Source organism: Burkholderia paludis, from assembly GCF_000732615.1.
In the GTDB taxonomy this organism is placed as follows: Bacteria; Pseudomonadota; Gammaproteobacteria; order Burkholderiales; family Burkholderiaceae; genus Burkholderia; species Burkholderia paludis.
This window is the reverse complement of record NZ_JPGL01000008.1, coordinates 1-230,686: the sequence shown is the minus strand read 5'-3', so window position 1 is coordinate 230,686 and position 230,686 is coordinate 1. Positions and strand designations below refer to the sequence as shown.

Annotated in this window: 154 protein-coding genes and 12 pseudogenes (1 of these 166 cut by a window edge); 73 read left to right on the top strand and 93 right to left on the bottom strand. The window is 64.5% G+C overall.

Going from position 1 to position 230,686, the window contains the following annotated elements:
• Positions 1-90 carry the 3' portion of a gamma-glutamylcyclotransferase gene (locus GQ56_RS46405; protein WP_162836095.1) on the top strand. It extends 369 nt beyond the left edge of the window, so only the last 90 of its 459 coding nucleotides appear in the window; its start codon lies beyond the left edge, outside the window; the stop codon is at positions 88-90.
• 344 nt (positions 91-434) lie between these two features.
• On the opposite strand, the gene GQ56_RS0106000 is transcribed toward GQ56_RS46405, so the two are convergent.
• A complete protein-coding gene (locus GQ56_RS0106000; protein WP_052007194.1) occupies positions 435-983 on the bottom strand; it encodes a TetR-like C-terminal domain-containing protein in 549 nt (182 codons plus the stop codon).
• A 187-nt stretch (positions 984-1,170) separates the two neighbouring features.
• Here GQ56_RS0106000 and GQ56_RS0105995 point away from each other — a divergent pair, with 187 nt between their 5' ends.
• Positions 1,171-2,418 carry an alpha/beta hydrolase family protein gene (locus GQ56_RS0105995; protein ID WP_031397780.1) on the top strand — a complete coding sequence of 416 codons (1,248 nt, stop codon included), beginning with the start codon at positions 1,171-1,173 and terminating at the stop codon, positions 2,416-2,418.
• A 41-nt stretch (positions 2,419-2,459) separates the two neighbouring features.
• Here GQ56_RS0105995 and GQ56_RS43965 read toward each other — a convergent pair.
• A pseudogene (locus GQ56_RS43965) lies at positions 2,460-2,585 on the bottom strand (IS481 family transposase); the annotation flags it as partial.
• Between the two features lie 128 nt (positions 2,586-2,713).
• Positions 2,714-4,084 carry a flavin monoamine oxidase family protein gene (locus tag GQ56_RS0105990; protein ID WP_031397779.1) on the bottom strand — a complete coding sequence of 457 codons (1,371 nt, stop codon included), beginning with the start codon at positions 4,082-4,084 and terminating at the stop codon, positions 2,714-2,716.
• 651 nt (positions 4,085-4,735) lie between these two features.
• Between GQ56_RS0105990 and GQ56_RS0105985 the strand changes: the two genes are divergently transcribed.
• The 3 genes from GQ56_RS0105985 to GQ56_RS0105975 all read left to right on the top strand — a co-directional run bounded on the left by GQ56_RS0105985 (position 4,736) and on the right by GQ56_RS0105975 (position 8,484).
• The gene (locus tag GQ56_RS0105985) at positions 4,736-6,184 is read left to right on the top strand and encodes an aldehyde dehydrogenase family protein (RefSeq protein ID WP_052007193.1); all 1,449 of its coding nucleotides are present in this window, start codon (positions 4,736-4,738) and stop codon (positions 6,182-6,184) included.
• A 193-nt stretch (positions 6,185-6,377) separates the two neighbouring features.
• Entirely contained in the window at positions 6,378-6,869 is a 492-nt protein-coding gene (locus tag GQ56_RS0105980) for a hypothetical protein (RefSeq protein WP_052001378.1), read from the top strand.
• Positions 6,870-7,122: 253 nt separating this feature from the next.
• A complete protein-coding gene (locus GQ56_RS0105975; RefSeq protein WP_031397776.1) occupies positions 7,123-8,484 on the top strand; it encodes an NAD(P)/FAD-dependent oxidoreductase in 1,362 nt (453 codons plus the stop codon).
• 207 nt (positions 8,485-8,691) lie between these two features.
• On the opposite strand, the gene GQ56_RS0105970 is transcribed toward GQ56_RS0105975, so the two are convergent.
• Entirely contained in the window at positions 8,692-9,354 is a 663-nt protein-coding gene (locus tag GQ56_RS0105970; protein ID WP_081894832.1) for a TetR/AcrR family transcriptional regulator, read from the bottom strand.
• Between the two features lie 818 nt (positions 9,355-10,172).
• Between GQ56_RS0105970 and GQ56_RS0105965 the strand changes: the two genes are divergently transcribed.
• The 4 genes from GQ56_RS0105965 to GQ56_RS0105950 all read left to right on the top strand — a co-directional run bounded on the left by GQ56_RS0105965 (position 10,173) and on the right by GQ56_RS0105950 (position 16,874).
• Positions 10,173-11,537, top strand: coding sequence for a DUF1329 domain-containing protein (locus GQ56_RS0105965; RefSeq protein ID WP_031397774.1), 1,365 nt, complete (start codon positions 10,173-10,175; stop codon positions 11,535-11,537).
• 75 nt (positions 11,538-11,612) lie between these two features.
• A complete protein-coding gene (locus GQ56_RS0105960) occupies positions 11,613-13,454 on the top strand; it encodes a DUF1302 domain-containing protein (RefSeq protein ID WP_031397773.1) in 1,842 nt (613 codons plus the stop codon).
• A gap of 61 nt (positions 13,455-13,515) precedes the next feature.
• Positions 13,516-15,876 (top strand): efflux RND transporter permease subunit, encoded by a 2,361-nt coding sequence (locus GQ56_RS0105955; RefSeq protein ID WP_031397772.1) that lies wholly within the window; start codon positions 13,516-13,518, stop codon positions 15,874-15,876.
• 29 nt (positions 15,877-15,905) lie between these two features.
• Positions 15,906-16,874, top strand: a complete 969-nt coding sequence (locus tag GQ56_RS0105950; RefSeq protein WP_031397771.1) for a WD40/YVTN/BNR-like repeat-containing protein — start codon at positions 15,906-15,908, stop codon at positions 16,872-16,874.
• Between the two features lie 102 nt (positions 16,875-16,976).
• On the opposite strand, the gene GQ56_RS0105945 is transcribed toward GQ56_RS0105950, so the two are convergent.
• Complete coding sequence (locus tag GQ56_RS0105945; protein ID WP_152601650.1) at positions 16,977-18,023, bottom strand: DMT family transporter; 1,047 nt, start codon at positions 18,021-18,023, stop codon at positions 16,977-16,979.
• An 81-nt stretch (positions 18,024-18,104) separates the two neighbouring features.
• On the opposite strand from GQ56_RS0105945, the gene GQ56_RS0105940 reads away from it, so the two are divergent.
• Complete coding sequence (locus GQ56_RS0105940; RefSeq protein WP_043301146.1) at positions 18,105-19,112, top strand: alpha/beta hydrolase; 1,008 nt, start codon at positions 18,105-18,107, stop codon at positions 19,110-19,112.
• Between the two features lie 237 nt (positions 19,113-19,349).
• Positions 19,350-19,991, top strand: coding sequence for a DUF2325 domain-containing protein (locus GQ56_RS0105935; protein ID WP_235212639.1), 642 nt, complete (start codon positions 19,350-19,352; stop codon positions 19,989-19,991).
• A gap of 48 nt (positions 19,992-20,039) precedes the next feature.
• Here the strand turns inward: GQ56_RS0105935 and GQ56_RS0105930 are convergent, their stop codons facing one another.
• The 3 genes from GQ56_RS0105930 to GQ56_RS39195 all read right to left on the bottom strand — a co-directional run bounded on the left by GQ56_RS0105930 (position 20,040) and on the right by GQ56_RS39195 (position 22,569).
• Positions 20,040-21,338 (bottom strand): Nramp family divalent metal transporter, encoded by a 1,299-nt coding sequence (locus GQ56_RS0105930; RefSeq protein WP_031397767.1) that lies wholly within the window; start codon positions 21,336-21,338, stop codon positions 20,040-20,042.
• 94 nt (positions 21,339-21,432) lie between these two features.
• Entirely contained in the window at positions 21,433-22,047 is a 615-nt protein-coding gene (locus tag GQ56_RS0105925; protein WP_031397766.1) for a superoxide dismutase, read from the bottom strand.
• A 30-nt stretch (positions 22,048-22,077) separates the two neighbouring features.
• Positions 22,078-22,569: a hypothetical protein gene (locus GQ56_RS39195; RefSeq protein WP_052007190.1), complete on the bottom strand. Its 492-nt coding sequence runs from the start codon at positions 22,567-22,569 to the stop codon at positions 22,078-22,080.
• A 62-nt stretch (positions 22,570-22,631) separates the two neighbouring features.
• On the opposite strand from GQ56_RS39195, the gene GQ56_RS43960 reads away from it, so the two are divergent.
• From GQ56_RS43960 to GQ56_RS0105905, 4 genes and pseudogenes are all read left to right on the top strand, one after another.
• On the top strand, positions 22,632-23,183 hold the full coding sequence (locus GQ56_RS43960) for a hypothetical protein (RefSeq protein ID WP_152601649.1): 552 nt from the start codon (positions 22,632-22,634) through the stop codon (positions 23,181-23,183).
• Between the two features lie 282 nt (positions 23,184-23,465).
• Positions 23,466-24,590 carry a porin gene (locus GQ56_RS0105915; protein ID WP_031397764.1) on the top strand — a complete coding sequence of 375 codons (1,125 nt, stop codon included), beginning with the start codon at positions 23,466-23,468 and terminating at the stop codon, positions 24,588-24,590.
• Between the two features lie 1,745 nt (positions 24,591-26,335).
• Positions 26,336-26,512: pseudogene (locus GQ56_RS0105910) on the top strand (helix-turn-helix domain-containing protein); the annotation flags it as partial.
• Positions 26,509-26,769, top strand: coding sequence for a hypothetical protein (locus GQ56_RS0105905; RefSeq protein ID WP_031397762.1), 261 nt, complete (start codon positions 26,509-26,511; stop codon positions 26,767-26,769). The pseudogene GQ56_RS0105910 and the gene GQ56_RS0105905, both read left to right, overlap by 4 nt.
• Here GQ56_RS0105905 and GQ56_RS43955 read toward each other — a convergent pair.
• Complete coding sequence (locus tag GQ56_RS43955) at positions 26,741-27,019, bottom strand: hypothetical protein (RefSeq protein ID WP_152601648.1); 279 nt, start codon at positions 27,017-27,019, stop codon at positions 26,741-26,743. The genes GQ56_RS0105905 and GQ56_RS43955 overlap by 29 nt on opposite strands.
• Before the next feature lie 60 nt (positions 27,020-27,079).
• On the opposite strand from GQ56_RS43955, the gene GQ56_RS40750 reads away from it, so the two are divergent.
• The 5 genes and pseudogenes from GQ56_RS40750 to GQ56_RS0105880 all read left to right on the top strand — a co-directional run bounded on the left by GQ56_RS40750 (position 27,080) and on the right by GQ56_RS0105880 (position 32,750).
• Entirely contained in the window at positions 27,080-27,520 is a 441-nt protein-coding gene (locus GQ56_RS40750) for a DUF3331 domain-containing protein (protein ID WP_081894830.1), read from the top strand.
• Between the two features lie 138 nt (positions 27,521-27,658).
• Positions 27,659-29,233, top strand: a complete 1,575-nt coding sequence (locus GQ56_RS0105895) for a Na+/H+ antiporter (RefSeq protein WP_031397761.1) — start codon at positions 27,659-27,661, stop codon at positions 29,231-29,233.
• Between the two features lie 107 nt (positions 29,234-29,340).
• The gene (locus GQ56_RS0105890) at positions 29,341-29,790 is read left to right on the top strand and encodes a hypothetical protein (RefSeq protein WP_031397760.1); all 450 of its coding nucleotides are present in this window, start codon (positions 29,341-29,343) and stop codon (positions 29,788-29,790) included.
• Positions 29,791-29,988: 198 nt separating this feature from the next.
• Positions 29,989-30,798, top strand: a pseudogene (locus GQ56_RS42960) (IS5 family transposase).
• 530 nt (positions 30,799-31,328) lie between these two features.
• The gene (locus GQ56_RS0105880) at positions 31,329-32,750 is read left to right on the top strand and encodes an aldehyde dehydrogenase family protein (RefSeq protein WP_031397759.1); all 1,422 of its coding nucleotides are present in this window, start codon (positions 31,329-31,331) and stop codon (positions 32,748-32,750) included.
• Positions 32,751-32,860: 110 nt separating this feature from the next.
• Here the strand turns inward: GQ56_RS0105880 and GQ56_RS0105875 are convergent, their stop codons facing one another.
• Complete coding sequence (locus GQ56_RS0105875) at positions 32,861-33,880, bottom strand: AraC family transcriptional regulator (RefSeq protein ID WP_161788551.1); 1,020 nt, start codon at positions 33,878-33,880, stop codon at positions 32,861-32,863.
• Between the two features lie 122 nt (positions 33,881-34,002).
• Between GQ56_RS0105875 and GQ56_RS0105870 the strand changes: the two genes are divergently transcribed.
• From GQ56_RS0105870 to GQ56_RS46400, 10 genes and pseudogenes are all read left to right on the top strand, one after another.
• Positions 34,003-35,574, top strand: a complete 1,572-nt coding sequence (locus GQ56_RS0105870) for a xylulokinase (protein ID WP_052007187.1) — start codon at positions 34,003-34,005, stop codon at positions 35,572-35,574.
• The gene (locus tag GQ56_RS0105865; protein WP_052007186.1) at positions 35,558-36,355 is read left to right on the top strand and encodes an inositol monophosphatase family protein; all 798 of its coding nucleotides are present in this window, start codon (positions 35,558-35,560) and stop codon (positions 36,353-36,355) included. The genes GQ56_RS0105870 and GQ56_RS0105865 overlap by 17 nt, the downstream gene beginning before the upstream one ends.
• Positions 36,356-36,636: 281 nt before the next feature.
• Positions 36,637-37,980 carry a DUF1329 domain-containing protein gene (locus tag GQ56_RS0105860; protein ID WP_235212638.1) on the top strand — a complete coding sequence of 448 codons (1,344 nt, stop codon included), beginning with the start codon at positions 36,637-36,639 and terminating at the stop codon, positions 37,978-37,980.
• Between the two features lie 114 nt (positions 37,981-38,094).
• The gene (locus tag GQ56_RS0105855; protein ID WP_407638575.1) at positions 38,095-39,897 is read left to right on the top strand and encodes a DUF1302 domain-containing protein; all 1,803 of its coding nucleotides are present in this window, start codon (positions 38,095-38,097) and stop codon (positions 39,895-39,897) included.
• A gap of 63 nt (positions 39,898-39,960) precedes the next feature.
• Positions 39,961-42,321: an efflux RND transporter permease subunit gene (locus GQ56_RS0105850; RefSeq protein WP_031397753.1), complete on the top strand. Its 2,361-nt coding sequence runs from the start codon at positions 39,961-39,963 to the stop codon at positions 42,319-42,321.
• 17 nt (positions 42,322-42,338) lie between these two features.
• Complete coding sequence (locus tag GQ56_RS0105845; protein ID WP_031397752.1) at positions 42,339-43,304, top strand: WD40/YVTN/BNR-like repeat-containing protein; 966 nt, start codon at positions 42,339-42,341, stop codon at positions 43,302-43,304.
• Between the two features lie 25 nt (positions 43,305-43,329).
• Positions 43,330-44,820, top strand: coding sequence for a pyridoxal phosphate-dependent decarboxylase family protein (locus GQ56_RS0105840; protein ID WP_235212637.1), 1,491 nt, complete (start codon positions 43,330-43,332; stop codon positions 44,818-44,820).
• Between the two features lie 126 nt (positions 44,821-44,946).
• Entirely contained in the window at positions 44,947-46,116 is a 1,170-nt protein-coding gene (locus GQ56_RS0105835; protein ID WP_052007185.1) for an MFS transporter, read from the top strand.
• 389 nt (positions 46,117-46,505) lie between these two features.
• On the top strand, positions 46,506-48,140 hold the full coding sequence (locus GQ56_RS0105830) for an AMP-binding protein (protein WP_031397749.1): 1,635 nt from the start codon (positions 46,506-46,508) through the stop codon (positions 48,138-48,140).
• Positions 48,092-48,277, top strand: a pseudogene (locus GQ56_RS46400) (AraC family transcriptional regulator); the annotation flags it as partial. The gene GQ56_RS0105830 and the pseudogene GQ56_RS46400, both read left to right, overlap by 49 nt.
• Before the next feature lie 419 nt (positions 48,278-48,696).
• On the opposite strand, the gene GQ56_RS40740 reads toward GQ56_RS46400, so the two are convergent.
• Positions 48,697-49,080, bottom strand: coding sequence for a type II toxin-antitoxin system VapC family toxin (locus GQ56_RS40740; protein ID WP_075122872.1), 384 nt, complete (start codon positions 49,078-49,080; stop codon positions 48,697-48,699).
• Positions 49,077-49,283 carry a DUF2191 domain-containing protein gene (locus GQ56_RS0105825; protein WP_031397748.1) on the bottom strand — a complete coding sequence of 69 codons (207 nt, stop codon included), beginning with the start codon at positions 49,281-49,283 and terminating at the stop codon, positions 49,077-49,079. The genes GQ56_RS40740 and GQ56_RS0105825 overlap by 4 nt, the downstream gene beginning before the upstream one ends.
• Positions 49,284-49,915: 632 nt before the next feature.
• Here GQ56_RS0105825 and GQ56_RS0105820 point away from each other — a divergent pair.
• The gene (locus GQ56_RS0105820; RefSeq protein ID WP_031397747.1) at positions 49,916-50,821 is read left to right on the top strand and encodes a LysR family transcriptional regulator; all 906 of its coding nucleotides are present in this window, start codon (positions 49,916-49,918) and stop codon (positions 50,819-50,821) included.
• Between the two features lie 103 nt (positions 50,822-50,924).
• On the opposite strand, the gene GQ56_RS0105815 is transcribed toward GQ56_RS0105820, so the two are convergent.
• From GQ56_RS0105815 to GQ56_RS0105795, 4 genes are all read right to left on the bottom strand, one after another.
• The gene (locus GQ56_RS0105815) at positions 50,925-52,280 is read right to left on the bottom strand and encodes a 3-phosphoshikimate 1-carboxyvinyltransferase (protein ID WP_031397746.1); all 1,356 of its coding nucleotides are present in this window, start codon (positions 52,278-52,280) and stop codon (positions 50,925-50,927) included.
• Positions 52,281-52,421: 141 nt separating this feature from the next.
• Complete coding sequence (locus GQ56_RS0105805; RefSeq protein ID WP_235212636.1) at positions 52,422-53,405, bottom strand: phytanoyl-CoA dioxygenase family protein; 984 nt, start codon at positions 53,403-53,405, stop codon at positions 52,422-52,424.
• A gap of 124 nt (positions 53,406-53,529) precedes the next feature.
• Positions 53,530-54,135 carry a thiamine pyrophosphate-dependent enzyme gene (locus GQ56_RS0105800; RefSeq protein ID WP_152601646.1) on the bottom strand — a complete coding sequence of 202 codons (606 nt, stop codon included), beginning with the start codon at positions 54,133-54,135 and terminating at the stop codon, positions 53,530-53,532.
• A gap of 189 nt (positions 54,136-54,324) precedes the next feature.
• Positions 54,325-54,897 carry a phosphonopyruvate decarboxylase gene (locus GQ56_RS0105795; RefSeq protein ID WP_031397743.1) on the bottom strand — a complete coding sequence of 191 codons (573 nt, stop codon included), beginning with the start codon at positions 54,895-54,897 and terminating at the stop codon, positions 54,325-54,327.
• 1,023 nt (positions 54,898-55,920) lie between these two features.
• On the opposite strand from GQ56_RS0105795, the gene GQ56_RS0105790 reads away from it, so the two are divergent.
• Positions 55,921-57,402, top strand: coding sequence for an aldehyde dehydrogenase (locus tag GQ56_RS0105790; RefSeq protein WP_031397742.1), 1,482 nt, complete (start codon positions 55,921-55,923; stop codon positions 57,400-57,402).
• Positions 57,403-57,476: 74 nt separating this feature from the next.
• Here GQ56_RS0105790 and GQ56_RS0105785 read toward each other — a convergent pair whose 3' ends face one another.
• The 3 genes from GQ56_RS0105785 to GQ56_RS0105775 form a co-directional block, all read right to left on the bottom strand.
• Positions 57,477-58,265 carry a fumarylacetoacetate hydrolase family protein gene (locus tag GQ56_RS0105785; RefSeq protein WP_161788550.1) on the bottom strand — a complete coding sequence of 263 codons (789 nt, stop codon included), beginning with the start codon at positions 58,263-58,265 and terminating at the stop codon, positions 57,477-57,479.
• A 4-nt stretch (positions 58,266-58,269) separates the two neighbouring features.
• The gene (locus GQ56_RS0105780) at positions 58,270-59,535 is read right to left on the bottom strand and encodes an argininosuccinate synthase-related protein (RefSeq protein ID WP_052001385.1); all 1,266 of its coding nucleotides are present in this window, start codon (positions 59,533-59,535) and stop codon (positions 58,270-58,272) included.
• Positions 59,536-59,728: 193 nt separating this feature from the next.
• Positions 59,729-61,120, bottom strand: a complete 1,392-nt coding sequence (locus GQ56_RS0105775) for an MFS transporter (RefSeq protein WP_031397739.1) — start codon at positions 61,118-61,120, stop codon at positions 59,729-59,731.
• Positions 61,121-61,440: 320 nt separating this feature from the next.
• Here GQ56_RS0105775 and GQ56_RS39185 point away from each other — a divergent pair.
• A pseudogene (locus GQ56_RS39185) lies at positions 61,441-62,569 on the top strand (IS3 family transposase).
• 106 nt (positions 62,570-62,675) lie between these two features.
• Here the strand turns inward: GQ56_RS39185 and GQ56_RS0105755 are convergent.
• Positions 62,676-63,122: pseudogene (locus GQ56_RS0105755) on the bottom strand (DDE-type integrase/transposase/recombinase); the annotation flags it as partial.
• A gap of 11 nt (positions 63,123-63,133) precedes the next feature.
• The gene (locus tag GQ56_RS46395; RefSeq protein WP_031397737.1) at positions 63,134-63,490 is read right to left on the bottom strand and encodes a TetR/AcrR family transcriptional regulator; all 357 of its coding nucleotides are present in this window, start codon (positions 63,488-63,490) and stop codon (positions 63,134-63,136) included.
• Between the two features lie 510 nt (positions 63,491-64,000).
• Between GQ56_RS46395 and GQ56_RS0105745 the strand changes: the two genes are divergently transcribed.
• Both GQ56_RS0105745 and GQ56_RS40730 read left to right on the top strand, forming a co-directional pair.
• Positions 64,001-64,447 (top strand): DUF6196 family protein, encoded by a 447-nt coding sequence (locus GQ56_RS0105745; protein WP_031397736.1) that lies wholly within the window; start codon positions 64,001-64,003, stop codon positions 64,445-64,447.
• Positions 64,447-64,887, top strand: coding sequence for a VOC family protein (locus GQ56_RS40730; RefSeq protein ID WP_075122870.1), 441 nt, complete (start codon positions 64,447-64,449; stop codon positions 64,885-64,887). Before GQ56_RS0105745 ends, GQ56_RS40730 begins: the two co-directional genes overlap by 1 nt.
• A 165-nt stretch (positions 64,888-65,052) precedes the next feature.
• Here GQ56_RS40730 and GQ56_RS43945 read toward each other — a convergent pair whose 3' ends face one another.
• From GQ56_RS43945 to GQ56_RS46390, 4 genes are read right to left on the bottom strand one after another with little or no spacing between them, the layout of a single operon-like run.
• Positions 65,053-65,322: a hypothetical protein gene (locus tag GQ56_RS43945; protein ID WP_152601645.1), complete on the bottom strand. Its 270-nt coding sequence runs from the start codon at positions 65,320-65,322 to the stop codon at positions 65,053-65,055.
• A 25-nt stretch (positions 65,323-65,347) separates the two neighbouring features.
• Complete coding sequence (locus GQ56_RS0105735; RefSeq protein ID WP_031397735.1) at positions 65,348-65,623, bottom strand: hypothetical protein; 276 nt, start codon at positions 65,621-65,623, stop codon at positions 65,348-65,350.
• On the bottom strand, positions 65,620-65,760 hold the full coding sequence (locus tag GQ56_RS45525) for a hypothetical protein (RefSeq protein WP_161788549.1): 141 nt from the start codon (positions 65,758-65,760) through the stop codon (positions 65,620-65,622). Before GQ56_RS45525 ends, GQ56_RS0105735 begins: the two co-directional genes overlap by 4 nt.
• Positions 65,757-66,062, bottom strand: a complete 306-nt coding sequence (locus GQ56_RS46390; RefSeq protein ID WP_265183107.1) for a HoxN/HupN/NixA family nickel/cobalt transporter — start codon at positions 66,060-66,062, stop codon at positions 65,757-65,759. The genes GQ56_RS45525 and GQ56_RS46390 overlap by 4 nt, the downstream gene beginning before the upstream one ends.
• Positions 66,063-66,179: 117 nt before the next feature.
• Between GQ56_RS46390 and GQ56_RS0105725 the strand changes: the two genes are divergently transcribed.
• A complete protein-coding gene (locus GQ56_RS0105725) occupies positions 66,180-66,905 on the top strand; it encodes an SDR family oxidoreductase (RefSeq protein ID WP_031397733.1) in 726 nt (241 codons plus the stop codon).
• A gap of 50 nt (positions 66,906-66,955) precedes the next feature.
• Here GQ56_RS0105725 and GQ56_RS47185 read toward each other — a convergent pair whose 3' ends face one another.
• From GQ56_RS47185 to GQ56_RS0105700, 4 genes and pseudogenes are all read right to left on the bottom strand, one after another.
• Positions 66,956-67,225, bottom strand: a complete 270-nt coding sequence (locus GQ56_RS47185; protein WP_200877970.1) for a hypothetical protein — start codon at positions 67,223-67,225, stop codon at positions 66,956-66,958.
• Between the two features lie 50 nt (positions 67,226-67,275).
• A pseudogene (locus tag GQ56_RS47180) lies at positions 67,276-67,464 on the bottom strand (helix-hairpin-helix domain-containing protein); the annotation flags it as partial.
• 425 nt (positions 67,465-67,889) lie between these two features.
• Positions 67,890-68,273 carry a type II toxin-antitoxin system VapC family toxin gene (locus GQ56_RS0105705; protein ID WP_031397731.1) on the bottom strand — a complete coding sequence of 128 codons (384 nt, stop codon included), beginning with the start codon at positions 68,271-68,273 and terminating at the stop codon, positions 67,890-67,892.
• A complete protein-coding gene (locus GQ56_RS0105700; RefSeq protein WP_031397730.1) occupies positions 68,270-68,476 on the bottom strand; it encodes a DUF2191 domain-containing protein in 207 nt (68 codons plus the stop codon). Before GQ56_RS0105700 ends, GQ56_RS0105705 begins: the two co-directional genes overlap by 4 nt.
• A gap of 567 nt (positions 68,477-69,043) precedes the next feature.
• Here GQ56_RS0105700 and GQ56_RS40720 point away from each other — a divergent pair.
• The 15 genes and pseudogenes from GQ56_RS40720 to GQ56_RS0105625 form a co-directional block, all read left to right on the top strand.
• Positions 69,044-69,205, top strand: a pseudogene (locus tag GQ56_RS40720) (IS5/IS1182 family transposase); the annotation flags it as partial.
• 451 nt (positions 69,206-69,656) lie between these two features.
• Positions 69,657-70,376 carry a thioesterase II family protein gene (locus GQ56_RS0105690; RefSeq protein WP_031397729.1) on the top strand — a complete coding sequence of 240 codons (720 nt, stop codon included), beginning with the start codon at positions 69,657-69,659 and terminating at the stop codon, positions 70,374-70,376.
• Positions 70,377-70,512: 136 nt separating this feature from the next.
• The gene (locus tag GQ56_RS0105685; protein WP_031397728.1) at positions 70,513-71,463 is read left to right on the top strand and encodes a UDP-glucuronic acid decarboxylase family protein; all 951 of its coding nucleotides are present in this window, start codon (positions 70,513-70,515) and stop codon (positions 71,461-71,463) included.
• Positions 71,464-71,622: 159 nt separating this feature from the next.
• Entirely contained in the window at positions 71,623-72,933 is a 1,311-nt protein-coding gene (locus GQ56_RS0105680; RefSeq protein ID WP_031397727.1) for a diaminobutyrate--2-oxoglutarate transaminase family protein, read from the top strand.
• A 76-nt stretch (positions 72,934-73,009) separates the two neighbouring features.
• The gene (locus GQ56_RS0105675) at positions 73,010-74,008 is read left to right on the top strand and encodes a TauD/TfdA family dioxygenase (RefSeq protein ID WP_031397726.1); all 999 of its coding nucleotides are present in this window, start codon (positions 73,010-73,012) and stop codon (positions 74,006-74,008) included.
• Positions 74,009-74,316: 308 nt separating this feature from the next.
• Positions 74,317-78,714, top strand: a complete 4,398-nt coding sequence (locus tag GQ56_RS0105670; RefSeq protein WP_031397725.1) for a hybrid fatty acyl-AMP ligase/type I polyketide synthase — start codon at positions 74,317-74,319, stop codon at positions 78,712-78,714.
• On the top strand, positions 78,711-82,034 hold the full coding sequence (locus GQ56_RS0105665) for a type I polyketide synthase (RefSeq protein WP_031397724.1): 3,324 nt from the start codon (positions 78,711-78,713) through the stop codon (positions 82,032-82,034). The genes GQ56_RS0105670 and GQ56_RS0105665 overlap by 4 nt, the downstream gene beginning before the upstream one ends.
• A complete protein-coding gene (locus GQ56_RS0105660; RefSeq protein ID WP_031397723.1) occupies positions 82,031-95,431 on the top strand; it encodes a hybrid non-ribosomal peptide synthetase/type I polyketide synthase in 13,401 nt (4,466 codons plus the stop codon). Before GQ56_RS0105665 ends, GQ56_RS0105660 begins: the two co-directional genes overlap by 4 nt.
• A 10-nt stretch (positions 95,432-95,441) precedes the next feature.
• The gene (locus tag GQ56_RS0105655; protein ID WP_031397722.1) at positions 95,442-97,058 is read left to right on the top strand and encodes an MBL fold metallo-hydrolase; all 1,617 of its coding nucleotides are present in this window, start codon (positions 95,442-95,444) and stop codon (positions 97,056-97,058) included.
• Positions 97,046-100,960, top strand: coding sequence for a non-ribosomal peptide synthetase (locus GQ56_RS0105650; RefSeq protein ID WP_031397721.1), 3,915 nt, complete (start codon positions 97,046-97,048; stop codon positions 100,958-100,960). Before GQ56_RS0105655 ends, GQ56_RS0105650 begins: the two co-directional genes overlap by 13 nt.
• Positions 100,957-110,043, top strand: a complete 9,087-nt coding sequence (locus GQ56_RS0105645; RefSeq protein WP_075122869.1) for a non-ribosomal peptide synthetase — start codon at positions 100,957-100,959, stop codon at positions 110,041-110,043. Before GQ56_RS0105650 ends, GQ56_RS0105645 begins: the two co-directional genes overlap by 4 nt.
• A gap of 83 nt (positions 110,044-110,126) precedes the next feature.
• The gene (locus GQ56_RS0105640) at positions 110,127-119,621 is read left to right on the top strand and encodes an amino acid adenylation domain-containing protein (RefSeq protein ID WP_031397719.1); all 9,495 of its coding nucleotides are present in this window, start codon (positions 110,127-110,129) and stop codon (positions 119,619-119,621) included.
• Positions 119,618-120,274 carry a glycosyltransferase family 25 protein gene (locus GQ56_RS0105635; protein ID WP_031397718.1) on the top strand — a complete coding sequence of 219 codons (657 nt, stop codon included), beginning with the start codon at positions 119,618-119,620 and terminating at the stop codon, positions 120,272-120,274. The genes GQ56_RS0105640 and GQ56_RS0105635 overlap by 4 nt, the downstream gene beginning before the upstream one ends.
• A gap of 53 nt (positions 120,275-120,327) precedes the next feature.
• Positions 120,328-120,807 (top strand): hypothetical protein, encoded by a 480-nt coding sequence (locus GQ56_RS0105630; protein ID WP_031397717.1) that lies wholly within the window; start codon positions 120,328-120,330, stop codon positions 120,805-120,807.
• Positions 120,808-120,844: 37 nt separating this feature from the next.
• Complete coding sequence (locus GQ56_RS0105625; RefSeq protein ID WP_031397716.1) at positions 120,845-122,548, top strand: cyclic peptide export ABC transporter; 1,704 nt, start codon at positions 120,845-120,847, stop codon at positions 122,546-122,548.
• A gap of 422 nt (positions 122,549-122,970) precedes the next feature.
• Here the strand turns inward: GQ56_RS0105625 and GQ56_RS0105620 are convergent, their stop codons facing one another.
• Complete coding sequence (locus GQ56_RS0105620) at positions 122,971-123,801, bottom strand: helix-turn-helix transcriptional regulator (protein ID WP_031397715.1); 831 nt, start codon at positions 123,799-123,801, stop codon at positions 122,971-122,973.
• Positions 123,802-124,713: 912 nt separating this feature from the next.
• Between GQ56_RS0105620 and GQ56_RS0105615 the strand changes: the two genes are divergently transcribed.
• Positions 124,714-126,462, top strand: coding sequence for a cholesterol oxidase substrate-binding domain-containing protein (locus tag GQ56_RS0105615; RefSeq protein WP_031397714.1), 1,749 nt, complete (start codon positions 124,714-124,716; stop codon positions 126,460-126,462).
• A gap of 98 nt (positions 126,463-126,560) precedes the next feature.
• Here the strand turns inward: GQ56_RS0105615 and GQ56_RS40715 are convergent.
• From GQ56_RS40715 to GQ56_RS0105605, 3 genes and pseudogenes are all read right to left on the bottom strand, one after another.
• Positions 126,561-126,809, bottom strand: a pseudogene (locus tag GQ56_RS40715) (integrase core domain-containing protein); the annotation flags it as partial.
• The gene (locus GQ56_RS45520) at positions 126,803-126,970 is read right to left on the bottom strand and encodes a hypothetical protein (RefSeq protein WP_161788548.1); all 168 of its coding nucleotides are present in this window, start codon (positions 126,968-126,970) and stop codon (positions 126,803-126,805) included. The gene GQ56_RS45520 and the pseudogene GQ56_RS40715, both read right to left, overlap by 7 nt.
• Before the next feature lie 187 nt (positions 126,971-127,157).
• The gene (locus GQ56_RS0105605; protein ID WP_052007183.1) at positions 127,158-128,630 is read right to left on the bottom strand and encodes a methyl-accepting chemotaxis protein; all 1,473 of its coding nucleotides are present in this window, start codon (positions 128,628-128,630) and stop codon (positions 127,158-127,160) included.
• Positions 128,631-129,500: 870 nt separating this feature from the next.
• Here GQ56_RS0105605 and GQ56_RS43940 point away from each other — a divergent pair.
• Positions 129,501-129,689 (top strand): annotated as a pseudogene (locus GQ56_RS43940) (IS5/IS1182 family transposase); the annotation flags it as partial.
• Positions 129,690-129,777: 88 nt separating this feature from the next.
• On the opposite strand, the gene GQ56_RS0105595 reads toward GQ56_RS43940, so the two are convergent.
• The 10 genes from GQ56_RS0105595 to GQ56_RS0105545 form a co-directional block, all read right to left on the bottom strand.
• Positions 129,778-130,536 (bottom strand): OmpW/AlkL family protein, encoded by a 759-nt coding sequence (locus tag GQ56_RS0105595; protein WP_031397711.1) that lies wholly within the window; start codon positions 130,534-130,536, stop codon positions 129,778-129,780.
• Between the two features lie 862 nt (positions 130,537-131,398).
• Positions 131,399-132,181 (bottom strand): alpha/beta hydrolase, encoded by a 783-nt coding sequence (locus GQ56_RS0105590; protein ID WP_052007182.1) that lies wholly within the window; start codon positions 132,179-132,181, stop codon positions 131,399-131,401.
• Between the two features lie 525 nt (positions 132,182-132,706).
• Positions 132,707-133,891: an acetyl-CoA C-acyltransferase gene (locus GQ56_RS0105580; protein WP_031397709.1), complete on the bottom strand. Its 1,185-nt coding sequence runs from the start codon at positions 133,889-133,891 to the stop codon at positions 132,707-132,709.
• A 29-nt stretch (positions 133,892-133,920) separates the two neighbouring features.
• Positions 133,921-134,823, bottom strand: a complete 903-nt coding sequence (locus tag GQ56_RS0105575; protein WP_031397708.1) for an SDR family NAD(P)-dependent oxidoreductase — start codon at positions 134,821-134,823, stop codon at positions 133,921-133,923.
• Positions 134,824-134,834: 11 nt separating this feature from the next.
• Complete coding sequence (locus GQ56_RS0105570; RefSeq protein WP_031397707.1) at positions 134,835-135,308, bottom strand: MaoC family dehydratase; 474 nt, start codon at positions 135,306-135,308, stop codon at positions 134,835-134,837.
• Positions 135,309-135,332: 24 nt separating this feature from the next.
• Positions 135,333-136,112 (bottom strand): SDR family oxidoreductase, encoded by a 780-nt coding sequence (locus GQ56_RS0105565; protein ID WP_031397706.1) that lies wholly within the window; start codon positions 136,110-136,112, stop codon positions 135,333-135,335.
• Positions 136,113-136,124: 12 nt separating this feature from the next.
• Positions 136,125-137,873, bottom strand: coding sequence for an acyl-CoA dehydrogenase family protein (locus GQ56_RS0105560; protein ID WP_075122879.1), 1,749 nt, complete (start codon positions 137,871-137,873; stop codon positions 136,125-136,127).
• Between the two features lie 17 nt (positions 137,874-137,890).
• Positions 137,891-138,676 (bottom strand): enoyl-CoA hydratase/isomerase family protein, encoded by a 786-nt coding sequence (locus GQ56_RS0105555; RefSeq protein WP_031397704.1) that lies wholly within the window; start codon positions 138,674-138,676, stop codon positions 137,891-137,893.
• 104 nt (positions 138,677-138,780) lie between these two features.
• A complete protein-coding gene (locus tag GQ56_RS0105550) occupies positions 138,781-140,352 on the bottom strand; it encodes a long-chain-fatty-acid--CoA ligase (protein WP_161788547.1) in 1,572 nt (523 codons plus the stop codon).
• Between the two features lie 125 nt (positions 140,353-140,477).
• Complete coding sequence (locus GQ56_RS0105545) at positions 140,478-141,155, bottom strand: Crp/Fnr family transcriptional regulator (protein ID WP_031397702.1); 678 nt, start codon at positions 141,153-141,155, stop codon at positions 140,478-140,480.
• A gap of 385 nt (positions 141,156-141,540) precedes the next feature.
• Between GQ56_RS0105545 and GQ56_RS0105540 the strand changes: the two genes are divergently transcribed.
• Positions 141,541-141,786 carry a hypothetical protein gene (locus tag GQ56_RS0105540; protein WP_031397701.1) on the top strand — a complete coding sequence of 82 codons (246 nt, stop codon included), beginning with the start codon at positions 141,541-141,543 and terminating at the stop codon, positions 141,784-141,786.
• Between the two features lie 8 nt (positions 141,787-141,794).
• Here the strand turns inward: GQ56_RS0105540 and GQ56_RS40705 are convergent, their stop codons facing one another.
• On the bottom strand, positions 141,795-142,685 hold the full coding sequence (locus GQ56_RS40705) for an NmrA family NAD(P)-binding protein (RefSeq protein ID WP_075122867.1): 891 nt from the start codon (positions 142,683-142,685) through the stop codon (positions 141,795-141,797).
• A 58-nt stretch (positions 142,686-142,743) separates the two neighbouring features.
• Complete coding sequence (locus GQ56_RS40700; RefSeq protein WP_075122878.1) at positions 142,744-143,670, bottom strand: NADP-dependent oxidoreductase; 927 nt, start codon at positions 143,668-143,670, stop codon at positions 142,744-142,746.
• A gap of 102 nt (positions 143,671-143,772) precedes the next feature.
• Here GQ56_RS40700 and GQ56_RS40695 point away from each other — a divergent pair, with 102 nt between their 5' ends.
• Entirely contained in the window at positions 143,773-144,171 is a 399-nt protein-coding gene (locus GQ56_RS40695) for a winged helix-turn-helix transcriptional regulator (RefSeq protein WP_075122866.1), read from the top strand.
• 78 nt (positions 144,172-144,249) lie between these two features.
• Here GQ56_RS40695 and GQ56_RS43935 read toward each other — a convergent pair whose 3' ends face one another.
• From GQ56_RS43935 to GQ56_RS0105490, 9 genes are all read right to left on the bottom strand, one after another.
• Positions 144,250-144,606 carry a hypothetical protein gene (locus GQ56_RS43935; protein WP_152601644.1) on the bottom strand — a complete coding sequence of 119 codons (357 nt, stop codon included), beginning with the start codon at positions 144,604-144,606 and terminating at the stop codon, positions 144,250-144,252.
• Between the two features lie 303 nt (positions 144,607-144,909).
• Positions 144,910-146,031: a porin gene (locus GQ56_RS0105525; protein WP_031397699.1), complete on the bottom strand. Its 1,122-nt coding sequence runs from the start codon at positions 146,029-146,031 to the stop codon at positions 144,910-144,912.
• 160 nt (positions 146,032-146,191) lie between these two features.
• Positions 146,192-147,229, bottom strand: a complete 1,038-nt coding sequence (locus tag GQ56_RS0105520) for an extracellular solute-binding protein (protein WP_031397698.1) — start codon at positions 147,227-147,229, stop codon at positions 146,192-146,194.
• 38 nt (positions 147,230-147,267) lie between these two features.
• Positions 147,268-148,125: an ABC transporter permease gene (locus GQ56_RS0105515; protein WP_200877969.1), complete on the bottom strand. Its 858-nt coding sequence runs from the start codon at positions 148,123-148,125 to the stop codon at positions 147,268-147,270.
• Positions 148,122-149,021 carry an ABC transporter permease gene (locus GQ56_RS0105510; protein WP_031397696.1) on the bottom strand — a complete coding sequence of 300 codons (900 nt, stop codon included), beginning with the start codon at positions 149,019-149,021 and terminating at the stop codon, positions 148,122-148,124. The genes GQ56_RS0105515 and GQ56_RS0105510 overlap by 4 nt, the downstream gene beginning before the upstream one ends.
• Positions 149,018-150,085: an ABC transporter ATP-binding protein gene (locus tag GQ56_RS0105505; RefSeq protein ID WP_031397695.1), complete on the bottom strand. Its 1,068-nt coding sequence runs from the start codon at positions 150,083-150,085 to the stop codon at positions 149,018-149,020. The genes GQ56_RS0105510 and GQ56_RS0105505 overlap by 4 nt, the downstream gene beginning before the upstream one ends.
• 204 nt (positions 150,086-150,289) lie before the next feature.
• Positions 150,290-151,735: an NAD-dependent succinate-semialdehyde dehydrogenase gene (locus GQ56_RS0105500; protein WP_052007180.1), complete on the bottom strand. Its 1,446-nt coding sequence runs from the start codon at positions 151,733-151,735 to the stop codon at positions 150,290-150,292.
• The gene (locus GQ56_RS0105495; protein WP_031397693.1) at positions 151,732-153,069 is read right to left on the bottom strand and encodes an aminotransferase class III-fold pyridoxal phosphate-dependent enzyme; all 1,338 of its coding nucleotides are present in this window, start codon (positions 153,067-153,069) and stop codon (positions 151,732-151,734) included. Before GQ56_RS0105495 ends, GQ56_RS0105500 begins: the two co-directional genes overlap by 4 nt.
• Positions 153,070-153,174: 105 nt before the next feature.
• On the bottom strand, positions 153,175-154,620 hold the full coding sequence (locus GQ56_RS0105490; RefSeq protein ID WP_031397692.1) for an amidase: 1,446 nt from the start codon (positions 154,618-154,620) through the stop codon (positions 153,175-153,177).
• Between the two features lie 197 nt (positions 154,621-154,817).
• Between GQ56_RS0105490 and GQ56_RS0105485 the strand changes: the two genes are divergently transcribed.
• On the top strand, positions 154,818-155,582 hold the full coding sequence (locus tag GQ56_RS0105485; protein WP_034198850.1) for an IclR family transcriptional regulator: 765 nt from the start codon (positions 154,818-154,820) through the stop codon (positions 155,580-155,582).
• 287 nt (positions 155,583-155,869) lie between these two features.
• On the opposite strand, the gene GQ56_RS45515 is transcribed toward GQ56_RS0105485, so the two are convergent.
• Both GQ56_RS45515 and GQ56_RS0105480 read right to left on the bottom strand, forming a co-directional pair.
• Entirely contained in the window at positions 155,870-156,007 is a 138-nt protein-coding gene (locus GQ56_RS45515; RefSeq protein ID WP_161788546.1) for a hypothetical protein, read from the bottom strand.
• Between the two features lie 81 nt (positions 156,008-156,088).
• Positions 156,089-157,159 (bottom strand): substrate-binding domain-containing protein, encoded by a 1,071-nt coding sequence (locus tag GQ56_RS0105480; protein ID WP_031397690.1) that lies wholly within the window; start codon positions 157,157-157,159, stop codon positions 156,089-156,091.
• Between the two features lie 252 nt (positions 157,160-157,411).
• On the opposite strand from GQ56_RS0105480, the gene GQ56_RS0105475 reads away from it, so the two are divergent.
• Genes GQ56_RS0105475 through GQ56_RS0105460 form a run of 4 tightly spaced genes read left to right on the top strand, consistent with a single transcriptional unit; the run spans position 157,412 to position 161,931 of the window.
• Positions 157,412-158,413 (top strand): sugar ABC transporter substrate-binding protein, encoded by a 1,002-nt coding sequence (locus GQ56_RS0105475; RefSeq protein ID WP_031397689.1) that lies wholly within the window; start codon positions 157,412-157,414, stop codon positions 158,411-158,413.
• Positions 158,410-159,954: a sugar ABC transporter ATP-binding protein gene (locus tag GQ56_RS0105470; RefSeq protein WP_031397688.1), complete on the top strand. Its 1,545-nt coding sequence runs from the start codon at positions 158,410-158,412 to the stop codon at positions 159,952-159,954. Before GQ56_RS0105475 ends, GQ56_RS0105470 begins: the two co-directional genes overlap by 4 nt.
• Positions 159,951-160,979: an ABC transporter permease gene (locus GQ56_RS0105465; protein ID WP_031397687.1), complete on the top strand. Its 1,029-nt coding sequence runs from the start codon at positions 159,951-159,953 to the stop codon at positions 160,977-160,979. The genes GQ56_RS0105470 and GQ56_RS0105465 overlap by 4 nt, the downstream gene beginning before the upstream one ends.
• Entirely contained in the window at positions 160,972-161,931 is a 960-nt protein-coding gene (locus tag GQ56_RS0105460; protein ID WP_031397686.1) for an ABC transporter permease, read from the top strand. The genes GQ56_RS0105465 and GQ56_RS0105460 overlap by 8 nt, the downstream gene beginning before the upstream one ends.
• Before the next feature lie 45 nt (positions 161,932-161,976).
• Here GQ56_RS0105460 and GQ56_RS0105455 read toward each other — a convergent pair whose 3' ends face one another.
• The 5 genes from GQ56_RS0105455 to GQ56_RS0105430 form a co-directional block, all read right to left on the bottom strand.
• Positions 161,977-163,035, bottom strand: a complete 1,059-nt coding sequence (locus GQ56_RS0105455) for an ABC transporter permease (protein ID WP_031397685.1) — start codon at positions 163,033-163,035, stop codon at positions 161,977-161,979.
• Positions 163,036-163,044: 9 nt separating this feature from the next.
• A complete protein-coding gene (locus tag GQ56_RS0105450; protein ID WP_031397684.1) occupies positions 163,045-164,565 on the bottom strand; it encodes a sugar ABC transporter ATP-binding protein in 1,521 nt (506 codons plus the stop codon).
• Positions 164,566-165,259: 694 nt separating this feature from the next.
• Entirely contained in the window at positions 165,260-166,780 is a 1,521-nt protein-coding gene (locus GQ56_RS0105440; RefSeq protein WP_031397683.1) for a GMC family oxidoreductase, read from the bottom strand.
• Positions 166,781-166,831: 51 nt separating this feature from the next.
• Positions 166,832-167,758 carry a transporter gene (locus GQ56_RS0105435; protein ID WP_031397682.1) on the bottom strand — a complete coding sequence of 309 codons (927 nt, stop codon included), beginning with the start codon at positions 167,756-167,758 and terminating at the stop codon, positions 166,832-166,834.
• Positions 167,759-167,921: 163 nt separating this feature from the next.
• Positions 167,922-168,902, bottom strand: coding sequence for an AraC family transcriptional regulator (locus tag GQ56_RS0105430; protein WP_235212633.1), 981 nt, complete (start codon positions 168,900-168,902; stop codon positions 167,922-167,924).
• Between the two features lie 672 nt (positions 168,903-169,574).
• Here GQ56_RS0105430 and GQ56_RS0105415 point away from each other — a divergent pair.
• Together GQ56_RS0105415 and GQ56_RS0105410 are read left to right on the top strand one after the other, a co-directional pair.
• Complete coding sequence (locus GQ56_RS0105415; protein ID WP_052007197.1) at positions 169,575-169,910, top strand: DMT family transporter; 336 nt, start codon at positions 169,575-169,577, stop codon at positions 169,908-169,910.
• Positions 169,911-170,020: 110 nt separating this feature from the next.
• The gene (locus GQ56_RS0105410; RefSeq protein ID WP_031397679.1) at positions 170,021-170,887 is read left to right on the top strand and encodes a DMT family transporter; all 867 of its coding nucleotides are present in this window, start codon (positions 170,021-170,023) and stop codon (positions 170,885-170,887) included.
• 164 nt (positions 170,888-171,051) lie between these two features.
• Here GQ56_RS0105410 and bfr read toward each other — a convergent pair whose 3' ends face one another.
• The 3 genes from bfr to GQ56_RS0105395 all read right to left on the bottom strand — a co-directional run bounded on the left by bfr (position 171,052) and on the right by GQ56_RS0105395 (position 175,104).
• Positions 171,052-171,531, bottom strand: coding sequence for a bacterioferritin (gene bfr / locus GQ56_RS0105405; protein ID WP_031397678.1), 480 nt, complete (start codon positions 171,529-171,531; stop codon positions 171,052-171,054).
• Positions 171,532-171,785: 254 nt separating this feature from the next.
• Positions 171,786-173,081, bottom strand: a complete 1,296-nt coding sequence (locus tag GQ56_RS0105400) for an MFS transporter (RefSeq protein ID WP_052007179.1) — start codon at positions 173,079-173,081, stop codon at positions 171,786-171,788.
• A 1-nt stretch (position 173,082) separates the two neighbouring features.
• A complete protein-coding gene (locus tag GQ56_RS0105395) occupies positions 173,083-175,104 on the bottom strand; it encodes a TonB-dependent receptor (RefSeq protein ID WP_052007178.1) in 2,022 nt (673 codons plus the stop codon).
• 407 nt (positions 175,105-175,511) lie between these two features.
• Between GQ56_RS0105395 and GQ56_RS0105385 the strand changes: the two genes are divergently transcribed.
• On the top strand, positions 175,512-176,402 hold the full coding sequence (locus GQ56_RS0105385; protein ID WP_031397675.1) for an AraC family transcriptional regulator: 891 nt from the start codon (positions 175,512-175,514) through the stop codon (positions 176,400-176,402).
• A gap of 60 nt (positions 176,403-176,462) precedes the next feature.
• Here GQ56_RS0105385 and GQ56_RS0105380 read toward each other — a convergent pair whose 3' ends face one another.
• The 4 genes from GQ56_RS0105380 to GQ56_RS0105365 all read right to left on the bottom strand — a co-directional run bounded on the left by GQ56_RS0105380 (position 176,463) and on the right by GQ56_RS0105365 (position 182,386).
• Complete coding sequence (locus tag GQ56_RS0105380; RefSeq protein WP_052007177.1) at positions 176,463-178,259, bottom strand: ABC transporter ATP-binding protein; 1,797 nt, start codon at positions 178,257-178,259, stop codon at positions 176,463-176,465.
• Positions 178,252-180,057: an ABC transporter ATP-binding protein gene (locus tag GQ56_RS0105375; RefSeq protein ID WP_063962844.1), complete on the bottom strand. Its 1,806-nt coding sequence runs from the start codon at positions 180,055-180,057 to the stop codon at positions 178,252-178,254. Before GQ56_RS0105375 ends, GQ56_RS0105380 begins: the two co-directional genes overlap by 8 nt.
• Before the next feature lie 169 nt (positions 180,058-180,226).
• Complete coding sequence (locus GQ56_RS0105370; RefSeq protein WP_031397672.1) at positions 180,227-180,862, bottom strand: DUF4304 domain-containing protein; 636 nt, start codon at positions 180,860-180,862, stop codon at positions 180,227-180,229.
• A 285-nt stretch (positions 180,863-181,147) separates the two neighbouring features.
• Entirely contained in the window at positions 181,148-182,386 is a 1,239-nt protein-coding gene (locus GQ56_RS0105365) for an MFS transporter (RefSeq protein WP_034198812.1), read from the bottom strand.
• A gap of 587 nt (positions 182,387-182,973) precedes the next feature.
• On the opposite strand from GQ56_RS0105365, the gene GQ56_RS0105360 reads away from it, so the two are divergent.
• On the top strand, positions 182,974-183,885 hold the full coding sequence (locus GQ56_RS0105360; RefSeq protein WP_031397670.1) for a LysR family transcriptional regulator: 912 nt from the start codon (positions 182,974-182,976) through the stop codon (positions 183,883-183,885).
• A gap of 309 nt (positions 183,886-184,194) precedes the next feature.
• Here GQ56_RS0105360 and GQ56_RS0105355 read toward each other — a convergent pair whose 3' ends face one another.
• The 11 genes from GQ56_RS0105355 to GQ56_RS40010 all read right to left on the bottom strand — a co-directional run bounded on the left by GQ56_RS0105355 (position 184,195) and on the right by GQ56_RS40010 (position 197,132).
• Positions 184,195-185,355 carry a mandelate racemase/muconate lactonizing enzyme family protein gene (locus tag GQ56_RS0105355; RefSeq protein WP_031397669.1) on the bottom strand — a complete coding sequence of 387 codons (1,161 nt, stop codon included), beginning with the start codon at positions 185,353-185,355 and terminating at the stop codon, positions 184,195-184,197.
• A gap of 62 nt (positions 185,356-185,417) precedes the next feature.
• Positions 185,418-186,608, bottom strand: coding sequence for a benzoate/H(+) symporter BenE family transporter (locus GQ56_RS0105350; RefSeq protein WP_043301140.1), 1,191 nt, complete (start codon positions 186,606-186,608; stop codon positions 185,418-185,420).
• A gap of 40 nt (positions 186,609-186,648) precedes the next feature.
• Positions 186,649-188,280, bottom strand: a complete 1,632-nt coding sequence (gene gshA, locus GQ56_RS0105345; protein ID WP_031397667.1) for a glutamate--cysteine ligase — start codon at positions 188,278-188,280, stop codon at positions 186,649-186,651.
• Positions 188,281-188,346: 66 nt separating this feature from the next.
• The gene (locus tag GQ56_RS0105340; protein ID WP_031397666.1) at positions 188,347-189,663 is read right to left on the bottom strand and encodes an LLM class flavin-dependent oxidoreductase; all 1,317 of its coding nucleotides are present in this window, start codon (positions 189,661-189,663) and stop codon (positions 188,347-188,349) included.
• A 60-nt stretch (positions 189,664-189,723) separates the two neighbouring features.
• A complete protein-coding gene (metC, locus tag GQ56_RS0105335) occupies positions 189,724-190,914 on the bottom strand; it encodes a cystathionine beta-lyase (RefSeq protein WP_031397665.1) in 1,191 nt (396 codons plus the stop codon).
• Positions 190,915-190,916: 2 nt separating this feature from the next.
• Entirely contained in the window at positions 190,917-192,758 is a 1,842-nt protein-coding gene (gene ilvD / locus GQ56_RS0105330; protein ID WP_031397664.1) for a dihydroxy-acid dehydratase, read from the bottom strand.
• 45 nt (positions 192,759-192,803) lie between these two features.
• Positions 192,804-193,874 (bottom strand): DUF6421 family protein, encoded by a 1,071-nt coding sequence (locus GQ56_RS0105325; RefSeq protein ID WP_031397663.1) that lies wholly within the window; start codon positions 193,872-193,874, stop codon positions 192,804-192,806.
• Positions 193,875-193,900: 26 nt separating this feature from the next.
• Positions 193,901-194,425, bottom strand: a complete 525-nt coding sequence (locus GQ56_RS0105320; protein ID WP_031397662.1) for a flavin reductase — start codon at positions 194,423-194,425, stop codon at positions 193,901-193,903.
• A 39-nt stretch (positions 194,426-194,464) separates the two neighbouring features.
• Positions 194,465-195,769, bottom strand: coding sequence for an MFS transporter (locus tag GQ56_RS0105315; RefSeq protein ID WP_031397661.1), 1,305 nt, complete (start codon positions 195,767-195,769; stop codon positions 194,465-194,467).
• A 492-nt stretch (positions 195,770-196,261) separates the two neighbouring features.
• Positions 196,262-196,777, bottom strand: coding sequence for a gamma-glutamylcyclotransferase family protein (locus tag GQ56_RS0105310; RefSeq protein WP_031397660.1), 516 nt, complete (start codon positions 196,775-196,777; stop codon positions 196,262-196,264).
• Positions 196,778-196,823: 46 nt separating this feature from the next.
• A complete protein-coding gene (locus GQ56_RS40010) occupies positions 196,824-197,132 on the bottom strand; it encodes an acyl carrier protein (RefSeq protein WP_052001406.1) in 309 nt (102 codons plus the stop codon).
• Positions 197,133-197,298: 166 nt separating this feature from the next.
• Between GQ56_RS40010 and GQ56_RS0105300 the strand changes: the two genes are divergently transcribed.
• Positions 197,299-197,934 (top strand): glutathione S-transferase family protein, encoded by a 636-nt coding sequence (locus tag GQ56_RS0105300; RefSeq protein ID WP_031397658.1) that lies wholly within the window; start codon positions 197,299-197,301, stop codon positions 197,932-197,934.
• Between the two features lie 648 nt (positions 197,935-198,582).
• On the opposite strand, the gene GQ56_RS0105290 is transcribed toward GQ56_RS0105300, so the two are convergent.
• Positions 198,583-198,999: a GNAT family N-acetyltransferase gene (locus GQ56_RS0105290; RefSeq protein ID WP_235212631.1), complete on the bottom strand. Its 417-nt coding sequence runs from the start codon at positions 198,997-198,999 to the stop codon at positions 198,583-198,585.
• A 455-nt stretch (positions 199,000-199,454) separates the two neighbouring features.
• Between GQ56_RS0105290 and GQ56_RS0105285 the strand changes: the two genes are divergently transcribed.
• Positions 199,455-199,793, top strand: coding sequence for a c-type cytochrome (locus GQ56_RS0105285; RefSeq protein WP_407638577.1), 339 nt, complete (start codon positions 199,455-199,457; stop codon positions 199,791-199,793).
• A 305-nt stretch (positions 199,794-200,098) separates the two neighbouring features.
• Here GQ56_RS0105285 and GQ56_RS0105280 read toward each other — a convergent pair whose 3' ends face one another.
• Positions 200,099-201,475, bottom strand: coding sequence for a flavin monoamine oxidase family protein (locus GQ56_RS0105280; RefSeq protein ID WP_031397655.1), 1,377 nt, complete (start codon positions 201,473-201,475; stop codon positions 200,099-200,101).
• Positions 201,476-202,055: 580 nt separating this feature from the next.
• On the bottom strand, positions 202,056-202,682 hold the full coding sequence (locus GQ56_RS0105275; RefSeq protein ID WP_031397654.1) for an NADPH-dependent F420 reductase: 627 nt from the start codon (positions 202,680-202,682) through the stop codon (positions 202,056-202,058).
• Between the two features lie 80 nt (positions 202,683-202,762).
• On the opposite strand from GQ56_RS0105275, the gene GQ56_RS0105270 reads away from it, so the two are divergent.
• Positions 202,763-203,143, top strand: a complete 381-nt coding sequence (locus tag GQ56_RS0105270; protein WP_031397653.1) for a winged helix-turn-helix transcriptional regulator — start codon at positions 202,763-202,765, stop codon at positions 203,141-203,143.
• A 236-nt stretch (positions 203,144-203,379) separates the two neighbouring features.
• On the opposite strand, the gene GQ56_RS0105265 is transcribed toward GQ56_RS0105270, so the two are convergent.
• The 5 genes and pseudogenes from GQ56_RS0105265 to GQ56_RS46380 all read right to left on the bottom strand — a co-directional run.
• Positions 203,380-205,017, bottom strand: coding sequence for a hypothetical protein (locus GQ56_RS0105265; RefSeq protein WP_235212630.1), 1,638 nt, complete (start codon positions 205,015-205,017; stop codon positions 203,380-203,382).
• 265 nt (positions 205,018-205,282) lie between these two features.
• Positions 205,283-205,546: a hypothetical protein gene (locus GQ56_RS0105260; protein WP_031397651.1), complete on the bottom strand. Its 264-nt coding sequence runs from the start codon at positions 205,544-205,546 to the stop codon at positions 205,283-205,285.
• Positions 205,547-205,875: 329 nt separating this feature from the next.
• Positions 205,876-206,886 carry a DMT family transporter gene (locus GQ56_RS0105255; protein ID WP_052007176.1) on the bottom strand — a complete coding sequence of 337 codons (1,011 nt, stop codon included), beginning with the start codon at positions 206,884-206,886 and terminating at the stop codon, positions 205,876-205,878.
• A gap of 267 nt (positions 206,887-207,153) precedes the next feature.
• Complete coding sequence (locus GQ56_RS0105250) at positions 207,154-208,944, bottom strand: ATP-binding response regulator (protein WP_043301137.1); 1,791 nt, start codon at positions 208,942-208,944, stop codon at positions 207,154-207,156.
• Positions 208,937-209,148 (bottom strand): annotated as a pseudogene (locus GQ56_RS46380) (transposase); the annotation flags it as partial. The gene GQ56_RS0105250 and the pseudogene GQ56_RS46380, both read right to left, overlap by 8 nt.
• An 833-nt stretch (positions 209,149-209,981) precedes the next feature.
• Here GQ56_RS46380 and GQ56_RS0105245 point away from each other — a divergent pair.
• Both GQ56_RS0105245 and GQ56_RS45510 read left to right on the top strand, forming a co-directional pair.
• The gene (locus tag GQ56_RS0105245; RefSeq protein WP_031397648.1) at positions 209,982-212,126 is read left to right on the top strand and encodes a phosphocholine-specific phospholipase C; all 2,145 of its coding nucleotides are present in this window, start codon (positions 209,982-209,984) and stop codon (positions 212,124-212,126) included.
• A 120-nt stretch (positions 212,127-212,246) separates the two neighbouring features.
• Positions 212,247-212,405, top strand: a complete 159-nt coding sequence (locus tag GQ56_RS45510) for a hypothetical protein (protein ID WP_160257539.1) — start codon at positions 212,247-212,249, stop codon at positions 212,403-212,405.
• 54 nt (positions 212,406-212,459) lie between these two features.
• On the opposite strand, the gene pdxR is transcribed toward GQ56_RS45510, so the two are convergent.
• A complete protein-coding gene (gene pdxR / locus GQ56_RS0105235; protein WP_043301136.1) occupies positions 212,460-214,007 on the bottom strand; it encodes a MocR-like pyridoxine biosynthesis transcription factor PdxR in 1,548 nt (515 codons plus the stop codon).
• A gap of 14 nt (positions 214,008-214,021) precedes the next feature.
• On the opposite strand from pdxR, the gene GQ56_RS0105230 reads away from it, so the two are divergent.
• Positions 214,022-215,539, top strand: a complete 1,518-nt coding sequence (locus GQ56_RS0105230) for an MFS transporter (protein ID WP_152601641.1) — start codon at positions 214,022-214,024, stop codon at positions 215,537-215,539.
• A gap of 280 nt (positions 215,540-215,819) precedes the next feature.
• On the opposite strand, the pseudogene GQ56_RS47385 reads toward GQ56_RS0105230, so the two are convergent.
• The 4 genes and pseudogenes from GQ56_RS47385 to GQ56_RS43925 all read right to left on the bottom strand — a co-directional run.
• A pseudogene (locus GQ56_RS47385) lies at positions 215,820-215,963 on the bottom strand (IS6 family transposase); the annotation flags it as partial.
• Positions 215,964-216,019: 56 nt separating this feature from the next.
• Entirely contained in the window at positions 216,020-216,856 is an 837-nt protein-coding gene (locus GQ56_RS0105225; RefSeq protein ID WP_081894819.1) for a PoNe immunity protein domain-containing protein, read from the bottom strand.
• Positions 216,857-216,962: 106 nt separating this feature from the next.
• Positions 216,963-217,331, bottom strand: coding sequence for a hypothetical protein (locus tag GQ56_RS43930; protein WP_152601640.1), 369 nt, complete (start codon positions 217,329-217,331; stop codon positions 216,963-216,965).
• A gap of 103 nt (positions 217,332-217,434) precedes the next feature.
• Complete coding sequence (locus GQ56_RS43925) at positions 217,435-222,129, bottom strand: YadA-like family protein (RefSeq protein ID WP_043301135.1); 4,695 nt, start codon at positions 222,127-222,129, stop codon at positions 217,435-217,437.
• Between the two features lie 937 nt (positions 222,130-223,066).
• Between GQ56_RS43925 and GQ56_RS43920 the strand changes: the two genes are divergently transcribed.
• A complete protein-coding gene (locus GQ56_RS43920) occupies positions 223,067-223,795 on the top strand; it encodes a hypothetical protein (RefSeq protein ID WP_152601639.1) in 729 nt (242 codons plus the stop codon).
• 443 nt (positions 223,796-224,238) lie between these two features.
• Complete coding sequence (locus GQ56_RS39985; RefSeq protein WP_161788545.1) at positions 224,239-225,246, top strand: LysR family transcriptional regulator; 1,008 nt, start codon at positions 224,239-224,241, stop codon at positions 225,244-225,246.
• Between the two features lie 44 nt (positions 225,247-225,290).
• Here the strand turns inward: GQ56_RS39985 and GQ56_RS0105190 are convergent, their stop codons facing one another.
• Positions 225,291-226,202 carry a LysR family transcriptional regulator gene (locus tag GQ56_RS0105190; RefSeq protein ID WP_031397640.1) on the bottom strand — a complete coding sequence of 304 codons (912 nt, stop codon included), beginning with the start codon at positions 226,200-226,202 and terminating at the stop codon, positions 225,291-225,293.
• A 1,554-nt stretch (positions 226,203-227,756) separates the two neighbouring features.
• Between GQ56_RS0105190 and GQ56_RS42930 the strand changes: the two genes are divergently transcribed.
• A partial coding sequence (locus GQ56_RS42930) for an ESPR-type extended signal peptide-containing protein (RefSeq protein WP_265183106.1) occupies positions 227,757-230,686 on the top strand: 2,930 nt, incomplete at its 3' end.

Here is a 230,686-nt window from a genome sequence, read left to right as displayed (position 1 = left end):
CGCGACGCCGAGCTCGAACATCTGGCGTCACTGGTTCGCATCGCACATGAAGACCAGGGGGTTTCGGGGCCCCGTTCGCAGGCATATTGACGATCCGAAAATGCCTGTGCGGGCTCAGGATGGGCAAGGGCGGGTTCATCGGGCGATGCATGAACACACCGTTCATTCCGGCGCAGGATTTCGAGATCGCGAGGGGTTTGGGCGTCGGCGCGCGGGTGCGGAGATGAGCCGCCGACCAGAACATCGAAGGCTTACGCCATTCGCGACGGATCGGATTTCTGTTGGACTCATCTTGCCGCCTACGCCACCTTCGTCGCCAGCTGGTGCTCGTGGCAGGGCCCGCTCGCGGTCGGCGAGGATCTCGCACGGCTGCGCGCGCCGGGATGGATCAGGTGCGAGCCAGGCGTCCACGTTCGACGATTGGGATTTGATGACTAGCCCGTCGAATCCTTTCCAGCGCAGTCCCGAGCAGCTTCGATACCGGCTAGCAGGAACGCCCGGTCGACCCGTCGAGTCGTACCTTCCAGCGTCTGCGGCGAGCCGGCAAACAGCGCCTGCATATAAATCGGTGCGAGCACGACTTCCGCGATCAGCCCGGCGCTGGGCACGACGTCGCCGCGTCTGCGCGCCGCTTCGAGCATTTGATCCAGCTCTTCCAGCCGCCGTCCAATGGGCGTACTCATGATGTCCCGCTCCTCTGTCGCAACCTGAGGCGTCATCGCCATCACGCGCAACAGCGACAGCGAATGCTGGTTGTTCATGGAACGCGCGATCGACATCGCCCATGTCACCAGGTTCTCGCGCACCGATCCACCGGTCGGAATCGGCTCTTCGCGAATGAGCCGGTCAATTGCGACGTCGGCCATCAGATTCCGGATATCGCCCCAGCGTCTGTACAGGCTCGTCTTGTTGACGGCCGCCCGCTCCGCGACCTCGAGCATGGACGGAATTTCGCCGTGCCGCTCGATCAGAAGCGCTTCCACTGCGTCGAATACCGCGTTCTTGACCCGCGTGCTTCGCCCCCTCGGGCGCTTTTGTGGTGTCTCAGTCATGTCTAATTAAAGCAAATTAAGTTGCATTTTGTCCAGGGGTGTGTAAAAGTGAATTTAGTTGCTTTAGCTTGGCGCGCCCGGCCCCCCGGGCGATTGCCGATTTCTTGAGGAAACAGCCATGACCACGCACGCAGTTGCAAGCCCGCCCGTACATCCTGGCCCCCTTCTTTTCCCCGGCGACGAACAGTTCTGGTTCGAGACGGTACGCATGTTCGGCGCCGACGAATACGGCGGCGGCTCGTTCGGCGAGGTCATGGCCGTCAGCGCCCGCATCACGGCGGGCGACTACGACAGTTGGTACGAAGCATGGAACGCCATGGCGGATCGCATCGCTGCGGAGGGCGATCGCCAGCTCGCCCGCAGGCACGGGATCAGCGCTCGCGACAGCTATCTGCGCGCCTCCAACTATTACCGTTCCTCGGAGTTTTTCCTGCATGCCAATCCGCAGGATCCCCGTGTCAGCCGAGCATATGAGCGCTCGGTCGCCTGCTATCGGTCCGCGGCGGCGCTCTACGATCCTCCGATCGAACTGGTGGACATTCCCTATGAAGGCACCACGTTGCCGGGCTATTTTCACCACGCCGGCGAGGGCGTCCGGCCGTTGCTGATCCTGCATAGCGGCTTCGACGGCTCCGCCGAGGAACTGCACTGGAGCGGGGCGCGGGCAGCGGTGGAGCGCGGCTATCACGTGCTGTGCTTCGACGGCCCCGGGCAGTGTGGCCCGCTGCACAGCGAGGGGCTGGTTTTCCGGCACGACTGGGAGAACGTCGTCACGCCAGTGGTCGATTTCGCGCTGACACTGCCCGGTGTCGATCCATCGCGTATCGCACTGCGCGGGGAAAGCCTCGGCGGCTATCTCGCGCCCCGCGCGGCGGCCTTCGAGCATCGCCTTGCGGCCCTGATCGCCAACGACGGACTTTACGACTACGGTGCGCCCCACGTGAGCCGCATGCCGGAGGCCGGGCGGGACGCGCTGTTGAACGCGTTGCGGGCCGGTCCCGTGCCGCAGATAGATCGGGCGATGGAAGCGGCCATGGCGGCGTCGCCGGTGGCGCGCTGGGCGATGACTCACGGCATGTGGTGCTTTGGCGCCACAACGCCCAGCGAATACATCGGCAAGACGCTCGACTACACGCTGGCGGGCGGGATTGCCGGGCAGATTCGCTGCCCGACCCTCGTGTGCGAAGCCGAGGACGACCTGTTCTTCAAGGGGCAACCTCGGCAGCTTTACGACCATCTCACGTGCCGGAAAACCCTGATGACTTTCACTAACGAGGAGGGCGCGGGCGCGCATTGCGAGGTCGGAGCCGGCCGTCTTGCCAACGCCCGCATGTTCGACTGGCTGGATGAGACACTGGGGATGTGAAGTCGTATATATCGTGGGATGTGCGGTTCGCAGACATCGGTTCACTTTCTTGAAGACCGTGTCTTTGGCGTGTCGGAACCAGCGGCTCCGGTAGGGGACACGGGTTCCGACACGCACCGATGAGGTTCGCCGAGGATCTTGTCGACCCGCCATTCGCGGTGGCGAATTATCGGCTAATGGAACCGCGCGGCTATCTCCCGCCTGCCGAAGCGGAGGCAAACTGCTGCAGGCGCCGCCGAAATGCCTCTAACGTGTCCGCATTAACCTGACCACCTCCAGAATTCCCCGGTGCGGTTCATTGGCGCAACAGCCCGATCACCTCATTGGCGGCCCGGATGCCGGACTCCAATGCGCCTTCGAAATATCCAATGCACTCTGTTGCTGTCTCGGTGCCAGCCCAATGAATGCGACCGAACGGTTCGCGAATACTGTCTCCGTATGAGGTGAGCACACCGGGAGGCATGTGGCAGGCGTAGCCGCCGAGCGCCCATTCGTCCGTTGTCCAGTCGTAGTCCGCATAGCCGAGGGGCACTGCCGCTTCGTCACCGAAGTAATGCGCCAGATCGGCAACGATATGCTCCCGGCGCGCCTCCTGGCTCAACCCGCTCAGTTCAAGCGCGTGATTCCCTTCGATCAGACCGACCAGTACGCCGACACTTTCGTCTTCCGGCGACTGATCGAACACAAAACCCAGATGATGGCCGACGCTGGCAACCGAGCCATTCAGCCCGCGACGGCGCCAAAAGGGCGTGGGATAAGCCACATGTATCTTGATGACCGCACCCATTTGCATTCTTTGCAGCAATCCTGCTCGCTTGACAGGCAGCGGGGGGCTGAAATGAATGCGGGATGCCAGCGGAGGCGGTGCCGTCACGATCGCGTACCGCGCATCGAACGTACCCTGTGCGCAGGTGATGCGCACACCGTCGGCATGTTGCTCGATCGCGCTCACGGGCGCGTTCAGCAAAATGCACCCGTCCAGGCGCTCTGCCATGCGTTTCGGGATCTGCCAGGCGCCGCCAAGGAACTTGTCCTGTTGGGCGCCACCTTCGACGCCCATCATCGTTTCCAGGCCGCCGCCCTGCCGGAGGCATTCCAGGAAGAACAGATAGGAGACGTGCAGGGACTCGGTGCAGGTAATCGCGCTCGTGACAAGGCGGGCAAAGTCGCGGGCGGCGGTAGTGTCGACATGCTTGTCGAGCCATGCCTCGATGGTCATCGCATCCCATTGAAGGGCATTCTCCGCAAGCCACGGCGCGCCGGCGGGAAGGGTCTGCATGTCGCGCTTCCAGCGGTGCAAGGTCAGGCCAAGCTCCAGGGTGGATAAAAACGGAAGCTTCGGCGTGCTTGAATAGGCGTGAACCTTGCCGTCGATATTCACAAGGCTGTTGCCGTTCGTGTATTGGCGATACGTCGGTACGCCAAGTTCCGTGGCTTGTTCCCGCAACAGCCTTTGTGACGCGCCGAGCCATTGGCCACCGAAGTCCACTGTTTGCCCGCCGACTTCTCCCGGCATCGATCTCCCGCCGACCCGGTCTCGGGCCTCGAGGATCAGCACCTGCTTCCCGGCTTTCCTGAGCTCGAGTGCCGCTTTCATTCCCGAAAGGCCGGCTCCGATAATGAGGACATCCGATTTCTGGTCAGCCGAATTGACAGTAGTTGCCACGATGCTCCTCTCTTGGTCACATGTCCGCCGCGCTGGGTCACGACACGCCCGTCATCCAGCGTAGCCGACTTCAAAAAACTTCATCCCGCCGCCGATACGCCGCTGGCGAGGGCACTGTCCATGGTTTTACGTTGGCACGCGACGGCGCACGAAGCTACCGTGCGGCGTTGCGCATCGGGCAAGCACTCGCGATGCCGGGATGCATTGTTATAGGTCGATAGACCAATTTTTGCAAGTCTCCGGATGACTTTCCACGGGTGCTCCGCGGGAGGAACATGCACGTCATTCATCCCGGAAATCGTATTCAGCGCCGCGGGACGACACATGACGCTGGCCGGAATTACGTCTGACGATTAGCCAAAATTCTCAAATATCTCGCGGAAATCGAGTCGTTTCGTCCATCGAGCAGCCCCCAGCCTGCTATCGGAGCTGATGTCACAATAGGGTTTTCCGCGCTGCAGCATCGTTTCAAGTTGTCCTGAGTCAAGATGTGTTGTATAACGCGAATTAGGTCATTCGACATATTGTGTGGTGCTGACTACGAAGGGCACCCAACTACGCGTGTCCGGAACGTGTCGTTCGCCGCCCGTGAAGCGGGGGCGGATGATCGTGGGGCCCATATCCGGCGGCTCATTTTGATAAGGAACAACCATGACGTATGAAAAGGCGGAGCTGGAACGCATTCTCCATGTTCAGCGTGCGGCATTCCTTGCCGAGGGCGGTGCGTCCGCGGCGGTGCGAAAGTCGCGCGTGGGGCGGCTCGCGATTGCGATTCTTTCGAATTTCGATGCGATTGCACAGGCTCTGAGCGCCGACTATGGCAACCGTCCGCCCGAGTTGACCAAGGCGCTTGAAGCGCTGCCGTGGTCCGAAGACATTCTCCACACGCTCGACAACATCGAGAGATGGATGGAGCCGGAGGAAATCCCGGGCGGATTCATTCAGCAAAAGCCCAAGGGCGTCGTCGGCGTCATGGGTGCATGGAATTTCCCGGTGACACTCACCTTCGAACCGGCCCTGAGTGCGTTGGCGGCCGGCAATCGAGTCATGATGAATTTTCCCGAATATCAGGTTCAAACCGGGCGTCTGCTGGCGAAAATCGTCTCGGAAACCTTCGATGAGGCTGAGGTGGCCTTCATTCACGGTGACCTGTCGACGGCCCAGTCATTCTCGGGGTTGCGGTTCGATCATCTGTTCTTTACCGGCTCTCCCAACATCGGATCGATCGTCGCACAAACGGCGGCAAGCAATCTCGTTCCCGTTACAACGGAACTCGGCGGAAAAAATCCGGTGGTCGTGGCGCCCGACGCCGACCTGAATCTGGCCGTCAGCCGAATTGCAACGACACGCATCGTGAACGGAGGGCAGGTTTGCCTTTGTCCGGATTATGTCTGGGTGCCGAAAGGCATCGTGACGACCTTCGTTTCCGGGCTGATCGATCAGTACAACTCGATATTCAGGACTTATCTTGAGAATCCCGCTGTCGTTTCCGTCGTCAACGAGCGAAATTTCGACCGCGTCGTCGACCTCGTGGATGACGCGGTCGCAAAGGGCGCGAAAAAGTACGTAGCGGTGCCGGAAGGTGAAGCCGAGCGGTTGCCCGATCGTGCGTCGCGAAGAATTCCGCCGACTATCCTGATCGATGTGCCTGAGACGGCCGAGATTACCAATGAGGAGGTATTCGGCCCGGTGCTTGTCGTGTATGGATACGACGACTTGCAGGAAGCGATCGAATATATCGCGGCACGCCCCGAGCCGCTCGCTGCCTACTGGTATGGCGGCGATGGCGAAAATTTTCAGTACTTTCTCGATCGCACGACGAGTGGTGGGGTCACGCGCAACGACGGGTTGCTGCATGCCATGCTTCCCGGCGCTCCGTTCGGTGGAATCGGTAACTCAGGGTCGGGTGCCTATCATGGCAAGACCGGTTTCGATACGTTCACACATCGTCGCCCAGTGGCCTCGGTGACCCGTCCGGACGGGGTCGCCAATCCGCTCGTTGGCGACTCGTTGGTGTCGGCGCAGATGCAAGGCTATCTTGACGGCGCGATAGCGTCCGTCATCGAGGCGTTCAAAGCCAGGCTGACTGACGCCAAGTAGTTGAAACGCGTTGCGATGTCGGGTCGCGGCATGCGTCTTGCTCGTTCCGGGCGAGCCTGCTTCTGCCGCACCAACGACAGATAGACGCGCCGCCCGACCTCTTCGCCAGTCATGTGGTTTGGATCGGGATGTCTGAAATCCCGTCGCGGGAATTTATTTTTTGGCCAGGCACGCGTTGCGTGAGGTAATTGTCATGATGCCTTCCAATGAGTTTTCAAAGGGATTCAAAGGCGAAATCCAGAATCGGGCGTTCGCGCTTCGCGCCATCGGGCGACTGGCAAATCGTCTCGAGGGTGATCCGCGTCAGCCGCTCTGGGCGGCCTATTTGAGGCTCGAAGAGTTCAATGAGCCGATCTATCGTCAGGTAGCAGGCCGGTGGGGGATGGATGTGACGCCTGGAACCGGAACGCTGATCAAGGCGTGGGTACTCGGCTCGGTACCGAAGTTCCTGTTAAAGCCATTTTTGAAACTCGTTTATTCGAAAACGGTTGTCTATTGTGACGAGCTACGAAAACTCAGAAGCATAGGACCATCGAATTCCAGGGATTTCCTGGACTACATGGTCGATCAGGAGGATTTCCAAATAGAAATGATGCGGCTCTCGCTTGACGGTCAGGATGCCGTGCTTGCCCGGAAGATTGATTCGTTCGTTCAAAAGTACGGTCGAACGTTCATGGCCAGGTAGCGTCGCAAAGATCGACACATCTGAGTCGACCGGGCAACGACAGATGTTGCGGGTGATTGCCGTGATGACACGGCGGTCGTTCCTGAACCCGGGGCGCGCATCTTGTAGTGAACCCGCCTGCTTCCCGAAGGAGACAGGCGGGAAAGCATGGTCCATACACCGGCCGGACTATCTGGCCACTTTGTCGCCCCGGTACCTTGGCAGAGGAACCCGGCTGCTCCTGAGTTTGATCCCGTCACGTGGAAACGTCACTATGTCATTTGATCAAGCATCACTTCTTCAAAGCAGGTCGTTCTGGCAGCACACCTATGGGCCATATTCGCCGAATCCACCTTTGGGAGAAGATCTCAAGGTTGACGTGGCGATTGTCGGCGGTGGATTCACGGGGCTGAACACGGCATGGCAGTTCAAGAAAGACAACCCCAATGCGCGTGTAGTCGTGCTTGAAGCCGCTATCGTCGGCTTCGGTTCCAGCGGTCGGAACGCGGGCTTCAGCACGAAAATGTTCGGTCTCGAGCCCGAGATGGTTCTGTTGCGCTGGGGCAAGCAGAAGATGGTTGACGCCCACCGCTATTTGCAACTGGCGGTGGCGCATACCAGGCGCCTGATCGAAGAAAACAATTTTCAGTCGGACTACTGTCACGGTGGGCTGGTCCGCGCCACCTATACAAAGCAGCAGTTGAGCCGAATGCAGAAGACCCATGAGCTGTTCCAGCAACTCGGCATCGACGAGGACATGGAGTGGCGGAGCGCGGAACAATTTCAGCAGGACTTCCATTCGGAGCGTTTTTTCGGCGGCATCTACGAATCGGAGACCGGATACCTCAATCCTTGCAAGCAGGTACGGGCCCTCAAGACCTTGGCGGAATCGGCCGGCGTCTCCGTTTACGAGACTACCCAGGTGACGAATGTCGAAAGGACGTCGTCGGCGATCGTCGTCACCACATCGAACGGAAAGGTCACGGCGGACAAACTGGTCGTTGCGACCAACGCATACACTCGGGGGGTTCCCGGCCCGCAGAAGTTGCGCTCGCGCCAGTATCCGCTTTGGACCTATCAAGTTGTCACCGAGCCGCTGAGCGATGCCCAATGGAAAAGTATCGGCTGGAACGAGCGGCAATCGTTCGGCGACAACCGGCAGATGCTGCATTATTTCAGGCCCACGGCAGATGGTCGGATCGTCATGGGCGGCGGCGACGCGATCACGTACCGGACGGGCGCCATGGAAGAGGTCTCCGCCCCGGCTGCCTGGCAGCATTGCGAAGATCATCTCAAGTGGATCTACCCTCAACTCAAGAATACGCGCATCGATTATCGATGGGGCGGCCCTGTCTCGATCACCCTGGACATGGCTCCCGAAATCAGCTTCATCGACGACGAACGCATCATTTACTCAGGCGGATGCTTCGGTCACGGTGTCGCATTGACGCATCTCAATGGCCGGACGATCGCCGATCTCCTTGCGGGAACGCGATCCGAGCTGACTGACTTCTGGATTGTGAACAGAAAGTCGTTGTCGATGAAAAGCGATGCACTCTCCTATCTCGTGGGCAGGGTGGCGCGCCAGGCGCTCAAGTCTTGGGATTGGTGGGAGGAGAAAGGCCTCAGGAGGTAACGTCGACGGCCGTCGCGGTCTTGCAACTGCGGCATTCGACGGAACGGCAATGCGTCGTCGGTATCGCGCGGGGTATTCGGCGGTCGCTCGACCTTGAACCCCGCTTCATCGCACTTGCCGTGTCAACCACGGGCTTGCCGTCGCTTTCGGTGCATGTCCCTTGCCATGCGTGACGGCTACCGGACTCAGTCGCTTGCGGGGCGCCTGTCACGGCATGGATGCAACCGTGAGGATCGCCTTCACGGCTTCGTCCTCGATGCCTTTGATATCCGACGGGAAGCGGTTGCGCTGGGGGATGAGCACCAGGAGCCCTTCGATTTGCCCCGCTATGAGCGCGGCGCGACGAGCACGCACATTTGGGGACAGCCGTGGGTTGACGGCTGCGACGAAGCCGCCAATCATGCGGCGCTGGAACAAATACGCGTCTTCCATGCTCTTGCGCGCGAATTCCTGCATTTGCGCCAGCGCCCAGAAATTGACAAAGAGGCTTTGGGTTCGCGGTTGTTTGCCGTCTTCGATGAGCAGGCGGACAAGCTTCTCCAGCCGTTGCTCGGGGGTGAGCGACGCGTCGGTTCGAATGCTGTCGTAGTTTCCCGAATACTCCGCGGTCGTCTCGGCAATGATCGCCGCGAAGAGGTCTTCGCGCGTAGGAAAGTAGTGCTGCAAATTCGATAGCGCCAGCCCCGCTCTGGTCGCCACCTTGCGCATGCTGAGCCCACCGTAACCCTCTGCCACGAAAATCTCGATGGCGCTCGCGAAGATACGCGCAACCGTGTTGCGACCACGGTCCGTCAAAGGACGGGTCACGCCACCGACCGATGGCGCAAGGGACGCATTGCCACTTCCGCCTGTCAACGATCTCACGGCCATCGGGTTCGCTTCCTGAGTTGAGCTGTGAACGCATTCCTGCGTTTGCCATAACGGATTGCCGGTCGGGTGACCTTATTCGGGCAGGCGATTGCTTGACGACCTTCGATACCGGGCGCGGCGTCACCCCGACCTGAACCGGGATCCACAACTCGCAGCAGATCGAAAGTGCACAGCGAGACCGCATCGCGGCCTTTTCCCCCAAGTTTAACCCGCGCAAAACACTTTTGGATCGTCGTGCTGCGGACCGGCGCGGCGCTTCCAAGAAGCGGGCCGATAGACGCACCTCCGCCCCGATGGTCAGTCGCCGTTCCGTGTTCCTCGGCGTAGCTCAATCCATCGAAAGCTTTATTTAAGGTCGGATGACTAAATCATGTGAATGCGACGATGTGCCGGAAAGGCCGGTTCCCGGCCCCCGCGCTGACGGATGCGGTCATTTTTCAGACGCTTCAGGATCGATGTTTTTATCAATTAGATCAAGGTCTCAGACGGTATCTCCGTCGACATTCCGCCTGTCTCCGCTACGTGCAAGGGTTTAGCCTTAGTTGCGATCAAAAATACCCGTGTGTATAACGACAAATAGGTCGAACGACCAATTTATGGCTGGATGAACAAGGATCAGGCGGTAAAGGTGCAACTGCGTCCCTCCATGCGGGACGTGGTATCCGCGGTGGCAGTGATCGTTGTTGTCAGTTGGCCGGGATCAAGAACGACGGGGATTTCGCATCGACGATTCGCGGCGTTCCACATCAACGTCCTGCATGGTTCACGCCGAAGAGCCGTGGTCCGTGTGCGAGAACAGAGACAAGAGGAGAGTGACGATGTACAAGCGGAAAAACGTAGGCGTGTCTTGCTTGGCTGCCGCGCTGGTGCTGGTCAGTGCGACGGCCGTCGCGGACGGCGATCTCACGCCCGCCGGCGCGGAAAGTGCGGCAAGCAAGGACGGCCTTGTTCCTTCGTTCGTCGGGCGACAAGCGCCCGCATCGGGTTGGGAATGGGGCAAATTCCGGGGGAGCTTCTGGAAACATCGGACAGAGAAGCCGCTTTACTCGATCGATGCGTCGAACGTCGACAAGTACGCCGACAAGCTCTCGCCCGGCGAGATTCAGTTGGTCAAGCAACTGAAGGGCTATCGCATGGACGTGTATCCGTCCCACCGTGAATGCCAATTGCCGGATTTCGCCGAACAGAACTCGAAGTCGAATCTGACGACGGCGAAGCTCGATGCATCCGGGGAAACGATCCAGACCGCCGTGTTTCCCGGCGTGGCGTTTCCCCAGCCCAAGTCGGGGGCCGAAGCGATCCTGAATTACGAAACCCGCTATCGGGGCGTAGGGGTCGAGTGGGCGCCGATCGTCACTTCGATTTCCCCGCGTCCGGGCAGTAGCGACTGGATCGATGCGGTCGGGCCGCAAGTCTTTTTCTCCCCGTACGGGAAGAGCGGCAAGACGGCGCCTCAGGACGTGGATCAGCTCAGCCTGGCTGCTTACTTTTCGGCGACTTCTCCGGCCGCCCTGGCAGGACAGGCCTTTGTTCAACGCCAGTATTTCAACCGGGATTCGGAGACGTACTACTACTTTCCCGGCCAACGCCGCGTGAGACGCATGCCGGCCTATACGCACGATGCGCCGCTGATCGGCTTCGAGAACCAGTATCTGATCGACGAAGCCAACATGTTCAACGGCGCTATCGATCGCTTCAACTGGAAGCTGGTGGGCAAGAAGGAGATGATCGTTCCGTACAACGACTTCGGTATGTACGCGTTCAAGGACAAGTTGCATGACGTGGCGACGCCTGGCGGCATCTCGCCGGACCATCGCCGTTACGAGGTGCATCGTGTCTGGGTGGTCGAGGCGACGGTCAAGCCCACCGCCCGTCATGCTGCGTCGAAGAAGGTGTTCTATCTGGACGAGGACAGCTGGCTCGCGCTCGTTGGCGAAGACTATGACGCGCAGGGCAAGCTCTGGAAGGTGCGCGAGAGCTATCCGGTTCCGGTGTGGGAACTGGGCGGCGCTTGCGACAACGAGCCGTTCGTCCAGTATGACCTGATCAATGGACGTTACGTATTCGACGGATCATCCGTCGGTCAGGGCAAGGACCTTCACTGGTACGAGCGCGCCGACGATCCGCGCCTCAAGTCCGACTTCTTCACGGCCGAATCGCTGAGATCGGCCAGCGAACGCTGATTGCCCTGAAAAAAGAAAGCAGGCCCGACGGTCGCGCGCGCGCCGTCGGCATCCGGTCTGGAGAAGAGTGACGCGATGAAAGCAGGTAATATCGTTAAGACTACTACGGTATCGATTGCAATGCTGGGTGCGGCAACATCGACTGCATACGGGTACGAGTTCACGCTCGATGACGGCAGCATTCAGGGATCGTGGGTGACCAATCTCACCGCGGGCGGCGGGATCCGGACCAAGAATCCGAGCTGCTCGCTGACCGGAGATCCGAACGCGTATGGTTGCGGCGCGGCCGCCAATACGAACCAGTGGGGCTATGGCGACGAAGGCGACCTCAACTATCGCAAGGGACAGCCGTTCAGTACCTACGTGAGCGCGACCAGCGAGCTGCTGCTGAAGATGCCGGCCGAAGGACTGAAGTTCATGGTGCGCGGTACGGGGATGTACGACTTCCTTGCCGGGAACACGGCCCGAACGCCGCTGTCGAGCACGGCTTCCGCGCAGGTGGTGTACAACGCACAGCTACTCGATCTGTGGGCGCAGAAGGACTTCACGATCGGCGGGCAGAGTGCTCACGTTCGGCTCGGCAATCAGGTGATCAACTGGGGCGAGAGCATGTTCGCGCAGAGCGGCATCAACTCGACCAACTCGATCGACGTGCAGAAACTGCTGATCCCGGGTTCGCAGCTCAAGCAGGCGCTGCTGCCGGCCCCGATGCTGAGCCTTGCGGCCGACCTGTCGCACGGGTTCAGCACCGAGGGCTATTACCAGTTCCAGTGGAACGGCAACCGCCTCCCGCCGGTCGGCTCGTACTGGTCGCTGGCAAACGTCATCGGGCGCGGCGCCGAGCCTTTCACGATCAACACGAACAACCCGAACGTGGCGGGCCCGGGCGTCGGCACGATCGCCAACGCAATCGGCGGCGGGGCGGCGGCGGGCAACCAGGATACGCTGAATGCGATCCGGAACGGGCTCGTCAACGGCACGTACGCCGGGCCGCCGTTCAACGACATCGGCGTTCCGGTCACGACGCAATTGCCGTCGAAGTACCGGCCGCAGTTCGGCGTGAAGTTCAATTACTCGCCGCGCGCGTTCGACGCGAACTTCGCGTTCTACTACCTGAACTACACGGACAAGTCGCCGGTGCTCTCAACGCTGGCGAATGGCACGGCCCAGTGGTCGTATCTCCAGAACCGGCAGTTGTTCGGCGCGAGCGCGAACTTCGGGGTCGGCCCGTGGGCGATCGGCTCCGAGCTGTCGTACCGGCCGCGCGATGCGGTCGCGCTGTCGAGCTGCTACGGCGCGGGCGGCCCGACCGACCTGATCACGAACGGCGTGCAGGGCGTCAACTGCCAGCAGTGGGCCGACAAGAAGAAGCTCCAGCTGGACGTCAACGGGCTGCTGGCCCTGACGCGCAGCGAGTATCCGTTCCTGAAGCTGATCGCAGCGGATTCCGCGACGCTCACCTGGGAACTCACGTGGATCTACTACCCCGGCCTCGGTTCGGACGTCACGCGCACGCTCGACGGGCAGGCGGTCACGCAGGTGCCCGCCACCGGCTATTTCCCGTGGCTGAACAACAACTCGGGGCTCGGTTATCCGATTACGCAGGGGCAGGGCACGTCGAGCTCGGTGGGGGCGACGATCGATTTCAACTGGACCTACGACGGCTCGCTGATTCCCGGCTGGCAGGTCACGCCCGGCGTAACGTTCTCCGACGGCCTGTACGGCTATACGCCGACGTTCACCGCGAACTACATGCAGGGCGCGAAGTCGGTCAACGTCTACGTGCTGTTCAACCAGAATCCGCCGACATGGCAGGCGGGCATCAACTTCGCGGCGTTCTTCGGCGGCCACAACACGGTGGGGAATCCGTATGCGGACCGAAATTTCGTCGGTGTGTTTGCTACCCGGAACTTCTGACGGGAATAAACGCAAGCGAGCGCGTGTCGAGCATCGCCGGTAATCATGAAGGGGTCATGCAGTGCTTAATCGTCTGGTCAGTCGCCTTGAAAGGCTCTTTTTCGGTCATCGCGCGATCGTGCTCGCCGCGATCGGCCTGTTCACTGTCGTGATGGCCGTGTTCGCGCTGCAACTGCGCATGGATGCAGGTTTCGAAAAGCAGATGCCGATCGGTCACGAGTACATCCGCACGTTCCAGCAATACCGGAACGACCTGCTCGGCGCGAACCGGATCACGGTCGTCGTGCGCGCGAAGCACGGCTCGATCTGGACGCCCGATGGTCTGACAAGGCTGTACAAGGTGACCCAGGCGGTGACCTACCTGCCGAACGTCGACCGGATCGGCGTGCGCTCGCTGTGGACGTCGAACGCGTTCGTCAATGAAATCACCGATGAGGGGTTCCGCGCGGAGCCGATCATTTCCGGCACGATCACGCCGGATCAACTGACGCCGGAGAGCGTCGAGAAGATCCGGCGCGCGACGACGCTGGGCGGTTATGTCGGCACGCTCGTGTCGCACGGCGAGGACAGCGCGATGATCACGGCCGAGCTGAACGAGCGCGACAGTGCGGGCAAGGTGCTCGATTACGTCGCGTTCAATCATTTGCTGGAACAGAAGATCCGTCAGCCGTTCGAGGACGCCGGCTATGAAGTGCAGATCATCGGCTTCGCGAAGCAGATCGGCGACATCGCCGACGGCGCGAAGGCCGTTCTCGGCTTCTGCGCGATCGCGCTGCTGCTGACCGCGCTCGCGGTGTACTGGTATTGCCATTCGCTGCGCTTCACGGTGCTGCTGATCGCGTGCTCGCTGACGTCGCTGGTCTGGCAGTTCGGCACGCTGAAGCTGCTCGGCTTCGGCCTCGATCCGCTCGCGGTGCTGGTGCCGTTCCTGGTGTTCGCGATCGGCGTGTCGCACGGCGTGCAACAGGTGAACTACATCGTGCGCGAGATTTCGCACGGACACAGTTCGTACGAGGCGGCGCGGCGCAGCTTCAGCGGCTTGCTGATTCCGGGCGTGCTGGCGCTGATCACCGCGTTCGTGTCGTTCATCACGCTGCTGCTGATCCCCATCCCGATGGTGCGCGAACTGGCGATCACCGCATCGCTCGGCGTCGCGTACAAGATCGTGACGAACCTGATCCTGCTGCCGGTGGCCGCGTCGTGCTTCAACTTCACGAAGCGCTATGCGGACAGCGCGCTCAAGCGCGGCGAGCGGCGCGGGGCCTGGCTGCGCCCGCTCGCGCGCATCGCGCAGCCGAAGTATGCGGGCGCGACCGTCGCACTGACGCTCGTCGTGTTCGCACTGGCCGCGTGGCAAAGCCGCGACCGCGTGATCGGCACGCTGCAGCCGGGCGCGCCGGAACTGCGCGCGGACGCACGCTTCAATCGCGACGCGACGGCAATCGCCGGCAACTACGACATGGGCCTCGACTGGCTGACGGTGGCGATCGAGTCGGCCGGCAAGGCCTGCGACAACCCGGCGGTCGGACTGTACGAAGACGATTTCGCGGCCACGATGCGCACCGAGCCGGGCGTGGTGTCGGTGCAGTCGTACTCGGGCATGCTGCGCGCGTACAACCAAGGCTACAACGAAGACTATCCGAAGATGAACGTGGTGCCGATCGACCCGGAAAACTATGGCGCGGTGTCGGTCGACGTCGGGCGCGTGAAGGGCTTCATGAAGACCGACTGCACGATGTCGGCCGTGCACCTGTTCCTGGCCGACCACAAGGCGACGACGATCAACCGCATTCTCGACGACGTGAAGCAGTATCGCGCGTCGCATCCGTTCCCGGGCATCACCGTGCGCCTCGCGGCCGGCAACGCGGGCGTGCTGGCGGCGACCAACGAGGAAGTCGCGGAAAGCGAGTTGCCGATGATGCTGTACGTGTACGGCGCGATCCTGATCCTCGTGTTCCTCGCGTACCGCGACTGGCGCGCGATGATCGCGTGCTGTGCGCCGCTGTCGGTGGCGACCTTCATCGGCTACTGGTTCATGAAGGAACTGCAGATCGGGCTGACGGTGGCGACGTTGCCGGTGATGGTGCTGGCGGTGGGGATCGGCGTCGACTATGCGTTTTACATCTACAACCGGCTGCAGGTGCATCTCGCGGGTGGCCAGCACATCGTGAAGGCCGTGCAGCACGCGATGCTCGAAGTCGGCGTCGCAACGATTTTCACGGCAATCACGCTCGCGATCGGCGTGGCGACGTGGAGCTTCTCGGCGCTCAAGTTCCAGGCCGACATGGGCAAGCTGCTCGCCTTCATGTTCCTCGTCAACCTGCTGATGGCGATGACGGCGCTACCCGCGCTGGCCTCGGTGCTGGAGCGCCGGTTCCCGCGCCGCAAGCCGGCCCGCGCGCCTGGGTTGTTCAGCCACTGATGACAGACACATTCAAGGAGATCTCCGTCATGATCAAGAACCTCGTTGTCTGTATCGGGCTGTGCCTGGCCGCGGCGGTCCTTGCGCAACCCGGTGCCGGGACGGTCGCCACGTGGGCCGAAAAGCCGGCCCATGCATGGCCCGCGCCCACACATATGATGCTGACCGATGCGACGCGTGCCGGCTCGCGGGTCGTCGCCGTCGGCGATCACGGCATCGTGCTGCTGTCCGACGACGACGGCAAGACCTGGCGGCAGGCACGGCGCGTGCCTGTTGCCGCGACGCTGTCGGCCGTTGCATTCGCCGATTCGCGGCACGGCTGGGCCGTCGGCCAGTGGGGGACGATACTCGCGACCGACGACGGCGGCGAAACCTGGACGACGCAGCGTATCGACACGTCGGCCGACCAGCCGCTGTTCTCCGTGCTGTTCACGACGCCGCAGGACGGGCTCGCGGTCGGCCTGTGGTCGCTGATGCTGCAAACCCATGATGGCGGCAAGACCTGGACCAGGGTGACGCTGCCCAAGCCGCCGGGCGGCGGCAAGGCCGACCGAAACCTTTATCGCGTGTTCGCGGACGCTGCGCACGCGCTCTACATCGTGTCGGAACAAGGGACGGTGCTCAAGTCGACGGATGGCGGGGCGACCTGGGTGTATTTGCCGACGGGCGGGAAGGGGACGCTCTGGTCGGGCGTCGCGATGCCCGACGGCCGGCTCGTGGTCGGCGGCTTGCTTGGCAGCCTGTTCGAGAGTCGCGACGGCGGCATGACGTGGTCCGCGCTTGCTACGGGCACGAAGAGTTCGATCACCGATCTCGTGGCAGACGGAAACGGTCTTGTTGGCGTGGGTCTGGATGGCCTTGTGCTGAAGCAGGGTGCGAGCGGGAAACCGTTTGAGCGCAAGCAGCGCGAGGACCGTTCCGCATTGACGGCAGCGATCATCGACAAACTGGGACATCCGATCCTTTTCTCCCAAGACGGCGTGCTGGCCGGATCGTAGGCATACGCGTCGAAACCGTCTCGTCCATTCCAGCAGATTCGACGCCACCGGCAGGCGATGCGTCGAATCCGTCGTCCCCCGTTTTTGCCGCGCGCCGGCGTGCTACGAATTCGACACGGAGGCTTCGTCACGCGGCCGTTTGCCGAGCAGCTTCCTGATCACGCCGAGCACGCTCTCCAGCGACGATGCGAGCAACAGCACCACGCCGCCGCTGATCTGGGCGATCGTCAACGGTTCCTTGTTGACCAGCCCGAACACGCTCGCGAAGACGAGATCGAGATTGAAGATCACCGACGTGCGGGCGGTGCCGACCCGTTGCTGATACCGGGTTTGAAGCACCACGGCGAGTGCGGTGGACATGACGCCCATGAAGAGGATCGCCGTCCAGACCTGCGGGTGCGTCAACGGTTCCAGCGGACGCCGGATCGGGAAGTACGCCAGCGCGACGGTGCCGAACAGGATCTGGAAAAACGCGAGGGCGAGACGGTTGACGCCACCCTGATGCGCGGTCAGCTTGCCGATGATGCCTATGTTCATCGCGATTGCGAAGGCGGCCGTGAGCCCCCACGCGTAACCGACGTTCAGGCTGTCCAGTCGCGCGCCGAGAAACACATAGGCGCCGACCAGCCCGATCGACACCGATGCGATATCGATGCGCGACGGCAAGCCGTGCCGAAGCGCGAGCATCACGAACGGAATGAAGACGATGCTGAGGGTGACGCAGAACGCCGCGCTGGCCGACGACAGGTGACTCAGCGCGTAGCTCTGGCTGACGATGTTCAGCGCGCTGAAACCGCCCAGTATCAGCCCGCCGATCACGGTGCGCCGGTTGGCCTTCGCGACGTATGGCAGCGCAAACGGTAGCAGCGCGAGCGTGGCGACGAGCGAGCGGGAGAACGCGTAGAGGCCGGGGTCCACCTGCGCGACCGCGTTGTGCGTCAGCGGAAAGCCGATACCCCAGATCAGCGGGATGGAAAAGATCGCCCAGAGCGCAATTCTGTCCTTGGCTGCTTCGGCGGCGGTTTCGTTGGCGGTAGTCGACATATCCGTAGAGGCTTTGAGGTTGATAAGACCACGAAAGGCACGGGTTGCCTGGCCCGGCAAAATTTCTGTACGTCGGCGGGCGCGCATGACGAGAAGCCGCTGCAACTGATCCGCTTCAGGAATTCCGGACCGATCCGAGTGCGGGTTTTGCGGCAAACTTGCCGCTGAACCAGGAGGTCGTTAGTCATGAAACGGAAACGCTTTCCGAACGAATCGATCGTTACGTCGTTGACGCAGGCAAAACGGCGGTTGGGACCCGGCGTGAAGCACGGCCTGTATGCAGGCATCGTCGCGATGTGCATGACCGGCCACTTCGACGCCGTTGCGGGACCGGCGGAGACCGCTGCCCATCCGGCGTACTGGCAGCGAGGCGACGGCCAGCCGTATGAAGTCGCGGACACCGAAGTCCGCGACGTGCCGGACCCGGCTTCCGGCCGCGACTACCAGGTGTTCGTCGCCCTGCCGCCATCTTACGGCAGCCAGCCGCAACGCCGCTATCCCGTCCTCTACGTGACGGATGCCGACTATGCGTTTCCTCTCGTCAAGCAGATTGCCCGCCGTCTTAACGGAGAAGGGCCCGTCGTCGAGGAGTTCATCCTCGTCGGCCTGTCGTATGCGCGCGGCGAAACCGGCGTGCAGAGCCGGCGGCGCGACTACACGCCCACCGCGGCAGGTTCTCCCGACGCACCGACCGATGCGGTACACGGCCAGGCCGGCGCCTATCAGGCGTATCTGCGCAACCGGGTTCTGCCGTTCATGGCGAAACAGTACCGGACCGACGAAAGCCGCCGCTTCTTTCTCGGCCATTCATACGGCGGCCTGCTCGGCATGAGGATCCTGCTGACCGAACCGGACCTGTTCCGCGGCTATCTCATTGGCAGTCCGTCGCTGTGGTACGACCGTCAAGCGATGTCGCGTATCGAGGCTGCCTACGCGGCAAGCCACCACGACCTGCCGGCGTGCGTGTTCATGTATGTGGGGGAGTACGAGGAAGTCCGCAAGGGCGACCCGCGCTTTGCGAGGACCTACAACATGGTCACCGATACGCGAAACATGGAAAAGGCGTTGCGATCCCGGCAATTCCGGTCGCTCCGGCTGCGGGTCGACGTGCTCGACGACGAGAATCACCTGACGGTCGCGCCGCGCGGCTTCACGCACGGTCTCGAATATCTGCTGCCTGCCCGGGCGCGATAGCGGGCCCCGGATGTCTGGCGCCGCAACCGGCACGCGCGCGATAACCAGCCGTATCGCCGTTGCGCCGCGCGGTACGCTGCCGCGGCGATGGGCGCATGGCCATGTCGACCGGCCACGCTTCTCGTAAATGAGAATCATTGCTAACATGCGGTAATCGTACGGCATGGATGCCAGTTGGGGTGAAGCGGAATGACGGCGGCGGATCGAAACGGAATGTGCCCGTGCGGCGAGCGCGGCTTGGCGGTTCGACACTCAGCGGATGCGGCGCGGTGCGCGGAGGGCGCGCCCGACGACGGCACGCGGACGGTCGCCGCGCTGCAGGCCGAGGTCATCCGGTTACGCGCCGCGGTGATGATCCGCGAGACTGCGCTGGCCTGGGCGCGCGACGAGCTGCAGGCGGTGAAGGCGGCGATTCCCGGTTTGCCGAAGCGGCTCGCGCTGGCGCAGCAGGTTCGCATGCTCGAGGCGCGGGTTCATGCGTTGATGCAGGCCGAATCGCAGCGTTCCGTGGAGCGGAGACAGGTGCCATCGCCGACAGAAAACACCATGCCGATCCGGCCGGCGCGAGATCGACGCAAGGTCGTGATGTGGATCAGTCGACATGACCGGCACACGGCCGGCGTCGAGCTTGCGATCGCGAAAACCGGTGCGCAGGTCGTCCATGCAAACGAAGTCGATGCGAAAAAGCTCGACGCGAAACTGGCCGACGCCGACCTCGTGATCTGCCAGACGGGATGCGTGAGTCATGGCGACTGGTGGCGCGTCGAGGATTACTGCAAGCGTACCGGCAAGCAATGCGTGCTGATCGAGCAACCGGATGCGTTGCAGCGCGTGATTGCGTCGACGACGCGAAAGGAGTCGGTCGGTGCGATCGACTAGACGCGCATCCGTCCAACTACCTGCCGTCGCCGATCGGATCGTCGGCCCTCAACCCGCGAAGCCGATATTGAAGGTTTGAAGCAGTAAGGCCACATTCAGCGCCACGATGACGCCTGTTGCCGCGACCGCGGCGATGTGCGTCGTCCGGCCGTTCGCGAATTCCCCCATGATGTCCCGACGCCGCGTCAAATACACCAGCGAAATCATCGGGATCGGCAGCGCGAACGACAGCACGACCTGACTGACGATCAGCGCCTGCGTGGCGTTGACCCCGAGTGCCACGACGACGAACGCCGGTGCCATCGTGACGAGTCGCCGCAGCCACAGGGGAATCCGGAAATCGACGAAGCCCTGCATGATCAACTGGCCGGCCATCGTGCCCACGACGGAACTGGAGATCCCGGAACTGATCAGCGAGACCAGGAAGATCGTGGCGGCGGTTGCGCCGAGCAGCGGGGTCAGCGTGCGATAGGCCGTGTCGATTTCCGCGACGTCGCTGTGTCCGAGGTGGAATGCGGAACTGGCCATCACGACCATCGCCATGTTGACAAGCCCGGCGATCGACAGCGCAACGACCACTTCCCGATTGGAAAAGCGCACCAGACGCCGCCGTCCGCTTGCATCGCATCCGGCGGTGCGATCCTGAGTCAGCCCGGAATGCAGATAGATTGCGTGCGGCATCACGGTGGCGCCGACGATGCCGACCGCAATGACCAGCGCTTCATGATCGGGCATTGACGGTACGATCGCATGCCGGAGCACCTGCTGCCATGCAACCGGCGCAATGAACATCTCGACGAGATAGCAGAGGCCGATCACGCCGACGAGCGCGCCGATCACGATTTCCATCGGCCGGAAGCCGTTCTTTCCGATGATCAGGATGCCGTAGGTGACGAGCGCGGTGATCGCCATGCCGGCGAGCAGCGGAAGATCGAACAGCAGCGACAGGGCGATCGCGCCGCCCAGGAATTCGGCGAGATCGGTGGCCATGGCTGCGAGTTCGCTGATGACCCACATCACGTAGACGGCAGGGCGGGGAAACTGTTCGCGGCACAGTTCCGCCAGGTTCCGCCCGGTGGCGATGCCGAGTTTGGCCGACAGCGCCTGAAACAGCATTGCGACGAGGTTGGCCATCAGCACGACCCACAGCAACGCATAGCCGAACCGGGCGCCTGCCTGGATGTTGGTCGCGAAATTGCCCGGATCCATGTAGGCGATCGATGCGATGACCGCGGGCCCCGCGAACAGCAGCGACGTGCCCGGTCCGCGCCGCCTGCCGGCCAGAACATCCCGGATCGCGACGGTCGTGCGATCGGTCAGGGTGGTCCTGTCTGCCATCGTGTTCATTGCAATTCCTGGATGGATCGGTCATCGGCTGCGGCGACGCACCTCCGCGCCGCGGGTCGTCTGCGTCCACCAGCCCGTCGGCGGACGCGCCGGCTTATCGTCCGGGAGCGGCGGCGTAGCGCCGCCCGACTTCCTGCCAGTCGATCACGTTGTAGAACGCCGCAATGTATTCCGGCCGGCGGTTCTCGTATTTGAGGTAGTACGCGTGTTCCCAGACGTCGAGGCCGAGAATCGGCGTATTGCCCGACATCAGCGGGCTGTCCTGATTGCCGGTGCTTTCCACGACGAGCTTGCCGCCACCGTCGACGCTCAGCCAGGCCCAGCCGCTGCCGAACCGCGTGAGCGCGGCCTTCGTGAACGCTGCCCCGAACGCTTCGAATCCACCCAGCTCGGCGTCGATCGCGCGACCGATGTCGCCGCCCGGCCGGCCGCCGCCATGCGGCGACATTACCGTCCAGAACAGACTGTGGTTGGCGTGTCCGCCGCCATTGTTGCGCACCGGCAGTTGCAGCGAATCCGGCAGGGAGGCGATCCGTGCGACGAGCGTTTCAACGGGCAACTCGTGATATTCCGTACCCTCGAGCGCCGCGTTGAGGTTGTTGACGTACGTCTGGTGATGCCTGCTGTGATGAACTTCCATCGTGCGTGTATCGATGTGCGGCTCGAGTGCGTCGACGGCGTACGGCAGTTCGGGAAGGGTGTAGGGCATCGGCAGTCTCCTTTCAGGTGGATGGCGGATTCAATGACGGACGGCGCTACCGACGTCGAGCGCGAGGGAGCCCTCGCGCAACGCGCGGACGATACGCGGATGTTCTCCGTGCCGTGCCATGTGGCGAACGAGGGCGAGATGGGTTTCCCGGCCATGGCGCAGCGCGGCCCGACGCAGGAGGGCATCGCGCCGTGCATCGAGATAAAGCGCGATCAACGCTTCGTGCGCGTCGCACAAGCCTTCGACGCAGCGTTCCACGTCGCCCTGGCTCGCCAGCAGATCCGCGAGGTTGTGCCAGGAGACCACGAGGGCCGCCACGCAGTCGTCGTGACGCGACGGCGGCGGCGTCTCGATCAACCGCTGCGCGATTTCCAGCGCACGCCGATAGCCGGCGAGTGCGGGCGTGATGCGTCCGTCGCGCTCAGCACCGACCGCCTCGCGAATCGTGGCTTCCCAGGACGAAAGATCGGAATGCGTCGGACGCGGATCGTCCGGAACAACACGTGAGAGGTGCGGGTGCATGTCGATGGCTCCGGTTGCGGCCCCCTTTACAAGAGGAGTCCTTTTCGTACCTTGATGTCGTAATGATAATCATTATCATTACGGTTTTCCAGAGCGGCGTCTATGAAATCCAGGCGAGCGCGAGACGCGTGAATCGGCCCGATCGGCCGCTAGCCCGCAATCCGGACGACTCCCCGAAGTCTGGTGCTTGCGTGTTGTCGTATCCGGCGGATTCGGGCGCCTGGCGGCATCGACCAAGCAGCCACATCAGGCAAGGGACACCGATCAGCGTCATGACGCCGCCCGGCGGGGCTGGCGAGCGGATTGCCGGTCAGACGCCGCATCAGCGTCCCCACGACCGCGAGCATCGCGACGGCACCGACGCGGTTCGCAAAGTCCTGAATGACATTGAATCGGTCCAATGCGCGCACCGTCATCTTGACCGTCCCGGTCGCGATCTTGGGCCAGTGGAAGCGGTCAGGACTATCGAGGCGATGGATCAACTGTTGCCCAGGGAAGGGAGTACGCCGGGATTGAACCGATCACGCTGGGCGCGAACAAGCGACCGTGTGTGTTCGAGAAATGTTGAGATTTTGTGGAGTAGTTTTTTTGCCACTGTCAAGGTGCGCGCATAAGAAAATCGCGGCGAAGATACCGTGCGGCCATTCACGGCTTAACGCAATAAAGGCATTTAATAACATAGGCTTGCGTCAATTCATTGGCTTTCTGTTGCCAAAAATGAAATACATAATTTCTATCTCCGTCTGGGGTTCGTTGCTTTCGACGCTCTTACACTCGCCATTCCCAAACGGGCATCTATCCGGGCCTGACCAACAGAACAAGGTCCTCCGGGCGGTTGCAGACCGTTTATGAACAAGGTCGCGAGACCTGCCTCTTTTTAGAAGGGAGCTCCACGAATGAACAAGACTCTGATCGTTGCAGCGGCTGCAGCATCGTTTGCTACCGTCGCTCACGCGCAAAGCAGCGTCACGCTGTACGGCGTGCTGGACGCCGGCATCACCTACCAAAGCAACGTCCAGAACGCATCGGGCCAAGGCAAGTCGCGCTTTTCGATGGGTTCGGGCATTGACCAGAGCCGTTTCGGCCTGCGTGGCTCGGAAGACCTGGGTGGCGGCCTGAAGGCAATCTTCACGTTGGAAAGCGGCTTCAACATCGGTAACGGCAAGTTCGCGAACGGCAACGGCGGCATGTTCAACCGCCAGGCATTCGTCGGCCTGTCGAGCCAGTACGGCACGGTCACGCTCGGCAAGCAATACGACGCAACGCAAGACTACCTGGCACCGTTGACGGCAACGGGCTCGTGGGGTGGCACGTACTTCGCGCACCCGTTGAACAACGACCGCCTGAGCACGAACGGTGACGTTGCGCTGAATAACACCATCAAGTTCACGAGCGCGAACTACGCCGGCCTGCAATTCGGCGGCACGTACTCGTTCTCGAACAGCACGAACTTTGCGAACAACCGCGCATATAGCGGCGGCGTGTCATACCAGTATCAAGGCCTGAAGCTGGGTGCGGCTTACTCGCAAGCGAACAACGCCGGTTTGTCCACGACGGGCGCGGTGAACCCGTCCATCGATACGAGCGGCAACGCATTCGGCATCCAGGGCCGTACGCGTACGTATGGTGTTGCAGCAGCCTATGCATTCGGTCCGGCACAAGTCGGCGCAGCATGGACGCAATCGCGCCTCGACAACCAGACGAACGGTGCCGGCACGCTGCGCGCTGACAATTACGAAATCAACGCGAAGTACAACCTGACGCCTGCTCTCGGCCTGGGTGCTGCTTATACGTACACGAACGCAAAGCAGAACGGCCAAAGCACGCACTGGAATCAGTTCGGCGTGCAAGCCGACTATTTCCTGTCGAAGCGTACGGACGTCTACGCTCAGGCGGTGTATCAGCGTGGTACGAAGGGCGCCGGTTTGGGTTCGTCGATCTACAACGGCGATATCAACGCGTCCCCGAGCACGAAGGTCAGCCAAACAGCCGCAACGGTTGGTTTGCGTCACCGCTTCTAAGCGTGACGGCTGTCTGGTCAGTTCCGAAAAAGCGCCTTCGGGCGCTTTTTTGATGCCTGAATTAATCACATTTCTTTGATCGATTTGTTTTCTGAATTTTAATGGCGTGACGTTCGCCATTGATTAGATGTGACGCGATAACTCGCAACAATTTTCCGGCATCGCTGTGGTGAAGGCGCGAATGAATCATTGTGTCCGGTGATGGGGGTATGAAATTTCCGCGAATGAAATTGTGGGGGGATTGGATGATTTCGAATGAATCCAGGGCCGCGAGTGTTCGAAGGTATTAAATGATTTTCTGAAAATTCAAGCGCGAATGCGGCGGGATTGTGACGGCGAAGTGAGGGAGCATGCTTGAGAGGTTGCGACAGTGCGTTGCCAGATATGGCTGGCAATGTTTGGAGGCGGAGTGGATGGGTGTCAATTCACGTCATCGGTTCGCTTGCGCTCGCGGGCACGTTTTTGAGCGTGTGGCGTTGACCTTGCTCTATCGAAATAGCGGTGCACCGGTATGCACATCTTGTCAGCAGGAAGATATTCGTGATAGATGGCTGGGTAAATTGGCCGAACGAGGGGGAACGCTTCTGAGTGGTCCATTCATTGGGCTATTTGCGCGTTACAAAATTCGTTGCGCAGCGGGGCACGAGTGGAGCGTGGAGGGAAGGAAGATCAGCGAGGGGCGTTGGTGTCCGATCTGCGCGCATGGTGACGCGACGCGGCGAAGCTGTTGTCCCGATGGTCTGGCTCGGCTTCACGCTAAGGCACAAGAGAGAAACGGAAAATGTCTTTCATCGAACTATACGATCGAAAGTCGTCTATATAGATTCGAATGTGCAAAGGGGCATCGTTGGGAGGCCAGGGCAAACGATATCTTCCGGGGAACCTGGTGTGGTCGTTGCGCAAAATCAACCTTCTCCGGTCAAGTTGACCCCAATGGATTGGCACGTCTGCAGGCGGCCGCCCGGGAAATGGGAGGAGTTTGCTTGGCAGATGCTTATGCGGGTTCGGCCGAAAAATACCCTTTTCGTTGTGCGGTAGGCCATGAATGGAAAGCGATAGCCAGTCGAATCTGGCTCGGACACTGGTGTCGGCAATGTGCGGGTCTTAAATTGCGTCAAACAATTGACGACATGCGAGCGCTTGCGGCCGCTCGTGGTGGACAGTGTTTGTCGACGGAGTATCTGGGCAGGCGGACCAAATTGACCTGGCAATGCCATCGCGGTCACGTCTGGGCGTCTCGGCCGATAAATATAAGTGCGGGAACATGGTGCCCACGATGTGCGATTACTAACCGAACTCGCCGTAGAGACAATTGATACGTAGTAGATCGCGCTCAAACGATCTTCAGGTAGCGTGCCCTTGCTCGCGATTGCCGGGGCGCGCCAAGGTGCCGCTCCGTGATAGGCAGCCTTTGGCTGCCAGGAGCGCAGGGTTGGCGTCGCCGATACACGGTCGCGCCAATTCATCGGATGGGTGCGGCGTTCCCGCGCCGCCCGTCCCTTTTCGGATGTCGCCCGGTCGCTCGTGAGCCCGTCATCTTCGAGCTCGGGCCGCCTCCATATCGCCCCTACGCCATTCTCCAGGCGCCTCCATCAAACCTCCATCTTTCCGCGCAAAAAACTCCATAGTGCGCACGCACACTGCGATCCGGCAATGCGGGCCGTTGGGAGCCTGCGTCCGATGGAGTCCACATGAAGAATCAGAAACGAGCCTGCACCAGCGCCGTGTGCGCGCTGGTGGCGGCGACCCGCGTGTTCACGCGCGGCGAACTGATCGATGCGTGCCTCGCCGACGTCGATGCGCTGGAACGCACCGTCGACAGCCATATCAGCCGGCTGCGCAAGAAACTCGAAGGCGCCGGCGCGTCCAGAACGCCGGAAGTGATGCGCGGCATCGGCTACCGGCTGCGCAGCCGCCAGTGAACACGCGTCGGGAATCGCGGCTGCGCGGTGCGTGGATCGTCGGCTTCCTGACGGTCGCGGTCGTGCTGGCGATCGCGACCGGGTGGTTCGTCGTCTACGGCCTGATCGTTGCCGTTTCGTCCGATGCCACCGACAACCTGATCGCGGCGGTGATCCGGGAGACGCGGAGCTATCCAGCGCTCGCCGTCCTGCTGCTGGCCGGGCTGGTCGCGGCCGTCATCGACCTCGTCAAACTGGCTCGCGGAAAGGGCTCGTAGCAACGGTCCGACGCTCATCGCATGACTGCCGCCACGCAGCGATTTCTCCGTTGTTGAATCGGATTGTTTTCTGAATCGCAGGGCAATATTTAATTTCGTGAAGCTCAGGATCGCCGGTGAGAAAAATCACGACGGCGAATTTCGGATCGAATAGGCATGTATCGGATTTTTCGATTTGAATATCGGAAATATTATTTTTCATGGGCCTGGTCAACTGCGTGCGCATGCGAGGTGCAAGGTGGGAAATCATGGAAACTTCTCTTCGTCAATCGATGGTCATTCTTGTGATCGTGAAGTAAATGAAGGTTCGATGATTAATCGCGAAAAATTGACTCCGATCGTCGAAATCGAACCAAGGGAACGCTGGTGTCACATGATGAAATCACTCGAGGCATGCAGTGACGGCACGGGAATGAACTTGCCGCTCAAGGATCGCACGGTTGATTTACTTAGAAAAAAATCTTTGGTCGATCTGTCGCGGTGCGGCGCAACGGTCGATATTCTTGATCAACTTTCATCCAGCACGGTGGTGATTTCGTGGCGGGATTCAACCAGCGGACATTATGGCCATCAAATTTGGCACAAAGGGTGTGCCAGACGGTCAACGTTATGTGCGGCGAGTGGAATGCCTATCAACCTGGGCGACGAGATTTTTCGGCCAAGCATGCGGTATGGCCGCCCTGCGAACTGGTCCGCGATGATTCTCGCGCGTCACATCTCCAGTATTGATTTTTCCCGGATCGGGAAATAGGCGTGGCTCCCTTCAAACTCCCGGCCGGACGCTTACGCTGTTCGGGGCCTGGAAACCAGGCCCCTCATTGCGCCTTCCGACCGGCTGAAGTACGCATGGGCAGCTCACTACCTAAGCTCCGACGACAAAACCATCGCAATGGCCATTTTTGAATTGATGATCGCGCTGCTGCTGGCGATCCTTGTCTTGCACTACGTCGGGCATAAGCTCGGACTTCCCCCCACCGTCGCGCTGATCATCGGCGGCGGTTTCATCGCCTTTCTGCCCGGCCTGCCAGAGGTCCATATCGACCCGGAACTGGTGCTGGTGATCTTTCTGCCTCCATTGCTGATGGACAGCGCCCTTGGAATTTCACTCGACCAACTGCGCCGGCACATGCTGGGCGTCGGGGCGTTGGCGATTGGTGCGGTGCTTTTCACCACGATCGTGGTGGCCCTCGTCACCCACTGGCTGGTGCCGTCCTTGCCCTGGGCAGCTTGCGCGGCCTTGGGCGCGCTGGTCGCGCCGCCGGATGCGGTGTCGGCGCGCGCCGCGCTGCAGCAAGTCAAATTGCCACGCCGCCTCCTGATCCTCCTGGAGGGGGAGAGCCTGTTCAACGATGCAACGGGCCTCGTGCTTTTCCGCTTTGCGGCGGCCGCGGGCGTGACGGGCCTGTTCAGTCCGGCGGAAGCCCTCGGCAGCTTCGCACTGCTGGCGCTTGGGGGCGTACTGGTCGGCGCCTGCGTGGGCGGCGCCTGGGTGTTCCTGATGCGCCATCTCGACGAAGATAGCCTGGTCATCGCCGCCAGCCCGCTGTGTGCGTGGGGCTCCTATCTTCTGGCCGAACGCTTCCACGTCTCCGGGGTGATCGCCACCGTGACGACGGGCCTCATCTGTGCCTGGTTCCAGCATCGCGTGCTCAACGCGTCGGCCCGCCTGTACGGCACGGGCTTCTGGAGCGTCATGATCTTCATTCTCGAGGCATTCGTCTTCCTGATCATCGGATCCTCGCTGCATGAGTTGATCCAGCGAGGCGACGGGCTCGACACGATGCTGGCGCAGATGGGTGTACCGGTGCTGATCGTCGTTCTTTCCGTCATCCTCGCGCGGTTTGCCTGGGTGCTTGTCTCGGACGGCGCGCTCATCCTGCTACGGAAGTTTCGCGTGACCCGCTTCCATCCGCTCGGGCTTGCCGATGCCACGGTATTGAGCTGGGCCGGCATGCGGGGGGTGATCACCCTGGCGCTCGCCGCCAGCCTGCCGGACAGTTTTCCGGGGCACGATTTCATCCTCGTCACTGCCATTGCCGTCATCCTCGCCACCGTGCTGGTGCAGGGACAGTCGCTCGGCGCCGTGATCCGCTGGACGGGGCTGGTGGCACCGGAAAGCGACAGGCCTCGCTTGAGCACGAGCGAGGCGGAGGCCGTGATTGCGAGGGTGCAGTACGAGTTGATGGCAAAACTGGCATACAACGACGCAGGCGAACTCGTTCACCCGATGCTCCTGGACATTCACAAGCACAAGGCAGAGGACATGGCCCGTTACGCGCGGCACGCCGACGAATACAAGTCCCGCCTCGATGCACGTTCGGAAGCCGTGCTGGAGTTGATCGCGGCGGGACGTGCCGAGCTCATGCGCCTCTACCGAATCGGCGACATCGACGAGCACACGTTGCACGAACTGACGCGCGACCTCGATCTCGAGGAACTCCGCGCCATTTCCGCTACGGCTTGAGATTACGCTGGCGCCAAGGAAAGTGAATCGCAGCCGGGTTCGGAGGGGCAGCCGACTGGGTGCGGGGTGCCCTATTTGAATGGATTTTTCTGACTTGGTGAATTTTGATGACGCGTTCTTCGACTCGCGGCCGGCGGCCGCTCACCAAGGCCATGCTGTTGCCGCTTGCGACCGATCGTGTCCGGCAGCTGCAGCTCAAACATCATTTCGCCCTTGCAGCGATGCGCGGCGAACATGGAGGTGTTCAGTCGCTCGGCACGCTCGTCAACGTGTTGTATCTCGCGTTTCATCTGCGCGATGTGGCGGGCGAAGCGGATGTCGCGTTCTATCGCGGAGTCGAAGCGATACTCGACGCGTACGCGGAACGAGCGGAATCAGACGACTGGACGTTGCTGGACGCCGAGCGTGGCGCGCTCGAGCAGTTGCTCGCCGTGCATGATGCACAACTTGCCGCGGTACCGATGCATCGGTTTCTTGATGCCAGCGAAAAAGTCTACCGACTTGTCCAGTCGAACAGACGATTACCGATTCCGATGCAAGTGACAGAGGCGAACTGAATGACTATTTCGACACGATGCCGTCGGTCATCCGGCCGACTCGCTCGGTGGGCACCATCAGCACCGCAAGCGGGGCTGTGCGCAGTTGGTCATATGCGATCCGCCAACGACGTTCTTGCCTGGAAATCGCTTCACTCCGATGCCAAGACCTGCTGACACAACTGGATGCGATGTTCGCGAGCCCGCATCGTTGTGCGCATGGCAACAAGAAAGATCGGCAATGAATTGTCGGCGGTGTTGCAGCCGCTGATTCCGGAGTTCGGGCATTCGCGCAAGGGAGGTCGGCGTCGTTCGGTCGATGACCGCGCTGCGCCAAGCGGCATCCTGTATGTGCTCCGGAGCGGCATCCCTTGGGAAGACCTTCCGCAGGAACTCGGCTTCGGCAGCGGGATGACGTGTTGGCGGCGACGACGTGACTGGCGAGCGGCTGGTGTCCGGGACAGACTGCATGTAGCGATGCTTCGTCGCTTGCGCGAGCCCGATCAAATCGATTGGGGACGAGCAAGCCTCGATGGCGCGAGCGTAGCCAGCCCCCGGGGGGGCCAGGAAACCGGCCCAAACCCAACCGATCAGGAAAGCCAGGCACGAAGCGACACCTCGTAGTCGACGCACGAGGTGTCCCGTTGGCGATTGTCGTGAGCGGTGAAAACCGCCACGATTCGATGACGTTCGAGCCGATGTTGGATGCCATTCCAGCCGTATCTGGCCTGAGTGGGAAAGCGCGCAAGCGTCTGGACAAACTGCACGCCGACAAGGGCTACGACTGCCGTCGATGCCGTAGAGATCTACGGCGACATGGCATCACCGCACGAATCGCTCGCAAGGGCGTCGAGAGCAAAACGCGTCTTGGGCGCCACCGATGGGTTGTTGAACGCATGCACGCATGCTTGGTTTGCGGGCTTCGGCAAACTCCGTATCCGTTTTGAATGGCGGATCGACATCCATACGGCGCTGCTCAAGCTTGCCGCGGCGATCATCTGCTCACGATTCGTTGATGACCTGCGTTAGCCACTCCAAGTGTCCACGTGGATTCGCGCGCCTCGGTGGAGACGGTGACGGGTGAAGTCTGTTTCAGCGATGCCCCCAAGTTTCAGGCGAGCGTTCAAGCGATGGACCGGTCGTGGGCCGCGAGAGCGGCGCGAACCTGGATCGGGGGAGGGCAGGCACCGGCGACGCTGCCGCGAGCGACGAGTGATGCACGGAGCGCGATGCGCCGGAATGCCCGCTGCCGCCGCACCGGAATTCGCGGCACGACACCGTGGCAAGCCGGAGGCAGTCAAATGATCTCGATCCGGAACTCATGCCGGCGGAATCGCGACGCGATGTCCCGATTCCACCAAAAACTGGCCTTGTCACACCATCCCCGATATGCCGCCGTCGGTACACTCGATCGCGAGTAGCGACGCGTACGCAAGGCGCTCGGACGTCGTCTAAAACGGCCCGCGCCCCGCTGGTTCGCCGGCTGCTGCAGTCCCGTCGCGCCGGGCGGTAAGCCCGCGAACGGTCAACGAAATCTTCTGGAAGCGAGGACATCGATGGTGAAGCGTTACGACAGGTTCTTTATCGGCGGGCAATGGGTCGCGCCGCACGGCGGTGGCAGTGCGGAGGTCGTCAATCCGGCGACGGAAGCGGTGATCGGGGTCGTGCCGCTCGGCGACGCCGAAGATGCCGGACGCGCGGTCGCCGCGGCCAAGGCCGCCTTTCCCGGTTGGTCGGCTACGCCGCCGCGCGAAAGAAGCCAGTACCTGCAGCGCGCGTTGTACGCGCTGAGCCGCCGCGCGACGGAACTGGCGCGGCTCATCACCGACGAGGTTGGCACGCCCATCTCGTTCTCGCGGCTCGCGCAGGCCGGATTGCCGGTCGTATCGCTGGGGTCGGCATCGCAACTGGCGGCGCAACTCGGTGGCGTCGAACATGTCGGCAACTCGGAGATCACGAAGGAGCCCGTCGGCGTCGTCGCATGCATTACACCGTGGAACTATCCGCTGCATCAGATCGTCGCGAAGGTGGCGCCCGCGCTCGCGGCCGGCTGTACCGTCGTCGTCAAGCCGTCCGAAGTCGCGCCGCTCAATGCATTCGTGTTTGCGGAAATCATCGAATCGGCGGGATTTCCGCCGGGCGTGTTCAACCTCGTGAGCGGTCTCGGTAATACGGTCGGAGAGGCGCTGGTATCGCACCCGGATGTCGACATGGTCTCGTTCACCGGGTCGACCGCGGCAGGCAGGCGTGTTTCCGAACTCGCTTCCCGCACGGTGAAGCGGGTTGCGCTGGAGCTTGGCGGGAAGTCTGCGTGCATCGTACTGGACGACGCCGATTTCGAAGTCGCGATTCCGGCAGCGGTTCAGGCGTGCTTCATCAACGCGGGGCAAACGTGCGCAGCGTTGACGCGCCTGCTGGTGCCGGCGTCGCAACGCGAATGGGCAGAAGAGATTGCCGTTGCCGTCGCGGAATCGGTGCGGCTCGGCGCGCCGCAAGACGAGGACGTTGCGATGGGCCCGCTGGTGTCCGAAACGCAGCGCCAGCGCGTACGCGACTACATCGCGCTCGGTGTTGCCGAGGGGGCCGAACTGCTCGCGGGAGGGGACGACGCGCCAGACGGGCTGGAAACGGGGTACTACGTCAGGCCGACGATCTTCAGCAACGTGCGCAATGAAATGCGTATCGCCCGGGAGGAGATCTTCGGCCCGGTTCTCGCGATTATTCCGTACAAGGACGACGACGATGCCGTGCGCATCGCCAACGACAGTCCGTACGGGCTCAGCGGCGGAGTGTGGAGCGGCGACGTCGCGCGGGCTAGGCGCGTGGCCGCGAGGATGCGAACGGGGCAGGTCGAGATCAATGGCGGCAAGTTCAATCCGCTGGCGCCATTCGGCGGATTCAAGCAGTCGGGCAACGGTCGCGAGCTGGGCGCCTACGGTCTTGCCGAATATCTCGAGACGAAGTCGCTTCAGCTTCCTTGAAGCGGCGCGGCGGCGCTCGGAGTGCAGATGAACAAGGGCGCGCGCGAAACGCACCTTGCGCGCCCTTGTCGGGCTCCGTCGCTGCCGGTTTTTCGCGGCGCGTCGCGCCGCTATCGCCTGCCAGCTTCGGATTCGCTCGGCAGTTGCCCGGTCCAGCGGACGTAGGCTTTCGAAAAGTTGCTCGGATTGTCGTAGCCGACCGATTCGGCGATCTTTCCCCACGACCACCCCAGGCGGCGCAGTTCATGCACGCGCTCGAGCCGGGTTTCGTCCAGCAGTTGAAGGAATCTAAACCCTTCATTTTCAAGATGCCGTCGCAAGGTGCGGCTGCTCACGTTCAGAAAACGGGCGACCTCGTCGATGTCGGGCGAGCGCCCCACGTTCGCGCGCAAATAGCGCCGCGTCGTCGCGATGAAGTCGCTCTCGGTGTTCGGCTGACGAAGCATCGGCTCGATCTGCCCAAGCACGTAGGCGCTGTAGCTGGGGTGCCACGTCGGCAACTCCAGATCGAGGCAATGCGAGTGGCAGGTCATGACGTTCTCCCGTGCGTTGAAATGCACCGGGCAGCCGAACACTTCTTCGTAGAAGCCGTATTCGGCGGGGCGCGGGTAGGTGAGGTCGATCCGGTTCAGCTTGAACTGCGCGCCAAGCAGGTTTCGCGAGATGGTCAAGATCGTCGCGAAAGCTTCGTCGATCCAGTGTCGCTCGACCTCGTGCGTGTCGGGATATTTCGTCGAGATGATGCACTTGAAGAAGCCGGGCGATTCGTCGAACGAGAAATACGTCAGCGCGCCTGCGGTCTGCTGGTGCCGAATCGCGTAGCTGAGCGCTTCCCGGTAGGTCCTGAACGCATACAGCGCGAGGCCGACCAGACCGAGGCACAGGATCGTCTGCTTCATGCCCGACTTCAGCCCGACGGGCACGCCGGGCAATGCCGCTTCCACGCGTTGCAGGAATTTTCTGGATTGCGCATACGAAACGAGGATGTCGTGCTGTTCCAGGTCGCCCAGGGAAAACCCGAGACCGCGGAACAGGCGGCCTACCGCGACCCCGTGTTCGCGGGCGACGAGCGTCAGGCCCCGGATGATGTTCGGTGGCGCGTCGGCGATGGTTTCATTGCGGATGTCCATGACCGACATGTTTGCATGAGCGTGTGGCCAGAAACAACCAATCGATGACCTCAATTGACTACCAGATAATTTTTTGTCGTCTCTAGACTTTGCTCATGAAAAAACACCGATATGTTCTCTCCGTGGACCTCGGAACGAGCGGTCCGAAAGCGGTACTCGTCAGCGAGTCCGGCCGGGTGGCCGGCGCCGGCCGTGCCCACGTGAATACCCTGGCGGTTGGCGACCGCGGCGCGGAACAGGCGCCCGCCGAGATATGGGCGGCCGTGAAGGACGCGATCAGGGCCGCGGTCGTCGGAGCAAACGTCGACGTCGGCGAGATCGTGGCGATGATCTGTTCGAGCCAGTATTCGTCGATCGTTCCTGTCGACGCGAACGGGCAGGCGCTCGCCAACATGATCCTCTGGGCGGACGGGAGAGGTACCAAGGCGAGCCTGGCTGCGGAATATCGTGCGGCCCGCAAGCTCGACAGGCCCTGGCAATTGGCGAACTGGGTGAGGCTGCATGGCCTTGCGCCGCTCGTGGCCGGAGTGTCGCTGAACCACATGCGCTACTTCCGGTTCGCATGCCCGGAGATTTACGAGCGGACGCATTGCTTTCTCGAGCCGATGGACTATCTGGGCATGAAGCTGTCGGGGCGGATGTGCACGACGCAGGGCAGCACGCTCATGTCGCTGATGGTGGACAACCGAAGGCTGGCGGCCGGCGAATACCATCCGACCTTGCTGCGATACGCGCACATCGACCGGGAGAAGCTGCCGGAGCTGGTACCGACGACCACCGTGCTGGGGCGTTTGTTGCCGGATGTCGCCGCCGAGCTGGGATTGTCGACGAGCACGCAGGTCGTCGTCGGGCTGAGCGACACGGCGGCGGGCGCGATGGGTGGGCTGGCCTTCACGGGCGAGCATGCCGGAATTTGCATGGGCACGACCGGCGTGATGGTCACGCATACGGAATCCATGAAGACTTCCATTCGCGACAGTCTTTTCACGATGCCTTCGCCGGACGAACGCAAGTATCTGGCGATCGCCGAGAACGGGATGTCGGGCGTAACGTTGGACCGCTTCCTGCGGAACATCGTGTTCCCGAACGATGCGTTCGCGGAATTCAGGGAAAGGCGCCCGGACGAATTGTATGCGGCGCTGGATGCGGTGCTGGAGAACGTCGACGCCGGCGCCGGCGGGCTCATCTTCCTTCCGTGGCTGGGCGGCACGATGGCGCCGAAGGCGAACAGCGACATGCGCGGCGGCTTCATCAACATGAACGGACAGACGACGAGGAGCCACATGGCAAGAGCGGTGCTGGAAGGGCTCGCGTTCAACCTGCGCTGGGTGCGCGGGCCGCTCGAGGATTTTGTCGGTCGCCGGTTCACGCATTTCAACTTCTATGGCGGCGGCGCGAACTCGGCATTCATGGCCCAGACGCTTGCCGACATCATGGGTAGCCCGATTCAGCAAATGGAGAGCCCGCAATACGTGAATTCGATCGGCGCGGCGATGCTGGCATTCGAGCGGATCGGTGAGATGGAGCTGGACGATTTTTGCAAGAATATGTCGATAAATGCGCAGTTCGAACCAACCAAAGCGTTGAAGGGGGTCTACGACGACATGTTCGGCGCGTTCGAATCGGCATTCAACGCCACCCGCCGGCTATACCGGAATATCAGGAAAGAAAATGGTTATGAAGCACACCATTGACGAGTTGATCGATCGCGCGGTACGCGTCGTTCATGGTGCGGGAGACATCGCGTTCACCTATTTTCGTTCGCAAATGCAGATAGACGACAAGCATTCGCGAGGCGTATTCGATCCGGTCACCGAGGCCGACCGGCGCATCGAAAGACTCATCAGCGAGGGGCTGTCGAGCGTCGATCCGGGCCTGGCCGTGATCGGCGAGGAGTACGGTCGTTCCGGCGAAGGGAACAGCTACTGGATCATTGACCCGATCGACGGCACGAGGGCGTTCATTTGCGGCATGCCGCTGTGGGGGATCCTCGTGGGCCTCGTCATCGACGGCGTACCGGTCGGCAGCGTCATGTACCAGCCTTTTACCGGCGAAACGTACATCTCCGACTCGGGCGGCCCGCGTCTGTTCCACCGGAACACCGTTGCATCGATTCGCACGTCGGCGTGCCGATCGGTGTCCGAGGCGATCGTGTACAGCCTGGATCCGCGCCTCATCGAGCGAGCAAACCTGATGCGTCCATTTTCGCGGTTGATGGCGCAATGCCGGATGCTTCGCTGGGGCGGCGATTGCTACAGCTTCGCGATGGTCGCGCACGGCTGCATTGATCTCGTCGTCGAAGCCGGGCTCGAACCCTACGACGTCGTGCCGCTGATCCATCTCGTCGAATCCGCCGGCGGGGTAGTGACCGATCTGGATGGTGCCAGGCCGATGAATGGGGGGATCGTGGTGGCGGCCGCGAACCGCGAGTTGCACGAGGCCGTCCTGGCGATCTTCCACGAATCGTCGGGCTGACCTGTCGTCCGGAGTCCGCGGAACCGCAACGGCTGGGTGGAAGACGGGAGCTGACATGAATTGAAGAGGGGCGATATTCACTAATTTAGGAATCCTTTTTGAAAAAATGGCGGGAGACGAAAACCGGACGTACGACACGGCGTGTGTCTGCGAGCGGAACGACGGCTGGATGGCGCGAGCGCTCGGGTCGGGAAGAATCGCTATCGCGAGCGGGTGCGTGACGGTCGAGTATTGGTGGAACAGGACGGAGAACGATGATGAGAAATAGAACAGGCGGATTCATGTCGGTTGCCCTGGCGGCCGCCTTGCTGTACGTGAACGCAAGCGCAGTCGCGGCCGACGACCTCACCCCGGTGGGCGCCGAACGCGCGGCCGGCAAGGACGGGCTCGTGCCCGCGTTCGCCGGCCGGCAGGCGCCGCAGGCGGGCTGGGAGTACGGTAAGACGCGCGGGGATTTCTGGAAGCATCGCAACGAGAAGCCGCTGTACACGATCGATGCGTCGAGTGTCGACAAGTATGCCGACAAGCTGTCACCCGGCCAGATCGCGCTTGTCAAGCAGATGAAGGGCTACCGGATGGACGTCTACCCGTCGCATCGCGAATGCCAGTTGCCGGACACCGCCGAGCAGAATTCGAAGGCCAACCTCGCCGATGCGAAGCTCGGACCGTCTGGCGAAACGATCCAGACGGCGACGTTCCCCGGCGTGGCGTTTCCGCAGCCGAAGAATGGTGCGGAAGCGATTCTCAACTTCGAGACGCGGTATCGCGGACAAGCGGTCGAATGGGCGCCGGTGGTCACGTCCGTGTCGCCGCGCCCGGGGAGTAACGACTGGATCGAGATCGGCGGCACGCAGATTAACTATACCCCGACCGGCAAGGACGGCAAGGCGACGCCGCAGGGTGTCGACCAGCTCAGCATCGCGGGCTACTTCTCGGCCACGATGCCGGCCGCGCTGGCCGGGCAGGCGGTGGTGCAGCGTCAGTATTTCGATAAGGAATCCGATACGTACTACTACTTCCCGGGGCAACGCCGAGTGCGCCGGATGCCGGCCTATGTGCACGACGCGCCGCAGATCGGCTTCGAGAACCAGTATCTGATCGACGAAGTCAACATGTTCAACGGGGCGATCGACCGCTTCAACTGGAAGCTGGTCGGCAAGCGCGAAATGCTCGTGCCGTACAACGCGTTTGGCATGTACGACTTCAAGCGCAAGCTGCGCGACGTCGCGACGCCGAACGGGATAGCCGCCGACGGCCGGCGCTACGAGGTGCACCGCGTGTGGGTCGTCGAGGGGACGCTCAAGCCGACCGCACGGCATGCGTCGTCGAAGAAGGTGTTCTATCTGGACGAGGATAGCTGGCTGGCGCTCGTCGGCGAAGACTACGACGCGCAGGGCAAGCTGTGGAAGGTGCGGGAAAGCTACCCGATTCCGGTATGGGAGCTCGGCGGCGCCTGCGACAACGAGCCATTCGTTCAGTACGACCTGAGCAACGGCCGCTACGTGTTCGATGGATCGTCGATCGGCCAGGGCAAGGACATTCGTTGGTACAAGGAAACCAGCGATCCGCGTTTCAAGGCCGATTTCTTCACGGCGGAATCGTTGCGATCCGTCAGCGAGCGCTAGGCGCGCGGCATGACCAGCAGGCCCGATGCGCGCCGGTGGCGTGTGTCGGGGTCGAACAGGGGTCAGGGGGAGACGACGTAAATGAGAATAATAGTTAGATATGCGATATTTTCGATGACATCGATCGGCGTGGCGACGTCGACCGCGTATGGATACGATTTCACTGCCGGACAGGGCGATCTGCAAGGTTCGTGGGTCACGAACCTGACGGCCGGCATGGGCATTCGCACGAAGAACCCGAGCTGTTCGCTCACGGGCGATCCGAACGCATTCGGCTGTGGCGCGGCTGCGAACACCAACCAATGGGGTTATGCGGACAACGGCGACCTGAACTACCGCAAGGGGCAGCCGTTCAGCACCTACATCAGCGCGACCAGCGAGCTGCTGCTGAAGATGCCGAGCGAAGGGCTCAAGTTCATGGTGCGCGGCACCGGCATGTACGACTTCATGGCCGGCAATACAAACCGCACGCCGTTGTCGAGCACGGCTGCCGCACAGGTGGTGTACAACGCGCAACTGCTCGATCTGTGGGGGCAGAAGGATTTCACGATCGACGGGCGAAACGCGCACGTTCGGCTCGGCAACCAGGTGATCAACTGGGGCGAGAGCGTGTTCGCGCAAAGCGGCATCAACGCGACGAACTCGATCGACGTGCAGAAGCTGCTGATCCCCGGCTCGCAGCTCAAGCAGGCGCTGTTGCCGGCGCCGATGATCAGTTTTGCGTCCGATCTGTCGCATGGCTTCAGCACCGAGGCCTACTACCAGTTCCAGTGGAACGGCAATCGCTACCCGCCGGTTGGGTCGTTCTGGTCGACGTCGAACATCATGGGACGCGGCACGGAGCCATTGACGCTCAACACCAACAACCTCAACGTGGCCGGCCCGAGCGCGGGCACGATTGCGAATGCGCTGGGGCCGGGCGCAGCCGGCAACCAGGACACGCTCAACGCAATCAGGAACGGGCTGGCGAACGGCGCATTCGCGGGGCCGCCTTTCAACGACATCGGTGTTCCCGTTGCGTGGCAGGCACCATCGAAATACAAGCCGCAATTCGGCGTGAAGTTCAATTACTCGCCGCGCGCGTTCGATGCGAACTTTGCGTTCTACTACCTGAACTACACGGACAAGTCGCCGGTGCTGGCGTCGCTGGCAAACGGAACGGAACAGTGGTCGTATCCGCAGAACCGGCAACTGTTCGGCGTCAGCGCGAACTTCGGGCTCGGGCCCTGGGCGATCGGCACCGAGCTGTCGTACCGGCCGCGCGACGCCGTCGCGCTGTCGAGCTGCTACGGCGCCGGCGGCCCGCTCGACCTGAACACGAACGGCGTGGCGGGTATCGACTGCCAGCAATGGGTCGACAAGAAGAAATTCCAGTACGACATCAACGGGCTGCTGGCGCTGACGCGCAGCGAATATCCGTTCCTGAAGCTGCTCGGCGCCGATTCCGCCGCGCTGACCTGGGAACTGACCTGGATCTACTACCCGGGGCTGAATTCGGGCGGCGTCACCCGGACGATCGACGGGCAGACGGTCACGCAGGTGCCGGCCGCCGGTTATATGCCGTGGTTGAACTACGGATCGGGGCTGGGCTATCCGATCGCCGCCGCACAGGGCACGGCGAGCTCGGTGGGCGCGACGATCGATTTCAACTGGACCTACGACGGCACGCTGATCCGCGGGTGGCAGGTCACGCCCGGCGTGACGTTTTCCGACGGCCTCTACGGCTACACGCCCACGCTCACCGGGAATTACATGCAGGGCGCGAAGTCGCTGAACGTCTACGTGCTGTTCAACCAGAACCCGCCGAACTGGCAGGCCGGCATCAATTTCACCGCGTTTTTCGGCGGTCATCAGACGGTGGGACAGCCGTATGCGGACCGGAATTTCGTCGGGATGTTCGTCACCCGTAATTTCTGATGGTGACGCAGTCGCGCCCGGCACGCGTCGCGCGCCGCCGCAATACATGAAGGGGTAAATGTCGTGCTCAATCGCCTGGTTAGCCATTTGGAGCGGCTTTTCTTCGGTCATCGCGTGATCGTGCTCGCGGCGATCGGCTTGTTTACCGTGGTCATGGCCGTGTTCGCCGTGCAACTGCGCATGGATGCAGGTTTCGAAAAGCAGATGCCGATCGGTCACGAGTACATCCGCACGTTCCAGCAATACCGGAACGACCTGCTCGGCGCGAACCGGATCACGGTCGTCGTGCGCGCGAGGAAGGGCTCGATCTGGACGAAGGAGGGGCTGGCGCGACTGTACGACGTCACGCAGGCGGTCACGTACCTGCCGAACGTGGACCGGATCGGCGTGCAGTCGCTGTGGACGCCGAACGCCTATGTGAACGAGATCACCGACGAAGGTTTTCGGGCCGAGCCGATCATTTCCGGCACGATCACGCCGGATCAGCTGACGCCGGCGATCGTCGAGAAGGTCCGCCGCGCGACGACGCTGGGCGGTTATGTCGGCACGCTCGTGTCGCACGGCGAGGACAGCGCGATGATCACCGCCGAACTGAGCGAGCGCGACCGGGCTGGCAAGGTGATCGATTACGTCGCGTTCAATCATTTGCTGGAACAGAAGATCCGACAGCCGTTCGAGGATGCCGGCTACGAGGTTCAGATCATTGGCTTCGCGAAGCAGATCGGCGATATCGCCGACGGCGCGAAGGCCGTGCTCGGCTTCTGCGCGATCGCGCTGCTGCTGACCGCGCTCGCGGTGTACTGGTACTGCCATTCGCTGCGCTTCACGGTGCTGCTGATCGTCTGTTCGCTGACGTCGCTGGTCTGGCAATTCGGCACGCTGAAGCTGCTCGGCTTCGGCCTCGACCCGCTCGCGGTGCTGGTGCCGTTCCTGGTGTTCGCGATCGGCGTGTCGCACGGCGTGCAGCAGGTGAACTACATCGTGCGCGAGATTTCGCATGGGCACAGTTCGTACGTGGCGGCACGGCGCAGCTTCAGCGGGTTGTTGATTCCGGGCGTGCTGGCGCTGATCACCGCGTTCGTGTCGTTCATCACGTTGCTGCTGATCCCCATCCCGATGGTGCGCGAGCTTGCGGTCACCGCGTCGCTCGGCGTCGCATACAAGATCGTGACGAACCTGATCCTGCTGCCGGTAGCCGCGTCGTGCTTCAACTTCTCCAGGCGCTATGCGGACAGCGCGCTCAAGCGCGCGCAGCAGCGCGCGAGGCCGCTGCGTGCGCTGGCGCGGATCGCCGAACCGCGATACGCCGGCCTGACCGTCGTGCTGACCGTCGCGATCTTCGCGTTCGCCGCATGGCAAAGCCGCGATCGCGTGATCGGCACACTGCAGCCGGGCGCACCGGAGCTGCGCGCGGACGCGCGCTTCAACCGCGACGCGACGTCGATCGCCGGCAACTACGACATGGGGCTCGACTGGCTGACGGTGGCGATCGAGTCGGGCGGCAACGCATGCGACAACCCGGCGGTGGGGCTCTACGAGGACGATTTCACGAATGCCATGCGGACCGAGCCGGGCGTCGTGTCGGTGCAGTCGTACTCGGCGATGCTGCGCCGGTACAACCAGGGCTACAACGAGGATTACCCGAAGATGAACGTGGTGCCGATCGACCCGGAGAACTACGGCGCGGTGTCTGTCGACGTGGGCCGGATGAAGGGTTTCATGAAGAGCGACTGCAGCATGACGGCCGTGCATCTGTTCCTGACGGATCACAAGGCGACGACGATCAACCGCATTCTGGAGGACGTGAAGGCGTACCGGTCGCTGCATCCGTTTCCTGGCGTGACCGTGCGTCTCGCGGCGGGCAATGCTGGCGTGCTGGCTGCCATCAATGAGGAGGTGGCGCGCAGCGAGTTGCCGATGATGCTGTATGTCTACGCCGCCATCCTGATTCTCGTGTTCCTCGCGTATCGCGACTGGCGCGCGATGCTCGCCTGCTGCCTGCCGCTGACGGTCGCGACCTTCATCGGCTACTGGTTCATGAAGGAACTGCAGATCGGGCTGACGGTGGCGACGTTGCCGGTGATGGTGCTGGCGGTGGGCATCGGCGTCGACTACGCGTTCTACATCTACAACCGGTTGCAGGTGCATCTCGCCGGCGGGCAGGACATCGTGACAGCGGTTCGGCAGGCGATGCTCGAGGTGGGCGTGGCGACGATCTTCACCGCGATCACGCTGGCGATCGGCGTCGCGACATGGAGTTTCTCGGCGCTCAAGTTCCAGGCGGACATGGGCAAGCTCCTCGCGTTCATGTTCATCGTCAATCTGCTGATGGCGATGACGGCACTCCCGGCGCTTGCGTCGCTGCTGGAGCGCGGGTTTCCGCGCCGCAAGCCGGCGCGCGCGCCCGGCCTCTTCAGCCATTGATTGACGGAGACCCGGTCATGATCAAGACGATTTTCGCGTGCGTGCTGCTGTGTATCGGTGCGGTGGTCCTGGCCCGGCCCGCGGGCACGGTGGCCGACAGCGTGGCGAGGCCCGCCCATGCATGGTCCGTACCGGCCCGCATGATGCTGCTGGATGCGGCGCGCGCAGGCTCCCGCATCGTCGCGGTGGGCGAGCACGGCGTGGTGCTGCTGTCCGACGACGACGGCGAGACGTGGCGACAGGCGGGCAAGGTGCCTGTGTCGGCCACGCTGTCGGCCGTCACCTTCATCGATGCGCAGCACGGCTGGGCCGTCGGCCAGTGGGGCGTGATTCTCGCGACCGACGACGGAGGCGAAACGTGGCGCAAGCAGCGTATCGACATCTCGATCGACCAGCCGTTGTTCTCGGTGCTGTTTACGAACGCGCGGGACGGGATCGCGGTGGGCCTGTGGTCGCTGATGCTCACGACGCACGACGGTGGCAACACGTGGACGCGGACCACCGTGCCGAATCCGCCGGGCAGCGTCAAGGCGGATCGCAACCTGTACCGCGTTTTCGCGGACGGCCACGGGGCGCTATACGTCGCGTCCGAACAGGGCATGGTGCTGAAGTCCACCGATGGCGGCACGAACTGGACATATCTGCCGACGGGCGGCAAGGGGACGTTGTGGGCGGGGGTAGTGCTGCGCGACGGGCGCATCGTCGTGGGCGGCCTGCTGGGCAGTCTGTACCAGAGTGTCGACGGCGGGACGACGTGGCAAGCGCTGAACCCGCCAACCAAAAGTTCGATTACCGACCTGATCGCAACTCGAAGCGGATGGGTGGGCGTCGGGCTCGACGGACTTGTGCTGAAACAGCGCGCGGACGGCACGCCGATCGACGTGGTCCAGCGTCCGGATCGCGCGCCGTTGACCGCAGTGCTGATCGGCGCGCGCGGCAAGCCGGTCTGGTTTTCGCAGGAAGGGGTGCTGGACATGCCTTGAGACTGTGGGCCGGTGACGACGGACGGTGTGTTTCGTTGGTCCGGAGCCGCACGGGCGGCTCCGAAAATTCTTAGTTACTTTCAATTGGAGTCAAGCTGTGATCGATCCGAAAACGATTAAAGAGATGCTCTATCCGTACGCGGACAGGTTCGACACTATTTCCGGTTTCCCGGAGGCGGGTCTGGACAAGTCGGAGATCCTCGAGCGGATCCGGTTCATGTCGGAGCAGGAGGACAAGGCCTGGGAAGGCGGGAAGGTTTCCGGGTCGCTGTATAGCGGCGAACACGAGCATTACCGGTTTCTCAACGAATGCTTCGGCTTCTTCAGCCATTCCAACGTGCTGCAGCGCGACCTGTGCCCGAGCATGAACATCTTCGAGGCCGAGATCATTGAGATGACGCTCGAAATGCTGAACGGGGACGCGGTCAAGGCCGCTACGCCCGGCCATTCGGCGTGCGGGGTGATCGGCTCCGGGGGCACGGAGAGCATCCTGAACGCGATGCTCGGCTATCGCGAGAAGGCTCGCGCCGAAAAGAAGATCACGCGGCCGAACATCATCTGGCCGGTCAGCGCGCATCCCGCGTTTACCAAGGCGGCCCATCTGTTCTCGATCGAGGTCATTCGCGCTCCGCTGAACGACGACACGACAGTCGATCTCGATTTCGTCAGGGAGCATATCAACGAAAACACGATCGCCATCATCGGATCGGCGACCAACTACCCGTACGGGACGGTCGACGATATTCCGGCGCTGTCGCAGATCGCGATCGAGAAGAACGTGTGGCTCCACGTCGACGGCTGTCTGGGCGGCTGGATTCTGCCGTGGGGCCAGCAGCTCGGTTTCCCGAACATTCCCGTCTTCGATTTCCGGCTGCCCGGTGTGACGTCCATCTCGGCCGATACGCACAAGTACGGCTACGGGCTCAAGGGAACCTCGGTGCTTGCATGGCGGGACGCGTCGTTCCGCCGCTATCAGTATTACATCCTGCCCGAATGGATCGGCGGCAAGTACGCGTCGCCGGGCTTGGCGGGCAGTCGCAGCGGCGGGTTGATCGCGGCGACCTGGGCGTCCATGCGCCATCTCGGCAAGGCCGGTTATCTCGAGCGGGCGAAGCGCATTTTCGAAACTTCCCTCGCGATGCAACAGGTCGTGGCCGGCCATCCGGAACTGAAGCTGCTGGGCAAGCCGACATACTGTTTTTCGTTCAACTCGCCAGCGTTCAATGTCTATCACGTCAACGATTTCATGGCCGGGCGCGGCTGGCGTTTCAACGGGCAGCAGAATCCCGAGGCGATCCATATGTGCGTGACCGGACCGCAGACGCGCGACGGCGTGATCGATCGCTTTGCCGCGGATCTCGACGAAGCGGTGGCCCATGCACGGAAGGCGCATCCCGGGCAGCCTCGTTCGGGGGGGATGTACGGCGGCGGGGGAGGCGTCGACGCGTCGGTGGTGCCGGAGGATTTGGTACTGACGATGCTTCTCGACGCATTTACCGACGGCGTGCCCGGCTGAGCATCGCCGGTGTGTTCCCAGGCCGTCGCCGGTGCGTGACGGCCGTTTCCTTGGGACGGCACGCGGGATCGGAGACACCCGTTTGCCGTTCGCTTTCGCTTTCACAACTCATGCCGGTGTGTGCCCATGCGCGACAGATACAACACAAGACTGATGCTTCACCAGATCGCCACGTCGCTTCTCATCGGCGGGATGGCGTTGCTGATCACCGGCATCCAGCCGATCCTGTTCGGCGCGATGGTAAACGAGAAGCGCATGACCCTCGACGTCATGGGGCTGGTCATCATGGCGGAAATCGTGGCGCTCGGCGTTGGGGCCGGGCTGGCGGTGAAGCTGCCGCTGGAGCGCTTCAGGCGCGTCGTGTTGGCGGCAGGCGGGCTGGTCGTGGTCGGCAACGTGTTGACCGTGCTGCCGCTTTCCCTCGTGCTGCTGTTTCTGGTCCGCATCGGCACGGGGCTGGCGGAGGGCGTGCTGGTCTGGTCGACGGCGTGCATCATCGTTCGGACGACGTTTCCCGCGCGGAATTCGGGCATTTTCAGCGTCGCGCAGGTGCTGATTCAGGCCGTGTTCGCGTCCGTGCTGACGAGTCTGGTCATGCCGGGATATTCGTGGCGCGGTGGGTTCCTTTTGCTGGCCGCCGCGGTGCTCGTGTGCTCGATGCTTGGCGCCGTGCTGCCGAAGCGGCTCGGCGCGGTTTCAGAAGCGTCGGCCGGCCCGTTCGCGTGGGACGTTGCCAGGTTTCTGCCGCTGATGATCGCTTTTCTCCAGCAGGCGGGGTTCGGCGCCGCGTGGGCTTACTTCGAGCCGCTCGGTCAGGATGCGGGGATGAGCAGCCTGCAGGCGGATGCGCTGATCTCGACGGTGCTGTGCGTCGAGGTCGTCGGCGGGCTGGCCGGCACCCTGATGTCACGCCGCCTTGCGCCTGCTCCCGGTGTGCTGCTCGCGGCAGCGGCGACGATCGTGTCGGCCATCGGCATGGGGATGGTTTCGCGAGGATCGATCGTGGAGTTCTCGGCGTTCGCGATGGTCTACGGGTTCTTCTGGCCTTTTGTGATGCCGTATCAATTCGGACTGGCGCTCAAGTCGGATCCGTCCGGAAAGGTTGCGACGTTGTTGCCGGCGGCACAAGTGCTCGGCGTCGCTTTCGGGCCGCTGGTGGCCGCGTTGACCATTGACGGAGGACACGTTCGCACTGCAGCGACGGTTTGTCTCGTACTCACCGCGTGCTCGGCGGTTGCCTGCGTTGTGTCCATGTGCGGTTCGGTATGGAAGCCGCTGCAAAGGGCGGCGGATTGAGCATCGTGACCTCGGGCGCTTCTTGTCGTCATTGCCGTTGTCGTTCCCGACGGGCGCCGCGAGGACAGGATTCAGTTCCCGGCTTCCGGCGATCAGGCTTGCCACGGGCGCGGAAATGTTTGCTTTCGACGAGGGGTGTCACGGCTTTGGGACGTCCCGGTCGCGGGCAGCGCAATTAGCAGTGCGTGTGAAACGTCAGGTTGGCGAAGTGTCGGATATTTTCCGACGAAATTGCATCACCTCGCTGTATGACTATTAACTGGAGACAAATTGATGATCGAGTCTTTTAGTGTCGCCAATGCGCCGGCGATAGTTGCCGGTCAGGCGACGCGTGCAGACCGTCGTGCGAACGGCGCACGGCTGGCGTGCCGTCCCCTGAGGAGTGAGGCATGACAAAGAGACACTGGACCGGATCGTATGGCCCGTTTCCCGCCGAGATCGACCCTGATCGCCATCTTTCCGTAAGCGCGATTCTGGACGACGCGATGCGCCGCTTCGCCGATCGTCCGGCATTCCATGCGTACGGCCGCACGCTCACCTATGCCGACGTCGACCGCCTGTCGGGCGCGCTGGCCGCGTACCTGCAGCAGGTCGTGGGCGTGCGCAAGGGCGACCGCGTGGCCGTGATGCTGCCCAACGTGCTCGCGTTTCCGGTGGCGTTCGTCGCGGTCGCGAAGATCGGCGCGATCCAGGTCAACGTGAACCCGCTCTACACGGCGCGCGAGCTGGAGCATCAGCTCAACGACGCGGGCGTCGAAGTCGCCGTGGTGTGCGGCGGGTCGATGGGCACGTTCGCCGACGTGGTCGGCAATACGCGCATCCACAGCGTGCTGAGCGTGGGCCGCGGTGATCTCGGCGTGTTCGACGCGCCGGCCGGCGTGTGCGAAGCGCTGCCGACCGGCTCGATCGCGCTCGCGGACGCGCTGGCCGCGGGCGAAACGCTCGCCTGCGAACCGGTCGCGCTGAGCGGCAGCGACCTGTTGCTGCTGCAGTACACGGGCGGCACCACCGGGCTGTCAAAGGGCGCCGCGCTGTCGCACCGCAACCTCGTCGCGAACATCGAGCAGTTCGCGGTGCTCGTGCCCGACGCGCGGCGGCCGGGCGAAGAGGTCATCGTCACCGCGATCCCGCTGTATCACATCTTCGCGCTGACGGTGAACTTCCTGTCCTACTTCGCGATCGGTGCGCAGAACTGGCTGGTCGCGAACCCACGCGACATGGACGGCTTCATCGACGTGCTGAAGGCCGCGCGGCCGACGGTGTTCGTCGGCGTCAACACGCTGTACGCAGGGCTCGCGAGCCATCCGCGCCTGAAGGAAGTCGACTGGTCGCGCCTGAAGCTCGCGGCCGGCAGCGGCGCGGCGGTGATCGACGTGATCTCGTCACGCTGGAAGGCGGTGACGGGCACCTTCATCCGCGAAGGTTACGGCATGTCGGAGACGTCGCCGGTGGTGTCGTTCAACCCGCAGTTCATCGACGCGTTCACGGGCACCACGGGCCTGCCGCTGCCGTCCACCGACGTGAAGCTGCTCGACGACCAGGATCGCGAGGTCGCCATCGGCGAAGCCGGCGAGATCTGCGTAAAGGGGCCGCAGGTGATGGCCGGCTACTGGCAGCAGCCGGACGCGAACGCGCGCTCGTTCACGGCCGACGGCTATTTCCGCACCGGCGATATCGGCGTGTTCGACGACAAGGGGTTCCTGCGGATCGTCGACCGCAAGAAGGACATGGTCATCGTGTCGGGCTTCAACGTCTATCCGAACGAGGTTGAGGCGGTCGTGACCGCTTTCCCGGGCGTCGCCGAATGCGCGTGCATCGGCGTGCCGGACGAGCGGACGGGCGAGGCGGTCAAGCTGTTCGTGGTGGTGGCGCGCGACGCGTTCGTGGCCGAGGCGGACCTGATCGCGCATTGCCGCGCGAGCCTCGCGGCGTACAAGGTGCCCAAGCGCATCCGTTTCGTCGAGCAGCTGCCGAAATCGACGGTCGGCAAGATCCTGCGCCGGGAACTCAGCCGCACCGACTGATCGCATCGGCGCGCCGCGCAAAGCCCGGCGCGCCCAGGGTCCTGAAGGCCCCGCGCGGGCCGCTTAAGGACACTGCGAGCGGTTCGATCGACGGGGACGCGATGACCGGTTCAGATTCACTTTCCGCCCGGCCTGGGCCAGGGTCGAAGTAATCGGTAGTAGCCAGGGCGATGAATTTGACGCGCTCATAGCAGAACTTCGTGATGTCGTCGCGAGGGCCTGGTACATCACACCCCGGTAGCCGGAAATGCTTGAATAGGTCGCGAGTCGCGGCCGCCGATACTTGCTTATCGGTTGAACGCCTCCAGTCGGACATTAACCGGCTGGAGTCGCCATGATGCGTCCAGAAGATACTTGAGCGCCTGACCCGGTGGATCAACCTGGTGGCCGCCAGTGTCGGTCTCGCCTTTCAGGCGGGGAGGCTGATCTGGTTCTTGTGGCCTCGCCACTCTAATGGACAGCCCGCCCGGGAATGGGCGGGCTGTTCGTAACAGGTGAAATGGCGTCGCGCCCGGCAGGTTGACGAGCTTGGAAACGATGCCCGCAACGGCCACGTTCAATGCGGCTCGGGCGGCAGATACTGTACCCCGAACTGCTCGGCCAACTGCGCGAGAGGTCGATCGCGCGTCCAGAGCCAGGTGCTTGGGGTCAACAGCACCGACGCCAGCAGCGTGCAATCCACGGCGCCGCATCCGCGCCCATGCAATCGTTCTCGGTCGATCCAATCCACAACCTCGACAGGCGTCGCACGCCGGGTTTGCCGCAACAGCGCAAGGTTTCCCAGTGTTCGCGTGCGCGGCTCGGGCAGTGTTCCGCATGCCAGCTCGAGCAGCACCAACGGATGCGTGAGCACGTTATCAAAGCGCAGTAGTTGGATCAGCGCCGGTAGCGGTCGTCGGAAGTGCTCGACCCATACTGACGTGTCGATCAAGACGCTCATCGGGCGGGTGCCTCTGGAGCGCGACGCGGTACGTCCGGCATGTCGGGTACGCAATCGCCCAGCGCAGCCAGGCGTTGGCCGGCTTGGACGCGTACGAACGTTTCGAGCGCCGCCCGGAACAGGTCAGCAGGTGCCATGTCCGACTCGGCGAGTTCGATCGCGCGCGCGTAGAGAGAGTCGTCGACGGTGACGGTAGTACGCATGATGCCTCTATTGATGCGATTGTGCATCAATAGAGGCATCACATTCTGCTGGCTCAATGCTTGACCTGTGGCACGGTGCAAGGAATTATCGAGGGCCTGAGAGAAGCCCTTCATCACATCCAATGGATACCAAAGCGGATCATTCGCGTCGATGCAGATATTCGCGATATCGAAGAAGATATCGATGACGGCGTCGACCGCGCATAGCCGTATCACGGGTCTTTTGGCCCGTGACCGCGAACGCCACCCCGGGTGAAGTGGAGTCGGGCCACCTCGACAGAATGCGTGTCCGCGGGTAATAGTTGGACAAATAAAATGAGAGAGAGGGCAAGCATGCGCAATGGACAATCCCCGCCCGGGCAATTGCATGCCCGCTGGCGGTGCGGCAGCGGATGACATCACGCCGCCGGCGACAACGATCGCCGGCTTGGCAGGGACGGTGTCCGGCAAGCATGATTCATGCATGGGCGTCCGGCGCAATCATTCCCACGTGGCAATAACACGAGGCGCCCCTAATCTACCGCGTTCGTGCGCGAGTTCGCGGAAGGCCGCAAGTGCCAAGCACGCATGTACGGCGCGAAATCTCTTCGGTGTAACGACCGACGCTTCGAATTTCATTCTCGCGAGCCCCTATGAATCTACGTAGCATTGATTTGAACCTGCTGGTCGTGCTCGATGCGCTGCTGACAGAAAAGCACGTGACGCGGGCCGCGACGAAGGTTGGATTGAGCCAGTCGGCCATGAGCAGCGCGCTGCGACGCTTGCGAACGTTGATGCGAGATGATTTGCTGATACGCAACGCCTCGGGCATGGAGCCGACGCCACGCGCGCTGGAACTGGAAGAGCCGCTTAGGCAGTTTCTTCGCCAAGCCGAGCGATTAATCAAATCCGACCGTTCGTTTGATCCGCGAACGACCGAGCAGCATTTTCGACTCAGGATGTCCGACGTGCTTGAATATCTGTTGATGCCGACGTTACTGGCACAACTCGAAAAAGAGGCGCCGGGTGTGACACTTGACGTGATGCATCTGCCGCCACGCGAGACCGTGATCGCGCTCGATGCCGACGATATCGACGTCGCCGTGAGCATGGATCTGGAGCACACGAGCGCGGTGCGATCGACGCCATTGTTCAACGATCGCATGGTGTGTGTGCTGGCACGGGAACATCGGCACGCAGACGACGAGATGACGATGGAGCTGTTTCTCGAGCTGCCGCACCTGAAGGTATCGATCAGCGCTACCGATGGACGCTATGTCGATGCCACGCTCGCTGGCATGCAGCGGGTCCGTAACGTGGCATTGAACGTGCCGCATTGGCTCGTCGTTCCCCACCTGTTGCGCCACTCGTCGATGATTGCGGTGATGTCCGCGCGGCTGGCCGACCGCTTTGCAGAGGACGGCCTCGTAATCAAGGAACTGCCGTTCGTCTCGACAGGTTTCCATTGGTCGATGTACTGGCACCGGCGCCACGACAGCGTACCCGCGCACGCGTGGATGAGGGAGCGAATCCGCGCCGCGGTCGAGCCGCTGGCCTGACGCTGCGTGGTTTTCGTCATCCATCGCGTGTCGATGCCGCGGAATCGGCCTGACCGCGGCCGATCTTCGTGCAGGCGAGCAGGATGCCGACGGCGCCGCAACCTCACTCGTCGATCACCGCGGGGCCGGACATAACGCGTTGCACGGGCGAGAACACTGCGCCGAGTGCCTCGAACTGCGTGAGGAACTCGGGAAACGAGCAGATTACATCGTGAAACCCGTCGATGTGGCTCGGTTGGCGGAACTTCAGCGACGCGACGAACAGCGACATGAAGTTGCGATGATCGCCGCAACTGGTGAAGAATACGCCGCCTTCGTAGTCGGGCCTGCCGCGGGTGACGAAACCGTCGATGTCGCCTTGCTGGTTCCACAACAGCGAGATGTTCGCGCCGAGCTTGGTGGCCTCGGTGACCATAGACTCGATGCGCGACGATTTGTGAAGCCGCGTCACCGAGCCGCCCACGACGCGGAATTCGCCTTCCACGAACAGGCTCAGCGCGACCAGCGTCGGGATGATGTTCGGGCCGTCGCTCACGTCGACCTCATGCGCACCAGACATCCTGGCATGCACGCTGGAAACCAGCAGTTCCTTGGCTGTGTCGTCGTGCATCACCTTCACGCCGAGCGCCTTCACCACGTCGATGAAGATCTGCTCGCCCTGGAGCGTGTCGCTGGTGATGCCGCGGATCACATACTCGCCGGGGAAGATCGTGCATGCGAACAACAGGTAGGACAGTGACGTGTAGTCTGCGTTGATGTGTGAATCGAATGCCGAGTATTCGCCGGGGCGAACGGAGAAATGGCTGAACCGTGCGTCGACGTCGATATCGATCGATGCCCTGCGCAGGAAGTCCACCGTTTGCGCGATGTACGACTTCGACAGCACCGGTTCGCTTTGGTGAATCGTCATCGGCTGGTCCGACAGCGGCGCCAGAAATAGCAGTGCGGTAACGAATTGCGAGCTGACGTCGCCCGGCAGTTCCGCGTGCGTACGCGAGATCCGTTGCCCCCAGTTGATGACGGGCGCCTTGCCGGGGTCGCCGATATGCTGGATGTTCGCGCCGAGCGAAGCGAGCGCGTCAAACAGTGGCTTCATGACCCTGCGGCGCAGCGTGTGATCGCCGGTCAGGATCGTCGGGGCGCGGCGTGCGGATGCAATTGCCGACAGCGTGCGGAACACGAGCCCCGAACCCTTGGCGTCGATAACGAGGGTGTCGTTCGTGAAATCGCGGCCCACGCCCACTATCTCGAGAAAACCGTCGTGCTCGCTGATCTGCGCGCCCAGTTGCCGGCACGCCTGCTTCATTGTGTCGGTTTCGAGGCAGCGCAGGTCATTGTGGATGCGGGAGCGACCGGTCGCCAGGCTCGCGGTGATGATGGCCCGCTGGGTTTCCGGCTTGGACGCGGGAACAGACATGGCCGGCTTCAGTTGCGATGCGGGATTCACTCTCAGGTACATGATGACCTCGGTTGTCTTCGTTGTTTACGTTCACATCGGGGCGATGCGGATATCAGCGTTGCTCGAACGGCTGCCGGGGCAGGGTCGCCCGGCAGCGGCGCTGGCGGAGGGTAGGCTCGGCCGCCAGGGCCCGCAGACGCATCACGCAACTGCATAACCAGCCGTTTTCATGTCCGACATCGGTTTGTTCAGGTGAGAGCCTTCCTGCACCTCATAGAGGGATCCGAAATCGCGCTCCGCGATCGGCAGGTAGTGCAGGCCGGCTTCCACTCGCGCCATGCGGGCCGGTTGGCCGCGCAACAGTCGAACGCCCGGCTCGTTGTGGGCAGCGTGCGGGCCGAAGTAGATCGGAAACGCGTCGGCTGCCCGGTAAGCCGGCAGGAATGTCCGGCGCGGGAGTTTGGACGTGTTCCGTTCGGACGCGTGCAGCGTCAGGCAATGCAGGAACAGTACGCTGCCCGCCTTGACTTCGACATCAACGGCTTCCGATTCGACGACGTCCGACACTGTGCCGCGAAAGTGGCCGTCGATGTCGTGCGATCGGAGTCCGCGGCGATGGGAGCCGGGGACGACGCGCAGGCAGCCGTTTTCCCGCGTCGCGTCGTCGAGGAAAATCAATGCGGTCACTAGGTCCGAGTTCGTATGAGGGTAGTACGAAAAATCCTGATGCCACTTCACGATGCTGCCAACTTTCGGGCCCTTCATGTTGATTTTGCTGTAGTGGAACAGCACGTCGTCGCCGATCAACTGCTGTACGCAGTCGAGCACCGCAGGATCGGCGGCAAGACGTTCGAACACGTCGTGCTTCTGCGTTGGTGACCAGATGCGCCGGACGGTCGAACCGTCCTGGGGCTCCATCTCGAATGCCTTGCCGAGATTGCTCGGGTCGAGCAGTTCATCGATTGCACGGATGGCTTCGTCGATTTTCTCCTGTCCGAGCACGTTTTCGACTACCACGAATCCATGGCGGGCATAGAACTGGGCTTGCTGAGCAGAAATCATCACATCTCCTTCAACAAATGAATGAAAAACGATTACCGGATGGCTGGTTGATGCCGCCGGTACTTTGGCGGCCATGCGTGAAGCGCGAAGCGAGGTGGGACGCAGATCTTGACGATCGATCATCCGAGACTCTCTGCATTCAAGTTAGTACTACGGTGAAATAGAGTGAGTAATGGAATAGCCTGAACCGCACGACCGGCTGCCGCTCATTGTCCTGAAGCTGCCACGCATCGGCATGCGGCAATACCTAGTCCAGCGCGATGTTTCCAAGTAGCGCCGTCCTGAATCGATCCTTGAGGTAGGACCCGTCTCGAGGTGGCATGACGAGGGGCGGCTTGTTCGCCGCGATCTTGACCTGCGAAAACAGTGGGCCGTTGCGTGAATGCACCGAGTAGCGAAGTTCGTTCACTTCCTGGGGTGTACGGGTTACCGATGCGCGCTCGATGCCACATGCCCGCGCTACGCCTGCTAGGTCGACTCCGCTGGCGGTATGGGTGCGTTGCCTGCCGGTTTCGCAATAGCATTCGTTGTCGAGTACGACAATCGAAAGGTTCCGCGGTTGCTGTACGCCGATGGTGGCGAGCGCGCCGAGTTGCATCAGCATCTCGCCATCCCCGGTGACGACGAGCACGGGGCGCTCGGGCTGGGCGAGTGCGAGTCCGAGGCCGACCGTGGAAGCGGCTCCCATCGCACCCCAGACGGGGAAGTTGAGCGGATGATCGCCGGCGGCGGTAATGTCCCACACTGCCGACCCCAGGCCGCCGATCACGAGGAGATTCTCGCGAAATTCGAGCAACGTCGATACGACCCAGCGACGTTCCAGTAACCCATTCAACATCACGTTTTCAGGCATCGGTTTTCCTTGGCGGTGCTTTGTCCGGTTTCGAAGGTGCGAACGGTCAGACGGCAGACGTGGGAAACTCGGGTATCGGTCCGATCGGGTCGATGACAGGCGAGCCGATCGATGGCTTTCGACAGGCCTGAATCGATCCCCCAATGTTGCCGCACCGGCCGCCGTGTGAAGCCGAAGCGACCAGGTTCATCATTTTCCGAACGATTTGGCACCGATCACGCGCTGTGAAATGAGCACGGCGGTTGCCTTGTAGCCGTAGAAAGCCATCTTGAGTGCGGCCTCGACGCTCGGGGCGATGTCTTCTGCCGTTGCGGCATGGATGACGGCGAAATCGAACAGTTCGAAGCACTGGCGTGCAGCCTGTCCCATCGGAATCTGCCACGGGACAAACTCTCCCCATTCCCCCCGCATGGTCACGAGGATGACGGCCGGCATCGTGCAACTGCGGATCAGCGAAAACAGATTGACGCAGTTTCCGACGCCGGACGACTGCATCAGCAGCACTGCACGTTGTCCGCCCAGCCATGCACCTGCGATCACACCGACCCCCTCTTCCTCGGTCGTCAAGGGCAGCGTTCGGATCGAATCATCAGCATCGAGTCTCTCGATTAATCGGGCAAGGCCGGCGTCGGGTACATAGGCGGTTTGCCGGACGTTGAACCTTTTCAACAGCGCATAAATCTCGTCAGGCCATTCGGCCGCATCGCCCGGGGTGCCGAAGTCGTACGACTCGACGTTCGAGGTGGGGTGTGACGTCTGCATTCTTCGTACCTCGGAAAGCGAGCGGGTTGATCTGTACTCGCATGGTTGGGGTATTACAAAACGTCTTGTTGTGCACAAGTTGTGTGCGTCTCCCGGAACATGGTTGCGGGGCATTGCATCGCGCATCCCTTCTTGGGGATGTGTCGGTTACGTCCCATATCGCGAAATCAACGTTGAGCCGGAAAAACCGACGATTTGCTTTCAATGAAACAGGCAAGAGAGATGGTTTTCGGTAATGGTGAATTTTCGCAATAAGACTGCTTGATCGGCTTGGGAATCGATCAATGGTCTCGCTTGATGCATCCAGGAGGGCAATCATAAACGTTTAAATAAAATATTTGAAATTGATATTTTTGATACCGTTATTTATTTGCTGGATGTAAATCTCGACGGTATTGTCGCGAGAGGATGAACGCACGCCGTGTTGGAAGCCGGGCGGTGCTCCAGTTGAGGGCACGGGATCCGGTCGAAGTGGCATGCGAACACCGTGACCTAGGTGGGCTACGAAAGGGACGGCGGCATATCGGCAGCATCCGGCCGTTCTGCCGGCGACGGCTTCGCAGTCCGCATGCGCCTCCGATTCGATTGAATCGTTGATTTCCGGGAATCCGGTTGCCAAAGCCGAGGAAAAACTGCAATCTTTAATCCTGATTTAGATATTTTTAGTATTTCAGGATTTCCCGGCGTCATATTGATGATGCGGCGGGTGCGCTTATGCTTTCAATAAATGGCGGTATGCGAGAGATCGATTTAGGTTGAATCGTGAATTATTCCTGGTGTCTGTCGACGTAATCCTGAATGCTGGTAAGGGTGGCCGTCGCGAGGTCGCCCGGCCCGCGTGGTTTCGATTGCGCCGTCGTTGTTGGCGTTGGCGATCCGCGATCACAATCGGTCAGTCTCGGGAGTCGGCCATTTGGTGCATATGACTGCTTCACGCATCACTTCCTTTGACGAACAAGCGGCCACCGAAGGAAGCCCGTTCACAGACTCGCAGGCCGGCGAGGCTCACCTCTTAGACCACGCATGAAACGTTATCTGAACTATATCGATGGGGCTTTTGTCGGTCCTGATTCCAATGCATGGCTAGCCAGTGTCGATCCCTACAAGGGCGAGGCCTGGTGCGAGATTCCGCGAAGCAACGAGTATGACGCGAGGCGCGCAATCGATGCTGCCAGCCGCGCATTCCGAAGCGATGCGTGGTCGTCGCTCAACGCGAGTCGGCGGGGCGCGTTGCTGCGCCGAGTAGCCGATCTGATCAAGGAAAACGCCGAGGCGCTGGCACGCACCGAAGTCATGGACAACGGCAAGTTGATCACCGAGATGCGTGGTCAACTTCGATACATCCCTGAATGGTTCCACTACTATGGCGGCCTGGCCGACAAGATCGAGGGCAGCGTGCTCCCGATCGACAAGCCGGACTATCTGACGTTTACGCGATACGAGCCGCTCGGCGTGGTGCTCGCCATTACCGCGTGGAATTCACCGCTTCTGCTGCTGACCTGGAAACTGGCGCCGGGTCTGGCGGCCGGCAATACGTTCGTGATCAAGCCGTCGGAGCATGCGACGGCATCGACGCTGGAGTTCGCGGCCTTGTTTGAGCAAGCCGGATTTCCTCCCGGGGTCGTCAACGTCGTATCCGGCTACGGGTCCGAGATCGGAGATGCGTTGACGAGCGACAGTCGCGTCGCCAAGATCGCGTTCACCGGCTCCGATTCGACAGGGCGCAGAGTGAACGAGCAGGCCGCGAGGGGATTCAAGCACGTAACGATGGAACTGGGTGGCAAGTTGCCGAACATCGTCTTTGCCGACGCCGATGCGGAACAGGCGATTGCTGGGGCGATCTCGGGCATCTTCGCTGCAGGCGGGCAAACCTGCATGGCCGGATCGCGCCTCCTGCTTCAGGAGTCGATCTACGATGAATTTACGCGGCGGCTGGTAGAAGCGAGCGGGGCGGCCGTACTGGGAAACCCGATGGAGGATGCGACGCAGGTCGGCCCCATCGCCAATCGACCGCAGTACGAGCGTGTGCTGTCCTGCATCGAGATGGGGCTGGACGACGGCGCACGGCTTGCACTGGGCGGCCGCCCGTTCAAGGGCGGCGATGCGAAGCATGGTTTCTTCATCGAGCCCACGATTTTCCGTGATGTTTCTAACGATATGCGGATTGCGAGACAGGAAGTCTTCGGTCCCGTACTGTCCGTCATTCCATTCAAGACCGAGGAGGATGCGGTCGCCATCGCAAACGACAGTCCGTATGGTCTCGCCGCTGGTGTCTGGACGACCAGCATGGGCAAGGCGCTGCGCATGACGCGGAATCTCGAGGCCGGGACGGTGTGGGTCAACTCTTATCGCGCGGTCAGTTATCTTGCGCCGTTCGGCGGGTACAAACAAAGCGGTATCGGTCGAGAGAGCGGGTACGAGATGATCAAGGAGTACCTGCAGACCAAGACGACGTGGATCTATTCCGGCTCGGGCAGTCCCGACAATCCGTTCGTGATGCGATAGTCGACGACGCGAGCCATGCCGTGTGCGTTGCATTCGACCGGCTCCGCGACAGTGCGATCAGAGCCGGGGGGGTGTCAGCAACTTCGATCTGATCGCATGGTCGTACCGGTTGTGACGTTTGCGATCTGCACGTGCTGGCCGGTGGCAGTGCTGCTGATGCACAGGCAGAATCGCGACAATCCCTCCACCCCGCCACGCAGTACGTCACCGGGCTTGACGAGTAGGGCGGGTTGAGTGGCGCCGGTGAAAACAAGATCTCCTGGGCTCATCTGCCGCTGCCGGCCGCAGTTGGTGAGCAATTCCGGGATCTGCCATGACATATCGCCCAACGTCGCCTCGAGAACCGGTCGATTGTTCACGTCCAGCCACAGCAAATTGTTTTCGCACTCGAAGGTGGTGGCTGCAACGGGCATGCTGCAGCCCGTCTGGCGAATCGTCGGCGCAGATCCCGACGCTCCGGATGGCCTCTCAGAGAGGGACGCGACGAAATGAACGGCAACCCCGTAAGCCGACACTTGCGGGTGGGACCCCGACAGCGGCATGCTGGGCGCGGGCTCGCCGATTACGGCAAATATTTCGATCTGACACGAGACGGCGACACCGGCCGGACATGACATGCCACGCTCCAGCGAAACGATCGTACGCATGTCGCGCGCGCGAAACACGGTATCGTCCGTCCGCTTGTGCGGCGGAACATTGAAGTTGCGATCGATCTCGAAAGCGCGATGGATGTCGATGCAGCGCTCCGTGCCGCGGAGGAGCAGTTTCAGGTGTGCCGGCGACGCGGAACTTGCCATCCCGGAGCCCATGATCGGTCGCGCGTTTGCCATGTCGAAGTGTGTTGCATGCAAGGCGTGAGTCACGCGGTTACTCGAGCGTTTCCAGTTCGCCCGAGCGGTGTTCCTCGGGTTCGCGGGTGGAGTCTGTCGCCGCATTGTCGTGCAGCTCACGCAAACTGCGTGCTCCCCGAACACGTGCGGCCTGCTTTTCCCAACTGTCGCGGTCGGTCAGGTAGCGCGGCTTGGCCGCACGGATGGCGCAAACATCGGCTGCTCCATCGCGCAGCAAGTATTTCACGACACCGGTGATGGCGCTGGCTTGGTGGCTGATGAATTGGTCGATGGTGCGTCGCAGGTCGGCAAACCATCGTCCCTCGATTGCTTCGCGAACCCAGATCTGCTCCAGCGACAGTTTTTCCCGCAGCAGTTCAGGGTCGAGCGTGGCCATTTCGAGGTGGCGATAGGCATTCATCAGGAGGTGCGCGGCCGGCGCCTCGCGAACTTCCAATACCTTTTCTCCGTCGTCCAGATGTTCCAGGCCGCAATAGCGTCCGATGCCGTACGAACCGATACGGTCGTTCAACCGGGCGATCAGGTCGACCAGGGGAAGCTCGGCGTCGTCGATTGCCACCGGTGTTCCCTGGTCGAAGCGGACGGAAAGGCTGCTTCGCGAGGCGGAGCGGGTTCGCTTTGCCGTCCACGTGAACAGTTCATCCGGTACGTGGAAGGCCTCCGGATTGTCGAGTGATCCGGATTCGAATTCCCGGCACCAGAGGTTTGCGTCACCACTCATGCCACGCGCCTGAAACGCGGTGAGCCCGAACCGGCGCAGCTCTGCGATTTTCTCCTCGCGTGTCAGCGCCGAGTATTCATAGGGGCTGCCGTGGAATCCGTCGAATCCCAACTGATGCAGCGCCCCGTTCAGCCGGCGCAGGCTGTTCTGCGACTGATTAGCCGTGTGTACGATGGCATCGCATCCGAGCTTCGCGGCCTGATCGACCGCGATGCGGCAAATGACTGGTCGCGACAACGACGAACTAATTGGATACATCGCCATGTACTGGGCATTGCAGCGTAACGCCGGCAACACCGCATCGCGAGCGAAAGTCTGGCGTCCGTCGATGACCAGCGATTTCGCGCCGAAATGCGATGCAATCAGTTTGAGATCGTCGCGATTGACGCCGTCGCCGAGATCGACGGTCAAGGCTGTTACCTCGAGGCTGCGATGCTTTGCCAGTTCCATCAGCACATAACTGCTGTCGACGCCGCCGCTGAACAAGGTCAGGACATGCTTGCAGGTGCGGGACACGTATTCCAGATCGGCAAGGCTTCGAATTCGATGTTGCGTCTTCATAATGTTCCTTGGCGTTGAATGGATCGTCGGACGGCATTTCCGACGGTCGTACTGCGAGGCCGCGACCGTTGCTCGTCGCAATACGGCACGGGCGGCGGCAAGTGCGCGAGTCGGATCAGGCGGTGAAAGTTGGCTGCCGCGGCCGGTCATGCCGACGTCGAAACTGTGATGCGGCAAGGCCGAACGGCTCGCGTCATGCAGGTTGCCGGTCCGGCAACAATCGAAGGCAACTGGCCACGGTGCCGAGCAGCGCGAAAGCACTGCCAGCCCAGAGTGCGACGATCGGGCCGTTTGTCCCCGCGACGTGAAAGCACAGTGCAACCAGCGCGGCACCTAGCGTTTGCCCCAGCAGTCGCGCCGTCGCGACTATGCCGCTGGCGCCGCCGCTGCGCTCGGGCGGGGCGCTGCCCATCAGCGCCTTGAGATTGGGGGCCTGGAAAAAACCGAATCCGGCACCGCACAATAGCATTCGCCACGCAATGTCGAGTGTCGACGGCGCGTGTGGTAGCGTGGCCAGCGAAGCCATGCCGAGGGAGAGTGTGAAGAGGCCGATGGTGCCGAGGATGCCCGCTGGGTATCGATCCGCGAGCCGCCCGGCGACGGGCGCCATGATTGCAACGACGGCCGGCCACGGCGTCATCAGGAAACCGGTCTCGACCTGATTGTTCCCGAGGCCGATCTGCAGGAAAAACGGCAGCGAGACGAACGCTAGGCCTTGCGTCGAGAACGAGCAGACCGATGTAAGGGCGGACAACGAAAAGACGGGGCGACGGAACAGGTCGACCGCCAGCATCGGAGCGGGGTGATTGGCCTGGCGTTTCAGCAGCGCATAGCCGCATACGGCGGCGCCGATCCATTCGGCGGCGATAGTCGGCGTCATGCCGTCGTGCGAAATCGTTCCGAGTCCAAGTATGAGGAGTGCAAAAAAAAATGCACAGAGCAAAGCTGCGACGGCATCAAAACGATGCCGTGCGCGATGGGTGACCGGCAATGTGCCGGCGGCCATCGCGATGGAAAGCAAGCCGACCGGCACATTGACCAGGAACAGCCAGTGCCACGATGCGATGGAAAGAATTGCCGATGCCACGGTTGGGCCGACCGTGAATGAAACCGCAACGACGAGTGCGTTCAATCCCACTCCGCGCCCGAGTAGTTTGGCTGGATACGAGAAGCGAATGAGGGCGGTGTTGACGCTCATGATGGCGGCCGCGCCGACGCCTTGCAACGCGCGCGCCGTGGCGAGCGAAGAAAGCGACCATGCGAGGCCGCAGGCAAGCGAACTCAACGTGAACAATACAAGGCCCGCAATATAGATGCGTCGATGCCCGGTGATCTCTCCCAGCGATGCAAATGGAAGCAGTGTTGCGATCATCGCCAATTGATATGCATTGACCACCCAGATCACGGACGACGGGTCGGCGCCGATGCTGGTCGCAATGGTTGGCAGTGCCGTATTGGTGATGGCCGTATCGAGGTTGGCCATTGCAACCGCAAGCGAAATGGCAATTAGCGCCGCGATCCGTTGTCGCGTCGGCAATCCATCCCGGGATGAGGCGCTGAGGGGCGGCAAGTCGGTGGAGGACATTGCGTAACGAGGCGAGGTTGACGAACGGATACTGTCGCATTTGCCCTGGAATTAATCCAATGGATGTTTGAAATGCCTGTATCTATTTGATGGATAGTGTCGTGGATTGCCAGGTTGTGCGGGACACGCGTGCGGCAACTGCGTGGAACGTTTAGCGTGTTGTGCCAAGGCCGTGTTACCGAGCAGTGTCGGCAGATCGTACTCGCCGTGGTGCATGCGGTACTGGTCACAGCGCAGAGGTGATCCGCTTTAGGAATTCTGGACCAATCTGAGAGCGAGTTTTGCGGCAAACTTGACGCTGAACCAGGAGGTGGTTTGCCATGAAACGGAAGCGCTTTTCGATCGAACAGATTGTGGCCGTACTGAAGCAAGCAGAGCTGGGGATGCCGGTAGCGGATCTGATCCGTCAGGTCGGGATTTCCGAGCAGACGTTCTATCGGTGGAAGAAGCAATACGCGGGAATGCAGTCTGATCAGGTGCGCGAGCTCAAGCAGTTGCAGGATGAGAATGCGCGGCTGAAGAAACTGGTTGCCGAACTGAGCTTGGACAAGGCCATCTTGCAGGACGTTGCTTCAAAAAAGTGGCCCGGCCCGCGCTGAGACGAGACGTGGTGGATTACGTGGTAAGCCACTACGGATTGACGATGAGGCGGGCCTGTCGGCTCGTGAAGCAACCGCGCAGCGTTCAGTACTACAGAAGCGTCAAGGACGCTCGTCCAGAGCTGCGCTCACGTATGCGCGAGATCGCATATACGCGTGTGCGTTACGGGTACCGCCGTGTCCACGTACTGCTGCGCCGGGAAGGCTGGCAGTTGGGTCGAAACCAGGCGTACCGGTTGTATTGCGAAGAGCAGTTGCAGTTGCGCTCGAAATTGCCGAAGCGACGAAAGATGGTGGTGACGCGCGTGGCGAAGATCGTGCCGGTCAGGCAAAATGACGCTTGGAGTATGATTTTGTGGCTGACCAGCTTGCTGATGGCTCGAAATTTCGCACTTTGACGATCGTGGATGTGTTCACGAAGGAGGCGTTGGCGATCGAAGTCGGGCAACGCTTGAAAGGCGAACACGTGGTGTCAGCATTGAACCGAATCGCCGCTCGGCGCGGTGCCCCGCGGCATCTGTTTGTCGACAATGGCAGCGAATTTTCCGGGCGCCTGCTCGATATGTGGGCGTACCACTACCGAGCAAAAATCGACTTCAGCAGGCCCGGTAAGCCGACGGACAATTGCCACATTGAGACGTTTAACGGATCATTCCGCGATGAGTGCTTGAACCTACATTGGTTCGAAACGCTGGGCGAAGCCAAGGCGATCGTCGAGGCCTGGCGCCGGGATTACAACGAGAGCCGTCCTCACTCTGCTCTCAAAGAGTTGGCACCAGCTGAATTCGCCCGTCAGCTGGTGCCTTCGCCGGGTTCAACCAGACCCGAAACGCCGGAAAACTCGCTCTAGATCTGGTCCGGAAAACCCAAGCGGATCAACTGGGCGATCGAGCCGGTATTGTCAGGTTGTTCGGTTAGCGGACGAAGAAGGAACTGGAGGATGGCGAGCGATGGGCTCACTGCCCGATCCGGGCGCACGATGCCCTTTCCCAGACCGCTATCGCCGGGCCTCGAGTCGCGCGTTTCTGTTGTGCGTCGTGGTGGTAACGGCAATCCATGAATAGGTTCGAAACCCGGGCACGAATCGAAGCGAATCGCTGCAGTTGACGCGCTGATTTGAATCGCCCCATGACCTTCTCGCACACGCGAGTGGGCTGGTGCGAATTCTCTGCCCGGTTGTTCAGCCCTTTGTGCTGTCGGTGCTCGACGTTCAGGCCCAGTGCCGTGTTGCCTGTCGCATAGCTGCGCAGTTTGTCCGTCACCATCACGCGCGGACGGCCGTGGTGCCTGAGCAGCTTGCGCATCAACCGCTTGGCTGCCGCCGCATCGCGCCGGCGCTGCACCAGGACGTCGAGCACGGCGCCGTGCTGATCCACGGCTCGCCAGAGCCAGTGCTTCACGCCCCCAAAACTGATCACGTCGGGGGAAAGCGGTGGCCCTTGAACGAGATCGGCGACTCAGGGTCGTGCTGGACAGCAACGGCTGCTTTCTTCATGCCCCAGTATATCCGTCCGGATCGCAACAACCTGACAGTACCCTGCCGGTAGAACCGGCCCGCGGTCAGGCCGGCCGCCGACATGATGTCGGCAATCCCGGCGCCCGCCACGCTCTTCTCGCGCAATTCCCTTGCGGCTGTTTCCACGATCCGCTTGCGGGTCTGGCTTGCTTCTTCCCTGGACTTGCTCATATCGATCCGGCGCGCGAGTGCGCCGCCTTGAAATTTCCCGTTGACACTTAGAGTGCATCCATACTCTAATTGGATGTCGATCATACTCTTATTCGCCCGGGAGGCGAAAGTGGGAAGCGACTGGAAGCATGGCTACGTCCATACCAACGGCATTCGCATGCATTACGTGGAGCAGGGCGCTGGGCCGCCCGTACTGTTGTGTCATGGGTGGCCGGAATCGTGGTTTTCGTGGCGCCATCAACTGGTATCGGAATTTCGATCGCAACCGGGAATTGACGCCGTTCCTGGCACGCGTGCGCATCCCCCAGCCCACGGTCTTCATCACAGGCGAGCGGGATGGCGTGCTGAAGATGGCGAAGGACGAATACGAGACGCTCGAACGCAACGTGCCCGACTGCGTTCGTCGCAGCGAGGATGGTCAGTTCGGCGCTGGTGTGCGCAGGCACGCTTGGTGCCCGAGCGTATCTGGACTCGGGTCGAGGTGTGACGGATCGCGCAACGGTGCGGTGTCATCGATCGGCCCTTTTGGGAGAGCGGTAGACGCGTGCTCGTATCGACGATTTGAACGGTTACCCATTCGTTTTTGGAGCAGCCATGGTTGATATTTCGCATGAGAGCATTGAACAAACGGAGCGCCGTCTCAGGCGCGTCATCACCGAGTCACGACTACGGATATACCCCGGCACGTATTCCTTCGTTGAATTTCAAGTGGATCAATTTCCAGGGGCCGTGCGGGCCGATGCATTGGCCTTGGTGCGAGACGATAACGTGTGGAGTCAGCTTGTTCCGAGTCACGGTGCGCGCCAGGAAGCGTTCGGCCTTTTCAGGTTTCACTTTCCGGCAGACGCGGACAACAGCGGCTTCGTCGGCTGGCTAGCCACGCATCTCAAGAATCGATTCGGCACCGGCTTGTTTGTGACGTGCGGTCAAAATAGTGCGGACGGCGGTATCTTCGATTACTGGGGCGTGCCCGAAACGCTGGCAAGCAAAGTGTTCGAAGAGGTCAGGCAGCTCAGTCGCCAGAGTGGAGAGGACATTTAATGAGCAATGCAAAAGATGGTGCCAGCGCAAATTCTGTCCTGCAATTGAGGCTGGTCATTGAAGCCGAAGACTACGAGCAAGCCGTGGCATTCTACCGCGATACGCTAGGAATGCCGGAGCGCGCTGCCTTCCAGGGGGCGGATGGTGCGCGCGTTGCGATCCTCGATGCCGGTCGAGCCACGCTTGAGATAGCCAATCCGGCGCAAAAGCGCATGATCGACGAGGTTGAAGTCGGGCGCCAGGTCAGTCCTCGCATTCGTGTGGCGTTTGAAGTTTCCGACGGGGCGCTAACCACCCGAAAACTGACCGAAGCAGGCGCTACGTTAGTGGCAGCGCCTACTCGAACACCATGGCTATCGCTCAACTCGCGGCTGAATGCGCCAGCGGGATTGCACATCACGATCTTCGAAGAGCCACGAACGGAAGCTGACCAGGGGTGAGGCTTCAAGCGTTTGTTTCGTGACGCGGGAAGGCCGGCCATCGGCGCAACGCGGCCGATGGCGCTGCCTATCGGGGACATTGCCTCTCAAACATACCCGTCATTTGTGTCCGGGATTTGCTGAGCAGGGAATCGGCGCGAAGAACGCGCCCACGGTGCGCGCAAGTTATCGAATTTCCGGAAAGATGGAATTGAAGGCAGCCACGTAATCAAAGCCGACATTCCCTGCATGCTTTGTTTGATAGTGCCTGAACCGGTTACGGGTGGCATCGATGCTCCACGATCCCCATCCATAAATTTCCTTCGGGAGGTTATGGAATGCATACGCAAGATCGTGCGCCTGTTCTCCATCCAAATAGCGAAGTTCGACAAAGGCAGACGCAATCAGGTCGCAGAGCGCTTCGCGTTGATCTTCAGTTGGCAAAGTAGCGTTCATGATTATTATCGAAAAAACCTTGTCGTTACGGCGCGATTGTCCGCTCAAACCCAGGCTCCGCACAATGCGTGGCGGCGGCTATCAGCGCTCCAGGGGAGTTGACACCGTCCTTCGCGACGGATCGGTGATACCTTTTCTTCGCAAATGGTGACGACTTTATCTCGAATTCGAACACGGTGGACTGATCTGTGATGACGCCGCGCTTGTGATAGTCGTTGTTGTAGCGCGACGCGGATTGAAGCGTCCGATTCGCCACCGCTTCATCCTGGTAGCGATAGCCATAGTGGTCGAGCGATTTCATGCCCGGCAGCGGGTGCCGGGTTTTTTGCGGTTAAAACACGTGCCTTCTGCTGCGTTCTCGACAAAGCGCTCGAGCGCGCCATCAATGCTCGTGCCGACGATACGGGTGGAAAAAACCGCCCACTGTCGTCTGGTCACGTGCGCGTGTTCGACCCCACTTCGTCAAAGCGCTTCACGCTGTAAATCACGACGGACGCGATCCTGCTTACGGAAAAGATCCCGATGATGTAACCGAGCATGCCGAAGTTGTCGTTGACTGTACCGACTGCGTCCCACACGGCGCCTTTCAGGCCCAACTGGTCGGCCAGCAGGCCGAGTGCCTCGATGCCGCCGATCACGAGCGCCGCCACGCTCGACGCGAGCGTGATCGTCATGTTGCAGTAGATCTTGCGCAGCGGTTTCTGGTACGCGCAGCCGTAGGCGCCGAGCCGAGAGAAAATGGGACCGAAATTTTGTGGCAGCGCGTTCAGCCCGAGACGCTTGTCGAACGCACGATTCCAAAGTCGAGAGAGGACCGCCTGAGCGGTGCTTTGTGATTGCAGAGAGAGGAGAGGCCAATGTCATTTGTGCTGGTTACCAATGTGATGCAATATGCTGGTTCGGGTGCAGTCGCGAGCTTGACGGCAGACGGTCATCACGTCTTGTGCCATGATGTCTCGTTCGAGGATGACCGGAAACGCGCTGAATTTGAAAACGGAGCAGATCGAGTAACGGCCCTGGTCGGCCAGACCCCTGAACAGATCTTTGAGGAAGTTGAGGGGCGCTTCGGGTTGCCCGACGCGATTGTGTCGAACGACGCCTATCCGATTACGCAGAAAGCCATCGAAACCATCCCCATCGATGATTTCTCCGCGACATTCGAGGCCGTGGTCCTCAGACCCATTCGCCTGACCCAACTCTTCCTGCCATCCATGAAGCTACGCCGGCGCGGCAGCTTCGTTTTCGTAACATCAGCCCGTGAAGCGCGGCCGGAACCAGGATATGCCGTGCCGACCACACTGCGTGCCGCCACCACGGCATTTGCCAAGGCATTGGCGAGGGAAGTGGCGCCATTCGGGATACAGGCGAATGTCGTTGCGCCAAATTATCTCTACAGCGAGTTGTACTATCCTCGCGCTCGATTTGTTGACGATCCAGAGGGGCGTGAAGCTATTGCCGCGCTCGTGCCGTTCGGGCGACTCGGCCAACAGGAGGAGATCGGCGCCCTCATCGCCTTTCTTGCGTCGGGCCGTTCGCCTTTCACGACTGGGCAAGTTATCCATTTTACGGGTGGCTGGTCGTGATGTTCGGGCAGATCCCGCGACGGTCGTAGCGGCCCATACCGCATGCGTGCTCACCGCACGCCGGTTTCCGGTGCCGGGGTAGAACCGGCTATGGGTTGTCGCAGCGTCATGATGCACACCACGGCGGCCAGGATCGAGAACACGGCCAGCACGCCCAAGATGCTGTGAAGAGCCGAGGAGTAGGCACGATGCGCGAGTTCGACGATGGCCCCATCCATCGCGCCAGCGGCGGCAGACGAACCGTGACCCTCGCTGATTCCAATCTGGCTGGCGATCGCCGTGGCGCTTTGGGGTAGCGACGGCGAATCGGCCGAGGCCAAGACCAAGGCCCGTAGGTTCGCCGCTGTCAAGCCGATCAACACAGCACCGATGCAGCGCGTCGGTTTCCGCCCGCAAGCGATCGCAGGGCATTTGCGCGCAAGCAACTGAAGGTCGTGGCGATCGAGCTGCGCACGCCGAGCGAGGTCCGCGACGTCGACGAACGGGGAGCGCGCGCAAGCTCGATGCGGCCGGCGACGTCCTTGTGCATGCCGTGCAAGTAGCGAGAACCCAAGCGGATCAGTCGCTTCATTCATGCGTTGAGGCGAGCCGTCGCTGAAGTGTCGGGCAACATTTGTAACGTGTGGCGCAACGGCATCGCGCTAGACGGTGGTGAGCGAGCCAATTGTGACAAGCTGTGGCGAAGCCAACCAATCGTGCAAGGCGCGCGATGAATGGAAACCTCTATGCGCAAAAAGCAGAAAGAGATCGAGCAGGCGCTGAAAGACGTTCAGGATGGGAGAAGCAGGCTGTGACCTAAAAACTCCACGTACTGCGGATGTGCAACGAATCGGTAGGCGGGCAGTCTGATCGGGTTCTGCTTGCACTTGCCGCGCGGATGGGCAGCCCACGCGGCGGAAGCGGGCGTCCTAATTGTGAGGAGCGAAGCGGGATCGCGCCTCGGCATGGCGACAGACCGCGCAAAGAAGTCGGCAACTGCTTCGCTCACTGCAGGTCAGGCGGTACGTATTGAGCCTCGAATTGCTCCGCCAGCTGCGCGAGCCGCCGATCGCGCGTCCAGAGCCGGGTGCTCGGGGTCAAGAGCACCGATGCCAACAGGGTGCAATCCACTGCACCGCATTCGCGCCCATACAGCCGTTCCCGCTCGATCCAGTCCGCTACTTCCCCTGGCGTCGCGAGGCGCGTTTGGCGCAAAAGCGCGAGATATCCCAGCGTTCGTGCTCGCGGTTCGGGCGGCGTCCCGCACGTGAGCTCAAGTAGTACCAGTGGATGTGTAAGGACGTTATCGACGCGCAGAAGCTGGATAAGCGCTGGTAGTGGCCGCCGGAAATGCTCGACCCACACGGACGTGTCGACCAAGACACTCATCGGGCGGTTGCCTCAGGGGCGCGGCGCGGGACATCTGCCATGTCGGGCGCGCGACCGCCCAGGGCGGCAAGGCGTTGACCGGCCTGGACACGCACGAAGGTTTCAAGTGCCGCCCGGAACAGGTCGGCCGGAGGCATGCCCGGTTCGGCGAGTTCGAGTGCGCGCGCATAGAGAGTGTCGTCGACGGTGACGGTGGTACGCATGATGGCTTCTTTGATGTCTTTTTGCATCAATTTTAGCATCAATTCAACAGCGGCTCAGTTGCTGATAACCGAATCACATGCCGGCCTGAACTGGGGCCGTGACACTTTCGTGGCCGAGAGCCCGCTGAGAAGGTGGTTGTGGCTGGCGAAAATTCGTCATGACGCTGCTGGCGCGTGCATGAGTGGGCGTCCCGATCCGCATGGCCTAAACGCTGCGCGACCATGCGTGCTCGAGCGAATTTTCCGTGTGCCAATGTGGCCGCAGGTGGACGCAAGCTTGTCGGGCTACGAGCTTTTGCACAAATTACGACTGAGGAGAGAGGTTTGGCCCGAAAAACTCTCTCTGCCTCAGTCGGCAATCGATACGCGCAGCCGGTGGCGAGCATCAATTTTACTCAGACCCCATTTAATCGATAATAACTATTATGTCAAATAATATACCCACAATACTAAGCGCCACCGCGCCTGCGCGCGTCCCCCGTCATTGGTCTCGCCGATGTTGAGCATTTCAAGCAAGACAACGACGTGTTCGAGCATCTCCAGGGAGATGCCTGCCTGGCGGCCAGCCAGCATCGAAGGGTTGTTGAGCACACACATGCATGGCTTGCTGGATTCGGCAAGTTGCGCATCGGCGTCGAGCGTTCTCTTCAAACCCATCTCGCTGTGCTCCGCCTTGCATGCGCCGCTATCCGCACCCGGTTCGTTGACCGGTTTTGTCAGCGACTCTAACGTGGTCACCGAGCGACGTCGCCAAGACTGGTGTCAACTCCCCCGCATTTCTCTGCAGCGCGGACGACGATTCGCGAACTGCACACGTCCCGTTTTTCTACGACATACATCCACACGGCCTCATGTTTAACTCTTGCCCAGCCGGGTCGGGCGCATTCCGAATCCTGGCGGCACCATGAATTTCCATGAAGCGAATCAACGCCTCCTCGACTTCTCGCGTGCGGCTTCGCGGCCTTCGTACAGCGCTAACGAACCGGCTATGGAAACGGCCTTGCGCATCGCGAAGCCGCGCCGGGTGTTCAGCCCGATTCCCTCCAGGTGAAGATGACCGACGCATCACCATGAAAACGATGACCGGACCTTTAGTCGTGAACAACGCCGAACCCGAGAATGCCTGCAGCGCGACTTCCCGCCGCCCGGCAGCAAGTGTGCCGCTCGAGTACCCGCCCGCATGCGTCTGATCTGTTTCCCTTACGCGGGCGGCTCGGCTGCCGTCTATCGTGGCCTGCAACCGCTATTGCCCGGGATCGAGGTGCACCGTCATGAGCTTGCCGGCCGAGGCAGCCGCCTGTCGGAGCCAGCCGTGCCGGATATGGCGACGCTGATCGACGCATTGCTGGACGACCTGGGCAGTTGCTTCGATCGTCCCTTCGCACTGTTCGGCCACAGCATGGGCGCGGCGATTGCCGTCGAACTGGCGCTGCGGCTTCCCGCCCATGCGCAACCGAACCTCCGGCATCTGTTCGTGAGCGCGCGCGCTGCACCGGGCAAGGAGCGCCCCGCTCGACGGATGCAGGCGCTGGACGACCGCGCGTTCATCGATGCGTTGCACGAGATGGGCGGTACACCGAAGGCGGTGCTGGAGAACCGCGAAATGATGGCGTTGATGATGCCGGCGCTGCGCGCGGATTTCACGATGATCGAAAACTACCGGGCCGTGCCCGGACGCAGGCTGGCAGTCGACATCACCGCGTTCGCGGGCGTGGCGGATGAACAGGTCCCTGCCGATTCGGTTTCAGGCTGGGATGCCGTGACGACCGGGCGCTGCGATTTTCATGTCATCGACGGCGATCACTTCTTTATCCGGAGCGAAATGCGGGCGATGGCCGACATCATTGCGACGCGCCTGCGGCGCGCGGATCAGGTTGCACTGAACGCCCTGCAAGCATGACGGGCATCGCACACGTCGGGATCCGCATCGCGCGATCGGCGTGCGGTGATCGTCGAAGCGAAGCGCATCGCGGTCCCGCCGAAGGTGCCCGGGGGCAACTCGCCACTTACCTACGCGTCAAACCTGGAGTGCAATTGTGCAACGTAATCGAAAGCGGATCCTCGTAACCGGTGGCGCGGGTTTCCTCGGTTCGCATCTGTGCGAGCGCCTGGTCGAACTCGGTCATGACGTCCTGTGCGTCGACAACTATTTCACCGGCACGAAGCAGAACGTGGCCGCGCTGCTCGGCAACCCGAGTTTCGAGGCGCTGCGCCACGACGTGACCTTTCCGCTGTACGTGGAGGTGGACGAGATCTACAACCTCGCCTGTCCGGCATCGCCGATTCACTATCAGTTCGATCCCGTGCAGACCACCAAGACCAGCGTGATGGGCGCGATCAACATGCTGGGGCTCGCGAAGCGCACGCACGCACGCGTGCTGCAAACTTCCACGAGCGAAGTGTACGGCGACCCCGACGTGCATCCGCAACCGGAGACGTACCGGGGCAACGTCAACCCGCTCGGGCCGCGTGCGTGCTATGACGAAGGAAAACGGTGCGCGGAGACCCTGTTCTTCGACTATCACCGCCAGCAAAACGTGAAAATCAAGGTGGTACGGATCTTCAACACGTACGGGCCGCGCATGCATCCCAACGACGGTCGCGTCGTGTCCAACTTCATCGTGCAGGCGCTGCGCGGCGAGGACATCACGCTGTATGGCGACGGCAGCCAGACCCGCGCGTTCTGCTATGTCGACGACATGGTCGGCGGCCTGATCCGGATGATGGGCACGCCCGCGGACATCACCGGCCCGATCAATCTCGGCAATCCGCATGAGATCGCGGTCAGTGAGCTCGCGCAGATCATCTTGCGCCTGACCGGCTCGAAGTCGCGAATCGTATTCCGGCCGCTGCCGAAGGACGATCCGACGCAACGTTGTCCGGATATCGACCTCGCACGCACCCACCTCGACTGGAAGCCGACGGTCGGGCTCGAAGTGGGACTGCGTCGAACCATCGACTATTTCCGCTCGACCCTGCCTGCCTGACGCCACGCCGGTGTCCCGCTTTCCCGTGGCAGACGCGGTACGGAGACCATGCTTCAATCAGCCGTACCGCTGCACCGTTCCCGTTGCACCATTGGCCGACACGAAGCGATGCGGATTCGCCAGTGTCCATCATCCGCGCTGCAAGCCGGATCCATAAGCATGGAAAAACTCGATTATCTCAAGCATGTCGAATCGAACGCACGAACCTACGCGACGTCGTTTCCACGGCTGTTTACCCATGCCGCAGGCATACGCATGCGCGACTCCGACGGGCAGGAATACATCGACTGCCTGTCCAATGCCGGAACGCTCGCACTCGGGCACAATCACCCGGAAGTCAACGAAGCCGTCATGCGGTTCCTGTCCTCAGGTCAACTGCAACAGGCGCTCGACCTGGCGACGCCGGCCAAGCACGCGTTCGTCGAACAACTGTTCTCGATGTTGCCGAATGCGATCGCCGATACCGGCAAGATCCAGTTCTGCAGTCCGAGCGGAGCGGATGGCGTCGAAGCGGCGATCAAGCTGGCCCGGCATCATACGGGCCGCCCGACGATCATGGCGTTCCACGGCGCCTACCACGGCATGACGGCCGGCGCACTCGCCGCATCGGGCAATCTCACGCCGAAATCGGCCGGCAGCAACGGGCGCGACGTTCATTTCCTGCCCTACCCCTATGCGTTTCGCTGCCCGTTCGGCACCGACGGCTCGGCAACCGATCAACTCAGCATCAACTATATCCGGACGGTCCTGTCCGACCCCGAGAGCGGGATCACGAAGCCCGCCGCCGTCATCGTCGAAGTCGTGCAAGGCGAAGGCGGCTGCATCCCCGCTTCCGACGCCTGGCTGATCGAGTTGCGCGAGCTGACGCTGCGGCATGAAATCCCGCTGATCGTCGATGAAGTGCAGACCGGCCTCGGCCGAACCGGTGCGCTGTTCGCCATCGAGCATTCCGGCATCAGGCCGGACGTCCTGGTGTTGTCGAAGGCGTTCGGCGGCGGCTATCCGCTGTCGGTGGTGGTCTATGACAAGCGCCTGGACACCTGGCCGCCCGGCTCGCACGCGGGCACCTTCCGCGGCAACCAGATCGCGATGGTGGCCGGTTTGTCGACCATGCGCATCGTCGAGCGAGACGGGCTGTCGGCGCACGCGGACACGGTCGGCAAGCTGCTGGTCGCCGGCCTCGAACGTATTGCCGAACGCTTCCCGAGTCTGGGCCAGATCCGCGGCCGCGGCCTGATGATCGGCGTCGAAGTCGTGCTGCCCGGCCGCGATGCCCAACCCGGCCCGCCCCATGCGGCGCTCGCGAAAACCATCAAGCTGCATTGCCTGCGCAACGGGCTCGTGATCGAAACCGGCGGCCGTCATGGCGCGGTACTCAGGTTCCTGCCGCCGTTGATCGTCTCGGAAGCGGACATTCACGAGATTCTCGACCGCTTCGAACAAGCGGTGGAAACGGCCTCCCGCGCATAGGCACGCCGCAGTAACCGTGAAGACCGGCCGGTCCGCGGTGCGTCGCGATCCACATTCAGATAAGGAATAGTTAACCATGCTGGGCATGACGGAACGCAAGCTGCTTGCCGCCGGGGCCTCGCCGTTGCTGCTGGAGCCGGCATCGAGCGGGCGGGTGAACGGGCACGATCTCGTGCTGGCGGTGAACGACAACCGAGTCGAACTCGAATCGCGGCTTCTGGAACATGGCGCGCTCCTGTTTCGCGGTTTCGACGTATCAACGGTCGCCGAATTCGAGGCGTTTTCGAACGCGGTGTCGGCTCATCAGTCGGACTACGTCTATCGTTCCACGCCACGCACCTCGATCGGCAACGGCATCTTCACCGCCACCGAGTATCCGCCGAGCGAGACGATCGCGCTTCATTGCGAAAACGCGTATCAGCGCAGCTGGCCGCTGCGCGTCGCATTCTGCTGCCTTTGCGCGCCCACGGCCGGCGGCGAAACGCCGATCGCCGACATGCGGGAGGTGAGCCGCAGGATCGGAGCGCGCATCCTGGAGAACTTCGAGGCGAAGCGGGTCCGCTATGTCAGGCACTACCGGCGGCACGTCGACATTCCGTGGGAAACCGTCTTTCAGACCACCGACCGCAGCCAGGTCGCGGCCTTCTGCGCAGACAACGGCATCGAGCACGAATGGCTCGACGACGACACGTTATGCACCGCACAGATCAACCAGGGCGTGGCCTACCATCCGGTCACCCGTGACAGGGTTTTCTTCAACCAGGCCCACCTCTTCCACCTCTCGAACCTGGACGCATCGCTCGCCAGTGCGGTCGTCAGCCTGTTCGGCGAGGATCGCGTTCCGCGCAACGCGTTCTACGGCGACGGGAGTCCATTCGATCTCGACGACATCGAGCAGATCCGCAACGCGTACCGCGAATGCGCGATCCAGTTCCCCTGGCAGCGAGGCGACGTCCTGCTCGTCGACAACATGCGATTCGCGCATGGTCGCAATCCCTTCAACGGCGAGCGCAAGGTGATCGTGTCGCTGCTGGACCCCTGCTCCCCCGACACGGAAACGCCGTCGGGCAGGTAGTCGGCAAACCGTGACCGCGCGAATGAATGACCGGGCCGATTGAATACGCGCACGAAACGCCGTGTCCTTGAATTACAGGGCAGACGCCGATTTGGCGCGATGCTCTAATCTCAATATAACCCGGTTCAAGAAGCAAGGCTGGCGGGCGCGCCGCGACTGGTCCTGAGGTCGAGCGACGCGACAGTGAACCCGGTATGCGCCCGGCACAGGGCTTGCATCGCGGACTGTCTTTGCCCGCCGGAATGAACGCACGGAGTCACAAGTGCCGTTCATTCAGATCAACGTTTGGCAGACAACGAAGGTTGAGTATGCTTCCCGATACAAAATTCAGGACTGTTACGGAAATACTGCGGTTTCGCGGCAAGATCGAACCTGAGAAGACGGCGTTCATTTTTCTCGATAACGGCGAATCGGAACTGGCCCGACTCACGTATGGCGACCTGGACGAGCGCGCGCGCGGCATCGCCGCCCGCCTGCAGGAGATTGCGCAACCAGGCGATCGTGTCCTGCTGGTCTATCCGCCCGGACTGGAATTCATCTGCGCGTGGGTGGGATGCCTGTACGCCGGCCTGATCGGCGTGCCCGCCTATCCGCCGCGCAGGAATCGCCCCGCCGATCGCCTCAAGTCGATCGTGGCCGACGCCGGGCCGGTCGTCGCGCTGACCGACGCAGCCACGCTCGGCGGCATCGCGCATCGCGCGGACGGTTACTCCGACACGCTGGAACTGCGGATCCTGGCGACCGATCAGGGCTTCGACGCACCGGCCGGGCAATGGCGCGCGCCGGACATCACGCCGCAGACGCTGGCGCTGCTGCAGTACACGTCGGGCTCCACCGGTACGCCCAAAGGCGTGATGATCAGTCATGCGAACATCCTGAGCAACATGGCGGTCATCGCCGAAGCCAGCGATGCCGATGCGTCGGCCGTGTTCGTCAGCTGGCTTCCGGTGTTTCACGACATGGGTTTCTTCGGGAAGGTGCTGTTGCCGATCTATCTCGGCGTGCTGTCGGTGCTGATGGCGCCGGCGGCGTTCGTGCAGAAGCCGCACCGCTGGCTGAAAGCCATCACGAAGTATCGCGGCACGCATTGCGCGGCACCGGATTTCGCGTACGACCTGTGCGCACGCAAGATTTCGGACGAAGCCGGCGAACAGCTGGACCTGAGCAGCTGGCGGGTGGCATTCAACGGCGCGGAACCGGTGCGCGCGGAATCGGTGGCGCGTTTTTCGCGCGCATTCGCATCGCGCGGCTTCCACGCGGAAACCATGCGCCCGGTGTACGGCATGGCCGAGGCGACCTTGTTCATCTCCGGCCAGCCGGCGCGCTCGCAGCCGCTCGTGGCCGACTTCGACGCCGACGATCTTGCGCAAGGCATGGCGACGCGAAGCGCGCACGGCAAGCGCCACGCGCTGGTCTCATGCGGCCGCGCCTGGGCGGGGCATCGCCTGGAGATCGTGAACCCGGAAACCGGTCAACGCTGCCCGCCCGGCCGAATCGGAGAAATCTGGGTGACGGGCCCGAGCGTCGGCGTCGGCTACTGGAACCGCGCCGAGGAAACGGAGCGCACCTTCCGCGCGAGGCTGGCCGGCGATGACGCGCGCTACCTGCGCACGGGCGATCTCGGCTTCGTCGATGGCGAGCACCTCTTCGTCACCGGCCGCCTGAAAGACCTGATCATCGTCGCGGGCCGCAATCACTACCCGCAGGATCTCGAGCAATCGGCCGAGTCGAGCCACCCCGCGCTGGCGCCCGCCGCGTCAGCGGCGTTCTCGATCAACGTCGATAACGTGGAGCGGGTCGTCGTCGCCGCTGAAGTGCGCCGCGAAGCGCTCAACACGCTGAACGCCGAAGCCGTCGCCACGGCGATCCGGCGCCAGCTCGCCGAAGTGCACGATGTCGATCTGTACGCGGCGATCCTGTTGAAACCGGCGACGATCCTGCGCACGTCCAGCGGAAAAATCCAGCGCAGCCGAATCCGGCAAGCCTTCCTCGATGAACAGGGGCTCGCGATCGCGGGCGAATGGCGGCGTTCGTTCTCCCAAGAGGCCGCACGCCCGGCCACCGGGGTGCGCGACACGCAGGAACTCGTGCAATGGTGCATCGAGCGGGTCGCGCATCTGTCGGGCATCGCGCCCGGCAAGCTCGACCCCGACGCGCCCTTCAGCACCTTCGGGCTCGATTCGAAAGACGCGATCCTGCTCTCGGGCGAGTTGCAGGACTGGCTCGGGCAGCCGGTTTCTCCTACGGTCGTCTACGATTTCCCGAGCATTGCCCTGCTGGCGCGCCATTTCTGCGGCGCCGGGCATGCGGCGTCGGACGACACGCCCGTTGCCGCCGCACGCGCGGATATCGCCATCGTCGGCATGGGATGCCGCTTCCCCGGCGCCAGTCATCCCGACGCATTCTGGCAGCGCCTGCTGGAGGGCCATGACGCGGTCGGCGCGTCGAACGCACGCGCCGGCGGCCTTCCGACCACGGGATTGCTGGACCAGGTCGATCAGTTCGATGCGGAATTCTTCGGCATCAGCGCCCGCGAGGCCGAAACGATGGACCCGCAGCAACGCCTGCTTCTCGAGGTGGCGTGGGAGACGTTCGAGCACGCGGGGATCGTGCCCCGGCATCTCGCCGGCAGCCGCACCGCGGTCATCGTCGGCATCAGCAATGCCGACTACGTCCGGCTGGCGCAGGAACAAGACGCGGATGTCGGCCCGTATGTCGCAACCGGCAATGCGCTCAGCGTCGCCGCCAACCGCATTGCCTACACGCTCGATCTGCGCGGCCCGAGCTGGGCGGTCGACACGGCGTGTTCGTCGTCGCTCGTCGCGGTTCACCACGCGTGCCGCGCGCTGCAGCGCGGCGAGAGCGATGCGGCGCTTGCCGGCGGGGTCAACCTGATCCTGGCGCCGCAATTGAGCGCGTCCTTCACGCAAGCGGGCATGCTGTCGCCGGATGGCCGCTGCAAGGCGTTCGACGCGGATGCCAACGGCTATGTGCGCGGCGAAGGCGTGGGCATGGTGCTGCTCAAGCGTCTCGACGATGCGCTCGCGAACGGCGACACCGTGTTCGCGGTGATCCGTGGTTCGGCGGTGAACCAGGATGGGCGCAGCAACGGCCTGACCGCGCCGAACGGCCCGGCTCAGCAGGCCGTGATTCACGGCGCGCTGCGCGATGCCGGCGTGCGGCCGCAGGACATCGGCTTCGTCGAGGCGCACGGAACTGGCACGCCGCTGGGCGACCCCATCGAGCTGAACGCGCTGACGGCCGTGCTGGGCGAATCGCGGCAACCTGAAGCGCGCTGCTGGATCGGTTCGGTGAAGACCAACATCGGCCACCTGGAATCGGCAGCGGGCATCGCGAGCCTGATCAAGACCGCGCTGGCGCTGCACCATCGCACCATTCCGCCGAACCTCCATTTCCGGTCGCTCAATCCGCATATCGCGCTCGACGACACGCCGTTCCGCATTCCACAGCAGGTCGTACCCTGGCATCCGGAACACGGGCCGCGTGTGGCCGGCGTGAGTTCGTTCGGCTTCGGCGGCACCAATGCGCACATGATCCTGTCCGAAGCGCCGCGCGCCGGAATGATCGAAGACGATCCGGCGACGCCCGCGACGCACATCGTGACACTCTCCGCGCGCACGCCCGAAGCGTTGCAAGCGCTGGCGGCGTCCTATGCGGCGTATTTCGACGCTCATCCCGAGGTTCGCTTGCGGGAGGTCGCGTCGACGGCGAACACCGGGCGCACCCACTTCGCGCGGCGGGCGGCCATCGTCGCATCGAGTCTCGATGCGTTGCGTTCACGGCTGCATGCCGTTTCGGCCGGCGAGGCCGCCGACACACCGCCCGCGGTGACGTTTCACTTTTCCGCCGACGACGGCGCCAGCGCCGATGCGGTTCGGCAATTGCGCTCGGCGAGCCCCGCGTTCAGCGCGCTGATGCAGCAGCAACCGGACGCGGCCGAGGCCGGCTTCACAGCCTTCCAGCGCGCGCTCGCGCAACTGTGGATGTCCTTCGGCATCACGCCGGACGCCGTCAGCAGCACGGGCGAAGGGCATCGCGCCGCGGCCTCGCTGGCGGACGTGCCGCAGGCCCCGGACGGCGCCGCGGCGGGCACACCTGGCATCGTCATCGAGATCGGTGCGCGGGCGGCCGCCTGGGACGCGATCCTGCACACGCTCGCCGGGCTCTACGTGCGTGGCGCATCCGTCAACTGGCACGCCGTCGAACCGCCCGCCCCGTCCCGCCGGCTCGCACTGCCGACCTATCCGTTCGAGCGTCGCAGTTTCTGGCTCAACCCGCGCGCGCCCCGGCATCCGTTGCTCGGGCGCCTCATGACGCAGCACGCGCATTTGCCCGGCACGTGGATCTGGGAGTCGAGTCTCGACGCACCGGACACCGCCTTTCTCGCCGGTCATCGCGTGAAGGGACCGCCCGTCCTGCCCTATTCCGCCTATGTGGAAATGGCGCTGGCGGCCACCGCGGAGATCGGCGCCGACGGCCATACCACGTTGAAGGACCTCGCACTGCATGCGCCGTTGCCGCTGCATCCGCATGGATCGCGCGCCGTGCAGACCGTGCTGAGCCGCCAGTCGTGGGGACCGTTTTCGTTTGCCGTCTATCACCGGATCGAGGATACGAGCGCCGCCGCGACATGGCAGATCTGCGCCAGTGCCGAAATTCACGAATCGGATCGGAGCCACGCATGAAATTCGGCCTGATGTTCTTCGCCAGCAGTGAAGAGGCGCTGTCCGGCAACAAGTACCAGCTCGTGATGGAGAGCGCGCGCTTCGCCGATGCGAACGGGTTCTCCAGCGTCTGGGTGCCGGAGCGCCATTTCACCGAATTCGGCTCGCTGTATCCGAATCCCGCCGTCCTGCACGCCGCCCTCGCCGCGGTCACCGGACGCGTGCAACTGATCGCGGGCAGCGTGGTGGCCGCGCTGCACAACCCGATCCGGATCGCGGAAGAGTGGTCCATGGTGGACAACCTGTCGAACGGTCGCGTGGGCGTGTCGTTCGCCTCCGGATGGAATCCGGACGACTTCGTGCTCGCGCCTGACAAATACGCGACCCGGCAGGACGACATGCTGACGACGCTGCGCGCCGTCCGGAATCTGTGGCGCGGCGGATCGCTGAATGCGAACAACGGCGTCGGCAAGCCGGTGCAATTGCGCATCTACCCGACGCCGGTGCAGCCGGAACTGCCCGTCTGGGTGACCGCCGCCGGCAATCCGCAGACGTTCGTCCGCGCCGGAGAAGTCGGCGCCAACCTGCTGACCCACGTGCTCGACCAGGACCGGGACCAGCTCGCGCACAAGATCGCCCTCTACCGCGAGGCGCGCGCGAAACATGGCTTCGACCCGGCAAGCGGCACCGTGTCGGTGATGCTGCACACGTTCGTCGGCGACGATGAGGCGCGGGTGCGCGAGCAGGCGCGCGCGCCGTTCTGCAACTACATCCGCAGCAATATCGGACTGCTGAACGGGCTGGCGCAAAGCCGTGGCCAGTCGGTGGACGTGCGTGCGATGGGGGCGCGCGAACTGGACGAGTTCGTCGAGTTTCTCTATGAACGCTTCGCGCAATCGCGCGGCCTCATCGGGACGCCGGAATCCTGCGTCGACCGGGTGCGGGACCTCGAGTCGATCGGCGTGGACGAAGTGGCGTGCCTGCTCGATTTCGGTCCGCCGGTCGAGCTGATCCTGGGCAATCTCCCTCACCTGCGCCGGCTGCGGGAGCTGTGCGCGCCCAAACGGCGCGCCGAGCCGGCGAGATTCGATGCCGCCGAGGTGCAGGCGCGCTGCACCGAAACGACGTCGGGCGCGGACTTCAACGGCGAAATCCGGCAGTACGGCGTGCAGATCGACGGCGTGTTCGATGCGATCCGGCAGATCTGGCGCACGACCGGCGAGGCGCTGGGGAAAATCAGCCTGCCGGCCGACGCGCTGGCGTCGTCGCAATTCCACGTGCATCCGGCGTTTCTCGATGCGTGCAGCCGCGTGCTCGCGGCCGCCATCGATCCGGACGCGCTGGAGGCCGGGGACCTGTACCTGCCCAGTTCGATCGGTGCGGTACGGGTTCATCAGCCGCCGTCGTCAGCGGAGGCATGGAGTCACGTGACGCTGCGCAAGCCGGCCGGGCAACACGCGCTGGAGGGCGATATCCGCGTCCACGACCTCGCCGGCCGGCTGCTGATCGAGATCGACGCGCTGCGGTTGCAGCAGGTGCGCGCCGGGCATGCCGGCGAGCGGCACGACTTCGCCGGCCTGCTTTATCGGCGTGTCTGGAGACCGTCGAGCATCGAAGCGGCAACCGGCGCTTCGGCGCAGGGCGAGTGGCTGATTCTCGCGGACCGTGGTGGCGTCGGCGCGCAACTGTCGGCCCTGCTGGAAAGCGCGGGCGATACGTGCGCGCTGCACTTCGCCGACGCGAGCGCGGCGCTGCCCGCGCTCGACCGGCCGCTGAAGGGCGTCATCCATCTGTGGAGTCTCGATCTCGCGCCCGCCGATGTCGCCGCGAGACGGCGCGCCAGCGCGAGCGTGCTGCAGCTGGTCAGGGCGCTTGCGTCGCGCGCGCCGTCGGCCCGGCAGGCGCGTCTGTGGCTGGTGACGTCGGGTGCGATGAACGTTCTGGACGGCGAATCGACCGCCGTGGCGCAAGCGCCGCTGTGGGGGGTGGGCCGGGCGATCGCGGTGGAGCATGCGCCGCTGTGGGGCGGCCTGATCGACCTCGATCCCGCGCGGCCGTCGGCGACGGACATCGTGCAGGCGGTGCTGGCCGGCGGCCGTGAAGACATGATCGCGTTTCGCGGCGGACAGCGCCACGTCGCGCGCATCGCCCGCGACAATCGCGAATTCGTCAGCCACCGGCCGGTCAGGTTCCACCCTGACGCGACCTATCTGGTGACCGGCGGGCTCGGCGGGCTCGGCCTGCGGCCCGCGGCCTGGCTCGCCGGCAACGGCGCCGGCAAGGTCGTGCTGCTCGGGCGCAGCACGCCTTCCGCCGCCGCCGAAAAGATCCTGCAGACGCTCGACGCCCGCTTCGTTCGCGCCGATCTGTCGCGTCGCGAGGACGTCGCGGACGCGATCGGCGAGATCGCGCGTTCGATGCCGCCGCTCAAGGGGGTGTTTCACCTCGCCGGCGCACTCGACGATGCGCTGCTGGCCCGCCAGGACGACGACTTCTTCCATCGCGCCGGCAGCGGCAAGGCCGATGGCGCGTGGTATCTGCACGAGCTGACGGCCGACCTGCCGCTCGACCATTTCGTGCTGTTCTCGTCGATGGCCGCGCTGATCACCATGCCGGGCCAGGGCAACTACGCGGCGGCGAACAGCTTCCTCGACGCGCTGGCGCAGCATCGGCGCGCGCAGGGAAAACCGGCGCTCAGCGTCAACTGGGGGCCGTGGGCCGAGATCGGCCACGCCGCCACCGACTACGGACGGCGCGCGCATGAACAGCTGGGCGCGCTCGGCGTGGGCACGCTGTCGCCCGAACTGGCCATCGCGACCCTCGAACGGCTGATGGCGTCCGGCGTTGCCCAGTCCGGGGTCGCGCGCATCGACTGGCCGACGCTGTTCCGGGTCGATGCGCCGGCTGCCGGGTCGGCGTTGTTTTCCGAGCTGGCGCAACCGGCCGCGCAGCCTGCGCAGCAGGAGACGGCATTGCTGCGCCAGCTGCATGCGTGCGCGCCGCGCGAGCGGCTCGAGCTCATCGCCGGCACGCTCGCGAAGATGCTGGCCGAGACGTTGCGTCTGCCCGGCCCCGACGCCATCGCGCCCGAGCAGTCGCTGCTCGATCTCGGCCTGGATTCGCTGATCGCGCTCGAATTGACCGACCGCCTCGCCAAGGTGTTCGGCAGGCCGTTCCGCGCGACGCTGTTCTTTTCCTATCCGAACCTGCAAGCGCTCGCCGGGTACGTGCTCGGCGAACTGTCACCGTCGCTCCCCGCGCCTGTCGTCGACGAAACATCGGACGACCTCGACGAGGACGACCTTTCCGAACTGATCGCGCAGGAGATCGGCGCCCAATGAACGCCAAGGCCACGCAAGCACTGAAAGCCGCGCTCGACGAACTGCGCCAGCGGCGCGCGGAAATCGCGGCGCTGCGCTCGGACCGCAACGAACCGATCGCCATCATCGGCATGGCTTGCCGCTTCCCCGGCCGCAGCGATACGCCGGACGCATTCTGGCAATTGCTCGACAACGCGCGCGACGCCGTCACCGAAGTGCCGGGCGAACGCTGGGACATCGACCGCTATTACGACCCCGATCCGTCCGCGCCCGGCAAGATGGCGACCCGCCACGGCGCGTTTCTCGAACGCGTCGATCAGTTCGACGCGGCGTTCTTCGGAATCGCGCCGCGCGAAGCGACCTATCTCGATCCGCAGCAACGGCTCCTGCTCGAAGTGGCCTGGGAGGCGCTCGAGAATGCCCATCTCGCGCCCGAGCGCTTCCGGCAGTCCGCCACGGGCGTGTACGTCGGCATTACCTGCTTCGACCATGCGATCCAGGTGTCCAATGCGGCGATGCCGTCGAGCAGCTACGCCGGCACGGGCAGCGCGCTTAACATGGCCGCGGGCCGGCTGTCGTTCGTGCTGGGCCTCACCGGCCCGAGCATGGCGATCGATACGGCCTGCTCGTCGTCGCTGGTCTGCCTGCACCTCGCCTGCGAAAGCCTGCGCTCGCGTGAAACCGGCATGGCGCTCGCGGGCGGCGTCAACCTGATGCTGTCGCCCGAGGTCATGGTCAGTTTCTCGCAGGCACGCATGCTGTCGCCGGACGGACGCTGCAAGACCTTCGACGCGTCGGCGGACGGCTATGTGCGCGGCGAAGGGTGCGGCATGGTGGTGCTCAAGCGCCTCGCCGACGCGCTCGCGGACGGCGACCGGGTGCTCGGCATCGTGCGTGGCACCGCGGTCGACCAGGGCGGCGGCGGCGGCGGGCTGACCGTGCCGAGCCGCGATTCGCAGGAACGGGTGATACGCCGTGCGCTGAACCAGGCCGGCCTCGCGCCCGGCGACGTCTCCTATGTCGAGGCCCACGGTACCGGGACCTCCCTCGGCGACCCGATCGAGGTCGAAGCGCTGGCGGGCGTCTACGGTCCCGGTCGCACGACCGGCGAGCCGCTCGTGATCGGTTCGGTCAAGACCAATATCGGACATCTCGAATCCGCGTCCGGCATCGCCGGCCTGATCAAGGTCCTGCTGTCGTTCGAGCACGACCGGATTCCGGCGCACCTGCACTTCACACAACCCAATCCGCATACGCCGTGGCAGGACATCCCGATCCGCGTCGCGGCCGATCCGGTCGCATGGCGTCGCGGGGAGCGCCGGCGCATCGCCGGGGTCAGCGCGTTCGGATTCAGCGGCACCAATGCGCACGCGATCGTCGAGGAACCGCCGGTCGCACCGGCGCACGCGGCGCAGCGCCGGTTGCTGCTGCTGTCGGCCAGATCCGAAGCGGCGCTGGCGGCGCTCGCGTCACGCTACGAGCGCACGATCGCCGGCGCGACGCCGCAGGAGCACGCCGCCATCTGCCGCGCCGCCGCCACCGGGCGGAGTCACTATCCGTTTCGCACGGCCTATGTGTCGGGCGGGCGGAGCGCGTCGGCGGCCGTGGCGCGCACGGGCAAGACGGTGCGCCTGGGCGCCCGGTTCGGCGTGCCGGACACTGGCGTCGCGCACGCGCTCCACGCATCGGAACCGCTGTTTCGCGATGCCTTCGACCGTTGCGCGGTGCCGCTGGAGGCGCTCGATACCGACGCGGGCCGCTTCGCGGTCCAGTTCGCGTGGGCGGAACTGTGGAAGGGATGGGGCATCCGGCCGGCCGTCGTGTCGGGACACGGCATCGGCGAATATGTCGCGGCCTGCGTGGCGGGGGTCGTGAGCGCGGCCGACGCGCTGCGCCTCGTGGCCGCCCGCCGGGACGCCGACGCGTTGCGCGCCGCGCTTCGGGACATGCCGCTCGCACGGCCGTCGGTCCGCCTGATTTCAGGCTGTCTCGGCACGGAGGTGGCCGACGAGGCGACACACCCGCAGTACTGGCTGCAGCTTGCCGGGACGCCGGATCAGCCCGACGCGCAGCAGGTGCCGGAGGGGCTCGCCGACGGCTGGCTGCCGCCACCCTGCGCCGGCGAGGCACTGGAGCACGCACTCGCGGCGCTGTACGTGCAGGGCGGGCAATTCGACTGGCACGCGCTGTTCCCGGCGCCGGCCCAGCCTGCCACCACCTTGCCGAACTATCCATTCGAGCGGCAGCGGTTCAGCCTGGAGAAGATCCCGTCGCCCGTCGTCGGCCTGGATGCCGGCAGCATCGACGCAGCGTTGCGGCATCTCAAGGCGTCCGGCAAGTACCCGGAAGACGTGCTGAACGTCGTCCCGGAACTGCTCAGGACCGCGTTCGCCCCGGCCGAAACCGCCGCCCCCGCCGTTCCCCCGCTCTATCACGTGGTGTGGGAACAGCAGGCCGCGTTGCCGGCGGCACGGCTCGCCGCCGACGCGTCCCCGTGGCTGATCTTCGCGGACGAAAGCGGTGTCGGCGAACGGTTCGCCGCGCTGCTGCGCACGCACGGCGCGTCGTGCGCGCTGGTACGCCCGGGCCGCGACTATGGCGGCGGCGCGGAAGCGGGCTGGCAGGTCGCGCCCGAGCAGCCGGACCATTTCGTGCGCTTGCTGAACGAGACCGCCGCGCCCGGGCAACGCATCGTCTTTTTATGGGCGCTGGACGAAGCCGTGGGCGCGTCGCGCATGTCCACCGCGCTGCTGCATCTCGTGCACGCGCGGGCCGGCAGCGAGCGGACGCCTGCGATCGGGCCCAGGATCTCGGTGGTCACGCGCGACGCGGTGGAAGCCGGCGAAGCGCCCCGCGTCACGGGGCTCGCACAGGCTGCACTGTCGGGCCTGGCACGCGGGGCGATGATCGAGCATCCGGAATGGTTCGGCACGGCGATCGATCTCGATCCGGCCGCGCCGGCGGACGAGACGCAGGCGCTGCTTCAGGAACTGCTCGGGGAGCACCGCGAAGAACAGGTGGCGTTGCGGCGCGACGTGCGCCATGTCGCACGCCTGAACCCGCTCGCGCAAGCCGACACGGCCGCGCTGCGGGTCGATCCGGACGCGGCCTACCTGATCACCGGCGGGTTCGGCGCGCTCGGGCTGCACACCGCGCGATGGCTGGCGGCGCGCGGCGCGGGCACGCTGATCCTGGTCGGCCGTCAAGGGGCGGCAAGCGACGAGAGCCGGCAGGCGATCGCCGAGCTGCGCGAGCACAATGTGTCACTGCGCTGCGAGCGCCTCGATATCGCGGATCCGGTGGCGGTCGCCGATTTCTTCGCCGCGCTGCGGCGCGACGACGTGCCGCTGCGGGGCATCGTGCATGCGGCCGGCATCGTCGGCTACAAGCCGATCGTGCAGGTCGAGCGCGCGGAACTCGACGCGGTCCTGGCGCCCAAGGTCGCCGGCGCGTGGCTGCTTCATCGGCACAGCGCGCCCTTCCCGCTCGATTTCTTCCTCCTGTTTTCGTCGATCGCATCCGCATGGGGCTCGCGCGACCAGGCGCACTACAGTGCCGCGAACCGCTTCCTCGACGCGCTCGCGCATCATCGCCGCGCGCTGGGCCTGCCGGCCCTGAGCGTGAACTGGGGGCCCTGGGCACAAGGCGGCATGACGTTCCCCGAGGCGGAAGCGCTGCTGCGGCGCGTCGGCATCCGGTCGCTGGCGGCGGATCGCGCGCTCGACCTGCTGGATCACCTCCCCGCCGTGCCGCAGGCGGCGGTCGTCGATATCGACCTGGCGCTGTTCCAGGCCTCGTACGAGGCGCGCGGGCCCCGCCCCTTCCTCGACCGCGTACGGGTGGCCCGCACCGCCACGGGCGCGCAGGCGACGCCGGCATGGCGCGACGCCTCGCCGCGCGAGCGCAAGCGTCTGCTGGCGGACAGCATCGACCGCGCGGTGGCCCAGGTGCTCGGCTACGAAGCGGGGACGCTGGATCGCGACCTCGGCTTCTTCGAGATGGGCATGGATTCGCTGATGGCGCTGGACGTGCGCACGCTCGTCGAACAGGCGCTGGGCATCCCGTTGCCGGTCGCGCTGCTGTTCGATCATCCGACGGTCAACGCCCTCGCCGATTTTCTGGCGGACCAGTCGTCCGGCGCGACGCCGGACGCGCACGCGACGCCGACGGAGGCCGTGCCGCCGCGGCCGGTCGCGGCGACCGTTGCGGCTCGCGAGACCGGCACGCCGGAGCCGATCGCGATCGTCGGCATGAGTTGCCGTTTTCCGGGCGCCGCGCACGACCTCGACGCCTACTGGCAACTGTTGAACGACGGCGTGGATGCGATTTCCGAAGTGCCGCGCGAGCGCTGGGACGTCGACGCGTACCACGACCCCGATCCGGAAGCGCCGGGGCGCATGGTTTGCCGCTTCGGCGGTTTCCTCGGCGACGTCGACCAGTTCGATCCGGCCTTCTTCCGCATCACGCCGCGCGAAGCGGCCGCGATGGACCCGCAGCAGCGCCTGTTGCTCGAAGTCAGTCACGAAGCGCTGGAGCATGCCGGGATTCCCGTCGACGGTCTCAAGGGCAGCCGGACCGGCGTCTTCGTCGGCATCACCACCAACGATTACGCGAACCTGCAGCTTCGCAACGGCGGCGGCAGCGGCATCGACGGCTATTTCTTCACCGGCAATCCGCTCAACACGGCGGCCGGCCGCATCTCCTATGGACTGGGCGTGCAGGGACCGAGCATGGCGATCGACACCGCCTGCTCGTCGTCGCTCACCGCGATCCATCTCGCCAGCCAGAATCTGCGCGGCGGCGAATGCGATCTCGCGATCGCGGGCGGCGTCAACCTGATACTGTCGCCGGACAACTCCATCGCCGTGTCGCGCACGCGGGCGCTGGCGCCGGACGGCCGCTGCAAGACCTTCGACGCGGCGGCGGACGGCTTCGTGCGCAGTGAAGGCTGCGGCGCACTGGTGCTCAAGCGCCTGTCCGATGCGCTCGCCGCAGGCGATCGCGTGCTGGCCGTGCTGCGCGGTTCGGCCGTCAACCACGATGGCGCATCGAGCGGCTTTACCGCGCCGAACGGCCGCGCGCAGGAAGCCGTCATCCGTCAGGCGCTGGGCGGGCTGCCCGCCGCGTCCATCGATTACGTGGAAGCGCACGGCACCGGCACCCCGCTCGGCGATCCCGTCGAGGTGCAGGCGCTCGCGACGGTATTCGGCGAAGGCCGTGACGGGGGCCGGCGGCTGCGGATCGGCTCGGTGAAGACCAACATCGGCCACACAGAATCCGCCGCCGGCATCGCGGGGGTCATCAAGGTCGTGCTGTCGCTGAACCACGACCGCCTGCCCGCCCACCTGCATCTGCGCCGCCCGAACCCGCTGGTGCAGTGGGACGCGCTGCCCGTCGAGATCTGTACCGAGGCGAGCGCGTGGCCTCGCGGCGAGCGGCCGCGGCGAGCCGGCGTGAGCGCGTTCGGCGCGAGCGGCACCAATGCGCACGTGGTACTCGAAGAAGCCCCCGTGCCGGCGCAACGGGCGACGCCGTCGAGACACAAGGTGCATGCGCTGGTGCTGTCGGGCAAGACGCCGGCGGCATTGCGCGAGCTTGCCGGGCGCTATCAGCGGCGGCTCGAAGCCGAACCGGGTCTCGATATCGCGGCCGTGGCGTTTTCGGCGGCGGCCGGCCGCTCGCATTTCGCACACCGGCTGGCGCTGCCGGTGACCTCCGTCGAGGACGCCATCGACAAGCTGCGCGCCTTCCAGGCCAGGGAACCTGCGGGCGCGGCGCAGCCCGCCCCCCGCGTGAAGATGGCGTTCCTCTTCACCGGCCAGGGCTCGCAATACGCCGGCATGGGCCGACGCCTGTACGACGCGTATCCGGTGTTCCGCGACGCCATCGACCGCTGCCGCGCGGTGGTCGATCCGCTGCTCGACAAGCCGTTGCTCGAGGTGCTGTCCGCGCCGTCCGAGGACATCCATCAGACCGGCTACAGCCAGCCGGCCCTGTTCTCGCTGCAGTACGCGCTCACCACGTTGCTGGCGTCGTTCGGCGTGGTGCCCGACGCGGTGATGGGACACAGCGTCGGCGAGTACGCGGCGGCTTGCGCGGCCGGCGTCTTCTCGCCGGAAGACGGCCTGCGGCTGATCGCCGAACGCGGCCGGTTGATGCAGGCATTGCCCCGCGACGGCGAGATGGCGGCGATTTTCACCGACCTCGCCACGATCGAGCGCGCGATCGAAGCCTGTCCGCACGAGGTCGCGGTGGCTGCCGTCAACGGGCCGGCCAGCATCGTGATTTCCGGCAAGCGCGAGCGCATCGCACTGCTGGTCGACGCGTTTGCCGCGCAGGGCATCCGGTCCGTGCCGCTCAACACGTCGCACGCGTTTCACTCGCCGCTGCTCGAGCCGATGCTGGACAGCTTCCAGGCCGCGGCGCAAGCCGTGCCCGTCGCGCGCCCGACCATCCCGTTCTATTCGAATCTCACGGGCGCCGCGATGGACGAGGCGCCCACCGACGCGTACTGGCGCCGTCACTGCCGGGAGCCGGTGCAGTTCGCGAGCAGCGTCGAGCGCCTCGCCGAAGCCGGTTTCAACCTGCTGGTCGAAATCGGTCCCAAGCCGGTGCTCGTCAACCTGGCCCGCGCGTGCTGCGCGCCGGATGCCGGGATCCAGTTCCTGGCCCTGCAGCGGCCGCAGGTCGAGCAGCAAGCGCTGATCGAAACGCTGTCGAGCCTTTATGCCCGGGGCGTCGATGTCGCCTGGGCCGCAACCGAAACACCCGCCCCCGTGCGCGTCGCCTTGCCGTCCTATCCCTTCCAACGCAGCCGTACCTGGTTTCAGAAAGCGGACACGTCCATGACTCAGACAAGCGCATCACCCCTCGCTGCAACGCCGACCCACGACCGTAGCGGCGAGGTTCTCGAATGGCTTCGCGGCAAGATCGGCGAATTGATCCAGGCCGATCCCGCCACCATCAACATCGACCTGCCGTTCCTGGAGATGGGCGCCGACTCGATCATCCTGATCGAGGCCATCCGGCACATCGAGAAACAGTACGGCGTGAAGCCGGGCATGCGCCGCTTCTTCGAAGACCTGGCGACGGTGCAGGCGCTCGCCGAATACATCGCGGACAACTTGCCGGTGGAAGCCGCGCCGTCCGAGGCCGAGGCCGTAGCCGTGACCGTGGCCGAGCCGTCCACGGTGGCGCTCGCGCCGTCGGCGGCGGGGCTTGTGGCGCCCGCCGCCGCGCCGGTGGAATGGGTGGCGGCCGAAGGCGGCTCCACGGTCGAGCGCGTGTTGCGGGAGCAGAATCAGTTGCTGTCGCGCGTCATGAGCCAGCAGATGGAGTTGCTGCGCACATCGCTGACCGGCCACGCCGACGTCCGGCCGGCGACGGTCGCCGCGCAAGCCGTCACGAACGTCACGAACGTCACGAACGTCGCAGCCACGGCCGCGATCGCGGTGCCGGCCGCCGCGCCCGCAGCGAAGCCCGCGCCGGCAACTGCGGCCGCGACCGGCAACCGGCCGCCCAAGCCGATGATGCCGTGGGGCAGCCCGGTCGAACAGCGGGCGCGCGGCTTGTCCGCCGTACAGCAGGAGCATCTCGAAGCGCTGATCGTGCGCTACACGACGCGCACCCGGAAATCGAAGGAATCGGTGCAGGCGTCCCGCTCGGTGCTGGCCGACAGCCGGGCCACGGTCGGCTTCCGCTTTTCGACCAAGGAGATGCTGTATCCGATCGTCGGCGAGCGCGCGGCCGGTTCGCGGCTGTGGGACATCGACGGCAACGAGTACATCGATTTCACGATGGGCTTCGGCGTGCATCTGTTCGGCCACACGCCGGACTTCATCCAGCGTCAGGTCAGCCGCGAATGGCAACGCCCGCTCGAACTGGGCGCACGCTCCAGCCTGGTCGGCGAAGTGGCCGCGCGCTTTGCCCGCGTCACCGGCCTCGATCGCGTGGCGTTCTCGAACACCGGCACCGAGGCGGTCATGACCGCGATGCGGCTCGCGCGCGCCGTGACGGGGCGCGACAAGATCGTGATGTTCACGCATTCGTATCACGGCCATGCCGACGGCACGCTCGCCGCGGCGAACGCGGAAGGCGTCACGGAAACCATCGCTCCCGGCGTGCCGTTCGGCTCGGTCGAGAACATGATCCTGCTCGACTACGGCAGCGACGCGGCGCTCGACGCCATTCGCGGCATGGCGTCGACCCTCGCGGCCGTGATGGTCGAGCCCGTGCAGAGTCGCAACCCGTCCCTGCAGCCCGTCGCGTTCCTCAAGGAACTGCGCCGCATCACCGAAGAGGCCGGCGTCGCGCTGATCTTCGACGAAATGATCACCGGCTTCCGCGTCCATCCGGGCGGCTCGCAGGCCATGTTCGGCATCCGGGCCGATCTCGCGACGTACGGCAAGATCATCGGCGGCGGCCTGCCGCTGGGCGTGATCGCCGGCACCACCCGCTTCATGGACGCCATCGACGGCGGCATGTGGACCTACGGCGACCACTCGTTCCCGGTCGCGGACCGCACCGCGTTCGGCGGCACGTTCTGCCAGTACCCGCTGGCGATGGCGGCCGCGCTGGCGGTGCTGGAGAAGATCGAGCAGGAAGGCCCGGCGCTGCAGGCCGCGCTCAACGAACGGACCGCGCAAATCGCCGGCACGTTGAATGCGTTCTTCGTGGAGGCCGAGGCGCCGATCAAGGTCACGTGGTTCGGCTCGATGTTCCGCTTCGAATTCACCGAGAACCTGGACCTGTTCTTCTATCACATGCTCGAAAAGGGCATCTACATCTGGGAATGGCGCACCTGCTTCCTTTCCACCGCGCATACGGATGCCGATGTCGACCGGTTCATCCGCGCGGTGAAGGACAGCGTCGCCGACCTGCGCCGCGGCGGCTTCATCCGGCCGCACTCGAAGCACGGCGCGGTCGCCGCGCTGAGCGAAGCGCAACGCCAGCTGTGGGTGTTGTCGGAAATCGATCCCGACGGCTCGCTGGCCTACAACGTCAACACTACCCTCGAACTGAAGGGCCGGCTCGACGAAGCCGCGATGCGCGCCGCCGTCCAGGGCCTGGTCGACCGACACGAGGCGCTGCGCACGACGGTGACGCCGGACGGGTCGGGCCAGATCGTGCATCCGTCGCTGACGCTCCGGATTCCGCTGATCGACGCGGACCAGGACGCGTGGCGGGACCAGGAGAGCCGTGAGCCGTTCGACCTGGTGAACGGCCCGCTCTTTCGCGCCGCGCTCGTGCGCCTGGACAGCGAACGTCACCTGCTGGTGATGACGGCCCATCACATCATCTGTGACGGCTCGACGTTCGGCGTCCTGCTCGAGGATCTGGCCCGGGCGTATGCCGGCGCCGCGCCGGCCGCGGCGCCGCTCCAGTTCCGCGAATACCTGAAGCAGCTCGACGGCCGGCGCCACAGCCCGGAAACGAAGGCGAATCGCGCGTACTGGCTCGCGCAGTGCGAGCGCCAGACCGAACCGCTGAACCTTCCGGCGGACTACCCGCGGCCCGCGGTGAAGACGTTTCACGGCAAGCGCGTGTCGCTGCATCTGGACGCGGCGGCGGCCGCGTCGCTGCGCACCGCCGCCCGTCAGAACGGCTGCACGCTCTACATGGTGCTGCTTGCCGGTTTCAACCTGTTCCTGCACCGCATCGCCGGCCAGCAAGAGATCGTCACCGGCATACCGGTGACCGGCCGTTCCGTGGCCGGCAGCGATCGCCTCGCCGGCTACTGCACGCATCTGCTGCCGCTGCGCTCCACGCTGCCCGAGCAAGCCACCGTGGCCAGCTTCCTGGCCGGCACCCGGCAGAACCTGCTCGATGCGCTCGAGCACCAGGACTATCCGTTCGCCGAGCTGGTCCGCGAAATCGGTGCGCGTCGCGATCTCAACGCCGCCCCGCTGGTATCGGCGGTCTTCAATCTGGAGCCCGTGTCGGCGCTGCCCGGCCTGCCGGGCCTGACGGTCGACCTGGTCGCCCCGCTGATCCGCCACACCGCGTTCGATTTGAACGTCAACGTCCTCGACTCGGGGCAGGCACTCCTGATCGATTGCGACTACAACACCGATCTGTTCGACGAGAACACCGCGGAGCGTTTCCTCGCGATCTACCGGACCCTGCTCACGCGTCTCGCGGACGATGCGTCGGCCGCCGTTGCCCGGCTGCCGTTGACGAGCGAAGCGGAACGGAACCTGCTGACCGTCGAGTGGAACCGGACCGATACGGATTTCGGCGAGGCCGCCGCGCAACCGCTGCACCGCCTGTTCGAACAGCAGGTCGCGCGCACGCCCGAGGCCGTCGCGGTCGTTCATGACGACGACTCGCTCACCTACGCCGATCTCAACCTGCGCGCCAACCGCCTCGCGCACCGGCTCATCGCCCTCGGTGTCGGGCCCGACGCCCTCGTCGGCGTCGCCATGGAACGCTCGCTCGACATGATCGTCGCGCTGCTCGCCGTCCTCAAGGCCGGCGGCGCCTACGTCCCCGTCGACCCCGACTATCCCGCCGAGCGCGTGCGCTTCATGATCGATCACGCTCAATTGCGCTGGCTCCTCACCCAGCAACATCTGCGCGACACGCTGCCCGACACCCACGCGGCCCTCATCGTCGTCGATTCCAGCGAACTCGACCTCGATCCCGACGCCGTGGCCAACCCCGAACCCGATCTGAACGGCGACAACCTCGCCTACATGATCTACACCTCCGGTTCCACCGGCCGCCCCAAGGGTGCGCTCAACGCCCATCGCGCGATCACCAACCGCATCCTCTGGATGCAGCACGCCTACTCGCTCGACGCCGGCGACGCCGTCCTGCAGAAGACCCCGTTCAGCTTCGACGTCTCCGTCTGGGAATTCTTCTGGCCGCTCGTCACCGGTGCGCGCCTCGTGTTCGCCCGACCCGGCGGACAGCGCGAGACCGACTATCTGGCCGAACTCATCCAGCGCGAACGGATCACCACGATTCACTTCGTGCCGTCGATGCTGCGCGCCTTCCTCGACCATCCGGACCTGGACGCGCACTGCGCGTCGCTGCGCCGCGTCGTGTGCAGCGGCGAGGCACTGCCCTACGACCTGCAGCAGCGCTGCCTCGAGCGCCTGGACGTCAGGCTGTACAACCTCTACGGCCCCACCGAGGCCGCCGTCGACGTGAGCGCATGGGAGTGCAAGCGCGACGACCCGCACCGCATCGTCCCGATCGGCCGGCCCATCGCCAATGCCCGCCTGCATATCGTGGACGCGCACATGCAGCCCACGCCGCTCGGCGTCGCGGGCGAACTGCTGATCGGCGGCACGCCGGTGGGGCTCGGCTATCACGGCGAACCGGAACTGAGCGCCGCGAAGTTCATCGCCGACCCGTTCTCGACCGACCCGCGCGCGCGCCTTTACCGTACCGGCGATCTCGCGCGTTATCGCCCCGACGGCAATATCGAGTTCCTCGGCCGTATCGACCACCAGATCAAGCTGCGCGGCCTGCGCATCGAACCCGGTGAAATCGAGGCGGTACTGACCTCGCACCCGCTGGTCGACGCCGCCGTCGTGGCGCTGCGCGGCGTGGACGACGGCGCGAGACTCGTCGCATGGCTGTGCGCGTCGCACCCCGAAGCCGAACTGATCGAAGCGGTCCGCGGCCATCTGCGGCAGCGGCTGCCGGATTACATGGTGCCGTCGGCGTTCGTCGTCGTGACCGCCTTCGAGACCCTGCCCAACGGCAAGCTCGATCGCGCCAGGCTGCCCGAACCCGGCGACGGCCCGGACCACGTTGCGCCGGCCAACGCGCTCGAAGCGCAGTTGACGGCCATCTGGCAGGAAGTGCTCGGCCAGGCCCGCATCGGTACGACCGCCAATTTCTTCGAGCTGGGCGGCAATTCGCTGTCCGCGACGAAGGTCGTCGCGCGCATCCGTCGCGATCTGCATGCGAAACTGGAAATCCGCAGCCTGTTCGCGCACCCCACCATTGCGGGTCTCGCGAAGCGCATCGCCGATACGCAGCCGATCGATTACGCGCCCGTGACGCCGCTGCCGGCGCAGACGCACTACGAACTCTCCCCCGCCCAGACCCGGCTGTGGGTCCAGGATCGCCTCAATGCAGGGCAAGCCGGCGGCCCGCTGCCCACGTCCCTGCTGCTCGAGGGCGTGCTCGACGTGGATGCGCTCGTGCGTGCGTTCCACGCGCTGAGCGAACGTCACGAGATCCTGCGCACGCGTTTCGTGCTGGCAGGCAATCAGCCGGTCCAGCAGGTGCTGCCGCCCGGCGAAGCGGCCTTCCCCGTCGAGGTCGTCGATCTGCAGGATGCCGAGGACCGGGACGCCCGGGCCATCTCGATCTACGAGAGCGAACGGCTCGCGCCGATGGATCTCGCCGCCGGCCCGCTGTTCCGCGTCAAGCTGCTCAGGTTGTCCGAAGTCCGGCACGTCTGCCTCTGCACGATGCATCACATCGTGAGCGACGGCTGGTCCACGGAGGTGCTGCTCGACGACCTGTCGGCGCTCTATGACGCGTTCGTCCAGCGTCGGCACAATCCGCTGCCCGCCCTCCCGATCCAGTACAAGGATTACGCCGGCTGGCTGAACCGCCTGCTCGCCGGGCCGGACGGCGCCCGCATGAAGGACTACTGGCTGGCCAAGCTGGGCGGCGGCCTGCGCGCGCCGGCACTGCCGGGCGACGTCGAGCAGCCGGCCGTGCCGAGCTGGAAAACCTGGCGGTTCGAACTGCCCGCCGCCGACACGCAGGCGCTCGATGCGCTCGGCAAGCGCTACGGCGCGACCTTGTTCGTCGCGCTGCTGTCCGCCATCAAGGCACTGTTCTACCGCCGTTCCGGCCAGGAGGACATCGTCGTCGGCACGCCGGTCGCGGGCCGCGAGCTGCCCGAACTCGAGTCGCAGGTCGGCCCCTACCTGAACGTACTGGCGCTGCGCGATCGCGTCGCCGGCGACGACCGTTTCGACACGCTGCTGACCCGGGTGCGGGACACCACCCTCGAAGCGTTCTCCCATCCGCTGTATCCGCTGGATCGCCTGCTCGACGACCTGCATGTCAAACGCGTCGCGGGACGCAACCCGCTGTTCGACATCGGCCTGACGCTGCAGAACCAGCGCGAGGGCGCCGTCGACCGCTACGCGGGACAAGTGCACATTGCCGAGCAGCCGGACCACGATCCGCAACGCGCGGACACGGAAGCCGCGACGGACTTCTGGTTCCTGGCCGAGCCGCGCGCCGAGGGCCTCGCGATCAGCGTCGTCTATCACGCGGGGCGATTCAGCGAGGCCCTGGTGCAAGGCCTTGCCGACGAGCTGACGTCCGTCATCGGCGAAGTGCTTGCCGATCCGGGCGTTCGCATCCGGAACCTGACCTTGGGACACCGTGCGCTGCACGCCGGAACCCGTCAGCCGACCGTCGAACTCAGCGCATTCTAAGGAGCCTTCGTTGACCATCTCGTCCAGCACACACGTCTACCTGCGGCAAAACATTCAGTTCGAACCGCTGATCAACGGTTGGTACGCGTGGTTTCACACGCTGCCGCCGTTGACCGCCGCGCTCAACGTGGCCGAGCGGTTCCTGCCGCTGATGCAGTCCTATGCCGCGTCGCCGATGATGCATGCGGCAGCCTGCAAGGATCCCGCGATGCGCGGTGGCCCGTTTCTCGATCTCGGCGGCAAGCGCGTCGATGAAATCCGCGCGCTGATCGAGCAGACCGCCGGTCGCGCGACCCGCCAACTGGAGCTGGCGAAGGCATACAAGACGTTCTCCACGTTGCTGCTGGAACAGGCGAAGGGGATGGCGTCGGACCCGATCTATCCCGAGATCCCGGAAGTGCTGAAAGGCTATGTCGAGATCTACTACGACCTGAATCACAACCCGTCCTTCCGGATCTTCGAGAGCTTGCTGTATGCGAGCCCGTTCTATGCGCGCGATGCCCAGAGCATCGCGCTGTCGGCGATCGAAGAGAACACGCCCCGGCCGTTCATTCTCAGCACGCCCCGGCTCGGCGACGAGCGCACGCTGTTTTGCAAGATGGCCTTCGACGATCGCGCGCTCGATGCGCTGCTCCGGATGCGCGACACGCCCGGCAGCTACGCGAAAATCGTCGACCTGATGCGCGTGGAGGAAAAGGACGAGCCGCTGTTCCGCACGTTCTTCGTCGAGGAGGCGCCCGCGCCGAAGCCGGATCGTTCGTTCGACGGCGACGACATCCGCATCCGCTATTACGGCCACGCGTGCCTGCTGGTGCAGAGCCGCGGCGTGAGCATCCTGATCGATCCGATCATCAGCTACGGCTACGACACCGCGCTGCCGCGCTATACGTTCGCGGACTTGCCCGACCAGATCGACTACGTGCTGATCACGCACAGCCATCACGATCACATCGTCCTCGAAACGCTGCTGCAGCTTCGCCACAAGGTCAAGACCGTGGTGGTCGGCAGGAATTTCGACGGGTTTCCGCAAGATCCGTCAATGGCACTGGCGCTGCGCAAGCTCGGGTTCGACGATGTGCTGGAAGTCCGGGATGCGGACGAAATCAAGGTGCCCAACGGCGTCATCACCGCCATTCCGTTCCTGGGCGAACACAACGACCTGGCGATCCAGAGCAAGCAGAGCTTCATGATCCGCTTCGGCACGCGGTCGGTGCTGTGCATCGCCGATTCGTGCAACCTGGATCCGCGCCTCTACGAGCATGTGTTCCGCCTCGCCGGCAAGCCGGACACGTTGTTCGTCGGGATGGAAACCGAGGGCGCGCCGCCGTCATGGGTCTACGGCCCGCTGTTTCCCAAGGCGCTGCCGCGCGACCTCGACCGCTCGCGCCGGGCGCGGGGCTGCCAGTTCGGCGAGGCGGCCGCGCTGGTGGACGACTTCCCGTTCAACGCGGCGTATGTCTATGCGATGGGTCAGGAGCCGTGGCTCAACCACCTCCTCGACAACACCTTCGACGAAAACTCGCCCAGCCATATCCAGTCCACCCAGTTTGTCGCGCACTGCAAGGCCAAGGGTATCGCTTCCGAAATCCTGTACGCGACGAGGGAGATCGTGCTTTGTCAGAACTGAATCTCAACGCGCTGTCGACCAGCGGGCAATACCAGGAGCACCTGGCGTTCTGGAACGAGGCGCTCGGTCGCATCGACGAAGACTTCCGTCTTCAGCAGGCATGGCAGGCGTATGCGTTGCCCGTCGGCCCCGCGCCGGCGTTGACCTTCGCGCTCGACGGCGACGCGGCGCAAACCCTGGCGAAGCTGGCCGCCGGCAACGAGCTGGGCGCGTTCGTCGTGCTGCTGGCGGCGCTGTTCCGGGTGCTCGGGCGCTACGACGGCGCGGCCAGCCTGTTCGTGGATACGCCGCGCCTGATCGCCGAAGCCGCGAACGGTTCCGCCGATTCCGTCCCGCTGCTCGACGCCGCCCAGCCCGGCCCCACGGTTCGCGCGTACCTGAACCAGGTGCGCGACAGCGTGCAGCGCAGCTATTCGTATCAGGATTTTCCGATCGCGGCCCTCGCGCACAAACTGCGCGGCGAACGGCCCGCGACCAACGTCGGCGTGCGCTTCGACGGCCTGCACGAAGCGTGGACGGCGGGGGACTACGACCTGTCGATCGAGATCCGGCATCGGGGGTGCTACGAGATCGTCCTGACGGGCCGGCCGACGGTCTTCACGCTGCATTATCTGCAGCATCTCGCGCGCCACCTGCGCAACGTCGTGGCCGGCTTCGGCGCGCTGGACGCCCCGCTCGACACGGTCTCGCTGCTCGATGACGAGGAACGTGCGCGCCTGCTTGCGCATGCGGCGCCCGTTGCGGTGGATGGCACGTTCCTCGCGCAGTTCGCGCAACGGGTCGCGGCCACGCCGGACAGCATCGCGGTGGTGAGCGCCGATGCATCGCTGACCTATGCGCAGCTGGACGACCACGCGTCCCGGCTGGCGGGCTTCCTGCTCGCGGAATACGCGATCGAGCGCGGCGACGTGGTGGGGGTGGTCGCCGACCGGTCCGAGCGCTGGATCGTCGGCATGCTCGGCGCGCTCAAGGCGGGTGCGGCATACCTGCCGCTCGACCCGGAGTTTCCGCGCGAGCGGCTGCGCTTCATGATCGAGGACGCGAAGGTCAAGGCGCTGCTGACGAACTCGGAATACCTGCCGTTGCTCGCCGATTTCTGGGCGATTCCGATGTTCGCGCTCGACTTTCAGCTCGACACGCTGGAACCCGCACCGGCGTCGGCGCAGGTCGAGGTCGCGCCGGGCGACGCGGCGTACATCATCTACACGTCCGGCTCCACGGGCGTCCCCAAGGGGGTCGTGCTCGAACATGCAGGGCTCGTGAACATGGCGCAGTCCCATGTGAACGCCTTCGGCTTCGATGCCGACGACCGGTTCGTCCAGTTCTACTCCCCGGGCTTCGACGGCTCGATCATGGAGATTTTCGTCACGCTGCTCGCGGGGGCGCGCCTGGTGCTGGCGAAGACCGCCGTGATCCGGGACGTGCCGCGTTTCGTCGACTACCTCGCGCAGCAGGGTGTCACCACCGTCAACGCGACGCCGGCCTATCTCGCATCGCTCGACTGGAACGCGCTCGGCGCCGTGAAGCGGGTCATCAGCGCGGGCGACAACGCGCGCGTGGCGGACCTGCGCGAACTGGCCCGGACCCGCGTGTGCCACAACTCGTACGGCCCGACCGAGGCCACCGTGTGCATCGCGGACTACGTGGTCGACCCGGCGATCGCCTACGGCGCCCGTCTGCCGGTCGGCCGCCCGATCCACAACACGCACCTGTACCTGCTCGACGAGCACGGGGAGCTGGCCCCCGACGGGTGTACCGGCGAGATCTGCGTGTCCGGCATCGCGCTGGCGCGCGGCTATGTCGGCCGCGACGACCTGAGCGCCGCCGCGTTCGTCGACCACCCGTTCGAAGCGGGCGAGCGCCTCTATCGCACCGGCGACCTCGGCGTCTGGCTGCCGGACGGCAACCTGGAAGTCACCGGGCGCCGCGACACGCAAGTGAAGATTCGCGGCTATCGCATCGAGATGGGCGAAATCGAAGCGGCGCTCCGGCAGCACGCCGGCGTGACCGACGCGATCGTGTACGTGCGCGAGGATACGCCGCAGCACAAGCAGCTGGTGGCCTGCGTCGCCACGGCGACGGCCAGCGTCGCCGGCCTGCGGGAACATCTGAAGGAACGCCTGCCCGAGTTCATGGTGCCGGCCTCGATCGTGACGCTCGAACGCCTGCCGCTGACACCGAACGGCAAGCCCGACCGCAAGGCGCTCGCCGCGCTGGAGCTGGCGCCCGTGCCGAGCGCCGCCGCGTACGTCGCACCGGCCAATGACGTCGAAGCGCGCCTGGGCAAGATCTGGTCCGAGGTGCTGGGCCGCGAGCCGATCGGCGTGCACGACAATTTCTTCGAACTCGGCGGCGACTCGATCCTGCTCATCCAGGTGATGTCGCTGGCCCAGCAGGTCGGCCTCAAATTCACCGCCGACCAGTTTTTCGCGCATCCGACCATTGCCGCGCTTGCCCAGGTTGCGGTGGAGGCGCCGTCGCTCCGGATTCCGCAGGAACCCGTGGTCGGCCCCGCCCCGCTGACACCGATCCAGTCGTGGTTCTTCGCGCAGGACGTGGCGGATCCGCACCACTACAACCAGTCGACCATGATCGAGGTGCCCGCATCGCTGCGGCCGGACGTGCTCGAGCACGCGCTGGCGGCGGTCGCGACCCATCACGACGCGCTGCGGCTGGGTTTCGAGCGCGTCGCCGGCGCATGGCGGCAATCGCATGCGGCGCCGCCGCTGGCGATTCCGCTCGGCGTCACGTCGCTGGCGGACGCGGCGCCCGCCGCACGGCAGGCGGCCATGCTCGCGACCGCCGGCGACATGCAGGCAAGCTTCACGTTGTCGGCGCCGCCGCTGCTGCGCGCGCACCTGTTCCAGTTCGGTCCCGACGCGCCGCAGCGCCTGCTCGTGGTCGCGCACCATCTGGTGATCGACGGCGTGTCGTGGCGCATCCTGTTCGAAGACCTGTACGCCGCGTGTCGCCAGCGCGAAGCGGGCGAAGCGGTACGGTTGCCGGCCAGGACGACGGCGTGGCGCGACTGGTCGACGCGCCTGTCCGAACTCGGTGCGAGCGCGCCCGACGGGCTGGACTACTGGCTCCAGGCCAGCGCCGACGAGCCTGCGTGCTTCGACGACATGCCGGTCGGCACCGTCGGCGAAGCCGGCACGACGGTCATCGATTTCGACGCCGGGCAGACGCTCGCGCTGTTGCAGGACGTGCCGCGCACGTTCAACACCCAGATCAACGAAGTCCTGCTGACGGCCCTGCTGCTCGCGTTCGGCGACTGGACCGGCAACGCCACGCTGGCCGTCGAGCTCGAAGGCCACGGTCGCGAGGACCTCTTCGACGGCGTCGATACGTCGCGCACGATCGGCTGGTTCACCACGCACTACCCGGTGTACCTGAATGCCGGCAACGCCACCGTGGCGGTGGATGCGTTGCGCCACGTCAAGGAGCAGCTGCGCGCGGTGCCGATGCGCGGGATCGGCTACGGCGTCGCCCGCTACCTCGGCAACGACGCCGGCATCGCGGCGGCACTGGAACGGCGGCCGCCGGCGCCGGTGCGCTTCAACTACCTCGGCCAGATCGATCGCGTGCTGGCCGACGACACGGGCTGGAAACCGGTGCTCGACTTCCAGAGTCCCGAGCACAGCCCGCGCGCACGTCGCGGCCATCTGTTCGAGATCGACGGGATGGTGTTCGACGGGCGTCTGCGCCTGACCTGGCGTTACAACCGCGAGGCCTGCCCGCCCGGCGTCATCGAGCAGCTCACGCAGTGCTACCGCAGCCGTCTGCTGTCGATCGTCGAGGCCAGCGGTGACGGCCCGCGCGGGCTGAGCCCGTCGGACTTTCCGGCCGCCCGCATCAGTCAGGAAGCGTTGGACGCACTCGTATCAAGGATCAAATCGTGACCTCCCCCGCCATCGCCGATATCTACGAGCTCTCCCCGATGCAGGAGGCGATGCTCTTTCATGCCGTGCACTCGCCCGGCGCGAGCAGCAGCTTCAACCAGCTCGGTTGCCGGATCACCGGCAGCCTCGATCCCGCGCTGTTCCAGGCCGCCTGGCAGCAGCTGATCGATCGGCACCCGGTGATGCGCACGTCGTTCCATTGGGAGGAATTCGACAAGCCCATGCAGGTCGTGCATGCGCACGCCACGCTGCCGTGGGTGCAGGACGACTGGCGCGATCTGCCGGACCACGAACAGCGCGCGCGGTGGCGCGCGCATCTCGACAGCGACCTGGCCGAAGGCTTCGCGCTCGATCGTGCGCCGCTCGTGCGCTGCCGCCTGGTGCGCATCGCCGAGCACGCGTACCTGTTCAGCTGGAGCCACCATCACATCCTGGCCGACGGCTGGTGCCTGTCGCTCGTGATCGAGGAGATCTTCGAGGCCTATCGCGCGCTCACGCAGGGCGTGCCGCCGGCGCTCCCCGCGGTGCGCCCCTATCGCGACTATATCCAGTGGCTGCAGCAGCGCGAGCCGCAAGCCGCGCAGCAATACTGGGCGCGCTATCTCGAAGGTTTTCACTCGCCGACCCCGCTGCCCACGGCCGCGCGCGCGGACGCGGGCGAGCGCTTCGGCGAAGGCCTCGCGCAAGTGCAGGCCGACCTGTCGGCCGACCTGAGCGCGCGCCTGCGGCAATTTGCGGCCCGCCATCACGTCACCCTCAATACCCTCGCGCAAGCGGCCTGGGCGCTCGTGCTGTCGCGTTACAGCGGGGAGACCGACGTGGTGTTCGGCGCCGTCGTGTCCGGACGGGGCGCCAACCTGCCGGGGATCGAATCCATGCTCGGCCTGTTCATCAATACGGTGCCGGTGCGGGTGCGGGTCGACCCCAGGCAGCCGCTGGTGCCGTGGCTGAAGATGATCCAGGCGCGCGTGGCCGCCCGCGCGCCGTTCGAGCACACCCCGTTGCCCGACATTCAGCGCTGCAGCGAAGTGCCGCTGACGACGCCGCTGTTCGAGAGCAACATCACGTTCATGAATTACCCGCTGGACGCGTCGCTGACGCACGGCGCGCACGGGCTGGCGGTCGACGAGGTGCAACTCTACAACCGCGCCGACATCCCGCTCGAATTCGTGGTGACGGCACGCGACGACTGGAAGATGGAACTGTCGTTCGATCCGCGGCGCTTCGATGAAGACACGATGCAGCGCATGCTGGGCCACGTGGCCGCGACGCTCGATGCCTTCGCGGCCGATCCGAACCGGCTGCTCGGACGCCTGCCGATCCTGCCCGAGGCCGAACGCCGGCTACTGCTGGACACCTTCAACGACACCGCCGTGCCGTTCGACGCCGCGCTCACCGTGGTGCATCGTCTGGAACAGGCCGCCGCCGCGCACCCCGGGCGGGCGGCGGTCGAGTACCGCGACAGCGTCCTGAGCATCGGTGAACTGAACGCCCGCGCCAACCGACTCGCGCACCGCCTGCTGGCCGCCGCCGAGCTGGGGCCGGACGCGCTGGTCGCGATCTGCATGCACCGGTCGGCCCGCCTGATGGAGGCGATCCTCGCCGTCTGGAAGTGCGGCGCCGCCTATATTCCGATCGACCCCAACTATCCGGCGGCGCGCATCCGCACCATTCTCGAGGATTCCGGCGCCGCCCTCGTGCTGACCTGCGACGGCCTGTTGCCGGCCGAGCTGGCCTCGCTCGCGCCGGTCGTGTCGCTCGACGACGCCACCGGGATCGACGACGACACCAACCCGGGCCGCCCCGTGTCGCCCGACAGCCTCGCCTACGTGATCTACACGTCCGGTTCCACCGGAAAGCCGAAAGGGGCGATGGTCGAGCACGCCGGCATGCTGAATCACATGCTCGCCGAGATCGACGAATTTTCGATTTCGGCTTCGTCGGTGATCGCGCAAACCGCGCCGCATTGCTTCGACATCTCGGTCTGGCAATTTTTCACGGCGCCGCTCGCCGGCGGCAAGACCGTGATCGTCGACGACGAATGCATTCGCGACCCGGCGGCCTTCATCGCGACCCTGGACGCCACCCGGGTCAGCATCCTCGAACTGGTGCCGTCCTATCTGTCCGCCGTGCTCGACCGCGCGTCGGAACGGCCGGCGCTGATGCGGCACCTGCGGCACCTGCTCGTCACCGGCGAGATGGTCAGCCCGGCCCTGGTGAAACAGTGGTTCGACGTGTTCCCGGACATCGCGCTGGTGAACGCCTACGGCCCGGCGGAAGCCTCCGACGACGTCGCGCAGCACCGCATGACGTGCGCGCCCGCCACGCCTTACGTCCCGGTGGGCAAGCCGATCCGCAACGTACGCCTCTACGTCGTCGACCCGCAGATGAACCTGTGCCCGATCGGGATTCCCGGCGAACTGTGCGTGTCCGGCATCGCCGTCGGCCGAGGCTACCTGAACAACGAAGCCGCAACGCGGGAGGCTTTCGTCGAGGATCCGTTCATTCCGCAGCGCGGTGTCCGCATGTACCGCACCCGCGACATCGGCTGCTATCTCCCCGACGGAACGATCGCGCTCCACGGCCGCAAGGACCACCAGCTGAAGATCCGCGGCTACCGCATCGAGCTCGGGGAGATCGACAACGCGCTGGCCGCCATTCCGGAAATCCGCCAGGCGGCCGCACTCGACTATCGCGACGACGCCGGCCGCGCCGCGCTATGCGCATATGTCGCGTTCCGCGACGGCGCGTCGCTGAGCGATGCCGCGATCGCCGCCGCGTTGTCCGCCACGTTGCCGGATTACATGGTGCCCGCCATCTACGTGGTGCTCGAGGCGCTGCCGCTGAGCGGCAACGGCAAGATCGACCGCAAGGCGCTGCCGCCGCTCGACCGGTCGCGGCTGTCGGCGGCGGCACACGCACCGGCACCGCCCCGCACGCCCACCGAGACGCTGCTGTGCCGCATCTGGGGAGAAGCGCTGGGCATTCCGGCGCCCGGCATCCACGACAACCTGTTCGCGCTGGGCGGCGACTCGATTCTCAGCATGCGCATCGTGTCGCTGGCCGCCAGGGCGGGCCTGAAGCTCACCACCCGGCTGATCTTCCAGCATCCGACGGTTGCCGAGCTCGCCGCCGTGGCGACGCGCGGCACGGTCGGCGCGGCGGAGTTCGTCGCATCGTCCGGCCCGCTGCCGCTGACGCCGATCCAGACGCGTTTCTTCGCGCAGCATCGGAACGATGCGGACCAGTACAACCAGGCGGTCCTGCTCGACGTGCCGGCGGATTTCGATCCGGCCTTGCTGCGCCAGGCGTTGCGGCACACGGTCAAATGGCACGATGCGCTGCGACTGCGCTTTCGCGCGGGCGAGTCCGGCTGGATCCAGGCGGTCGTCGACGATCCGGAGGTGTCCGTCGGCGTGTTCGACCTTCCGCGCGAGCGGCTCGCGCAGCACGTCGCGCAGTCGCATGCGAGCCTGAACCTGTCGGACGGCCCCGTCGTGCGAGCGGACCTGTTCCGGCTCGACGAAGGCCGTTCGCTTCGTCTGCTGCTGGTTGCGCATCATCTGGTCGTCGACGGCGTGTCGTGGGGCGCGCTGCTCGAAACCCTGTACGACGCCTATACCCGCCTGCGCAACGGCAAGGCGCCCGAATTCGCGGGCGGCAGCGCGACGTGGACCGCCTGGACCCGGGCGATCTCGCGCTGGGCCGGCTCGGGCGCCGCCGACGCCGATCTCGTCCATTGGCGGGCCCTGGCGCGCGCCGACCTGCCCGGCCTGCCGCTCGATCGCGCCGCGCCGGCCGACGCCAATACCGTGTCGTCCGCCGAAACGATCGTGGTCGAACTGGGCGAAGCCGCGACGACGGCCTTGCTGGGCGCCGCGCCCCGGGCCTACGACGCGCAGATCAACGACCTGCTGCTTGCCGCGCTCGCGCGTGCCGTCAGCGACTGGAGCGGATGCGCCGACGTCCTGCTGGATCTCGAGGCGCACGGGCGCGAAGAACTGTTCGACGACCTCGACATCTCGCGCACGGTGGGCTGGTTTACGTCCGTGTTCCCGGTCGCGCTGACGGTCGATCCGGGCCCGCACGATCCGGCTCGCCTGGTTGCGTCGGTCAAGACGCAACTGCGCGCCGTGCCGAACGCGGGCATCAGCCATGGCCTGCTGCAAGACCGGCTCGACGGTCCGGCGCCGCGGCCGCAACTGCTGTTCAACTACCTGGGCCAGACCGACCAGCTGTTCGCCGCCGCGCGCGACTGGAAACCGGCGACGGAGCCGAGCGGGGACGGCCGCCATCCGAACCAGCGGCGCGAACACCTGCTCGACATCAACGCCTACGTGAGCGGCGACCGCCTGCACGTTGCGTGGGAATTCAGCCGGGCCTGCCACGACGCCGCCACCATCCGGCGCGTCGCGCAAGCGTATCTCGCGGCGCTCGAATCCCTGGTCGCCGCCCCTGCCGTCCCGTCCGCATCGACCCGGCCCGCGACCGGCCCGGCGCAGGCGCCGGCCTCGGTCATGCCGGACGGGATCGCCGACGTCTACGCGCTGACGCCGACCCAGCAGGGCATGTTGTTCCACGGGCTGTACGAACCCGCGTCGGATGCGTACTTCAGCAGCCTGAATTTCCGTATCGACGGCGCGCTAGACGTCGAACGGTTCCGCCGCGCGTGGGATGCCGTGGCGCAGCGGCACGACATCTTGCGAACGTCGTTTCACTGGGAAGACCTCGACAGCCCCGTGCAGGTCGTGCATCGCCATATCGACTTGCCGTGGCACGAGGAAGATCTGCGTGCGGCGGACGCCGCGGAGGCCGAACGGCGTCGGCAGACCTACGACGCGCAGGACCGGGCACGCGGCTTCGACTTCACCCGGGCGCCGCTGATGCGCGTCGCGCTGTTCCGCCTGGGCGATCACGCATGGTGCTTCCACTGGAGCCATCACCACATCCTGCTCGACGGGTGGAGCTCCGCCCGTCTGCTGGGCGAAGTGGCCGCCGCCTATCAGGCGCTGCCGGCCGACGGTGCGCCGCGGCAGGACGCGCCGCCGGCCTTCGCCGAGTACGTGCGCTGGCTGGCGCGCCAGGACGCAGCCGCGGCGGAACGCTTCTGGAAGACGAAGCTGGCGGATTTCCCGGCGACGACGCCGCTCGTGCTGGGACGCCCGGAACTCGACGGCACGGCCGCGCCGGGCGCCTATGTCGAGGTGCCGCTGCGGCTCTCCGAAAGCGACACGCAACGGCTCGTCGCCTTCGCGCAAACCCGTGGCCTCACCCTCAACACGCTCGTGCAGGGTGCGTGGGCCCAGCTGCTGGGCCGCTACAGCGGCGAAGCCGACGTCGTGTTCGGCACGATCGTTTCCGGTCGCCCGGCCTCGCTGCCGGCGTCGGACGAGATGGTCGGGCTGTTCATCAACACGCTGCCGGTGCGGGTTCGCATCGACGCGCGCCCCACGTCCGCGTGGCTCGCGCAGTTGCAGATCGAGCTCGCCCGGCAGGAGGAATATGCGCACTATCCGCTGGCCGACATCCAGAAATTCGCGGGCCTGCCGCCCGGCGTGCCGCTCTTCGAAAGCCTGCTCATCTTCCAGAACTATCCGGTCGAGGAAGCGCTGGCCGACGGGCTGCCCGGCCTGCGGATCGGCGAATTCCAGGTCGCCGATCCGAACAACTACCCGCTGACGCTGGTCGTGACGCCGGGCAAGCGCCTGTCGCTGCAGGTGCTGTACGACGACGGCCGGTTCGATCGCGAAACGATCGTCCGCCTGTTGGGTCACGTCGAAACGCTGCTCGTCGGCCTCGCCGGCGACGAAGATCGCCCGAACCGCGGCGTTGCGCTCCTCACCGCCGCGGAGCGGGACGCCATCGTGCTCGGCTGGAACGATACGTTCGCGCCGGTTCCGTCCGACCGGACGCTGCCCGAACTGATCGAAGCCGTCGCCGCCGCGCACCCCGAGCGCATTGCCGTCCGCTGCGGCACGGAGGTCCGCACCTATCGCGACCTCGTCGAAGGCGCCAACCGGATCGCCGGTCATCTGCTGCACGTCGCGCCGATCCAGCCGGACGACCGGATCGCCGTCTGGATGCCGCGCTCGCCGCTGATGCTGGAAACGATCCTGGCCATCTGGAAGTGCGGCGCGGCGTACGTTCCCGTCGATCCGGCCTATCCGGCCCAGCGGGTCGAGACCCTCCTGACGCTGGCCCGGCCGGCCATCATCGTCGCGACGGACGGCATGCCGCCGCCGGCGCTCGCGGCGATCCCGCGGGTCGATCCCGCGCGCCTGCCCGCGCATCGTGGCGCCGGCGCGCCGGCGCCGCGTTGCCGGCCCGCGGACCTCGCCTACGTGATCTTCACGTCGGGGTCGACCGGCCAGCCGAAAGGCGCGATGGTCGAGCATCGCGGCATGCTCAATCACGTGCTCGCGATGGCGCGCAGGGTCGGGCTCGGCGCGCAGAGCGCGGTTGCACAGACCGCTTCGCACTGCTCCGACATTTCGGTGTGGCAGTGCTTCGCGGCACTGGTGTCGGGCGGCACGACGGTGATCTATCCCGATGCCGACGTTCTCGAGCCCGCGCGCCTGATCGACGCGCTTCACCGCGACCGCATCACGGCGATGCAATTCGTGCCGTCCTATCTGGCGACCTTTCTCGGTGAGCTGGAACGGCACCCGGCGCCGGCTTTCCCGCACCTCGACACGCTGCTGACGATCGGCGAAACCCTGCAGCCGGCCTCCGCGCACGCGTGGTTCCGCCTGAATCCGGCGGTCCGGCTCGTCAACACGTACGGGCCGACCGAAGCGTCGGATTCCGTCGCGCATTTCAGCATGGAACGCGCGCCGGATCTGCCGGCGATTCCGATCGGCCGCCCCATCGAGAACCTGCGCCTCTACGTCGTCGACGCCGACATGAATCCGTGCCCGGCCGGCGTCAAAGGCGAGATCTGCATCGGGGGAGCGGGCGTCGGGCGCGGCTACCTGTTCGACGAAGCACGCACCCGGGCGGTGTTCCGCGACGATCCGTTCAGTCCGGAACCGGGCGCGCGCCTGTATCGCACCGGCGACATCGGCTGCTTCGGGGCCGACGGCACGCTCCACTTCTTCGGCCGCCGCGACTTCCAGGTCAAGATCCGCGGCTATCGCATCGAGCTCGGGGAAATCGAAGCCGCGCTGACGGGGCTCGCAGGCATCTCCAACGCCGTCGTGGTCGCCCGGCAGGCGTCGGGCTCGGACATGACCCTGTGCGGCTACGCGTCGGGCACCGGCTGGACGCCCCGACGCCTGCGCGACGCACTGCGCGACACGCTGCCGGCGCATATGGTGCCCGACACCGTAATGCTGTTGCCGGCGTTGCCCGTCATGCCGAACGGCAAGATCAACCGCGCCGCGCTGCCGCTCCCGGATGCCGCGTCCGTGCCCGACGGCGCGCCGGCCGACCCGCAGACGCCCGTCGAGGCCGCGCTGCTGCGCATCTTCGCCGAGGTGCTCGGCCGTCGGCCGAGCGGCGTCGACGACGACTTCTTCGAGCATGGCGGCCAAAGCCTGAAAGCGATCCAGATGGTCAGCCGGATCCGGCGTGAACTGCAACTGAACGTTGCAGTCGCCGATATCTTCCAGGCGCCGTCGCCGCGCGCACTCGCGCGGAAGCTGGCATCCCGCCCCGCCGATCGCCTCGATGTCGATGCGCCCATCCCGGCGCTTGCGGTGCAACCGTCCTACGCGGTGTCCCGTGCCCAGAAGCGGATCTGGCTCGCGAGCCGCAGCGCGGATCCGTCCACGTACAACATGGCAGGCGCGCTGCAGCTGGACGGCGCCGTCGACACGGCGCGCCTCGTCCGTGCGTTCGACGCGCTGGTCGATCGCCATGAGAGCCTGCGCACCGTGTTTGCGATGATCGAAGGCGAGCTGCGGCAACGCATCCTCACCCGCGAGGCATCCGGATTCCGGGTCGAGCACATGGATCTCGCGGACGATGCTGCGCTGCAGGCCATCGATGCGCTGATTCGCGAGGAAAGCGGGCAGCCGTTCGATCTCGCGTCGGGGCCGCTCTTGCGCGTCAAGCTGGTCCGGCTCGCGCCGACGGCGCACCTGCTGCTGTTGAACATGCACCACGTGATATCGGATGCGTGGTCGATCCGCGTGCTGACCGACGACCTGCAAGCCCTGTATGCGGGACACGACCTGCCGCCGCTGTCGATCCAGTATCGCGACTACGCCGCGTGGCACAACGCGAGCCTCGAAGGTCCGCACGCCGCCGCGCAGCGCGCGTACTGGCTCGCGCAACTCGCGGCGCCGTTGCCCCGCCTGCAACTGGCGTCCGACTTCCCGCGTCCCGAGCGGCCCGGTCATGCCGGACAGACGCTCGAAGTCGAACTGCCGGAGCCGCAGGCGACGGGCCTCGCGGCACTGGCCCGCGCGCACCATACGTCGCTCTACACGGTGCTCCTCGCGTCGTTCTGCGTGCTGATGCACCGCTACACGGGGCGCGAGGACATCGTCATCGGCAGCGTGTCGGCCGGGCGCGACAGCGAGCAGCTCGAATCGCAGATCGGGGTGTTCCTCAACACCCTCGTGCTCCGCGTCCCGGTGCAGAAGTCCGCAACCGTCGAAGCGGTGATCGACGCGGTGGCAAAAGCCTCCACGGACGCGCTGGCGCATGCGTCCTATCCGTTCGATGCCCTGCTGGACGACCTGAAGATTCGCACCCCGGCCGGCCACTTCCCGATCTTCGACATTCAGGCGAACGCCATTTCGATGCCCGCGCCGCAGTCGGATCTGCGCATCACGGACCGCTCGCAGGCGGACACCACGGCCAAGTTCGACCTGTCGTTCCAGGTCGTGGAAAGCGATGGCCGGCACCGCATTCAGTTGATCTACAACGCCAACCTGTTCCGCCCCGCGACCATCGCCGCGATGCGCGATCGACTGCTCGCGATCCAGGACGTCTTCTGCCGCGATCCGGCCATGCCGGTCGATCGCATCCCGCTGTCCGGCAATGCGCCCGCCGCCAGCCCGCGCGTGCGGGTCGGCCTGCGCCTGAAGCGGGCGCCCGACGTCACGGTCGATGACGTGCTCGAGGAGAAGTCGTGATGCCGGCCGGAGTGCGAACGGCGGGCGCCATGCGCCCGGCTTCGGGTTGTTTCAGGTGAACAAAACGTATCGAGGAGTTTCCCGTGCAAGACAATAACGTGCTGGTCACCGACCATCGCTATGCGCACACCGCGCGATTCTGGCGCGAAAGCCTGTCCCTGGTCACCGGCACCTACCGGATCGCCGCGCACGCGCCGCGCCCGCAACCGGGGCGCCTGCTGTCCCGCACGGTGCCGCTCACACCCGCGTCGCTCGACGTATTGCGGCGCATCGGCGACGGCGAGCTTGCCGAATTCGCCGTCACGGCGGCGGGCATTGCGTTCCTGCTCTGGCAATACTTCCGGACGCCGGTCACGGTGCTCGGCACGCCGGGGCTTGCCGGGCACCCGTCGACCCGGGCCGACGCCATTCCGCTGATCATCGAGGTCCGCCCCGAGGAGCGCATCGAGGACTACCTGTCGCGCGTGGCCGGGATCGTCGAGGAAAGCTATGCCGAGCATCAATTCCCGCTCGACACGCTGGTGCGCCACGAAAAGGAGCTGGCGCTCGCGCAGCTCACGAAGGTCTCGCTGGCGGACGATCGGGTGCACCATGCGCTGACGGGGCAGGACGACGACCTGCAGTTGCACCTGCGACTGGCGCGCGGCGAAATCGAGATTCGTCATGCCGGCGCCATCGAGCCGTTCGTCATGGACGGGTTCGCAAGCAGCCTCGCCACGGTGCTGCAGGCATTCGAACACCTCGACCAGCTAGTCGGCGACATCGACTCGAGCGCGCCGGACGCGCGCCGGCAACTGGCCAACTTCAACGAAACCGCGGCGGCCGGCCCTCGCCATCCGACGGTCGTCGAGATGTTCGAAGCGCAGGTCGCCCGCACGCCGGCAGCGCCGGCCCTCGTCACCGACAGTGCGTTGATGACCTACGCCGACCTGAACGCCCGGGCCAACAGCCTCGCGCATCAGTTGCGCGAGCATTACGGCGTCGGGCAGGAATCGCTGGTCGGCGTCATGCTCGAACGTTCCGAATGGATGATCGTCGCGATTCTCGGCATCCTGAAGGCCGGGGCGGCGTTCGTTCCGTTGGACCCGGCCTATCCGGCCGAACGGATCAATCACATTCTCGGCGACACCGGCCTGTCGCTGCTGGTGACCCAGTCGAGTCAACTGGCGCAATGGTATGCGTTCTCCGGCGTGACACTGCTGCTGGACCAGGAGCTCCCCGACTGGACGCCGCTGGCGGACAATCCGCCGTGCCGCGCCGAACCGGCGAACCTGGCCTACGTGATCTACACGTCCGGCTCGACCGGTCGCCCGAAAGGCTGCCTGCTCGAACACCGGAACCTGGCCCACTACATCGCGTGGGCCGTCGAGTACTACTTTCCGGAAAGCACGACCGGCAGTTTCGGCCTGTACAGCTCGCTGTGCTTCGATTTCACGCTGACCAACCTGTTCTGCCCGCTGGTGCGCGGCAAGACGCTGCGCATCTATCCGCAGTCGGAAAGCATCGACACCATTCTGGCCCGGATGTTCCAGCCCGGCAGCGGCGTCGACACCCTCAAGCTCACGCCGACCCACATTCACCTGCTGGAGTACATGAACCTGGCACGCTCGGGCGTGCGCAAGGTGATCGTCGGCGGCGAGGAACTGACGCCCCGGCACATCGCGACGCTGCGGAAGATCGATCCGTCGATCGAAATCTACAACGAGTACGGTCCCACCGAGGCGACGGTCGGCTGCATCGTCGAGCGCGTCGAGGACGTGCCGGCTTCGGTGCTGATCGGCCGGCCCATCGCCAACACCCGGGTGTACATGCTCGACGAGGCCCTGCGGCCGGTCCCGCTTGGCGTGCCGGGGGAAATCTGCCTCGCCGGCGCCGGCCTCGCGCGCGGCTACCACCTGCGCCCCGACGTCACCGCCGCGAAATTCGTCGAGCATCCGTTCCCCGGCGAAGCGCGCATCTATCGCACCGGCGACATCGGCCGATGGCTGCCCGACGGACGGATCCAGTGCTATGGGCGCGTCGACGACCAGGTCAAGATTCGCGGGCACCGTGTCGAACTCGGCGAGATCGAGGCCGCGATCGCCGCGCACGAGGCGGTCGTCGGCGCGGCGGTCATGCTGCGTGAATCGGCTCACGGCGTGCGCAAGCTGGCGGCCTACGTCAAGGGTTCCGCGAGCCTGAACGTGCCGGACCTCCGGGCGTTCCTGGGCGGGAAACTGCCGGACTACATGGTCCCGTCCGACATCGTCCTGATCGCCGAATTTCCGCTCAACGCCAACGGCAAGCTGGATCGCCCGGCGCTGCTGGCCATGGAGCCGGCCGCCGCGCCCGACGCGGCCAGCCCCGACGCCACGCCGGTCCAGCTCGAACTGTTGCGCATCTGGCGCGACGTGCTCGACAACCCGGCCGTCGATCTCGCCGGACGCTTCTTCGATTACGGCGGCGATTCGCTGCAGGCCATGCAGCTGGTCTCGCGGATCTGGGGCAGCTTCTCCGTCGAGATCGGCATCGACGCGATCTTCGAACTCCAGACCATCGGCGCGGTGTCCGACCTGATCGAGGCGTCGTCGCCCCGGGCCGGTGCGACGGCCGGCAACATCCTGCCCCGCTCGCGCGCGAACGACCTGCCGCTGTCCTTTCCGCAGCAGCGCCTGTGGTTCCTCGCTCAACTGGAAGGCCCGTCGGCCGCCTACAACATCCCGAGCGCGCTGCGTTTCGACGGCGAACTGGACCTCTCGCGCCTGCGGGCCGCCGTGTCCGGGATCAGCCGGCGTCACGAGATCCTGCGCACGACGTTTCCCGCCATCGACGGCCTCGGCGTCCAGCGCATCGCGCCGCCTGAGCCGGTCGCGCTCGACGTCGTCGACGTCGCCAGCGAGTCCGAGGTGCTCGCGCTGCTCGCCGAGGAAGCCGATCGCCCGTTCGATCTCGCCGCCGGGCCGCTCTTTCGCGTCGTGCTGTATCGCGTGCGTGCGGATTTGCACGTCTTCGGCGTCGTGATGCATCACATCGTGTCGGATGCGTGGTCGTCAGGCATTCTCATCGGCGAACTGGCCGTGCTCTATGCAGGCCAGCCGCTGCCGGAACTGGCCATCCAGTACGCGGACTACGCGGTGTGGCAGCACGAGCGCCTGGCGTCCGCCGATACGCATCGGGAACTCGCGCTTCTGAGCGCATCGCTGGCAGACGCGCCGGACCTGATCGAACTGCCTACCGACCGTCCCCGCCCCGCCATCCAGCAGTTCCGCGGCGCGGTGCTGCCGTTCCGGCTGGACAGCGAACGCGCCGACGGCCTGCGCGCGATCGCACGTGCGTCCGGCACCAGCACGTTCATGGTCGTGCTCGCCGCGTATGCGCTGCTGCTGTCGCGGTACAGCCATCAGCAGGACCTCGTCATCGGCTCCCCGATCGCCAATCGGCGCTCCAGCATGACCGAGCCGCTGATCGGCTTCTTCGCGAACATGCTCGCGCTGCGCGTGGACCTGTCGGGCAATCCGACCTTCGGCGAACTGCTGGCGCGCGTGAAGCGCGTCGCGCTGGACGGCTATAGCCGCCAGGAGATTCCGTTCGAACAGGTCGTGGATTCGCTCAGGCTCGAGCGCAACCTGAGCCGCACGCCGGTTTTCCAGGCGGTGTTCGCGTACGAGAAAGCGCAATCCCTGGCGCCGAGCTTCCCCGGTCTCGTGGCGACGCCGGTGTCGGTGGAGACCCACACCGCCAAGTTCGACCTCACGCTCCATATCCAGGATGCCGACGACGGCCTGGCGGGCTCGCTGGAATACAACCTGGACCTGTTCGACGCCGCCACGATCGATCGCATGGCGGAACACTTCCGCACGCTCGTCGATGCCGTGATCGCCGATCCGGACCGGCCGCTCGGCGGGCTTGCGTTGACGAGCGAAGCGGAACGGAATCTGCTGACCGTCGAGTGGAACCGGACCGATACGGATTTCGGCGAGGCCGCCGCGCAACCGCTGCACCGCCTGTTCGAACAGCAGGTCGCGCGCACGCCCGAGGCCGTCGCGGCCGTTCATGACGACGACTCGCTCACCTACGCCGATCTCAACCGGCGCGCCAACCGCCTCGCGCATCGGCTCATCGCGCTCGGCGTCGGGCCCGACGCCCTCGTCGGCGTCGCGATGGAACGCTCGCTCGACATGATCGTCGCGCTGCTCGCCGTTCTCAAGGCCGGCGGCGCCTACGTCCCCGTCGACCCCGACTATCCCGCCGAGCGCGTGCGCTTCATGATCGATCACGCTCAATTGCGCTGGCTCCTCACCCAGCAACATCTGCGCGACACGCTGCCCGACACCGACGCGGCCCTCATCGTCGTCGATTCCAGCGAACTCGACCTCGATCCCGACGCCGTGGCCAACCCCGAACCCGATCTGAACGGCGACAACCTCGCCTACATGATCTACACCTCCGGTTCCACCGGCCGCCCCAAGGGCGCGCTCAACGCCCATCGCGCGATCACCAACCGCATCCTCTGGATGCAGCACGCCTACTCGCTCGACGCCAGCGACGCCGTCCTGCAGAAGACCCCGTTCAGCTTCGACGTCTCCGTCTGGGAATTCTTCTGGCCGCTCGTCACCGGTGCGCGCCTCGTGTTCGCCCGACCCGGCGGACAGCGCGAGACCGACTATCTGGCCCAACTCATCCAGCGCGAACGGATCACCACGATTCACTTCGTGCCGTCGATGCTGCGTGCCTTCCTCGACCATCCGGACCTGGACGCGCACTGCGCGTCGCTGCGCCGCGTCGTGTGCAGCGGCGAGGCACTGCCCCACGACCTGCAGCAGCGCTGCCTCGAGCGCCTGGACGTCAGGCTGTACAACCTCTACGGCCCCACCGAGGCCGCCGTCGACGTAAGCGCATGGGAGTGCAAGCGCGACGACCCGCACCGCATCGTCCCGATCGGCCGGCCCATCGCCAATGCCCGCCTGCATATCGTGGACGCGCACATGCAGCCCACGCCGCTCGGTGTAGCGGGCGAACTGCTGATCGGCGGCACGCCGGTGGGGCTCGGCTATCACGGCGAACCGGAACTGAGCGCGGAAAAGTTCATCACCGATCCGTTCTCGACCGACCCGCGGGCGCGCCTCTACCGCACCGGCGATCTCGCGCGCTACCGCCCGGACGGCAATATCGAGTTCCTCGGCCGCATCGATCACCAGATCAAGCTGCGCGGCCTGCGCATCGAACCCGGTGAAATCGAGGCGGCGCTGCGCACGCATCCGGCGGTCGACGACTGTGTCGTGATCGCGAAAACCGCAGGCATCCGAACGTTCCTGATCGCCTATGTCGCGACCGCAGCGCCGGACCTCGCCGATCTTCGCGCCTATCTGGCCGGAAAGCTCGCGGACTACATGGTGCCGTCGCAATTCGTCGCGCTGGCGTCCTTGCCGATGCTGCCCAACGGCAAGATCAACCGCAAGGCGTTGCCCGCACCCGCGGACACGATCGACACGGCCCGGCCGCACGCGCCGGCCGTCACGCCCCGCGAAATCCTGCTGGCGTCAATCTGGCAAGACGTGCTGCAACTGCCTTCGGTCGGCATCCACGACAACTTCTTCGAACTGGGCGGCGATTCCATCCTGAGCATTCAGGTCATCGCGCGCGCCAATCGGGCGGGACTTCGCGTGACGGCGAAACAGCTGTTCCAGTACCAGACGATCGCGCAACTGGCCGCCGCACCTGACGAGCGGGCAATGCATGCGTCGAGCGTCAGCCCGCTGGGCGATGCGCCGCTCACACCGGTGCAGCACTGGTTCTTCGAGCAGGAGACCGATGCGCCGTCGCACTACAACCAGACGGTCCTGATCCAGGTGCCGGCGGATATCGACGCGTCGAGGCTCGCCGATGCGTTCCGGCAAGTCCACGAACATCACGACGCATTGCGGCTGCGTTTTTCGCGCAGCGCGGGCCGCTGGACCCAGGCGGTCGTCGCCGGCGGCGAGGCGCCCGCATGCTTCGAGAAGCGGGAGATCGCCGGCGACGCCGGCGAGCGCCTGGCGGCAATGCGCGCCGCCGCCGCCGAAGCCGAACGCGGCATCGACATCACGCATGGCCCGCTGCTGGCGGCCCGGCTGTTCTGCGTGGCGGACGAGCCGTCGGCCCGCCTGTTCGTGTCGGTCCATCACCTCGCGGTGGACGGCGTGTCGTGGCGCGTGCTCCTCGAGGATCTGCACGCGGCCTACCACGGCCAGCCGCTGCCCGAGAAGACGACTCCGTTCCGCGAATGGGCGTTGCATCTGCAGCAACTGAGCCGGTCGCCGGCCATCGGCGACGAAGCCGGGCTGTGGCAGGCCCTCGTCGCGCAGCCCGTCGAACCGATGCCGGTCGATTATCCGGCCGCGGGTGCGGCCAGCAACGCGGTCGGCGACGCGGCGTCCGTGTCGTTCGAGCTGGACGAAGCCGCCACGACGGCATTGCTGCGCCGGCTGCCGCGGGCCCACGACACCCGCATCAACGACGTCCTGCTCGCCGCGCTTGCGCAAGCCTGCAGCATGGTCACGGGCAACGCCCGCACCCGGATCGATCTCGAAAGTCACGGCCGCCACGTGTCGGATGCGCCGCTCGACCTCACCCGGACGGTGGGCTGGTTCACCTCCATCTACCCCGTCGTGCTCGAGGCAGACGCCCGGCACACGCCGGAGGAAGCGCTCCGTGCCACACGGCAGCAGTTGCGCAGGATTCCGGCCGAAGGCTTCGGCTATTCGCTGCTCCGCTACCTGAGCCCCGATGACGCGGTGCGCGACAGTCTCGCCGCGCTGCCGCACGCCGATATCCTCTTCAACTATCACGGGCAGCTCGATACCGTGTTGCAGCAATCCGAAGGCTGGCGCCCGGCGGCCGAGGATCTCGGTTCGCTGCGTGCCGAGCGGTCGCAGCGCACGCATGCGTTCGAGATCGTCGCCGCCGTTGTCGACGGCAGGCTTCAGGTGGACTGGCGCTACGGCGAGCGGCTGCACCGGCGGCAGACGGTCGAGAACCTGGCCGCGCACTTCAAGGACCGCCTGCTCGACTTCGCGGCGTCGGTCCAGGACACCGCATGGGACGACATCGAGGACAGCTACCCGCTCTCTTCGCTGCAGCAGGGCATTCTGTTCCATGCGTTGTACGACCTGGATCCCGCCGCCTATTTCCAGCAGTTCAGCTTCGTCGTCCGCGGCCCGCTCCAGGCGCCGGCGCTCCGGCAAGCGTGGGCCAACGCGCTCGCGCGCCATCCGGTGTTGCGCACCGCGTTCGCGTGGGCCGATCGCGATCAGCCCGTCCAGACCGTGCTGCACACGGTCGAGCTGCCGTGGACGTGCCTCGACTGGCGAGCCCGCGATGCGTCCCGCCGTGCGCAGGACTTCGACGCTTTCCTCGCCGATGACCGGCGGCGCGGCTTCGATCTTCAGCGCGCGCCGTTGTTCCGCTGCACGCTGATCCAGGAAACGGACACGCGCCATCGCTTCTGCTGGAGCGCGCACCACATCATCCTCGACGGCTGGAGCACCGCCATCCTGATGAAGGAAGTGTTCGACGACTACCTGTCGCTCGTCCGCACCGGCGCGCCCGCGGCCGCCGCATCGGCACCGGGATACCGCACGTACATCGACTGGCTCGCGCGCCATCCCCGCGCCGCCGACGAAACCTGGTGGCGCGCCGAACTGGCGGGGTTCCATGCCGCCACGCCGATCGCGGCCGATCCGGCCCGGCAGGCCGCCGGCGACGCCGCTCGGCAGGCTACGCGCCGGACCCAGCAATTCTTGCTCGACGAGGCCCTGGCCGCGCGGCTGCAAGCGCTCCTGCGCATCCATCGCGTCACCCTCAACGTCCTGATACGCGCTGCCTGGGCATTGGTGCTGCGGCGCCACACCGGAGCGGACGACGTCGTCTTCGGCGTCACCGTGTCCGGTCGCCCGCCGCTGCTCGACGGCGTCGAGTCGGTTGCGGGGCTGTTCATCAACACGCTGCCGTTGCGCTTGCGCATCGCGCCGGAGCGCCCCTTCACCGAATGGCTGGCGGAGGTCCACGCGGCCCAGACGGCCATGGAGCCGCATTCGTACAGTTCGCTGGTCGATATCCAGTCATGGAGCGAACTGCCCGCCCGCGACAGCCTGTTCGACAGCCTGCTGGTGTTCGAGAACTTCCCGGTTGCCGCTGCTCCCGATCTCGGGCCGGACGACATCGAGATCCTCGACACCCGCGCCTTCGCGGAATCGAATTACCCGCTGACCCTGACCGTGCACCCGAACGAGCGCATCGGCTTCGAAATTTCGCACGACGCACACCGCGTCGCGCCCGACGTGGTGCGGCAGATGCTGGACACCCTCCGCGCGTTGCTGGAGCGATTCGCCGCCGAGCCGGACCTGTCGACCGGCCAGCTCGCCGAAGCGCCAGCCGCCGGGCGCCAGCCGGGCGCGCCGCACGACGTGGCCGCACCTGCCGCCCAACCCGCCGCCGGTCCGGCCACGGCGGCACGCGCCGTCGCGCCGACGGCGCACGAAAGCACGTTGCTGGAGATCTGGCAGCGGATCTTCAAGCGAGACGACATCACGGTCAGCGACAACTATTTCGATCTCGGCGGTCACTCGATCATCGCGATCCAGCTGATGGCCAATGTCGAGAAGGCGTTCGATCGCCGGCTGCCGATTTCCTGTCTCTTCGAGAATCCGACGATCGAGAAACTGGCGGCGGCGCTGGCCACGCAGGAACCGTCCGCGCCTGCCGGCGGGCTCGTGCCGATCCGCGACGGCGGTCCCGCTGCGCCGCTGTTCCTCCTGCCGGGCGCCGGCGGGAACGTGGTCTACTTCCACCCGCTCGCGAACCACCTGAGCGGAACCCACGCGATTCACGGGCTGGAAGCGCTCGGCCTCGACGGCGCCTGCCTGCCGCTCACCCGCGTGGAAGACATCGCGGCCCGTCACATCGAACGCATCTGGCCGCTGGTGGGCGCGGGCCCTTACTACCTGGCAGGCCACTCGTTCGGCGCGCAGGTGGCGCTCGAAATGAGCCGGCAGCTCGTCGCCAAGGGCGCCGTCGTGAAGCTGCTGGCGATCTTCGATGCGTCCGCCCCCATCGACAGCCCGGCCGCCACCTACTGGCAGGACTGGGACGACACCGAATGGCTGGTCGCGATCGCCCACGAAATCGGCACCTTCCTCGGGACCGACCTTCAGGTGACGCGAGACGACCTCGTTCCGCTCGACCCCGACGGCCAGGCCGGCCTGATCCTCGACCGGATCGGCGCTCGCGGCAGCTGGTTCGCGGACGCCGGACCCGACCGCCTGCGCGCCTATCTGCGCGTCTATCAGGCCAACTTCAAGTCGCACTACGCGCCGCAAGCCTCGCCGCTGCCCGTGCCGATCGCATTGTTCCGCAGTACCGGGCGCGATCCCGGCGACCATGCCCCGTCGCCCGAGATCGCGCAGCTTCGCCTGGACCCGGCCTGGGGGTGGTCACGCTTCTCGGCGCTTCCCGTCGAGGTGACGGACGTCCCCGGCGACCACCTGACCATGCTGCTCGATCCGCATGCCGCCGTCCTTGCGGCCCACGTCAATCAGTTCCTGGAAAAAACGCCCTCATGAAATCAACGCCGACGATCGACAACACTTTCGCCCGCAAGGTCTGCATCAACCTGGACCGGCGTCCCGATCGCTGGGAGGCGATGCAGCGAAAATTCGCCGGGCAGAACATCCTCACGGTGGAACGGCTGCCCGCCGTCGATGCAAGGCTGGTAAGCGTGCCGGAATCCTTGAGCCACATGCGTCCGCAGGACTATGGCTGCACGATGAGCCATCTCGCCGCCGTCAAACAGGCCAAGGCCGCCGGCGCGAGCGAAGTCCTGATCTTCGAGGACGACGCGTTCTTCGCCGCCGATTTCGCCGCGCGCTTCCCCGAGTTCATCGCGCAGGTGCCGGATGACTGGCACATGCTGTTTCTGGGCGCGTATCACTTCGCGCCGCCCATTCCCGTCGCGCCGAACGTCGTCAAGACCGTGGAGACGCTGACCGCGCATGCGTACGTCGTCAGGGATTCGCTTTACGACGCGTTCATCGCGATCAACGAACACCCGCCGGCCATCAACGACCGCAACAACCTCGTCCTGCAGAAGACGTTCAACTGCTACTGCTTCGAGCCCAATCTGGTCGGCCAGGAATCCGGCTACTCCGACATCATGGACGAAGTCATGCCGGAAAAGCCGCTGGCCTATTCCATGCCGATTCCGGATGGCTGGTAACGCCTGCGGCCCACGCTCGCCGCAATCCATCACTCGACAGGCCATTGAATCTCATGCAAATCACTACCGTTGACCATGAAGCGGCGTTCGTACAGGCCGCGCTGGATGCGCTTCACCGGGACCACAAGCTCGGCGAGGCGATTTCGCTGGCTTACGGAAAATGCGAATCGACCGCCGGCGTGATCGACCTGATTTATCCGTTGATCACGAAGAAACTGCGGATCGATTACCTCCTCATGTACAGCATCGAAAGCAATCCCCGCAGCCTGCTGAAATTTCTTCGGCTGATCGAGTCGCAACTGATCCGGAACGACGGCTGGACGGCCGCGTCGGTCGAGGCCGCGTTGCAGGGCGTGGCCGATTCCATGAACGTCGGCTGGGACCGTGCGCAGCGCCTGCTGAAGTGCTGCATCCTGTTTTCCGATTCGCCGCTGGAAATCGTCGAAAGCATCACGTTTCTCGGAAGGCAGGAGGCCTCGTCGAGATTGAGATCGGCGGCGCACGCCATCGAACTCAGTCACCTGGTCAACTGAGCCCTTCCCGTTTTCACGCCTTTCCGAATAGCGACTCATGGACTCCGCGCAAAGCAAATCGCCGCCGTGGCACTCAGCCGTCACCCTGATGTGGCGCAGTCATCCCTGGTTGACCCTGGGCACGGTCCTGACGGGCCTCATCAGCGGCGTGGCGTCGATCGCGGGCGTCGGCCTGATCAGCCGGGTGCTTCACGACCAGGACGATCGACCGATGCTGTTGACGATCTTCATCGTGGTGAACGTCGTCGCGGTGATCTGCCGGAGCGGCGCTGCCGCGATGCCGTCCTACGCGTGCATGAAGATCATGACGCGATTGCGCGTCAACCTGTGCAAGCGCATCCTGGCGACGCCGCTGGAAGAGATCGACAGGCGCGGCGCGCCGCATGTGCTGACGATGCTGACGCAAGACATTCCGCAACTGAGCCAGACCCTGCTCACCATACCGACGATCCTGGTTCAATCCGTCGTCCTGGTGTGCAGCGTCGCCTATCTCGCCTATCTGTCGTGGATCGTTTTCGCGTCGACGCTCACGCTGACGATCGTCGGCCTGGTGCTCTACCTGCTGTTCTATCGAAAGGCGGCCAATTTCACGGAACGCGTGCGCGACGAGTTCGTCCAGTTCAACGAATACACGCACAGCCTCGTGTTCGGCATCAAGGAACTCAAGCTCAACCGGGCCAGACGACGCTGGTTCACCAAGGCGGCGATCGAAGTCTCGTCACGGCGCGTGGCGGGCTACAACTTCATCGAACGCTTCTGGTTCATGACCGGCGACAGCGTCGGCCAGGTCACCGTGGCGGTCCTGCTCGGATTCCTGCTGTTCGGCGTGCCGTCTCTCGGCGTCGTGGATCCCGCCGTACTCACGGCGAGCATCCTGGCCGTGCTCTACATGATGGGGCCGCTGACCATGCTGATCAACATCCTGCCGATCGTGGCCGAGGGCAAGACCGCCCTCGCCCGACTCGCGGAATTCGGTTTCCTGATCGACGACACGCCGGATTCATCCGGCCAGCCGCACGCGCCCGGCATGGGGGAATCCACGCCGATCAGGTCATGGCGGCGTATCGAGTTGCGCGACGTCAAGATGACCTACCGTGACAACGCGTCGTCGGCCGACTTCGTCCTGGGTCCCGTCAACCTGACGATTCACGCCGGAGAGCTGGTCTATGTGATCGGTGGCAACGGCAGCGGCAAAAGCACGCTGGCGAAGGTGCTCAGCGGCCTCTATGCGCCAACCGAAGGCCATATTGCCCTGGATGGAAAGGTCATCGACGACGATGCGCGGGAGCCGTACCGGAATCTGTTTTCCACCGTATTTACCGATTTCCATCTGTTCAACCGCATCATCGGGCCGGACCATGAAAGCACGAGCAGCGAGCGTGCGCAGGAATACCTCGAAACCCTCAAGCTGGCCGGCAAGATCGAAATTCACGACAAGACGTACTCGACGACCACGGCCTTGTCGACGGGGCAGCGCAAGAGACTGGCGCTGCTCTGCGCCTACATCGAGGATCGCCCGATCTATATCCTGGACGAATGGGCGGCCGACCAGGATCCGGTTTTCAAGAAATTCTTCTACGAGGTGCTGGTGCCCGATCTGCAATCGCGGGGGAAATGCGTGATCATCGTGACCCATGACGATCAGTATTTCAGGCTGGCCGGCCGGGTCATTCGCCTGGATAGCGGTCGCATCTACTCGGATTCGGCCAGGTGTCCCGTCAGCGCCGACATGGCAGGATGACCGGCGACCCGGGCCGCCGGGTGTCATCGGCGGAGCGACGATGCGATGCGGTGGCCGCGCGTGCGTATGTCGAACCCTCCGTGCAACGAGCGGGCGGCCGGACGACACCGCCTCGCCACGCGGCGATCCCGTTTTCAACGAACGGCGGATCGCCCGGGCCGGCGACCGCGTCAAGAGCCGGATGCGTCGATCGGATCCGCTGCGCCGCGCGCCGCACCGGATCCGATGGCCGGTGCTTCGTCGGTTTGTCCCGGATATCCCTGACAAATGGATGAGCGGCACGATGTTCGGATCATGTCGGCGCGCGTCGCGCGCGAGCGCAGCTTCGGCGCCTCGTCAGGCGTCTTCCGACAGAGTTGAACGGATGGTCGATGAAGCAGCCGAAGCCGGGACCGCGATCCGATTCGCGAACGGAAGCGGCGTCATGCCGCCGCCGTGCACGGCGCGCCATTGTCGATCATCCATTTCGTGAGCCCGTGCCGGCCGCTGATGCCGAGCTTCACCGCGGCACGCTTGATGTACGTCTCGACCGTGGTCTCCTTGACGCCGAGCTCGCCGGCCATTTCGCGCAGCATCTTGCCCGCGAGCAGGCCGAGACACACTTCGCTTTCGCGCGCCGACAGCACGACCGAGGCGCGCGCAAGCCGCGATTCGAATTCGTGGCGCAGCGCCTCGACACCGGACGCGACCGCCACCGCACCGCGCGGCGTCCCGCCTTCGCGCACGCCCTGCTGCCGCGTCGATGCGTGCCACTCGACGAGCGGCAGCAGCGTATCGGCGAAATTCCTCAGGAACGACATCTCCTGCAACGAAAAGTCGCCATGCGACGCCGCGCGATGCAACGAGATCACGTAGCGGCGATTCGCCTTGCGCGACACGAGGTGGCACTGGAATCCGATGCCCGCCCCACGCGGCGGCGCGACCTCGCCGCCGTTGCCGCGCCGCATCGGATCGACGTGAATGAGCTGGCGGTCGCAAGCGGCCACGATCCGGTTCCGCAGCGGATGCGTCGCCGGTTCCCGCTCGCCGTGCACGTCCAGTGCGCCGCCGCGTCCGTCGTCGCGCGTCGCGCCGAACGCACCGAGCGATTCCACATGGACCACTTCGCCCGCCGGCTCGTCGAGCGTCCATTCCGTCATCCTGGTGGTTGCGACCGGAATCGATCCGACCAGCAATGCATGCATGTCGGATGCGAACCGCTCACTGCCGGCGCTCGAAATCACCTTCCCGAGCTTCGCGAAGATCGCGACCATCTGACTCTCCTTGTCGTGCGTGCTTGATGACGGCGGCGCAGGGGTTGACGATTGCCGGCGAACCCTGCCATCAGCTGAAACATTTATTTCGTTCATTGAGCGTCGCGGAATCAAAGCGTGCTCCTCGCGTGTTTACCGAAGAAAACGCGACAAAAAAATCGAAACGATTCCCTTCATTGATTTGATGCACGAATGTCGTAGCTGCGTATGATAGCCACGATTTAAGACATTTGCTGACAATTGGATATTTTCTTCAGGCGCCCCGTTCATAAAAACTGAAATTGATTCACACATCATTTTGCAACGAACCGATTTGCCATTATTTTCCACGATATTTCGCAACAATCCGGCCGTGCATTGCGCCCGGGAGTTCTTGTGTCTGCTTTTGCGTCTCCTTCCGTTTGAGAAACGTCGTTCCAGGGAAATTGAGGTAGATTTCATCCATGATTATTCGTTCTCCATCGCGATTTTGGCATTGCGCACCGCTTGTCACACATTGAACAGATTGATACCATTTCGGCGATGTAAGGGGCAAATCATCAATCTGCCATGAATTGTGAGTGACTTTATTCAGAAATTCGAAACGTCAGAATAGATATTCACGCGTAATAGTCCTTTATTGATCGTCGCAGCCAGCGCTTCGGCACGCGACATTCAGTCGAATTCCCCTATTCGCCTGCCGGCAGGACAGGCCGGCGCCAGTTGAAGAAAAAACCGGACGGCTTTTGGATTTCCTTCCAGAGGTCCGCGATGATGCGCTTCCGCGAATCGCCGAACCGGTCGTCTTTTCAATCCGGACCGGCCAACGCTTTACCTCGCATCTCCGCTGTTCGAATTGCCGCATCCCGGTATCAACGCGTTATCTGTCGTCTTTCCGATCGTCAAAACCATTCCGAAGAAACGGAGCACACCATGAGTCAAGACTTCCAGGACGAACCTGCGTCGCGCCGCGCTTTCCTCGCCGATATGGCGAAGCTCGCGGCTGCAGGCGTCGTCACCGGCTGGACGCCGCTCTACCAGATTTCGGCCAACGCGCGGACGGCTGACGCGACGCCGCCCGGCTTCCCGGCCGATATCCCGCTTTACAAGCAGGCGTTCCAGAACTGGAGCGGCGAAATCGCGGTGCAGGACGTATGGACGGCCGCGCCGCGCTCTGCCGACGACGTCGTCGCGGCGGTCAACTGGGCGCGCGCGAACGGCTACCGGATCCGCCCGCGCGGGTACATGCACAACTGGTCGCCGCTGACGCTGGATCCGGGCGCCGGTGCCGCGAACCTGGTGCTGCTCGATACGACGAAGTCGCTGACGGCCGTCTCCGTCGACACGTCGGCAAGTCCCGCGCGCGTCACCGCCCAGACGGGCATCTCGCTGGAGTCGTTGCTCGCGACGCTCGAGCAGTATGGCCTCGGCGTGATTGCCGCGCCTGCGCCGGGCGACATCACGCTCGGCGGTGCGCTCGCAATCGATGCACACGGCACTGCCGTGCCGGCGGCCGGTGAAACCTTGCAACCGGGCCACACCTACGGCTCGCTGAGCAACCTCGTGGTCGCGCTCACCGCGGTCGTGTACGATCCGGCCCGGCAGCAATACGTGCTGCGCCGGTTCGAGCGCGGCGATCCCGAGATCGGCGCGTTCCTCACGCACATCGGGCGGGCGTTCGTCGTCGAAGTCACGCTGACGGCGGGCCCGAACCAGCGGCTACGCTGCCAGAGCTACGTTGACATTCCGGCATCCGAACTGTTTGCGCCGGCCGGCACGTCGGGCCGTACGATCGCGTCGTTTCTCGATCGTGCGGGCCGGGTGGAAGCCATCTGGTTCCCGTTCACGTCCAGCCCGTGGCTCAAGGTCTGGACGCCGACGCCCAGCAAACCGTTCCTGTCGCGCGCCGTCACGCAGCCGTACAACTATCCGTTCTCCGATTCGATTCCGCAGTCCATCTCGGACCTCGTCAAACGGATCGTGATCGGCGGCGAAGGCGCATTGACGCCGCTGTTCGGCCAGACGCAACTGGCCATCACGGCCGCCGGTCTCGCGCTCACGCTCAGCGGGGATATCTGGGGCTGGTCGCGCACCGTGCTGCAGTACATCCGACCGACGACGCTGCGCGTCACCGCGAACGGCTACGCGGTACTGGCGCGGCGCGCCGACGTGCAGCGCGTGATCAGCGAATTCGTGCAGTTCTATCAGAACCGCGTCGACACGTACAAGGCGCGCGGCGAGTATCCGATGAACGGTCCCGTCGAAATCCGCATCACCGGTCTCGACAAGCCGGCCGATGTCGGCGCCGGCGCGGCCGTGCCCATCCTGTCCGCACTCAAGCCGCGCCCCGACCGGCCGGATTGGGACGTCGCCGTGTGGTTCGATATTCTGACGTTACCGGGCACGCCGTCCGCCGATCGCTTCTATCGCGAGATCGAACAATGGATGCTCTCGAACTACACCGGTTCGTATGCGACGCTTCGCCCCGAATGGTCGAAGGGTTGGGCCTACACCGCTACGGCTGCGTGGCAAGACGACACGATGCTCACCAGCACGATTCCGAACCTGCATCGTGAAGGACAGCCGGCGTCGAGCACGTGGGATACGGCGCGCGCGACCCTCGAACGCTACGACCCGAACCGGATCTTCCGGTCGCCGCTGCTGGATCGGTTGATGCCGTAGCGATCCCGGCGGATGCGGGACTCGAAATTCGTGGATGTTGCGGATGGCGTTCGCTTGAACGCCAATCGTGGCCGGACAATCGCGACCCTGCCTGGTTTTCACGTACGGCGTGTCATGCAGCAGCGCCGCAGGGTTTCGTATTTCACGGGCGTGCAGTAGCCGATCGACGCGTGCATGCGCTGTCGATTGTCATAGCCCTCGATCCAGTCGACGATGTCCAGGCGCGCCAGCGTGCGAGTCTCGTAGCGCGTTTGGCAAATGCGCTCGACCTTCAGGGTTTAAGAGAAGCGCTGCATCGGTGCGTTGTCCCACGCGTTGGTGCGCCGGCTCATCGAGACCGTCATGCGAACTCGGCGCAGCGGGCGCCGATCCCGCAGTTCCCCAGCGTCGCCACCGGCACGCCCGGCCTGCGAGCGGCCTCATGCTGACCGCCGCTCTCGGTCAGCCGCACCGCCTCGACCTTGAATTCCTGCGTGTACGGCCGTCTCGGTACCGCGTTCTCTGCCATGCGCTTCTTCATACAGACGAAAAATGATCAAACTTCGTGCTGTACGCGGAATCGAGGCAGGGTCAACGCCGGGATGATGATGCGCGTGAGTATGGCACGCGAATCGCGGTCGTCAGCGATCGCTGCCTCACGCGGCAACCACACTCGACCGATGCGACACGCGCCCGGCGAACCGGTGTATGCGGCTTTACAAAGAGTCGTCCCCCAGCGCGTTTTTCTCTTCCAGAGAGAACTGCTGCACGACCCGATGCAGGCGGTCGGCCTGCTCCGCGAGACTGTTGGCGGCTGCCGCACTTTCCTCGACGAGCGCTGCATTTTTCTGCGTGGTCGCGTCGAGTTGCGAGACCGCTTCCGTCACATGTCCGATTCCAGCCGACTGCTGCCCGGTCGCGTCCATCATGTGGTCAATCAGTTCGCTTACGCGTGATGTCTGGTCGATGATGTCCGTCATGCCGCTGCCCGTCTGGTCGACCAGCACCTTGCCCATCTTCACACGCGATGCGCTTTCGGCGAGCAACTGCTTGATCTCGCGCGCGGCGGATGCCGATCGTTGTGCGAGCGAGCGCACTTCCCCCGCTACCACCGCAAAGCCCCGCCCTTCGTCGCCGGCTCGCGCCGCTTCGACGGCAGCGTTGAGCGCAAGAATATTGGTCTGAAATGCGATCGAGTCGATGACGGAGGTGATGTCGTTGATGCGGGACGACGCCTCGTCGATGCTGGACATCGTCTCGACCACCCGATTCATCGCCGCACCGCCGCTGGTGGCCGCAGACGATGCCGAACCTGACAACGTACCCGCTTGCGTGGTGGTATCCGCGGTCTCGCGCAGCCCTTCGCTGATTTGCTTGATCGATGCCACAGTGTTCTGAAGGCTGATCGCCTGACTTTCGGTACGTCGACTGAGATCGAGCGTACCAGAGGCGATTTCCGCAGACGACTGCTTCACGGCGTCGGCAGCCTGGCTCACTTCGGTCATCGCCTGTTGTACGCGGGTCAGCGCGCTTTTCAGCGAATGAGCCGACGCGGAATTGACGTTGACTGGCGACATGTCGAGACATATCGCCGAACTCCGGTTCACGTGACGCACCAGGCCTGCCAGTTCGGATGCCTCGATCGAGAACGAGCGCAGGCCGATCGCGAGATACACCTCGATGGAGGTTTGCACAATCACATACGCGGCGTGCAGCAGAACCTTGGGGAAATTCGCTTCGGCGGTGCAATACACGCCGAAATGCAGCGCCATCAGACGATCGAAAGCAATGTGCTGAATCGCGAACAGAGCCGCGCCCAGCACGATCGGGCGCCAGTCGCGATAGACCAGCGTCAGGCCCAGCAGCACGAACACGCCGAAGTGCAACTCGGTCAGCCCACGGCTGAGTTGTATGTGCAAGGTCACAGCGGCGACGTTGCAGCTCACCAACCCGACCCAACCCCAGGTGGTGCCGCGACCCATGAAGTAACACCCGCTGCCGATCAGTATGACCGCGCACGCAAACGGCAGTCCGAGCGCCAGATCGTCGTAGACAACGCCTAATGCAATGCAGGCAACGAACGATGCCAGCAACGTCGCATACATCACCAGATCGCCGTTCCGCGCGATGCGGGCGAGGTCGTCCTTGGGACCGCGTTGAGCCGCCCGCTTGCTGTTTACCTGATCCATAACTTACCTGAGAATACTTGTCGTTATCGGGTGCTGACGCACAACGCCTGATTTCGCGCGCCGCAGTCGATTCTGGCGCTAGCTTTGGCGACGGCTGAAGACTCAGTCCCGTCCAACGGATAACGGCAAATGGCATCGATTCCTGAGCCGCGCGGAACAGGCTTCGCGGGATTTCGATGGGCAGTTACGACAGCCTTGGCTTGAACGTCGGCCATTCCGGACGATTGGCTGATCGTCTCTTCCTCGCCGGAAGCCGTCCGCGGCAGCCGAGCTGACGCCGGTCAAACAGTCCTCCAGGGGGAAACCCCGGCGCGGCGTCGAGAGCGAACGATTCGCAAACGGCGAATCGCATGCAGATCATATGCTCTGCGGTCGTGCGAGGGCGTGTACGACGCCAATCGACATCCTTGCCTTGCTCTACGCCTGGCCGACTATGACACGCAGGACCAACGCCGCCTTCGTGTAACGCTGCATCGTGAAACCCGGTGCGCATACGACACCTTGGGCGAACTCCGCCAGATCGGTGCGCTAAGAGACGGTTTCAAAAAGAGGCATGGCTACTGCTAACTGATATGACTTCCCATGTCAACGACGAATGGCTTTTCAGTTTTTCCATAGGGTCCTGAATTTCCTGAGGGCGGCGTAGCAGTAATGTCGACGGCGGCTCACACTGATATCCGCGGGGTTGGCCACCGCATTACAGAGGTCCGTCTCACGAGCCTGCCGCGTCCTTTTGCCGCAAATCGGGTGGCGCTCGTTGCGAAGTTGACGCGCGGGTTACTCGAGTACCGGGGTACGCCGCCTTCAGGAAACGCCTTCCAGTGTCCGTCAACAGTCAGACGTTGCGGATGACCACGCGATTATGTCGCTCGTTCGCTAAACCGCAGCGGTCTCGGAAAGGTTCGCTGGGTAGTCGGGCGCACGCGTGCCTGGTTGCATCACCTCCGGCGCCTTCGTATCCGTTTCGAGCGACGTGCCGACATCCATGAACCCTTCCTCAAACCTGGCTGCTGCCTGATCTGCTGGAACACCTTGCAGCGGAATCAAAAGTCTTTATGAGACGGTCTCCTGGACAAACAGACTTGCACACCCGTGGGTGTGCAAAAGGTTATCTCCGTCGCCCGACCCGCTGACAACTCGCTTGCTATCAGAAGCGATGCCCGATTCCCACAAAGACGAGGATCGGATCGCCGACGAGACGTGTCTTGACCGCCAGTGTTTGCTGCCCCGTCGAGGAGTGGGCTGTGACAACCGCATCGGCCCGCAACGGAATGTAGCTGGCCGATGCGAGCGCGTACCAGTTATCGGCCAGCCTGTATGAAAAGCCCCCGGTGAATGCCGCGTTCCACGACGAGCTCAGGGATGCATCGACCGTCCCGCCCGGCCCCGCGAATGCCTGCATCGATCCCGCGAACGCCGGATCGAGCTGGACGGCTGAAAACCGGGAATAATTCACCCCGATACCCAGATACGGACGAAATGCCGAAGCGCCGGAACTGAAATTGTACTTGACGAAAATCGTCGGGCTCCATGCGCGTGCGGATGCAAGCGGTTGAAGCTTGCCCAGGTCGATTCCGGGCCCGGCAGGACCCAAAGGCATCGCCATCCCCTGCTCATACATATTGAGCTTGGGCGGAACCCCGAGCGCGGCTTCCACCGAAACATGGTCCGTCAGGAAATAATCCACCAGCACTTCAGCCATAAGCAGATTGTGAATCTGCCCGGTCGTTTCGGACCTGAACGTCCCTGCCTCGGACGTGCTGCTCAAATTCCGGAACGAAGACAACCCCGCATCGACCCATGCAACGCCCGGTGTAACAACCCAACTGCCCGAACTCTGCGCGAACGTACTTCCACAAGCGACGCCCAAAGACAAGGCGCCAATCCATGCTCCGATTCTCCTCATTCATGTCTCCTTATTTTATATGGATAGCTAATTAACTAAAATGAATCACCTTCTTCTCACATTCATTCGGCAAAATTCACGCGACACGCAAGTGCGATTGACCGCAGACAGTCAAACCATCTTCCAGCTGTTCGTGTTAACCCTCCGGGGAAACCCGGTCAAGCGCCACAACAAACGTGGACGGTCGAACAAAACCGGGGCGCATCCCGCTGCGGAAGCGAACCGGTCGATGAATCGTAGGGATCGCCTTTCCGCAACACTGTCTGCCTGCCGACAGTGTTGCGAAGCTTCCCACCGGGGTTTACTCTGAACAGGGCAACCAGACAATCAATTCGGATTACGAATTTAAATTTCAACGCGCCTTCCCTTCGACCGATCCGATCGGATTTCCGGCACTGTTCTCCAGGATGCGCTTCAGTCTAGAGATGTCGCGAATGCCGACGTCGAAGATGCCCGGTCGCGCTCTCATGGACAGGGCGGATACGTTCGTCAGATCCGGTAGGCAATGGAGCGATCACGGAGCCACGATTCCAGGCTATCCACCCACGCTTAACGGCCGGTCAACGACAATTTCATCTGCTAGATTGGGTCTTTGCACCTCATTCCGTGACTCGGCAATTGAGGATTCGACCAATGGTTGCCAATGCGCATGGCGGCATGTGGCCGGACGAGCGCGGCATCCCGCGCGCCGGCCACCCGCCGATCGGCAAACCGCGCCCCGCGGCCCGGAGCGGCTTGATCACGCGGCACGCCGTTCTGCCTCGCCTTTCACGAGGCAAATCCGCAGCCTGGCAGCGAACCCCGCCCTACGGTCGCACGTCGGCCGATGTTCCGTGAGCGTCCCGTGAGGACGGCAGCGACATCACGCCGGCCCGCCCCCTCGCGAAGCCCCGAGTTGTTCGTTGAAGAAGGCCCGGGTACGCTCCGCGATGGTTTCCTTGTCGAAGTCGATGGTTGCGACATGGTATGAATTTCCGAGCACGAGCAGCCGCCGGTCGACCGAGCCGATGCCATCGAGAATGGCATGACTGCTCGCCGGGGGAACCACATGATCGTCCGGCGACACCATGACGAGCGTCGGGCACACGACGTTCGGCAGCAGGTCGCGCGTCACATTCATCAGGCCGTAGATCTCCTTGATCGTCGCCACTGGAATCTCGCGATAGGCCACCTCCGTGACGTCCGGGTCCTTCACGTCGTTCCCGACGCCCACCAGATACGCCGGCGCGTCCTTTTTATAGGCCAGCTCCGCAAGCGCGGAAGTCCCGAAGTAGAGGCACGCGTTGATTGGCACGGCCGCCTTGATGACGTCCGCATACTGCGCCGCCATATACATGGTGAGACAGCCGCCCATCGACAGTCCCGCCATGAAGACGGTCGAACAGCGCTGCGACAGCAGGTCGAGCCCCTCTTCGAGCGACCTGATCCAGTCGGTTGCGGTCGATTCCGCCATCGCGGCAGGTGAATCCCCGTGGCCTTGCAGCCGCGGCGCATGCACCGTCCACCCTTCCTTTTCGTGCAGATATTCCCCGAGAAACCGCATCCCGGACGTCGTTCCCGTGTAGCCGTGGGAAAGCAACACGCCGATCTCGTTGCCCTCCAGAAGGAAAGGCTGGCCGTTGTCCCGATAGATTTCCGATTCCATGATTTCAGTGCTCCTTTTTCATTCGCCTGCCCGGTTCTTCACACCATACACGATCGCTGCAATCGCGATGGCCACGCCCTGAGTCATCAGCTTGCCCGACTCCTCGACGCCCATGACGGTCGGCATCGGGAAAGCAGCGTGAACACGACTACCGCGGCCGTCGGGCCGGCGACACGCCCTCTTCCGCTCCCGAACATGACCCCGCCGGGAATCGGCGGGGCCGCCGAACTCATCATGATGTCGGGGCCGAAAGCGATGAGGAACCGGGTGGCCGGCATCGCTGCGCCGACAACGTGTCCGTGCGCTCCGGTGTCCCTGATGTGTCTGCTTTGGGTCGTATTCGAAATGAACGCATGGCCGGTCGTTCGAGAATCTCGCGCAACGGGCCTTGCTCGCGGAGCCGCCCGCACCCGACGAAGTCGGGCGCGGGCATCGATTCGCTTACCCAGGCGTTTCAGCGGATGGCGACGTTCTACGAGACGCGAGATCCGATGCGGTCGACCGACCGGCGTCGAGTGCCCTCGCCTACAGGACCTCGAAGAGTCCGGCCGCCCCCATCCCTCCGCCCACGCACATCGATACGACCACGTACTTCACCCCGCGACGCTTTCCTTCGATGAGTGCGTGGCCGACCAGACGGGCGCCCGTCATGCCATATGGATGACCGATGGAGATGCTGCCGCCGTCGACGTTGTAGCGATCGGGATCAATGCCAAGTTTCTCCCTGCAATACAGCACCTGGCATGCAAATGCCTCGTTGAGCTCCCACAGGCCGATATCGTCGATCTTCAGGCCGTGCTGTTTGAGCAGCTTGGGAATCGCATAGATCGGACCGATTCCCATTTCTTCAGGCGGGCAACCCGCCACCGCCATGCCGCGATAGGCACCGAGCGGCGTCAAGCCCCGCCGCTCCGCGAAGCGCGCCTCCGTGAGCACGCATGCGGATGCGCCATCCGAGAGCTGGCTGGCGTTTCCGCCCGTGATGCAGCCACCGTCCAGAACGGACTTGAGGCCGGCCAGTCCCTCATAGGTGGTGTCGGGCCGGTTGCCCTCGTCCTTTTCCAGAAGCACGTCCCGATAGCTGACGGCGCCCGTTTCCTTGTCCTGAACCTTCATGCGCGCCTCGACGGGCGCGATCTCGTCGTCAAGCCGCCCCGCTTGCCGGGCAGCCGCCATCCGGCGCTGCGATTCGACCGAATAGCGATCCTGCGACTCCCGCGAGATGCCATAGCGACGCGCCACGTTCTCCGCCGTGTGCAGCATCGGCATGTATGCATGCTCGACTTTTTCGATCACGCGAGGATCGATGTCCCGTCCGGCCCACGCAAAATAGTCGTTCTGCACGGCGGAGATGTTCTCCTGCCCGCCGGCGATGCAGGCCGTCATGCCGTCGAAGGCGATCTGCTTGGCCGCCGTGGCGATGGCCATCAACCCCGACGAACATTGACGGTCCATGGTCTGAGCCGGCACGCTGGTCGGCAATCCGGCGGCGAACACGGCGTTACGGGCCAGGTTGCCGCCTGCCGTGCCCGCCGCCAGCACGGTTCCGATCACCGCGTCATCGAACACGTCGCCTTCCAGACCGGAGCGCCGGACGGCATGCTCGATGGCATGCGCCATCAGCGTGGGAGACCGGGTGTCGTTGAAGGCGCCGCGGAAGGCCCGGCCGATCGGTGTCCGGGCGGTTGAGACAATAACAGCTTCACGCATGTAAAAAATCCTCTGCTTGATTTTGACCGTCAGCCGGCGGCTGCCTTGCTGACAAAGCGCATCGTCTGCTGCGGCGCACCCTCCAGCGCGCACTGCCCCGACGCGTTGGAGATCTCTTCGAATCTCGCGGCAATGACATCCGGAGTGCGCAATTCCTCGGGGAGATAGAGACCTTCCGTTTCGTAGATGACGCTCCGCGCAAAGACGCCGCATCCGGCGCCCAGAATGACCCGCGACGGGGCTTGATCGCTGGCCAGGAACAAGACCCCCGGCGTGATGGATTCCGGCGTCAGGCGTTGCAACGCATCCTCCGGGATGAGACCCTCGGTCATCCGGGTCGCCGCGGTAGGGGCGATCACGTTGACACGGATATCGTATTTCTGACCTTCGAGATGGAGCACGTTCATCAGCCCCACCATGGCCGCCTTCGCCGCGCCGTAGTTCGACTGGCCGAAGTTGCCGTAGATGCCCGAGGCCGAGGACGTGAATACGATGCGCCCGTACTTCTGTTCGCGCATCAGGTCCCATACCGCCTTGGTGCAATTCACCGTTCCCCGGACGTGGACGTCCATCACTGCCCAGAAGTCGTCCAGCGACATCTTGGCAAACGTGGCGTCGCGCAGGATGCCGGCGTTGTTCACCAGGATGTCCACGCGGCCCCATTCGGCCCTGGCCTCCTCCACCATGGCCAGCACGTCGTCGAAGTGCGCCACGTTCGCACCGTTGGCGATGGCCTCCCCGCCGGCCGCGCGGATGTCCGCCGCCACCTGCTCGGCCGCCGCGAGACTCGCGCCGCAGCCGTCGCGACGGCTGCCCAGGTCGTTGACGACCACCCTGGCGCCACGTGCGGCCAGCCCCAACGCATGCGCACGTCCCAAGCCGTTGCCGGCCCCCGTCACGATCGCGACCTTGCCGTCGAATCGAATACTCATGTCCTCTCCTTTCACCCGTTCTGCCCGACCAGCCCCACGCCGATCCACTCCGCGACCAGCGCGGGTCTCGACTCGCCCTCGATCTCGACCGTGACCGTCGTGATCTGCTGATAGCGACCGGGCTGGGGCTCCGTAAACTCGCTGACGACGAACTTCGCGCGCACTTGCCTGCCGCTGCGGACGGGGGCAAGGAAGCGGATCTTGTTGTAGCCGTAGTTCACGGTCGTGCCGACGTTCGACGGCACGGGCACGGTCTTCTCGATCAATGCCGGCAATAGCGACAGCACCAGCAGGCCATGTGCGACGGTCCCGCCGAAAGGCCCTTTCGCCGCTTTCTCCGGATCGACGTGGATGAACTGGCGATCGCCCGTGACATCGGCGAAGGCGTCGATACGCGCCTGATCGATCGATATCCATTCGGACGGCGCCAACTCCTTTCCGACCAGCGATTTCAGGTCGTCGGGACTGAGTTTCCGAACGCTCATGTACTCTCTCCTTGCACGGCGCGGTCAACGCGTCGTGGAAAAACCGCCATCGAGCGGAATCACGGCCCCGGTGATGTACGCCGACGCAGACGAAGACAGGAAGATCGCCGTACCCGCGACATCGGCAGCCAAACCCGTACGGCGCCGCGGAATCAGCTTCATGATGGCGTCGCCCGCTTCCTTGAGCATGTGCGCCGTCATCTTGGTCTCGAACGGGCCCGGTGCGATCGCGTTCACGCTGATGTCGGAAGACGCGAGATGCTTCGCGAGATGGCGCGTCAGATGGTGCACCGCCGCCTTGCTGGCCGAGTAGGAGAAGTTGTTCATGTCGGGGCTCGTGAGGCCATCGACCGAGCCGATGTTGATGACCCGCGCGGGATCACCCTCGGTCGCGGCGGCGCGCAGGGCCGGGGCCAGTTTCTGCGTCAGGAAGAAGATCGACCGCAGATTCAGGTCCATGATCTTGTCCCATCCGTTCGCGGGAAATTCGTCGAACGAAGCGCCCCACGACGCGCCGGCGTTGTTGACGAGGATGTCGAGCCTGGGCTCGCGACGCAACATCTCCTGGGCGAAGACGTCCACCGCGGCCGGATCGGACAGGTCGGCCGCAATACCGAACGCCTCGCCGTGCTGTCGCAGGGCGCGCTCGGCCTCCTCGCACGCATCGGTCTTTCGAGACACCACATAGGTCTTGACGCCGGCCTTGACGAATCCTTCGGCGATCATCAGGCCGATACCGCGCGTGCCGCCGGTGACCACCGCGACCTTGCCGCGGACGTCAAACAGTGAATTGTGACTGGACATGTATGAATTCTCTCAATGGGTGTCGACGGGGTAGGACTGCAGGGCTGCACGCACCTCGCCGGCTGCTGCAAGGCGAGCGGCGCGCAGGTCGACTTCCGGATGAACAAACGAAAAATAGAAACCCGCTTCCGACCGCTTGGCCGCGGCATCGACCGGCAACGGCTCGCCGTCTTCGACGGCATGCAGCACACGCAGCCAGAGCACGCCCAGCACACCGTGTCCGATGAGCCAGAGGAACTCCCGCGCCATCTGCAGCGCCGAGAACGGATCGCCTCGCAACTGCGCGGCCAGCTGGTCAGCCGCCGCCTCGATCAGTCCGAGCGTGCGTCGAACCCGTTCCGCAAAAGGGGACGACGGCAGGGTCCGCAGTTGCTGTTGCAGCCACGCCAGCAGTTGCGGGCAACCTTCCTCGAGACGGCGCAGCACGATATCCAGCGACTGGATGTCGTTCGTTCCCTCGTAGATGGGCAGGATCTGAACGTCGCGCAACATCCCCTCGATGCCGTTGTCCCTGATGTAGCCGTGGCCGCCGTAGGTCTGCATCGCGGCCGTCGCGACCTCGACCCCGTATTCGCTGCACATGGCTTTCGCCACCGGCATGAGCACCGATAGCAGGCCCTCGGCCTCCGCGGCCTCCGAGCGATCGCGACTGCCGGTGCGTTCCTGCAGGATGGCGGCAAGGAACGCCAGCGTTCTCGCACTCGCCGTGAGGGTACGCATGCGCACGATCTCGCGACGGATGTTGGGATGTTCGATGATGGGAACGGCTGCCTTGCGGCCACCGACGAGGTCCCGCCCCTGCACGCGCTCGCAGGCATACGCGATGGCGTTCTGGCTGGCGATCTCCGCCACCCCGATCGCCTGGAAGGCGGTTCCGAGGCGCGCGAGCTTCATCATGATGAACATGCCAGCCAGCCCTGCCCCGGGATCGCCGACCATCCAGCCGTGCGCGTCCTCGAACTGCAGCTCGGCCGTTGCCGATGCATGTATCCCCAGCTTGTGTTCGACGCGGGAACAGCCGACCCCGTTAGGTATCGACCAGTTGCCGCGACCGTCGTTGCGGAACTTCGGGACAACGAAAAGACCCAGCCCCGCGAGGCCCGGTGCGCCGCCCTTGATCCGTGCCAGCACCAGATGGACGATGTTTTCCGTCAGATCGTGATCCCCCCCGGTGATGAAGATCTTGGTCCCCGAGAGGCGGAACGTGCCGTCGTCCGCCGCCTCGGCGGCCGTACGAAGCAGCGACAGATCGGTTCCGCAGTGCGGTTCGGTCAGGCACATGGTTCCGTTCCACTCGCCCGACCCGAGCTTCGCGAGATAGTCGTTGCGGAGCGACTCGGATCCGAGGGCTTGCAGCACCTTGTACACCCCCAAGCGCAACGAGGTGTAGAGCGAGAAGGCCATGGCGCCGCTGCTCAGCACTTCGTCGCAGGCCAGCGCGAGCGCAAGAGGCAAGCCGTGTCCGCCGTGCGCTTCGGCGACATGGATCGATCCCCAGCCGCCGCTCACGAGATCGCGGTAGGCTTCGCGGTACCCCGAAGGTGTGCGCACCGCCCCGTCGGCAACGACACACCCCTGCGCATCGGCCGCGACGGCGAGCGGAATGACGCGCTCGCTCACGAAAATGCCGAGCGCCTTGATGATGCTGGCCAGCGTATCGCCGTCCGCTTCATCCGCATCCGGCATGGCCCGATATTCGGGCGCCAGCACATGCTGGGCGAGGAACCGGTACTCCTCGACCGGTGCACGATAGACAACCATGATCATTCGCCTCCGTCTCAACGCCCTTTGAAGACCGAGCCCTTGAACAAGGCCTCCGTCCCGCCTTCGGCGAAACGCTTGACGGCGTCTCGCATGTCTTCGGTATCGAACGTCTGAGGCGCCGAATCCATGGTCAATGCGTCCGCCGCGCTCAGCCCGTAGGCAGCGGCGGCATTGACAATCGCCTTGTTGACGGCGTGCGCCACCGTCGGCCCCTCGGACAGACCCTTGGCATAGGCGCGGGCTTTCGCTTCGACCTGATCGTCCGGCAGCACCCGGTTGATCAACCCCCACTCGAGCACCGTCTTCGCCGGATACGGATTCGCGGAAAAGACCATCTCCTTGGCCCGGGCCAGCCCGATACGGGATACCAGACGCGCGCCGCCGCCCAGCAGCGTCGCGGTGCCGATACGCGCCTCAACCTGACCGAACTGGGCCGACTCCCCCGCCCAGATGATGTCGTGCAGCTGCGCCACCTCGTTACCGCCGCCGAGACACATGCCGCGCACCGCGACGACCGTGGGGATCGGCAGTCGCTCGAAGCGCTGCGTGATCGCAAACACGCGATTGATCAGGCGACGCCCCTTGTTGGCATCCGCCTCCAGGAAATTCTCGATGACGTGCGCGCCAGCGCAAAAATGATCGCCATTGGCAAGCGTCAGGAATGCCCGCGCCTTGTTTTCGACCGCCAGCGCGACGGCGTCCTCGAAACCCGAGATCGCCGCCTCGCCCATCAGGTTCAATGGCGGATCGTCAAACGTGGCAATCGCCAGCGCACCATCCATTTCGAACTTGACACCCATGTTTTGTACTCCTCTATTTAATGTGAACCGGTTGCTGAATCACGCCGATGAACGGATGCCCGCCTGCCGGAAGGCACCCAAAACGCTGCAGGAACCCGCTCCGGTCACGCGACGTGCCGTGCCTCGTCCTTCCAGAAGGGTTCCCGCAGAATGCGCCGGAGGATCTTGCCGGTCGCGTTGCGCGGCAGCGATTCGGCAAAGTCGATCGTCTTGGGCACCTTGAAGCCGGCCAGACGCGCTTTCAGGTAAGCGACCAGGTCGGCCTCGCTGGCAGATGCACCCGGCTTGAGAACGACGGCCGCGCGGACCGCCTCGCCCCACTTGCCGTCCGGCACCCCGAACACGGCCGCCTCCGCCACGTCGGGATGGCCGTGGAGCGCGTTCTCGACTTCGGCGGGATAGACGTTTTCGCCGCCCGTGATGATCATGTCGCGCTTGCGATCGTGGAGCTGGAAATAGCCGTTCTCGTCGACGGAGCCTATGTCGCCCGTATGGAACCAGCCGCCTCGCAGCACGGCGGCATTGTCCGCGTCGCGATCCCAGTACCCCTTCATCACTTGTCTCGCCCGGCAGACGATCTCGCCGACCTGTCCGGGAAACACCTCGTTGCCGTCTCCATCCACGACCCGCACCTCGACGTCCGGCATCCGCCGCCCGCACGACAGCGCCAGTCGCTCGTCACCCGCGGCAATGGCCCGGTGGTCGGCCGGCGACAGGTAGGTGATCGGGCCGGACGTCTCGGTCAAGCCGTAGAGCTGCCCGAATCCGGCCGCCGGAAACAACTTGAGCGCCCGCAGCAGGGTCGCCGTCGCCATCGGCGCCGCGCCGTAAATGATGTGATCGAGACTCCGGCACGCATCGCCGCCGTCGGGTCGCGCGGGCAGGGCTCCCATCAGTGCATCGATCATCACGGGCACCATGACGACGGTCGTCACGCGTTCCCGCTCGATGACGGCTATCAGTTCCGGGGGATTGAATTCGCGCGCGATGACAAGTGTCGCGCCGTTGTGAAGGCCGGCCAGCCCGAAGCCCGATCCGGCCACATGCCCGTGCGGGAGCACCTGCAGCACGACATCGGTGGAGCGAAGAGACGTCCAGGGAGACGGCATGGTCCGGTCGGAAGGCTCGAATGCCGCACGAACGTTGTCGTTGGTCAGTTGAACGCCCTTGGGCACGCCGGTGGTGCCGCTCGTGTACAGTTGCAGGCAAACGTCTTCACCGTCCGCCTGCGTCCCGTGCGGAGTGGCCGATTGCGCATCCCGCCATTGCTCGAATGCCGCGCCGGTGACCACGATCTTCTCGACGAAGTCCAGCGTGGACCGAAGCGCCTCGATCATTTCCGCATAGGCTGCCCCGACAAACAGCACACGAGGCCTGCAATCGCGGAGCACCGACGCCACCTCGGCAGCCGCTATCCGCGCATTCAGCGCCACGCAGACGACCCCGGCCCGTGCCGATCCGAGCCAGATTTCATAGAAGTGGTCGCTGTTCAGATCCAGGATCGCGACGTGATCCTGTCGCCGCAGGCCAGCCTCCATCAAGCCATTGGCGACCTGATCGACGCGTCTGTCCAGTTCGGCGTAGCTCGTGCGGCGCTGCCCGGAGATCAGCGCGGTCCGCGCGGGCTGCGCCTCGGCATGGCGTTTCACGACCACGGAAATATCGGTGCTGGGCATGCATGTCTCCTTGGGATTCACGACCTCGCTCATCGGCGAGTTGTTGAGTGAATCGTAGGAGGCATCGGTCTACAAGACCGTCGGCCAGCGGACAGTGTTTGACGGATTTTCCCTGAGGCCGGCGCCTAGGCTTTCCGCTTGACAGCCGCCGCATAACGGCTTAAGCCCGAAAGATCCTTGACGTAGATCCTGCCGTAGTGCGTATCGATCAGGTCGCGCCCCTTCAGATCGTTCAGCACGCTATTGATGCTCTGCCTCGTCGCCCCGACCATCAGGCTCAGGTCGGTTTGCGAAAGACTGAGCGGCGTACCGGTGGCCGATTTCCCTTGCAACTGCGCCAAAGAGGCGATACGCGCCGCGACGCGGGCAGGCACCGATAGCGTCACCAGTTCCAGGATCAGGACCAGCAGCCCCCGCAACCGCTGGCTCATCTGGAGCGCGAGCGACGTATCGATTTCGGGAAACGCGGCGCGCAACTCAGCAACGTCGTCGATCGACCACGCCTTCAGCCGCGTTTCTCCTCGGGTCATGATCGTGACCGGGTAAGGGTTCGGGTCGATCGCGGAGCTGTCCGCAACGACGTCGCCCGGGCCGTAGAAATAGATCAGGACCTCCTGACCGTCCTCGTCGAGAACGAACATCCTGACCTCACCTGAAACGATCTGAAAAAGCTCCGTCGTGGTATCGCCCTGACAATACAGAACGGTCGCGTTCGGCAGCATCCTGTCGTGCGCGCGAGCCAGCAGCGCATCCCGCGCGACCGGGCTCAAGTCCGCGATCCAGTTGAATCCGGTTCTCGTCATCGTCGTCTCCGTCTCGATTTTTCTCGACGGGTCGACAGGAACAAAACGTGCTTGAGAAATACGCCGCACGCCGTATCAGTCACTTCCGTCTACCGGCCGCCACAGCCAGGCGTAATCGTTCATCGTCGGACAAACGATTCGCGCTGTGATGATAGCCGATACGGATCCTCCGCTCGGTCCGGTAAAACGATCATCGGCTGCCCCGCGGCGGCTCCCGGCAGACGGGCAAACCGCCAGGCTTCCGGCATCCTCCACGACGTCGGGACGGGATTCGACGCAGGTGCGCGAATGTCGAAATCCCGTCTTGATCCGCTCCAGGAATTCCGGACCGATCCGAGCGCGAGTTTTACAGCAAACTTGACCCTGAACCAGGAGGCGGTTCGTCATGAAACGGAAACGCTTTTCGATCGAGCAGATTGTGGCTGTACTGAAGCAAGCCGATCAGGTGAGTTTCATGGCCGGCAAATACACCACCGCCGAAAAGCAACTCCTCGATGTCGAGCAGACTGGACGGGAGCCCAAAGTGCTACCGTGCAGCCTGGTCGACGATCGACGCGATGAACCGACGGCCCTGATAGGGTGGCTTCATTTTCTTCCCCCCCATCCTGGCCAACTCGGTTTTCTAGCGTGACAGAGTCGTTAAGCTTGCTTAAGCCCGGAAAAGAACTGATAAATGGTCGTAGGCTCGCTTACGAAACTGCCAGTTGTAACCGGGAGCGTCAACGCACCTTCACTTGATGCCATCATCCGCTGGTATTGAAGCGCAGCCCACGCCATCGGATTCTGCGGATGAGCAGCTTGCCGTGAGGAAATCTCCACATCGAGGTCGGCGAGGCTGCCGAGATGACTCAGCTTGAAGGCGCGCCCGAAAACTTGCGAGGCAATTTCAGCGAGCTGCCTGGGGCTTGCTCGTTCAGAGTTGACCATTTGCGGACCGACACGTTCACGATCTTTCACGACTTCAGCAGTAAACTCAGCCACATCTTTGGTAGCGGTAAAGTCATATTTTTGGTCGGGATCTCCCCAGAATTTTACCTGGCCCTCCTTGAAATCCATCATCTCGAAAAATTCAAGACCCAAGATTTCAGTGAAGGCGCCATTGAAGATATTATTCTGCGCCAGCCCCAGTTTTTCAATCGCCCGATCGGCTTGTTCGCGCCACCCGAGAAACAGGTGGCGGTCCGTCGACACGCCACGAAAATCGATCGAAAAATCAGAAGGAATAATGCGCTTTACGCCTGCCTCTACGCCTGCCCTTGCAAGCGCCACCTGACCGTCAATGATCTCGGCCGGACCACCTTGAACCACGGAAACAATGGTATCAACACCTTTCGCCGCTTTTACCAGACTATCGCCATCCGCCAGGTCAGCCGAAACGATTTCTGCTCGCCCATTGAACAAACCGGCCTTTTGATGCGCCGATCCGCCTCGCAATGCAACTCGCGTCGGAATGCCGCGCGCAACAATTGCATTTGTAATTTTATGGCCGAGCCAACCTGTGGCACCGACAACCAGGACGAGCTTAGACATGAATTTCCCCACGATTAAAATTTAGAACAATTAAATAATATTCAGACAACAAATATAATCACTTTCCTTCCAGAACATCGATTACGATTTTTCCTTTCGTCCCTCCTGCGGCAGCCTTAAGCCAAACATGCGAAGCGTCGGCAAGTGGATAGTGTTGCCCAACGAACGGGACCACATCCCCCCCTTCAATCCGCTCACGCAACGCATCAAGACTTGCTGTCGAACCCTGGGTAAACAACATCGTCGCCGTCACGCCGTGCCGACGCGCTTCATCCTGCGAAGGCGGCTCGCTCAGAGCGATGAGGATTCCGCCTTTTTTTAGAACTACGAATGATCTGGTCTGAACTTCTCCACCAACAGCATCGATCACAACATCAACGCTTTCAAGCTGGTCCTCGAATCGCGTATTCCGATCAATGACCTGCCTGGCTCCGTAGCCAAGAAGTCGTGCCGCATCGTCAGCCGATGCTGTACCGATTACCGTCGCACCATAGTAATGCGCAAGCTGCACGGCGACGGAACCCACCGCACCTCCCGCCCCGTGAATCAAAACAGTCTTTCCCTTCACGACGCCAGCAGCTTCAATCGCCTGCGCTGCAGTCTGGCCGACGAGCGCCAATGAGGCCGCTTCGCCGTGCGATAGATTCGTCGGTTTAATAGCAATCCTTTTAGCATCGACTGCGACCCGTTCGGCATATGTTCCCCCACCTGCCGAAGAGCCGTAAACCGCATCTCCCTTTCGTAAACCGGTCACGCCTTCACCGATCGCCTCGACAACGCCTGAAAAATCGCCCCCAGGAACGAACGGAAAACGAATGGGCAAGATTGCCTTGAGAAGCCCGGAGGCCCGCTTGGAATCGACCGGGTTGAACGAGGTTGCGGCGATACCCACAAGAACCTCACCCGGGCCAACGACCGGCTCGGGATGGTCAACGAGTTGGAGAGCTTCCGCGCCACCGTATTTCTGGAGTTCAATCACTTTCATGAGTATCATCCTGTCAATGGTTACGTCTTGAGACTAACCTGCAGGCATGCTATTTAGTTCCGGCGGCCGCCGCAAGGCGGCAGTTTTCAGTTACAAAGGCACATGCAAGTAACCATTCACCTCCCCGATCCCGACGTCGATATCAATGTCGATTGCCCTGTACGCTCGATCCTTGATTTCGTCGGTGATAAATGGACAGCGCTCGTTATTTCTCATTTGGCCACGGGGCCACTGCGTTTCACACAAATCAAGCGAAACATCAAAGACATCAGCCAGCGGATGCTCACGGTAACGCTACGGGGCCTGGAACGTAACGGGTTGGTGACACGCACTGTATTTCCCACTATTCCGGCGACAGTCGAGTATGCTCTGACCCCGCTGGGGGAGTCGCTTTTGGTGCCCGTTCAAATGCTCATAGGTTGGGCGATCCAGAATCGAAGTGAAATTGCGGCTGCCCGCAAGACCTACGACGAGAAAGAAGTGCCCGGCGGAAAAGGATGAAGAAAGAGGTACGTAAGCGTTCCCGATATTTCATGGGTTGGGCCGCTCAACGCACAGCCCGGCAGTGGGCGATGCGGTTCATTCATTGATGGAACTACGAGCGTCGACAGATGCGGAATCTGCTACGTTACGCCAGCGCAACAGCAGGCGGGCGACGTGATCCACATCGGCTTTCCGGGGGGGCTTGACGCTTCTGTAATACTGAACGCTGCGCGGATGCTTCACGAGCCGACAGGCCCGCCGCATCGTCAATCCGTAGCGGCTCACCACGGAATCCACCACGCCTCGTCTCGGCACGGGGCTTTTTCCTTGAAGTCGAGCAACCAGCGCCAGCGCTCGCCGGCGACGACGGCCCCTGCCGCATTTTTCGCCGCGCAGCAGTGCTGCCCGGCGGTCGGCGCGATCGCGGCCCGTGCTCGCCCATGCATCGATCACGTCGTGTCGAGACGTTTAACGGATCACTCGGTGACGAATGCCCGAACCTCCACTGTTCGAATCCCTTGAGTAAGTTCGACGGGTAATCGACTCGTGGCGACAGGAATGCAATGGAAACCGGCCTCGCATGGCACTCGACGACTTGACGCCGAAGGTCGACGAGCAATACATCGCCTCCCCGAGTTCCTCAACCAACAGCACCGCAACGCGCATCGGATATCCGGGCGTCACTGCATCTGTTCAAGAACCGGGGAACAACTGTCCCCCGAATGCGCGTCGGGAACCGAGGCCTTGATGCGACGTTCAGAAGCGGTGCCGTACGCCTACGATCGCGATTTGTTGCGAAGGCGATCCGGCCGGTGCAAACGAGTCGGCAATAACCGCCTGGGCGGGGCCGACGCCGTTGTTGCCGGATGCGTGAACATAGCCCGCGATCGCATAGAGATCGGTTCTTTTCGAGAGGGAGTAATCGGCCGCCAACGACGCCTGATGGTACGTTGCCGACGAATCGCCGTGTGATTTCAGATAAACATACCCGCCCTCGAGCAACAAGCTCGGCGTAACGTTCCAGGCCGCGAAGGCAGCCGCCGAATCATAGTATTCGTTCCTCGAGAACGTCGACGAAGCATCGCCGATGTATTCCGAGTGGCTGTAATTCAGCCCGAAAGTCCAGTGACCGGGTGCATACGTTACCCCCGTGCGCAGGATATTGATCGAACGCGCCGACGCATAAGCGGCGTTGACCGGCGAATTGAATATCGTTCCGGCAGTCGACGTTCCGCGGGCCGAGGTCGCGGGATTACCATTGTCGATATGAAAATATCCGGCGGCGATCGCAATCGGCTTGAGGCTGTAGTTGACCGCCGCGCTGTAGGTCTGGCCCGATCCAGTCGACCCGGCAACGCCCCCTACCGAGTACATCACCGACGTTCGCAGTCCGCCCCACGAGGGGCTTGCCCACTTGATCGCGCTGTTCGTGTAGACCGTGGCGTCGCCGTTGTCGACATCCCCCGGTGCGGTGAAGTACTCGAGAAAGTTGTTCCCTTGCACCTCCATCACCAGATCACTCAACGGATCGAGTTGCCGACCGACGGTCACCGTTCCGTACGTGTCGCTCGACAAACCCACCCATGACTTCCCCCACATCCGCTGCGCGGCGCCGTTGTTCAGGTTGAAAATGTTCTCCAGCCTGAAGATCGCCTTCACGCCGTTGCCGAGATCTTCGCTCCCCTTCACACCCCACCGGTCCGTCGTAAGCTGGCCGGCGTACAAGGCAAGCTGGGAGGTGTGCCCATCCACGTTACGGGTGTACTGGATCGATTCGTCGAGCACGCCATACATCGTTACCGAACTCTGGGCATGGACGACGGAACTCGCACTCAACAAGGAACCGATCAACCCGCTCGCAATACAGATTCTTTTCATCTCCAATCCTTCGATAGTATTTCTCTGTTTTCTTTGAAAATCGAAACGCGGCATCCATCAAAACAGCGATTCCTGTTCCAGGCCAGGATCATCGGATCTCGCCATTTCGATTTGCATTACTAAATTATTTTAATGGAATGACTCCATCAGACGCTGCCGCTCACTGCTTGAACTTGACCCACACCTTGTTGCGCAGTTGCAGCGCGGCCGTCGAACATTGTTCGAACGGTCGCAGTCTCGGTTTCATCGAGTCCGGCACGACGATACTGGCATCCTGCGCCATATCCGGCTTGAGGAGCTTGTATGACGCCGGAATCGCATTGCTGTAGCCGGTGAAGTTCGAGGCGGCGGCGATGTTTTCCGGTTTCATCATCCAGTTCAGGAACGTAAGCGCCTCGTTGACGTTCTTCGCGGTAGCGGGAATCGCGAAATTGTCCTGAAAGACCTTCACGCCCTCCCGCGGATAGACGAATACGAGAGAGGGTCGCTGCTTCTTCGCGCGCAGGAAGGCGCCGTTCCACATCAGGTGCATGGCGACAGTCCCCGCTTGCATCACCGAGATCGGGTTGCTGTCGAAAGTCTGCACGTACGGCTTCTGGGCCGACAAGATATCAAGGATCTTCTTCGCATCGTTCGGATTCTCGGTGCACGGATCCACGCCTGCGTAAAAGGCCGCTGCCGAATACAGTTCCTCCTCGATATTCAAGACGCCGATCCTGCCGCGCAGTGCTTCCGCCGGAACAAACAAGCTCTTCCAGCTATCGTCGATCTTGCCGCCCGGAACCTGCCTGGAATCGTAAACCAGACCATCGCTGCCCCACAGATACGGCATCGTGTAGGTCCGGGCCGGATCATAGGCAGGAGAGGAAAACTGCTTTTCCGTTATGCCGGAAAAATTCGGCAACTTCGACTTGTCTATCTTCCGCAGCATGTCTCCCCGTGCCATGATCTGTACATACGAATCGCTCACCACGACGACGTCGTAGCTGCCTGATCCCGCACGCAGCTTGGCCAGAAGTTCGTCGTTGTCGGCATATGAATCCAGCGTCGTCTTGATCCCCGTCTCTTTCTCGAACTTCTTCAGCAATTCCGGAGGATAGTAGTTGGACCAGTTGGCGAAATGCAGTTCGGCTGCCTGCAGCCCGATGCTTGCGAAGCCCATGGCAACGCCGAAAATGAAACGAGTCAGGTACTTCATGAGTCTCCTCCTGGTGGTTTGACTAACAAATCGGGACATCAGATTCTTCTCAACTTCCCGACAAAATACGACAGCGTCACAAGCGACACCGAGACCGCCAGCAGCACGGTGGAAATCGCATTGATCTCCGGCGAAACCCCGACTTTGACTACGCCGTAGATATAAACCGGCAGGGTCGTGTACCCCGCTCCGGCGACAAAATACGTGATGACAAAGTTGTCGATCGACGTGATGAACGCCAGCATGGCGCCCGCCACGATTCCCGGCACCATGAGCGGCAACGTCACCGCCCGGAACGCTCTGAACGGCGTCGCGTAGAGGTCGGCCGCTGCATCGAGCAGCCGACCGTCCATGTCCGCAAGCCGCGCCTTGACGGGAAGGAACGCGAACGGCAGGCAGAACACCGTGTGTGCGAACATGATCGTGGCGAGCCCGAGCGGAATCGCCAGCACCGAAAGCGCGAGCAATGTCGCGACGGCCGTGACGATCTCCGGAACGAGCAGCGGAAACGTGATGGCGCTTCCCGTGATCTGCTCCATCGCGCCTCTACGACCATGCAGCGCGATCGCGGCCAATGTCGCCACCAGGGTGGAGCCGATCGTCGCGAAGCATGCCACGATCAGTGAATTCCCCGCGGCCTGTCGAAGCGCACCGTCCGCCGCCAATGTGCGATAAGCCTGCAGCCCGAATCCGCTCCATGTCGCGGTGGAATCTCCGGCATTGAAACTCAGCACGACGAGGACAAGGATTGGCGCATAAAGAAAGATGAAGAATGCGACGGTGATTGTCCGCAGACCGACAAACGAATTCAGCGATCGCACCTTCGTCTTTCCCAGCCCGCCGGCCGACGAAATCGATTTGATTCTATCCATGGAGATGTTGCCCGATGAATTCATTTCGACTCCTGTTTCCGGTTTTCTTTAAAGAGCAGAACAATGACGGATGCCAGGATCGGCACAAACAACAACAGCGACAATGCGGCACCGAACGACCAGTTGCGCGCCACGCCGAACTGCATCTGGATCAGGTTGCCGAGCATCATGGACTTGCCACCGCCGAGCAGATCCGGAACCAGATAGGCACCCAGCGCCGGCACGAATACCAGCATGCAACCTGACACGATGCCGGGGCGGGAAATCGGAATCACGACCCTTCGCAGCATCTTGTTGCGGTTTGCACCGAGGTCGTAAGCCGCTTCGGCAAGCTCCCAGTTCATCTTCTCGAGACTCGTGTAGATCGGGAGCACCATGAACGGCAGAAACGCATAGGTGAGCCCGATGAAGGTCGCCGTATTGGAATACAGGATTCCCGGCGCCGTCGAACCCAAATGAAGCCGGCTCATGAAATTGCCGATTACGCCGTCGTCTCTGAGCAAAATGATCCACGAGTAACACCTGACAATCATGTTCGTCCAGAACGGAATCGAGACGAGCATGAGCAGCAGAGGTCGACGCGCCTTGGGTTGCATTGCGATGAACAGCGCCACGGGAAATCCTGCGATCGCGCACAGGATAGTCGTTAGCAATGCGAATAGAATGGTTCGACAAAAAAGCGTCGCATAGGCCGAAGTCCAGTTCCATGTTCCGTCGAAATCCTGGTCGAACAGCACCCGGACATACGAGAGCGGAGAAAACGTTCCCCACGCCACGCCACCGTAGTCGAGCGGCTTCGAAACGGAAACGACAGCCACGATAAGCATCGGTATCGCGAATCCGGCCAACAGGACGAGCATGACGGGCAGCAACAGCGGGTATCGGGCACGCTCGGTGCACACGGTCGTATGCATGCTCATGATGGAAGTACCCGACAGGATTTCGACGGCAGAAACACGACGCCCAATTGACCGATACGAGGGACATTCAACTCGTCGGCGGAATCCTGTTGACGAACCCGTAACCGCGTTCCGTCTTCGTTTTCCACATGGTAGAGCGTCGAGGTACCGACGTAGTCGATATCGGTCACCCTCACGGACAGGTGAATACCGTCTTCGGATCCGCCGTCTTTCGTTCGGGACAGCCGGATGTGTTCCGGCCGGACGACGACGGTCGCGTTCTTGCCGGGCATCGCACCGGAAGACGAATCGACCGGAAGCCGAAGGCCCCCGCCTCCACCGACCACGGCGGCGTCGATCAGGTTCGCGTCGCCGATGAAAGCCGCGACGAAGCGTGTCGCAGGTGTGTCGTATATCTCTCTTGCGGCGCCGATCTGTTCGATCTTTCCGGCATTCAGGACAGCGATACGGTCCGACATCGTCAGCGCTTCTTCCTGATCGTGTGTCACGAAGACAAACGTGATGCCGGTCTGCCGCTGCAGACGCTTCAGTTCGGTCTGCATCTCCTTGCGCAGTTTCAGATCGAGAGCCGACAGCGACTCATCGAGCAACAGCAGGCGCGGTCGATTGGCCAACGCCCTTGCCAACGCGATGCGCTGCTGCTGCCCGCCCGACAACTGGTGCGGAAAGCGCTCGCCGACATGCGGCAATCGAACGAGGCTCAGCATTTCCTCTACGGTGGCGTCGATTTTTTCGCGCCGCTCACCCTTCATCTCGAGTCCGAATCCGACGTTCCGGGCAACCGTCAGATGCGGAAAGAGCGCATAGCTCTGGAATACGGTGTTGATCGGACGCTGAAACGGCGCCTTTCCGACAATCGATTCCGCTCCGAGTCGAATATCGCCTTTCGACGTCTGCTCGAATCCGGCGATCAGCCGCAGCAGCGTCGTCTTCCCGCAGCCGGACGGACCAAGCAACGTGAAGAACTCGCCCTCGTTGATCTGAACGCTCACGTTATCGAGCACCGCAGTGCCACCGCCCGGATAAATCTTCGTGACCCCGTCGATCGACAGTAACACGCCCATATCAGTCTCCTCATGACTACATCTACAATCCACCGCGTGCCGCTGCGTTTCCACTGGAGCGAACGGTGTCGCACCCGCATCGACCTGCCACGTCGCGACCTGTCGCCGCGCGCTGACGCGGCATTCGCCCGCTTGCGGTTTCCCTCGCGATTCCCGCGAGAGCGCGTGTCTTTCATCGGGGGAACCGGGCACCTTATCCGGGCTTCAGTCACCGAAATCGATGCTGACCGACCGCGTGACCATAAAGTCCTGCAAGCCTTCCATGCCACCTTCGGCGCCATATCCACTCTCCTTCACGCCGCCGAAGGGCAGTTCCGCCAACGAGATTCGCGTGGTATTGACGCCGACCATACCGGCCTCCAGCGCGCGGGTTGCACGCTTGGCAAGCGACAACGACTCCGTGAAGAGGTAAGCCGCGAGGCCGTACGGCACATCGTTGGCGAGCGCGAGCGCTTCCTCCTCTTCATCGAACGAAATGCAAGGCGCGATCGGGCCGAAAGGCTCGGTGCGCAACAACGTCGATCCTCTCTTCAGGCCGGTCACGACGGTCGGCGCCCAATAGAAGCCCGGTCGCGAAACGTCGGCGGCCCGAAAGACTTCCGCCCCTTCTTCGCGTGCCGCCTTCACCAGGTCGTCCATTGCCGCCAACCGTCGACGCGTCGCGAGAGGCCCCATACGGGTGCGTTCATCCAGACCGGAACCGACCTGCAGATCGGACGCAAATTCACGCAGCCGCGAAGCAAACGATTCGTATAGCGACCGGTGCACGATGAACCGCGTGGGCGCAACACAGATCTGCCCGGCATTGCGAAATTTCCCGGGCACGGCCGTGGCAAACACGCGATCCAGATTTGCGCCCGGGAAAACCAGCACCGGCGCGTGCCCGCCAAGCTCCAGCGTCAGAGGCAGTGCGCGGCGGCCTGCCGCGACGGCCAGCGCCGAACCGACCGGCGTCGATCCCGTGAAACTCGCCATGCGGATAACGGACGCACCCAGCAACCGTTCGGCAATCGCCGGCGCGTCCCCGAAGACAACGCTCAGCACACCGTCGGGAAGACCGGCCCGCGCCAGCGCATGCGCAATGGCGAGCGACGACATCGGCGCTTCTTCCGGTGCCTTGAGGATGCAGCTGCAACCCGCTGCAAGACTGCCGGCGATCTTGCGCATCGGCGTCAGCGCCGGAAAATTCCATGGCGCGAAGGCGGCGACCGGTCCGACCGCATCGCGCTCGACAAGCTGTTGAACATGACGGCCGCGCGACGGGACGATTCGCCCATAGGCACGCAACCCCTCGTTCGCATACCAGTCCAGCGTTTCCAGCGCCGCCTGCCACTCGGCGCGTGCTTCCGCCAACGGTTTGCCCTGCTCGAGCGTGAGTTGCCTGGCGAGTTGCTCGAGATTCGAACCCAGCATTCGCCCGGCATCCGTCAGTATCGACGCGCGCTCGACCGCCGCCATATCGCGCCATACCCGGAATCCGGCATGAGCGGCCTGCAATGCTTCGTCGACCTGATCCGGATGGGCGCCGGCCGCATCGGCGAGCACCGCACCGGTCGCGGGATCGAACACGTGAAATCGCTCCCCCCGGCCGTCGACACGACGGCCCGCGATGCTCAATCGCGTATCGAAGGACGTCGGCACATCGCTCACGATGCCGCACCTTCGAGAATGGATTCCGACAGCACCGAGAACATCGTATCGATGTCTTCATGCCGGACGACGAGCGGCGGGGACAGCAGCATCGTGTCGCCTGATGCGCGGATCAGCACATCGCGGCGCAGGCAAGCGCGATGAACGCCGTAACCGCGCTTCCCGGGACTGGATGAATCCGATTGCAGGTCCACCGCCGCAAGCAGGCCGATATTGCGGATGTCGAGCACCCCCGGCAAGTCACGCAGCTTGTGCGCCGCATCGGCCCAATAAGCTTCGAGCTGGGCCGCACGCGTGAACAGGTTCTCGTCCTGATACACGCGTAGCGCGGCCAGGCCTGCGGCGCAGGCGAGCGGGTGGCCGGAGTACGTATAGCCGTGCATGAACTCGATATTGTCGATCGGCCCCGTCATCAATGCATCGAAGACATGGTTGGCGACAAATGTCGCGCCCATCGGCACTGCACCGTTCGTCAGTCCTTTTGCCGAGGTGATGACGTCCGGGACGACGCCGAAGCGCTCGGCGGCAAAAGGTGCACCGAGGCGGCCGAAACCCGTGATGACCTCGTCGAAGATCAGCAGGATGCCGTGCGCCGTGCAGATCTCGCGAAGTTTCTGCAGATAGCCGATCGGGGGCACCAGCACGCCCGTCGATCCGGAGACCGGTTCGACGATCACCGCGGCGATGGTCGAGCCGTCGTGCAGCTCGACGAGACGAGTCAGGTAGTCCGCAAAATGCTCGCCCCACGTCGGCTGACCTTTCGTGAAGGCGATTTCACTTCGATCGTAGGTATGCGGCAGATGGTCGACAAACGGCAGCAGATTTCCGAACGGCTTGCGCTGTGCCGCTATGCCGGAAACCGACAATCCACCAAAGCCGACGCCGTGATAGGCCCGCTCGCGCCCGATGAGCCGAACCCGCTGCGGCTGACCGATCGCGCGCTGATAGGCAAGCGCGATCTTGAGTGCGGTATCCACGGCCTCCGATCCGGAGTTGCTGAAGAACACGTGATCGATGCCGTCCGGCGTGATCGCGGTCAGCGCCTTGGCATATTCGCTTGCCCCCGGGTGACTCATCTGGAAACTGGATGCGAAATCCAGCCGGCCGGCCGCTTCTCGGATTGCCGCCGTAATCGGCTCACGCGCATGCCCGGCATTGACGCACCAGAGGCCGGCAATGCCATCCAGCACCCGAGTTCCGTCGGGGCGAAAATAATGCATGCCGCGCGCCTCGGTAAACAGCACCGGGTCCTTCCGGAATCGGCGATTCGACGTAAATGGCATGAAGAATGCATCCTCGACCGAGTGCGCCGCCGTTTGATTGTCGAGTTTCATCGTGATAGTCCCACCTTTATCCGCGTTGTCTGTCGTCATTGATTCAGTTCGGCCATTCGGCAAACTCAATCAGTAATCCAAAATTAAAAATCAAATAATTTGCGTTCACTGGCCGACGGACGGTCGCCTCCGCAACGGTTGCCAGTTGCCCGTCGATTCGAGCTGCGATGCCAGTTGCACGATCAGATCCTCCCTGCCGTAGCGGGCGATCAACTGCGTGCCGACCGGTATCCCGTCTTCGGTCCAGTAAGTCGGAACGCTTGCCGCTGGCTGGCCCGAAGCGTTTACGATGGCCAGATAGGTCGAATAGCGAGACACGCGCCGTCGAAATCCGGCGAACGAACCTTCCATCACCAGCGCTCCCAGCGTCGCAGGCAATTGAGCGAGCGTCGGAGTCAGGACGATGTCGAACCGTTCGAACGGCGCGTCGAGCACGCGTCCTATCATGTGAAAGCGTCGAATTGCCGTCGCGTATTGCTGGGCCGTGATCGTTTTTCCCAGCTCGTAGGCATCGTGCATCGCCGGTTCCAGATCATCCGCCCGCAATGCACGCCCCAGCACCTTCAGGCGATCGTCGACAGACTGCACGAGACTGGCTGCCAGCACGCGCGTGTGATCCGCGATGAATCCCTCGTAGTCGAGTTCCGACGAAGCGGAACCGTATTCCACGACGTGTCCCGCGTCGCGCAGCAACTGCACCGTGACGTCGACGGCGGTCGCGCACTCCTGCGCCAGCGCGATGCCGTCGGACAGCTCCTTCCACACGCAAATCCGGAGCGGCCTCTCAAAGGGTTTGCCCACATGGTCGATCAAACGCCCCTTCACAGGCGGTGCAGCATAAGGCGCGCCCGGCTCGCTGTGCGATACCGCATCCAGCGCGGTCGCGGTATCCCGGACGGTGCGACTGATCACGCCATCCGTAGCGAGTCCCCCCCATCCTTCGCCGCGGGACGGCCCCATCGGCACACGGCCTCGTGAAGGCTTCAGGCCAAATACGCCGCAGCACGACGCCGGAATGCGAATGGAGCCGCCGCCATCACTGCCATGTGCGACCGGTACGATGCCGGCCGCGACACTCGCGGCGGCGCCACCGCTCGATCCGCCCGCCGAACGGGTGCTGTCGTACGGGTTCCGGGTGGCATTGCCGTTGTGTCTTGCCTCGGTCGTCGGCGCCATGCACATCTCGGGAACCGTGGTGCGAGCGAACGCAATCAAGCCGGCGGCCTGGAACCGCGCCACCAGGGTGGCATCCTCGCTGTATCGACTGTCGGCAAACAGCGCGGAACCGATACTCGACTCGAATTTCGTTGCCGCGAGGCCCGAATCCTTCAGCAGAAACGGGATCCCCTGAAAGGGACCGCGCCCCCGCCACTCGTCCGCAAGCTGCTGACTCGATTCATAGGCCGGATGGCAAATCGCATTGATCGCCGGATTGATTCGCCGAGCCAATTGAATGGCACAGGCCATCAGTTCGCCCGAAGAAGCCTCGCCGGCACGTAAACGTTCAGCGAGTGCGACGCCATCAAGTTCCAGATACTCGTTTTCGCGCATATCGTCTTACCAGGGTCGTGACAGAAGCACCGTTCCGTACCCGCACGCTCCGCCCGGCGTGCAGCCCGGGTCATGCAGGACAGGATGCTTGACTAATGTATTAAATAGCAATACACTTGCATTGATATTTGATATCATTGCATCTTGCCGTATTGCTCGCAACTGGGAAAACCCTGATCAACCGCCAGGAGGCGTACGTGGCAACCAAGGACAATCTCTATGTGCAATCGCTCGCCCGTGGGCTCGAACTGCTCGAGGCGTTCTCGACGCACGACGATGCGTTGAGTCTCGGCGATCTGGCCAAGTTGACCGGTCTGGACCGCAGCGCGACCCAGCGCCTTGCGCACACGCTGGTACTGAAGGGCTATCTGGAACGGAAGGATGGCGGCCGCGGTCTCGTGTTGGGCAAAGCGATTCTTGCGCGCAGCTTCGATTTCTTGCGCAGTTCGTCACTGATCGAAAGAGCCACGCCGCTACTGAACGAGATTCAGAAACAGGCCGGCGAGCGGGTGGATCTCAGCCTGTTCGACGACACCTTCATCATTTACGCGTTACGCCGGCAATCGAAGCGTGAAACCTACTACGCTACGCTGCCCGGTCGACGCATCCCGACCTATTGCTCGTCCGGTGGGCGCGCGATTCTGTCGAAGCTCGACGATGCGGCGGTGGACGATATCCTCGGGCGTTCCACGCTGGCGCCCCTGACGCCCAGGACGATTACCGATATCGGCCGCATCAAGGAAAAAATCGAGGAAGCTCGCGTCCAGAACTTCTCCTTTGCCGAGGAAGAGTCGCTGATCGGCGAATTTGTACTCGCCAGCGCGGTCGTCGATCGCGACGGCTATCCGCTTGGTGCGGTTCACATCGCAGGATCGCGCGCCGAGTGGGCAAAGGCGGACTTCATCGAGCGATTTTCCCCACTCGCCATCGAGGCCGCCCGGGCAATCGGCACCACACGGTAAGCGGTCGATTCGATTGCCCGTCTCGAGCGGCGCAATGTCGCTCGAGTCCGCGACTGAAGCCATTCCGACGGAACCGTCGGCAGGTTGCCTGCTTTTCACATGACAGCCGCACTTATCCAGCCCGTACGCTCGTTGATCGGCAAGCGTACGCGTGCCGGCATGGCCGCTGCACGGGCCGGACGTGCAAGGCCGGGACATGACCCCGCACCGGGCGCGCCTCAGCAACGCCACGCACGTCGGCTTCTCGAAACATGCGCTCTCGGCACGGTGGCGCAACGCTTCCTGCTTCACCCACCCGCGCACGCTTCGCCGACGCGCGCGAGCGTCACAGGATTGCCGACGAACGGCAAACCGTCGGGGCAAGTCGGGCGGATGATCCATTGGTAACGTGAAATCGATCCTGCATCGCCCTCCGCATCGTTCAAGAGAATTCCTGTCCGGATAAGCCCGCAAGAATCCGCCGCAGGCACGACCACACCCCCACGAACAGGAACATCCCCCGCACCTCAATCCGTCGCCGGAATCCACGCAGCCGTCACCGCATCGCTTGCCCGAAACGCGGGAAATTTCGCACTGAGTTCCGCGATCGTCCGGATGTCGTTCTTCACGAGATCGTCACGCGTGATCAGCGTCGGCTTGACGGCGATCCGCCGCCCCGGATCTTGCCCGGCGACGAGCAGCGCGGCGGCCCTCACCGACACGGCGCCGACGACCGCGGGATTCGTGGCGGCGGTCGCGACCCACGCGCTGCCGGGCGCGCGGATGGCCTCGATATCGGCGGTCGAGATGTCCGCGCTGTAGATGCGCAGCTTCGACGCGAGCTTCGCCTCGTCGGCCGCGAGCTTCGCGCCGCGCGCAAATTCGTCGTAAGGCGCGAACACCACGCGGATGTCGGGATGCGCACGATAGGCCGCGGCCGCCTGATTCGCGACCGATTGCGCGATCGGATTGTCGACGGTGCCCCAGCGCGCCTGTTCGCGCACGTTCGGATGCGCACGCTTGAAATCCCGCCACGCGGCGTCGCGCCGGTCGAGCGGCGCGAACCCGGCGACGTACACGTAGCCGGCCGAGAACGCATCGCCGTTGTCCTTCACCGCCTGGTCGAGCAGCAGGTTCGCGAGGTCGCGATCGCTCTGCTCGATCTGCGGCACCTTCGGGTTGCCGAGATCGACGTCGAACGCGACGACCTTGATGCCCTTGTCCAGCGCGCGCTGCACGACGTCCTTCAGCGATTCGGGCAGCCCGTGGTTGACGATGATCGCCGATACGCCGACGCTGATCGCCTGCTGGATCTGCTCGCGCTGCTCGGCCGCATCCTGGCGGCCCTCGTAGATGCGCAGGTCGATGCCGAGGGCCTTCGCCTGCTTCTGCGCACCGGCCTCGTACGCCTGGAAGAAATCGCCGGTCGACAGGTAGTTGACGAGCGCGACTTTCACGCCGCCCTTGTCGAACGGCGCGGGCGCGCCTTTGAGCGGGCCGGCATGCGACGCGGACACGGTCAGCGCGGCGACGGACAGGAGCGCAAGCGAGCGGAGCACCCGGCCGGGGCGCGATGGACGAAGGAACGGGAATCGCATGCTGGTTTGCCTTGGCGAGTGTCGGGATCGGAAAAATCTAGCAGCGCGGCGAACCGGTTCAAACCGAGCGATTCGGCAATCGATATTCCGTCGAATGGCAAATCGTCGGCGGCCCGAGGGCGTCGATCGCGGAACAAGCAATCGAGCGCGGGCGTGATATGCGTAGCAGGAATCGATGGTTAGGGCTTGCCGGCGTTGTCATTAGAGTCGTGCAGTTCAGCCCCCTCGCGCCATCCAGACCCGACCGACGCCATGATCCGCCCCGCCCTGACCCGCCGCGCGCTCGCCGCCGCCCTGCTGGCGCTCGCCGCCGTCGCCACGTTTTCCCCCGCCCGCGCGCAAGGCGACGCGGCCGTGCCGTCGCTGAAGGGCAAGCGCATCGGCATCACGGCGATCGGCACCGATCATTACTGGGACCTGAAGGCATACCAGGGGGCGATCGACGAAGTGAAGCGTCTCGGCGGCACGCCGATCGCGCTCGACGCGGGCCGCAACGACAACCGCCAGATCGCACAGATCCAGACGCTGATCGCGCAGAAGCCCGACGCCATCATCGAGCAGCTCGGCACGGCAAGCGTGCTCGAACCGTGGCTGCAGAAGATCCGGCAAGCCGGCATTCCGCTGTTCACGATCGACACGGCGTCGCCGTCGAGCCTCAACGTCACGACCTCGGACAACTTCTTCATCGGCGAGCAGCTCGCGCTGAAGCTCGTCAACGATATCCACGGCGAAGGCAACATCCTCGTATTCAACGGCTTCTACGGCGTACCTGTGTGCGCGATTCGCTACGACCAGTTGAAGGCGGTGCTGAAGTACTACCCGAAGGTGAAGATCCTGCAGCCCGAGTTGCGCGACGTGATTCCCAACACCGTGCAGAGCGCATACGCGCAGGTCAGCCAGTTGCTCGCGAAATACCCGAAGGGGCAGGTTGCCGCCATCTGGGCCGCATGGGACGTGCCGCAGGTCGGCGCGACGCAGGCCGTCGACGCCGCGGGCCGCGGCGAGATCAGGACCTACGCTGTGGACGGCAGCCCCGATGTCGTCGCGCTCGTGAGAGATCCGAAATCGAGCGCGGCGGCCGTGGTCGCGCAACAGCCCGCGCTGATCGGCAAGACCGCGGTCGACAATGTCGCGCGCTACCTGGCCGGCGACCGCGCGCTGCCGCCCTATACGTATGTCCCGTCGCTGCTCGTCACGAAGGACAACGCGGGGTCGGCCCAGCAGACGCTCGGGCAGGCCGCCGCCCCGAAATGAGCGCCGGCACGCCCGCGCTGGCGCTGCGCGGGATCGTCAAGCACTTCGATGGCGTGCCGGCGTTGCGCGACGCGTCGCTCGACGTCGCGCGCGGCACCGTGCACGGGCTGATCGGGCAGAATGGCGCGGGCAAATCGACGCTGATCCGGATTCTCGCCGGCATCGACACGGCCGACGCCGGGACGATCGCAATCGACGGCGCGACCCGGGCGCTCGGGCGCCGCACGCCGCCGTCCGGCATCGCGTTCATCCATCAGGAGCGCCTGCTGCCGGCGACCTTCACGGTCGCCGAGGCGCTGCAGTTCGGCAGCGAGCCGGCCTTCGGCGCGGGCCCGCTCGGGCTGCTCGCGTCGCGCCGCATGCGACGAGAAGCAAGCGAGGCGCTGCACGCGCATTTCGGTCTCGACCTGCCGCCGAACCGGCTGATCGGCGAGCTGAGCGTCGCCGAGCGGCAGATCGTGCAGATCACGCGCGCGTTGATGCGCGATCCGCGCATCCTCGTGCTCGACGAACCGACCGCCGCGCTCGTCAGCAGCGAGGTCGACCGCCTGCTGCAAACGCTCGACCGGCTGCGTCGCCGCGGGCTGACGATCCTCTACGTGTCGCACTACCTGAACGAGATTGCGGCGATCTGCGATCGCGTCACCGTGCTGCGCGACGGCGCGGACGTCGCGCACGTCGACGCACGGACCACGCCGACCGAGGCGCTCGTCGCGGCGATGATCGGCACCGAGGTCGCCGCGCGGTCGCATGCGCCGGTGCGCGTGCCCGGCCCGTCCGCGCTGCGGGTTGCCGGCCTCGCGCTGCCCGGCCGGTTCGACGACGTGTCGTTCGAGGTCCGGCGCGGCGAGATCGTCGGCGTCACCGGGCTGCTCGGTTCCGGCGGCAAGCAGGTCGTGCGCAGCCTGTTCGGTCTCGAACGCGGCGTGCGCGGCGCGGTGACGCTCGACGGCCGCGCGGCGCGACTGCGCAGCCCGCGCGACGCGGTGCGTCGCGGCATCGCGTTCGTCCCGGAAGACCGCCGCTCGCACGGCGTCGCGCCGAGCCTGTCGGTGCGAGAGAACATCACGCTCGCGAGCCTCGCGCGCTTCACCCGCCTCGGCCTGGTCGCACGGCGCCGCGAGGACGACGTGGTGCAGCGGCTGATCGCCGCGCTCGGCGTGCGGGCGCCCGGCCCGGACGCGCCGGTGCGCCACCTGTCCGGCGGCAACCAGCAGAAGGTCGCGCTCGCGAAATGGCTCAGTCGCGGCGCGGACCGCGCATCGCCGGTCTATCTGCTGGACGAGCCGACGGTGGGCGTCGATATCGGCGCCAAGACGGAAATCTACCGGCTGCTCGATCGCCTCGCCCGCGACGGCGCGGCGGTCCTGCTGTTCTCGAGCGACCTGATCGAGCTGCTGGACGTCACCGATCGCGTGCTCGTGATGGCGCGCGGCCGGATCGTGCGCGAAGTCGCGACCCGCGACGCCACGCGCCAGGATCTGCTCGCCTGGACCACCGGCGCACGCAGCCAGGCACCGAGGCAGGAGGCCGTCACATGAACCGGATCCTCGGTCGCGCGCCGGTCGATGCGGCGTTCGCCCGTCCGCCGGACGCGTTCGGCGCGCAATTCTGGTTGCGCTGGGGCGCGGTGCTGGCCTTCGCCGTCGTGTGCGCGGTGTTTGCCGCGAGTTCGCCGCTCTTTCTCACGGTCGCGAACCTCGCGAACGTGCTGCAGCAGTCGGCCGTGGTCGGCATTCTAGGGTTCGGGCTGACGGCCGTGCTGATCGGCGGCGGCCCCGATCCGATCCGCGGCGGTCTCGACCTGTCGATCGCGGCGAACATGGGCCTGTGCGCGGCCGTGCAGGCCGTCGCGCTGCGTGACGGCCTGCCGGACGGCGGGGCGCTTGCGCTGATGCTGGCCACCGGCGCGGCCGTCGGTGCGCTCAACGCGTTCGCGGTGATCGCGCTGCGCATCTTCCCGCTGCTGGCCACGCTGACGACGATGAATCTGTGCGCCGGCTTCGAACTGGTGCTGACGCAGAACACGGCGGTCGCGGCCACGAGCCCGGTGCTGGCCTTCCTGATCGACAACGGCCCGTTCGACGTGCCGCATCTCGCGTCCGCGCTGCTGATCGTCGCGCTGCTGTTTGCCGTGCTGCTGCATCGGACCCGCTTCGGCCTGCGGCTCGCCGCGACCGGCGCGTATCGCGATGCCGCCCGGGCGGCCGGGCTGCGCGTGAATGCGTACGTCGCGGCCAGCTACGTGCTGAGCGGCGTCGCCGCCGCGCTGGCCGCCCTTGCGTCGAGCGCGCTGTTGAGCGGCAGCTCGCCCGGCGCCGGCGAAAACCTGCTGGCCGTCGTCGCGGTCGCCCTGCTCGGCGTCGTGTTCTCGCGGCGGCTCGTGCCGACGGTGCCGGGCACGCTGCTCGCCGCGCTGTTCGTCGGCATTGTCGGCAACGGCTTCCAGCTCGACAACGTGTCGAGCTACTGGGTCAACGGCGTCGAAGGCGCGCTGATCCTGTTCGTCGTCGCGACGACCGCGCTGATTCGGCGCCGCCATACGGAACACCATGCCCATGACTGAACGGATCGGCCGCCTGCAGCGGTTCTCGCTCGTGGCGGCACTGCTCGCCGTGATCGCCTTCTTCGCGGTGTTCGCGCCGGGATTCGCGCGGCCCGCCAATCTCGCCGACGTGCTGGTGAACAACTTTGCGCTGCTCTCGATCGCCGCGCTCGGGATGACGCTCGCGCTGTCGATCGGCGCGGTCGACCTGTCGCTGGGCACCGCGATCGACGTCGCGAGCCTCGTGTTCGTGCAGCTGGTCGCGCACCAGGTGGGCGTGCTGCCGGCGCTGCTCGGCGGCCTCGGCGCGGCGGTGCTGGTCGGTGCGTTCAACGGCGCGCTGATCGCCGGGCTCGGGATCGCGCCGTTTCTCGCGACGCTCGGCACGCTGTTCATCGGCCAGACCGTCCAGCAGCTCGCCACCGGCGGCGGCCAGCCCGTCTACCTGCTGAACGTGGCGCTGCCGCCGCTGTTCGGCGCGCTCGCGCACGGCACGCTCGCGGGCGTGCCGGTGCCGCTGTGGTGCGTCGTCGTGCTCGGCGTCGTCGTGCATGTCGCGCTCGCGCATTCGGCGTTCGGGCGGTACAGCGCCGCGCTCGGCGCGCAGCCGGGCGTCGCGCGCCATTCCGGGCTGCCGGTCGCGGCGACCGTCGTCGCGACGTTCGTCGCGAGCGCGCTCGTCTACGGCGTGGTCGGCCTGCTGCTGTCGTCGACGGTCAAGGCCTATGTGCCGCAGGCCGGCAACGGCTTCCTGCTGAACGCGATCGGCGCGACCTTCATCGGCACGACGCTATCGCCGACGCGCCGGCCCGGCGTCGCCGGCACCCTGCTCGGCGTGCTGCTGATCAGCCTCGTCGCCAACGGGCTGCTGCTGATCGGCTGGAACTTCTACTGGCAGCAGGTGGCCACCGGCGCGCTTATCCTTGCGGTGCTCGCGCTGAGCTTCATGGAGCGGCGCGTGCGCACCGCTTAAGCGGCTGCGGCCGCCACGCAATGGCCGCCGGTCCGCCCGCCCCGCTCACGCGCGGGCATCCGCGCGCCGGCCGATGCCGAACGTGAACGCCAGCGCGAGCACCAGCAACGCCCCTTTCACGAAATCCTGCAGGTAGTACGGCGCATTCAGCATGGTCAGGCCGTTGAGCAGCACGCCGACGAACACGGCGCCGACCACGGTGCCGAACACGTTCGGCCGCTTCGCGCCCCACACCGCGTACCCGACCAGCGCGGCGGCCACCGCATCGAGCAGCAGCGAATGCCCGGCGCTGACGTCGCCACGCCCGACGCGGGCGGCAATCAATACGCCGCCCAGCGCCGCGATCGCGCCCGACACGACATAGGCGGCGACCCGGTAGCGCGCGGCGGGCGCACCGGCGAGCCGCGCGGCCGTCTCGTTGCCGCCGATCGCATAGATCACGCGGCCCCAACGCGTCGTCTCCATCGCCACGCAGGCCAGCACCGTCACCGCGGCCAGTATCAGGACCGGCAACGGCACCACGTCGAACACGCGCAGGCGCCCGAGCGCGAGAAACGCGTCGGTAAACGTGCCGCCGGCTTCCGTGCCGTCGGGCAGCACCGAACCGGTCGCGAGCGAACGCCCGCCGGTCGGGATCAGTTGCAGGCCCGCGAGCAGGAACAGCGTGCCGAGCGTCGCGAGCTGGTCCGGCACGCGCAAGCGTGTGATCAGCACGCCGTTGAACAGGCCGGCGGCCACGCCGAGCGCGATGCAGGCGGCCACCGCCGCGAGCGCGCTGCCGTGCCAGACGACCAGCACATAGCTGGCCGCCATCTGCGCGGATGCGGCGATGCTGCCCACCGACAGGTCGAAGCCGCCCGCCGCAAGCGTGATCGTCACGCCGATCCCGAGCAGCGCGACGATCGACACCGCCTGCAGGATGCTGAACAGGTTGTCCACGTTCAGGAACGCGGGCTCCTTGACGGTGAAGACGACGACCAGCGCGGCGAGCACCAGCAGGATGCCGGTGCGTTCGAGGCCGGCGCGCAGGCGCGCGGACGCGGGCAGCGCCGGCCCGGTGGAAGCCGCATCGGGTGCAACGGCGGGCGTGGCGGATTTCAGCATCGCAATGGCTCAGTCTGACGGGTTGAGGAATGAACGATCGAGCGTCGCGCGATCGAACCGGACGACCCGATCGGCGACTTCGGCGGCCTCTTCGAGATCGCTGACGAAGACGAGCGTGGCGCGTTCGGGCGCGTGGCGCCGCAACGTATCGACGATATCGGCGCGCGCGCCGGCGTCGATGCCCTGGAACGGTTCGTCGAGCAATAGGAGTCGCGCGGGTTCCGCGTGCCAGCGGGCAAGCACGACCTTCTGCTGGTTGCCGCCGGACAGCCGCGCGAGACGATCGTCCGGGCCCGTGCAGCGAATCCCGAAGCGCTCGATCGCGGCAACCGCCGCCGCGCGTTCGTGCGCGGCGCGCACCGCACCGCCGCCGAACCAGCGCGACAGGAACGGGAAGCTGATCGTGCCCGCGATCGACGCAAACGGCACGCTGTCGGGAAACAGCGACGAGCGCCAGCGGTCCTCGCCGGCGAGGAACACGCCGGCGCGAATCGCATCGGCGGGCGAACGCGGGCGCCACGGCCGGCCGTCGAGCGTCATCGCGCCCTGTGCGGCGCGCACGGCGCCGAAGATCGTGTTCGCGAGGCGCGATTTGCCGGCGCCGACCGGGCCCGCGATCGCGACGATCTCGCCGCGCCGCACGTCGAGATCGAACGGCGTGCTGGCCGGCCTCAACCGGAGCCCGCGCAGGCTCAGGCCCGCGTCGGACGATCCGGCCGGAACCGCGCCCGGCGTACGCGCGGCCGGCAACGGCCGCCCGATCATCGTTTCCACCGCCGCGTCGAAATCGACCGGTGCGGCGAGATCGGCGACGATCCGTCCGTCGCGCACGATCGCGACGCGATCGGCAATGCGGCGCAGGTCGCCGAGCCGGTGCGACACCAGCAGGATTGCGACGCCGTCGTCACGCAACGCATCGAGCAGCGCGAACAGGCGTTCGGCCTCCGGCGCGGACAGGCTCGCGGTCGGTTCGTCGAGGATCAGCAGGCCCGGCTGCCCGGCAAGCGCACGCGCGAGCGTCACGCGCTGCTGGTCCGCCAGCGAAAGCGACGCGAGCGGGGCCGCCAGGTCGACATCGAGGCCGACGCGCCTGGCGAGCGGCCGTGCGGCATCGCGCCGGGCTGCCGGCGGCACGCGCCACGGCGAGGCCGGATCGCACAGCCGGTCGAGCAGCAGGTTGTCGGCGATCGACAGCGTCGGCACGACCGCGTCCGCGACCGACTGATGCACGGTCGCGACGCCGAGTTGCTTGGCCGCGTGCGGCGACGCCGGCCGGTAAGGCGTGCCGTGCAGCGTCAGCGTGCCGCCGTCGTGACGGATCACGCCGCTCAGGATCTTGACGAACGTCGATTTGCCCGCGCCGTTGGCCCCCATCAGCGCGACGACTTCGCCGGCGCCGATCGACAGGTCGACCGATGCGAGCGCGATCGTCGCGTCGAAGCGCTTCGACACGCTGGCGGCGGTCAGGACGGGGGGCGGCGCGACGCGATGCCGTCGCTCAACGCGCGGGTTCGATGAGGTCGTCGTCAATGCAGTGCCGGAAAGATGGGGGGCTCGGCGAGCGGCATCGAGTTCGCCGAATTCGCGATGCCGTACGAGCAACGGAAGCGTGCGACCGGACACGGTGCGCCGGCGCAATTCCGTCTTGGCGGGAACGGCATGTCGCGACTCATCGGCTTCGGCCTCCACGTCGATCCACGTTGAGCATGGCCGCGCGCCGGGCTGGCCCCGACGCCGGACCGGCCAATCTAGCGCGCCGGACGATGCGCCCGCAAACAACGATTTCTGTCATCGATATGACGTGGACGCGAATGCCGGCATTGCCCGTGCAATGCGCGGGCAGCGGCTGCCCTGCCCGGATCGGCCGGCATCTCGTCTTCGCGACGCAACCGCTTGCGCTGAATGTGCCGCGTGACGCCGCCGTTTCCCTCGTACGACGGATAGCGCTTCCGGCGTGCCGGACCGATGTCGCGGCAAATGGAATCGTGGGGGCGGGTCTGGATCAGGCAGGTGCCGCTCGGTAGCGGCGTAGACCGGAATGTCCGGTGACGATGCAACCGTCTTCCGCCCCGCCCCGGCTCAGGGCACACGCATGCGAACACGCGTCGTCGGGCGCGGCTCCACGGCAGGAGACGAGGCGGAAATGCGGGCTGCCGGCTCGACAGCGAGCCGGCAGCCCCGGCCTCCGATGCACCCGCATCGCGCCGATGCGGGTGGGCCGAACTTACTTCCGCTGCGATTGCCGGATCAGGGCGGCCGCCTTTTCGCCAATCATGATGGCCGGCGCATTGGTGTTTCCCGAGACGACGTCCGGCATGATGGACGCGTCGGCAACGCGAAGCCCGCTCACCCCTCGCACGCGCAGTTCCGGATCGACAACGGCATCGGCGCCCACACCCATCTTGCACGTACCGGCCATGTGGTGATAGGTCACGCACGCGCGACGCACGTACTCGCGCAGCGCAGCGGGGTCATTCCCGGCCGGCCCGGGCAAGACCTCTCGTGCCCGCCACGCGTCGAAGGCAGGCTGGTTGCCGATATCGCGACAGATCTGGACGGCTTGCGCCAGGCGGTCGAGATCCGATTTCTCGGAAAGATATCGCGGATCGAGCAGCGGCGCGGCGGCGGGATCGTTCGACGCGAGACGAATCTCGCCACGGCTCGCCGGACGAATGAGGCCCGCGCACAGCGTCCACGCATTTGCCGGACCGTCGAAGCCCGGCGCATAGTACGGGATATGCATGAAGAGCGGCTGCAAGTCCGGACCGATGCGACGATCGTCGCTGCGACAGAACAACTGCGACTCGAGTATGTTGTTTCGCGGCGCGGGAATCGGCCTGGACGCCTCGAAGATCACGCTGCAAAGCAGGTGGTCCTGAAGGTTTTTCCCGACGCCCGGCAGGTGATGCGTTGCCCTGATCCCGACGCGGGCGAGTTCGTCCGCCGGGCCGATACCTGAAAGCAGCAGCAGCTGCGGGCTGGCGATCGCGCCGCCGCTGACGATCACTTCGCTTTCGGCCATTGCATCGACGACCGACGCTCCTTCGCGATAGCGAACGCCGACGCATCGATCGCCCGCGAGCACCAGTTTTTCGACGCGTGCGCCGGTCTTGACCGTCAGGTTTGCGCGATCGCGCGCGGGTTGCAGAAACGCTCGCGCAGTCGATTGGCGCACGCCGTCCTTGATCGTGAGATCGCAGTAGCCGACGCCATCGATGGCTTCTCCGTTGCAATCGTCGTTGCGCGCAAAGCCTGCCTGCACCGCCGCCTCGATCGCGGCTTCGCAAATCGGATGCGGATCGCGATTGCGCGACACGTGCAGCGGACCGCCGACACCGTGATACCGATTTTCGCCCCCCTCGAAATCTTCCGATCGACGGAAATACGGCAGCACGGAGTCGTAGTCCCACCCGAGGCAACCCTGGTAGGCCCAGGCATCGTAGTCGCTCTTGTGTCCGCGAACGTAAATCATGCCGTTGAGTGCGCTGGACCCGCCGAGCGTGCGCCCGCGCGGCCAGTAATGCGACCGCCCCGCGGTATGCGCCTGCGGCACCGTGTGGTACGCGTAGTCCACCGGCGTATTCCACAGGGACGGCCAACCGCTCGGCGCCGCGATATTGGGATCCTCGTCTCGCGGCCCGGTTTCCAGGAGCAGCACGCGAACGCGTGCATCCTCGCTCAATCGCGCGGCAATCACACAACCGGCGGAACCTGCGCCAACAACGATGTAGTCGTATGCATCCATGGTTTTTAATCCTTGTTCGAAGGTGTTGACGATCGACGTGCGGCGGCTCGATCAGAAGAAATGCGCAACGCGGAGATTGAAGCGCTGCGTCTCGAGCGGACCGTTTTCAGTGGAGGTCTGGCGGCCGAAGAGCGCGATGACCTGCCAGGTTTTCGTGGGGAACCATCCTGCTCCGACGAGGAAGCTGGGCGTCGATTGCCGGTTGGCCTGAGACACGCCCGCGATTGTCTGGTTGCCGCCGAAGACGTACGATCCCCCCAACCGCAGGTCAAAGCTGCTCGTGAGCTGGTAGCGCAACCAGCCCTGCGCCTGGAACAGCGGAGACTCCGTCAGAGTCGCACCGGTCACGCCATAGTTGTGGTTCGGCGCGAATGCCGTGGCGTCGGCGGCAAGGTCGAGCATCACCTTGGGCGCAACGGGCGTGATGAAGCCGGCCTGCAGCGCGAATTTCCAGCGGTTCTCGCCGAGATTGATTTCGCGATTGTGATCGTAGCTGCCCGTCGGCGCGTAGATGAACGGCGTGATGCCCAGGTAGGTATTCGACTCGGGATGGTTGACGACCCAGACGGTCGAAGCAAAGATCACATCTCCCGTCCCCGTGTTGTTGCCGAGGCCCGACATCTGGTTCGTCCCGCCGACATGGCCGAACGGAATCAGCACCTGGTAGTTGACGATGAATCCGTCGATCGACGTGTAGTGGACGAAACGCGCAATGCCGATATCCTGGGTGATATCCCCGCCGGCCACCCGCGAACCGTTCGCGTAGATCCGGGTATCTTCCGCGTGCTGATAGTACATTCCGGCGAAGTTCGCGCCGGCGGGCAGCGGGGTGTAGTCGCCGGCATCGACACTGATCGCCGAGGCCAGCGTCGGGCAACAAGCTACCGCCATCGCCAGCGCAGCCATCTTCAAGACGCGCGGACGGCGGGATGAACCGGTCACGCGTAATTTTCGGTCGGCTGCATGATTACTCTTCATGATCGTCTCCTGAACTATCGTCAACCACTTGATGTTGTCGTGACGATTAGTTTAGGAATTCAAATCATTCGACTTCGTACACCGGGTGCAGACGTTACGTCGCCGAGTGCAAATTGCGTCGTGGCGCATGGATATGACACGACACCTCGGGAAGAAGCATGCGCTACCCGGAGTACGATTCATTCCGGCTGGCGAGACGATACGCGCCGGGGCTGCAGCCGAATCTCGCCTTGAACAGCCGACCGAAATGCGTCATGTCGGAAAAACCGCACATCATTGCCAGTTCCAGCAGGTTGCGGTTCGTATCGGACGGATCCTCGAGTGCGCGCTTGCCGGCCTGCAGCCGATATTCCTGGATCAGCCCGTGCGGCGTCTGGCCCGTCGCGGAAAGCGCGCCGTAGAGCGTACGCCGCGATACATTCAACGCATGCGCAAGCCTGTCCGGCGTCAGGTCGGGATCGCTGTAGTGTCGCGCGAGGAAGATTTCCGCGTTCATGCGCAGCGACGCGCTTCGCGCGGCGGCTTTGTCGAGACAGCCGCTGGCCTCGCGGCGCACCACCGAATCGAGCAGCATCAACGTCGACTGCTCGAAACCGAACAGGCTTTCCGGATCGTCGGGAACCCGCCCGTCCATCAGGTACTGAATGGCCTGCAGGGCAAGATGAGCATTGCCGACCGTCCGGTACACCCGCGCGTCCGCACGATCGACGAACCACCGCCACATGGTGCTGCTTCTTGGCGGCATGAGCGCGGCAACGAACCGCGACGCATCCGCGCATTCGATCGAATACGCCTGAGTCGCATCGTAGACAGCCCACTCTCCGGGATTAACGGTCGACGTCTTGTTTCTTTGGGTGATGCGGCTTTGTCCGGCAATCTGGAACAGGATCTTGTAGCAGTCGCAATCCGTCCGCTCCGCCAGCACGCGATCCCGGTCCACCCTGATCGACGAGGTATCGACATCCGCGACGCGGATTCCCCCCGACGCGGCAAAGCGCACCGACATCCGGAAGAGTGGGCCGGTATCCCGCAGCAGCAGCGGCAGAAAGTTTTCCGTAATGAGGTCGCGGAGGTTTGTATCGCTGCTGCTCGTGCCAACGACGATTTCATGTGTCATAGCCGGTGAAGAAAGATCTGCTGCCATGTTGACCGCCCCGGGTACCTGAACGACGCGTCGCGTGTCTCCGGATATCGCCGGCAATCCGGACTGGAAACGGCGCGGCGACGCAACCCGATGAAACGCTCATCGAAAATGGCGCTTCGTCGGAAATATCCGGAAATTGAATCGCGAATTTCAGAAATTACAAAATTGAATAAGCATTACCAACCATTTGTTTTTAATGTGCGGCGGCAGTTGGAACCCCCTCTCGCGCACCATTTCAAACTGACTCTCCCTCTCTATTTCAGATGCGCAGCACATTCTTTAATTGACCGAATGGTCGGTCAATGCTGGTTTTTACCAGTGCATCATGCTTTCCCGATTTACGCGAACATTACGGCGTGGCGCAATCAACGGGAGCCGTCACGATATGCACGCTGAAGCCAAACATATGCACGGAGCGTCGATCGCCGCGCGAAACGTGAATCCGGAATCGAACCCGGTCGGCGCGTAGCTTGCCGCATATCGCCACCCCGCTCGGCCCGTCTGCTTCCGGGCAGTCGATCGAGACCGAACCGGAATGCGTGCCCGTCGCGAATGAAAATTTCCGGCTTGCGTACGATTTCCGCTTGTATTAATTTGAAGGCTTCCGGGTACCGCTGAATCCACCCTCCCCTGCATCGTTCGGTATAAACGACGCGGATGGCGAGGTGCATCGTGAATGCGAGCCGGTTTGCGTGGTTTCTCCTCGGACTGAGCGTGATTGCCGAAGTGCTCGGCACCATCGGGCTCAAGTTCTCGTCCGGCTTCACCCGTCTCTTCCCGTCGGTCGCCGCCGCCTGCTATGCCGGCGCCGTCTGGCTCATGTCCATCGCAACGTTGCACGTCGAGGTCGGCCTCGCCTACGCGGTCTGGGCCGGCGCGAGTACGGCCGCCACTGCCGGGCTCGGGATCCTGTTCTTCGGCGAGTCGCTTTCGGCGCTCAAGCTTTGCGGCCTCGCGATGGCCGCGGGGAGCCTCGTCCTGCTGAATCTCGGCGACGGTCCGTCCTGATGCGATCGCGTTTCGTTTTTCAACCGATCGTCGACGCACCCGTACCGGATATCCATTCAAGCCGCGATGACCAATGGCCATCGCTTTCAAATTCCACCAGGAGACTCGACATGAAATCGGAGAACACCTGGGCGTGCGCGCTGGTCTGCGTGACCGTACTCTGGGGCTGGTCGTTCGTCGCGATCCATGAATCCCTCGCGGCCGTCAGCGCATCGGCATTCAATGCGTATCGCTTCCTGATCGGCGCCGCGGCGATGTTCGTCGTGCTGATGCGCCGCTGGCGACACGTCGAGTGGCGCGCCGCGCGGCGAGGGATCCTGCCCGGCGTCGTCCTGTTCGGCGCATTCGCGTTCCAGACCGCCGGGATCGCCCGCACGACCGCGTCGAACGCAAGCTTCATCACGGGGCTCGCCGTCATCTTCGCGCCGGTGTTCGGCTTCTGGATGCTCCGGCTCCGGCCGAACCGGCAGCAGATGGCCGGCGCGGCGATCGCCGCCGTCGGGCTTGCCATGCTGACGATCCAGGATCTGGCGATCCACGTCGGCGATGCGCTCGTCCTCGGGTGCGCGGTCTTCACGGCGCTGCACATCGTCGTTCTGTCGAAGCGCAGCAAGGGGGCGGACGTCGAGCTGCTCGCGTTCGTTCAGGTGCTGGTGGTCGGCGTCCTGTCGCTGCTCTGGTCGCTGGCCTTTCGCGAGTTCTCCGTGCCCGCCGCCGCGCAGCCCGTCTGGACGGCCGTCATCGTCGGGATCGGGGGAACGGCGATCGGCTACTTCGTGCAGACCCGCGCGCAGGTCGAATCCGCGCCCGGCCGGATCGCGCTGATTCTCGTGCTCGAGCCGGTATTCGGCGGGCTCTTCGGCTACGTCCTCGGCGGCGACCGCCTGAGCCCGGTGAACTTCGCCGGTGCGGCGCTGATCGTCGTCGCGATGATCGTCACCGAATACCGGCCCCGCCTGCGCGCCGCCACGCATTGAGGCGGCCGCAAGACGCACTGTCCGGGTGGAGAAAATCGGCCGCGCACGATCCTGCCCGCGACGTGTGCCGCTTTGCGCGAATCAGTCGAATCGGTCGAATCGGCACGGCATCCGGACGGCGGGGCGACGCGCCACATCGCACCCTGCCGCAGCGCACGACGCGTTCACGAGTCGAGCGTGGTCATGCCCGACTGCAGGTAGTTCTGGATACCGACCTTCTGAATCAGTTCGAGCTGCGTTTCCAGCCAGTCGATGTGCGCCTCGGTATCGTCGAGGATGTTCTCGAGAATTTCGCGCGACACGTAATCCTGCACCGACTCGCAGTACGCGATCCCTTCCTTGCAGGTTGCCTGTGCCACCCGCTCGAGCTTCAGGTCGCATTCGAGAATCTCTTCCGTGTGTTCGCCGACGAGAAGCTTGTGCAGGTCCTGGAGATTCGGCAACCCGTCGAGCATGAAGATGCGCTCGATGAGCGCGTCCGCATGTTTCATCTCGCCGATCGATTCCTCATATTCATGCTTGCCCAGCTTGTCGAGCTGCCAATGGCGATACATGCGGGCGTGCAGGAAATACTGGTTGATCGCCGTCAGCTCGTTCTTGAGTTGCGCGTTCAGATATTCGATGACCTTCTTGTCGCCTTTCATCGCAGTTCTCCCGATCAACCCGTGCATGCGCACGACACTTCCAGAGCCTACAATAGTCGACGCCCGGTTCATCCGCAAACGACTTCTATGCGAAGCCGGCCGCTTCGCGGCGCACGACGATCCGATCCCGAAAAACGCGCGAAGCGGGCGCCCGAATCGTCGTGTAGTACGAATGATTTCGATTCCTGTTTCACACTCCCGATGACTGCCGTGGCCGCGCCCGTTCGTCGCGCGCGTGTCGCGCGCACACACGCTCACACGCGATCGGGCCGGCCGCCGGCTTCATGCAGCCGGATTCTGCGCACGCTGACGAACGCCGCGCCCCACACCGGCACCGCCAGCCCCCACGAGCAGGCGAACGCCGCACCGTAACCGAGCGTCGCCACGGCCATGCCGATCGCACCGGTGGCCACCGCGCTCCCTACGCTCTCGCAACACTGCATCGCGGTGAAATCCGCGCCGGGGCGCGCCGGCGACGCCCAGTTCATCAGCGTTGCCCAGATCGCCACATACATCGCGCCTTCGAACAGCGACTGCACGGCGAACGCAACATGGCAATGCAGCAGCGAGAACATGCCGCGCGTCTCGAGCATCCACGCCGCGCCGAGCGATACGCCGGCGCCGACGATCCCGACCTGCACCGCGCGCCGACACCCTAGGCGGCGCACGAGCGGCATGCCGAGCGCGACCGCGCCAAGCGCGACGCAGCAGAGGTTGCTCATCTGCAGCCGCCCGATCTCGTCGAGCGACAGCCCGCGATCGATCAGCCAGGGCTGGACGAGCGTCGATGTGGCCGTGCTGGCGAGCTTGAAGGTGCTCGCGAGCAACATGGCCCAGCCGAAGTCGCGGCCGCTCACGACATCGCGCAGCCTCACGCGCGGCGCGGCCGGGCCGGCGTCGGCGATGCCGCGCTTCGCGAAACCGGTATCGACGAACAGCAGCGGCAGGTCGATCAGCGCCATCGCGATCGCGAACGCCGTCATCGCGAACGTCCAGCCCGCCTGTGCGCTCAACACGAGCAGCCCGCCTCCGCCCGCCAGCATGCCGACGATGAAGCCGGCGACCTGGATCGCGTTCGCCGCGCCGGCCGCCCGCCCCTGCATCGTGCGCACCGCATACGCATTGGTGACGATGTCCTGCGTCGCGCAGAGCGCGTTCATCAGCACGACGAGCGTCAGCGACGCCGGCAGCGACACGGCCGGCGGAAACGGCACGAGCGCGGCGCAGACCGCGACAATCATGATCTGCGTGGTCCAGAGCACGCGCGGCAGGCCATGGCGTTCGCATGCGTTGTCGATGGCGGGCGCCCAGAGAAACTTGAGCGCCCACGGCACGAACGCCAGCCCGGTATAGCCGACGGCGGCCGCATCGTGGCCGCCCGCGCGGATCAGCACGGCCAGCGCGTGGTAAGCGAGCCCGATCGGCAGACCCTGCGCGACGTACATCAGCGCGAGCGCCAGATAATCGGCGCGTCGCGCGGTGTCGTTCGCCCGGCCGGCATCCACCCGGGCATCGGCAGCGGCGGCAATGGTATCGAGATCGGCTCGCATGTCAGAAATCCATCCCGACCCGCACGCCGACGACGCGCGGGTTGCCCGCGACGACGATGCCGTTCGCCAGCGCCCGCGTGACGTAATGCGCGTTCGCGAGGTTCTGGCCGTACACCCCGATGTTGTAGCGCCGCACGCGATAGGTCGCATGCGCATCGACGAGCACATAGGGGGCGTTGCCGAGCGTGCTGGTCGGCGCGAGATTCGTCGCGCCCTGCCGTACCGCGTTGACGCCGAGATCCCAGTGCCCGTCCGGCCGCCAGGTCGCGCCGAGGCCGACGCTCTGGCGCGGCGTGCTGGCGAACTGCCGGCCCGAGTAGTCGACGCCGCCCGCGGTGTAGTCGTCGTATTTCGCGTCGACGAGGCCGACGAACGCGCTGAGCTCGACCTGCCGCACGGGCCGCCAGCGACCCGACAGTTCGGCGCCGCGCGTATGCGAGCGCCGCGCATTCGACGTGACGGTCTGGCCGCTCAGGCTCGAGGTGACCTGCTGGTCGTGCATGAATGCATCGAACAGCGTCGCGCCGAGTTCCCACGCGTCGTCCGCGCCGCGCAGCCGGTAGCCGAGCTCGATGTAGTCGGAGGTGGCGGCGGCGTACGGCTGGCTCGCGTTGGCAGCCGAGGTCGCATAGGTGTTGAAGCCCGGCGCCAGATAGCCGCGCGCCAGCGTGAGCCAGCCGTAGTGCTGCGCGTTCGGCTCGAACTCGAGCGTCAGGCGCGGCAGCGCGGCGACGTGGTTGACGCTTGCGCCGTCGACGGTCGATACGCTGCCGAACGGCATGTCCGGCACCCCGTCGCCGTCGCTGTCGAACAGGCCGCCCTGCGTACTGCGCCAGTCGAGCGTCTGCCGGTCGTACTGAACCCGCAGCCCCGCCGCGATCCGCCACGCGGGCGCGATTCGCCAGCCCGCCTCGCCGTAGGTCGCCACGCTGTTGCCGCGCAGCGTCGCCGCGGTGCTGCTCAGATAGGCCGCGCCCATGTCGAACAGATAGGGCGCGTCGCGTCGCGTGAATTGTTCGGCCACGCCGACCGTCCAGTCGAAGCGGCCTTGCTTGCCGCTCAGCCTGGCGTCGCCGCCGAGCTGGCGCGTGACCATGTCGTAGCCGTTGCGCGCGCCGAACAGCGACACCGGCAGCCAGTAGTCCCACTGCATGCGGCTCGCGCCGAGCGTGACGGCCAGCCGGGTGCCGTTGCCGAACGTGCGGTCGTAGCTGGCGGACAGCAGCGTGTATTCGACGTCGTTCGTCCCCGTGTCGGTCGCGTTCGACTGATGTCGGCTCGCGAGGTCGGGCGACGTGAAGTAGTCGTTGCCGCCGCGCGACTTGCTCGTGTAAAGGCCGAAGCGCCAGACCCCGTCGGCCTCGTCGCGATGCAGCAGCTTCAGGTGCGCGAAGGTGCTGTTCCAGCCGGCGGTGTTGTCGCGGTTCAGCGTCGTGTTCTCCGTATAGCCGTTGCCGTGCTCGGCGCCGGCCGCGATGCGCAGCGCGGTCCGGTCGGTCAGCGGGATGTCGCCGCCGACGGTCGTGCGCGCGCGTCCGTACGACGAATAGTCGAGCGTGACGCTGGCGGCGGGCGCAGGGCCGGGGTCGCGCGACCGCAGGTTCACGAGGCCGCCGAACGCGTTCTGCGCGTACAGCGACTGCGGCCCGCGCAGTACCTGCACCTGCTCGACGTCGAACAGTTGCCCCACCGCGAGCCCGAACAACGGCACGCCGTCGACGAGCACCGGGATCGCCGTGCTGTCCGATTCGTCGGCGTCGACGCCGAGCCCGCGAATCGTCATGATCGGCGTGGTCTGCGTATAGCTCGTCATGTAGACGTTCGGCAAGCGCTCGGCGATCTGCCCGAGCGTATCGAGATGGCCGGCCTCGAGCGCATCGCCGTCCAGCGTGGAAACGCTTGCCGGCAACGTGAAGCCCGCCTGCTCGCCGGCGGGCCCGCCGCGGCTGCCGCGCACGGTCACGACGGGCAGCGTCGCCGCCGCATCGCTCGCGCCGCCGGCGGGCGCGGCCTGCGCACGCACGGATGGCGTGGCCGCGGCACACACGAACCCGGTGCAGGCGAGGCAAAGCGGCAGCCCGCGCCACGCAACGCGCACGGAAGCGCGGCGACGGCGGGCACGGAAAGCGCGGGAAAACAGGACGTCTGGCATGGCACGATGGCGGAAGGAGAAAGACGTAAATAGTAATTATTCTCATTTTCCGCACTACCCCGATCCGGTCGCCATTCCCCGAAATTGAACTATTTGGCGCAGCGCTGCAGATCGTGAACGATGCCCTTCCCGAGCGAATCGGGCGTGCGCCGACCCGTCTTGTCAATAAGAATGATTCTTATTATGATCATCCGCTGCTGTCGTCCCGCGAGTCGAACGCCCTGGCGCACGGGCGCGTTCGCGGCAAACGACAGTCCACGCAGACGGGGAGCATCAAGATGCATACGCTGAAATCGGGGGATTTCTTCAACGCCGGGGCCGCCCGCGCTGCAGCGCCGGCAGGCATTCACGTGAGGACGGTCGACCTCCAGCCGGGGCTGGCCGTGTCATGGGTCGCGTTCGACACGGCGCAATCGCTCGACGCGCTGACCGAGGAAGACGGCGCGCAGATCCACTTCAGCAGCCTGCTCGGCGGCAAGACCCGCGTGGCGTATGACGACCGCCAGCTCGACCTCGATCCGGACGTCGCGCTGGCCGCCTATTCGCCCGGCAAGCGGTTCCGGCTCGAATGCACGGCCGACTGCAGCAACATCGAATTGCGCATCGCGCGCCCGTTGCTCACGCAACTGGCCGGCGAGGATGCCGCACAGCTCGACATCGTCTCCGCGCGGCAGTTCGCGCTGCGGCGCAATCGCAACACGCTGCGGATCCGCGAGGCGGCAACCCGGCTCGGGCGCCTGCTGTCGGAAGCGCACGCGTCGCCGCTGCTGGTGCACGCGGCCGCGCTCGAGTTCCTCGCGTGGCACCTGCAGACGATGCAGCCCGAAACGCGCGAGGCCATCGCGCCGCGCGAGCGGCGGCAGCTCGTCGCCGCTCGCGACCGGCTGCTCAGCGATCTCAGCAATCCGCCGACCATCGAACAGCTCGCGCGCGAGACCGGCCTGAACCAGCTCAAGATCAAGCGCGGCTTCAAGGCGATGTTCGGCACCAGCGTCTATGCGCTGTTCCAGCGCGAGCGCATGGAACGGGCGCTGCATCTGCTGCAGCGCCACAGCGTTACCGAAACCGCCTCGATGCTCGGCTACAGCAACCTGAGCCACTTCAGCACCGCGTTCCGCAAGCAGTTCGGCATGCTGCCGCGCGAATCGCGTCGGCACGTGCTGGGCTGACCCACCCGCGTCCGCGCCGCGTCGCATGCGGTGCAGGCCTCGCGCGGCACACTTCCTTCCTCAGTCCCGTGCCGGCCGCGCCGCCTCCAGCGTCGGCGCGTCCGCATCGGACGGCCCGGCTCCCGCCGCCTGCTGTTCCCGCCAGAGCCGGGCATAAAGCCCGTCCTGTTCGAGCAGCGACGCATGCGTGCCGCGTTCGCCTATCCGGCCCGCGTCGAGCACGACGATCTGGTCGGCATGACGGATCGTCTGCAGCCGGTGCGCGATCACGATCACCGTGCGGCCCGCGACGAGCCGCGACAACGCCTGCTGGATCTCGTGCTGCGACTGCGGATCGACGGAAGCGGTCGCTTCGTCGAGCAACAGCACCGGCGCATCCTTCAGCAGCGCCCGTGCGATCGACAGCCGCTGGCGTTCGCCGCCCGACAGTTGCTGGCCGTTCTCGCCGATCCGCGTCTCGTAGCCGTCGGGCAGGCGCGCGACGAACGCATCGCACGAAGCCGCGCGGCAAGCGGCGATCACCTCGGCATCGCTCGCGCCGGGGCGGCCGATCCGCACGTTGTCGAGCACGCTGGCCTGGAACAGCTGCACCTCCTGGAACACGAAGCCAAGCTCGCGATAAAGCGCGTCGCTGCGCCATTCGCGCAGGTCGATGCCGCCGAGCATGATGCTGCCCGACTGCGGATCGTGAAACCGCGCGAGCAAATCCAGCGTCGTGCTCTTGCCGGCGCCCGACGGGCCGACGATCGCCGTCACGCTGTGTTCGGCCACCTCGAACGACAGGTCGTGCAATACGCGCGTCGCGCCATAGCCGAAACAGACGTCGCGATACGCGATCGCATGATGCGGCGGCGCCTCGGTGCGCGCGCCCTCTTCCAGCGCCGGGGTCGCGTGCAGCGCATGCAGCCGGCCTTCGCTCTGCACGAGCGCGCGCAGTTCGACCAGGCAAGCGGCCGCGTCCAGCAGCGGCTCGACGACCTTCCATGCCGTCAGCACGAACAGCAGCCAGACGGACGGTGTCAGCATGGCACGGTCGATCAGCGCGGTCGCCACGGCCAGCATCGCCAGCACGCCGCATTCGAGCAGCAGCCGGTACACCTGCACGGAACCGCCGCCCCACGCTTCCGCGCCGAGACTCGCCGCGCGCAGCCGCGCGAAACGATCGTCGAGGCGCGCCATCCAGTCGGCGGTGCGATTGAACAACCGCAGCGTGCGCAGCCCGCCGACGTACTCGACGATCAGCCCGCTCGTTTCCAGCCCGAGCCCCTGCTTGCGCGCGCCGTGCGCCAGAAAGAAGCGGTTCGCCGCGTTCAGCGCGGCGATCGCAACCGGCAGCGTCGCGAGCAACGCGACGGTCAGCCGCCAGTCGACGAGCGCGAGCCCGATCGCGAACAGCAGCGGCACCGACGCCGACGCGATCAGCTCGGCCGCCAGATGGGTGAAGACGTCCTCCATGCGCTTGACGTCGTCGGTGACGACCGCCGCGAGCCGGCCGATGCGCTGCTGCCCGAATACGCCGAGCGGAAGGCGGCGCAGGTGATCGACGAGCCGGCCGCGATAGGCGATCGTCAGCGCATAGCTGCCGAGGAATCCCGACATCTGGCCGAGCCACGAGAACAGCATCTGCCCGGCCAGCAGCAACGCGAGCCAGCCGAGCGGCACGGCCCAGACGCGCGCACCCGCGCCGAGGCCGGGACCGAACGGCGGCATCTGCGCGAGCCAGTACCAGCCAAGGAAGAACGGCGCGATCGCGAACCCGCGCTCGACGATACGCAGCGCGAAGCTCGTCGCGATCAGCGCCGGCGAGTGGCCGCTCGCGCGGATCATGCGGCGGCTTGCGTCGATGAAGTCAGCCATGCGCGCGCTCCGGCAGGGTCGCATGCACGCGCGCCGGTGCCGCGTTCGGTGCCGCACGCGTGCCGAGCGTCCACGCGTCGTCGTGCGATTGCGCATCCCACATGCGCCTGTAGCACGCGCAGTCGCGCAACAGCATGCCGTGCTCGCCGGCGCCCGCAACGCGGCCGGCGTCGAGCACGACGATGTGCGCCGCGTCGCGGATCGTGTAGAGACGATGGGCGATCACGATCAGCGTCTTGTCCGGGCAGCCGTCGCGCAGTGCGTCGAGGAAGCGTCGCTCGGTGCGGCTGTCGGCGAACGCCGTGCTCTCGTCGAGCACGAGCACCGGCGTGTCGGCCAGCAACGCCCGCGCGACGGCAAGCCGCTGGCGCTCGCCGCCCGACAGCCGCGCGCCGGCCTCGCCGAGATCGGTATGCCAGCCGTCGGGCAGCGCATCCACCAGCGCGTCGAGCTGGGCGATGCGCAGCGCGCGACGCGCATCGGCGTCGCTTGCGTCGGGGCGGCCGAGCCGCAGGTTGTCGAGCAGGCTGCCGCGAAACAGGAACGTGTCCTGCGAAACCACCGCGATCGCGGCCGCGCGCTGCGCATCGCCGAGCGACGAAAGCGGCACGCCGCCGATCCGGATCGCGCCGCCCTCCGGTTCGACGAGCCCGCCAAGCAGGCTCGCAACCGTCGACTTGCCCGCGCCCGACGGCCCGACGAGCGCCGTCATGCGCCCGGCCGGCGCGTCGAACGAGAGATCGTGCAGCACCGGCGCGGCGCCGTAGCCGAATCGCACCCGCTCGAACGTGACCGCATGGCCGGGCACCGCGACAGGCGCGCGCGCGACGGGCTCGCGCAGCGCGAGCAGCGGCTGCATGCGCGCGACGCAGGCCAGGATCTCGCGCATCTCGTGCTGCACGCGCATCAGCTTGAACAACGGCCTGAGCATGCCGCTGCCGAGCACGAGGGCGAGCAACAGGCCCGCGATGCCGATCTCGCCGCGCGCGGCCAGCCAGAGCCCGAGCGGCAGCAGCAGGACGAGGTTCGCGTTCAGCAGCACCATGAACACCGACCAGCCCGGCACGGTGCGCCGCGTCACGCGCCGCACGAGATCGTGATAGCGCCCGAGCCCCTCGCGCATCCGTGCGAACGAATGCGCATCCTGGCGGTAGGTTTTCATCACGCGCATGCCGCGCAGGTATTCGACAGACGCGCCGTTGAGATCGGCGACCGCGCGCTGGTAGTCGGCCATCAACGGCCCGAACCCGCGCATCGCGATCGCCTGGAACAGGATCGCAAGCGGCAGCGTCGCGACCGCCGCCGCCGCGAGCCGCCAGTCGATCGCGAGCAGCACGACGAACACGAGCGCCGGCGCGACGGTCGCGGCCGTCACCTCGACGAGATGGTGTGCGATGAACTGCTCGATGCGCCCGACATCCTGCATCAGGAGCTTGCCCAGCGCGCCCGATTCGTGACGCTGCAGCCAGACGAGCGGCGCGATCGCGAGCTGGCGCGCCAGACGCTGCCGCGTATCCATCAGGACGCGATAGGCGGCGCGGTGGCTCAGGTAGTAGGCGAATGAATGGAGCAGGTACTTGCCGAGCAGCGCGAGCGCGAAGCCGCCCAGCAGCGGCAGCCATGCGCCGCGTTCGCCGTCGAACAGCCGAACCGCCGATTCGCAGAGCAATGCACAAGGCACGAGGTCCAGCCCCGCCGCGCAGACGGCCAGCGCCATCGCCGCGACCAGGCTCGCCCGATGCCCGCGCAGCAAGCCCAGCAGCGTCGGCCACGGGCCGTCGTCACGTTCACGTGTCATCGGATCCCTCCACCGGATCTCGCGGACTGCCGTCGACGCCGCGCCATCGCGACTGCCTCGCCTTCCGCGTTCCGAAGGTTCTCCGCAACACCCGCTGCCCGCTACCCGAATCGGTAACGACGCTGCCCCGATGCGGACGATTTCCCTGCCCGCCGGCGCGACGAGCCGGTCATTGCCCCGGGATCGGGGGGATCAGTGCCTCGAGGTCGCTGCGCAGCCCGGTTGCGCCGTCGCCGCAATGCGTCAAGCCGAGCCGCGCAAACGCGACGGACGCCGCAACCTGCCCTTGAGCCTGCCGCAATCGCGCCAGCGCCAGCGCCATCCGGGCCATGGTCGCCGCGAACCCTGAAAAATCGTATCGTCCGTGCGCGAAATCGTCCGGCGTGACCGTGTTCATCGGCATATCCGGCGTCGCCAGCCGGTCGAGCAGCGGCCGGCCGGTCTCCACGTAGACCCGTGCGGCCGCCGACACTGCGGCGCGCAGGCTCTCGGCGGCAGGCGCATGGCTCCACCATTGATCCGCGCCGCGCTCGGCCAACCGCCGCCGGAACTCGCACAGCGACTCCGTCAATCGCTTCGGTTCCGGCGCATTGCCCAGGGCATCGGGAATCGCCAACGGCTGCAGCCCGAGATTGATGGCAAAACGCCCGCCCTCGCGCGCCCCCTGTATGTTGACGACCTGCACCCACGCGTTGCGCACGCGCCGGAAAGTGCGGCCGGAGCCGGCGAATCCGTCCGCGCGAAGCGATGGCGCGAGAGACTCGCGGATGACCGTGTCCAGTTTCAGTAGGTTGTCTTCATTCATCGGTGTTTCCCCCGGGACGTTGCTGGAAGATACCTGTCCGGCATTCGACGATGACCGCGCAGCCATTGCCGACGAACGAACGATCGCGCGGTCGCCTTTCACGCTCAGGACGAAACCTGCCCGGATCGCATTCGGAGGTCCCTTCGCGGGCGTGGATTCATGCGCCGGGCGTGTTTGCACATCGGCTCGTGGCACCCGGCATGCGTTGCTCGCAGCGGGCCCGGACACGCCATGCCGAATGCCGTTGCATTCGAACCGGACGATCCGCCGGCTCGCGCTCGTTCGCTACGCCGTTTCCTTCTCGTGCGGCTGCATGGCGCGCTGCCGGGCGACGCGCTTCATGTAGCGATCGGTCGCCAGCGCGACGACCAGCGCGGCCAGTTCGCACAGTCCGCCGATCATGCCGATGTCGGAGACGGAGCGGTACGCGACGATGAACGATCCGATGGCCGCGCCGAACGCGAAACCGAGATACGTGAACGACGAATTGAGAGACAGCGACACGGGCGCGACATCCATTCCGCCGATCGCGATCAGCTTGGCCTGCTGCGCGGGATTGAACGCCCAGCCGGCGGCGCCCCAGACCGCGATCGCGACGAGTATCGCGATACGCGCATACACCGGCTCGAGGTGCTGCGCGCTGAACGACAGGCTCTCGTACGACAGCATCATCGCGACCAGGCAGACGATCAGCACCTTCCGGCTGCCGAACCGGTCGATCGCGCGGCCGCTGATGAACACGCCGATCCCGGCGAACACGCCGTACAGCAGCAGCACGGCGCCGACCTGCGCGACGCCGAAGCCGGGTTGGCCCGTCAGGAACGGCGCGAGGTACGGATAGATGATCCAGATGCCCGCGGCCCACAACGCCGTGATCAGCAGCGTGACCAGAACGGCCGGCTGGCGCGCCACCGCGACGCGTTGCGCCAGGCTCGGCACCGCCGTGTTCGCCCCGATCGTGCGCGGCAACCCGAGCACCACGCCGAGCGTCACGATCGCGGACAGCACGCCGATGCCGGCGAACGTCGCCCGCCAGCCGAAGCGCTCGCCGATCCATGCGCCGAGCGGCACCCCGAGCGCCACCGCGATCGTGATCCCGCCGTGCACCGTCGCGAGCGCGCGGCCCCTGCGCTCCGGCGCGACCAGCGAGCTCGCCAGCGCATTCGCGCTCGGCATGTACAGCCCGGCCGACACGGCCAGCAACACGCGCGTGGCCAGCAAGGACAGATAGCCGGGCGACGCGCACGCGGCGAAGTTGGCGGCGGTGAAGCACAGCAGCGCGATGATGAGGAAGCGACGCCGGTTCACGCCGGCGCTCAGCGTCGTCAGGATCGGCGAGCTGATCGCATACGCGAGCGAGAATACGGTGACGAGCTGGCCCGCGGCCGCGAGGCTGACCGACAGGTCGTTCGCGATGATCGGCAACAGCCCGGCCAGCATGAAACCTTCGGTGCCAATCGCAAATGCGCCGAGCGCCAGACAGTAAAGCGCGGCATTGTGTTTCAGTTCGGCGGCAGACGCCATGACGTGTTCTCCAAACGAATCCAGCCGGACGTTGCGCCTGTCGATGCCGCGAACCGGATACGGGCAGGCACGCGGAGGGCGGCGGCTGCTCGAGCGGGAATGCGGCGCGTGCCGACTGCGCGGTACCGTCCCGAAGGCCCCCTCCATGCGGGATGGCATGCGAAGGGCGGGCCGTCTCCGGCGATTGATTGACTGAAGGCACCCCGACCACGTTCGCACGTGGCGACCCGGTGCCGGAGTGTCGACTATGTGGAAAACCGGCGGGCACCGACGGCGGGCAACGGACGCCATGCGCGCGCTACGCCGACCATGCCGCGATCGTGTCTCGATCGTTCCGGCCTGTCTTGACAGGTCGCCAGCCTAACACTGTCCTCGCCGTCGTGCGAGCGGGTCGCCGGAGTCGATTCGTCAAGTGCCCGCGGAAGAAAGACGGCCGAATTCCCCGAAAGCGGACATATCGCGCGAATTGGCCGCGAATCCTTCATTTACGATCTTTTTAAGTGACGTGTCGTCATGCCCGGATACGCCACAAGCCGCTCGGCCAATATATGATTCGTCACCAGCCAGCCGTCCATCAGATCGAACGAATGCCCAATTTCCCCCCCGATCTACGCCAGTGGTATTACTTCGTGGCCGTTGCCGAGGAACGGCATTTCGGCCGTGCGGCCGCGCGCCTCTCCATGACCCAGCCGCCGCTGTCGCAGGCCATCCGCTCGCTGGAGCGCGAGCTCGGCGTCGAGTTGTTTGCGCGCACGAAGCGCACGGTCGCGCTGACCGCGGTCGGCGAGGCGCTGCTGCCGGAGGTGCTCAAGCTGCTCGCCGCGGCCGAGGCGCTTCCCCCGCTCGCGCAGAGCCTCGCGCTCGGCGAGACGGGCAGGCTGTCGCTCGCGTTCGTCTCGATCGCCGATTACGGGCTGCTGCCTTCGCTGCTGCGCGAGTTCGGCACGCGCTATCCGCTGGTGCGGCTGCAACTGACCGAGGCGACGAGCGACGTGCAGATCGAGGAACTCGCCGCGGGCCACATCGACGCCGGCCTGATCATCCCGCCGGTGCCGCCGCGCTACGTGGCCGAGCTGTCGTACCTGCCGGTCCTGAACGAGCCGCTCGTGCTCGCGATGCCGACGGCCGTGTCGAACGCGCCCGAAGAGGTGCCGATTCACCTGAAGGACGTAGCGGCGCTGCCGCTCGTGATTTTTCCGCGCCGTCTCGCGCCGGGGTTCTACGACGCCATCATGGGCTGCTACAGCGCGGCCGGCGTGGTCCCGCGCATCGGCCAGGAAGCCATCCAGATGCAGACGATCGTCAGCCTCGTTTCGGCCGGCATGGGCGTCGCGCTGGTACCGCAATCGTTGCGCAACCTGCGACGCACGGGCGTCGTCTATCGGCCGCTGGTGCACGGCCCGTTCTTCGTGGAAACCGGCCTCGTGTGGCGCAAGGGCGATATCGGCCACGTGCTCGCCGGCTTCATCAACATCGTGCGGACACTCGCCCCCGCGTAATCCGGATGCACGGCGCGCGGGTGCCGTATTGCCGCGGCGATTTCCTCATCCGTCAGTCGCTGAACGAGCGACACGGGAATCGCGGCCGGGCGGCCGTGCAGCGTCGCGCATGCACCCGCCATTCTCCAGCAGCGAAATCGCGCTCCCTTTCGCCGCGAACGGCAACGGGAACGCGTAAGGCGCGCCGTCGCGATCGACACCGGCAGGCCGCGCGCCGTCAGGCAAGCGGCCGGCCGGCGCGATCCCGGGGTCGAGGCAGCACCCGGCCGGGCTCGCCGCAGGCCTGAAGCAGCGAGCCCGACCCGCCTGTCAGGCCTTCCCGTGCCCCTGCGAACCCGGGCCCGACGAGAATTCGCGCACGCCGTCGCGATTGATGCCGAAGCCGAGGCCCGGCGCGTCGGGCAACGCCAGCGTCCCGTTCTGCTCGGTCGGCAGGCCGGTAAACAGGTTCCGGCAGATCTCGACCGCGACGACGTGCCACTCGACCGAGCCGCCGTTCGCGAGCCCGCCGTGCAGATGCATGTTGTGGAACGGGAACGTGCCGCCGTTGTCGATCGGCACGCCGAACGCCTGCGCGAGCGCGGCCGCGCGCGCCGCCACGGTGAAGCCGCCGCACACGCATACGTTCGGCTGCAGGATGTCGACGGCGTCGTTGACGAGGAACTCCCGGAACCGGAACAACTGCCCCTCGCTCTGCCCGGTGGCGACCGGAATGCCGCCGCGCTTTCGCAGGTCGGCGAGCTTGACGGGGTCGTTGTCGGCGATCGGCTCCTCGAAGAAGCCGATGTTGCAATCGGCCACGCGCTCGGCGAGCCGCATCGCATGATAGTGATCGAGCCCGCAGTTCGCGTCGATGTAGATCTCGGCGGCGTCGCCCACCGCGTCGCGCACGGCGCGCACGCGCGCCACGTCGTCCGCGACGACCTGCTCGAGCGCCCGCCCTTCGTTGCGGCGCGCGAGCGCGTGATAGCCGACGATCATCTTGATGCGCCGGTGCCCGCCCGCGACGAGCGCGCGGGCGGCGTGCACGAGTTCCGCACGCTCGACCGACGCGAAGCCGAACGTCGTATAGAGCGGCACCACGGGGCGCGCGCCGCCGAGCATCTTCCACACCGGCATGCCGGCGATCTTGCCGATCGCATCCCAGACCGCGATGTCGATCGCGGAGATCGCGTGCCCCGCATAGCCGGTCTGCCCGCGCGGGCACAGCAGCCAGTACAGCTTGTCGAGAATGCGCTCGCGCTCGACGATGTTCATCCCGACCAGGTTCGGCGCGACGACGTGATCGATCGCGGCGGCCACGACGGCCTCGTCGGTGATCGCCGTGAAGCCGTGCCCGACCACGCCCTGCGACGTCTCGATCTCGACGATCACGCCCGACAGCCTGCCGGACATCCGGACGCCGGCGATCTCCGCGTCGCCGCGCGCGAACACCGGCGTCGCGGTGATTTTCACGATGGTGTGCTGCATGTCTTCTCCGTTATTTTTGAGGGTGACCACGGGACTACGTCCGGCCGCGCCGTCGCGCGGCATCACCGCCCTTCCGCGCGACGCAGCACGAACGTGAGCCCGATGCCGGTCAGCAGGCCCCAGAACGCGCCGCCGATGCCGAGGAACGCATGGCCGGCCATCGTCACGAGGAAGGTCAGGATCGCCGCTTCGCGCGTGTCCTTGTCGGTGAATGCGTTGAGCAGCGCGCCGCCGAGCGCGTTCATCAGCGCGAGGCCGGCGACGGCCTCGATGATGATCGGCGGCGCGACCGCGATGAACAGCGTCGCGGCGCTCGCCGCGAGCCCGTACACGACGTACGCGGCGCCGCAGACGATGCCGGCCCAGTAGCGCCGCGCCTCGTCGGGGCCGGCCTCGTCGCCCGCGCACAGCGCGGCGGTGATCGCGGCCAGCCCGATCGGCGGGCCGCCGAACGGCGCCGCGAGCAGGCTGCATACCCCGGTCGCCGTGAACAGCCGCGATGCTTCGGGCCGGTAGCCGTTGACGTTGAGCACCGCGACGCCGGGGATGTTCTGCGACGCCATCGTCACGATGAACAGCGGCACCGCGACGCTCACCATCGTCGACGCCGAGAACACCGGCCCGACAAGCGCGAGATGCGGCAGCATGCCGGCCGCGCCGATCCCGCCCGTCTTCGCGATGAACGCGATCGCGACCAGCGTCGCGATCGCCGCGCACGGCACCGCGAGGATCTTGCGGACCCGCATCATCACCACCCAGACGAGCAGGATCGGCGCGACGTACAGCGGATACTGCGCGAGCGCGTGCACCGGTGCGACGCAGAGGTTCAGGATGATCCCCGCGAGCATCGCGTTGGCGATCGGCAGCGGGATCCGCGAGATCGCCCGGCCGAGCGGCTTCCACATCCCGGCCAGCGTGAGCAGCACGCCGGTCAGCACCAGCGCGCCGACCGCGGCCGGATAGCCGCCCTTCACCGCGCCCAGGCCGAGCAGCAGCGCGGCGCCGGGCGTCGACCATGCGACGCTGACGGGCATCCGGGTCCGGTAGCTGAGCACGATGCCGGCCAGCCCCATCACGATCGAGACGGCCATCAGGCCGGACGCGGCCTGCGCGCGCGTCGCGCCGACGTTCGTCAGCGCGTTCACGATCAGCGTGAACGTCGACGCGAAGCCGACGAACGACGCCAGCAGGCCCGCGCCGGCCGCCCGCGCCGAGAAGCCGTGTTCGGTTTTCATTTCAGCAATACTGCTCATCTGTCCTCCGTGGGATGGATTCGATACGGCGGCGGCCGCGTCAGCGCGCGTCGTGCGTCGGCTCGCCGCATTCCTGGTTCAGCGTTCCCGCGTGATACGCGGCGAGGAACGCGTCGAAGTTGCCGATCTGCGTGCGCTCCAGGTCGGCCTGGCGACCCAGCGATTCGGCGGCCGTCGCGTCGAAGCGCGCCAGCACGTCGGCCGGCAACGGCCGTGCGCGGAACGCCTCGGTATGCGCGAGCGTCTGCCGCATCCCGAACGCGAAGCACGCGCCGCGCGGGTCGTCGCGCAGCGTGTGCAGCGCATCGAGCACGCGCGCCGACGGCGTCGCTTGCGGGTCGTCGAGCTTCACGTACTGCGCGTCGAGCGCGGCGGTCGTACGCGTGTCGCCACGCTGCAGATCCAGCACGCCGGCCGCCTCGTTGATGCGCGCGAGCAGTTCGTGCGCCCACGTGCGCAGCGCGACACGCTCGTCGCCGCGCTGCAGCTCGAGCCCCGGGCGCCGCCCTTCCCGCGCGACCGCCGCGAAGTTGCGCCGGCACGCGTCCTGCTCGGCGCCGGCCAGGCACGGGCTGTCGTCGAGCGCGCAGAACAGCAGGAACGCATCGACGAAGCGCAGCGTCGTCTCGGCGACGCCGTGCGGCGCGAACGGATCGATGTCGAGACAGCGCACCTCGACGTATTCGATGCCGCGGCTGCGCAGCGCATCGAGCGGCCGCTCGCCGCTGCGCACCGTGCGCTTCGGCCGGATCGACGCGTAGAACTCGTTCTCCATCTGCAGCAGGTGGGTACTGAGCTGCAGCCACTCGCCGTCGCGCTTCGCGCCGATCGCCTGGTACTCGGGGCACGGCTGCGCGACCGCGCGCGCGAGCCCTTCGAGGTACGCGGGCAGGTTGTCGAGACACGGCGCGAACGCGCCCTGCACGCGATTCTGGTAGCCGAGGTCGCTCATGCGCAGGCTCGTCGCATACGGCAGGTACAGCGTCTGCGCATCGAACATGTCGAGCCCGTGCCGGCCGCCCGCGACGAAACCCGCGCACAGCGCCGGCGACGCGCCGAACAGGTACGGCAGCAGCCAGCCATAGCGGTGGAAGTTGCGGATCAGCGCGAGATAGCCGGCCGAGCGCGCGTCGCGAACGTCGCGGCCGGACTGCTCGCATCCGTCGCGCACGTCGCGCAGCAGCGGCCACACGGCGTCGGCGAGCGAATGGTTGTAGTGGATCCCGGCGATGCACTGCATCGCCTTGCCGTAGCGGAACGCCAGCCCGCGCCGATACACGTGCTTGAGGATGCCGATGTTCGACGTGCCGTACCACGCGATCGGAATGCGCCGGTCGTCGTCGAGCGGGCACGGCATCGACTGGCTCCACAGCAGCTCGTCGCCGATCGCGTGGCACGCGAAGCGGTGCAGCTCGTCGAGCCGCTCGATCACGTCGGCCGCATCGTGCTGCGGCGGCGTCACGAATTCGAGCAACGGCTCCGCGTAGTCGGTGGTGATCGACGGGTGCGTGAGCGCCGCGCCGAGCGCGCGCGGGTGCTGCGTCAGCGCGAGCCGGCCGGCGGCATCGACGCGCAGCGTCTCGCGTTCGACGCCGCACAGCCCGTGGCCGAGCAGCGGCAGGTGCGCGGCATCGCTCAGTACGCCTAGCCGGCGGCGATACGGCGTCGTCATCCATGTATGTCTGCGTGAATCGTGGGTCATCGCGGTCTCCCGGTGCGAAGTCAGGCGAGATGCCGCTCAGTCGAGCGGGCTCTTCGGCCGCGGCAGGCCGATATGCTCGCGCAGCGTCGCGCCTTCGTAGCGCGTGCGGAACAGGCCGCGCCGCTGCAGCTCGGGCACCACCATCGTCACGAAGTCGTCGTAGCCGTCGGGCACCGTGTAGAACACGATGATGAAACCGTCGCAGGCCTCCGTCATCAGCCACTCTTCCATCTGGTCCGCAATCTCGGACGCGGTGCCGACCATCTCGCCGGTGCCGGATTCGGCCGCGCGCTTCGCCAGCTCCCGCACCGTCAGCCCCTCGCGGCGCGCGAGCGCCGCCCATTCGCGCTGGTTGCCCTGCCCCTGCTCGGTGTGCGGCAGCTCCGGCAGCGGCTTGTCGGGATCGAACTTCGAACAGTCGACGCCGAGCCGGATCGACAGGTTCGGGATGTTGCTGTCCACGTGCACGAGATCGTCCATGTAGCGCTTCTTCGCCAGCGCCTCCGCACGGGTGCGGCCGACGTACACCTGGTTGGCGGGCAGGATCTTCACGTGGTCGGGATTGCGCCCGGCCGCGACCGCGCGCGACTTCACGTCGCGATAGAACGCGCGGCCCGTCTCGATGCTGCGCGCGTTGCCGAACACGAGATCGGCCGACCGCGCGGCCATGTCGCGCGCCTCCTCCGACGCGCCCGCGAGCGCGATCACCGGCCAGCCCTGCACCGGCCGCGCGATGTTCAGCGGCCCCTTCACCGAGAAGAACTTGCCCTTGTGGTTGAGCGGCCGGATCCTGTCGAGATCGGAGAACACCCCCGCCTCCTTGTCCATCACGAGCGCGTGATCGGACCAGCCGTCCCACAGCCCCGTCACGACCTGGAAGAATTCCTCGGCGCGCTCGTAGCGTTCCGCGTGACGCAGCGCGGTCTCGAGCCCGAAATTGAGCGCGGCCTCCGGGTTGACCGTCGTCACGATGTTCCAGCCCGCGCGCCCGCCGCTCAGGTGATCGAGCGACGCGAAACGGCGCGCGAGCAGGTACGGATCCTCGTAGCTCGTCGTGCCGGTCGCGATCAGGCCGATGCGGTCGGTGCACGCGGCGATCGCCGACAGCATCACGAGCGGGTCGTACGACGTGATCGTGCCGCTGCGCTTGAGCGCGTTCGGCGGCATCGGCATCACCGCGAGATGGTCGGCGGTGAAGACCGCGTCGAAGCAGGCGTGCTCGAGCTTCTGCGCGAGCGACCGGATCACCGGCCAGTTGAAATTCGCGAGCGTCGGCGCGTTCGGATGCCGCCACCATGCCGTGTGCAGGCAGATGGGTCGCATGAATCCACCCAGGCAGAGTTGCTTCGTCATACGGGGTTCCTCGTCATTGGAAGACTGCGCAAAGCGTGCGGACCGCGCGTGGCCGGCCCGTCAGCGCGCGTCGTTGAAGCGGGCGAAGCCGGCCTCGAGATCGCCGATCAGGTCGTCGGCGTTCTCAAGACCGATGTGAAAGCGCACGCACGGGCCGCCCGGGTCCCAGTGCGATGCCGTGCGGTACGCGCTGCAGTCGAACGGCATCGCGAGGCTTTCGTAGCCGCCCCACGAATAGCCGAGCCCGAAATATTCGAGCCCCTCGAGCAGCGCGGCGACGGCCGGCGCGGGCGCCGGGCGCAGCACGACGGAGAACAGCCCCGTGGCGCCGCTGAAGTCGCGCGCCCACAGCGCATGGCCGGGATCGTCCTCGAGGGCCGGATAGCACACGCGCCGCACCTCGGGGCGCGCGGCGAGCCAGCGCGCGACGCGCAACGCGTTCGCCTGGTGCTCGCGAATCCGCACGCCGAGCGTGCGGATGCCGCGCAGCGCGAGAAACGCGTCGTCCGATCCGATGCACTGCCCGGTGTCGCGCTGGTACTGCTCGAGCGCCGGCAACGCGCGCGCGGACGCCGACACCATGCCGATCATCACGTCGGCATGACCGGCCAGGTACTTGGTGCCGGCCTGGATCACCAGATCCGCGCCGTGCGCGAACGCATCGAAGAACAGCGGCGTCGCCCACGTGTTGTCGAACAGCACCATCAGCCCGCGGTCGTGCGCGAGCGCGGCGAGCGCCGGCACGTCGCACATCTCCATGCTCTGCGACGCGGGCGCCTCGAGATACAGCGCCCGCGTGTTCGGCCGGATCAGCGCGGCGAGCGCGTCGACCGACGCGCACGGCGCGAAGTAGGTCGTCTCGATGCCCGCGCGCCGCAGCACGCCGTCGCACAGCTGCCGCGCGGGCTTGTAGACCGCGTCGGTCATCAGCAGGTGGTCGCCCGCCGACAGGCACGACGACAGCGCGGTCGTGATCGCCGCGAGCCCGGACGGGCACAGCACGACGCCCGCGCCATGATCGAGCGCGCGCACCGCGTCCTGCAGCGCGGCCGTGGTCGGCGTGCCGCGCCGGCCATATACATACGGCTGCGTGTAGCCGAGCAGGTCGGCCACGCTCGGCGCGAGCACCGTCGAGCCGCGATACACCGGCGGATTGACGAAGCCGTGATGCGCGGCCGGCGCGCGGCCGCCCGTGACGAGCACGGTGTCGACCTGCGCGTCGGCCGCCGGACGGTTCGGGGCGGGCCGCATGGTCAGCCCTTCACGATCCGCACGGCGCCGCGCGCGGCGCTCGTGGTCATCGCCGCATACGCGCGCAGCGCGCCCGACACGCGGCGCTGCCGCTTCTCCGGCTGCCACGCGCGCTCGCCGCGCTCTTCCATCGCCGCGCGGCGGCGCCGCAGTTCGTCGTCGGAGACCAGCACGTTGATCGAGCGGTTCGGGATGTCGATCTCGATCGCGTCGCCGTTCTCGATCAGCCCGATCTCGCCGCCCTCCGCCGCCTCGGGCGACACGTGCCCGATCGACAGCCCCGACGAACCGCCGGAGAAGCGGCCGTCAGTGATCAGCGCGCACTGCTTCGCGAGCCCCTTCGATTTCAGGTAGCTGGTCGGATAGAGCATCTCCTGCATGCCCGGCCCGCCGCGCGGCCCCTCGTAGCGGACGATCACGATGTCGCCCGGGCCGACCGCGCCGCCGAGGATGCCCTCGACCGCTTCCTCCTGCCCTTCGAACACGCGCGCGGTGCCGGTGAACTTCAGCATCCCGCCGTCGACGCCCGCGGTCTTCACGATGCAGCCGTCGCGCGCGATGTTGCCGAACAGCACCGCGAGCCCGCCGTCGCGCGAGAACGCGTGCTCGGCATCGCGGATGCAGCCGGTCTTGCGGTCGATATCGAGTTCGTCGTAGCGGTTTTCCTGGCTGAACGCGACGTGCGAGCGCACGCCGCCCGGCGCGGCCCGATAGAAGCGCGACACGGAATCGACGCGATTGCGCATCACGTCCCACCGGGCGAGCGCGTGCGCGACGCTCGGCGCATGGACGGTCGGCAGCGTCGTATTCAGCAGCCCCGCGCGATCGAGCTCGCCCATGATCCCGATCACGCCGCCGGCGCGGTGCACGTCTTCCATGTGCACGTCCTGCACGGACGGCGCGACCTTGCACAGCACCGGCACGCGGCGCGACAGCCGGTCGATGTCGGCCATCGTGAACTGCACCTCGCCTTCGTGCGCGGCCGCCAGCAGATGCAGCACCGTGTTGGTCGAGCCGCCCATCGCGATGTCGAGCGTCATCGCGTTCTCGAACGCGTCGCGCGTGGCGATCGAGCGCGGCAGCACGCTCGCGTCGTCCTGCTCGTAGTAGCGGCGCGCGAGATCGACGATCACGCGCCCGGCCTCGAGGAACAGGCGCTTGCGATCGGCATGCGTCGCCAGCACCGAGCCGTTGCCCGGCAGCGCGAGCCCGAGCGCCTCGGCGAGGCAGTTCATCGAGTTCGCGGTGAACATCCCGGAGCACGAGCCGCAGGTCGGGCACGCGACGTTCTCGACCGCGCGCACCTCGTCGTCCGTCACCTGCGAGTCGGCGGCCACCACCATCGCGTCGATCAGGTCGAACGCGCGGCGCTTGCCGCGGAACGTCAGCTTGCCGGATTCCATCGGGCCGCCCGACACGAAGATCACCGGGATGTTCAGGCGCATCGCGGCCATCAGCATCCCCGGCGTGATCTTGTCGCAGTTCGAGATGCACACCATCGCGTCCGCGCAGTGCGCGTTCACCATGTATTCGACCGAGTCGGCGATCAGCTCGCGCGACGGCAGGCTGTACAGCATGCCGTCGTGGCCCATCGCGATGCCGTCGTCGATCGCGATCGTGTTGAATTCCTTCGCGACCGCGCCGGCCGCCTCGATCTCGCGCGCGACGAGCTGGCCGAGATCCTTCAGGTGCACGTGGCCGGGCACGAACTGGGTAAACGAATTGACGACCGCGATGATCGGCTTGTCGAAATCGGCGTCGGTCATCCCGGTGGCGCGCCACAGGCTGCGCGCGCCCGCCATGTTGCGGCCGTGGGTGGAAGTGCGTGAACGATAGGTAGGCATCGTGATCCTCTGTAAATTCGGTTCAAAAAGACGGGTGGGCAACCGTCAGTGCGGCCGCCCGGCCACACCCCAGTTGTTGTCGTTCTTCGCGAGCGTCGGCAGCACGAACGACAGGATCTTTCTCCGGTCGAGATCGGACGACACGCTGAGCTTGTATTCGAGCGCGGTCAGCTTGATCACGATGGACCTGAGCGCCTGGGTCAGACGTTCATAGCCCCCTTCGAAATAGAGCGTGCCGCCACGCTGCGCGATAACGCCGTGGCGGGACAGGTAATGAAACAGCGCGACCGACGAGCGCGCGTCGTAGTTGTCGAGCGGCGGCGCCTGCAGCGGATAGCGGATCAGGCGCTCGGCCAGGATGTACTGGATCGATGCACGCAGCACGCGGTCGTCCGAGCGCATCCGGAACAGCGCGAGGATCGACAGGATGTCCACGCGCAGTTCCTCCGCGCCCGCGCCGTTGCGCGTGCTTTTCGCATCGAGGTTCTCCGGGATCGGCAGGAAGCCGGTGCGATGGTGGAATTCGTGCAGGTGGACCCAGATCGCGCTCGCCTGCGTGAGCAGCGCGTCGTCCGCCGCGAGCAGGTCGGGAAACGCGGTCGGCGACCAGCTGGCCTCGATCGCCGGGCGCGTGTAGCGCTTGAAGCGCTCGACGAACTTGTCGATGAAGTAGTACGCCTTGTGATAGGCGTGCAGGTCCGCGTCGATGAAGTTCTCGCCGAACACCGCGACCGCGAGCGGATTGCGGAAGCCGTCCGTGCACATGCGGATCTGCACCGGCAGCGCGTTGCCGTCCGGCGCGATCGCGAGCACGCTCGGCGGAATCGGCACGGGTGCGATCGCGGCCGCCTCGAGGAACGCATCGGCGTTGTACGGCACGTCGAAGAACCCGAGGATGAAGCTCGGGTCCACCGAGTACGTGAGGTCCAGCAGGCGCCCCGACGCGAGGCAGCGGTTCTCCAGCGTCACCAGCAGCGCGCGCACGTGCGGGTTGTCGGCATAGTCGCCGAGATGCGCACGGGCGCATTGCGCGATACGCGCGACGTCGGTGCGAAAGCCGCCCGCGAGAATCTCGCTGCGGCAACGATTGGTGGCTTGTACGATTTCACGTTTCATGTCGGTCATCCTGTCGGCACGCGTCGTCAAACGACGCGGAATTCGCGCTGCAGATAGACGAGCGTGTCGTCGTCGGGCGCCGCGCAGTGCAGCGCCACCACTTCGCCGACCAGCAGTTCGTGCGTCGCGGCGCTCATCGACGCCACGAGCCGGCAATCGAGCGCGATGCATGCGCTCGCCAGCACCGGCGAGCGCGTCGCGAGCTCGCCCCACTCGCCCACCGTGAAGCGCGCGTCGCGTTCGTGCGCGGTGCGGCCCGCAAACACGTCGGCGAGCAGGCGGTCGGCCGCGCCGAGCGTGTTCACGCAGAACACCTCGTTCGCGATCAGCCGCTGTGCCGACACGCTGCCGCGATTGACCGACACGAGCACCGTCGGCGGCGCATCGGACACCGACAGCACGGCGGTCGCCGTCATGCCGCAGCGCCCGGCCGGGCCGTCGCTCGTGAGCACGTGAACGGCCGACGCCACGCGGCACATCGCGTCGCGAAAGCGCTGCGGCGAAGTGCCGATCGACTGGTCGGGGAACCGTGCGGGTTCGTTGTGGATCATGTCCTGTCTCCGTACATGGGGAAAATGCCGCGCGCCGCGCTACCGGTTCACCAGCGCCTTCGGCAGCGACAGCGCGAGCAGCCCGCCGAGCGCCATGCAGCCGGCCATCATGTAGAGGCCCGCGTCGTTCGACGCGGTCAGTTGCTTGAGCAGCCCCATCAGGTAAGGACCGAGAAAGCCCGCAAGATTGCCGATCGAATTGATCATCGCGATCCCCGCGGCGGCCGCGGTGCCGCCGAGAAACGCCGTGGGCAGGCTCCAGAACAGCGGAATCGCGGTGAGAATGCCCATCGTCGCGAGCGTCAGCGCCGCGATCGCCAGCCCGGTCTGATGCGCCCAGGCAACCGCGAGCACGAGCCCGACCGTGCCCATCGCGCCGGGCAACGCCAGGTGCCAGCGGCGTTCGCGGCGCCGGTCGGAACTGCGTGCGATCGCGATCATCGCGACCACCGCCAGCGCGTACGGCACCGTCGACAGCAGCCCGATCGTCAGCGGATCGGCCACGCCCGTCGCATGAATCAGCGTCGGCAGCCAGAAGCCGACGCCATACAGGCCGATCACGAACGAGAAGTAGATCGCGCACATCAGCCAGACGCGCGGATTCGCCAGCACCGCGCCGAGCGACAGGTGCGACTTGACCGCTTCCTCGGCCTTCACGTTGCGCTCGAGCAGTTCGCGCTCGTCGGCGTCCAGCCACTTCGCCTCCGCAATGCGGTCGTCGAGCAGCGCGTACACGAGCACGCCCGCGAGGATCGACGGCAGCCCTTCGAGCAGATACAGCCACTGCCAGCCATGCCATCCGTTGAACCCGTCGAACGCCTTCAGGATGTAGCCGGAAATCGGGCCGCCGACCACGCCCGACAGCGCGACGGCCGTCATGAACACGGTCGTCATCCGGCCGCGCCGATTCGCCGGATACCAGTAGGTGAGGTACAGGATCACGCCGGGAAAGAAGCCGGCTTCCGCCGCGCCGAGCAGGAAGCGCATCGCGTAGAACGCCGTCGGCGTCGTGACGAACATCGTCAGCGCGGACACCGCGCCCCACGTCACCATGATCCGCGCGATCCAGACGCGCGCGCCGATGCGGTGGAGGATCAGGTTGCTCGGCACCTCGAAGATGAAATAACCGAAGAAGAAGATCCCGGCGCCAAGCCCGTAGGCCGCGTCGGACAACCCGAGATCGCCGGCCATCTGCAGCTTCGCGAAGCCGACGTTCACGCGGTCGAGATAGGACACCAGGTAACAGAACAGCAGCAACGGCATCAGCCGCCATGCGACCTTGCGATAGGCGGCTTCCTCCGACACCCGCAATGCGGGCGATACGGTCGATACGAGCGTCTCCATGATTTTTTTCCTTTCGTGGGATCGGTTGTTTTTCGTTGTGCACTGCATCCCGCATGCGCCGCCCGGTCGAGACAGCCACGATCCGGCGCGCACGCCGGCCGGCCGCCCTCCTGCGGCCGATGCATGCGTGTGCGCGGGGTGCCGTGGGCCGCACGCGTGCGTGCGGCATCCGTCCGGCGGTGCGGCGGTCTGGCTCGGGCGCCGCCGATCAGGCGCGCATCGGCCTTGCGAGAACCGATTGCGGCCGTGCCGCGTGTCCGGGGAGTCGTTGTACGTCGTTGTGCCCGGAAACCGCATCGCCGGCGAGGCATGACGCGCGCATGGCGCGCGGATGGTCGAATACTCGCTTCATGATCAGCCTTTTGCTCACATGCCCGCTTAGGGCGCCTTTAAAACGTCCGCCGGCGTTTGAAGCCGGGAACGCACCGCTGGACCGAGCGCCCTTTTGGAGCATTCGATGCCGTGATCCTGTGCGGCCGCGCGCGGCGGCCGTCATTGCATTTCGGGCGGGCGATCGCGCAGCCCGGCCATGTAGGCAACCGTGCGATCGCGATACGCCGCCGACACCCCCGCGTCCACCAGCCCGCGCACCAGCAGGTCGCGGTAGCGCGCGCTCGGCGCCGCGTCGCGATCGAGCGTGACCGCGCCGCGATACGTCAGCGCGCGCTCGCGTTGCCCGCCCGGCATCCGCACCTCGACCGCCACGCGCACATAGCGGCCCAGGTGCACGCCTTCACGCCGCTCCAGCGCGTCGAGCAGCCCGATCGGCAACCGGTACAGCGCGCCTTCGACGAGCCCGTCGGCGGCCGGCTCGATGTTCGCGCAGCAGACCGGCTCGTTGAGCGACGCGTAGTTGAACGCCAGGCGATGGCCGTCGAGCCGCGCCGCGCCCGCGACAAACGGCGTCGCGTCGCAGCCGAGCGAAGCGGACAGGCTGGCGAGGTTCATGCACGAGCCATACGCGAAGTACGTGAAGTGCTCGCCGCGCAGCAGGTCGTCCGTCGTCATCGCGCTGCCCGCCGTGCCGGGGCGCCCGGAATCGCGCGCGCGTCCATCAGAACGCCGCGCTCGGGGCCCGCGTCGTACCGAGCACGTAGTGGTCGTAGATCGCCGCGACCGATGCGATCGAGTCGAGCAGGAAATCGCCGATCGGAATCTCGATCCGCAGCGTCTGCTCGATGAACAGCACGAAATGCACGAGCGACAGCGAATCGAGCAGGTTGGCGTCGAGCAGGTTCGTCTGCGCGGTCACGCGCGCCGGTGCACCCGGGTCGATACCGGCCAGAAACGTCTTCACGTTGTCGATCAATTCGTCGAGGCTCATCATCCGCATCACGATCACGCTCCAGAAACACTCGTTCATCCCGGCCCGCACGCACGCATGCGGGCATCGTTTTCATCGAACCGCAGAGTCGCTCACATCGTCTTTCGTTTTTGACTTTCGATCGGGCGTCGTGCACCATGCGACGCGTCGACACGACAAACCCGGCCAGCATCTCCATCAGAGATAAATAGGAGACTTAATCAATATGACAACCCTCACACTGTTCTACTGCCCCGGCCATCTCTCGTTTGCACCGCACGTCATCCTGCGCGAGCTGGGCGAGCCGTTCGAACTCGCACTCGTCTCGATCAAGGACGGTGCGACGCAGAGCGCCGAATTCAGGCGGCTCAATCCGAAAGGCAAGGTGCCCGTGCTGCATACCGGCGACGCGGTGCTGACCGAGTCGTCCGCGATCCTGCTCTATCTCGCCCTGCGCTTTCCGCAGGCGCGGCTGGTGCCCGATACCGCGATGGGCGTCGCACGCGCCGTCGAATGGATGAACTGGCTCGCGTCAGTGCTGCCCGGGACGGTCGCGCTCAACTTCCATCCGTCGCGCTTCAGCGACGATACCGCCGCGCACGACGGCATCCGCGCGAAAGGCCGCGCGGGCATCCTCGACGCCTATGCGCAGATCGACGAGCGGCTCGCCGCGCACGACTGGGCGCTCGGCGAGCACTACTCGATCGTCGATCCGATGCTGCTGATCTTCTTCAAGTGGGGGAACATGCTGAAACTCGACATGCGCGGATTCGCGCACTGGGCCGCGCACACGGAGCGCATGCTCCGCCGCCCGGCCGTCGCGGCCGCGTTGTCGGTCGAACAGATTTCGGTCTGGGCGTAGCGACGAAGCCGGATCGGGCCGGTGCCCGATCCGGTATGCCACTCGCATCCGTCGTGTCTCCACCATCTTCTCAGGTCCTTTTCGCCGCTTTTCTTTCTCTGCTGCCCCGGTCTTGCGCACGGACATGGCTTGTGGGTGTCCGGCGGGCCATCGACGTCGCGACTCCGGGAACAGGAGCCGCGACTGCAATCTTGCATGGCGTTCTCTTCGCTCGAATCACCGTGCCATCCAGCACATTTTCCGTGATCGCGTCGAATGCTTGAACAATGCAGCATCCATTTCGAGCGGTCCAATATATTTTTCATTTACAACTAAGTCGAATTACATATCAGACATTCGCGGCGAGGCAGATCTGGCCGCCTCCGGCCGGAATCGATCGCAGCGGATCACGCAAAGTTGAAATTGAATTGAAAGAAAGTGATGCGGGAACGGCCGCGCAGGTCAACCGGGGGCGCCGGCCTGTGCCCTCAGGTCGGCTTTCGGCTGCGGCCTTCGCCAGGTACTTTGTGTGGGGAACGTCGTCGTTTCGACGACGTGTGCGACGCCGTCAAGCGCGCCGATACGGCACGCTGCCGGGCGAGCCCGGCGCACCGGACAGCTCGCCGACGGCACGCGTTAGCGACAGCGCGCGGACCAGCGCCGTCGCGTTCACGCGTTACTGCCACCGCTGCGAATGAAAGAATAGCGATCGATGTCCGTTCTCTTGCCCCACCCGCGGCCACTCCAGTACGCGTGCGCGATGTCGTTGGTCTTGAGAACGTCGACGTGGCTTTTGACGATGCCCAATGCTTCCAGGCCAACCAGACAGTGCTCGACCAGCTGGTTGGCGATGCCCTTGCGCCGATGCGCCGGCAGCACGACGAGATGCTGGAGATAGCCGCGCCGCCCGTCGTGACCGGCCATCACGCATCCCACGATCGCTCCGTCGAGCACCGCCACGAAGCTCAATCCGGGGTTGCGTTCGAGGTATCGCCCGGTGGCTTCCCGCGAATCCGCATCCCTCACGGTGACCCCCGGCGTTTGCCTCATCAGGTCGAGCACCGCGTCATAGTCTTCGATAGTCATGACTCGAACCGTCAACATCGAACCTCCTCGGAAATGAATAACCGGATTCAGATCGGATGATGATGACACGCTTCCGGACATCGGGTATCGATGCGGCAACCGCCGCCCGGCATCGAACATTGGCCCGATGCAAGCCATTGCGACGGTTCTCGCTGCAACAGGGCCAACCTCATCGTGGCCGCCATGCGTTATGATCTGTCCGCGACTGAAACTGCTTAAACCCGGCGATCATGAAAACAGCGGGCCTTCAGCATTAATTCGGAAAAAAATCGTATGCCCGCGCCATGGAATCCGGCCATCGGGCCGTAAGCGTTCAGCATTCCCGGTGCCGCAAGCAAGTCAAAGAATGCGTTGTTTCCCCATCGGATGCCGACAGACAGAATAAATCGACGCATTCGTTTAATTTGATGATCCCCATGAAACTCAATAGACTTTGCAGCATCGCGCTTGCCGCCATGCTTCTCGATCCGTTGATGGCGGTTGCGCAGACCGCCATCGGCAAGGAGCTGTTTACCGCTCGATGCGCCATGTGCCACGGGGCGGATGCTACCGGCACCGGGCCATTGGCGCGGAAAAGCAACCCGCCTACGCCCGACCTTACGTCCGCCGCGTTCAAAACCCGGCTGAAAAATTACCCCGGCGTCATCGTCTCGTCGATCGTGCTTCGGCCCAATGGCAACCTGATTCCGAATACCTTGCGGGAAAACGGCGTCAAGCTGCCCGCGCATACGTGGACGGACAAGGAGTTAAGGGCGATCAATGAATACATGATTCATCTCATCGCCAGGAATTAAACGATCGCGGCCTTCGCCGTTGGCGCATGCGCTCGATCCGTACCATGCGGCTCGCGCCGAAGGGGGCAACGCTTCGCCCCCTCGCCCGGTTCAATCGTCGCGTCTTTCTTGCCTTTGCGCGGCTTGGAAGTGGCGCGTCGCTCGCCGGTTCATGCCTCGTACTCGAGGTTCGAGGATTCGGACAAGCGCGTCGCACCGACCTTGTTCATCCGCCAATACTCGCCTTGAAGTCGGCGAGATTTCAAACATCGTCGGAGGCCGATCCGGAAAGGCAAACCGGCCCCCGGCCGCCCGCCTTTCAGCCGCTATCGTGGCGACGCATGCACGCCGCGCTCGACGACCTCGGTCACCGCGCGCTCGCCGGATTCGATGGCCCCTTCCATATAGCCCGCCCAGCGCGTCGCGCTCTCCGTACCCGCCCAGTGGATCCGGCCGCACGGCTCGCGTAACGCCGGGCCCTGCGCCGTGAGCGTACCGGGCGCCATCACGCCAACGTACCCGCCCTGGCTCCAGGGATCGGAAATCCAGTCCTTGTCGACATAGCCGACCGGCGACAGGGCGGCCGGGCCGAAAAAGCGCTGAAGCGTCCGCACCGCCACCTGGCGCCGTTCATCGCTGGTCGCGGGCGCGTGCTCCCGGCCCGCGCCCGCGGCGAAAAAGCCGACGAGAAATCCCTGCTCGCTGCCGGGCGGCGTGGCGTCCGCGACAGGGCCGAACGGCGCGACATCGCTGACGGCCTCGCCCGACCATCCCCGTTCCCGCCAGAACGGGCGCTCGTAAGCAATCAACGCCTTGATCACGGAGCCCATCGGCATGCGGGCATGCAGTTGCATGCGCATGGCCGGCAACGGCGTCGTGAAATCGATGCGCACGGCGAGCAGCGGCGGAATCGCGACGATGAGACGCGACGCTCGCACGTCGCCTTGCGCGTGCCGGATCGTTACCCCGGTTTCCGACTGCTCGACCGCATGCACGGGCGCATTCAGCTTCAGCACGCCGGGTAACAGCGCGTCGGCCAGACGCTCCGCCAGCTGGAAAACGCCGCCGTGCACCTTGAAGCGTTGCGCGCCGTCACCGCGCATTTCCACCAGAGTCTGTATCGTCCCGCCGGCCGCGACAAAGTTCAGGAGGCCGAGAAACGAGACTTCGTGCGGCTCGCTGGTACAAAGGGCGCGCGTCATGATCTTCATGAGACTGCGGCCGCTGCGCGTGAACATCGACTGCTCCATCCACTGGTCGAGCGTCATTCGATCCCAGCGCGCCGCATCGGCCGCCTTCCAGGGCGCCTGCGGATCGATGGTCTTCGCATTCCGGTTGACACGTCGCATCGCGCGATCCGCATCCAGCAAGCCCATGATCGACATCGGGGGAATGCTGCCGGTGTAGCTCCGCACCTTGCCGCCGATGTCGAGGACTCGACGGCCTTCCACATATTGCTCGTAAAGCTCGAGATCAAGCTCCCGGCACAGCGCGACAGCACGGGTCTGGCCGGCCCCGAGCCACTGCCCGCCCAGATCGACCGGCTTTCCGCATAGCGTGCCGCCGTGAGTCCGCCCGCCGACGCGATCGCGCGCTTCGAGCAAACACACGCTATGGCCGCGCTCGCCGAGCAGCTGTGCTGCACGAAGCCCGGCGAGGCCGGCGCCGATGATGCATACGTCAACGCGCTCTGTCCCAGTCATGACGATTCCCTCAAGATTCCCCGCGGAGCGGATTGCACCCGACGCGATTCGAACGCCAATCACCCGGGCGGCAGGTTCGCACGGACCGTCGATCGTTTCAGGCGGTGCGTTACCGTGGCGGTCGCGACGGCTGCGGACCGACGGCTCGATATGCGCGTCGGCCAGACGCCCGCCGTACGGAATGCTTGCGTATTGCCTCCTTTCGGAGTGGTGTCTCGGGATTCCGTCGTCGACCAGGTGTCGATTCTAGAGTCGCATCGTGAACGCAGATCGATGATCCGTGCAGATTCGTGGCTTCTGCGTGCACATGCGAACGGTTCGCGGCCGGCGTATCCGGATGATCGGGCCGGTCCAGACGGATTCGCGCCGGCCGCTGCGGAGCAAAACCCTGGCGCGATGTCCGGAGGGGCGGACCTGACCGCGACGCGCCGTCGCCGTGTTTTCCTGCAATCGCCTCGGCGACGCATGCCGCACGCCATACCCTCCTCATCCGCGATGACGTAAGGCGGATGTCACCGGGTCGTCATCGCACCGCCGCGACGGCAGCGGCGGCCGAAGCGAATCCGAAAGCCCGGGGCCCCTAAACATGAGCGCGGTGGTATACGAAGCCGGCATTCGTTCCGCCACCCCGACCCACGGCAATCTGGATATTGAGGTGCGCCATGGCCTCGAGATAGCGGGCGTTGCGCAAGGGCCCCGTCACGACCGGTGCGAATCCCGCACTTTCCGCGATTCCGGCAACCGTGGCGTTGGCCTGCGCATCGTCGCCCGCGATGAACGCGGTAACGGCGTGGCCATCCCGATCGATGCCATCCGGCGTCATGATGTCGGCGAACACCGTGTTGAAGCACTTCACCAGGCGCGCATCCGCCAGCAGGCGGCCAATCGCCTCGGCCGCCGATCCGTCCGCCCCCAGCGGCAGCGGCGACCAGTCGTCCTGCAGCGCATTCGTTGCGTCCACCACGATCTTGCCGGCCAGCCGATGCGCAAGCGGCGGCAGGACCTCCGCGCACGCCTGATAGAGGATCGCGACAACGACTGCATCGCCATACGAGGCGGCCTCTTCCAGCGACACGATACGGTACCGGCTGCCCGGGCGCGCCCGGGCGGGATCGCGCAAGCCGACCACCACGTCATGCCCCGCCGCGACCAGCAATTCGGCGAGATTCCCCCCGAAGTTTCCACCGCCCAGAAATGCGATCTTCATGGCCACGCTCCGCAATTGATTGAGTGGCATCATTCTTCCAACAACGGTTTCCGCAATCAATTAGGTACCTGAGGGTAACCATGACGAAGAAGATCAAGTTGCCGCCCGACGCGTTTCTGCAAGTCTGTCCATCTCGCGCCGTGCTCGCGCGTATCGGGCAGAAATGGACCGTGCTGTCCATGGTTGCGCTGAAGGACGGGGCGATGCGCTTCGGCGACATCAAGCGCCGCCTCGAAGGCGTCTCGCAGAAGATGCTGACCCAGACGCTGCGCGCGATGGAGCGCGACGGGCTGGTGGTCCGCCATGTTTACGATGAATTGCCGCTGCGCGTCGAGTACGTGCTGAGCCCGCTGGCCGGAACGCTGCTTCCGCTCGTCATCGATCTCAAGGCTTGGGCGGAAGATGCGCTCGCGGCGATCGAAGCCAGCAACCGCGCATTCGATCGCAAACATCCCAGGTAGCGAGGATTGCTGCCGGCCGAGTCGAACCCGTGAGCATACCGGGACGCTCACGGCTCACGGGTTTGCCCGCGAACCTGCAAACGATCCGGATATTTGACGCTCCCCGTCTCCGGCATTTTTCCGATCGTCTGCTGCGTGAAGTCTCGCGCATGCGTGCGACGGCGGCCCGCCGTACTAGACCTCAGCCGTCCTGCGCGGACACCCCGGCAATGGAGACCGGCCACGCCATCACGCCATCACGCATCCCGCGCGACGATATCCCACGCGGTATGACACGCCTGCCCCGGCAGCGTGAGCGCGCTCAGCGCGATCCGGTCGCCCTGTTGCGTCGCGAGGCAGAGTTTGTGAGGCGCCTGCAGCAACACGCTTTCCCCGTTGCGCGACAGTCGGGCACAGGGTGCCGACGGCTGGCCGCTCAGGTAGGACAGCGAAAGGTCGAGTACCATGCGTGCGCGCGTCACCTCGAATTCGATCCGGTGCGACGTCCATGCTTCGAACGCACTGCCCTGCGGATTACGGAACGACGTGCCCGCGGCGAGACGCGGGACGTTCGGCAGCACGTCCTCGTGCGCGGCGACGAACGACAACCCGCTGGCGGCCAGGCGTTCGAGCGGGTGCGCATCGAGTTCGGCCGGCTGCTCCCGCATGCCGGGCTCGGGCGCCAGCGCGAACGCCTGCCCGTGCTCGATCGCATGCTCGGCATCGCGAGCGAGATATCGCCAGTGATTCAGGAAACGCACGTCGCCCGTCATGTGCAGGCCACGGATCGGTTTGCCCCGATGCTCGAGCAGGATCCGGACCGTATCGAAATCGTGCCGCTCGTGCAGCCCCCACTTCGTCACGAAATTCTGCTCGCAGCCGACGAGACTCACCTCGCCGAGCCCGCCCCACAGATGCAGGAGCGTCGTGTCGAAGCCGTGGATCGCGACAAAGTCCTGACCGACTCTTCCCGCCTGCTCGCGAACATACTGCGCAAACCGCGCCCAGGGCTCGCGGCCGCCCACGACGAGCCCCGCCTGCAACGGCTGCCCGACCCGGTCGAGCACATCATGGACACACTGTTGAATCAGCGCGTCCCGCCGTTCGCCGATGATCGGATTCATCACGAATGCGCAGAAGTGGGCGTCGGGGGCGACATGGAGGCGATCGTCGTCCGGCACGACGTCGAAGAGGTCGAACCGCGGCCCCGGAAACCAGATATCGGCATCGTAGAGCGCAAGCGTGCGCAATTCGGGATCGCCGTCGAAGAGCATGGCCGCGGAGATGTACCGGTCCCACGCAAGGTCGCCGACGCCTGCGCCGGCGTAGACCTCGATACCGTCGTCGCGCAGCCGCTGCCGCTTCTCGTCGGACAGGCCGTAGCCGATGACGCCGATGCGCCCCCGGTAGTCCGTCGCGCGCAACGATACGATGAACGGAATGACCATCTCGTACCAGGCTTGCCGGTTGTCGTCGATCGCGAATGCGACGAGATGGCTGCGGTGGGTCTCGCTGTTGTCGGACGTGCTCATGCGCATGTGGCGGGATCGGTAGTTCGTGTTTTGATTCGGTCCGGCTGCGGGTTTCGACGCGCGACGCCGATTGTCGGGAAGCAATCGGATCTTCACCCGTGCCACACGACAACAACAGGCATCAATCAACGTCCGGCGCATCCGTGCATCGGGCAAGCAACGCCCGATTGTAATGAAGATCGCAGTGCACCAGTGAAGGAACCGAAGCCGGGGCGTCCGCGATTGGACGCGTTGGGTCGCTCGAGCGACCATGCAGGGCCGAGGCGTTCCGTGTGGATGGGCCGGCGAGCCGGCCGCGACATGCGGCAAGCTCGGCTGCGGGTGTGCAGACGAGCCCGTTGCCGTCGATTTGAGGCGCGTCATGCGCCTTCATTTTCATCAGATCATTCGGCATCCGCCGACGGACCGAACCAGTCCCAACGCCGCCGCGATCCTTCGGAACCGTGCGGCATGCCAAACATCATGCCGGCCCGGTTTTCACCCGGCGTAGACAAAACGTAAGCACTCGACCGGCGCCGTAGCGTGGATCGTTGACGGCAAGAACGCTGGATGAAACGAGGCCGGTTGGCCCCGTTGCGGGTATGGAAGCAAAAGCCGGATCGCGATGAAGCGCCCCGGCTCTGAAAGCTTATTGCCAGCCCGGATGCCTTTCTCGATAGTATTTCAGCGCAGCGTCGCGCTCGTGTTCGGCTTGCCGGGCCAATTGCTCGGCGCGAGCCATATGGCCACCGAACTCACCACCATGCTCCTGCTGGATGACATGCATTTCTTCGATGGACTGCTGCAGATCGTGCGTTGCTGCCATCGCCTTGTCATGAAGTTCGTCGGCAAACGCGACGTTAGCGGCCAGAATGGCGCATACGAGTACCGGGATTGTTTTAATCTTCATCATGTTCGAATCTCCAAATATAGTGGGTCGTGTGCACCCTGCTGAAGAACGCGGCTCGAGTGCGTTTGGTGCACGGCGCGTCACGTGAAGTTGTAAGTTTTTATAACGCCGCGCTTCGTTGCGATCGTCTGGCACGGAGACGAAGAATGCTGTCGAATGAGCTCAGCGTGGGCGGTAGGCGACAGCGATGGCGCCACGTATCTCGGCGAAGTGTTCGCGACGAGTACTGGCTGTTGTAGAACGGTTTTCAGCCGGTCAAGCGCCAGGCGTCGCCATTCGGCGAAACACGAAACCAATCACCCGGCATGCGCAAAGACACGACAGGCGCCGCGTCACGGTCGATCGCATCGCGCAGCGCCGTCCGGCCCGTCGGCGCGCCCCGCTGCGCCCGCGTGCGTCATCACGATGCCGATCGCAACCAGCACGAGCGCCGGCGCCACATACCACTGCAACGGTTCGCCCAGCAACGCCGATGACAACAGCACGCCGAAGATCGGCACGAGAAAAAGATAGATCGATACGGCGCCGGCCTTGTTGTATGACATCAGGCTGTTCCACAGCAGGAAAATCGCGGCGGAGACGAATGCCAGATAGGCAAGCACGAGCGCGGCGCCGAGCGAGAAGTCGAATGGTGCAATCCCGACGTTCGCGGCACCGACCGCGATCAGCGCAACACCACCGATCAGCATCTGCATCGCGGTAAGCGGCAGGACGGGGAGGACCGCGGGCGCCGCCTGCTTGCTCAGCATGTTGCCGAATGCCGCAAGGAACATCGCCAGCAACATCAGTGCCTCGCCGCGTCCCATCGTGAATGCATAGCCGTTGGCCATCACGTGGTAAAGCACGATGCCGGCGAACCCCAGCACGGCGGCCACGACCTTGGTCGCGGTCATGCGATCGTCGGCATGCATCAGATGCGCGAGCCCCAGCTGGAAGAACGTGAGCGTGCCTGCGATGATCGAGCCTTCCATGCCGCTGCTCATCGCAATTCCTGCATAAAAGAACACGTACTGCAGGAATGTCTGCACCGCACCCACGCGCACGATCGCGACGATGGCCGCCCGATGCAGCGGCGGCCGGGAAACGCCCGCGACCGTCATCAACGCGAACAGCAGCAGCGCCGCCAGTACGAAGCGGTAGCCCGCATATTCGATCTGCAGGAACGTGTCGCCACGCCGGATGCCCAGCAACCCGTATCCGACCTTCACGACCGGAAACGCGCTACCCCACAGGCAAGTTGCCGTCAGCGCCGTCACGAAGCGGCCGGAAGGCGCCGACAGAAAGCGCGTGGCGCCGGACGAAGCCGGCTGCAACGATCGCTCGATCAGTTCATCTTGCAACATGGCCTCCAGCGACCAGAAGGTCTGCTCCGGCAATGAATGACCCATCCCGCGACGCGCGAAAACACGGCGCGGCCGAGGATATGTTGCCGCGCGAGCGGGCGTTCGACGATCCCCGCGCCCAGTCCGTGTTCATCGATAGGGCGATTGCCCGATGTCGATGCGATATAGCCCGGGCACACGCAGTTGACGCAGATAGTGTGACTGACGAAATCGATTCGTCCAGCATTTCGTCGCCCCTCACACGGCGAACCTGGTATCTACACCACCCTATCCGGTTGCGATGAGGTTGCCGATTGACGCTCTGAGTTTGTCGTGCGAAATCGGCTTGTGAAGCAATATCATTCCGTTTTCATGCGCATCGGCCAATCGGTCGGCGGCCGTATCGCCGCTGATCAGCATGGCCGGAATGTCTTCGTTATATTCCATGCGGACCCGTTCGATCACGGTGATGCCGTTCTCGTCGCCACGCAGGCGGAAATCGCACACCAGCAGGTCAGGCCGTTTCGCGCAAGTCGAAAGACTTGCGATGATCTCGTCTCCGGAGCCGGCTGCAACGACTTCGTATCCCCATATCGTCAATAGTTTCGACATCGCATCACGTATCGGCTGCTCGTCATCGACGATTACCACAAGCCCCGTCGCGGAAGACGTGTCGAGCCTTTCAGCAACGGGAAGCTCAATCGGCACGGCCATGCCATCCGAGAGTTCGATCACGATCTCGAAGCATGACCCGCGACCCGGTTCCGATTGCACGGCAAGCTTGCTTCCAAGGAGGTCGGCCAGGCGTCGAACGATTGCCAGGCCAAGCCCCAGCCCCTTTTCACGATCCCGTTCCGGATTTTCAATCTGGTAATACTCCTGGAACACGAGGTCGAGCAAGTCATGCGGGATGCCCCGCCCTGTATCCCATACCTGAATGGCGACATGTACGCCGCGAAGCCGGCAGCCTACGGCGATTTTGCCGGCGTCGGTATAACGCACCGCATTGGACACAAGGTTTCGTACGATACGCTCTACCAGTATCGGATCCGAATATACGACTGCGCGAGTGGGAACATGGGAAAGCGTAATGCCTTTTTCCGCGGCATCGCTCGCGTAGTCGCGACAGATTCGTGCGAGGATCGCGTCGATCGCAAATGATTGATACTGAACCTCCACGACACCCGCATCGAGCTTGGAGATGTCGAGCAGCGTGGCGAACAGTCTGTCGAGGGCCAGCGTGGAAATCTCGATCTGTTCGACGATGCTTTTTCCGTCGGCATTCATCGGGATGCTGCTCAGTGCGCCGACCAACAGACTGAGGGCATGCGACGGCTGGCGCAGATCGTGGCTGGCTGCGGCAAGAAACCGGGATTTTGCGAGACTGGCCTCTTCTGCAATCTGTTTCTGTTTTCTCAGGTCATCCGCCAGCTTCAAGACGACGTCGTTTTGAGCCTGAAGATCGACTGCCAGCTTTTCCGCATCGAATCTCAATCTGATGTTCTGCGTTGCCGTACGGTTGCCGAGGATGCCGAGGTAGCCGATCACACAGACAAACAGCGACATCATGGGGGCGGTCACCTGTTGGACACGGTTCTCGGAAAGCGCAGTAACGATCACATAAGGGAGGGTGGCAGGCAGAAGAAATGCAACGAACGCGGGGAGATACGCGCTAAAGACAGGAACGGATCCTGCGACAACGCCAAGCGTGGCGATCACCGCAAGATAGCGAATTTCAAAGTTGCTGCCGGTTACCAGTTGAACCGACGACCATCCCCATCCGATTCCTTCAGCAAGACTCAAGGCGACGAACCAGGCAGCCCAAAATGACCGCCGGCTGACGAATGACCCCGATTTCCTGTAGAAGCGGGACAGCAGGATATGGCCACCGGAACACGTCCCGATGTAGAGAAGCCACGAGGCGCCGATTACAGGATCGAGTTGCCCCAGGCGATGCAGCGAAACGACAAGAACGATCGCGAGCAGCGTTGCGCCGATAACACTGAGATCAACGATGCCGTACACGATCTTGAGTTGCTCGGCCGAAATCTTGTCTCGAAATTGAATCGTTGTATTCATCAATCACCTCATACTCTTTCCGATCCGGTAGTCGGTCCCTGGTCTTGCCGAACACCGAGGGGTTCCACACCGCATCCTCGATCGACAGGCCGACGAACCGCCGGAACAGCAGGTTGTACGTGATCTGCTTCACCCATTGCCGCTCGCCTCGGAAGCTGTGCGGCACTGCAACAGCATCGCCCGCTTCGGCGTCCCGGGGGCGATACGCGGCGGTTTCCCTTCGCATTCGTCTCGTTCATCGTCGGGAGCGTCTCGTCCATCTTCGACAGTGCTTCGTTCAGTCACATCCGGATCAGATATGGCAGCGTCTCCGACCGGAGCAACACCATACATTCGATTCTTTCGATTTCTTTACAAAAATAGAAAAGACACCGAACAATAAAAACCAAAAAGAGGGGAAATTGATTCAAGCGGCGCTTATCTTGCCTGTTGCGTTGATAATGCCTCCTCGATTTCAATCGATATCCTTAATAAGTTTGAAGTCAGGAGAAATGTCACGCAAGCTACATGCTATCTCAATACATTTGATATTTTCCAGTATATCTCTACGTTTAATTATCAAATAATAGTTTTGATTCCACTAAATGATGAACAGAACTTTTAAAACCGTAGTGAATGACGACAGGGGTAAGGAAACTCAGCGAGTGTCCGGCCGGACGAGATCGAACCGAAATGCCCGCCCGGTTGTCTTTCCGATTGTCGTACTCGGCGTGCGGCCGGCGGTTGGCAATCTCCACCTCACCACCGATGGAACAGCACGGCTCCCTTCATCCGCCTCCGCCGATATCTCTGCCGCTCCCGGCACACAGCCCGCGCCCGATGCCACCGAGATGATCCTGTCGCCGGCCCGCCCGCTTCGCCGGACGGGCGCTACTGCGCTTCGCCTGATAGCGGCCGAGCAAGCCGCCGTCGCGGCGTTGGCGCCCCCTGCCGGGCATACCGTGGATTGAGTTTGCTGTCGTGGCGCGGACCTCTTCGCTGTAGTGGCCGCGCTGTATTTCTCCCCATGCAGTCAATCAAAGCAGGAACGAGACATCATGCCCCACCAGAGTCGACGTGATTTTTTACGTGCCGCAGCCCGTACCGCAGGCGCAGCCACGGCCATGAGCATCTTGCCCGCCGGAATTCGCAACGCGCTTGCGATTCCCGCGCACAACGCCACCGGCACCATTCAGGACGTCGAGCATATCGTCGTGCTGATGCAGGAGAACCGTTCGTTCGATCATTACTTCGGCTCGCTACGCGGCGTGCGCGGTTTCGGCGACAAGCGCGCGCTGTCGCTGCCGAACGGTCAGTCGGTCTGGGCGCAGCCGACCGCGCCGGGCGCAACGAGCTACGTGATGCCGTTCCATCCGGGCGAGCAGAGCACCGGCATGACGCTGGGCGAGACCTTCATCGTGGATCTCGCGCACGACTGGAACACGACGCATCAGGCGTGGAACCAGGGGCTTTATAACCAGTGGGTGCCGGCCAAGGGCGCCGCTGCAATGGCCTATCTGACGCGCGAGGATCTTCCGTTTCACTATCAACTGGCCGACGCATTCACGATCTGCGACGGCTACCACTGCTCGGTGCTTGGCCCGACCGACCCGAACCGCTTCTACATGTGGACCGGCTGGGTCGGCAACGATGCCCAGGGCGGCGGTCCGGTGCTGGACAATACGCGTCTCGATCCCGGCTTCACGTGGTCGACGTTTCCCGAGACCCTGCAGTCCGCGGGTATTTCCTGGAAGGTCTATCAGGATGTCGGCAATGGCCTGAACGAGGCCAACGAGTGGGGCTATACCAGCAACCCGTTTATCGGCAACTACGGTGACAGCGCGCTGCTCTATTTCGCGCAATATCAGAGCGCGGCGGCGAGCTCGCCGTTGCACCAGGGCGCGCTGAGCGGCACCAACGTGCTGAACGGCGGCACGTATTTCGACCAGCTCAAGGCCGACGTGGCGAACGGCACCCTGCCGCAGGTATCCTGGATCGTGGCGCCGCAGGCATTTTGCGAACACCCGACCTGGACGTCGAACTACGGCGCCTGGTATGTGGACCAGATTCTGCAGATTCTGACGTCGAATCCGACGCTGTGGAGCAAGACCGTATTCCTGATCAATTACGACGAGAACGACGGTTATTTCGATCACGTGGTGCCGCCGTTCCCGGCCGGGAGCGGCAACGGCAAGTCGACGGTAGACACGATCAACGAGTTCTATGTCACGGGCACGGGCCGCTATGCGGCGGGTGTCAATGTGTCGGGCCCTTACGGCCTCGGGCCCCGAGTGCCGATGCTGGTGGTGTCGCCGTGGTCGCGCGGCGGTTGGGTCTGCTCGGAGGTTTTCGATCATACCTCGGTGATCCGCTTTATCCAGAAGCGCTTCGGTACCGCGGCGAACAAGCATTTGGCCGAATCGAACATCACGCCGTGGCGTCGCGCCGTGTGCGGCGATCTGACCTCGGCGTTCAATTTCGCCACGCCGAACGAGTCGCTGCCGCAACTGCCCGATACCTCGTCGTTCGTACCGGCGTTCCATCCCGCGAATCCGCCGGCCGCAGGCACGACTTACACGCCGTCCGCGCCGACGGTTCAGACCCAGCCGACGCAAGAGCCGGGGGTACGTCCGGCGCGCGCGCTGCCATACGAACTGTTCGTGCAAGCGAGCACCGAGCGCACGCCGGGCTTCTTGTCGCTGCGCTTCTCGAATACCGGTACGGTCGGCGCCGTGTTCCTGGCCTATGCCGCGGATGGCAGCGCGCCGCACAGCTACACGGTGGAAGCCGGCAAGCATGTCCGGGATCAGTTGGCGCTCGGCTCTGGCGGCACCTACGACTATACGATCCTGGGGCCGAACGGCTTCCTGCGCCGCATCGCAGGCACGGTGGCGAGCGGCATGCCGCAACCTGAAGTCGGTGAGGCCTACGATGTCGCCAACGGCAATCTCGAGGTGTGGTTCGAGAATCCGGGCCGGCAGCCGCTCGATTTCTCGATGACGAACGCGTACGACCCGGGCAAAACGGTCACACGCACAGTTCCGCCCCGCGGCAAGGTGCAGGTCGACCTGGATCTGCGCCGGGCCTGGGGCTGGTATGACGTGAGCGTCAGCGTCAAGCAGGCGACGGGCTTCGTGCGTCGTCTCGGCGGCCACGTGGAAACCGGTCGACCGAGCTTCAGCGATCCCTTGCTCGGCAGTTAAGCGCACGCGGAAGGCTGGCGGTCCGCCCCATCCGGCAGCATCGCGGCATTCGCAGCGATGGCTGCTGGCTGCGGAGCGTCAAGGTTGCCTCCCTGCGCAAGAAGTCCGGCCATCGGCGCCATGAGCAAGATGCCGGTTGTCGTGATGCTGTCGATCCGCATGGCGGGATTGCCCGCTATCGATACACCGGATGAAAACGACTACTGCCGCGCCGTCGGGGGCCCGTGCAAGACGATCGGCGGCCGCTGCCTCGTGCGCACAATTGATGGGTGCCGGTAACCCGCCTGGTTGTCTTCACATCCATTTCGTCGGGTAATGCTTCCGCTTCTGCATCTACACTCGTTTCTTCGGGTCATTTTCAACGCGCCGCTGACCATCCGTGATGGCACGCCGCAGGCGTAACACCGCGTCCCGCATGTTGCCCGGCAGCGTCGCGCCGAAGCCGATCACGAGTCCGGCCTCCCCGCCGTCGCGATAATGCGGCGATAACGGAGGAGTTTGCAGTCCGAGTGCCACCGCGGCTTCCCATACCTCGAGATCCGCTTCCGGTGCGGCCGCGCCGCGCAGTTTCGCGACCAGATGCAGGCCGGTGTCGGGTGCGCCCCCCCAGTCGAGCACGTCCGCGCAGTTGCATTCGAGCGCGGCCAGCAGGGCATCCCGACGTTCCGCATACAGCATCCGCATGCGGCGCAGGTGCGTCGCGAAATGCCCTTCTCCGATGAACTCCGCAAGCGTGATCTGTAGTGGTGCCGGCGATTGCCGATCGATCAGCGCACGGGCGTGTGAGAATGCCTCGGCGAGCCCCGACGGCGCCATCAGGAAACCGATCCGCAACCCGGGCGCGAGGACTTTCGCAAATGTGCCGATGTAAATCACGCGATTCCCGGCCGATTGCCGACCGAGCGCGCGCAGTGGGTGCAGCGGCCGACCGGCGTAGCGATAGTCTCCGTCGCAGTCGTCCTCGACGATCCATGCGTTCGCACGTTCGGCCCAGTCCAGCAGCGCGAGCCGGCGCCGCAGACTCATCGACACGCCGAGCGGGTACTGGTGCGACGGCGTGACCACCGCCAGACGCGCGTCCGGGGCCGACTGCATGCCGGCTTCGACGTCGAGGCCCTCCGCGTCGACCCGCACCGGCACGACGCGCGCGCCCGCGCTTTCGACCGCGCTGTGTCCCGCAACGAATCCCGGGTTCTCGATCCACACGGCATCGCCCGCGTCGATCAGCAAGCGCGCGGCCAGTTCGATCGCCTGCTGCGAGCCGGACGTGATCACGACGTCATCGGCACTGCACGACAGGCCGCGCGCCACACCCAGATGTTCGGCAATTGCCTCGCGCAGCGGCCGGTATCCCGCCGGATCGGCATAGCCAAGTCGGTCGACGGCCGGTCGGCCGCGCCAGAAGCGCGCGGACAGGCGCGCCCACGTGTCGTACGGAAACGCGTCGAGCGCTGGTGTGCCGGGCGCAAGCAGGCCTGGCCCGCGCGGCACCGGCGTAACCGGCAGGTCGAGCAGGTGACGGCCGCGCGCGGACAGTGCCGGGTACGCTCCGCCGTGTGCCTCGATAACGGACGGTCGTGCCACGGCGGCGGGCGGCGCGAGATCCTCCGGCAACACGTCCGGCACGTAGATACCGGAGCCGCGTTGCCCGTACGCATAGCCCTCCGCGACAAGCCGGTCATACGCCAGCACGACGGTTTGCCTGGACACGCCCAGCTCTGCCGCGAAAGACCGCGTCGACGGCAGGCGCGCGCCGGGACGGAGATGCCCGTTCAGCACGCCGTCGCGCAGGTGACGGGCGATCTGCTCCTGAAGCGGCAGCGTCGATGCAGGATCGATGACGAAAGCACCCCAGGCTGGCGGAGTGGCACGTTTGTTCATGGCCTGAAAGTGGATTGATCCGGTTTTCGAAAGTGGGCTTAGATGATAGTGCCGGCTATTGCTATCGTGTCAATCACGTCATCTCTCCCCTCATCGAACGCATGACTATCGAAGCGTCTCCCCTGCGCCACCGCCTCGCGCTTGCGTCGCTCTATACCGGCGTATTCCTGCCGCCGCTGGATTACTTCATCGTCAATCTGGCGCTACCGGCGATCCATGTCGGCCTGAAAACCAGCGACGCGCAAATCCAGCTCACGGTCTCCGCTTACGCACTGGCGTACGCGGTCGTCCTGATCACCGGCGGACGCCTTGGCGATCTGTACGGACGCAGGCGAATCTTCATGATCGGCATGGCGGCCTTCGTCGTTACGTCGGCGTTGTGTGGCATGGCGACCAGCGGTGCGGTACTGGTCGCGAGCCGCGTCGCGCAGGGTGTCAGTGCCGCACTGATCACGCCGCAGGTCCTCGCGTCGATTCGTACCGTCTTTCCGGTACCCATGCAGGCGCGCTTGATGGGTATCTACGGGTTCGTATTCGGGCTCGCGTCGATAGTCGGGCAAATCGGCGGCGGCGCGCTGATCGACCTGCATCCGTGGGGGCTCGACTGGCGCGCGGTCTTTCTCGTGAACGTACCGATCGGCATACTCGCCGTGGCGGGCACCTGGTTGTATCTGCCCGAGAGCCATGCCAAGCGCGGCGCGCGCATCGATATTCCGGGCATGGCTGCATTGACGGTTGCGCTGATGCTGCTGATCTATCCGCTGACCGTCGGCCGCGAGCTGCACTGGCCCGCATGGACGTTCTGGAGTCTCGGCTTGTGCGTACCTGCGTTCACTGCTTTCATCCGGATCGAACACCGGATCGCGCAACAGGCGCGCGATCCGCTCGTCGACATCTCGGTGCTGCGCCAGCCGGTCGTGGCAATCGGACTGCTGCTCGCGTTCCTGTTCTACAGCATCGCCGCGTTCTTCCTCACCTATGGCCTCTACCTGCAGGAGGGGCTGCGCTGGACCCCACTGCAATCGGGCCTCGGCCTCGCTCCCTACGGCGCGGGGTATCTGCTCGCGCCCCTCGCGACACCGTGGCTCGCACGCCGCATCGGCGAGAACCTGATGCCGCTCGGGTTTGGCTGCCTCGCCGGTGGCTTCGTTCTCTGCGCGACGCAACTGGGTTCGGGTGCGCCCGCATTGCCGTTCTACATCGGCCTCCTGATCGCGGGAACTGGACAAGGGATGGCACTGCCGTCGCTGCAGCGGATCGTACTCGCCGACGTCGATGCGCGACACGCCGGCATGACCGCCGGTGCGATCGTCGCGATGCTCTACATCGGCTCCGCGTTCGCGACCGCCTGTATCGGCGGCGCATTCTTCGGCGCACTCGATGGCGCGGGCGGTAGTGGTGCGTCAGCTTACGCGCACGCGATGCGCATCGGCCTCGAATGGATGCTGGTCCCACTCGTTGCGGGCTTCCTGGTCAGCGTCTGGATGGTGCGGCGGCGTAAGCAGGCGACGAGCGCCATGCGCGGTATCTGACGTAGCCGGCCAAACATGGCGCGCCTGCCTGCGCGCCATGCCCGGCCGTCAAGTCGGAGCCGCGATACACGTCTTGCCGCCTGTCGGAGCGACGCGCTGTCACGTTGATGGAGTCTGTTCACAAGGAGCGTGAAAACGGGCAGCCGCTTCATGCCGCAGACTGATTCCGGGTGACTTCGGTGAATCAACACCATGTCGAGAAGCGTGCGGCAAGGAGTTTGCGATAGAGGTTGGCGCGCAGCAGATACCGCTTCGGAGCCCAATCTGCACGCCATGTTCACCAAGGCACACCATGCAGCGTCAAGCCCATCTCGCCCAGGTGCCAGGTGTGGCCCGGCGCGCGTCGCTCGGCCCGGAGCCGATGGGCGAAGCCGGCGCCGAACTTGTCGCACCCGCGGCGAATTGTTTCGTCACTCACCACTAGAAAGCCGTGTCCGCAGCAGAGCGATTTTCCATTCGTCGTTCCCCCAGCCCAAGCGATCACCGCCCACAACATGCCAACGCTGCTTCGTCGGCGCGGCGGGCGGCCTGCGACTGACGCGCGTAGTTCACCAGATCCTTCGGATACACGGGATTGTCGCGATAGCTGCTGTCGTCAATGTCCCACAGTACCGTCACCAGCGCGGCTTCCAGGCACCAGTAACCGAAGTAGCGTCCGTCCACGTGAGTGCCGTGCCAATACGTGCCCTTCATACCCTTGTACCAATTCTCGACAAACGCCTTGACGAGCGCAGGTCGCTCTTCAGGAGTTCGCACAGTGGCGCTTGCAAGCGACCGATAAGGCACTGGATGCAGCAACACCTGGGGCGCGTGAACGTTCCTGGCAGTCAACTGCAGTACGACGGCCTCCAACAAACCATCCCGTCCCCGGTTACTCTCGTGCGTACGATCCACCGACTCCATGATCTTCGGAATGTACTCGTCGCGGCCCAACAGCTTGCACAACGCGAGCAACCAGAAGATGTACACGTACATGTCTATCCGGGAAATTTTCAGCGTATCAACCTCATTGCCCGGGAGCATCCTGCCCCGCAGCGAAATCCTGTTTCTGGTGAATTCGTCAAAACGCCCGATGACATCCGCAACCTGATCCCTCAACTCCTCAATAGACCGCCCAGCCGTATAGTCGAGAACCAGAAGCTCCAGGCCATCGGATGCCAGATTCCACAGAAAATCCAGATATCCAGTGAAATTCACATGCCCTGATGGAGAAAACCCGTCAAAGGTCCGCTCAAACTCATGAAGATATACATCCCTCAATTCAACATAATATTTTTCCGTTACATATATTTGCCGCTTCTGTTTTGAAAAATTCATGACCAGCCCTCATATTTAAAATCGAAACCCAGCCTTTCTTTAGAGCCAACCTAAATTTCCTGAACGACAGGTTTATCGAAACGGCAAGTCACGTCGAACAACACGCTTACCCTTCTTGCAGGGCGAGCCTTGTTGTCGACGCTACCGGCGCTACCGGCGCATTGAAAACTCCCGCGGCCGGGGCCTCACCGCACTGGAACGTCAACTCACGTGCGTTATCCTGGTCATTGCCATCCGCGTTCATCGCCACCACGCCTTTAAGCGGCAGCACAGGTTTCTTATCGCATATTTCTGCCGCCTTACGCCGACATACTTCCGCCCCTTCGAGCAAGCCATAGCAATCCACCCGATAGGATTTTCCTCCGTTCGGAAGATCGATCGACCACACCGAATACGCTGGACCTGCCGTCGACGAACATCCGGCCAGCAACGCCAATAAAATCAATGAAAATTTATATTTAATCGATGAAATCATCTTAAACACCTCTTCATTTCTTCAAACATCGGGGGCTCACTCCGAAATGGCAAACGATCGGGAGTGCCCGGACTTTTCATCCGGACACGCACTCACCGAACGATCACCATTGGTAACCGATACCCGCGCCGTACGTGTATCCGGCGCTGCCGCCACTGACACCACCGCGAAGTTTCAGGTTATTGGCCAGACGCGCCGTAAAACCGAACGCAAACGCGCTGTACCCCTGATACACGCCTGTTCCAGCGCCGACCATGAGCGTCTTGTTCTGGTCGACGTCGGGGATCATCGTCAGCGCGGTTGCCCCCGCGACGCCGGCGTAGGCCTTTCGTGCCACGTCGTTCACCGAGCTACCCAATGCATTCAGCTGCGATACGTTCACTGCATCGGTCGAGTTGATACCCGGCGCGACATTGGTGATGCGACGTTCAGCGCCCGGTGCGCCTACCGAGACGGTGTCGGGCTGATCCGCGATCGAATTTGCGCCGAGCGCCACGGCGTTCGCTCCCGACGCGGTCGCCCCCGTACCCAGCGCGACGCCATGTGTGCCCGATACGAGCGATTGCGCGCCAACCACTGTCGCCCCTTCCGACGACGCGCCCGCGCCGTTGCCGATCGCGATGGCATTCGCTCCGCCCGCCGTCGCATTCGGACCGAATGCCATCGAATTCAGCCCCGTCGCCCCATTGTTCGCGTAATTTCCGCTGGCGGTCCCGCCATCATTGACGCTGAAATAGTGGGTCCGGGTGCTTGCGATCAGATTCGTGACCGCCTCCACGTTCTGTACGATTGACGTGGCCGAGGTGGACAACGCGGTGGACAGTGAACTCAACCCGATCGAGGTCGACGTCGACAACGACACAAGATTGCTGTTGGTCAGATTCAGACCCGTCGACAAGGAGCTGATACTGGTCGATGTCGACGTGGACAACGCGCCGATACTGGTTGAAAGCGACGCAACATTCGACGCGGTCGACGTCGACAGATTGTTCACGGCCTGATTCGTCGCGTTCAGCTGACTGCCGTTGATCGCATCCGTGCTGGTTGCCGAGATGCGTCCGGCGGCAACGTTCGTGATCTGGCGCTCTGCCCCAGGCGCGCCAACGCTGACGACACTGGCCGGATTCGCTCCGGCAAACGAGTAGGTCGCGCCCCCGATCGTCGCTCCCGACGTCGGATTGGGTGCCGCCGTGATCGAGCCGGCCCCCAGCGCAACATCGTTGATATTGCTTGCGATCGCGTTCGCCCCGAAGGCCAGCGCCCCGACCGCCGCTGCCGTCGCGCCATTGCCCAACGCAAGCGCTCCGTCGCCGATGGCCACGTTTGCATTGCCGAGCGCCACGGCGCCATTCCCGGTCGCCGTGTTGTTGGCCCCCATCGCCACCGCACCGATACCCGTTGCGACGTTCGGATCGCCGATCGCCACCGCGCCGTCGCCGCTTGCCGTGTTGCCGGAGCCAAGCGACACGGCCTTGCCGCCCGTTGCCATCGCGTTCTGGCCGATCGCGACCGCGCCCGCCGACTGCGCGTTCGCCCCGTCTCCGACCGCGACGCTGCTGCTGCCCGCCGCGCTGGCGTTCACGCCGGCGGCCAGCGCGTTGTTGCCCGTGGCGCCATCGTTGGCATAGTTGGCCTGCTGCGCGCCGCCGTCGTTGACGCTGTAGTAATGCGTCTTCGCTGCGCTGATCGCGGTCGAGGCCGAGGTCGACAGCGATATGACCGAGCTGTTGGTCGTGCTCAGGCCTGTGGACAATGAACCGATGCCCGTGGACGTCGACGTGGACAGCGACACGATCGAGCTGGTGGCCGACGAAAGGCCCGTCGACGTGGAAGTCGACAGCGACGTAATCGAACTGCTGGCTGACGAGAGGCCGGTCGAGGTCGACGTGGACAGCGACGTGATCGAGCTGCCGGCCGACGACAACCCCGTCGAGGTGGACGTCGACAGCGACATGATCGAGCTGCTGGCCGACGACAGCCCCGTCGACGTGGAGGTCGACAGCGACATGATCGAGCTGTTTGCCGACGAGAGACCGGTCGAAGTCGACGTGGATAGCGACATGATCGAGCTGCCGGCCGACGACAGGCCGGTCGACGCGGACGTCGACAGCGAACTGATCGAGCTATTGGCCGATGACAGACCGGTCGAGGTCGAAGTCGACAAGCTGGCGATGTCCGAGATCGTAGTGCTGGCTACCGCGTAAAGCTGGCTGCCGTTGATGGCGTCCGTGCTGCCCGCACTGACGAGGCCGGCCGCGACATTCTGGATGCGACGCTCGGTGCCGGGGGCGCCCACGCTCACGACGCCGGCCGCACCGCTCGCACCTGCGTACGGTCCAAATGTCTGATCTCCGATCGTCGTATTGCTGACAGTACCGGTGCCTTGGGTCGCGCCCGATGCTGCGCTTGTCGTCGTCGCATTCGCGCCGAGCGCGACGGAACCCGCAACGGAAGCGTTTGCGCCCGCTCCAAGTGCGACGGCATTGGCTACGTTGCCGACAAGAGCCGTATCTCCGACGGCGACAGAAGAGAGGCCGCCAGCGGACGCGCCGTGCCCTAACGCTGTCGCGGCTACCGCCGCAGCCACCGAGCCCGCGCCGAGCGCGGTACCGTTCACGCCGGTCGTCGTACTCGACGCACCGACCGCCACCGATCCGACGTCCCCGCTCGCAGTCGATCCGCTCCCCAATGCGATCGCGCCAGTACCGCTTGCCGAGTTACCGCTCCCCAGCGCCAACGCACCCGTGCCGGATGCCGTGTTATTGGCGCCCGCCGCCACTGCACCGGTGCCCGTTGCGACGTTCGGTGCGCCGATCGCGACCGCACCGTTGCCGCTCGCCGTATTGGCCGCGCCGACCGACACCGCCTGACCGCCGCTGGCCGACGCATTCTGCCCGATCGCTACAGTACCGGTGGCGCCTGCGCTCGCACCGTTGCCGATTGCCGTAGCCCCCGCTGCGTTGGCAATCGCACTGGTACCCTGGGCGATCGAGTTGCCCCCGGTCGCCGACGCGCCAGTGCCCACCGCGATATCGTTGGTAACGGTTGTCGAGCCGCCGACACCAGCCACCGCGTTGAAGCCAGTGGCAATATCACCGGCACCATTGGAAATGGCCCCATATCCAATGGCCACGCCGTTCGCGCCCGTTGCCGATGAGGTAGCGCCCAAAGCCATGGCATCCGTTGCGCTCGACATGCTACGGGCACCGATTGCCATTGCATTCGCCGCCGAAGCAGTCGCCAGTGTTCCTAACGCGATGGATGTGGTACCGCTTGCCGTGGTTTGATCGCCGAACGCAGTAGATGCGCCCCCGGATGCGGTCGTCAACGCGCCAAATGCGGTATCGTCAAATGTCGCCGCATACGACGAAGTTCCGAACGCGGAGGAGTGATATCCCGCGGCGTTTGCCAGGTTGCCCAGCGCTGCGGCCTGCGTCCCCGAGGCTTTCGCACCTTCTCCGATCGCGGTCGCCGCCCCGCCCGACGCCGACGCGTTGGGGCCGACTGCCAGCGCGTCGAAACCCGTCGCTCCATCGTTGTTGTAGCCGCCCTGTGGCGTACCGCCGTCGTTGACGCTGAAATAGTGCTGCGTGGCTACGGCAGCAAACGATTGAGCCACCTGATACAACTGACTGCCATTGACCGCATCAGTCGACGTGGCCGACACGTTGCCGTCGGCCACCCCCTGGATTTGCCGGTTACCGACCGCCACGACGCCGTTCGTCGGCGCCTGATTGACCGAGAAGGTCTCGCCGTCGACCACGGCGTTTGCCGTCGTCCAGTTCGTTGTGGCGCTGGTCGCACTCGCGGTCGAACCTGCGCCAATCGCTACGCTGTTCGCGAGCGAAGCCGTCGACGTCTTGCCGATTGCGATGGTGCTTGTGTTGGTCGAGGCGGCCTCGCTGCCAAGCGCAATGGAGTCCGAGCCCGTCGCCTGCGCGCCTTGCGTCGTGTCGCCGCCAATCGCGATGGCGTTGGCGCCACTTGCAATGGTCGCGTTTGCGGCATTTCCATTTCCGCCGAAACCCAACGCGACGGATCCGTTTCCGGTCGCTTGCGAGCCGATGCCGATTGCGGTGCTGCCCGTGCCGGACGCCGTGTTGTACAAGCCGATTGCGGTCGCTCCCGCGCCCGAGGCCGAGTTGGCGATGCCGAGAGCGGTCGAGCCGGCCAGCCCCGCAAGATTGTTCATCCCTATCGCGGTCGAGCCCATGCCCAACGCCTGGTTGCCGCAACCACCCGCGAACGAATTGAATCCCCATGCAAGCGTGGCTTGCGAACCCGTGGGACTCGTCCCTCCCCCGGAAAAATCGCCCGTGCCGGAGTAGTTGACGGTCACGCCGTTATTGGTCCCCCCCGCTGGATACAATGTCCCGGGATCGGTTGTCTGCGAAGTCGTGCCAAGCAACCATGCGGTATTTGCGGCATTCAGCGTCATCCGCGTCGCGGTAAGCGACAGGCAATCGACGTCACCCGTAAGGGCGACACCCTGGGCCGCGGCGCCGATGTAGCTGTTGGACAGCGATCCGGTTGTCGAACCCGATCCCCCCGCGACGTTGGAGCCCGTCGTATCGCCGCCGCCATCGACGAGGCCCGCCATCGCATTCGTTACACCCGAAAGAGCGAGAAACAACACTGCGACAGCATCTGCGATGGCCGATTGTCGCCGTGAATGTTCGACCGAAGCACCGGATACCGTTCTCGATCTGGTCCCGCTTCGCTTCGATCGCGCCAATTCAGACGTGACGACGAATGCGCCAACGGCCCCGCACCAGATAACCTTGAATATCTTGTTCAAACCGACTCCTACCTACAACTTATTTTAGTTGTACGACAAATAAATAAAATAGGAATGCATAACAATCAGTCTGGATCGCCGATGTAATGGAAGTCATTTTTCGTCGCATTCCTGTCGCAGCCGGATCGTCCTTGCGGACCATCCCCCCAAGTCTGGAAAATGATGTGTGCCACACACGAGACGGCCGGCACATTCCGTTCCCCGCAGAGCATTTTTACCTCGAACCGCATTCATCCTACGACGCAAGCTTGGCGCGTTTTCCCCTCATTTGCCGGTTGCGCATATCTCGGGGAGTCGGGTAACGGCCCAGTGAAGACCGGTTCGCATCAGGGTGAGCCACGGGACGACGCCCAAAAAAATGGGCGACGATGACCGACAATGGAAGACGAACAAAATGAATTGACGGCAAGTCGCAAGGATGCTTGCGGTCCGGACGCGATTCAGGGCAAAGTGACAATCGCTTGCGGTCAATGAATGACACCCACCCAATAAGGGTCAGGAACCCGGAAGCCAGCAAATCGTTGTATTTCTGTCCGGCCGCGCGCCCTTTTTCTTCCGCCGCTCGCGGCAATCACCGAGAGGCGGTCGATTGCGCCCCCCCCTCGCCCGATTTCAATGCGAATGGATCAGTGTTGGGGGCTTCCCGGCGTCCGTTCCGGGTCCGGCTTGTGACGCTGCACGTCTTCGCCACCGATCGGCGCGTCGACCGGCGATTGCAGGTCGATCAGGAACCTGACCGGATTGCTCGCGATCGCCGCAGCGAACCCGTCCTGGTCCCGCTTGGCCCGCTGCCTTGCCTATCCGAGCAACGACTGAAGTTCCGCTTCAGGCCGTCGGTCTTCGACGGTCATGCCGCTGCCGCCGTCGCCGTGCTCGATGCGCCCCGACGCCTTCAGCTCCGCGAGCCGCGTATCCAGCAAGTGCGCATTCGTTTCGCATGCTCCCGCAACGCCCGGAACGCGATGAACTCGCCGCGCAGTTCTCGCAGGCTGCGCAGCGCGGTGCGACGCACAGCCCGAGCCGATCCGGCACGACCATGATGAGTCGTCCCTTCGACGATTCGCCAAAACGTTGTCCGCTTCATGATGCGATCAAGCTGTACTTTATAAAGCAAACGACAGGAATGACTCGAGCGGCAAATTCATGCGCTTTACTTTTTAAAGCTCAATTCCCAAGCCGGTTACACCGATATCGCCACACACCGGTTGTCATGCACCCCAACGTATCGCGCCGCACCGCCGCCATTCACGCCCGACATCGCTGCTTCGATCGAGTGGATCATGGAAAACCGACCGCTGTTTCACCAGTTCATCACGCTGGCGCAGGTCGCGGCACTGGCAAACGCGCAGGTTCGATACTTGCGCACGGCGCGGCCGCCAGATCGCCTCACCGGGCGAACGAGGAATCGCGCCCGGACCACCCGGCAGGTCCGAAAGCGCCACACGGCTACGAGGTCATACAGCCGACGTCACGCCCGATGCAATACACGCTGACGATCGATGCGCCGACCGGCCTGCTCGTGACACCTGCGTCGAAATGCACGTCGTTTTTTCCGTATCGACTTCAGTGTCGCAACCACGAAGCCGGCAACGAAGCGCACGCAACACCCTCCTTGCCTCACGTGTTCGAGCAGTCCTCGATTGCGGACCCGTCGACGGATCGCTAAGATCAATTCCAGGTTGTCGTGCCATGCAGCTGCATGCACATGTCAACGGTTCGTTAGTATGTGAACAAAGGGCGCACACAGCGGCCAAGTACGGTAATGTCGTACGGTTGCGCCGGATCGAGTAGTGCCACTCGCTCCGTGCGGCGAACACGCCCCCGATCGAACGCGGCGTTGTCGTAGCGGAAACGCGTGTCGACACATGAAGTCGCTGCGACACGGTATCCCGGCAATGCGGCTGGATACACATACGGCAGGAATTCGAATCGCGGATCGACCCTCGTGCCGGGTCCCGCGAAGCGTCAATGCCGGCAGGCGCGCGGGGGCCCCTGCGCGCCTCGCGCAAGCGTGCCGGACGGTTTCCCGTGCTTCGTGCAAACCCTGCGCATGATCGCAGGTTGTCGTCTGTCGGCCGCGAGATTCGACCCGCCGTTTCGTGGCGCGTCGTGATCCGGCTTTCTCGAACGCCCAGCCGTCGGGCTCCCGGAGGGAAAACGGGCCATGCTTGCCGCCCGGACAAACAGCATGAGAAGAGGCTTCTTCGTTTCGACAATCAACCGCAGGTTGTCACCATGAAGTATCCGCAAGTATTCGCGTTCGTCAGCGTTGCGAGACTCGGCAGCATCCGTGCCGCCGCCCGCGAAATGGGTGTGTCGCAGGCAGCCGTCACGAAAACGATGCGCCTGCTCGAGGAGGAGTTGGGCACCGCGCTACTCACGCGCGGTGTCGGCGGCGCCGCCCTGACCGCGGCCGGCCGGTTATTGCTGCCGCGCGCGATGCTGATCGTCGAAAACATGAGCCTGCTCGACGGCGACGTGTCGGCCGACGACTGCGGCCGGGTCTCGATCGGCCTGTCGATCATGGCCTCGGCCCGCCTGCTGCCGCTCGTGCTGCCCGACTTCCTGGCGCAACGGCCGCGCGCACCGCTGCGTATCGTCGACGGCACGCTTGCGTCGGTGCTTCCCGGCCTGCGAGACGGCACACTCGACTTCGGTGTCTGCACAGCGCTTGCGGAGTCGATCCCCCAGCCGTTTCAGTTCGAGCCGTGGTTCCGCCGGCCGACGGCCGTGATTGCCCATCGCAACCACCCGCTCGTCAACCGCCGCTGCACGCTGGACGACCTGACCCGGTTTCGCTGGGTAAGCGGCGGCATCCGGATCATGACGCAATCGTCCACCGTCGGCGCGGCAAGAGTGATCGAGGCGCCGCAGGCCATCCAGAGCCAGAATGTGGTCGCGACGCGCGCGGCGCTCAAATGCACCAACGCGCTCGCGGTCGTGAACCTCGATATCGCATCCGAAATCCAGGATTTCGATCTCGTCGCGCTCGATCTCGAAGAGCCGCTGCCCGACTTGACGGAAGGTCTCGTGACGCGATCGGACCTGTTCCTGTCACGCAACGCGCAACTGATGATGGAGATGCTGAGGGAACGGGCGCTGCGTTCGTTCGCGTGAGCGTTCGGTGACGACACGCCGATTCGGCGCGCAACCGCCCACCGTCATGCTTTCAGCACCTGATGGATGGCCGACGCAGCGACGTCGATGAATTTCGCAAGCTTCGCGGATTCGCCCATTTCCTGGGAAAACATGATGTTGACCGGCACCGGCTCGCCGACCCACTCCGGCAATATCCTGACCAGACGCCCCGCCGCGATGTCGTCCCGCACCACCCACTCCGGAATCAGCACCGCGCCGATTCCCTGGCGAGCGGCCTCGCGGGTCACCAGTACCTGGTCCGCGGAGAACACGGGGTCGATCTTCAACTCGCACCGTTCCTGCCGGTCGTTGTGAAGGACCAGCTTGTTCTTGTCCTTGTTGACCAGCGATATCCATGGAATGTCGCGAAACGACGCGCAGTCCGATTGATCAAACGCGTGCTTCTCCACGAACGCCGGGCTGGCCACTACGATCCGGTCGAGCTCTCCGACCTGGCGCACTTCCGAGGTCTGATCAAACGGCTGGCCGAACCGGATGATGCAATCGATCGACTCTTCATGGAAGCGGGCCGGTGCTTCGCTCGTAACCCACTCCAGCTTCACCAGCGGGCACGCCTCGAAATACCTCGCCGCCACGTTCGTGAGCCATTCGGGAGCCAGAAGGTGCGGCACGGCCACGCGCAGATACCCGCGCGGTTCGACGCGTTCGCCCCGCATGTCGTGTTCGAACTGCACCATCTCGCTGATCAGCTTCCTCGCATATTCGTAGTAGCGACGGCCGGCCTCCGTGATGCGCATCCCGTGCGTGGTTCGATTGATCAGTTCCAGGCCGATGAAACTCTCGAGCGATTGAAGCTGGCGGCTCACCGTCGGCTGGCTGGTATTCAGCAACCTCGCTGCCTCCGTAAAGCTTCCCATCTCGACGATTCGCACGAACGTGTCCATCAGGACGAACCTGTTTACCTTGAAATCCATGATTCACACACCAGTCAATACGGAGCCTTCGCCCCCGGTCGTTCAACAGATCAAAGATGCACGGATCCTGCGCGCACCCGCAAATTCCTCACGCAGCTGGCCGCCTCGGGCTCACGATCGCGATTGCCGATGCCGTTTCGGCACTCGATATGCGCGGACCGCGTTCCAGCCGTGAGTGCACCGATCGATGACGAACCCTGTCGTGCAGTCATGTTCGACGGCCGCCCGCAAGGCGGCTCGCCGACATCGAATTCCTCGACGCACACACTCCGGGATCGGCTTGAACACATGCGGGTCATCGCGACGCATTCGATCGTGCGTGTCGGGTTCGACACGAGATCATGGATTGCCGTACACCTCGAAACGCTCCGTACCGCCGTCGAATCGGTTGAACGCATCATATGCAGTGGATTCGTTCCGCGTAAGACGTTGTTTTTTTATATAAATAACTCTCGGTTGTCGTTGGGCGCCGGCCCAATCCTCATGAGAATTCGACGGTTCCGGGCGTGCGCAGTCGCCGCGGATGCAGGCGACGCACGGGCTGCGGCTTGTCTGACCGGCCTTTCGCGGACAGTGGCCACGAGAGCCTCGCGCGCTCGACAAGACCGGTCGCGCATGGCCTGGGCTACACGGTTCCGCTGTCGTGCGCATGACCCATTCAGGGAAATACCTGCCGGTCAGTTGCTTTCAAATTCCTGTCGAAAAAGATCCGCCGACACGGCGGACCGACATACGCGCACGATCGCCGTGTTTGGCCCGATCGCCCCTCCATGTTCCGCTTGAAGGCACCGACGGAAACCCGACGGCTTCCCGGTCGCGGCCAAATTCGCAACAAACCCCGAGTCGTTCGCGTCCCGATACCCGCCCCCCGCCTGTCGATTCCACTTGCGGCCGCCTCCCTTCGTCCCGTCGGACTCGCCGTACGAGTGCAACACCGCTCCGTTACGTCACGGCGCTTGTATCGCGCTTCCCCACCCCGTTTCGCCGATCGCGCGCAGGACGGCCCCCTGCCCGCCGGTCGGCAAGGGCCGTCTCATGTCGGGCTTCGGCGAAATCCGGTTTTTCAATAACCGACATCCATCCAGTAAATTTCAGAAAAATAGAATATTAAAAATCAAGAAATGTTTACGTCGGAACAATAAATAACGCGATTTAAATAACAGTTATTCGACAATGGAAATTTGCAATAGTTAAAAAAAACGCCATTGAATTTAGGCCAACCATTATTGAGCAATCGAATAATTTGCATTATCGTCCAATCCTCGCAACAGCAACTCGAGTACTCAACGGCCCAGCCAATCGCTCGACATTCACGCAACGAATAACTGATTTTCAAATCCCGATATTCAGCCACGGGATTTCAGTTATTCATTCATGCAATGTCAATAAATTTAAAGATTTAATCCCTGGATAGCACGTTATTTATTGCTAGCCTTGAGATTACAAAAAAATCATATGTTGCATGAGGCGGCAGCAGTCACCTCATTCGCCGAGCGATAGATGCCTGAGAGCACCATCAACTGTTCGATCTGGTAACTTCAATTAGGTGTTCTTATGAATAAGTCATACAAGACAGTTTGGAATGAGTCTCTCGGTGCGTGGGTAGCTGTCAGCGAAATCGACCGGAGCAAGCGAACCGGTGGAAAGTCCGGCGACGCCACCCCTCTCGAGCGCAGCGCCGGTTTCATGGGAGCGTTGCTGTCCGTGAAATTCATCGCAATGGGCGCGTTGACGGCGTTTCTTGTCGCGTCCTCCCCGCTTTACGCGCAATCGAACGGCGTCACGGTGCTTGGCAACATCAACAATGGCACGCTGAACAACGGGGCCGCGCTCGGCGGCACGATTGGCGGCACCGTCAACAACGTCTTCGACGACGGCATTCCGAACCTCGACCCGACAGTCTGGGGCTTCGGCGGCACGGCCATCAATTACGTCACGAATGCCGCGCTGATTGGCGCATCGATCGGCTCTCCATCGAGCGCGTGCTCGAATTTGAGCGCGACGTACGCATGCACCATCGAGTATGGAACGACCGCAGGCTTGAGCCAGACCGGGAACATCGTCACGCCGACCCTGAACATCGCCACGGCACTGATCAACGCCACGACAGGCGCCTATAGCGCGACCAATACCCTTCTTACCGGCCTGGCCCCTGGCCTGATTTCCCCGACATCCAACGATGCCGTCACGGGGGCACAGCTTTACAACGTCGAGGCCTCCCTCTCGACCTCCACCGTGCACTATTTCAGCGCGAACGACAGCGGCACGCAGCAAGGAAACTACGCCAACAACGGCGCGACGGGTATCAACGCACTCGCGATCGGAGCCAATGCCACGGCCGGTTCGACATCGACCATTGCCATCGGAAATGCGGCGAATACCGGCGCGGCCGGCAGCGGCACGTTCAACAACATTGCGCTCGGAACCAATGCGCTGAACGGAGGCACGGTCGGCACCGATGGCGTCACCGGCGGGCAGATCGCCATCGGGAGCGGCGCCACGACCGCCGTGGACGGTTCGATCGCGATCGGCATGGGCGCCCAGGCGACGCTGAACAACTACAACATGGCACTCGGCTATGACGCCTCGTCGACGGGCAACAGTGCCATCGCGATGGGGCGTCAATCCGATGCGGTTGGCGACTTTTCCGTTGCGGTCGGGCCGTTCGCGACGGCCAGCACCCAAGGCGCCGTCGCCATCGGGCAGTCGGCCAGTGCGACCGGCGGGAAAGCGGTCTCGATCGGCTCGGGCAACACGGCAAGCGGCAACGGTGCGGTGTCGATCGGCGATCCCAACGTGGCAACGGGCACCGGCGCGGTAGCGGAGGGCGCCAATAACACCGCGTCCGGCAACGGCACCGTGGCGCTCGGGAACGGCAACTCGGCGAGCGGCACGGGCTCGGTTGCGCTGGGCAGCGCCAGCGTGGCGACCAACAGTGCCGTGGCCGTTGGCCTGGGCGCGAACGCGACCGGTGCAAACGGCGCGGTCGCGGTGGGCAACGCGGCAACGGCAACGGGGGTCGGCGCAATCGCGCTCGGCAACACCGGGTCGTTCGGCGCGAATGCCATCGCGTCGGGTTCCGATGCGCTGGCGCTGGGGAATGGTTCTACGGCAAGCGGCGGTTCGGGCTCGGTGGCGCTCGGCGCCTCGAGTACGACGACCGCGGCGAACGGCACGGCGATCGGCGCAGGATCGGTCGCGTCGGCAAACAACTCGACGTCGCTGGGTCACAATACCTCCGTCGGCGGCGTCTCCTCCGTTGCCGTCGGCGATTCCGCCCAGGTCGGCAGCAATGTCGCCTATGCCGTGGCAGTTGGCTCGGCCGCGAATGCTTCTGTCGCGGGTTCCGTTGCACTGGGTGCGAACGCGACCACGACAGGCGCGGCTTCGAGTACCACTCAGGGCACCGGCGTTGTCAACAGCACGGTCATCGGCGGCCAGACTTTCGGTACCTACGCCGGCGCGAGTAGCTCATCCGGTGTCGTGAGCGTAGGCAGTGTCGGCTCCGAGCGCCGCATCCAGAATGTGGCGGCCGGCCTCGTCAGTGCGAGCAGCACGGACGCCATCAATGGCAGCCAGCTTTACGCGGTAGCCAGCACCACGACGTCGAACCTCACGAGCCTGTCGACTTCGACGTCGACCGGCCTGTCGTCGACCAACAGTTCGCTGACGTCGCTGTCCACCACGACCTCGGCGGGCCTCTCGTCGGCCAACAGCTCGATCGCGTCGCTGTCCACTTCGGCGTCGACGGGCCTCTCGTCAGCCAACAGCTCGGTCACGTCGCTGTCCACCTCGACCTCGACGGGCCTCTCGTCGGCTAACAGCTCGATCGCGTCGCTGTCGACTTCGACGTCGACCGGCCTGTCGTCGGCCAACAGCTCGATCACCTCGCTGTCGACCTCGACCTCGACCGGCCTGTCCTCGGCCAACAGTTCGATCACCTCGCTGTCGACCTCGACCTCGACCGGCCTCTCGTCGGCCAACAGTTCGATCACCTCGCTGTCGACCTCGACCTCGACCGGCCTGTCCTCGGCCACCAGCTCGATCGGTTCCCTGTCAACCGGTCTCTCGTCGACCAACAGCTCGGTCACCTCGCTGTCGACCTCCACGTCGACCGGCCTCTCGTCGGCCAACAGCTCGATCACCTCGCTGTCGACTTCCACGTCGACCGGCCTGTCCTCGGCCACCAGCTCGATCGGTTCCCTGTCGACCGGCCTGAGCTCGACCAACAGCTCCGTCCTGTCGCTGTCGACCTCGACGTCGACGGGCCTGTCGTCGGCCAACAGCTCGATCACCTCGCTGTCGACTTCCACGTCGACCGGCCTGTCATCGGCCACCAGCTCGATCGGTTCCCTGTCCACCGGCCTGAGCTCGACCAACAGCTCCGTCCTGTCGCTGTCGACCTCCACGTCGACGGGCCTGTCGTCGGCCACCAGCTCGATCGGCTCGCTGTCCACCGGCCTGAGCACGGTCACGGTCAAGAC

Excerpts from the sequence above, each read along its gene's own strand:
- GQ56_RS0105995 (WP_031397780.1), top strand. The coding sequence starts at position 1,171 with ATGACCACGCACGCAGTTGCAAGCCCGCCCGTACATCCTGGCCCCCTT.
- GQ56_RS0105985 (WP_052007193.1), top strand. The coding sequence starts at position 4,736 with ATGACGTATGAAAAGGCGGAGCTGGAACGCATTCTCCATGTTCAGCGT.
- GQ56_RS0105980 (WP_052001378.1), top strand. The coding sequence starts at position 6,378 with ATGATGCCTTCCAATGAGTTTTCAAAGGGATTCAAAGGCGAAATCCAG.
- GQ56_RS0105975 (WP_031397776.1), top strand. The coding sequence starts at position 7,123 with ATGTCATTTGATCAAGCATCACTTCTTCAAAGCAGGTCGTTCTGGCAG.
- GQ56_RS0105970 (WP_081894832.1), bottom strand. The coding sequence starts at position 9,354 with ATGGCCGTGAGATCGTTGACAGGCGGAAGTGGCAATGCGTCCCTTGCG.
- GQ56_RS0105965 (WP_031397774.1), top strand. The coding sequence starts at position 10,173 with ATGTACAAGCGGAAAAACGTAGGCGTGTCTTGCTTGGCTGCCGCGCTG.
- GQ56_RS0105960 (WP_031397773.1), top strand. The coding sequence starts at position 11,613 with ATGAAAGCAGGTAATATCGTTAAGACTACTACGGTATCGATTGCAATG.
- GQ56_RS0105950 (WP_031397771.1), top strand. The coding sequence starts at position 15,906 with ATGATCAAGAACCTCGTTGTCTGTATCGGGCTGTGCCTGGCCGCGGCG.
- GQ56_RS0105940 (WP_043301146.1), top strand. The coding sequence starts at position 18,105 with ATGAAACGGAAACGCTTTCCGAACGAATCGATCGTTACGTCGTTGACG.
- GQ56_RS0105930 (WP_031397767.1), bottom strand. The coding sequence starts at position 21,338 with ATGAACACGATGGCAGACAGGACCACCCTGACCGATCGCACGACCGTC.
- GQ56_RS0105925 (WP_031397766.1), bottom strand. The coding sequence starts at position 22,047 with ATGCCCTACACCCTTCCCGAACTGCCGTACGCCGTCGACGCACTCGAG.
- GQ56_RS39195 (WP_052007190.1), bottom strand. The coding sequence starts at position 22,569 with ATGCACCCGCACCTCTCACGTGTTGTTCCGGACGATCCGCGTCCGACG.
- GQ56_RS43960 (WP_152601649.1), top strand. The coding sequence starts at position 22,632 with ATGATAATCATTATCATTACGGTTTTCCAGAGCGGCGTCTATGAAATC.
- GQ56_RS0105915 (WP_031397764.1), top strand. The coding sequence starts at position 23,466 with ATGAACAAGACTCTGATCGTTGCAGCGGCTGCAGCATCGTTTGCTACC.
- GQ56_RS43955 (WP_152601648.1), bottom strand. The coding sequence starts at position 27,019 with ATGATTTCCCACCTTGCACCTCGCATGCGCACGCAGTTGACCAGGCCC.
- GQ56_RS40750 (WP_081894830.1), top strand. The coding sequence starts at position 27,080 with ATGATTAATCGCGAAAAATTGACTCCGATCGTCGAAATCGAACCAAGG.
- GQ56_RS0105895 (WP_031397761.1), top strand. The coding sequence starts at position 27,659 with ATGGCCATTTTTGAATTGATGATCGCGCTGCTGCTGGCGATCCTTGTC.
- GQ56_RS0105890 (WP_031397760.1), top strand. The coding sequence starts at position 29,341 with ATGACGCGTTCTTCGACTCGCGGCCGGCGGCCGCTCACCAAGGCCATG.
- GQ56_RS0105875 (WP_161788551.1), bottom strand. The coding sequence starts at position 33,880 with ATGGACATCCGCAATGAAACCATCGCCGACGCGCCACCGAACATCATC.
- GQ56_RS0105865 (WP_052007186.1), top strand. The coding sequence starts at position 35,558 with ATGAAGCACACCATTGACGAGTTGATCGATCGCGCGGTACGCGTCGTT.
- GQ56_RS0105860 (WP_235212638.1), top strand. The coding sequence starts at position 36,637 with ATGTCGGTTGCCCTGGCGGCCGCCTTGCTGTACGTGAACGCAAGCGCA.
- GQ56_RS0105855 (WP_407638575.1), top strand. The coding sequence starts at position 38,095 with ATGACATCGATCGGCGTGGCGACGTCGACCGCGTATGGATACGATTTC.
- GQ56_RS0105845 (WP_031397752.1), top strand. The coding sequence starts at position 42,339 with ATGATCAAGACGATTTTCGCGTGCGTGCTGCTGTGTATCGGTGCGGTG.
- GQ56_RS0105835 (WP_052007185.1), top strand. The coding sequence starts at position 44,947 with ATGCGCGACAGATACAACACAAGACTGATGCTTCACCAGATCGCCACG.
- GQ56_RS0105830 (WP_031397749.1), top strand. The coding sequence starts at position 46,506 with ATGACAAAGAGACACTGGACCGGATCGTATGGCCCGTTTCCCGCCGAG.
- GQ56_RS40740 (WP_075122872.1), bottom strand. The coding sequence starts at position 49,080 with ATGAGCGTCTTGATCGACACGTCAGTATGGGTCGAGCACTTCCGACGA.
- GQ56_RS0105825 (WP_031397748.1), bottom strand. The coding sequence starts at position 49,283 with ATGCGTACTACCGTCACCGTCGACGACTCTCTCTACGCGCGCGCGATC.
- GQ56_RS0105820 (WP_031397747.1), top strand. The coding sequence starts at position 49,916 with ATGAATCTACGTAGCATTGATTTGAACCTGCTGGTCGTGCTCGATGCG.
- GQ56_RS0105815 (WP_031397746.1), bottom strand. The coding sequence starts at position 52,280 with ATGTACCTGAGAGTGAATCCCGCATCGCAACTGAAGCCGGCCATGTCT.
- GQ56_RS0105805 (WP_235212636.1), bottom strand. The coding sequence starts at position 53,405 with ATGATCGATCGTCAAGATCTGCGTCCCACCTCGCTTCGCGCTTCACGC.
- GQ56_RS0105800 (WP_152601646.1), bottom strand. The coding sequence starts at position 54,135 with ATGCCTGAAAACGTGATGTTGAATGGGTTACTGGAACGTCGCTGGGTC.
- GQ56_RS0105795 (WP_031397743.1), bottom strand. The coding sequence starts at position 54,897 with ATGCAGACGTCACACCCCACCTCGAACGTCGAGTCGTACGACTTCGGC.
- GQ56_RS0105790 (WP_031397742.1), top strand. The coding sequence starts at position 55,921 with ATGAAACGTTATCTGAACTATATCGATGGGGCTTTTGTCGGTCCTGAT.
- GQ56_RS0105780 (WP_052001385.1), bottom strand. The coding sequence starts at position 59,535 with ATGAAGACGCAACATCGAATTCGAAGCCTTGCCGATCTGGAATACGTG.
- GQ56_RS0105775 (WP_031397739.1), bottom strand. The coding sequence starts at position 61,120 with ATGTCCTCCACCGACTTGCCGCCCCTCAGCGCCTCATCCCGGGATGGA.
- GQ56_RS46395 (WP_031397737.1), bottom strand. The coding sequence starts at position 63,490 with ATGATCGACATCCAATTAGAGTATGGATGCACTCTAAGTGTCAACGGG.
- GQ56_RS0105745 (WP_031397736.1), top strand. The coding sequence starts at position 64,001 with ATGGTTGATATTTCGCATGAGAGCATTGAACAAACGGAGCGCCGTCTC.
- GQ56_RS40730 (WP_075122870.1), top strand. The coding sequence starts at position 64,447 with ATGAGCAATGCAAAAGATGGTGCCAGCGCAAATTCTGTCCTGCAATTG.
- GQ56_RS43945 (WP_152601645.1), bottom strand. The coding sequence starts at position 65,322 with ATGAACGCTACTTTGCCAACTGAAGATCAACGCGAAGCGCTCTGCGAC.
- GQ56_RS0105735 (WP_031397735.1), bottom strand. The coding sequence starts at position 65,623 with ATGAAATCGCTCGACCACTATGGCTATCGCTACCAGGATGAAGCGGTG.
- GQ56_RS0105725 (WP_031397733.1), top strand. The coding sequence starts at position 66,180 with ATGTCATTTGTGCTGGTTACCAATGTGATGCAATATGCTGGTTCGGGT.
- GQ56_RS0105705 (WP_031397731.1), bottom strand. The coding sequence starts at position 68,273 with ATGAGTGTCTTGGTCGACACGTCCGTGTGGGTCGAGCATTTCCGGCGG.
- GQ56_RS0105700 (WP_031397730.1), bottom strand. The coding sequence starts at position 68,476 with ATGCGTACCACCGTCACCGTCGACGACACTCTCTATGCGCGCGCACTC.
- GQ56_RS0105690 (WP_031397729.1), top strand. The coding sequence starts at position 69,657 with ATGCGTCTGATCTGTTTCCCTTACGCGGGCGGCTCGGCTGCCGTCTAT.
- GQ56_RS0105680 (WP_031397727.1), top strand. The coding sequence starts at position 71,623 with ATGGAAAAACTCGATTATCTCAAGCATGTCGAATCGAACGCACGAACC.
- GQ56_RS0105675 (WP_031397726.1), top strand. The coding sequence starts at position 73,010 with ATGCTGGGCATGACGGAACGCAAGCTGCTTGCCGCCGGGGCCTCGCCG.
- GQ56_RS0105670 (WP_031397725.1), top strand. The coding sequence starts at position 74,317 with ATGCTTCCCGATACAAAATTCAGGACTGTTACGGAAATACTGCGGTTT.
- GQ56_RS0105665 (WP_031397724.1), top strand. The coding sequence starts at position 78,711 with ATGAAATTCGGCCTGATGTTCTTCGCCAGCAGTGAAGAGGCGCTGTCC.
- GQ56_RS0105660 (WP_031397723.1), top strand. The coding sequence starts at position 82,031 with ATGAACGCCAAGGCCACGCAAGCACTGAAAGCCGCGCTCGACGAACTG.
- GQ56_RS0105635 (WP_031397718.1), top strand. The coding sequence starts at position 119,618 with ATGAAATCAACGCCGACGATCGACAACACTTTCGCCCGCAAGGTCTGC.
- GQ56_RS0105630 (WP_031397717.1), top strand. The coding sequence starts at position 120,328 with ATGCAAATCACTACCGTTGACCATGAAGCGGCGTTCGTACAGGCCGCG.
- GQ56_RS0105625 (WP_031397716.1), top strand. The coding sequence starts at position 120,845 with ATGGACTCCGCGCAAAGCAAATCGCCGCCGTGGCACTCAGCCGTCACC.
- GQ56_RS0105620 (WP_031397715.1), bottom strand. The coding sequence starts at position 123,801 with ATGGTCGCGATCTTCGCGAAGCTCGGGAAGGTGATTTCGAGCGCCGGC.
- GQ56_RS0105615 (WP_031397714.1), top strand. The coding sequence starts at position 124,714 with ATGAGTCAAGACTTCCAGGACGAACCTGCGTCGCGCCGCGCTTTCCTC.
- GQ56_RS45520 (WP_161788548.1), bottom strand. The coding sequence starts at position 126,970 with ATGGCAGAGAACGCGGTACCGAGACGGCCGTACACGCAGGAATTCAAG.
- GQ56_RS0105605 (WP_052007183.1), bottom strand. The coding sequence starts at position 128,630 with ATGGATCAGGTAAACAGCAAGCGGGCGGCTCAACGCGGTCCCAAGGAC.
- GQ56_RS0105595 (WP_031397711.1), bottom strand. The coding sequence starts at position 130,536 with ATGAGGAGAATCGGAGCATGGATTGGCGCCTTGTCTTTGGGCGTCGCT.
- GQ56_RS0105590 (WP_052007182.1), bottom strand. The coding sequence starts at position 132,181 with ATGGAATCGGAAATCTATCGGGACAACGGCCAGCCTTTCCTTCTGGAG.
- GQ56_RS0105580 (WP_031397709.1), bottom strand. The coding sequence starts at position 133,891 with ATGCGTGAAGCTGTTATTGTCTCAACCGCCCGGACACCGATCGGCCGG.
- GQ56_RS0105575 (WP_031397708.1), bottom strand. The coding sequence starts at position 134,823 with ATGAGTATTCGATTCGACGGCAAGGTCGCGATCGTGACGGGGGCCGGC.
- GQ56_RS0105570 (WP_031397707.1), bottom strand. The coding sequence starts at position 135,308 with ATGAGCGTTCGGAAACTCAGTCCCGACGACCTGAAATCGCTGGTCGGA.
- GQ56_RS0105565 (WP_031397706.1), bottom strand. The coding sequence starts at position 136,112 with ATGTCCAGTCACAATTCACTGTTTGACGTCCGCGGCAAGGTCGCGGTG.
- GQ56_RS0105560 (WP_075122879.1), bottom strand. The coding sequence starts at position 137,873 with ATGGTTGTCTATCGTGCACCGGTCGAGGAGTACCGGTTCCTCGCCCAG.
- GQ56_RS0105555 (WP_031397704.1), bottom strand. The coding sequence starts at position 138,676 with ATGGGTGTCAAGTTCGAAATGGATGGTGCGCTGGCGATTGCCACGTTT.
- GQ56_RS0105550 (WP_161788547.1), bottom strand. The coding sequence starts at position 140,352 with ATGCCCAGCACCGATATTTCCGTGGTCGTGAAACGCCATGCCGAGGCG.
- GQ56_RS0105545 (WP_031397702.1), bottom strand. The coding sequence starts at position 141,155 with ATGACGAGAACCGGATTCAACTGGATCGCGGACTTGAGCCCGGTCGCG.
- GQ56_RS0105540 (WP_031397701.1), top strand. The coding sequence starts at position 141,541 with ATGAAACGGAAACGCTTTTCGATCGAGCAGATTGTGGCTGTACTGAAG.
- GQ56_RS40705 (WP_075122867.1), bottom strand. The coding sequence starts at position 142,685 with ATGTCTAAGCTCGTCCTGGTTGTCGGTGCCACAGGTTGGCTCGGCCAT.
- GQ56_RS40700 (WP_075122878.1), bottom strand. The coding sequence starts at position 143,670 with ATGAAAGTGATTGAACTCCAGAAATACGGTGGCGCGGAAGCTCTCCAA.
- GQ56_RS40695 (WP_075122866.1), top strand. The coding sequence starts at position 143,773 with ATGCAAGTAACCATTCACCTCCCCGATCCCGACGTCGATATCAATGTC.
- GQ56_RS0105525 (WP_031397699.1), bottom strand. The coding sequence starts at position 146,031 with ATGAAAAGAATCTGTATTGCGAGCGGGTTGATCGGTTCCTTGTTGAGT.
- GQ56_RS0105520 (WP_031397698.1), bottom strand. The coding sequence starts at position 147,229 with ATGAAGTACCTGACTCGTTTCATTTTCGGCGTTGCCATGGGCTTCGCA.
- GQ56_RS0105515 (WP_200877969.1), bottom strand. The coding sequence starts at position 148,125 with ATGAATTCATCGGGCAACATCTCCATGGATAGAATCAAATCGATTTCG.
- GQ56_RS0105510 (WP_031397696.1), bottom strand. The coding sequence starts at position 149,021 with ATGAGCATGCATACGACCGTGTGCACCGAGCGTGCCCGATACCCGCTG.
- GQ56_RS0105505 (WP_031397695.1), bottom strand. The coding sequence starts at position 150,085 with ATGGGCGTGTTACTGTCGATCGACGGGGTCACGAAGATTTATCCGGGC.
- GQ56_RS0105495 (WP_031397693.1), bottom strand. The coding sequence starts at position 153,069 with ATGAAACTCGACAATCAAACGGCGGCGCACTCGGTCGAGGATGCATTC.
- GQ56_RS0105490 (WP_031397692.1), bottom strand. The coding sequence starts at position 154,620 with ATGCGCGAAAACGAGTATCTGGAACTTGATGGCGTCGCACTCGCTGAA.
- GQ56_RS0105480 (WP_031397690.1), bottom strand. The coding sequence starts at position 157,159 with ATGCGATTCCCGTTCCTTCGTCCATCGCGCCCCGGCCGGGTGCTCCGC.
- GQ56_RS0105475 (WP_031397689.1), top strand. The coding sequence starts at position 157,412 with ATGATCCGCCCCGCCCTGACCCGCCGCGCGCTCGCCGCCGCCCTGCTG.
- GQ56_RS0105470 (WP_031397688.1), top strand. The coding sequence starts at position 158,410 with ATGAGCGCCGGCACGCCCGCGCTGGCGCTGCGCGGGATCGTCAAGCAC.
- GQ56_RS0105465 (WP_031397687.1), top strand. The coding sequence starts at position 159,951 with ATGAACCGGATCCTCGGTCGCGCGCCGGTCGATGCGGCGTTCGCCCGT.
- GQ56_RS0105460 (WP_031397686.1), top strand. The coding sequence starts at position 160,972 with ATGACTGAACGGATCGGCCGCCTGCAGCGGTTCTCGCTCGTGGCGGCA.
- GQ56_RS0105455 (WP_031397685.1), bottom strand. The coding sequence starts at position 163,035 with ATGCTGAAATCCGCCACGCCCGCCGTTGCACCCGATGCGGCTTCCACC.
- GQ56_RS0105440 (WP_031397683.1), bottom strand. The coding sequence starts at position 166,780 with ATGGATGCATACGACTACATCGTTGTTGGCGCAGGTTCCGCCGGTTGT.
- GQ56_RS0105435 (WP_031397682.1), bottom strand. The coding sequence starts at position 167,758 with ATGAAGAGTAATCATGCAGCCGACCGAAAATTACGCGTGACCGGTTCA.
- GQ56_RS0105430 (WP_235212633.1), bottom strand. The coding sequence starts at position 168,902 with ATGGCAGCAGATCTTTCTTCACCGGCTATGACACATGAAATCGTCGTT.
- GQ56_RS0105410 (WP_031397679.1), top strand. The coding sequence starts at position 170,021 with ATGAAATCGGAGAACACCTGGGCGTGCGCGCTGGTCTGCGTGACCGTA.
- bfr (WP_031397678.1), bottom strand. The coding sequence starts at position 171,531 with ATGAAAGGCGACAAGAAGGTCATCGAATATCTGAACGCGCAACTCAAG.
- GQ56_RS0105400 (WP_052007179.1), bottom strand. The coding sequence starts at position 173,081 with ATGCGAGCCGATCTCGATACCATTGCCGCCGCTGCCGATGCCCGGGTG.
- GQ56_RS0105385 (WP_031397675.1), top strand. The coding sequence starts at position 175,512 with ATGCATACGCTGAAATCGGGGGATTTCTTCAACGCCGGGGCCGCCCGC.
- GQ56_RS0105380 (WP_052007177.1), bottom strand. The coding sequence starts at position 178,259 with ATGGCTGACTTCATCGACGCAAGCCGCCGCATGATCCGCGCGAGCGGC.
- GQ56_RS0105375 (WP_063962844.1), bottom strand. The coding sequence starts at position 180,057 with ATGACACGTGAACGTGACGACGGCCCGTGGCCGACGCTGCTGGGCTTG.
- GQ56_RS0105370 (WP_031397672.1), bottom strand. The coding sequence starts at position 180,862 with ATGAATGAAGACAACCTACTGAAACTGGACACGGTCATCCGCGAGTCT.
- GQ56_RS0105365 (WP_034198812.1), bottom strand. The coding sequence starts at position 182,386 with ATGGCGTCTGCCGCCGAACTGAAACACAATGCCGCGCTTTACTGTCTG.
- GQ56_RS0105360 (WP_031397670.1), top strand. The coding sequence starts at position 182,974 with ATGCCCAATTTCCCCCCCGATCTACGCCAGTGGTATTACTTCGTGGCC.
- GQ56_RS0105355 (WP_031397669.1), bottom strand. The coding sequence starts at position 185,355 with ATGCAGCACACCATCGTGAAAATCACCGCGACGCCGGTGTTCGCGCGC.
- GQ56_RS0105350 (WP_043301140.1), bottom strand. The coding sequence starts at position 186,608 with ATGAGCAGTATTGCTGAAATGAAAACCGAACACGGCTTCTCGGCGCGG.
- gshA (WP_031397667.1), bottom strand. The coding sequence starts at position 188,280 with ATGACGACGCCGTATCGCCGCCGGCTAGGCGTACTGAGCGATGCCGCG.
- GQ56_RS0105340 (WP_031397666.1), bottom strand. The coding sequence starts at position 189,663 with ATGACGAAGCAACTCTGCCTGGGTGGATTCATGCGACCCATCTGCCTG.
- metC (WP_031397665.1), bottom strand. The coding sequence starts at position 190,914 with ATGCGGCCCGCCCCGAACCGTCCGGCGGCCGACGCGCAGGTCGACACC.
- ilvD (WP_031397664.1), bottom strand. The coding sequence starts at position 192,758 with ATGCCTACCTATCGTTCACGCACTTCCACCCACGGCCGCAACATGGCG.
- GQ56_RS0105325 (WP_031397663.1), bottom strand. The coding sequence starts at position 193,874 with ATGAAACGTGAAATCGTACAAGCCACCAATCGTTGCCGCAGCGAGATT.
- GQ56_RS0105320 (WP_031397662.1), bottom strand. The coding sequence starts at position 194,425 with ATGATCCACAACGAACCCGCACGGTTCCCCGACCAGTCGATCGGCACT.
- GQ56_RS0105315 (WP_031397661.1), bottom strand. The coding sequence starts at position 195,769 with ATGGAGACGCTCGTATCGACCGTATCGCCCGCATTGCGGGTGTCGGAG.
- GQ56_RS0105310 (WP_031397660.1), bottom strand. The coding sequence starts at position 196,777 with ATGACGACGGACGACCTGCTGCGCGGCGAGCACTTCACGTACTTCGCG.
- GQ56_RS40010 (WP_052001406.1), bottom strand. The coding sequence starts at position 197,132 with ATGAACGAGTGTTTCTGGAGCGTGATCGTGATGCGGATGATGAGCCTC.
- GQ56_RS0105300 (WP_031397658.1), top strand. The coding sequence starts at position 197,299 with ATGACAACCCTCACACTGTTCTACTGCCCCGGCCATCTCTCGTTTGCA.
- GQ56_RS0105290 (WP_235212631.1), bottom strand. The coding sequence starts at position 198,999 with ATGACTATCGAAGACTATGACGCGGTGCTCGACCTGATGAGGCAAACG.
- GQ56_RS0105285 (WP_407638577.1), top strand. The coding sequence starts at position 199,455 with ATGCTTCTCGATCCGTTGATGGCGGTTGCGCAGACCGCCATCGGCAAG.
- GQ56_RS0105280 (WP_031397655.1), bottom strand. The coding sequence starts at position 201,475 with ATGACTGGGACAGAGCGCGTTGACGTATGCATCATCGGCGCCGGCCTC.
- GQ56_RS0105275 (WP_031397654.1), bottom strand. The coding sequence starts at position 202,682 with ATGAAGATCGCATTTCTGGGCGGTGGAAACTTCGGGGGGAATCTCGCC.
- GQ56_RS0105270 (WP_031397653.1), top strand. The coding sequence starts at position 202,763 with ATGACGAAGAAGATCAAGTTGCCGCCCGACGCGTTTCTGCAAGTCTGT.
- GQ56_RS0105265 (WP_235212630.1), bottom strand. The coding sequence starts at position 205,017 with ATGACGCGCCTCAAATCGACGGCAACGGGCTCGTCTGCACACCCGCAG.
- GQ56_RS0105260 (WP_031397651.1), bottom strand. The coding sequence starts at position 205,546 with ATGATGAAGATTAAAACAATCCCGGTACTCGTATGCGCCATTCTGGCC.
- GQ56_RS0105255 (WP_052007176.1), bottom strand. The coding sequence starts at position 206,886 with ATGTTGCAAGATGAACTGATCGAGCGATCGTTGCAGCCGGCTTCGTCC.
- GQ56_RS0105250 (WP_043301137.1), bottom strand. The coding sequence starts at position 208,944 with ATGAATACAACGATTCAATTTCGAGACAAGATTTCGGCCGAGCAACTC.
- GQ56_RS0105245 (WP_031397648.1), top strand. The coding sequence starts at position 209,982 with ATGCCCCACCAGAGTCGACGTGATTTTTTACGTGCCGCAGCCCGTACC.
- GQ56_RS45510 (WP_160257539.1), top strand. The coding sequence starts at position 212,247 with ATGAGCAAGATGCCGGTTGTCGTGATGCTGTCGATCCGCATGGCGGGA.
- pdxR (WP_043301136.1), bottom strand. The coding sequence starts at position 214,007 with ATGAACAAACGTGCCACTCCGCCAGCCTGGGGTGCTTTCGTCATCGAT.
- GQ56_RS0105225 (WP_081894819.1), bottom strand. The coding sequence starts at position 216,856 with ATGAATTTTTCAAAACAGAAGCGGCAAATATATGTAACGGAAAAATAT.
- GQ56_RS43930 (WP_152601640.1), bottom strand. The coding sequence starts at position 217,331 with ATGATTTCATCGATTAAATATAAATTTTCATTGATTTTATTGGCGTTG.
- GQ56_RS43920 (WP_152601639.1), top strand. The coding sequence starts at position 223,067 with ATGCTCCCGCAACGCCCGGAACGCGATGAACTCGCCGCGCAGTTCTCG.
- GQ56_RS0105190 (WP_031397640.1), bottom strand. The coding sequence starts at position 226,202 with ATGGATTTCAAGGTAAACAGGTTCGTCCTGATGGACACGTTCGTGCGA.